The following is a 196,300-nucleotide window of genomic DNA, read 5'->3' on the forward strand; positions in this document are numbered from 1 at the left end:
AAATTGAGAATGGTGTATACCGTTAAGGTATCCTAAGTAAAAAGCGGTAAAGAAAGCACTGTCCGTTTATTGCGATAGTGCTTTCTTTATGGTCGGGCTGATGTCACCCCATCCTCATAGATACTCAATGTCCTGTTCTTTGAACTTTAAAGATCATATTTAAACCGAATCCAATTAAAACGAGACCCGTAGCTTTATCAATAACATTTTGTACTCTCGGAGACATTAACCATTTCCTTACATAACTCAACAATAATACGATTGTGGCAAACCAAACAATGGAAACTGCTGCATAAAAGGACCCCATAAGTAAAAATTGTAGACTTGGATTGTAGTCCGGCATAATAAATTGCGGTAAAAACGTTAGAAAGAATATAGCCACTTTTGGATTTAAGGTATTAGTTATAAGCCCTTGCATAAAGGGTGACTTCTTCGAGGGTACTGTCTGACCATAATTCTCTGTGGATTTACGCCGTTTGATGAAAGATAATAGACCCATATAAATCAAATAAATAGCCCCGATGTACTTAACGAATTCAAATGCAAATGCTGATTTCATTAAAAGCAAGGAAAGTCCCAATGCAGCAGCAGCCGTATGAATAAGAACACCAGTAGTTATACCTAGTGCAATTTTGATACCATCTTTTTTGCCATCGGTGAGTGTTCGCTTTGTGATTAATGCGAAATCAATCCCGGGTGACATGACTATAAAAATAAGTAATACCACAAAAGCTAGTAAGTCATTCATGAATGTGCCTCCATTAATTGAAATTTCGGATACATAATATTAACGTGTTGCTGTTCTTTTTTCAACCACCGTAGCCACCCTCTTGCGATATGTAATGAACAATTTATTATTATAATAAAAGTGAGATTTAAGTTAAGATTGAGATTATTAGTTTTAAATATAGCTACTAGATGATCCAACACTTTCACCAAGCCATATTTAAACACTAGGATTAGCAAAAAGATCACTGGTGCTTCCCATGACCAGTGATCTTTTTATTTCCACTTATGATGTTTAGCCCACTTTTTAGCAGCCTCTTGATAACTCATTTGCTTGTTCCATAAAGTATGATTGATTACCCAATCATCCATCGCTTGCTGGTACGTTTCAAGAATTTTTAAATCGCAAATATTCCAAGAACAATAAACTTTTTTGTACCAACTTCCTGATGTTGCTCCTTGGGTATATCTCCGTACTGCTTTACTTGCTTGTCGCTTTACTTAACGTGTAGCTTGATCTTTCCTAATAGGTGACTTTTTCATACTTCTACTCAAATTGCCTCTAACCTCCTTATGGGAAGCTAGGATAAACGATGTACCTCTCTAAAACAAATCCGATGAAGAAAGCAAATATAAACAACAAAAAAACCCTTGCTACGCAAGGGTTTTTGAGGAAATGGGCCCTGAGGGACTCGAACCCCCGACCAATCGGTTATGAGCCGACCGCTCTAACCAACTGAGCTAAGGGCCCTCAAAAAAACATGTATATTCACGTCACATATTCATAACAGCAACGTTAATTAATATACAACATTTTCTTGTGTTTCGTCAATAGTCTTTCGAAAATTTTCTTTTTAAAAATTACTTTCGTGGACTTACGGAATAAATCGGACACCATAACGACCTTTGCGCGAGCGGTACACCTCCACTGCGCGGGGATCATTGTAGCCATACATCCAGCCGTCGTGTTCCAACCTTTTTGCCAGACATCCTGCCTGAAATTTAGTCGTGTACAGTCTGCCATAGTAAATCCAATACATCCGAGCTCCCTCTTTTCACATGATGGTAGGAGTTAGTGTAACCGGATCGAATTCGATTTACACGGCCTGGCCATAACAATCTACAATGGTTAGCAACGAGTACGAATCGCTCTAATCATTAACCTATTGGCCCCTATAGCTCATCTTATTTGCCAAAGGAAGCGGGGTCCTGACGCCAGGAACGCAGCAGTTCCATCTCTTCTTCCTGAATGGTTCCTTCTCGCAAGGCAACATTCATCAGGGCTGTATAATTGGACAGGCTTTGCAACTCCACACCTGCTTCTTCAAAAGCTTGAGTCGCTTTGTCTAGCTGGTAGCTGAAAATAGCTAGTACCGCTAACGGCTGAGCGCCTGCTTGTGCTACGGCTTGTGCTGCTTTAATGGAGCTGCCTCCTGTAGAAATGAGATCTTCGATGACCATAACCTTTTGTCCTGCGCTGATGCGGCCTTCAATTTGGTTCTCTTTCCCATGTCCTTTGGCTTTGTCCCTTACATAGGCCATTGGCAGATTTAGCTTTTGCGCCACCCAGGCCGCATGAGGAATCCCTGCTGTAGCTGTCCCTGCAATGACTTCGGTTTCGGGATATTGCTCACGAATGAGGGCAGCAAATGAGTCTGCGATCAGCTCGCGTACCTCCGGGTAGGACATGGTCAGGCGATTGTCACAGTAGATTGGCGATTTAATGCCGGATGTCCATGTAAAAGGCTGTTGCGGGCGCAATGCCACCGCCTGAATACGTAACAGATGGGACGCGATTTGCTCGGGGATACTATTGAATGTGGTCATACTTGTATCATCTCCTCAATAATGTGTTCCGCTGCAGCGCGTGGGTCTGCTGCTGCGGTGATAGGACGTCCAACGACAATGTAGCTGCTGCCTTGGGCAATAGCTTGCCCAGGTGTAAGTACACGCGACTGATCGCCTGCAGCACTACCTGCCGGGCGTATGCCAGGAGTTATCGTCTTAAAGTTTGATCCACATACAGCACGAATGGCAGCCACTTCCAAAGGTGAAGCTACCACACCATCCAGTCCCGCCTCACGGGTCAGTTGTGCGTAACGAACCACTGCATCCTGTACCGTACCAGGAATACCTAATTCCTTATTCATGGTCGTCTGATCCGTGCTGGTCAGCTGTGTGACTGCAATAATGAGCGGCATGGAAAGCGAGCTGTCTGCGGAAATAGCTGCTTCTGCACCAGCTTTAGCGGCTGACATCATATTAACGCCCCCAGCAGCATGTACGTTAAACATATCAACACCTAAGCGGGTAATGCTCTCTGCCCCTCCCCGCACCGTGTTAGGGATATCATGCATTTTCAAATCCAGAAATACGGAGTATCCTCTGGACTTTAGCTGTTCTACAAAAGCTGGCCCTGCACTATAAAACAGTTGCATACCTACTTTTATATAACAGGGAATCCCCTCTAGCTGCCGAATTAACTGCTCAGCCTGTTGTGCATTGGGATAATCTAATGCAACCATCAGCCGTCCGGCCATCTGCTGAAATGCTCCATTCACCGTTCTACATCCCCTTTTCACGTCAATTCGGGTACATTTGCCCGTGATAAAGGACATCCGTCAGCCGAAGCTGATGAATGTCCTTCCCTGTGCTACTTATTTCCTCACATCTATTCGTAACGCATTAGTTGCTCAGGACTGGCATGGATTCGGATGTGAAATTGATCGTTTCCAGCATTCTTAGCAAAGCGCGTACTGTATCCAGTGAGGTCATGCAGACGATGCCATTCTCAACTGCTTCGCGGCGGATACGGAATCCATCACGCTCTGGCGTTTTTCCTTTAGTCAGCGTATTGAAGACAAAGTTGGCTTCACCCGTGCGGATCATATCCAGGATGTTCGGGTTACCTTCGCTCAGCTTGTTGATCGTGTTCACCGGAATATTGGCTTGCTCCATAGCAGCCGCTGTTCCACCTGTTGCAATAATTTTATAGCCCAGTCTGTAAAAGCCCTGCATCAACTCGACAGCTTCTTCTTTGTCCTTATCTGCCACTGTAATGATGATCGCTCCAGTGGATGGAATTTTCATACCAGCCCCCACAAGTCCTTTGTACAGTGCTTTGGCATACTGAATATCGCGTCCCATAACTTCACCTGTCGATTTCATTTCCGGACCCAGTGTCGGCTCTACACGGCGTAGTTTGGCAAAGGAGAATACCGGAACCTTAACCGAGACATAATTACTTTCAGGCCATAGACCCTCTGAATAACCTGCATCTTTAAGTTTACCGCCCAAAATAGCCTGTGTCGCCAGATTTGCCATCGGGATATTTGTTACTTTACTCAAGAAAGGAACCGTCCGCGAGGAGCGAGGGTTAACCTCGATCACGTACACCTCGTCTTGATGAATAACAAACTGGATATTTACCAGGCCGATCGTTTTCAATTCCTTGGCGATGCTGATTGTGATTTCCACAATTTTTTGTTTCAGCTCGGCAGACAAGTGCTGTGGTGGATACACTGCGATAGAGTCACCTGAGTGAACCCCGGCCCGTTCTACATGCTCCATAATGCCTGGTACCAATACTGTCTCGCCGTCGCAGATGGCGTCGACCTCAACTTCTTTACCCAGCATATAACGGTCGATGAGCACCGGATGCTCTGGATTGATTTTAACCGCTTCTTCCATGTACCGCAGCAATTCCGTATCTGAGTACACGATTTCCATAGCGCGCCCGCCCAAGACGTAGGATGGCCGTACCAGGACCGGATAGCCTAGCGCCTGTGCGGTTCCTACTGCTTCGTCCACCGAGGTGACCGTGTTGCCTTTAGGCTGTGCGATAGCCAGACGAGACAAAAGTTGCTCGAACTTTTTCCGGTCTTCCGCTTCATCGATACTTTCCAGACTTGTGCCCAAAATATTCACGCCTGCCGCACTCAGCGGAGCTGCGAGATTAATGGCGGTTTGACCCCCGAACTGGACGATAACTCCAATCGGTTTTTCCTGCTCGATGACATTCATTACATCTTCGAAGAAGAGCGGTTCAAAGTAGAGGCGGTCGGATGTGTTAAAGTCCGTAGATACCGTCTCCGGGTTGTTATTGATAATCACTGCTTCGTAGCCCGCTTTTTGAATAGCCCATACCGCATGTACGGTAGAGTAATCAAATTCAATCCCTTGCCCGATCCGAATCGGACCGGAGCCGAGTACGATAACTTTCTCTTTGCTAGATGGAATCACTTCGTTTTCCACCTCATAAGAGGAGTAGTAGTACGGAGTTGTGGCTTCAAACTCGGCTGCGCATGTATCTACCATTTTGTAGACCGGACGCAGGTTTTGAGCTAGACGGAATTCACGTACTTCACGCTCGGTTGTCATACTGTCATTTTGGCCCATACTGCGAATCTCGGCGATAGAGCGGTCGGTAAAACCTTTACGTTTGGCCTGATAGAGTGTTTCGTAGGTCAGCTCAGATTCTCCAGCGATGATGGCTTCGAACTTGACGATTCCCTCTACCTTGTCGAGAAACCACCAGTCAATTTTCGACAAATCTTGAATCTCCTGCTGCTGCCAGCCGCGACGGAACGCCTCGGCTACCAAGAACAACCGCTCATCATCTGCTTTAATCAGACGATCCTTGAGCACGTCATCAGATAGCTGTTCGGCTCCCTTAAGATGCAGACGGTTTACACCGATTTCCAAAGACCGTACCGCTTTATGGATGGACTCTTCGAATGTGCGTCCGATGGCCATGACTTCACCCGTTGCTTTCATTTGCGTGCCCAGCTTGCGGTTGGCAGAAATGAATTTGTCAAATGGCCAGCGTGGTATTTTGCTCACGATGTAATCCAGTGTTGGCTCAAAGCAAGCATACGTTTGTCCCGTTACCGGATTCACAATTTCATCCAACGTGTAGCCCAGTGCAATTTTGGCAGCCATTTTAGCAATCGGATATCCGGTTGCCTTGGAAGCCAGCGCCGAGGAGCGACTTACGCGCGGGTTTACTTCAATTACATAGTATTGATAGCTGTGCGGATCAAGCGCAAACTGTACATTACAGCCACCTTCGATATTGAGGGCGCGGATAATTTTCAGAGAAGCGGAGCGCAGCATCTGATATTCGCGATCTGACAGCGTCTGACTCGGAGCTACGACGATACTGTCGCCAGTATGCACGCCGACTGGATCAAAGTTCTCCATATTACAGACAACGATGCAGTTATCATTGCCATCACGCATGACCTCATACTCGACTTCCTTCATACCTGCGATACTTTTTTCCACCAAACATTGTCCGATTGGACTGTATCTCAAGCCAGAGCTGACGGTTTCACGCAGTTCTTCTTCTGTGGAGCAGATACCTCCGCCTGTTCCCCCTAGCGTATAAGCCGGGCGAACGATAATTGGATAACCGATTTCGTTAGCAAATTCTAACGATTCTTCCAAGGTTGTTACAATTACACTCTCCGGTACAGGCTGTTCCAACTCGCGCATCAAATCACGGAACAGATCACGATCTTCGGCTTTTTCTATCGAATTCAGTTGAGTTCCCAGCAGCTTGACGTTTTCACGCTCCAGCACTCCGGCGCGAGCCAGTTCCACTGCCATATTCAGACCTGTCTGTCCTCCCAGCGTAGGAAGCAGACCATCTGGACGCTCTTGACGGATAATCTGTGTTACAAAATCAAGTGTAATCGGCTCGATGTATACTTTGTCTGCCATGTTGGTGTCTGTCATGATGGTTGCCGGATTACTGTTGATCAGTACTACCTCGACGCCTTCTTCTTTGAGCGCTTGACAAGCTTGTGTACCAGCGTAATCAAATTCTGCTGCCTGACCAATGACGATAGGACCGGAACCGATCACAAGTATTTTTTTAAGTTCTGTATTTTTCGGCATATTAGCGCTCTCCTCTCACTGCGGCGGCGATAGCAGCCTGACGCGATTGCTTTGGATGATTTCTTTTGTGTTCACGGATCATGTCCAGAAAACGGTCAAACAGGTAGCCATTGTCGTAAGGTCCTGGTGCAGCCTCTGGATGATATTGAACCGAAAACGCGGGATACTTAGTATGTTTAAGACCTTCAATCGTTTTATCGTTGTTATTAATATGCGTCACTTCAAGCTCAGTTCCTTGGATCGAATCCTCATTTACCGTGTAGCCGTGATTTTGTGATGTGATAAAGCAGCGTCCGCTCTCCAGTTCTTTCACCGGATGGTTACCACCACGATGTCCGAATTTCAGCTTTTCCGTATCCGCTCCCGAAGCTAAAGCGAACAACTGGTGTCCCAAGCAAATTCCGAAAATCGGGTATTCCCCTAACAGTTCAGCTACCGTACGAACGGCATGGGGTACGTCTTTTGGATCTCCAGGGCCGTTAGACAGCTGGATACCGTCCGGGTCTAAGCGGCGAATTTCCTCAGCCGTCGTATCATGTGGAACGACAACCACATCGCAGTCCCGTTTATTCAGTTCTCGTAAAATGCCGCTTTTTGCACCATAGTCAATCAATACGATCCGTTCTCCGTTGCCAGGACTGCTGTACGGATGAGGTGTGGATGTCATAGGAACCTGATTGCGCAGTTCTTCAATGGTCAAGTCAGACATCATTTCTTTCAGTTCTTCCAGCGGCTGGGAACCAGTCGTCAAAATGCCCTTCATCGTGCCGTGATGGCGAATAATCCGGGTAAGCATGCGGGTGTCGATGTCGCTAATGCCAATGATGCCATATTCCTTCAGCAAATCGCCCACGCTGTATTGAGCACGCCAGTTACTTGGCGCCGGCTCGTAATGTCGAACAGCAAAGCCATGGACATAAGGCCGTACCGATTCAAAGTCATCCCGAGTAATTCCGTAATTACCAATCAGCGGGTAAGTCATCGTTACGATTTGTCCGCAATAAGAGGGATCAGTCAGCACCTCTTGATAGCCTGTAATCCCTGTGTTGAAAACGACCTCGCCTGTTCTTTCACCTTCCGCACCAAATGATGTGCCTGTAAACAGCGTGCCGTCCTGAAGTAACAATCTTGCCTGCATCCCGTCTCACTCCTCTATATTGTTTCCTGCTATAAGGTTCTATTTTTTAAGTGGTTTCTAATTATTTTGCTTCGTCAGCAGACCATACCAGTTTGCCGTCTACCCAAGTTTTTACAGGCCAGCCTTTGAGCTTCCAGCCTGTAAAAGGAGTGTTGCGTCCTTTGCTGGCAAACGTTTGCGGATCAACTGCCTGCTCCTGCTCCAGATCAATCATGGTCAGGTCAGCTGGAGCTCCTTCTTCCAGACGTCCCGTATCAAGGCGGAAGACACGCGCTGGATCAGCAGTCATACGACGCACCAGAAAGTCCAGCGTCCATTGTCCGGTAGCTACGAATTTCGTGTACAACAGCGGGAAGGCCGTCTCAAATCCAACGATCCCGAATGGCGCCAGCTCCATCCCTCTTGCCTTCTCTTCCTCACTGTGCGCTGCATGGTCGGTTACGACGATGTCAATCGTACCGTCTTCCAGTCCCTCGATGCATGCCTGCACATCACGTGGGGAGCGGAGCGGAGGATTCATTTTCCAGTTCGCATCCAGCCCAGGAATGTCCTCATCTGACAATACCAAGTGGTGCGGGCATACCTCAGCCGTTACCTTGATGCCAAAAGATTTCGCGTGGCGAATTAACCGCACTGACTGCTCTGTGCTGACATGGCATACATGATAGTGTGCCCCGGTTGCCTCGGATAGTAAAATGTCTCGTCCGACGTGAATGGCTTCGGATTCGTTCGGAATGCCTTTAAGTCCGTGGCGCTTGGCAAATTCGCCGTCCGTCACCGCCGCACCTTCAACAAGCGTGTTATCTTCACAGTGTGCAATAACCGGCATATCCAGTACTTTGGCCCGCGCCATGGCGTCCTTCATCATTTGCGCGCTTTGCACCCCGACACCATCGTCAGTAAAGCCGATTGCACCTGCTGCTTTGAGCGCTTCAAAATCTGTCAGCTCACGACCCAGTTCGTTTTTTGTAATGGCTGCGTAAGGAAGAACCTTGGCAAGCCCGGCTTCCTGTCCTTTTTTCAATACCAGCTGGACTGTGTCGACATTGTCCGTCACTGGACGTGTGTTTGGCATGCAGGCAATCGTCGTAAATCCGCCTTTCACCGCCGCGCGGCTGCCCGTTTCAATTGTTTCTTTATATTCAAAGCCAGGTTCTCTCAGATGCACATGCATGTCGATTAAACCGGGGATGACCAGTTTTCCCTGGGCGTCGATCTTTTCGATTTCGCGCTCCTGCCCAGATGCCCCTTCTTCCATAAGTAGGCTGACTCCAGCATCCGCACTTGCGATAGCCAAAATCTTTCCGTCGGCGATTAGGATGGATTTCAATTCAGCCTCGCCCTGCTCGTTCAATACGCTTGCATTCATAATTAATTGTTTCATCTGAAATATTCCTCCGCTCAGTTTTCTGCAACTTTTTCCTACGATCCTACTGACAGCTTCTACAGCTTCATTGCCCGTTCCATAACCGCCATGCGGATCGGAACCCCGTTTGCCATTTGCGGAAAAATTCGCGATTGTTCGCTTTCCACAACTGCACTATCAATTTCCACATTCCGATTCACTGGAGCTGGATGCATGATAATCGTTCCGGGCTTCAGGTTCGCTGCTCTTTTCTCTGTCAAACCGTACTGCTCTCGGTACTCATCCGCTGAGCGCAACATCCCTTCGGCATGCCGTTCCAGCTGTACCCGAAGCATCATGACCACGTCCGCCTGTAGTGCCTCTTGCATCGAAACATAAGGCGCGTACGCCGCAAGATCAGGTGCTTGCATATTTTCAGGAGCGCAGAAGCTAACCTTGGCTCCGAACTTTTGCAAGGCCCATAGATTCGAGCGAGCGACACGGCTGTGCAGAATGTCTCCTATAATGGATACTCTCAAGCCTTTAAGCTCACCGAAAGTTTTGCGCATGGTGTACAGGTCCAGCAGAGCCTGTGTTGGATGCTCATTGTTGCCGTCCCCTGCATTAACCAGTGGAACATTGACCTTCTCAGCGAGCTCTTGCAGCACCCCGGCTGGCTTTAACCGGATGACTCCTGCATCAATGCCCATGGATTCGAGCGTACGTACTGTATCGTAAATGGACTCCCCTTTTTCCACACTGGAAGCCGCAGCGGAAAAGTTCAAAACCTGAGCGCCCAGCCGCTTCTCTGCCATTTCAAAAGAAAAGCGGGTACGAGTGCTGTTTTCAAAAAACATGTTGGCCGCAAAGCGTGATTGCAGTACCGGAACCAGCTTTTCTGGTTGAGATTCCCAATAATGAGCGCGATCCAGAATGGACTCGATTTCATTTCGGCTAAGTTCCTTTAACCCGAGCAGGCTACGTTCTTTAAGTTGACTGGCTGTTGTGATCATAGCTGTTCCCCCCGGTTCTGAATGATTGTCACTTCGTCCTTACCGTCCGTCTCTTGAAGCGCAACTACGATTTCCTCATGTTTGGAGGTCGGGATGTTCTTGCCGATGTAATCCGGACGAATTGGAAGCTCACGGTGTCCGCGATCCGCTAGTACTGCCAGCTGAATCATTTGCGGTCGTCCGCAGTGCATCAATGCATCCATCGCCGCGCGGATGGTGCGGCCTGTGTACAGCACATCGTCAAAGAGAATGACTTTCTTATCATGAACCGATACGTCAGCAGGATTCATCAAAAGCTCTTTTCCATTTCCTTTAGCTTCGGCTACGCTGCTCCGGTCATCCCGGTAGGCTGTGACATCCAGCTCTCCCCATGGAATTGGTGCGCCTTCAATCTCAGCAATTTTTTCAGCCAGGCGCTGCGCCAGATGAACTCCGCGTGTTCGAATACCTACTAGCACACAATCGTCAATACCTTTGTTTTTCTCCAAAATTTCATGTGCAATCCGTGTCAATGCCCGACGAATCGCAATTTCATCCATCAGTACATGTGTTTCATTACTCATGCTTCCAGCCTCCTCAGGTAATGTTCCCTTCAGACCTGGTCCCGTGTTCGGATACAAAAAAGACTCCTTGCCCAAGTTTGGCAAGGAGTCTCGTGTGAACAGTCTTCCACTGTTCTCCGATCTCTCGGACACACTGAAGACATACCGCCGCAGCGGATGCACTGATCAGTGATCCATTCACGTTACCTTGCCAGCCTCACGGGACTGATTTAAAGGTGCTATTCAGGATTTCCTTTGTCCTGCTTCTCATAGTGTGAGATGGTTAGCCATCTCTTGGACAAAGTTCATCGCAACTACAGGAAGTATGACAGATTGAAAATCGTGTGTCAACACCCGTTCAACCGGAACCACCGGAAGCACTCTAATAATTATACATCTTAATTGTATAATTATCCATAGTTGTTTTTACCCATACCTTGTCCTACAATAAAAAAACCGCCATTTAGGCGGTTTTAACTTAATAATTTATTCAGGTTTGTGAATAGGAATGCAAATTATCATTGTTTTAGCGACTACGCAAGGATGCTAAAACATCCTCCATATCAGGAGGGATCGGTCTGCTAAATTCCATGTATTCTCCAGTGGATGGGTGCTTAAAGCCCAGTACCGCCGCATGCAGCGCCTGACCATCCATACGAACCCCTTTGCTGCGCCCATACATAGGGTCACCAACCAATGGGTGTCCAATAAATTTCATGTGAACACGAATTTGATGTGTGCGTCCTGTTTCCAATTGAAGTTCTAGGAGGGTATAATCCCCCAACCGTTCAATGACGAGAAAATGGGTAACTGCATGCTTACTGTTACGTTCCGTCACTGTGAACAATTTACGATCACCCGAATCGCGGCCAATCGGAGCATCTACCGTTCCCTGATCGTGGCTCAAATGACCGTGAACTAAGGCTATATATTTCCGAGTCACACTATGGTCCTTGAGCTGTGCTGCAAGTGATGCGTGAGCCTGATCATTTTTAGCCGCCATCAGCAGTCCTGATGTATCCTTATCAATACGGTGAACAATACCAGGACGTAATTCCCCGTTAATACCCGAAAGATCGTGACAGTGGTACATCAGTGCGTTAACTAATGTTCCCGAAGAGTGTCCCGGTGCAGGATGCACGACCAGACCACGTTGCTTGTTAATAACAATAACGTCCGAGTCCTCGTAAACGACATCCAACGGAATATTTTCCGGTACAATATCTACACTTTCTGGCTCCGGTACCGATAATTCAATACGATCTCCTTCAGCCAGCTTGTAGTTCGCCTTGATTGCCGTACCGTTCACCAGCACACGACCATTTCCAATCCACAGCTGTATCTGAGAACGAGATACTTCCTTCATTTCTTCGGCAATATATTTGTCTATACGCGTTTTGGCATCCCCGGAATCCGCTGTCCATTCCAGGGATTCACCCTCAAGTTCGTCCTCATAAGACAGACCTGCGGCTTCGCCGTTTTCATTCACTTCATTCATGCTATGACTTCCCTTCAATGCTATCATTGCCATTTCCTTTTTGCCGACGCGATTCCAGTAATGTATCCAAAATAATCAGTGCTACACCGATGACAATCGCCGAATCTGCCACATTAAAAATGGGGAACGTATAGCTTCCAAAATTAAATTGCGCAAAATCAACCACTTCCCCTGAAATAGCTCGATCCAAAAAGTTACCGACTGCTCCCCCCAGCACCAAACTTAGCGCAACAGGAAGTAGCTTTTGTCCAGCCTTGACTGTTTTTCGCAGGTACCAGACGATACCAATCACCACTACAATTGTAATCACGATAAAAAGCCAACGTTGACCTTCCAAAATCCCAAAAGCGGCTCCACGATTACGATGGGAGGTGATTAAAAAGAAATTGCCGATGACTGGTATTTGCTCGTACAATTCCATCCGCGTAGCCACCAAATATTTGACTCCCTGATCAATCAAAAAAATAATTAGCGCAATACCAAAATAAATCACAGTCCTTCGTCACTCCGATCCGCTTATATCCGTTGTTGAACCCATTTATTGTAGCATAAGCGTTCTCAGATCGTCCACGAAACCCGCAAGCTATCAAGCACAAACCATCCATAAAATGAACTCCTTCGCATTTGATTAGAATTTCCTATGTAAAAGAGGTCTTTCCGGTGCAAACTACATGGAGCATACTCGACACAACACATGCGCATGTAAACCTAGAACAAGGAGAGGATTCCATGTCCACATTGACGGAGCAACAATTGCAGGGCTTGCGTAACGAACTGCTGGAACGCAAAAAAGAAATTGAGCATCGTTTGCAAGACAACGGCCATTACGGACTCGGCGATTCCCAACGCGATCAAACCGGCGAGCTTTCTCCTATTGATAACCACCCAGGAGATCTGGCTACCGAAACCTACGAGCGAGCCAAGGATATTTCCTTACTGGAGCACGACGAATTCCAATTAGAACGAATCGAATCAGCTCTGATGGCCATGGAAAAGGGGACGTATGGCATTTGTGCCGCCAGCGGTAAACCCATTCCCTATGAGCGCCTACTGGCTGTTCCCTATACCATTTACTGCAAAGAATACAGCCCCGAAACAGAAGTGTCTAACCGCCGTCCAGTGGAGGAAGAATTTCTCGCTCCCTCGTTCGGCAGAACGAGTCTGGATGAACGTGATGATCAAAATGGCTTCGACGGTGAAGATGCCTGGCAGATCGTCGAAAATTGGGGTACCTCAAACACACCAGCCATGGCCGAAAGTAGAGAAATTCACAGTTATGATGATATGGAAATTGAAGCAGGCGACGACAATATGGGCTTCGTAGAACCATACGAAAGCTTTGTTGCTACTGACATTTATGGACAAAATGTATCCGTTATTCGCAGTTCCATTTATCAGCGTTATATCAAAGATGGCGAGGGCGAAGGTCTACTGGAGCCGGATACGCACGAAGACGAATCGTGAACTTTAAAGTGGAGATCGGTGCCTAATAGGTAGTAAGCTCCAATTGTCGTTGTACGATCCGTACAATATCAGCGATATAATCACCGATAATCGGCAAATTCAACGCTCCGAGCACTTGCAGCACATAAATAATGGTAGCGGCAAAAAAAGTAAAACCTAGCGCGATGCCGATTCCCCGGGAAACACCGGATATTAGATTTAGCCAGAGTAATCGCCAAGGCTTATTCAGCAGCAAAGCGTAATCAGCAATACGTGTCCGTTCCAACTGCTCTGACACAGCACGTATCAGCCTTTCAACACGACTTAATCGCTCTGACTGATTACCTGTTATGCTTTTATCTGCGGCTATGGCAGCTCCTTCTCCGTTCATCCCTCGGAGACTCCTTCCCTGTCTACGCCTTGATCGTGCCGTCATATGCACAATCCCCCTTTTCCCATGGCTGCCCTGAACGCAGCAAACGAGCCGAAGCACGTAACGGAGAAAAACCGTTTCCGATGCTTAGGCTCGTTTTTATATGCTGCCTGTTATTGTATTATGGGACAGGGGGCTTGTAATTATTCCCCAATATGAACGCTGATGGTTTTACCGTTCACTTCCACATGTTCTGCTGGTTCGGCTTGACCAAATGTCACAGTAGTAACCAATACGTTCTCACGCAATACAGAGTCGAAGCTTTCAATGGCCAGACGCAGCTCGTTATCTACATCCAACGTCAACGCCACATACTTTTCAATCGGCAGATCCAGTTTTTTACGATAATCCTGTACCGCACGAACCACTTCACGTACCCAGCCCTCTTGCTCCAGTTCCGGTGTAATGTCCGTGTTCAACGCTACCGTTAAGCCATAACCGGAAGCAGAAGCGAAGCCTTCTTTCGCTTTTTTCTCTACCAGCAATTCTTCGGCCGTAACTTGCAGTTCTTCACCTTCTGGAGAAGCGACGTTTAACACTCCTTTTTCTACAACAGAACGGGTATCCTCAGCAGACATTCCTTTGAAAAAGTTTTGTAGGAAACCGACATTTTTACCGTATTTCTTGCCTGCTACTTTCAAATTCAGTTTCAGTGTAAAATCTACAAAGCCACTATCGTCCGTCTCAACATGAATATGCTTCACGTTAATCTCATCTTTGATGATTTCCTCATAGCCACTCAGTTCAAAATCCTGATCCATGGACAGAATCAACTCGGACAACGGTTGACGCGTTTTCAAACCTGTTTCGTTGCGGACGTTACGCGCCAATTCGACGACACGACGTGCCGTTTCCATGTCTCGTTCCAGTTCCAGATCGATCAAGGACTCATTGGTAGTCGGATAATCATCCAGATGAACACTTTCCCCGTTGCTCAGGTTGAGGTAAATATCCTCTGCAAGCAGTGGTGTAAACGGCGCAAGTAGTTTGGCAGTCGTTAACAGCACTTCGGTCAGTGTACGGTATGCATCCAGCTTATCTTCTGTAAGACCATTGCCCCAGAATCGGTCGCGTGAACGACGGATATACCAGTTGCTCAGCTCATCCACAAACGACTCAATTGCTTTAGATGAGTTCAGGAAGTCATTTACAGCCAGCGCTTTGTCCACTACCAAAATGAGGCTGTTCAGACGGGACAAAATCCAGCGATCCAACTTATGGGCCGATGGTTTGAACGGATGCTGTGCCGGATCGAATCCGTCGATATCCGCATACAAGGTCAGAAAGGCGTGTGTATTTACAAGCGTATCCACCAGCTTCGATTTAGCCTCACCTACAATGCCTTTGGAAAAACGTTTGCTATTCCATGGTGCACTATCGGACAGCAATGCCCAGCGGAAAGCATCTGTACCGTACTCATCAATCACTTCCCACGGATCAATAACATTCCCCTTGGATTTAGACATTTTCTGCCCCTGTTCATCCAGTACATGGCCTGTCGCCATGACAGCTTTATAAGGAGCTTTGCCAGTCAGCATAGTCGAAACCGCAAGCAGGCTATAGAACCAGCCACGAGTCTGGTCAATCCCTTCACAGATCATATCTGCCGGAAATTGCTGTTCGAACGTTTCATTATTTTCAAAAGGATAATGATGCTGCGCAAATGGCATAGAGCCGCTATCGAACCATACGTCGATCACTTCCGGTGTACGAGTCATTTCGTATTTACCACATTGGCTACGAACCTTAATATCATCTACATATGGTTTGTGCAGTTCGATGTCCGCTGGTACGTCGCCAATCGCACGTTCCCTCAATTCAGCAATACTATGCGGAGCAAACTGTTCTCCAGTTTCCTCACAAACCCAGATGTTTAGCGGTGTACCCCAATAGCGATCGCGACTGATATTCCAATCCACCAGTTCCTCCAAAAATTTTCCGAAACGGCCTTCACGTATATGACCCGGGTACCATTCAACTTCGCTGTTGTTGGCAATCAGTTGATCCTTGATCGCAGTTGTTTTGATAAACCAGCTGTCCATAGCGTAGTACAATAATGGAGTATCGCAACGCCAGCAGAACGGATAGCTATGCTCGTATTTTTCCTTGCTGTACAGCAAACCTTTTTCGGACAGCATTTTAACAATATCTACATCACAGTCTTTCACAAAACGACCTGCAAAATCAGTAATTTCCTCTACATAGTTACCTTGGAGATCCACCACGTTGATGAATTCAACACCATTTTCACGACATACCCTGTAATCATCCTCACCATGCGCCGGAGCCATGTGAACGATACCTGTACCGCTGGAGTCTGTAACGAACTTCGCACCCAGAATCTGATTACCCTTCTCAACCTGAAAATACGTAAATGGCGGAGTATAAGTTTGGCCAACCAGTTCTGAACCGGATAGCGTACCAATCACTTCATGATCGCCTTTAATTACGTCCTCAACCAGATTTTTAGCAACGATGTATACACCATCTTCCTGCTTCACACGTGCATATTCCAGTTCAGGGTTGACGGCGAGCGCCACGTGACTCGGCAAGGTCCAAGGTGTTGTCGTCCAAGCCAGTACAAATTCACCACTGCTATGCAGCTTGAATTTGGCTGTGGCACTCAGATCCTTTACATCTTTGTAGCCCTGCGCTACTTCATGAGAACTTAGCGTCGTCTGACAATCCGGGCAATACGGACTCACACGATGACCACGATACAGCAGATCTTTTTCATGAATTGTCGCCAAAATGTTCCATACGCTCTCGATATAGTTATTATCTAAAGTAATGTAAGGGTTATCGAGGTCTGTCCAGTATCCGATCGCTTCGGTTAGATCACGCCATTGTTGCTCATACTCAAACACACTCGCCTTACATTTTTTAATAAACTTCTCAACACCGTATTCTTCAATTTCAGGTTTGTGGGAGATCCCCAATTGCTTTTGTACACCCAATTCTACAGGCAAGCCATGCGTATCCCAGCCAGCCTTACGTACGACGCGATATCCCTTCATCGTCTGATAGCGGCCGACAAAATCCTTAATTACACGGCCCAGCATGTGACCGATATGCGGTTTACCGTTAGCTGTTGGTGGGCCGTCATAAAACACAAAATTTGGCTTCCCTTCACGATTGGTGATAGATTTACGGAATGTGTCCTCCTGCTTCCATTTGCTTAGGATGCGCAGGTCACGGGACCGTGCTTTTTCTTTAACATCCACTCTGTTCATACCGTCATACTCCCTCTCTGCTCATCATTGATTTCCCTAGCATTTCCTAAAAAAAGCAACAAAAAAAGCCCCATCCCTGTAAAGGGACGAGGCTGTGCTCGCGTTACCACCCTGATTCCGTAAAAACAGACCATTAAAAATACAGTCTCATCACGGCTCTCTGAGCCCCACTCAACTACAGCAGGGCGCCATTATAACGCATGGCAAACGGTGATTGCTTACACACGCCATAATCTTAAGCGCTTCAGCTCACTTCTCCGGGAGGATCTTCGGTCATGTTCTGAACGTTGGCTTGCACCAGAAGGCCAACTCTCTGAGGGACAAATCATGACGTACTCGTTCCCATCAACGAATTAAACATGTTAAATTCATCAAATATTAAATCAGCAACATCGTTGCCTTGAATAACAACCATCAGCCGACGGACGGATAATCATTGAATTCAGTATAGTATTTACAGTTATAGCCTGTTTAAAGATAAAAGTCAACCCTAACAACGCCTAATAAAAGCTTGTCAGAAATGAAATTAGTAAATTTCTTTCATCTCACGTTCGCGCTCCAGTACTTCGCGTTCCCGGTTTTCAAGGGCTTCCCAGCCGTCTTGACTTAACAAGTCAAGCTGTGCTTCCACCAGTGTACGAAACCGTGCTCGATAAATCGATGCCTGCTTCTTCAGTTCTTCGACCTCCAACGCGATCTTGCGGGATTTGGACAATGCTTCGTTCACAATACGGTCCGCATTTTTTTCCGCTTCCTTCACGATCAGTTGGGATTCTTTCTTGGCGTTGTTACGAACTTCATCTGCGGCTTCCTGCGCTACGATAATCGTCTTACTCAGCGTATCCTCAATCGTCGCGAAATGATCGAGCTTCTCCTGTACGTTCAACAACTCGGTGCTCAGTTCTTTATTTTCACGAATAACGCCCTCGTAATCTTTGATCACCTGATCCAAAAATTCATTAACCTGATCCTCATCATAACCGCGAAGCCGGCGGGCAAATTCCTTGTTATGTATATCCAATGGCGTTAATGGCATGCCGTCCACCTCCTATAAGATTGACAAAAAATACATTTTCCGCGTCACGACGCTCACTATCATCTATCGGTCATCATACCCCGTTTTGTGAATACTGTACAGAGCAAAATCGTTCCAGTTCTTCGCTATAGCTTAATTCTTTCGACAGAAAGCTCGTGAATCCTGCCTACAGCTATACAAACTTACCAATTTTGACACGGAATCTTCCCTTTTTTGTCATCCCGTCTGTTTCAAGCACTTTGAAACGCCCAAAACCCTGCATGGAAATAACGTCCCCAGCTTTAAGTGGAGTGGATGGATTCTCCTCCACCTTCCAATTTACTCGGCACCGTCCCGCCCGAATCGGTGTTAATATTTTACTGCGGCTTAGCTTGTACACATCGCTGGTAATACCGTCCAGGCGCAAAGAAGCGACCGTCAGATCTAGCGCCTCTAATGCAACTTCCTTCGTTCGCAGACTCGCTACAGGCAACAGTTCTGTCCATACATGGACACGATGTACCTGCTGCAAATGCATCGTCATAAAATCACCGATCTCTGAAGCTACCAATACATGGCACCCATCATCCAGTACATGAATGTCCCCGATTTTCCCACGTTTGATCCCAAGTCCCAGTAGGGCACCTAGATAATCACCGTGCTCAAGGGTACCTATTTTATGATCGTCAGATGTGATGGAAAGGACCTGAATCCCCATCTCCTCACCGTCCAAATACGAATAATCGGGCGCAATCAGCGCCCGCTTTCGTTCCGAAGCCATGTATCCGCCATCTACCCTAATCGTGACCTTATCTTCCTTCGAAGCAAGTGTCTCCAATATGTACTGTTGGCGCGGGTCCAAAAAATCAGTCAGCTTCTGCTCATGATAAGCTCCCGCGTGACTGATCCATTCGGAAGCGCGATCCACATAGTCCCGTTCATCCGGGTGAAAATGCTCATAAATCTCAGTTCGCATAACTCCTCCTAGACGAAATTACCAATTAAAGAAATCAAACCGTACGACGCAAAACGCAGAGCAATCAGCGCAACGATGGGAGAAATATCAATCATCCCAAAGATTGGCGGTATAAACCTGCGAAAAGGAGACAAATACGGCTCCACAAACTTGGCAAGTAAATCACCAATCACACTCTCTCTGGCATTAGGAAGCCATGACAGCAGAACATATGCAATGATCATGTACGAATAAATCTGAAATAGCCAGTAAATTACCTCGATCAAGAAAAGTTCACCTCATTCTGTTAAGTTCTTGTTCAGTGTCAGCCAATATCTCCGTAATAGAGCCTTGAATCTCAACCGTATCTGGTGTACACAGAAAAATATTGTTCCCGACCTTGGAAATACCACCACCCAGTGCATACACAGTACCACTCAAAAAATCAATAATGCGCAGCGCCTGATCCTTGCGAATTCGTTGCAAATTAACTACGACGGTGCGATGGGAACGGATATGGTCGGCAATTTCCTGTGCTTCATCATAAGAACGCGGCTCATACAGGACAACTTTCACATTTTTCTGTGAATGGATGCTGACTACATTAGTGCCCTTCTGGTTCTTACGTTTATCAAAGCTTGGGGTTTCAATTTCTTGATCTTCCGGCGTATTCATAACCTCTCGCTCTATAACTTCCTCTTCTTCCTGAAGTCCCAGAAAGTTCATGAACTTATTCATTACGCCCAATGGAAATCCTCCTCTCGTCCGACCAGTACGGAACCAAGCCGCAGCCAGGTCGCTCCCTCTTCAACCGCCACTTCAAAATCATTGGACATCCCCATAGACAAGTGAACGATGGGTTCTCTGGTCAAGGCTTGTCCATTTAACCTATCCCGTAATTCTCGCAATCCCCGAAACACAGGCCGAGTTTTTTCCGGGTCTTCCTCATGAGGAGCCATCGTCATCAAGCCAATCACGTCCACATGTTCCAACTCACGAATTTGTTCCAAGAAGGGGACAACTGCCTCAGAGGACAAGCCATATTTGGACATTTCCCCAGAGATATTGACTTGCACAAAAGCTTTAACTCGCAGTCCCAGAGCGGCTGCCTTCTTGTCCAATTCCTGAGCGAGCGATAAGCGATCAAGCGAATGTATAAATTTAAATTTTCCAATCACATCTTTAACCTTATTCGTTTGGAGATGACCAATAAAATGCCATGTTCCCCGGTCACCCAACTTGCTCCATTTATCCGCAGCATCCTGCCAGCGATTTTCGCCCACATGCTCCAAGTTGCTATCCAATACAGATGTCATTGTCGCCGCCGAAACATATTTCGTGACAGCGATCACATTAACTTCATCACACGAACGTCCACTACGGGCACATGCCGCCTCTACACGGGCATTCACTTCTTTAATTCGTTCCTCCAAAGACACGGGAGGACTCACCTCTCTTCCAGACCAATCCAGCTCGCCATTCTTCCTGTAACGCCATCTTCCTTGCGATATGAAAAAAACAAATCGCTACGGCTACTCGTGCATAAGGTAGTACATTCGATATGGCTCGGCAATATTCCTGCTTTCATCATAATGTGTCGATTGCATTGTTTCAAGTCAAGTAGTGTTTTTCCGTCGGTTAAGGGGAAGTAAACAGATCCTTCCCATTTATCATTACCCGGGCAATCATGCTCCAAAACCCGAATTTGGCTCATCACGTGCTCATCCACCTCATAGGATTCAGAGCCAATGGAAGGACCAATAGCTGCTAGTATATCAGACGGCTGAGATCCATATTCGTTTTGCATGGTCTGTACCATTTTCAATGCGATTTCCGCAACGGTTCCCTTCCAGCCTGCATGCGCCAACCCAATTACACGGCGTACTGGATCACAAAAATATAATGGTACACAGTCTGCATAAAAAGACGTCAGCAAAATGCCAGGTACATTCGTCAATAGTCCATCTGTGTCCTGAAAAGCGGATGCACGATCCATAAAGCCCCGCCCGCGATCAGCAGCCTTGACTACAGCAACATGATGACCATGAACCTGCTCACCGCACGTCCATGCTTCAGCAGCAAAACCAAGTTGCTCAGCAATGAGTCGACGGTTGCGAATGACTTTCTCGGGGTCATCCCCTACATGAAACGCACAGTTTAGACTAGCGTAGGGAACCTCACTAACACCGCCATGACGACCTGTAAAACCCGCTGTTAATCTCTGAACCTGCCGCTCCCAAGATTGAATATATAACAACTCCGGTACGGGACGTCCGCCATCTTGCATTGGCGTAGCCCCCGTAGCCTCGGTATTCACTACAAATGGTTCCATTCATTCTCACCTCTACTGCCCAGTGTACCAAAAAGCCGCCGCCGTGTCTTCACAACGCACTAAAATACGTAGATTTGCAAGTTCAGAGGCCCCTTCGGTCACTCCGCTCCTGACGTTCGATATACAACTTTTCCTCCCCTTCACCCGGCGGCTCATGCAATCCTTCCAGCCGTACAAGCACAACATCCGAACCAATTTTCACAATGTTGCGCCATGGAATGACCAACTCGCTTCCCCCTCCAAACCAGCCCATAAAACGGCTACTGCCTGGAACCACAATGGCTTCAATTTTCCCCTGCCGCACGTCAATCTCCAAATCACTGATTTGTCCTAGACGTCGCCCATCTACAATGTTAATGACATCCTTGGTTTGAAACTCGGAAATTTTCATTGCTCTTACTGACGTTTCCGGTGCACTCACACGCATCACATCCTTTATTTCACTATATGAGCGGAAGAGCCCAAAAAATGTCCTGTAAACGCAAAAACGATCCGGGTAGGATCGTTTTTATCGCTGAAATCATTCAAGCATCCATTTCATTAGGACTTTACATGTTTTTGCATTTGTTGTATAGCCGACTTCTCTAATCTTGAAACCTGGGCTTGAGAGATACCGATTTCGTCGGCAACCTCCATTTGCGTCTTTCCTTCATAAAAACGCATAGACAATATCATCTTTTCACGCTGGCCCAGGCGATGCATCGCTTCCCGCAGAGCGATTTCCTCAATCCATGAGACGTCTTTATTTCTGTCATCACTGATCTGATCCATCACATAGATTGGGTCGCCCCCGTCGTGATATATCGGCTCGAACAGCGAAACCGGATCCTGAATCGCATCCAACGCGAACACAACGTCTTCTTTAGGCACATTCAGTGCCTCTGAAATTTCAAAAATCGTTGGTTCTCGCGAGTTCAGATTCGTCAGACTGTCCCGCACCTGAAGCGCCTTATATGCAATATCCCGTAACGAACGGGATACACGGATCGGATTGTTATCCCGCAAATAACGGCGGATCTCTCCGATAATCATCGGCACCGCATAAGTGGAGAACTTTACGTTTTGCGAAAGGTCAAAATTATCAATTGCCTTCATTAGGCCGATACATCCTACCTGAAACAAATCGTCCACAAACTCTCCCCGATTGTTAAATCGTTGAATCACACTCAGGACGAGCCGGAGATTGCCGTTAACCAATTTTTCTCTGGCTGATCGTTCATTATTTTGCTGAAGTGATGTGAACAACTCGCGCATTTCTGCATTGGTTAATACCGGCAGTTTGGCGGTATCCACACCGCAAATTTCCACTTTATTTCGGGTCATCGTGTCTTACCTCCCAAGGAGCAACATTAATGTACATTATCTCCTGAGGGCATTTTTTTATTCGCCGTTTCCATCGCTTCCGGATATACCCATGCATTATACCATTTTATTAAATTCTTTTCGTAAGCGCTTTATAATTCGCTTTTCCAGACGCGAAATATACGATTGCGAGATACCCAACAGGTCAGCAACATCCTTCTGTGTCTTCTCTTCTCCGTCTTGTAAGCCGAAGCGCAGCTCCATAATCAAACGCTCTCGATCCGTCAACTTATCCAAAGCCTTATGCAGTAATTTACGGTCCACCTGCTCCTCAATATTACGGTAAATGGTATCATTTTCCGTCCCCATCACATCGGAAAGCAACAATTCATTACCGTCCCAATCAATATTCAGAGGCTCATCAAAAGAAACTTCCGTTCTCGTTTTACTATTGCGACGTAAGTACATCAAAATCTCATTCTCAATGCATCGAGACGCATATGTGGCAAGTTTGATTTTCTTCTCTGGATCAAAAGTGTTAACCGCTTTGATTAATCCAATAGCCCCGATGGATACGAGATCTTCAATGTTGATTCCCGTATTCTCAAATTTACGGGCAATATATACGACTAACCGCAAATTTCTTTCGATTAGCATCGACCGTACTGCTGCATCTCCAGAAGAAAGTTTTCCCAGCAAATATTCTTCTTCGTCTCTCGTCAGCGGTGGGGGGAGCGCCTCGCTGCCGCCAATATAATAAATTTCTTCACTTTTCAGCCCAAATAAAAATAAAATACGATAATATTGCAATTGCAACGCTAACCTAATTTTCATCTTCAATTTCATCTGTTCCCGCATATCATTCTCCCCCTTTTGAAAATAGTGCAAATCCAGCTGTGCTCCGTCCATTTCACCATTGGATGTTTCTCGTCGCCTTCAAACATCATTTTGTGTTTATGCTCCGTCATCCTGATTCTGTAAAATGCTCACTAAAATGTGCATCTCGTTTCTGGTTGGTATCAGCACTGCCCTCTTCTTGTGCCGTCACATCCGGGTGGATGATGGCGCGATACTTACCCTCTGCCGACAATGTCCCCCCGTCCAAGCCAATCAACACTCGATGATGTACAAAATGAACCCCATTCATCACCACCTCTACCCGGTCTGGTTTAAGGGCCAGCATAAAGGAATGATTGCGGTTAATTCCACGATAGGGAACGAGACGGACACGATCCTGCCAGCTAAACGATTCATCCCCCAGTTCCATCACCAGTTGGTCAACATTACCCTCAGAACATTTTTGGAGCCACGAGGCGGGCAAATACGATTCCCACAAAGCCGCCTCCATGACCATTACCGGGGTTCGGGTCAAAGGATCATAGAGCTGGTTACCTGTATCCAACAAGCCTGTACACTCAATATGATCCTGCCCAATCCACACCTGCACTTGTCCCAGAAACCCACTCATCCTTTCTGTGCGCTGCTTTGAGGACTGCACAATACGAAAGAAAAGCATCACTCCGCCAAATGCGCATAAAATAAACCAGAATGCGATTTTTAGTTCAAAGGACATTCCTCCCGAAGCGGTGTACCAGATACCATTAAATAATTCCCCCGTATTTTGGAGAAAATAATGCATCCCCAAAATGCCACCTGCAGCTACAAAATTGATCATGTAAAAAGCACCCATTGTACGAAGATACTTTTGCATGCTGCCAAATCCAAAAGCCACCAGCAGCATTATGACCGATAATGCCAGTTTGATCAGGAACGTAAATAAAAAAGACAGTTCCGGTACAAACATCATGACCACGTACATTGCGCCGATTCCAGCTGAAGCCATCAATCTCCACCACACTGGACGGATTTTTCTCATCCAGGCGGTGACCATCAGCAGCACAGCATCAATGAACAAATTGGCCAAAAAAATCAAGTCGATATAAACAACCAAGGCTTCACCCGCCCAGCGTTTGCAGGATAGGCTTAAGTATAGTAGTCATGCTGTTCAAAGTCTGTCTAACGGTGGGGACGGTGACCGACTAATTTTGTCGGAAAGAGGAGAAGCGCCTGAACTGCAGGAGACAGAAAACAGAAAGAAGCCCGCATCTCTCAGGGAGAATGCGGGCAGTCTGAATTGAAACTAGTTATCGTTATTATTATTACGCGAACGGTTACGTAAGAATGTAGGAATGTCTAATTGGTCACTGCTTTGAGTGTTACCAAATGGACGCAAGTTAGGAGAGCCTTTTTCCGCCGATTCGGAAGTAGCCGGGTTGGCTGCCGGTTTACGTCCCGGTGTCGGTTGACTTGGCTTGCCTTCAAAGCCAGTGGCAATGACGGTAACCTTGATCTCTTCTTTCAACTCTTCGTCAATGATAGCACCGAAAATCATGTTTACTTCCGGATCGGAAGCCGATGTTACGATTTCAGCTGCCTCATTAACCTCATACAGAGACAGGTTGTTGCCGCCAGTGATGTTCATAATCACACCACGAGCACCTTCAATGGATGTCTCCAACAACGGGCTCATGATCGCCTTGCGTGCTGCTTCAGCCGCACGATTTTCACCAGTTGCTTCGCCAATCCCCATCAAAGCGGAGCCACGCTCCGTCATGATCGTCTTAACGTCAGCAAAGTCAAGGTTGATTAGACCCGGTACAGCAATCAAATCTGAGATACCTTGTACCGCCTGACGCAAAACATTGTCCGCTTCACGGAATGCTTCCAACATTGGGGTTTTCTTGTCCACAATTTCAAGCAAGCGGTCATTCGGGATTACAATCAAGGTGTCTACTTTTTCTTTTAATCCCTCAATACCAAGTTCGGCTTGATTGGAGCGCTTACGCCCTTCAAACGTGAATGGTCGGGTTACCACGCCTACAGTCAGCGCGCCACATTCCTTGGCAATTTCAGCAATGACAGGAGCCGCCCCGGTTCCAGTACCGCCACCCATTCCCGCCGTTACGAATACCATATCCGCACCTTTGAGCGTATTCATAATGAGCTCACGCGACTCTTCAGCCGCTTTCTTACCCACATCCGGGTTAGCGCCGGCACCCAGACCGCGGGTCAGCTTATCGCCAATTTGAAGCTTATGCTCAGACTTCGCTAAATGAAGTGCCTGGGCATCTGTATTGACTGTAATGAACTCCACACCCTGAACACCATTTTCGATCATTCGGTTAACCGCATTGCTGCCGCCGCCTCCGACGCCGATCACTTTAATTTGAGCCAAGCTCTCCATTTCAAAATCAAATTCCAACATACTATTCCATCTCCCCCTCAATGTGCATGGATGGCCCGTCCATGATTGGCATAATTAGCAATGAACGTTATATAAATTCACTGAACATATTTTTTAAGCGTTCAATCAACCCCTGCTTTTGCTCGCCTTCCGCAGCGGGACTACTGTTTTTGGTTCGGTTAGTCGGCTTCTTGGTACTTCCGCCACTGTTGCTAACGCTAGTCGATCTTCCGCGATAGTAACGAATAGCATTATGCAAGATTCCAACTCCGCTCGTGTAGCCCGGATCCCTTACACCGATAAAATCAGGTACGGCGATCCTTACGGAAGCGGCCAGTTCGCTTTGTGCCACCTGAAGTACACCAGGCATGGAGACGGTGCCCCCGGTAAGTATATAACCTCCCGGAAGCTCTGTGTAACCTAAGCGCTTAACTTCCGCCTGAATGAGTTGAAAAATTTCCTGCACTCTCGGCTCAATAATAGCAGCCAAATCCTGCTGGTTGAACTCCTTATCCACATTACTGCCGATACGAGTCACTTTAAAGACGACATCGGCTGCCGCATCATCATACCATGCGCAGCCGTATTTAAGCTTTACTTTTTCGGCTTGATCGGTAAGGGTTCTCAGTCCGTAGGCAATATCATTGGTTACAAATTCTCCACCAATCGGAAGTGTTGATGTGGCAACAATCGTTCCTTCCTGGAAAATGGCAACATTCGTTGAACCTGCGCCAATATCCACTAGCACCGAACCCATCACCTTTTCATCCTTCGAAAGAGACAATTGTCCGGCTCCAAGAGGCAGCAAGACCAGATCTTTAATCCTCAAGCCCGCTTTCTCAACGCAGCGCAACAGATTATGTATCGGGGTCTTGCCTCCAGTAACAATCGTAGCCTCTACTTCGAGACGAACTCCGATCATACCGCGAGGGTCCTGAATGCCTTCTAGGCCATCCACGACATACTGTTTGGCTACCACGTCAATAATTTCTCTCTCCGGTGGTACGGCAATAACTTCAGCTGCCTTCAGTACACGCTCAATGTCCTCCTCACCGATTTCACGGTCCTCGTTGGACACGGCTACTACGCCATGACTATTTTGCAGGCCAATATGATTGCCTGAAATCCCCACATACACTTCTGTTATTTGAATACCAACCATGCGTTCTGCGTGATCCACGGCGTTACGGATTGATTGCACGGTTTGATCAATGTCTACAATTGCACCTTTGCGAATCCCTTCCGAGTCGGCAGATCCAACTCCAATAATATTAAAGGTTCCATTATTCATTTCCCCAATAATAGCCCGAACTTTGGATGTACCGATGTCCAAACTAACAATGATGTCATTGTTGCTCAAGTCTGTGGCACCTCCTGACTCCAAAATGAATTTCGTTCTTTAAACACACTCTGTACATATTCAACAAACTCCATGCTTTCCCTCTTTTTTCTACAAATTTTTTAGAAGCCAATTTATGGTTGCAGTCACATAAAAATTTGAAGAAAAAAGAAGGAGGCAAGTCTATTACCCATAAAATCAATTCTAGCATTTTTTCACATCACTGAGTAGTATCTTTTTCTTGGCTCTCTTCACTCGTATCTGGTTTGAACGGAACGTAGGAATCCGCCTCCAACATTGTGATCAAACCTGGATCTTCTGTTTCTAGCACCTGATTCAAATAGCTGATTTTAGAATTCAGTAGAGAAACGGTTGTAATAACCTCAAACTGGGAACGTGTGTACATTTTGATGCGGTCCGGAAAAGAAGGAATTGGCGCAGGAATGATTTCCGAAATATCGGCAGTCCATTCCCCCGGAATGCGTGATAAAGCATCACACAGCTTCGCTTTGTACGGATCATCAGATTTCCATTTGGTCAAAATAGGCTTCTCAACGGCTATTCCGCTACTCCCCACGCCCACGCTTGTCCCATTCGCTAGAATAGCACGAAGGCTCCCGTCACTCTGCAACTCGTAAGCGACCGTAGCAAACTCTTTAATGTGAATAGCAATAATACCCGGAAACTGCTTGTCCACTGTGACTTGCTGTATCGATTGAATTTCCCGCAGTTTCTCAGAAATGTCGGATGAACTGACTCCGAAATACTGATCTCCAACAGCCAGACCGCTTCGATTAAGAAGCTGATCTCGGGTCGAAAATACATTACCATCAAAACGAATTTCAGAAACCCGACTCAACGAAGAACGGAAAAAGAGAACAGCGAGCAGTACGATAAACAACAAAATGAGAAGAATGGCAATCTTCCGGCTTGTTCTTTTTTTCGTTCTGTTCTTTTTAAGAACAGGTATTTGAGCATTTGGCATAGCTTCTCTCCACAAAAGCCTTTTGTCCCCCCGTTAACGGAGGGACATTACAGGCATTAATTTACGAAATCCAGTTGCTCCGGCACCGGAGACTGACGGCTCATTCGGGCACCCAGTCCCTGGAAAAGACGTTCGATCCGGTCATACCCTCTGTCAATATGATGAACCTGCTCGACAATGGTACGTCCTTGAGCCGCTAGACCCGCTATGACCAGCGCAGCCCCTGCCCGCAGATCGGTAGCCTCTACCGTAGCCCCGTACAGACGAGAAACTCCTCTTATAAAAGCAGCATTTGCATCAACCGTAATATCAGCACCCATTACATTTAGTTCATCCACATGTTTGAATCGGCTCTCGAAGACGGTCTCTTTCATGACACTGAATCCGTCCGCCAAAGATAGCAGAACCATGACCTGAGATTGCAAATCCGTCGGAAAAGACGGGTAAGGTGAGGTAACGATCCTCTCCACTGCTTTGGGCCGACTCATACAACTTACGGTCATTATATCATTCAAGATGCCGATTTGAACACCAGCCCGCCTGAGGACGTGAATCAGAGCAGACAAGTGGGATGGATTGCAGTGGGTCAGCGACACACTTCCTCGCGTTGCTGCAGCTGCGATCATAACCGTTCCAGCTACTATGCGGTCAGGAATGACCTCATACGTACACGGATTTAGACGACTAACGCCCGTGATTGTAATCGTGTCAGTTCCAGCACCGATAATGCGGGCTCCCATGGCATTCAAGAAGTTTTGTAGATCCTGAATCTCCGGTTCCCTCGCTGCATTGGTGATCGTTGTTCGTCCTTCAGCCAACGCAGCGGCCATCATAATATTTTCCGTTGCACCTACACTCGGGAAATCCATGTGGATGTCCGAGCCGATTAGCTTTTGGGCTCGAAACGTAATTTGCTCGTCTTTTTCCTCTATCTCTGCGCCAAGAGCTTTTAAGCCCTCTAGGTGAAGATCAATTTTGCGCTCGCCTATGGCGCAGCCTCCGGGCTGGTAAATGGAAACTTCTCCATATCTGGCGAGCAGCGGTCCCATCAGAAAGATAGATGAGCGCATTTGCTTCATCAAATCTTCCGGAATTTGGAACGTTCGGACGGACGACGTATCCACGTATACCGTTTCCTCTTCATGTCGGCATGTACAGCCGAGTCTTTCAAGGATGTGCAGCATGACCTTAATGTCTAAAAGATGGGGCACATTCCGAATTTCTACCTTACCTTGTGCTAGTAAGCTCGCTGCAAGAATAGGTAGTGCCGCATTTTTTGCCCCATGGATACGTATGGTGCCTGACAGGGGACGGCCTCCCTCAATCACCAATTTGTCCAATGTATCACCTCCGAGTTTACCGCTCACCCACTACGAAAACCTCCGGAACTAGCTTGATGCCGGTTTGAGATGATATTGTACTTTGAATATGCTTCATTAGGGTAAGCACGTCCTCTGCTGTCGCTTGACCGGTATTTACAATGAAATTGGCATGCTGTACAGATACCTCTGCGCCTCCCGCCTTCAAGCCCTTGAGACCTGCGCTTTCAATAAGACGAGCAGCATAGTCTCCTGGAGGATTACGGAACACGCTTCCTGCACAAGCTAACTGTAGCGGCTGGGTCAGCCGGCGACGGTCTTTAAAAGCCGCAAGTGCTGCTGAAATCTCTTCGCGGTCGCCCCGCTTCATCCGAAACACTGCCTCTGTCACCATTCCACGTTGCTCATGCAACACGGAGTGACGATAGCTGAAATGCATATTCTCGGCATCGTACACAGCCAATTCCCCTGTATCCAGCACAATCTCAGCGGACTGGAATATTTGTGACACATCAGACCCATGGGCACCGGCGTTCATGTAGACAGCCCCACCGACCGATCCTGGGATACCACCAGCAAATTCAAGGCCGGACAGGCCCTGCTTGCTGGCCATAACGCACAGTTTGACCAGTGAAACGCCTCCTCCAGCAACGATCTGTTCATCTTCAAAATGAACATAATCAAATCCTGGCCCCAGCTTGATCACAAGTCCCCGTATCCCTTTGTCAGAGACGAGCATGTTGGAGCCCCGCCCCAACTGCATCCAGGGAATTCCGTGCTCGCTAGCCAGCTTCAAAACTCTTGCCAGCTGCTCTTTGGTATCCGGGATGACAAGTGCATCCGCAGGGCCTCCAATCTTCCATGTCGTATATTTGGACAGCGGCTCATGCTCCAGCACTTTTCCGATATCATGCTCCGCTAATAATGGCATCCATTGCTGCATTGTACTGAAACCTCCTTGTTGCTTGCCCCGCATGGTTGTAAGGCTCTCACCTGACAACCGGCAGCCTGAGTGATGGTCACAATCTATAGGGTATCCTATGTAAATACCATCCGGTGTGTGACAACCGCCCAATTCTGCGCTGCAGACTACCTTTTATGGGCAAGACGTTCCATTTCTTTTACTAAAATATCCGCTGAATCAGGCTTGCCAAGCGCAGACGCCGACTCCGCCATGCGACTCCGCCATGCCTTATCCTTCATAATTCCTGCTATGGATTGAAACAGGACCGGGCCACTCAGTTCCTTTTCTACAATCATGACGGATGCTCCTGCCTTTTCAAGCGTACGAGCATTAGCCTCCTGATGGTTATTCGTCACATTAGGTGATGGGATCAGAATGGACGGAATGCCGAGCGATGTGATCTCTGCCAAGAAGGACGCACCTGCGCGATTAACAATTAAAGAAGTACAGGCCAGCACCTCTGGCATATTGTGAATATAGGGAAGCACATGTAGATGATTGGGCAATGAGCCGATCTGATTCCGTATGCTATCCAGCGTTTGCTCATAATAAGATTCACCGGTTACATATACAAAATGGACGTCTTTCAGTTGCGAAAGTTGCGGAGCCATTGCAATCATGGCGTCATTAATAGCCTTCGCTCCCCTGCTGCCACCGACCACAAGGACGACCGAGCTGTTCATCGGAACCCCAATAGTAGCAAATCCCCGATCCCGGTTAGCCAAACGAACTGTTGTAGCACGCGGGTTCCCGGTGTACAGTACATTTTTAGCTTTGGGGAAAGCTCCTTCTGAGCCTTCAAAGCTAACAGCTACTGTATCCACATAGCGACTCAGAAATGTATTAGTCAACCCTGGAATTGCATTTTGCTCATGAATAATGCTGGGAATTCCCAACTTGGAAGCTGCATAAACGACGGGGCCGCATACATATCCCCCAGTGCCAATAACGACATCTGGCTTAAATTTTTTTAATAATGCTTTGGATCTGCGAACCCCTTTGAGGAAGCGCATGATCGTTTTTATATTTTCCACAGACAAGCTGCGGCGAAATCCTGTGATATCAATAGCCTCAAATGGAATTTTTTCCTGAGGAACCAACTTACTTTCGAGCCCTCTTTGACCGCCAATATATAAAAATTCAGCGTCCGGATCAATCTCTTCGCACTGTCTGGCTACGGCCAGCGCCGGATAAATATGTCCTCCGGTGCCGCCGCCGCTCAACACGACGCGCATAAACGTTCACCTCGCATAACGTGATAAATTTAGTAAAATGCCCAGAGCCGTTAGCATTAAGGTCAGAGAAGAACCTCCATAGCTGATTAAGGGCAGTGTTATTCCTGTCACCGGCATTAAACCGATAACGACACCAATATTAATGACGACCTGTACGGCGACCATTGCGACAATACCCACCGCAAGCAAACTACCATAGGTATCCGGAATGGTTATAGCGACACGCATTCCTCTCCACACGAGAACCAAAAAGAGCCCCAGCACCGTCATTCCACCGATAAAGCCAAGCTCCTCCGCCAAAATGGAAAAAATAAAATCAGTCTGCGGCTCAGGAACGTAGCTATATTTTTGTCGACTCATGCCGAGTCCCAAGCCCGCCAGCCCACCAGGACCAATCGCATACAGCGATTGAATAATTTGATAACCTGCGCCAAGCGGATCGGACCAAGGGTCCAGAAAAGCGGTGATGCGCTGGAGTCGATAAGGCGCAGCTGCAATCAGTGCAGCAAACCCTGCTGCTCCCGACAAAGCCAACAGACCAAGATGCTTCATACGCGCGCCTGCCGTAAATACGATGAGCATGGACGCTCCCATCATTACCGTGCCTGTGCCCAAATCGGGCTGGAGCATAATAAGCCCAAAAGCCAGTCCCATGAGTCCAAGCGGCGGCAACAGGCCGCGCGTAAAAGAGCTAATATCATAATCAGGACGACTGAGCCAACGAGCGAGAAAAAGAATCATACCCAGCTTCATAAACTCGGAAGGCTGAATGCCGAAAGAGCTAATACCGAGCCAGCTTCGTGCCCCGCCTCTTACTACACCAATGCCGGGAATTAATACGGCAACCAGCAGCGCTAGACAGATCAACAACACGACCTTGGCATATTTCTGCCAGATCCGATAGTCCGTTCTGGCAGTAAAGTACATCGCTACAAGGCCGAGCCCTGCAAACAGCAATTGCCGCTTTACAAAATAGTAGGAGTCCCCGTACTCGTGAAAAGCGAGGACGGCGCCCGCACTGTATACCATAACCATGCCGATGGCTAATAAGCTTACAATACAGACGAAAAGCCATAGATCCGGCGCTGGACGAGATTGCTTCATCAGGAGGCCACCCCTTGCATAAAAGTAGGGGCTTATCCAACCCCCCTACTTACAATTTATGCGCCGCCTCTTTAAAAATACGTCCACGCTCTTCATAGGATCGGAACATATCCCAGCTTGCACAGGCGGGTGAGAGTAATACCACATCTCCCGACTCAGCAAATTCAGCAGCCTTGTTCACAGCCTCCACGAGCGTAGCGGCGGCATCCTCCCCATTATCGACGACCTTGACATGCTCTATTCCGGCCTGCTGGGCCCGAGTAGCCAGCTTATGCCGTGTCTCACCCAAGAGCACAACGGCTTTCACACCTTCCTGCAAGGAAGGTACGAGCTCTGTATAATCAGAGCCGCGATCCAATCCTCCGGCAATGAGTACAATAGGCTGCTTAAAGGAGGATAAGGCCATCATTGTTGCTTTCGAATTGGTTGCTTTGGAATTATTGTAATAAGCTACACCAGCGTGTTCTAAAACATATTCAAGCCGATGTTCTACGCCGCGAAAAGTACTTAATGGTTCCGCCAAATTTGCTGGTTCTGCGCCTGCAGCAATGGCGATTGAGCAAGCAGCAAGAGCATTTTCTACGTTAAAACGACCCGGAAGTCCAATCTCAGCTACGCCTATAATGGGATGCAGCACACCATTTCCATCGCGGTATACGATGCTACGTTCAATATCGTCCGTCACATCCGGTATGTATGGCGGGTCAGCGAACAACCCTTCCTGCAAACGTTCTGTCATAGAGAACGGAAGCAGCTTCGCTTTTATATAGGGTACGAGCTCCCGGCAGACGGGGTCATCCCAGTTCACCACCGCAGTGTCCGCCGCCGTTTGATTGGCAAATAGACGCGCCTTGGATGCAACGTAGTCCTCCATGCCTCCGTGGTAGTCCAAATGGGTCTCAGCTACATTGAGCAGACAGGCCACAGCGGGCTTGAAATCCTTTGTTCCTTTTAACTGAAAGCTGCTCAGCTCCACAACCATCCACTCGTCCGACTTGGCGTCCACAGCCGCCTCACATAAGGGCGTACCGATATTACCAGCCACGATTGGATTCATGCCGGATGCCTCCAACAGCTTGCCTACCCAAGTGGTCGTGGTCGTCTTTCCGTTGGAGCCAGTAATTCCGATAATCGGAGCTTTACATAGATGGTAGGCGACCTCAACCTCGGTCACGACCTCAATGCCGAGCTCGACAGCTTTCTGTACGGGAGGTGCCGTATAAGGAATCCCTGGATTTTTGACAACCAGCTTTACTCCAGGATGAATTAGCCCCTCAGGGTGACCCCCGCATAAAACGGAAATTCCCAAAGCCTCTAATTCAGAAGCTTCGGGACATTGTTCCCTATCTTTTTTATCATTGACTGTCAGCTTGGCTCCGGCCTGGTGCAGCACCTTGGCAACTTGCACGCCGCTTTTGGCCAGACCGATAATGACGACTTCCTGATCTCTGTATGCGTCTGGATGGTTCATTTGTCTACAACCCCTTGTTGAGATAAAGTCCGAGTCCTGCCAACAGCAGTCCCACAGCCCAGAATGTAATAACTACGCGCCATTCGGACCAGCCGGACAGCTCGAAATGATGATGAATCGGGCTCATTTTGAAAATACGCTTGCCACGTGTTTTAAAGGAAGCTACTTGCAAGACCACGGACAGCATTTCAATTACGAATACACCACCGATAATGAGGAACAAAATTTCACTTTTCGTAACGATGGCAATGGCACCTATGGCGCCGCCGATTCCCAGCGAGCCTGTGTCACCCATAAACACCTTGGCAGGATGAGCATTATATACGAGAAATCCGAGTACAGCGCCAATCATAGCCGCTGAGCATACTGCAGCCGGAAGCGAGGTTGCCTGAATCGCGACAATGGCATAAGCAGCAAAGGCAATGGCACTTGTACCAGACAGTAGCCCGTCCAGCCCATCCGTGAAATTGACAGCATTGCTAATCGCCAGCATCATGATAATGATGAACGGATAATAAAACCAGCCGCCCCAATCAAATGACCATGACGTTCCAGGGATGCCGATCGCAGTACTATGATCATTGCTAAACAAAAGCCAGCACATAATCGCGCCAAACAATAACTGCCCAAACAGCTTTTGACGCGCTGTCAGACCTAACGAGCGTTTGAATACAATTTTGATATAGTCGTCCAAAAAGCCGATCAGCCCAAAACCGAGCGTAGCAACCAGCAGAACGTAAAAGTCCGTATTTTTGATAGCTGAAAACTTAAGAAAGGTCAGCGTAAAAGCCACCAGAATCACGATACCGCCCATTGTAGGCGTACCTATCTTTTTAAGATGGCTTTGTGGCCCGTCATCCCGGACCTGCTGGCCGAATTTCATTCGCCGCAGCAGCGGAATGAGCAGTGGAGCGGCAATGACCGCCAGTATAAACGATACGACGATCGTCAGCAGTAATAATTGAATATCCATGGGAGTCTCCCTCTCGTCAACATCAGTTCTGTAGCGGACCGTTTTTCAGCGCATCCACAATTTCTTCTAGTCGCATCCCTCTGGATGCCTTAACCAGCACAATATCATTGGGGTGGAGATGAACCTGCAAATGCTGGATCAGCTCTTGCTTATCTGTATAAGCGTGCACGTTAGCAGTTGGCATCAACCCTTGCGCACCCTGCGCAATCGAAGTGCCTAACGCACCGTAGGTAAACAGTACCTCTACGTCGTGCTTTGCCGCGAAAATTCCAATTTCCTCATGGAATTGCTTTTCCTCAGGTCCCAGCTCCAGCATGTCACCAAGCACGGCGACTTTACGTCCGTCCGTTTTATACGCAGACAACGTCTGAATTGCAGCCTTCATTGAAGCCGGGCTGGCATTATAAGCGTCGTTTAGCACGGTAAGTCCATTAGGACAGCTCACGACCTCAATGCGCATGCCCGTCAGTTTTAAAGACGACAACCCTTTACGTATTTGGTCTGCATCGACATTGAAATGACGCGCTACCGCCAGTGCTGCCAAACCATTTACAACATTGTGCTGTCCAAGCAAGGGAAGCCGGAAAGCCTCTTTGCCAGATTGGGCTGTTATGAATAAGCTGCCTTCTCCATCCGAAGTGATTTCAGTTGGATAGTCATCGTTGCCTGTAGCTAGCCCGAACGTAAACAATTTTAAACCTTCAGGCTTGATCGTTTCAGACTCCGCCAACACTTGTGAAAGCAGTGGTTCATCCCCGTTGTAGATCAGCAAACCACCCGGCTTAAGGCCACTTGTGATTTCCAACTTTGCACGAGCGATTTCCGCACGAGAACCAAGCTGCAGTAAGTGCGATTCGCCTATGTTCGTTATGATAGCTACATCTGGTTGGGCAATATTAGCCAGCAGGCGAATCTCTCCACGTCCACTCATGCCCATCTCCAGAATGAGAATATCTGTATCCTGCGGCATGGACAGTACCGTTAAAGGCAAACCGATATGATTGTTATAATTCCCTTCGGTTTTGTGTACTTTAAAAGTCGTGCCCAGCAAAGCGTTTACGATGTCTTTCGTCGTTGTCTTGCCGTTGCTTCCCGTGATCCCAACGACAGAAACGCCGGTTTCGCGTAAATATGCAGCTGCTAGATGCTGAAGGGCTTCTAACGTATCCTCTACCTCAATAGCGTTCTCAGCCGGAGGTGCTCCATGATCCTTTTGCCATAAAAATGCAGCTGCACCTGCCTCGCTTACGATCTGCTGCACATAATTATGCCCATCAAACCGTTCGCCCACGAGTGGAACAAACAACCCTTGGCTCTGCGACCTGCGAGAATCTGTAAAAACGCCTTCGACCATCTGTTCGGCGTCCGCTTCTCCGTGAAGTCTTCCTCCACACATAGATGCAATCTGACCGATTGTTCTTTTCATCACTTGGATAAACCCCTTATCGCTTCTTTGGCTACGATGCGGTCATCGAATTCATGCACCGTTTTTCCGATCAACTGGTAAGTCTCATGACCTTTTCCCGCAATCAATACTACATCGTCAGGGCTTGCCATTTCAACAGCTTTATGAATTGCAGTTCTGCGATCCACGACCAATTCGTATCGTTCTGCGGGTACACCTTCGTCAATCAGCCCTTGTTCGATGTCTTTCAAAATCACTTTCGGGTCCTCTGTTCGCGGATTGTCGGAAGTAATAAACGAATGATCGCTGTAACGCGCAGCAATTTTCCCCATCAACGGACGTTTCGTACGATCCCGGTCACCGCCGCATCCAAATACACACCATACTTTACCGACCGCAAATTCCTTTACGGTGCGAAGGACATTTTCCAATCCATCTGGTGTATGGGCATAATCTACAATAACAGCAAAGGGCTGACCCGCATCTACAGGCTCTACCCGCCCATCTACACCTGCGATAGACTCTAGACTCTGCTTGATATCCGCCAGCGAGATTCCTTCCAGCAAAGCAGCTGTAATGGCCGCCAGTGCGTTGTACACATTGAACTTGCCCACCATTCGAAGCTCAATATCGGTATCTCCTTTAAAAGTAGACACATGGAAGGAGGTTCCCTTGGAACCTATAGTGATACGAGATGCCTGCACATCAGACTCCTTTTCCACGCCGTATGTAATCACTTGGGCCGCAGTTTGAGCCTGCAAATAGGAAGAAGCCGGATCGTCTGCATTCAGAACAGCATATTTGCTATCTGATGCATCCCGCGTAAAAGCATTTCCCAATCTAGAGAACAAAAGTCCTTTTGCAGCACGGTACTCCTCCATTGTGTTGTGGTAGTCCAGGTGGTCCTGCGTCAGGTTTGTAAATATAGCGGTGCGAAAATCAGTTCCTTTGACGCGGCCCTGCTCCAACGCATGTGAAGATACTTCCATGACACAGCATTGAACCCCCTGCTCTGCCATATTTCCGAGATAACGTTGCAGTTCCACCGCTTCAGGCGTAGTGCCAGACATTGGGTAAGACTGACCTCCGTAACGCATTTGAATCGTACCAATCAGTCCGGTGTTCACCCCGGCATCCTTCATGATCTTTTCAATCAGATAAGTTATCGTTGTTTTACCGTTGGTTCCGGTTATGCCGATCATGCGCATGCGTCGGCTCGGTGAATCAAACATATAATCCGCCAAAACCGCCATGGCATGTCGTGCATCCTTAACTACAAGCTGCGGAACAGGTACATCCAGTTCCCGTTCAACGACCAAAGCTGCCGCCCCGGACGCAATTGCCTGCTCAGCATAGTCATGTCCGTCCACTGTAAAACCTGGCAAACACAGAAATAAATCTCCCTGTTGCACTCGACGTGAATCCGCCCCGATTCCTCGGCAATCCACTGTACCGTCACCCACCACACGGGAGACGGCCAGCAGTGAAGCCAATTGTTGAAGCTGCATCTTTCATTCCTCCATTGCTCTCTCGTTATTCATAGTATGGTATAAAATGAACCTATCAATCCCCCATGTAAATACGGATCGTTGATCCCCGCTCCAATCTGGAGCCCGGCTTCGGCGCCTGACTCACGACCGTCTTGCCTGACCCGGATTTTACGAGCATAAAGTTCATATTCATATCTTCGTACAAATCAGCTACAGTAGCACCTACCAGATCAGGTACCGTTTCGATTGGATTTTCTCCATACTTGTACTCTTTGGCAATTTGATTGGTGCGAGGTGGTATTTTCAAGGCAATCAGCGCGTCTTTTAAAATATTTTGCACGATTGGCGCAGCAACCACCCCGCCGAATTGAATGCCCTTCGGGTTATCGACAGCGGTATAGACGACGATTTGCGGATCATCCGCCGGTGCAAAACCAATAAAGGATACAATATGCTCCGAGGAAGAATAACGCCCGTTAATCACCTTTTGTGCTGTCCCCGTTTTACCACCCACCCGGTAGCCTTCAATGAAAGCAGGACGACCTGTACCTTTAGCAACGACGCTTTCCAGCGCTTCCCTTACCTGTCGGGAGGTTTCCTCTGAAATAACCCTACGTACCAGTTCTGGTTCTACTTTTTCCAGCACTTTTCCGGTTCCCGGCTGAACCCAACCTTTTGTAATGTGAGGCTTATAAAGATTACCGCCATTGATTGCCGCTGATACAGCCGTAACCTGCTGGATCGGAGTGACAGACACCCCTTGACCAAAAGCGGTTGTCGCCAGCTCTACAGGACCGACCTGAGGAAGCTTGAACAAAATGCCGTTGCCCTCACCAATCATGTCAATCCCCGTTTTGCTGCCGAAGCCAAAATTGCGAATGTATTTGAACAGTGTTTCTTTACCTAATCGCTGCCCTAATGTTACAAAACCGGGGTTGCAAGAATTCTCCACCACTTGAAGGAACGTTTGGCTTCCATGTCCGCCTTTCTTCCAGCAACGCAGGCGTGCTCCACCGACTTCAATATATCCCGGATCAAAAAAACGGTCATTTTTGAGATTGACCTTCTTTTCTTCCAAGGCAGCCGCCAGTGTAATAATTTTGAAGGTAGACCCAGGTTCATATGTCATCCAGATAGGCAGATTTCGATTGTAGATTTCAGGCGCATATTGCTTGTATAGCGCTGGCTCATAGCTTGGTCGTCCAGCCATGCCTAATATTTCACCCGTCTTAGGGTTCATAGCTATAGACAACGCGGACTTCGCCTGAAATTTGACCATGGCTTGGTCAAGCTCCCGTTCCATAATGGACTGTACAGACTTATCAATGGTTAATTGTAAATTCAGTCCATCCTTCGGTTCAATGTATTTTTCAGAAGAACCAGGCATCAGACGACCACCTGCATCCGATAAATACGCAATGCTTCCGTCGATTCCCCGAAGCTTACTGTTTTGCTGCTTCTCTACGCCTGTCAGCCCTTGATTATCAATTCCAGTAAACCCAAGAATATGAGCCGCTAGATCACCATAAGGATAATAACGTTTGTTGTCTTCAGCAACAACGATACCCGGCAGCTTCAAATCACGAATTTGCTGCGCTTTCTCCATCGTAATTTTTCGTCCGCCGGGCTGAAGTTTTTGGCTTGCTGTTCGTTTGGTAATCAGCTTGAGCACTTTATCCTCACTCATATCCAGCAAGGGCGCCAGCCTGCGTGCCGTTTCTTCCGGCTTCTTAATTTGTACTGGTATCGCCATGACTGTCGGCGAACTGACATTGTAGGTCAGCGCCGTACCCTGACGATCCAAAATTTCGCCACGCTTGGCGGCAAATGGAATATTGCGGCGCCACGAATCCTCAGCCTTGGCCGAGAGCTCGCCTCCTTTACCCAATTGAACATAGGCGAGCCGGATCGACAAGGCCGCAAACAGTACAAATAATCCCATTAGCCCCCATACCAGCCTCCGCCGCATGGTCACGTTAGATTTTTTCAAACGCGCTCCCTCCGTTCCTCAAATACTCATGACATGTCTTACCTCATGAATATTCAAAAGAACGGACATTAGAACAAGCTATCAGTTATCCTCGCCTTTAATCGCAGCAGCACTTTTCTCATCTGCAACAGCCGATATTCCTCTCTTAGGAGTTCCCACGGCTGTTCCAGCCTCGGCAGTAGTACCAGATTCGGTTTTAGTATCGGCCTCCGTTTTTGTTGCGCTGCCAGTCTGGTTAGCTGCAACTCCATTGGTCGAGTCCTGTGTTTCCTCCGGTTTCACTCCGGTCACCGTTTCTTTGGCCGGCTGAAGCGTCACACTGACAATCCGCTTTCCATTTACCATTTGCGCCTTTTGAGAGACAACATAACCTTCGCCGCTTACCTGCACACCAACCTTCATAAGCGTCAGAACTTGAAGTGTGTCACGCAACGAAACACCTGTAAAATCAGGAATAGTCATGTTGGCACTATCCTCAGTCAGCAAGTAAATGCGTTGTCCGGGTTTCATTTTGACGCCTGCTTCAGGATACTGGCGAACAATTTTGGAGCCTTTGCCTACCGTTTCATAGGCAATCCCCTGTTTGAGCAATGCGTTTTGCGCATCCTTCTTCACCTGACCAGTTAATTGTGGTACCGTTGGCAAATTCACCGTTTTTACAACAGCGCCACCTGACTTATTCGTTTTAGTTCCCGTTTTTGGAACACCCATATATTGCAACGATTGGGATACGATTTTTTTAAATACAGGTGCTGCTGCTGTACCGCCGCCTACCGATTTGTTAGGTTCGTCCATAACAACCAAAACAGCTATTTTCGGATCATTTACCGGTGCAAAACCTATAAAGGACACGACATCCTTCGAATGGTCATATACTTTTCCGACGACCTTTGTCGCTGTACCTGTTTTACCAGCTACACGATATCCGTCAATATAAGCAAGGCGTCCCGTACCAATTTCTTGGTCAGATACGACCTGCTCCAGATAGCTGCTTGTCTGGACTGCCGATTCCCGAGTAATCACTTGGCGAACTTCCTTCGGTTGAATCGTCTGAACTTCGCCTGTATCTGGGTTCATGATTTCCTTCACCAGATGAGGCTGCATCAGCTTCCCCCCGTTAGCAATTGCCGAGATGGCCGCTACCTGCTGGATTGGCGTCACCTGAACACGTCCGTGTCCATATGAAGCCGTTGCGACCTCGGATTTGTACTGGGTATGGAATGTAATAGCTCCGGTAGACTCACTCGGAAGATCAATGCCCGTTTTCACGCCGAATCCAAAATTATTAATATATTTTTTCAGTCTCTCGCCACCCAACTTATCCAGTCCCAGATGGACGAAACCGACGTTACTTGAGCGCTTGACTCCCTGAAGATAGGTTAACGTTCCCCAGTTGCGGCTTACATCACGAATATCCCAGCCTCCGACCCGAATCATACCAGATTGGTAAGATTCATTTGGATTGAACACCTTTTCTTGAACCGCAGCTGCCAAGGTGACAATCTTAAACGTGGAGCCAGGCTCGTAGATAGATTGAGTAGCATTATTACGGAAATATTCCAAGGGTGTACTCCCATATGTATTGGGATTAAAATTCGGATAAGTTGCCATACCAAGAACATCCATCGTCTGGGGATCAGCAGCTACTACAGTCATCGTTTTCGGGTTGTATTTTGCAATAGCTTCCTGCATGGCGTCCTCTATATAATACTGAATCGTATCGTCAATCGTCAGCTTTAAATTTTTACCATTTTGTGCCGGCTCATAGACACTTTCCGATCCTTGCAGAGGAACTCCCTTCCGATCCCGCTGATACAGCAGCTTTCCAGCCGTGCCCGAGAGCTCTTTATCATAATAAGCTTCCAACCCCATACCTGCTGTGCCATCTTTTCTTTGATAGCCAAGAACATGGGAAGCCAACTTATTTTCCGGATAATAGCGTTTGGATTCTTGAACAGTGTCCACAGCTCCAATTACTTCATACTTATCCTTTAAATACTCTTTAAACGTATCCACTTGTGCCTTGATCTCAGGATCTACCTTCCAGCCCCCATTACGAATCTCGCGATTTTTTAAGTAGTTCCCCTTTTTATCCTTTGCAGAAAGATGTCCTCTCAGCTCATCTTCAGGCGTTTTGAGTAACTGGTGCAGCTTGGCTACAACTTCATTTTCCAGATCATACTCCTGAATGATACTAGGATTGACAACTACCGTATAAGCCGGTGCATCCGTAGCCAATACGTTCCCTTTACGGTCCGTAATGGTTCCACGCTTGGGCTGAATCACCTGATCTCTTTCTACTTGAGTAACTACCTGGTTATGCCAGTACTCCCCGCTCACAACTTGAATCCAAAATACCTTAAGTAGCAGAACAAGAAAAAAGAGGGTAATACATCCCCCTATCAGCAGTGTGCGAAGCTTTATTCTTTTGACCATAGCTCAAACCTCTCTGCAAAAAAAATGTACGTCAGAGCATAGCTTGATGCTATGCCCTTAACTATTTGGCAGCCTGCTTTTCCACACGAATGGGCTCTCTTGTTGGTTCGATATATCCCTGTTCCTTTGCAGTCGGCACGATCTGATTTTCCAGACGCTCCTTTTGAATCTTCAGTTGGGCGATATTGGTCTGTAATTTGGAAATGTCCTTGCTTGCCGTATTAATCGAATAATTGATTTGATAAATGTGAGCGTATCTGCCAATCAACATACCAGCAATGACAATGCACGCTACAAGTGTCAATAGATACAGCAGCTTTTCTCGAATCGGCAGCTCTCTGCGGCGTGTAACGACTTTGGTGGTCTCACGATACCGTTGTTGCTGAACCTGTTCCTGACGGGCTCTTTCTTTTACAGCCAAATTACCGCGTGTATAAGCCATGTCGCCTCTCCTTCTCCATTAAATTTACAATTTTTCGGCAACTCTCAGCTTCGCTGACCGGGACCGTGGATTAAGCTCCAATTCCTGCTCTGACGCCACAATCGGCTTACGGTTCACCAGCTTCAGATCGCCTATTATTTTGTCCTCCAAAATAGGCAAATCAGATGGATAGATGCTTTTCGCCAAATACTCCTTGAAAATATGCTTGCATATCCGATCCTCCAGAGAATGGAATGTAATGACCGAAATTCTGCCTCCTGGAGCCAGACATCTTATTGCCTGATGCAAAGTATCTTCCAGTGCACCCAGCTCATCATTCACAGCAATCCGCAAAGCCTGGAAACTGCGTTTAGCCGGATGTCCCCCGGTTCTGCGTGCCGCAGCCGGAATTCCTTCTTTGATAATATCGACAAGTTCCCCTGTTGTGTGAATAGGCTTGTTCAATCGACGTTCAATCATGATCTTCGCGATCCGTCGTGAAAACTTCTCTTCTCCGTAATGAAACAAAATACGCGCAATCTCTGCTTCCGACCATTCATTGACAATTTCGTAAGCCGTAAGCGAGCTACTCTGATCCATCCGCATATCAAGCGGCGCATCATGATTGTAGCTAAATCCCCGTTCCCCCTCATCGAACTGGGGCGAGGATACACCCAGATCGAACAAAATACCCTGGACCTGCGGGACGCCGTCTTTTTCGGGCAATCCCAGTTCGGCCAGCTTGTCCTGCAAGTGGCGGAAGTTGGATTTCACTAATGAAATCTTTCCTTCATAGGCTGACAGCTTCTCTCGCGCATTGTTCAATGCCCAGTCGTCCTGATCAAAGGCAATGAGCCTTCCCTCAGGGCCAAGCTGTGATGCAATGACGGAACTGTGTCCTGCCCCTCCCAACGTGCAGTCCACATAAATCCCGTCCTGCCTGATGTTTAGTGCCTGTGTTGCTTCTTCTTTGAGTACGGTAATGTGGTGAAACAAACGGCTGACCTCCTAAATTACAATTCAAAGTTGAAATCAACCAATTTCTCAGCAATGTCGTTAAATGCTTCTTCTGATTGGTTGAAATATTGCTCCCAAGTATGCTTGCTCCAAATCTCTACACGGGTGGACACTCCCAATACGACGCACTCTTTAGTAAGCTTGGCGTATTCGCACAAATTCCCCGGTAAATTTACCCTGCCCTGTTTGTCCAATTCGCATTCAGTCGCCCCCGAGAAAAAAAAACGGGTAAACGCCCGCGCATCGGCCTTCATCAGAGGCAGTGCTTTAAGTTTTTTCTCCATGACAGCCCACTCATCCATGGGATACACGAAGAGGCATTGGTCCAGCCCGCGGGTAATCACGAACGAGGCACCGAGAAGTTCACGAAACTTGGCCGGTACAGTAAGCCGACCCTTCTCATCAATGCTATGTTGGAACTCCCCCATAAACATTGGTTTCGTCACCCCTTACCCCATTCTCCCACTTTGGCCCACTTTCCACCACCTAAGCATAATAGATTCGCTTTAAAAAATCAAAGACCTCTTTTTCATTACCAAAAAGTGATAGAAGCCCGATCCATACCATTATGTCTGTTATTGTAGCCCTACGTCACAAGATGCAAAAAAGCCCCTTATCCTATGAAGCCGGCCCCCGACAATATGCATCAGGTTTCGAAACAACACGGAATAAAGGGCTTACTCTCTGTCCATTATGTCAACCTAAACAAACACTTGCAATAAAAACGCAACACTTTTGCAGCAGACATCGTGACGAAAAAATCCGATTACGCGTTCCAGCTGTCCAAATAGACCTTTTGGTCTTCAGTTAACGTGTCAATTTGGATTCCCAGACTATCAAGCTTGAATCGAGCTACCTGCTCATCAATTTCATAAGGTACATTAATAACGGCTTTGCCAAGCTCATTATAACGATCATTCACATATTTCAAGCCAAGCGCCTGAAGCGCAAATGTCGTATCCATAATTTCCGCAGGATGACCATCGGCAGCGGCTAGATTCACCAGGCGTCCTTCTGCCAGCAAATACATTTTGCGTCCATCTTTAAAGCGATATTCCTCGATATTGCGACGCACTGTACGAATGGATTCAGAACGTTTAGCAAGCTCAGGCTTACTAACCTCCACATCAAAATGCCCTGCGTTACACAGCACAGCTCCATCCTTCATCACATCAAAGTGTTCTCCTGTAATTACAGCCTTGTTTCCAGTTACTGTAATAAAGAAATCACCCAGTTTGGCAGCCTCTACCATCGGCAACACATGGAAACCATCCATATGGGCTTCTACTGCCTTGATTGGATCAACTTCTGTTACAACAACGTTGGCTCCCAACCCTTTCGCACGCATTGCAACCCCTTTGCCACACCAGCCATAACCTACCACAACCACTGTACTTCCTGCCACAACCAGATTAGTCGTACGAATAATGCCGTCGAAAGCTGACTGTCCTGTACCATAGCGGTTGTCAAACAAATATTTGCAATAAGCATCATTAACAGCCACCATTGGAAAGTGGAGTTGCCCTTCTTTTTCCAATGCCTTCAAACGAATAATACCAGTAGTTGTCTCCTCTGCTCCCCCACGGATCGTAGAAATCAGATCAGGCCGTTCGGATTGCAACAGAGTAACCAAGTCACCACCATCATCTATAATGAGGTCCGGCTTTGTTTCCAGTGCCTTGATTTGCAAATTCTTGAATTCTTCTGGGTCTGGATTGTATTTAGCTAATACTGTAACGCCATCTTCAACTAATGCGGCGCAAACATCATCTTGTGTGGACAATGGATTACTCCCCGTAATAGTTACCTGCGCTCCACCTGCTTGTACCACTTTAGCCAGGTAAGCCGTTTTGGCCTCCAGATGTAGACAGATGGTTACCTTCAGACCAGCAAAAGGCTGCTCTTGCTCAAATTGTTGACGTATACGGTTCAATACCGGCATATGGGCTTCTACCCAATCAATTTTCAAATGACCTTCAGGGGCCAATTTAAGATCGTGAACTATGCTATTTTGCAGAGAATGGGAAGTCATACTTTGTTTCCTCCTTCATATTGGTTAAATTTGCACCATGATAAATCCTATATAAAATAATAAATCACACATAAATAACACGATGCGTACCCGTCAGATCCAATGGTACATTCATAATCATATCAATCAGGCTGAGACCATGACGGTTCAGAAAATGATAGATCGTATACGCCCGCTCCTGCGGCTGTCCAAACGGAAAAATCGACCATTCAATACGGTCCCACTGGCGAAGTGCTGTTTCATTTTGCCGAAGCAACGCTTCCTGAACTTTTGCCTCCAGATAGGCGATCTGTGCCAGAATCTTATCGCGGTTGGTTTGTCCGAGCCGTAGCAAACCTTTTTCAATCAAACCTGTCTGCTGCAGAAGCGGTTCGTACATGCGGACAAAAGCTTCCTTAGCCCCGGAAAACTGATCCTGCATTCCAAGCTGATCTAGAGTGGCGATCCATTGCTTTTTCCGTTCCTCAAGTCCGTCTCTAACTTGACCAAAACTCAATTCATACTTAAGCATATGCTTCTCCACACCTGGCTCTACCAACGTAAAAGACATTCGTGGCAGCAGTATCGGCATCTGCATCTCCAACACCCCGAAAGCATCCCGTGTAATCGCCCAGTAAGCAATCTCTCCTAGACCCAGCACAGATGCCAGCACCGGAAACAGTGAATCCTGCATTATAGGACGAGTTAGCACATTGTTACTAAAACGTTCGGGATGTCTATCTATCTCTTCAAGCAGTTCATCCACAGTAAACGCCACCAGACCGTGCCGATCCGTGAATAGCCCAGCTTTTTTGAAAAGCAGCAAGCGTTCATCTTCATAGATATAAAAGAGATTCGCGCCACCTTCATGCACATCGGCTTGTAAATGATATCCATAATCTACGATCCGAGCAGCAGTCGTCCGGTAAGCCTGCTCCAACTCATCATTGTGCTGAACCAGTTGCTTAAAAACGGATGCTTCCAGCTTGCGTAGCGAAGGATCTGCAGAATCCAAGAGTACTAATCCATAGGTGCCGAACAAAAGGCCCAGCAACTTGGCAAAGGCTTCACTCAGTCCATATGAATCCGTTAGCCCGTTCTCAATCATGCACATTATATCAGCCTTATGTTCTGAATCTGGTAAGCTTTGCTCTATATCCGCTATCGCTTGCTTCCACTCAACAGTGTCAACTTTAATGGCACTAACCGAAGAACGGCGTTCAGGTTGCTTATTCAGCTTGATTTTGACGGCTTGTGGGTCATTTGCCATTACGTATGTATGATTGACCTCGTCCCAGTCATGATCTTCGCCAGCAATCCAGAAGACGGGAATAACCGGACGTCCAAGCCGTTCCTCAGCTTCTCTCGCCGCCTTAATTAGGGTAGCAGCTTTGTAAATGACCAGCATCGGACCTGTGAACAATCCGCTTTGCTGCCCGCCAGCTACTACTAAGGCATCTGGACTTTCCAGACGGTCCAATGAAGCACGAACCGCCTCATACGAATTGTACTTCTCATTGTATATACGAAGACATGCTACGACATCCTTACGGCTTAATCGCAGATGCCCCGTCTTATCCAGCCACTTCGCCCGTTGGGCATAAGCATCGGCGTGCAGCACATTATATTCATACAAGTCGCTTGCGCGTCCTGTACCCTGTATATAATCTTCTGCCAAAGCCGACCCTTCGCGAAGCATTTCCGGAATTATTTTCATGGGTCTGCCTCCTGTCTCCACCAAAACCTTACTGCTTGATTGTACCGAAAGCCCATGTCCACGTCAAAGCTTCCTACAAAAAAAACCGCCGAATAACTCGGCGGTTGGTGCATAAAACAAGATCAGGCGTAAGGCTCAGCTACAAAATGTCCTTTAGACACTTCGATGAGCGTGGCATTTTCCAGGTTATAAGCCCCTGTCTTATTGCCAGATGCATCATGAATCGGGCCTGCTTGGTCGCCTGGCATAATAATCCGTTTTTTGTTGGCTTCTACTTCTGGATCAGGAAGTGGGATCGCCGACAAAAGCATTTTCGTATAAGGATGGATCGGATTTGCATACAACTCAGCGCTTTCTGCAAGCTCAACCATTCTACCCATATACATTACAGCTACCCGATCACTGATGTGCTTGACCATCGACAGATCATGCGCTATAAACAGGTATGTCAGACCCAAACGCTCTTGAAGCTCTTTTAGCAGGTTGACAACCTGAGCCTGGATAGATACGTCAAGAGCTGAAATCGGCTCATCACAAATGATGAATTTAGGATTAACCGCTAGTGCGCGTGCAATACCGATCCGTTGACGTTGACCACCAGAAAACTCATGCGGATAGCGTGTTGCATGGTCAGGGTTCAAGCCAACCAGATCAAGTAACTCTTCAATCCGTTTCTTACGTTCTGCACGGCTACCCGCCATATTGTGAATATCCAGTGCCTCACCAATAATATCGGAAACGGTAAAACGCGGGTTCAATGATGCATACGGATCTTGAAAGATCATCTGCATATCACGGCGCATTGCTTTCATTTTACCCGGTGATAATTTGTAAATATCCGTACCGTTAAAACGTACGCTACCTGCTGTAGGTTCATACAAGCGCAAAATCGTACGACCCGCTGTAGATTTACCACAGCCGGATTCGCCCACCATACCGAGCGTTTCACCCTCGCGAATATAGAAATTCAGGTTGTCCACCGCTTTGAGCACACGGTTTTTGCCAACATTAAAATACTTTTTAAGACCTTCAACCTCAATTAAATTGTTGCTACTCACCATGATCTCACCTCCTATTTCTTCAACTTCGGATCAAGCGCATCACGCAAGCCGTCGCCAAAAAGGTTGAACGCAAGCATAATCAAACTGATCAAACCTGCCGGGAAAAGCATCCGCCACGGGTAATACATCCACCCGGTCAGAGCTGATTCAATCATTGAACCCAGCGACGCCTGAGGAGCCTGTACCCCTAATCCAAGGAAGCTCAGGAATGCCTCAGAGAAAATAGCACTCGGAACTGTCAGAGTCAAAGTGACAATGATCGGTCCTACCGCATTAGGCAACAAGTGACGGAACAGCAAACGACCTGCACCTGCACCCATTGAACGGGAAGCGAGTACGAATTCTCGGTTTTTAAGTTGTAACATCTCACCACGTACAATCCACGACATATTAATCCACCCCGTTACACAGAGCGCAATAATAATTGTAGTGATACTTGGCTCCAGTACAACCAGCAACAGGATCGTAACAAGCAGGTAAGGAATGGAGTACAAGATTTCAGAAAATTTATTCATGATTTCATCAACGCGGCCACCAAAGTAACCCATAATACCACCATAAATTACACCAATCATCAAGTCAATCATTGCAGCAGCCAAACCAATAATCAAGGAAATCCGAGCGCCCATCCAAGTACGTACAAACATATCACGTCCCAGATCATCTGTTCCGAACCAATGTTCCGCCGAAGGAGGAAGATTGGTGCTCAACAAATCATTGGTGCGGTCATCGTATGGGGACAGCATCGGCCCAACAATTGAAGCAAGCACAATGAGAACCAAAACACTCAAGCTCGTCATTGCCAGTTTATTTTTACGAAGTCGCTCCCAAGCATCTCGCCAAGCGGACAAGCTTTCGCGCTGAATAACTTCAGACTGCTTTTCATCCGCCCCGACCTTCTGGAAATCTTCCGGTTTCACCTGAAGCTTATCCAAGTTCACAGCATTATCTTTAACAGACATAAAGTTATCCCTCCTTCCCGCCAGTAAGCTTAATCCGCGGATCAATAAATCCATATGCAATATCTGTAATAAAACGCGCCACCATCAGCAATATACCGTAAAAAATAGTAACTCCCATAATCATGGTATAATCGCGGGTTGTAATACTATCTACGAATACCTTACCAATACCACCAATCCCGAAGATACGTTCAATAACAACTGAACCCGTAATAATATTGGCCGTCATGGGTCCCACATAGGTAACAACCGGCAGAATAGCATTACGTACAACGTGTTTGAACATAATCGTAATGGATTTCAAGCCTTTAGCCTTGGCAGTCTTAATGTAATCCGCATGAAGCACTTCCAGCATGCTGGAACGCGTTAGTCGAGCGATAAACGCAATCGGGGAAGCAGATAGAGCTGCAACAGGCAGAACGTAATCCATCGGACCGTCAAAGCCCATAACATTAAACCAACCTAACTGTTGAGCGAAGAAAAATTGAATCAACGATGCTAGAACGAAGCTGGGAACCGCAATTCCCATGATAGCTAACACCATTGCAACGTTATCTATTAGCCTACGATGATACAAAGCTGCCAGCATACCTAGCAAGAGACCGACAATTATCGACACGATTATGGCAACAAAACCTAGTTTGAGGGAAACCGTAAAAGTTTGTCCGATAATGTCAGTTACACTTTGATTCAGCTTTTTCATAGAAATACCAAAATCACCTGAAGCAATATCACCTAAGTATTTAAAATATTGGACATATACAGGCTTATCCAGCCCATATTGCTCCATTAACCGGGCTTGAATCTCAGGAGAAGTCGCTTTTTCACTCATGAAGGGGTTACCCGGAATTGCTTTCATGAGAAAAAACGTCGCAGAGATCAGAATGAACAAAGATAGCAGCATATAGAAAAATTTACTGATCAAATAACGCGTCATTGCCCGTTTACACCCCCCATAAATTTTTTTCGACACCATTCGATTTTATCGAAATAGAATTGGACTGTCCAATCTACTTATTTGCATGGTTACATGATGATGGAAAAGACCATGACACACAAAAAAAACGGGATATATATGGTTCTATCCACATATATATCCCGAAGTAACTATCAAACTTCAGAATCGAGCTTTAGTTACTGTGTAATATACGCTCTTGTGAAATCAACTGCTCCACTAAAGTCAAGCCCAATGTCTTTTACATTCGGTTTCGTTAAAGAAACATTTGAGTAGTAGTAGATTGGAAGCATTACCATATCGTCTTGAACCAGAATTTTCTCCGCTTTCGCAAAATCTTCCATGCGTTTTGCTGGATCAGTTTCTGTCTTAGCTGCTTGAATCAAAGCATCATATGCTGGGTTAGCATAACCTGCATTGTTGTTGCCGTTGCCTGTTGTCCACATATCCAGGAATGTCATTGGATCATTATAGTCAGCAGACCATCCACCACGAGCGATTTGGAAATTCAGCTTGTTACGTGTTTGGATAAATACGCCCCACTCTTGGTTTTGGGTTTTGATGTCCACACCAAGGTTTTTCTTCCACATATCAGCAACTGCCAAAGCAATCTTTTGGTGACTCTCACTGGAGTTATACAGCAATGTTACCGGAGGAAGTGTAGTTACGCCTTCTTCCTTCATACCTTCTTGAAGCAATTTTTTCGCTTCTGTGAAGTCTTCTTTGAAGTAATCATCTTTGTGCTCAGTACGGAATTCTTGTGATACTCCTTTAATACCTGGAGGTACAAAGCCGTATGCAGGAATTTGACCGCCCAATGTTACTCTTTCAACGATTGGTTGGCGTTCAATAGCCATCGCAAACGCTTTACGGACTTTAACATTATTAAATGGTTTTTCAGTTACATTAAACAGATAGTAGTACGTACTTGCGATCCCTTTTGCCTTAAATTCGTTAGGCAGTTCTTTTTTCACAGCCGGAATTTGGTCGGTAGGAATTTCACCGTTTGGCATACCGGCGTAATCAAGTTGTCCACTTCTGTAAGAAGCCAGCTCTGTTGCACCGCTGTTTACAAGGGACATCGTAATTTTGTTCAGTTTGATTTCATCTTTACCCCAATAGTTTTCACTTTTGGTTACTTCGATCTTTTGACCACTGTCCCAAGTCGTTAATGTGTAAGGTCCGTTAGTAATCATGCTATCTTTCTTAACAGCCCACTTGTCATTACCTTTAACAGAAGGATTTACAGGATAGAAAGTGTAGAAAGAAGTCAATCCCAAGAAGTAAGGAGTTGGGTGCTCCAGCTCTACTTGCAATGTATGATCGTCAACCGCTTTAACACCTACATCTTTAAAGTCTGTAACTTTAGTGCCTTTAAAAGATTTCGAAGTGCTCAGGTTGTAACCCTCAGCATTTTTGATATAGTACAATTGGTAAGCATATGGAGGTGCAGGAGCCGTGGAAGGATCCAATACCCGTTGCCAAGCAAAAACGAAGTCGCTTGCTTTGACTGGGTCGCCATTACTCCATTTTGCAGTATCACGAAGCTTGAACGTATAGGTTTTGCCGTCATCGGAAATTTTCCAAGATTCAGCTACGCCAGGGATTTCTTTGCCGTCAGGACCCATGCGTACGAGACCTTCATACAAAGTTTTCAGAACCGTGTTAGTTTGACTATCCTGAGCTTGTGCCGGATCGAACGTTGGCGGCTCGGATGCAAGGTTAATGCGCAAAATTTGCTTGTCGGCCGCAGCCGGCGTAGTCGAGGTGTTTTCTTGTGCGCCCTTACCATTGGTATCGTTCTTGCCGCCGCAACCTGCGAGCAGTGCGCCAACTGCAAGAATGAGTGTCAAAAGGACTAAAAAGCTTTTCCTTTTCATCTAGCGTTTTCCCCCTAGTTCTAAAGTGGTATATGTTTATAGATTATACAACCAGCGGTCAAAAAAATCTACATTACATTTCTTCAAATTGAGCTTTTTTTTCAAAAAAACATGATTAATTCATATTTTTTCACCTTTTGATGTCACCTTATATCACATGGCGTTGAATATATTCTTAAATATACCAACAACAGTCAACAAAATATACGCCAATGTCATCGCTATAAAGGTTAATCTCCAGACCGCTCTACATAATCTTTTACCATCAACCTTCCCTTTTATTCGATTTTGAGCTCCTCCAATTAAACCCAATGCCAGTAATAGGAGCAGTAGAATCAAATAAAAACCGAATCGAGATGTAAAAATGACGTTAAAGAGTGCTGCGACGGAAAATATCAGAAATAACGTGGTAATATCCATAGAAGTAAGTAACGATTTCTTTTTTTCCATTTTGAGAATGTAGCGACAAACCGCAAACACGATCAAAAACGGAAAAAAGGGAAGAATACTGAAAGTGATAATAGTACCTTGTATAAGACTCAACTGATCACCCCTCTTTTAGCCGCATGCCTTCAATTAATTGCCACAATACCTCATGAGTTGGTGCAGTAACTCCAGCCAGATCTGCCATCTGCACCAGTTGTCCGTTAATGGAAGCAACCTCTGTCATGGACTGTGCAAGGACATCAGCTAGCATGGACGAGTGATTTTCTGCCGTCGCCCGGCATACATTCATAATTTGCTCCCACCATGCGTTTTCCCAGTGGATACCATGAGCCTCATATACTTGAATGCCTTCATCGTACAGCCTGCGCATCATATGTATTCGAATAGGGTCCGAAAGCAGCTCGCCATTACGAACTCGCCATACCGCTGTCAGCGGATTGATCACAGCATTGATCAACAACTTGCGATACATACCGTTCTCGATTTCTTTCGACAAGCAAACGTCAAATCCTGCTGCAAGCAGCCGATTTAGCACACATTGATTAAAATTATTGTTCTTCGACTCCTCCTCTTCCTCCGAACATCCTATTTCAGTAACACCCGATCCTGCATGTACAATAGATGCTACCCCCTGCCTCTTGGCTCCTTCAGTCGTCACAGCAGGGTATATCACCGCTTTAGGCCAAGCCTTTCTAATGCGTTCTATATGGCCGATTCCATTCTGTAAGCAAACAATTCCTGTATCTCTATCCATTTGAGCTGCAGGCTGGATCTGTTCTAATACTTCCTCAATCGCCCCCTGTTTGGTCATAAGCATTATCCATCGTGCCGGAGCCTGTGAATTTAACCGTTGCCAATCTGCCAATGGCGCTACCTTCAATTTATCCCCAGACACATGTACTGCCGCCTGTCCCTCCTTATCAAACACAGTAATCCCTTCACGAACAATGACGCGCGCCTGTTCAAATGTACGCGTCCACAGCCTTACTTTTGTACCCGAGGCAGACAACCTCCCGGCAAACAACAATCCCAGCGAACCCGCTCCAATAATATCAATCACTTTTGTATCGTCTCGCTTCCATCTTTTTTTCTACTATATCATACGCACTCTAAAGAAATACAAAAAACGCCAACTACAGCAAAGCGCTAGTTGACGTTTTATTTCAGAATTGCAGATGTAATCTTGTTACTCAATGCGCTCCAGATTCCCATTGGCGTCCATTTTGAATCTGGATTTAAGCTCTTCCTCATCTTCAGTGATTAGAGCCAAGCGCCGAGCCCGGTCCATAATCTGAATCAGAGCTTTATAATCATCATTCACAACACGATAGTCGGTTTGCACATCATTTACTTCTTTGGACAACCGGTCATTAATGGAGCGAAGCTGATTCAATTCTTCTTCCTTTTCCCGTAAATCTTTCTCCAGCATCTTAATCTGCCGATTCGTTTCCTGGACGGATCCCTTCCATTGGCGCAAGAAGCGAATTACTGCATCAATAGATAACGTATCCTCACTCGCACCATCCGTTCTGTAGCCACCTTCGACTGTATCAAGCGAGGCAAAAGCCGCAACCTGTGATACACCCACCGGGTTCTGTTTGCGGATATAACTGCGCTTCTGGCGCTGTGCTTTGGCAATGCCAATCGCTTCATCGTAACGTTTGCGTACGCAACTGTTCCAACGAAAGCCGCATGCTGCAGAGGTTCTTCCTATTTTTTGTCCAACCTCCTCAAACGCAGCGAGCTGCGTTCCACCTTCACGGATATGCCGCAATGTCACCTCCGCTAATATCAAGTCATCTTCCACACTCCATGCATCTTGTCTTATTGCAGTCATGCCTCTAGCCCTCCTAACAACATCCTGAAATAACCGTCTTCATGAACCGATCCTGCCGGTATTTGAATAGGGTATAAAAGCTGTTTATTCATTCCTATGCCTCTCGTAGAGTTCATAGAATCTATTTGATACTAAATTGTATTTCCATTTCTGCAAGAACTCATACGTGAACGTAAACAGTTTCGGGTTTCAAGCATGCTCAGACTGCTGTACAATAAAATGAATGGTTAAAGAAACAGAAAGGATCATATACATTACCATTAGTTTTTTTCGGGAATACATAAAAGGGGAAACCAAATGAACAAACGAATAAAAATCACAATCAGCACCCTGCTGACCACCATTATGTTGCTAACTTTCATATATGTACGTCCTACTCTAGCCGCTCCCTCCCATGAGGAAAGTCAGATTTTACAAGATAGCCTGTCGATTGTAGAGATAGACCATGAAATTGAGCGAATCAGTCAGGAGCAGCAGACCCTCTTGCAGCGTCAGCAGGAACTGCGAAGTAATCTCACCGTTCAGCAAGAGCAAATGACCATACAACGGAAGCGTGCAGGCTCTGTGTTGCGATCTTATTATATGGGGGAAAGGGACAAGCTGTTGAGTGTGGTGCTAGGGGCGAAAAGTATAAGGCAACTTCTCTCTCTGTACGATTACTACTTGTTATTGATTAGTCACGATCAGGATGTACTTCAAGAATACGAATCTAATTATCAATCTATGCGAAAAACTGAACAACAAGTGACCCAAGCCTCAATGGAATTGGAGACAGTCAAAACAAACTTACTGGCACAACGTAAGCGCATTGTCCTGCTTCAGTCGCGTGTAAATGACGGCGTTAACGCCAGTAATAACCCGGATACCCTACGCAAGCTAATTGGTGAAATGACAGCTTATTGGGAGAATGTAGGTGTCTACGAGGTAAATAAACACTTTAAAGCATTAGCTCAAGCTATGCAGGATTTACCGCAATTCATTCAACAACAACAAGGTGCCATGGTTACAAATGGAAAAGTGATTACGATAAGTATTCGTGAAGAGGATTTTAACCGTTTTTTAAAGTCAGAAAATGAATTGTTTAATCACTTCAACTTTACATTTGCGCAGGATCAAATTGTAGTAGAAGGTCAGCAGGGAACGATGAAATTAAGAGTAGAAGGTCACTACACGGTAGAGAATGAACCGAAAAATGCAATTTTATTTCATGTAGATCGATTGGTATTTAATGGTCTGGAACTGCCTGATACGACCCGCAACAAGCTGGAAAAGGATTTTGATCTGGGCTTCTACCCACAGCAGCTTATTTCCTATGTCAAAGCCACAGAAGTACGCACTTTAGCAGGAATGCTTGAAGTTAAGCTCGAATTAAACTTTAAGTAAGCTTTTGCTCACTTTCATTTTTACGTGTATAAAACAAGAGACCTCGGGATATTCCCGAGGTCTTATTATTTGTAATAATGATAAGGACTTTATAGCAGATCGGCTGCCAACTGTGCGAGCTTGGAGCGTTCTCCTTTTTCCAACATAATATGCCCGCTAATCCCTTCTTGCTTAAACCGCTCCACCACATAGGTTAGACCGTTACTGGCTGCATCCAGATAAGGGTGATCAATCTGCTCCGGATCTCCCATCAAAATGATCTTGCTTCCCTCACCCACGCGGGACACAATTGTTTTAATCTCATGTCGGGATAAATTTTGCGCCTCATCGACTATAATAAATTGCCCAGGTATCGAACGTCCTCGAATATAAGTAAGTGCCTCCACCTGAATACTGCCCAAGCCCATCAAAATTTTGTCGATATCACCTGATTTTTTGGCATCAAACAGATACTCTAGATTGTCGTAGATTGGTTGCATCCACGGACGGAGTTTTTCTTCCTTTTCTCCTGGTAAATAACCAATATCCTTGCCCATAGGAACAACAGGCCGAGCAATCAGCAGTTTCTTGAAGCGATGTTCATCCTCTACCTTAAGCAAACCTGCCGCCAGCGCCAGCAACGTTTTGCCCGTACCCGCTTTTCCTGTAATGGTCACAAGGGGGATATCGTCATTAAGCAAAAGCTCCAATGCCATCCGCTGTTGAGCATTACGCGCGCTGATTCCCCACACCGATTCGTTACTTAAGTACAGCGGCTCTAATCGCTCTGCCTCCTGATTTACTTTCAGCAAAGCTGATTTTCCAGTTCCCATTTCATCTTTCAGAATGACAAATTCATGTGGATACAGCGTATAAGGTAGTTCCAGTGGCTTGATTGGTAAAAAACGGTTAGAGTAAAATTCATCTATGATGGACGGGTGCACCTGTATTGCCGAGTATCCGGGATATAGCTCACTTAGATCGCCTGTTCTATCGGATAGGTAGTCTTCGGTCAGCAGCCCCAATACATCTGCCTTGATCCTGACCAGCACGTCTTTACTGACCAAAACGACCGAACGCGGTTCAGGCTGCTCCTGCTCTTCCAGATGATAATTCAAGGCGACCGCCAAAATCCGGTTATCGTTCGAAACCTCCCCGAACATCTCCTGAACTTTCAAAAAGCTTCGGTGGTTTAACTCAACCTTAAGCCTTCCACCTTGGGGAAGTGGAACGCCACTATGCAGATGACCCACTTCTCTTAACCCGTCCAACAATCGCGATACATTGCGGGCATTCCGTCCAATCTCATCCGCGTTGCGTTTTTTGGAGTCGATTTCTTCCAGAACTACAGCTGGAATGACAACTTCATGTTCTTTGAAGGTAAAAATGGCTTTCGGATCATGCAGCAGCACATTCGTATCCAGCACAAAAATTTTCTTCATTAAATCCCCTCCAAAGCGGCGTGGACAATCTCGTGTTTCATACCTATACCTATTCACCGGGTACCTAATACTTGCTGATTCCCTGAAAAAAGAAACCCAAAGCAGCATAAAACAACGAAAAGTTGTAAGTGAAGATAGCCTCTGAGCCTGTCCATTTTTAGAATTAGACACAAAAGGCCCAGTGATTGCTCACTGGACCTAGACTTGGTTCACTATAACTTTAGACATATCTCAACCCCCTTATGTTATATAAGAGCTTTACTCGCTGCGAGTATAACATAAGCGGGAAGAAAGATACATACCTCAGGAATTGGAAGAAGCTGCGGTATTGTCACTTGCTTTTTTAGCTAATTCCTCTTGTAGCGCTTGTTTGGCCAAATCGAGTTGTTGCTCATCAATGTACACATACGGGCTACGCCACGTTCCCGCTACCGGATTGTATTTCACATTTTGCTTGGAAATATTCCAATAGGTTTGTACGATATTTTTCATTTGCTGTGACTCGATATCTGTCATCATATTCTTATCAACCGATTTAATAATTGCACTAAACTTGGTCAAAGCGTTAAAGGATTGCATTTGGTCAATTAGAGAATGAAGTACCTGATTTTGTCGACGATTGCGATCAAAATCGTCAGATTCAGCTGTTCTCGGACGACAATTCGATTTGCGGTAGCGAACAAAATCAAGAGCCTGATCACCGTTCAAATGCTTGGCTCCAGCTGTCAGATTAATATCGGTACCATCTGCACGGTCACGATAACACATGTTTTTATCAACCGTCACATCTACGCCACCCAAATTATCTACTACATCTCTAAAGCCCTGGAAGTTAATAACCGTCACATAATCGATATCAATGTTTAAATATTTGCCGATCATCTTCTTCATTTGTTCTTCAGCAACTTCGCCAGATTCTTTCTCTCTAGCCTTAAACACCGGATAATACTCATTTAACTTGCGTGGTTTATATCCATCCATTTCTAGACGCGTATCGCGCGGTAAGGACACGATGGTAGACGATTTGGTATTAGGGTTCAATGTAGCTACCATAATAACGTCTGACAAATAAGTCGGATGATCAGGGCGGTAATCGGTTCCCAGCAATAAGATAGTCAAAGGCTTAGCCTCTGCCAATTGTGTTTTGGGTACTTCTTTGTTGATCCCCGTATCCAAAACTTCCTCTACCTGATTGTAGAGATAATAGGTATAACCACCTGCTGCCAGAATACCTATAATGAGCAGAAACAAGACAAACTTCATAAACGATCTGAAAAAGCTTTTTTTCTTTTTCGTTTTTTTCGGTTTGGCGGATTTTTTCCCGCTTTGTGTCCGGGGAGGCAATCCGTTCGAAAGATTACTCATGCTTCAACACCTTTTCCTGCGTTTTGAGAAATATCGCTTTCTCCAAGTTTACAATCCTAAAACACACACAGCGGCGCATCCCGTTCCCGGGCGTCGCCGCTGTGGCCAAAGACCAAATCCAATCAATTACATATTTGCTTGTGCTGTTTTACGTTGTTTCTCCGCACGCTCGCGTTCACCTTTGTTCAAGATCTTTTTACGCAAACGGATGGCATTAGGTGTAATTTCGCAATACTCATCATCATTCAGGTATTCGAGCGCCTGCTCCAAAGAGAAGATAACAGGTGTTTTCAGTTTAACTGTATCGTCTTTTGTTGCTGAACGAACGTTTGTCAGTTGTTTTTCTTTACAAATGTTAACGACGATGTCGTTATCACGTGTGTGCTCTCCAACGATCATGCCTTCATAGATTTCAGTACCTGGCTCCAAGAACAAAATACCGCGATCTTCTACGCCCAGCATACCATAAAATGTAGAGCTGCCGTTTTCTGTTGACACGAGTACACCCTGATGACGTCCACCTACTTGACCGCCAACAAATGGTCCATAGCTGTCAAACGCATGGTTCATTACGCCATAACCACGAGTCAAAGTCAGGAAGTTTGTAGTGTAACCGATCAGACCACGTGCAGGGATCAGGAATTCCAAGCGAACCTGTCCGGTGCCGTTATTAATCATGTTAACCATTTCGGCTTTACGGGAGCCCAAACTTTCCATAACCGCGCCCATGCTTTCTTCCGGAATATCAATGAGGAGACGTTCGATTGGCTCCATTTTCTTACCGTCAATTTCCTTGACGATAACTTCCGGTTTGGACACTTGCAGTTCGTAACCTTCACGACGCATGTTTTCAATCAGGATACCCAGATGTAGCTCACCACGTCCGGATACAATAAAGGCGTCCGGGCTATCTGTTTCATCAACACGTAAGCTGACATCAGTTTCGAGTTCTTTCAGAAGACGCTCACGCAATTTACGGGATGTTACCCACTTACCATCGCGACCTGCGAATGGGCTGTTGTTAACCAGGAAGGTCATTTGCAGCGTTGGCTCATCAATCTTCAGTACAGGCAATGCTTCAGGATGATTTGGATCGGCAATGGTTTCACCGATGTTGATATCTTTAATTCCCGCAATCGCCACAATGTCACCAGCGCCCGCTTGGTCAGTTTCAATACGTTTCAGACCTTGGAAGCCGAACAGCTTCTCAATACGCGCTGATTTACTGCTACCATCACGCTGCATAACTGTGACTGCTTGCCCCTGCTTGATGATACCGCGGTTTACACGACCTACTGCAATTCGGCCAAGGTATTCGTTATAGTCCATCAGTGTTACGAGGAATTGAAGAGGCTCATCTACTTTCTCAGTCGGAGCAGGAATGTGCTCTACAACTGTTTCGTACAATGCTTGCATGTTGTCATCTTGCTTTTCAGCATCCATACTAGACGTTCCGTTCAGCGCCGAAGCGTACACAACAGGGAATTCCAATTGCTCATCATTCGCACCCAGCTCGATGAACAGATCCAATACTTCGTCAATGACTTCTGCCGGACGAGCTGCCGGACGGTCAATTTTGTTCACTACAACGATAGGCGTCAGATTTTGTTCCAGCGCTTTACGCAGTACGAATTTCGTTTGCGGCATGCAACCTTCGTAAGCATCAACGACGAGCAAAACACCGTCAACCATTTTCATAATCCGTTCCACTTCGCCACCAAAGTCGGCGTGTCCCGGTGTATCTACAATGTTAATCAGGTAATCTTTGTAAGTGATTGCTGTATTTTTAGCCAAAATCGTAATACCGCGTTCACGCTCCAGATCGTTGGAGTCCATGGCGCGCTCCTGAACAGCCTCGTGTTCTCTAAATGTTCCAGACTGTTGAAGCAGCTTGTCGACAAGCGTCGTTTTTCCGTGGTCGACGTGGGCAATAATCGCAATATTGCGAATGTTTTCTCTTGCATGCATGGTTTGTATCCATATCCTTTCCGTATATCAAAATAGTGTCTCTATCCTGAAGCAGTGCTGATTCAAGGCTAACAATCGTTCTTTAGGCCCACTCCCTGCCAGCCTTCTATATGTTTCAGGCTTTGTACAGACAGCTTCTCTCTCCGATTCGCGTGAAAACCTTAAAATAAGCGTCAGAAATCATTCCGACGCTCTTATCATATCCATTATATTATAGTTGAAATATGTCATAAAGCAAGACATTATTGCCTGTTCCGTAATTTACCGCCATAAAATCTCACCGCTTGTCGTTTTACCTTTTGCGTTTGCTACGGTTGTTTAGGACCAACCAGATTCCAGCTCCGATCAGTAAAACTGCAATAACATATATGATGCCCGTTCTTAGCAGGGTAATGACCAATAAAAACACGGATATCAAGCCCAATATCACGCCCCCTGTATAAACATTACGAGAAAGCGAAATATCATTAACGGCGTACTCCCATAATCCGATCGCCACACCTAGAAGTAACAAAGGCCATAAATAGGCCATTAAATGCCAGCCCCAAATATTGCAGAGCAAAAATAAGAAGCCATAAACCGACAAAATCCCTGCCGGCAGCAACATAAAGGGTGATAGTTTACGCTTCATGTACATTGCATGCAGTACGATTCCAGGTATTAAAATCAGCAAGGGCCAAAAGTTTCGTCCCAAAAAGGAGAACGCCCCCAGTTTCCCCAACAAAATAATCAGTCCTACGGCAACAATGCCCACTCCGATCATACGCTCTTTTCCGGAATTCATCGTGGTCTCCTTTGTTTGCTGAATTTGTTTTTAGGTCTCTTAATGTGATTGTTTTTAAGTACATTTTTGTGAATATAGAGCCTTTACAAAAACCGAGTAAACTCCCCGACATTCGCAAAAACCCTATGTCTATTTTAGCCGATGTTTTCCAAAAAAACTACGTTCAAATATGGTGAGCTCGTAACTGACGATATATTCCTGCAATGACAACTGCTGCGGCCAAGAGTCCCGGTAACCATGCATGTATAAGCTCTCCCGTACTTGCTAACCATACACCCAATCGGGGATCACGCAGTAGCATTTCTCCTGCCGTGAAAGCCAGGATTGCAGATCCGAGCAAAACAAGTACAGGGAACCGGTGAAGCCAGATCGCAATCACGTTGCTGCCCCAGACGACAATCGGAATGCTAATCGCAATACCAATGACAATAATGGCGATATCCCCATCTGCTAGGGCTGCAATAGCTAATACGTTATCTAGACTCATCACAAAGTCCGCTACCAGAATCACCTGTATAGCCTTCCATATGGTTGTTTCTGCTCTTACTCCCACATGATCCTCATTCTCATAAAGCAGCTTAAACGCAATCCATAACAGAAGTAGGCCGCCTGCCGCCTGAATAAAGGGTATGCCCAGCAAAATGACAGCTACAAAAGTCAAAACACAGCGCAGGAGGACTGCACCGACTGCCCCCCACCATATAGCTTGACTCCGCTGCCTTGCAGGCAAGTTTTTGCTCGCCATGGCTATAACAACCGCATTATCACCGCTTAACACCAAATTGATCATTAATATTTTCAACAGCAAAATGATATGCTCCATGTGTACAAACACCCCCATCCTACTTGTATGCGAAATAGGACGAGGCTATGCTTATAAGCCTTGTCAAATAAGTCATCATTTATTAAAAATTGATGCCAAATTTGTTGAGTAAAGACCTTGAAATCAATAACGAACAGCAATATAATGAATCGTATTTCCGAAAAACGGGTATTAAAATAAACAGCATACAATGATTTTAGGATGTTTAATCAGGGAGATGAGAACGATTGATATGTCCGGACTTCAGTTTTTTTGGCTACTGCTTAATGTGATATTTATTGATCTTCTGCTCGCAGGGGATAATGCGATTGTAATTGGACTTGCCGCCAGAAAGCTGCCTCCTGCAACGCAAAAAAAAGCGATACTGTACGGTACCGGTGGCGCCCTGCTCATACGCATAGCAGCCACCATTGTGGTACTCTGGCTGCTTCAAGTACCGTGGTTGTTACTCATCGGGGGTGTCATGTTAGTCTGGATCGCGTATAAGTTGCTCGTAGATCAGGAAGACCATACCGAAGTCAAAGCGGGAACAACGTTATGGGGTGCTATCCGCACGATTATTGTTGCCGATGCGGCTATGGGTTTGGACAATGTGATTGCTGTTGCTGGCGCGGCCCAGCAGCATTTGCTACTTGTAGTGCTCGGCCTGTTAATCAGCGTACCGATCGTTGTATGGGGTAGCACTCTTTTTATCAAGTTAATCAATAAATTCCCCTGGATTATCTATTTGGGATCGGCTGTGCTTGGTTATACGGCCTCTAATATGATTACCGAAGAACGCAAGCTGGAACCTTATTTTACTGAGCACCCTGCGCTGCGTATCTTGTTTATTGTCACAGTTATGGCTGGTATTTTGCTTACAGGATATCTTCAAAATCGCAGAGCTGTATCCAGTCGAGAAAAAGCCGTTTAAAATGATTCAAAAACTGTTATAACTAAAATCAAAAAAGGCAGACCCCATAATACCAGTGGGTCTGCCTTTTTGTTTAAAACCAATCTTCCTGTATAACTTCCTCTTTACGCCCCTCTATAGCTCCGCCTGCCTCCAGAACAAGCGTCTCCGTTGTAGCCACAGCCTGTTCAATCAAGACATTTAAATCCCGAATAGAGGCTTCAATCTTTTGAACAACCCACAAATTCGGATTGGTCGTTGGGGATTTGGGAACAAACAATGTACAGCAATCCTCATAAGGAAGTATGGATAGATCGTAGGTGCCAATTTGCTTAGCGATTTCTGTGATCTCCTGCTTATCCATCATTACGAGAGGTCGCAGTAGTGGTAATTCCGTCGAACGGCCAATCACATTCATGCTAGATAACGTTTGACTAGCGACTTGACCCAGACTATCGCCCGTTACGAGTGCCAGTGCTCCTTCACGCTCAGCCAGCATCGTTGCAATTCGCAGCATAGACCGTCTCATTAGCGTAATAATCAGATTGTCCTGTCCAGTGCGCGTAAAAGCTGTCTGCACCTCTGTAAACGGTACAAGGTGAATTTTAATCCGCCCCGCATAGCCCGCTAATACCCTTGCCAATTCAATGACCTTTTCTTTCGCACGCTCACTTGTAAACGGATAGCTATAAAAATGTACACATTCAATTTCCAATCCTCTACGCATGGAAGACCAACCTGCTACCGGGCTGTCGATTCCACCAGACAGCAGCAGCATAGCTTTACCGTTCGTTCCTAACGGAAAGCCCCCTACAGCCATAATAACATCGCTGAATATATAGGCCGCCTGCTCTCTAACCTCCACACGTAACTCAATATCTGGTTGATGCACATCGACCCTCAACGCTTGAAACTCTCGCAAAATAGGAGAACCAATTAAATGGTTCATCTCTTGTGAGGAATGAGCAAACTCCTTCCACACTCTGCGGGCATTTACCTTGAAAGTCGTTCCCTCGGCCACATTCAGCTCACGAATCAAAGCTACAGCAGCCTCAATTATAGCACCAAGCTCAACAGGAGCCATTTTGACAGGACTTATTGTCGTGATGCCAAACACTTTTTGTAACACTTGAATGATCTGTTCATAAGGCTCTCCTCCGAGAACCACATAAATCCGTCCAAATTCCTTCCGCAATGAAGCACCAGGAAACGGTTTGAGTAGCAGCTTCACGTGATTCAGTACTGCCTTTTCAAAACGAGTCCTATTTTTCCCTTTTAATGTAAATTCGCCGAAGCGAAGTAACAGCATATCATAATGCATTTTAACGTTTCCACCTTTCAAGGGATTCCAGCTTGGCTACAGCCTGTCGCAGTGCAAGTATAAGCTCGTCGATATCCTGTTCCGTATGTTCATCACCGAAGCTGATACGAATGCCGCCAGACGCTTCCGCCTCATTGCGGCCCATCGCCAGCAGCACTCGGCTGGGTTCAGCCAATTTCGAAGAGCAAGCCGATTTGGTGGATACTACCACACCCAATTGCTCCAGCGTATGCAGCATTACCTCTGCTTTCATGCCCGGATACGAAAAGTGGACAATATGCGGCGCTTCTTCCCCGCTGTTCAGCCGCAGTTGACGGATTGTCTTCACTTCTGAGACCACCCGTTCTCTCCACTCGGTCATACGGCGTGCTGTCTCTACTTGCCGTTCGCCCGCCAACCGTACCGCCTTAGACATACCGACTAGCAGCGGTACATTTTCCGTACCTGCACGAAAACCCTGCTCCTGAGAGCCGCCACTATGCAGTGGGAAAAGCTCTACACCTTCCCGAACGAATAGTAGTCCAGCACCTTTAGGTCCACGTAGTTTATGCGCAGAGAGGCTGTACAGATCAGCCTGCCAGCCCTGGATATCAACCGGCAGCTTTCCAAACCCCTGTACACCGTCAATATGAAATAGAACACGGGGGAACTGTCTCTTCAGCGCGGCTCCGATATCATGCAACGGTTGCACTCTCCCCGTCTCATTATTGACATGCATAATACTGACTAAAATCGTATCTTTACGGACAGCGGCACAAACCTGTTCGGCGCTCACATGCCCTGCCGCATCGACAGGTAAAAATGTAACCTCAAAGCCCAGATTTGTCAGTTGTCTGCAAGCTTCGTACACAGACGGGTGCTCTGTCGATACAGTAACAATATGCTTACCTCTGGTCTGATACTGCAAAGCTGCTCCCTTAATAGCAAGATTGTTGCTTTCCGTTGCCCCAGATGTGAAGACAATCTCTGATGGATACACTCCCAAAGCCGCAGCACATACTTCACGCGAACGCTTAAGCAACTTATCCGCGTCCTCTCCATACCGATGCATCGAAGATGGATTCCCATAGTGGCGTTTCATGACCTCGGCAACTGTTGTAATCACCTCTTCAAAAGGCGGAGTTGTCGCGGCATAATCAAAATATTTCATTGCACTCCCCTTTTCCGCCCTATAACTACTGCAACAAAAAAAGACCAAAACAGGGAAAGGCCGCTACTACATTGAGCGACACCCTTTCCCCATATTGATCCTGTCTGCGGACCTAATCTAATTGAAATTATGCACTTTTTTCGTTGTAAGCTATAGGGCTTAGATCGTATATTTTTCACGTGCATTTTGAATTTTGGTAATATATCTTTGTGTTTCCAGCGGAAGCTTGTCCAGTACAGCCATTAACTGTTCATCACTACTTACACCAAGCCGCTGCACCCGTCCAGGACCTGCATTATATGCAGCCAGCGCCATATTTTCTTGTCCGTTAAACCGTTTAATCTGGTAGGACAAATAACGAACACCGGCATCAATATTTTGAACAGGATCATATGGGTCGCTGACTCCCAGGCCTTGAGCCGTAGCATCCATAAGCTGCATAAGCCCTTTGGCTCCGGCCGAAGAAGTGACCGACGGATTAAACGAAGATTCCGTATCAATAACCGCTTTAATCAACGCTACTGGAACGCCGTATTTCTGGCTAGCCTCGTTAATTAAATCATCATATGCTGTAGGTGTTGTGGGTCCGTCTGTTGCTGTGCTGGAAGGGGCTGGGTACAATGACGAAGCCGTCCCCCTCGAAGGTCCCAATTGAAGCCATAGCAAACCGTTTTCGTCTCTGGTAACATCACTTGAATTTTCTCGTGTCACAGCACCATCTGTTTCCAACTGACCTACTTGTTCCAGTAATCCGGAAAAAGCGTCCGTTGTACCCGTCTGGGTTGTAGCACTCATATTATTTAACAGCTGCATGTCTAACATGGACTTGGACACGCGCGGATCAATTTGCATGTGGTGTTCCCAACTTTCTATAGTTGTTATATCCCAAATAGCTTGTCATTACTGCTATGATACAACTTTTTACTATGTACTTCCATACCTTTTAATGAAAAAAAGCTCCGTTTCTGTCGAAAAGACAGCGGAGCTTTATAGATCAGCTTTAATGTAATTATATCACTAAGATGAATTTTCTCGGATATACAAAAGAAAACTGAGCTTGTTCCTCCAGTAGGGTCAACGAACGAACGGGATAAAAGCAAAATAACTCAATGTCGCCAGCGCCCCAAGACCAATCGACCAAATGCCGGTCGTTTTGCTGCCATTCACATAAGCAAAAAAACCTAAAACTGCAGCAATAGGTCCCAGTACAATGGACCACATAAACAATGAGGCAATTCCCGCAGCCAGACCAATATAGCCAGAAATACGACCACTATTGTTTATAACCTGCTCTTCACCCTTGACCTCATGTCGAGTCACAGCTGAGCCGGGAGCAACCTCTGCTGCATATTCTTCACGATCATTACGGCGCTTGGCAGATCGTTCATGAATGTGACGGGGGTAATCTACACGTTCGCGGTTAACATGCTCTTTATTCTGATGCTTGTCATTTTCATGATCTTCCATAATAAACTGCACCTCCAAATGCGAAATGAATCGCGAAATAAAATTTACACGGACTTCGGCTTAAAAGTGTGGCAACAGGTTGCGGCTGACGTGGCAGCCTTATCACGTTCTTCTGAACTGAAGCTTTCTCCCGCATATTCTTCTTTAAATTTCTTACCGGCATGACCATCAACTTCAATCATGATCAAATCTGCCTTGCACAAGTTGTTTTCTCCCCAATAATGGCAATTGGCTACGCTACACTTAACGATTGGCTTGGCCTCTTGGCTCATGATCATCACCTCGGATTCATTGTCCCCCCGCTACCCTGCACCTATGCGTTCATGCTATATGGCAGTTGGTGACATACGAAAAAAGCCGCTTCTTTCACCTCCTCCAAAATGGCAGGAAGCAAGTAGAAAACGGCTTGCTTGTCTTGTTTTAGTTTTTGATTAGAAATGATCTTCCCCGTTGAATGCTTTAGGCATGAGTACGTCGAGTCTGCATCCTGCGCTGAGTCAAATAGTCACTTTCATAATAAGTCAGATCATCACGCAATTCTTCAAAATTTTTCGTAATGTCCATGATCACTTCGCGAGCGGCTGGCACTGGCGTTTTACGGAAGCGGATAGCATCTTGTCCCGTATACGCATAGCGTCCATCCTCTGCGTAAGATTCATTTTTGGGATAAAAAAAGCTGTTCACGCAGTCATGGTAAACGTTATACAATGCCTTTTCCGCAAAATCGACGTCAAAATTGGCACGGCGTAAAGCCACACCCAGCTTTTCATAAGATACTTCGGAAAAAACAAGGACATGACGGAGATCCGACAAAAAGCCTTTGTAAAAAAGTACGGACTCCTCATTTCCATCTGCAGCCAGTTGCGGCAGAGCATGCTCATTGAGGAATGTTTCCACCCGTTTCACGGCAGTTTTCAGTCTCTCCTGCGCCGACTCACATAATTTTTGTACGTTGACTGCTGACATCAAGGCAGCTCCCCCTTATTTGTTGCTTGTTCATTAATTTGGTTACCCGAAAATAGTCCCTTCTAACCGAAAGAGCTGTAATTTTCAGTATTTATCCTACCACAAATAAGCATTGAAAGGTATAAAAACATGCCAACCTCCTCACGCTAAACCATAAATTTATGAATACTCAAGGAGGACGGTCCCATGTCTCGGCGAAAATGGTTAAAACCCCTGCTAGGAGCAGCTGCCGGGGTGCTTCTCATCACACTGATGCTGCCTTCCCGTGATCACCGCCATACACCGCAGCCCGAATATACGGCCAAGATGGTGCCACAGCAAGAGAAGCAGCTCAAAAAAGGAATGTTGGCTTTGGACCTGTCCGCTACGGATACCCTCACACGCATGGATGCAAGGCAGGATATTCAATACGTCATGCGGGAACTTGATGGTAAAACTGCTGATCAGAAAAGGCAATTTACCCGCACGCTACAGCAATCGCACAGTCATCTTCATACGTTACAGTGGATTCACACAAGCGACGGGAATACGAACACCTATACGGGGAGCAAAGCACAAACTCGTCTGCTCAGTCATCCTCAAATTAAAAGCAGCTTGGCTGCGGCTCGCCGTTCCGTAATGCAAAATAAATCCTACGAATCTGCTGCATTTCAGGCTGAAGGCGGTAAATATTTTGTCATGGCAGAACCATCGGCTGACGGAACATGCGGCGTTGCTGCTCTGGTCAGTCAGCAAGTATTGCGTGACGTGGAGAAGCATCAGCGGAAAAATTTGCGTTTGATTCCCTATCCAAAAGAAGGCAGCTACAAAATCGAATCCGTACATCCCGACACATTGCACGATATTACTGTCAAGACGGGCCACGACAACGAAAATGCAAGCCATTATTTTGAAAACGAAATTGTCGTTCGCTTCCGTCATAATCCTGATTCACGACAACTGCAGGAAATTGCAGCAGATTTACACTGTGCGCCAGGCCGCAAGCTTGGTTATACCTATGTATTTCATTCGGATAAGATGAACTTCAAGGAGCTAAAGCAATATTTTTCAAGAAAGTGGAACCCGCTTTATACTGAACCTCACTATATGTATCTAACCAATGAGAAAACACCTATCCAAGCGGACAGCTCTATCCCCAATGATTTGCTCTTTTCCCGCTATCAATGGAACCTGCCGGCAACTGAAACCAACCGGGGTTGGAAATTAAGCAAAGGTAGCAAGGACGTAATTGTCGCTGTCGTAGATACGGGAGTAGATTTGGATCACCCCGACCTAAAAGGTCAAATCCTTTCAGGTCATAACGTGGTAAACCCGTCTGAAAAGCCTTATGATGACGTCGGTCACGGAACGCACGTTGCCGGCATCATTTCTGCCCTCGTGAATAATGGTGAGGGGGTCGCTGGCATGACATGGTACAACAAAGTCATGCCGATCAAGGTACTTGACCAATCCGGCTCCGGTACGACTTACTCGGTTGCAGAAGGTATTATCTGGGCAGCTGATCACGGTGCCAAGGTCATCAATTTGAGCCTGGGCAATTACGCACAAGCTGAATTTTTGCATGATGCGATCAAATATGCTTATGATAAAGATGTCGTATTAATTGCAGCCACAGGCAATGACAATACGGAACGACCTGGCTATCCAGCAGCGTATCCGGAAGTGTTTGCCGTTTCCGCTACAGATTCTTCTATGCACCGTGCATCCTTTTCTAACTATGGAGATTATGTAGACGTCATGGCTCCAGGTGCAAGTATTGCCAGTACGTACCCAGGGAATCAATATGCTGCACTGTCGGGCACTTCAATGGCCAGTCCCCATGTATCAGCACTTGCTGCCCTGATTCGATCCGTTAACCCCGATCTGACCAACAAAGAGGTTATGGATTTAATGAGAAGCAGCGTAATTGACTTGGGCACACCAGGGCATGACAAATATTTCGGGTATGGTCAAATTGATGTGTATAAAGCGTTGAAAGCAGCACAACGTCCATATGTTCCTTTGCAATTCTATCCACAGCATTTAAGTGACAAGTTAAAATCTATATTAAAAAAACTGGAAATATAAGATTCCTTATTGAAAAAAGCAGCCCTGTTGCTCCATGGCTGCTTTTTTGGGCTTTATTAACGCTTGGAACTGCTACGAACAGGACGCTTGCCATGGCTGCGAGTATGACAGCAAGGTTCTCCAGGGTCCTTTATACTCACCGGAAATACGTGATGAGGTACAGGTACAATGTGCGTCTGATTAACAATTTCAATCGGATGAACCACAGGCACGACTTGTGGGAAAAATTGATGATTTACAAATTGGATCGGCGGGCACACGATCGGGTCGTAAGGGCAATGACTCATAATGTGCAACTCCTTTCGGTGAATTAGTACAGCATATTAAGAAGGCGTGTGCTGTGCTTGGATGTTTACCCCCTAATACAAATATCCCTTATAAAATAGGCTTCCGTTCAACAATGATCGAATGATCAAGCAGTTCGCCCAACAAACGGCACAGTTTGTGTAGACCTGTTTTAAGTGTTTCCTTGTCCGCATACGAAAAAGAAATACGGATATGATTACTGTCCATACCACCTGCATAGCACACCGCACCAGGTAAAAAGGAAACGCCTTCTCGGTCAGCCAGCCGCTCCAATTCTGGAATATCAACATTAGGTGGAAGCTTAATCCACACATTTAAGCCGCCTTCGGGAGCATACCAGCTGACCTCTGGCGGAGCATAGCGCTGGAGCGTATGCAATGCGACTGTCAACCGATCCCGCATTTGTTCCCGCAACCAAACAAGATGCTGATCAAGTCGATTCCTGATAAAGGGCAGTAGCGCTTTTTGCGTTAATAGAGGGCTCCCCAAATCCGTAGTAGACTTGGCAGCCACCAAACGATCCATTACACTGCCAGTGGCCGCTACACAAGCTATACGGCAGCCGGGAGCAACGGTTTTGCTAAAGCTTTTGATATATATCACATGTCCGGATTGATCATGCGCCTTAATAGAGAGTGGTGGCTTTGTTTTATAATACAGGTCGGAAAATGGATCATCCTCAACAATGAGGCAATGATAACTTTGAGCTAGATCAAGTAATTGTGTGCGTCTGGCCATCGTTAAAGTTACTCCGGTAGGATTATGAAAGGTGGGTATCGTGTAGATCAGTTTTGGGGGATGAGTGTCACAGAGACGCGTGAGGATATCGATCCGCATGCCCTGCTCATCCATCGGAATCATAATTACTTTGGCACCACGACTGGTAAACACATCAATGGCCCCCGTATATGTAGGAGCCTCCATGTAGACAACATCACCAGAACCAACAAAGGTACGAGCCACCAAGTCAATGCCCTGTTGGGCACCACTGGTCACGAGCAGCTGTTCTGCCACTGTGTATATACCGCGTTCGTTCAGGTGATCTGCAAACACTTCCCTCAGCGCTAAATCACCTTCAAAAGTCCCGTATGCTGCCATTGCATCGGGATTACCTGAGGATAGACGTTGAGTATCAGCGATGATTTCGCGTGTAGGAAGAAGCTCCGGTTGAATTGCTGCTATATGAAAAGAATAAGGAAACTGTCTGCTATGGTTAAAGTTTCTCCATAACTGTGCGCGCGGCAAATAATCGATCAGCGACATTTGCCATGACAAATCCTGCGCTCCCTCACGTTGAACAGCTACCGAAGGCTCTGCTACATAGCAACCTTTTCCCTGTGTACAGGTAACCAGATTAATAGACTCCAGCTCAGCATACGCCTTGCTTACAGTTACGGGACTTACCGCAAGCAAACTGGACAAATGACGGACAGAGGGAAGCTTTGTGCCCTGAGGCAACAGTCCAGACTGGATGCGATCTGCTAATGTTTTGGCAATCTGTAAATATAATTTGACACTGCTATTGCGGCTGAGATCAATATGCATCGGAACCGTCCCCTCCAAAAATCAACTGTTACATTTAGACGTTTACTGTTATACTTCATTATCGATATAATACAACAAATTTCATAGTACAGTATAGAACACAGGAGATGATTGGATTGGAACACAAATTTTCGGGTATGGCTCGTACTCAGGGCTCGTCCATGGTAAGGGACATTTTAAAGCTGACACAGGGAACAGATGTGTTATCTCTGGCAGGCGGCCTTCCGGCTGATGCCTTTTTCCCCATCGAAGCTGTTGCTAAAGCCTATGAGCAGGTATTTCGCCTCGGCGGTACTACCGCTCTTCAATACGGCCTAACCGAGGGCTACATTCCTCTACGGGAGCGTCTTGCAGCAATCATGTCATCCCAAGGCATCTCCGTCACCAGAGATAATATCATCATGACGACAGGCTCACAGCAGACCATTGATCTGGTTTCGCGTGTGTTGCTCGATCCGCAGGATACTGTATTGGTGGAGTCCCCTACTTATTTGGCAGCTCTTCAGGTATTTAATTCCTATGGTGCCAACATTGTAAGTGTAGATACAGACTCTAACGGTATGCAATTAGAAGATCTTGAAGCCAAGATCAAAAAACATCAGCCTAAATTCGTGTATGTCATCCCCACCTTCTCCAACCCAGCAGGAAGTGTTTGGAGTATGGAACGCAGAACAGGCGTCGTTGAACTATGCCGTAAATACGGCACTTTGATTTTTGAAGATGATCCTTACGGACGTCTTAAATTTGACGAAAACCTTAACTTTCCATCCCTTTTCTCAATTGATCAACAGCTAGGTGGAGACGGTCATGTGATGTACACCTCTACATTCTCTAAAACCGTTGCTCCTGGTGTTCGCTCTGGTTGGCTGGTAGCTAATCAAGCGATTGTCGTTAAAGTCGCCAATGCCAAACAATCTGCCGATCTGCACTCCAGCAGTATTGACCAACGTGCTTTGAATGAGTTATTGGACTTTTTTGACTTGGACGGACATATTCGTACCGTGTCCGCTGAGTACCATACTCGTATGCTACGTCTCACGTCGCTGATGAAAGAACGCCAATGGGAAGGAATCACCTGGAATGATGCACTTGGCGGTATGTTTATGTGGGTTACCCTACCCGAGGGCTTCCGTTCTGATCGGTTGCTGCAACTCGCAATTCAGGAAGGAGTCGCATTTGTCCCCGGACAAGTCTTCTACGCTGACCTAAGTGGCAGCAACCACATGCGGATTAACTTCACGCATACGGATCCTTCCCTGCTTCCTAAAGCGGTTGACCGATTGGACAGGGCATTGAAGATGTACACAGAGGAAAGTGTGGTAAAAAGCGTGCGATGATGGAGTTGGCAGGGCGGGTAAGTGAGGCCGCTTCGCAAATCATTTGATCTTACGATCGCTGTTGCCCCGGATTCCTAATTAAATAAGTTCCGACAAAGATCGGAATCCGGGGGAAGGCGAGCGCTTCGCTTCTCCAGATTCAAATGCTCCGCTACGCTGATACGTGCCTCATCCCCGCTCTTACGGTAGAGGGAATGAATAGATGGAAAAACAGAATGAAGCCCTCAATATCATGTTGGGGGCTTTATTCTGCTTCGAAAAGATCTAACAAATTAAATAGACCTATAAATACACGTACGCTGCGTAAATACGGCATAGAAAAAAAGGGTCAAGCCTGATTCCCACAGGAATATGGCTTACCCTTTTTATTCATTCATTAAATACATTTGGATTAAAAGTTTTTCATGCAAACAGGTCATTTACAAAAGTTAAATTCATACATTTTAAGGTGTTGCAGTGGGGAAAGTTTTCCGTAAGCCGGGTTCTGTGCTATTCGTGGTACAGACGGGAACTACCCTCCCACTACAAGCGACAATCATCTATCTAGGCCGAACATTGCTATCCAGCTCCAGCGACCAACCTAGACACGCCTCGGGCTAAGGCTGCTTCGCGAAGAAGCTGTGTCCCATTAGGTCTTGCTCCAGATGGGGTTTACCAGGAACGAAGTCACCAGCGTTCCTCGGGGTCTCTTACACCTCGGTTCCATCCTTGCCTGTGCCGCAAGCGGCCATCGGCGGTCCATTTCTGTGGCACTATCCTTCAACTCGCGCTGACTGGACGTTATCCAGCATCCTGCCCTATGGAGCCCGGACTTTCCTCTCGCGGCTTACGCCGCCAGCGATTGTCTGTCAAACTTTCCGAACAACATTACATAGTATACAGGGAACGCGCGCATGATACAACCCTGAAAATATTGTAAAACGTAGAGTTCCCTGTTTACTTGCTCAAATAAAACGGATGTACCTTTCTCTGCAATGAATCATCCGCCACATAATAAGCAGACCTTCCCACGTATAGCGGGATAGAAAGCTTACTAAAATCAGGAACGTCCTCCTCTAGGAACAGTTCATCATCTCGGTAGGTCTGCTGTATTTCACCGACGATCCAATCATGATCTCCATAGGTATGAATATCCACGACTTTACACTCATAAGCAAGATAAGCCTCTAGCAATATAGGCACATTGACTGAAATTCCATCCTCATATGCAATGCCAAACTGCTGAAACTTATCTACATCTTTACCACTAAAGGTACCTACAGCCTGAATCCATTCCGATCTGTGCGCAGGCAGAAACTGAATACCAAAGCCTCCGCTTTTCTCGATCAGTCCGTGAGAATAGAAATGCCATACATGCCCGGTGATGATCCGATATAGGTATGCCAGCCTGAGGCCATTACATTATTTTCCCCCTCATAGCGGGAAGTAACAACAGCGACCATGCCTGGATAGGCATGAATTGCAGAATCAGCTATCAGCGTCCGCATAGAACCTCTCCCTACGAAAAAAATAACAGAGCATCTTCATTTTCTCATAGATGTTGAGATTTTACAAAAATTGAAAAGGCTCAGTTTCCACCTGAGATACATGTACTTCCGTTGAGTATCGACCTTCTGCCAAGCGTTTACGCATCCACTCTGCAGTTTTAGGCTTCATAATCTTTTCAGCGTTATGTCCAGAGTCAATAATAGCAATCCCCGCCATAAGGGCATCCTGAGCCGTGTGATAGTCAATATCCCCCGTGACTAATACGTCAGCTCCCTTAAAAAGCGACTTGTTCACATAACGGCTGCCAGAGCCCCCAAGCACGGCTGCCTTTTTGATCGTACGATCTAAGTCGCCCACCACACGTACATGCTCGACGTTGAGACCGTTTTTCACAACATCGACAAACTCCCGTAACGTGCGGGCATCCTTGAGCTTACCTACCCGCCCCAAACCAAAGCTACGGCCTTGCAAATCCATATGGTACAGGTCATAAGCCACCTCTTCATAAGGATGAGCCTTCAACATCGCTTGAACAACTTTATTACGTACACCCTGCGGTACAATGGTCTCAATACGAACCTCTTCACTACGTTCCATTTTACCCGGCTCACCCAAAAACGGCTGTGTGCCTTCACCCGGCACAAAAGTTCCGTAGCCGTCAATGTTAAAGCTGCAATGGCTGTAGTTGCCGATATGTCCAGCTCTCGCCCCTAATACGGCATCAAGTACCCGTTGATGATGTGTTTTGGGTACGAAAACAACAAGCTTGAATAATTGCTCGGTGTGAACATCCTCCAGCGTACCTTCACTTTGAATCCCCAGTGCTTCCGCCATCCAGTCATTCATGCCGTCCTCAGCTGTATCCAGATTCGTATGACTGATGTAGACAGCAATATCATTCTTGATTAGCTTTTCATACAATCTGCCCGCTGGCTGATCCGTGTTTAGAGCTTTAAGCGGGCGGAATATAATCGCATGATGCGCAATAATGAGGTCAGCTTTTATGCGGATTGCCTCTTCGACAACCTCATCATTAACATCCAGAGCTACTAATATATTTTTGATTTCCTTTTGCAGACTACCCAGCTGAAGCCCGATTCTATCGTCCGGAACTGCCAAGTATTTCGGAGCCAGCTGCTCCATGTAGCTAATTACTGTCTGTCCTTTGGCAAACATGCAAGTACCTCCTCTAGCTGTTCAATTTGCTTGCGCAATTGCTCCCGCTTATGCTGTGCGGATTCCTGATCTGATCGTGCCACTTGTGCCAGCACATCCTCGAGCTTGCGAATCTCCAATTTCCATTTATAAAAAAAGATTTCATTCGGTGCTTTAACCAATAGTGGTCCGAGTTGCATTAACAAATCCTGTGTCAGCACCAGTGAACTATCGGGAAGTTCCCATGATTGATACAGCTCATCCTGTTTCAGTGGGCTTTCCGATTCAGGTACAGCCATCAGAATTTCATATATTTTCCCGTCTTCTTCCATAATATGTTCACTTGTTAGTACCCATTGATGTTCGAGGAGCCAACGACGTAAAATATCCTCACCTACGTTAGGCTGTAGAACAAGCTGTTTCACTGAAACAAGCTTGTCTTTCCCTTGCTCTAAAATGGAAGCGATCAAGGCACCACCCATGCCGGCTATCGTAATAACATCAACCTCATTGGCCTTAATTACAGCCAAGCCATCTCCCTTTCTAACCGCAATGCGGTCAGTAAGACCTGCTTCGGCCACCTGCTTTTGAGCCGCACGCAGCGGCCCATCATTAACCTCACCCGCCACAGCTTGCGGTACTCTGCCACTACGCACTGCAGCCACAGGGAGTAGTCCATGATCGGAGCCAATATCTGCAAGTCTGCTCCCAGCAGGAATTTGTTCCATAATATATTGTAATCGTTGAGAAAGTTTCATGACGTCACCCACGTAATCCATTTTTTTCGAGTCCAAAATAAAATCCCTACAACAAATGCCAACTTCAGTATGCTGTAAAACACCACATCTCCTGCAACTTGATGGCGCAGGATTATTGTGTCTGCTTCAGCCATGAATGCTAGTGTTATGCCTATAGCGAAATAAACCAAAGCGAGACGCGGAAAGCGGCGATGTACCCACCAGCTTAACCAGATCAACAGTACTGCATGCAAAATCCAAAATGCCTCAAGCATCACTAAAGTTGCTGTAGGCCAGTAGCGGCCTATAAGGACCGCGTACACCAAAAGCAGCCCAGCAAGACCACAGTAATGAAGTAAGCTGATCCGCAAAGTTAATCCCACAAGACACCATACCACACCGCATAGGCCTACGAGCAAAAGAAACCAAACCTTAGCTTCACCTTGATGGAGCTGAATGATCCACACACCCGAACCCAGCATAATCGCACTGCCTAAAGTGCTCAACATCGCACTCATACTCTTTTCGGAGGACCGCCAAAATGCGGCCACTCCATAGCAAATCGTAGTAACTGCACTTGCCGAGAATATTTGCATTGCCAACGGAAAAGCGGTAAAATAAAAACCGATCAAACAAATGCAGGAAATAATGACAAAACCAAGAAGCCAAGCGATCCCATGCCCGTGTCTAAGATATGTAAGCAGCCCGGTGTTGTTACGGTTCTGGCTCTGCGACGGATCTTCGTCCTCCCGATACAGGTTAGACAAAAAATCGCAATATTGCTCAGGGAGCAGCCGACTTCGCCGCCAATGCTCAATTTCTTGTAACAGTATTGCCCGTTTTTTCTCCTGGTCCAAGCTTCTTCCCCTCCACCAAGGCTGCCATGAGATAAAAAAAGACCCCCTGCGCGCTTCAAGCCGCAGAAGGTCCGCAATGTTACGCTTCTATTCGAGGAAATCCTTCAGTCGCTTACTGCGGCTTGGATGGCGCAACTTACGCAGCGCTTTGGCCTCAATCTGACGAATACGTTCACGTGTAACACCGAACACTTTACCCACTTCTTCAAGGGTTCTGGTTCTTCCGTCGTCCAAACCAAAGCGGAGACGCAAAACATTCTCTTCCCGTTCGGTTAACGTATCCAGTACATCCTCGAGCTGTTCCTTCAGAAGTTCATAGGCAGCCGCATCTGCAGGCGCCAATGCTTCTTGATCCTCAATGAAATCCCCCAGATGTGAGTCATCCTCTTCACCAATTGGTGTTTCCAATGAAACCGGTTCTTGGGCAATTTTCATAATTTCCCGTACTTTTTCCACGCTTAGCTCCATCTCGGCAGCCACTTCCTCCGGCGTAGGTTCGCGCCCCAGCTCTTGCAACAGTTGACGCGACACGCGAATCAACTTATTGATCGTTTCCACCATATGCACCGGAATACGGATCGTTCTCGCCTGATCGGCTATTGCGCGCGTAATGGCCTGACGAATCCACCAGGTTGCATACGTACTGAATTTAAAGCCTTTTTCGTAATCAAATTTTTCTACTGCCTTAATCAAACCCATATTACCTTCCTGAATCAGATCCAGGAAAAGCATTCCACGACCAACATAACGTTTGGCAATACTTACAACCAGACGTAGGTTCGCTTCTGCCAACCGCCGCTTAGCTTCTTCATCGCCGTTATTGATCCGTTTAGCAAGCTCCACCTCATCATCAGCAGAAAGCAACGGTACACGACCGATTTCCTTCAAGTACATCCGGACCGGGTCATTAATTTTAATACCGGGAGGCAGGCTCAGATCGTCATCGAAATTAAAATCATCCCCATCATTGTTTTCCGGATCGTCATTTTGACGCAATCTGGTAACTTCTTCGTCGTTGTCATTCACAACCTCAATCCCCAAGTCACCCAGCTGCTCATAAAACTCATCCATTTGCTCGGGGTCCTGATCAAACGGCGATAGTTTTTCCATGATATCTTTGTAGTTCAGAGAAGAACTTTTTTTACCCAACTCAATCAGTTGATCTTTAACCTGATCCAGTGTTAGTTCCGTCTCCAGTTCAGTATGCTGATCATTCGCCATCTTTCGACTCCCTCCTCCCTAGAAACATCCGACCTCTGTGTGTTCATTGTCTCTCTAGGGCTATAATCTCACTTGCAATTTGTGCTGCGCGCAAAAAGTCACCTAAGCGCTCAGCGGCTCTCATTTCTTCCCTCTTCAAATCCAGTTGCTCCTGCAATGGAAATTTTCGCACTTGATGAATATAATCATCCAAAATGTGCGGTGCCCATACGCCTGGAGCATCCATCATCATGATCGAACTTACGTTCTTCTCCAGTCGGTCGTCTTGCAAAGATGAAATAAAACGGCTTGTATCCGGTAACTTCCCTTGCGCGTAATAGGCATATAGATAAGCAGCAATTGCTGCATGATCCTCAATATTAAAGGCGTCGCCCAGATGCTTTTCTACATACTCTGCAGCTTCTAAATCCTGCATCATCCAGTGAAGCAGCCTGCGTTCAGCCACATGGTAAGCCGGCAACAGATTAGGTGTGGAGACCTGCCCTTTTTTATGCCTACCATTATTCCACCCATTTTCGTTATTATCCCCAAAGTTCTGTTTTTTTTGCAGGGATTGACGGAGTAAATTGCATTCTTGCTTCAAGGTTTCAAAATCCACCTTGACTTCGGCTGATACTTCGCGTAGATACACTTCCCGCTCGGTCGGGGATGACAGAGGTGCAATGACATTTAATGCTTCGCGGGAATACGCGATTCTTCCTTCTTCCTCTTGCAGTATATGGTTTTTTTTCAGATATATAAGCTTAAATTTCACCGTTGAAACAGCACTTTCGATAATTTGACGCTGGAATCGTTCGCCGCCGTATTGCCGGATAAAATCATCCGGGTCCATACCGTCACTGACCAGCGCTACTTTCACGTGAAGTCCCGCATTTTCCAACAGCGGAAAATTTTTAAGCGCAGCAGCTTGTCCTGCCCGGTCACCATCATAACAAATAATGACCTCGTCGCACAGTCCTTTTAACATCGTAGCATGGTGCTCCGTTAGAGCAGTGCCCATGGCGGCCACCCCATTTTGTACGCCAGCTTCCCATGCCGAGATGACATCACCGTAGCCTTCAAAAAGAACACTTTGGCGAAGCTTGCGAATTGAGGTTTTAGCATGATGGAGATTGTACAGCGTTCGGCTCTTGTTGAATAGCTTGGTCTCCGGTGAATTCAAATACTTCGGCTGCCCCTCACCAAGTATACGGCCTGCAAAGGCAATAACTTTTCCGTTGCGATTCCAAATGGGAAACATGATACGATCTCTGAATCGATCCACATATCCATCACCCTCATGCCGGGGAGAAATGAGCCCTCCCTTTTCCATCTCCACAGGATCAAAAGAACGCTTCTCCAGAAACTGAACGATCGTATCCCATCGGTTGGGTGCATAGCCAATTTGAAATTGATCAATGATCTTGTCACTGAATCCTCTTGAGCGCAAGTATTCCATAGCTGGTTTGCCGTGCTCCGTATTTTTAAGCAAAAAATGGTACATCTTAGAAGTTAACTCATACGCTTGCAACAACCTGTCCAACTCAGGATGCTGATGCGATGAATCACGTCCCTGCCATTCGCCGAGCGGGATATGACTTTCTTCTGCCATTGTCCTGACAGCTTCGGGAAAGGATAGTCCTTCGATTTCCATCATAAACTTGATGGCATTGCCTCCCGCGCCGCAGCCGTAGCAGTAAAAAATCTGACGATCCGGTGTCACGGTGAATGAAGGGGTTTTTTCGGAATGAAAAGGACAGAGGCCTTTCATATATTTCCCCTGCTTGGTCAAATGCACGTACTTGCTTACCGTATCTACAATATCATGATGTTGTAAAACTGACTCAATGATATCGTCCGGTATGTTACCTTGTCCGGCACTCATATTAACCACCTTCATCTCTTTAGCACGTAAATATAATTCGATACCGTTACTCATTCTCCTGCAAGCGAAGTAAAAGTTTTGTCAGTTTATGTTGAAAAACTTCACGATCCTCTAATGTAAACGGTTTAGGACCTTTTCCATAACGTCCTTTTTTCCGTTCTTTGGCAGAAGTATGACGTCGATCAAGCATGAAATCTATCGAATCGTTTCGATACATAGCTCCGCGAAAAGACATCACTTCACAACCTTTTGCCAAGGCAAGTGCAGCAAGACCATAATCATTGGTGGTTACAATATCTCCGCGGCGGATATGATTGGCAATATAGAGATCGGCACTTTGGTCGCTTCGGTCTACTTTAACGACGCTTACACCTTTGCTGCCCTGAATGAGATGATCATATGAAGATACCATAATAACCTCAATATGAAAACGGGAAGCTATCTCCGCAATTTCACTTTTAACAGGACAAGCGTCCCCGTCAACAACGATCCTCACATCCAGTAAAGTTACGGTTCCCCCCATGAGCATCCCCCATCTCCATCCGCATTCGCGTAAAATACGGAACGACTGCAAGATTACTCTTACACCGTTCCGTATATTTATACCCATTTTTTCAAGTTGTTCATACTACCACAACCGACGTTTAAACTACAAGCTTGGAAAAATCGGCAAAACGCTTCAGTTCTGAGTCAATAACGGCCAGCAATGCCAAACGATTATTACGAACAGCATCATCCTCAGCCATAACCATAACGGAATCAAAGAACGCCGTCACCGCAGGGGTAATGGATGAAGCAAGCGCTAACGCCCGTGTCGCATCACCTTCCTGTAAAGCTACGCTATAAGATTCATAAGCGCTACACCATGCTTCGTAAAGCGTTTTTTCGCCTTGTTCCGTAAACTCACCCGTATTAACTGACTTATGAACTGCTTTAGCCGCCAGATTACCTACACGATTAAAGGATTCAACTGTTGCTTTGAATACCTCACCTGTTTGTACGGCAGTCATTAACGCAGCTCCGCGGTTAACAACGGAAGCAACATCGTCATATCCGGCTGCAAGTACAGCATCTACAACGTCATATCGAAGGGTCTCAGACAATAGTTTCTTCACTCGTAATCCGAAAAACTCATGTAATTCTTTACGTATTTCATCCGCGGAACGTTTCATATTTCCAAGGTTGCCGTGCACATCGAGCGCGATATTGAACACATCAGACAACGTAGCCGAAAGCTTACGATCCAACAAGATCTGCACAATACCTGCTGCCTGGCGACGAAGCGCGTAAGGGTCCTGTGAACCTGTTGGAATAATACCGATGGAAAAGCAGCCTGTAATGGTATCTATCTTGTCTGCGATACTTACAATCGCTCCAGCATTCGTGGAAGGGACCGTTTCTCCTGCAAAACGCGGCTGGTAATGTTCAAACACCGCTCTTGCCACTTCTTCCTTCTCTCCAGCCTTACGAGCATAATCCTCACCCATTACACCTTGCAGTTCTGGGAACTCATATACCATTTGTGTTACCAGGTCAAATTTACAAATATCCGCTGCTCGACTAACCGATTCCTGTGTATCTGGGGAAACGCGAAGCTTCTCTGCCAGAGCATCAGCAATACGGCGAATCCGGCGTACTTTGTCTCCAACCGTTCCCAGCTCTTCGTGGAAAACGATACTTTCCAGTTTGGAGAGTGCATCCTTAATTTCCAGCTTCTGATCTTCTTCATAAAAGAATTTGGCATCAGACAGCCGCGCACGCAATACTTTTTCATTCCCTTTAGCAATGACTTCCAACGATTGACTTCCTCCGTTACGTACCGTAACAAAGTATGGCAGTAGCTCTCCTGTGCGATCCAGCACTGGGAAATAGCGTTGATGCTCACGCATGGAAGTAATGAGTACATCCTTCGGAATGTTCAGGAACGCAGGATCAAAACCTCCAAACAGTACTGTTGGAGTTTCCACCAAATACAGCACTTCTTCCAGCAAATCATCCTTGACCGCAATCGTCCAATCTTTTTCAGAAGCCAGCGCTTCAATCTGCTTCACAATAAGCGATTGACGTTCCTCAATGTCCACAATGACATGCTGCTTGCGAAGCACTTCTACATAGTCAGCTGGACTTTCTACTACGGCATCCTGTCCCAGGAAACGATGCCCTCTTGTCACATTTCCTGACTGCACGCCGGCAATCTCCAAATTAACAATATCGTTACCAAACAAGGCGATCAACCAGCGGATCGGACGAACAAATTTAAAGTCATAACTCGCCCAGCGCATAAATTTAGGAAATGTCATGGCATGTAAAATGTGCAATAAACCTTCGGACAGTACATCCGCCGTTGGTACACCTATGCTGCTCTTAGTGGCATAAATATATTCCACGCCTCCAAGCTCCTTGAACGTGAACTGTTCAGGATCAACACCTTGGCTGCGAGCAAAGCCCAGTGCAGCCTTGCTCCAGTTACCAGCTTCGTCGAGTGCAATTTTGCGGGAAGGACCTTTAACTTCTTCGTTAATATCTTCTTGCTTCTCCGCTACTTCCTTTACAAGTACTGCCAAACGGCGAGGTGTAGCATAAGCCTCTACAGCACCATAAGCAATACGAGAGCTGTCCAGCCATGCCGTCATACGCTGCTTCAACTGCTGAATCGCATTCGGGATAAAACGTGCAGGGACTTCTTCCAACCCGATCTCAAACAATAAATCCTTAGACATTTGCCGCACCTCCTTTCTTCAACAGCGGGAAGCCCAGCTTCTCGCGCTCCTCCAGATAGGTCGCAGCCACCTGACGCGCCAAATTACGCACTCGTATAATAAACCCAGTCCGTTCCGTCACACTGATCGCTCCGCGAGCGTCCAGCAAGTTGAACGCATGAGAACATTTCAGCACATAATCATAGGCTGGAAATACAAGATGCTGCGCCATCGCTTTATTTGCTTCTTCTTCGTACATATTAAAAAGAGTAAAGAGCATTTTGACGTCAGATACTTCGAACGTATACTTAGAATGCTCAAATTCAGGCTGGTGGAAGACATCACCGTACGTGATTCCATTGACCCACTCCAAATCGAACACATTCTCCTTGTCCTGGATGTAGGAAGCAAGACGCTCCATACCGTACGTGATTTCTACGGCAACCGGACTGGCATCAATACCGCCCACTTGCTGAAAATAGGTAAATTGGGTAATTTCCATACCGTCCAGCCATACTTCCCAACCTAAACCCCACGCTCCCAGCGTTGGTGCTTCCCAGTTGTCTTCAACGAAACGAATATCATGCTCCAGAGGGTTAATGCCCAAACGGCTCAAACTCTCCAAATACAATTCCTGAATGTTATCCGGTGAAGGCTTCAAAACTACTTGAAACTGATGATGCTGATACAGACGATTGGGGTTCTCACCATAACGTCCGTCTGACGGACGACGAGAAGGTTCAACATAAGCTACATTCCACGGCTCAGGTCCGATCGAACGTAAATACGTCATCGGGTTCATCGTGCCTGCCCCTTTTTCCGTGTCATACGGCTGTACGATAATACAGTTGTGTTCAGCCCAAAATTGTTGCAGCGTTAAAATCATCTGCTGAAAATTCATTGGTACACGCTCCCTTTCCAATTCCCTCAAATGTTGGTGATTTCTTCTCATTTAAGCTCGTATGTACAGGGCAATTTTATCCCAAAAGCCTTGCTAGAGACAGCAAAAAGCCCCCGCCTCTACGCCTGTACAGACGTAGGGACGAGAGCTGACTCCCGCGGTTCCACCCTACTTGATTGCGATCCTACATCACCAATCAGACCGTAATCCTCTTTTCCGTGTCCATTCAGACGCTCCCGAGTGCCTGTTCACGAAGAATTCCCGCTGGGCTTACACCGTCCCCAACTCGCTAATTACAGAGAATACATCCCGCTACTTTCTCGTTCAATGCATCTGCTCCCTAAGGAGATATATAGTAGGATTTTACACGTTTTCTGCAATACAGTCAAGAGAATAGGGCGTTTCACATATCGTACTTGTCGAGCTGATCCAAGAAATTGCGGGATTTCAGCTTGACCTCTAACTGCATATCCATGAACTGACGCATCACGTGTTTGATCTCCAGCTTAGTGGCGTCCTTCACGTCAATGTTGCCGAGCCGATTCAAATCCATTCTGGCGAACAAGCGCAGCAACTTCAGTGTACGTGGAGTCACACTCAATGCAGCTGGATCAAAATGCTTGTAGCTCCGACACAAAACCCCACCCAGCCTCGGACTGACAAACATATCCTCATCAGCACATTGTTGACCACTTGAAATACATGCATCAAGCTGAGGAGCATATCCGGCCGCCTGCAATATTTTAAATTCATAAATACTCATGACGATCAGCGGATCTTTGCCACTCTCCAGCGCCTCCAAACATGCCTTAAGCTGCTTAAACCAGAACGCGCCTGTTTCCTCATCCTGTAACACCCGATCGAGTAATTCACAAGCATAAGAAGCATAAGCAGCCTTAGTAATATCCTCTCGTAATGTATGGTGGGATTGGATGATTTCACCGGCATTCAACGTACCTAAGCCTGTGTTTCGAAAAAAAACGAATTCACCGTACGTAAACGGCTGCGTTAAAGCAGCGTGACGGCTTTTGGACTTTTTTGCACCTCTGACCAGCACGCCTGCTTTGCCTCCGCTTTCGGTGCAAAGCGTAATAATTTTGTTCCCCTCACCGTAATCCATGCTGCGGATGACGATTCCTTCCACCCTGTAAAGCATGCCTCTTCCCCCAAACATTCGCGAAGAAGCCAGTGGTTTGTACTATTCACGGGCTTCTTCATGCTCGTCCGACTCTCCTTCATCCGTATCTTGCTCCCTTGTCATGGCGCTCTCCCGGTATAACAGATACGCACCGACATCTCCAGTCATCGCAAAATACTTCCACGAAAAATCTCGCAATCGTATTCATCCTTTCTTCGGAAATGACGTTTGCATCTCAAAAATAGGATGATGCGAAGAGGGAAGAAGTATGCGATGAAATAAATGGATTGCGGTTGAAAAAGGGTACTGTATGCGGGCTGGACACCGCTTCGCGAATGATTTGATCTTACAATCGCTGTTACCCCCGAATTTATTTAAATGTACAAACATACAAAGGGTTAAATTCGGGGGTAAAGGCGAACGCTATCGCTTCTTCAGATTCAAATCCTTCGCTCCGCTGCAACGTGCATACAGATAACCTTTTTTTTAACGCTCATTATTTCATCGCTGGAAGAAAGGGGTAAAAAGGGCAAGAAGTTAAGCGCCACATATGCGCGGCGCTTGGAATGACCACAAGACATCATTATACTTTAAGTCTTGTGTTTGAGGTCGGTACGGCTTTTTAATGGTGCTTAAAAGACTGTACATATATGGTTCTAACTAATGTTAGCCTCAATAAATCCTTGAACTAAAGAGACGTAGAATCGAGTTATGTTTTTAAGCGTCGCGATGGAAGCCAAGGTCACGGAGGACACGTTCCTGGTTGCGCCAGTCTTTTTTGACCTTAACCCACAGTTCCAAGAAAATTTTGGAGCCTAGCAGGTTTTGGATATCCTGGCGGGCCTGTTTGCCCACTTCTTTGAGCATGGCTCCCTGTTTGCCGATAATAATCCCCTTCTGGGAGTCACGCTCTACAAAAATAACAGCCATAATATGCACTACACCGTTATCCTGCACTTTCATGTCTTCAATCATAACCGCAATAGAATGGGGTACTTCCTCACGTGTCATATGCAGAATTTTTTCCCGCACCAGCTCGGCAATGACAAACTGTTCTGGATGATCTGTAATTTGATCATCAGGATAATATTGCGGACCCTCTGGCAAGTATTTTTGCACCTGCTCCAGCAGGGTGTTTACATTGTTGCCCATTTTGGCCGAGATCGGTACGATTTCAGCAAAGTCGTACAACTTGCGATACTGCTCAATCAAGGGCAACAACGCTTCCGGCTCAATGCGATCAATTTTATTTAGCACCAAGATAACTGGCGTTTTTACTTGTTTAAGCTGTTCGGCGATAAAACGGTCGCCACCGCCTAGACCTTCAGCAGCGTCAATAAGAAAAAGTACCGCTTCTACTTCACCCAACGTATTAAAAGCGGTCTGATTCATGTAATCGCCTAATTTTGACTGGCGCTTATGAATCCCCGGTGTATCCAAAAATACAATTTGTGTGTCCTCTGTAGTAAATACGCCGTGAATTTTGTTGCGTGTAGTTTGTGGCTTGTCTGACATAATGGCGATCTTCTGTCCAATGACGTGGTTCATCAGTGTTGATTTTCCGACATTGGGTCTGCCAACAATTGCAACAAAACCTGATTTAAAGTGTTTCTTAGCCATTTCATTTCCTCCAGCGCGATTAAGCGCCTATTTTATTTTTGGTTTTTCCATTAAAACAGCGAACTAATTAACATCAACATAGGCCTATAAAACACAAATATACCAATAATTACAGCAAAAACCGCTGCCAGGAGCACGGCTCCGGCGGCGGTGTCTTTAGCCGCTTTGGCCAGCGGATGAATATCAGGTGAGATGAGATCCACCGCTGCTTCAACAGCGGTGTTGAACAGTTCGGCTACAATGACTATAGCGATAGCCACGCAGACGAATAACCAGTCGAGCCGGGAGATGTGCAGAGTTAAGCCTGCTACAATGACAAGGAGCGCCACGACCACATGTATCCGCATATTTACTTGCGTACGCAGAGCGTACATCACGCCTTCTGCCGCATAGCGAAAGGTCATCCTCCAAGGCTGACGTCTCATTACCTTGTCAACCCCGCTTGAGCCAGCACAGCTTCCTGTTTGCCCATCATTTCAGCTTCACTCACATCATCCTGATGATCATAGCCTAACAGATGCAGAAAGCCGTGAACAAATAAAAAACCGATTTCACGTTCAATCGAATGTCCGTATTCTTCGCTTTGAGCTTGCGCTGTCTGTACGGAAATTATAATATCCCCCAGAACATCCGGTACATCATTCAATGGATTTTCTTCAGTCGGTTCGTAAATAATTTCAAGCTCTTCATCCAGTGTTTCCTTCATAGCAAAAGACAACACATCGGTGGGACGATCAATTCCCCGATAGTCCCTGTTCAGCTCATGAATTTGCTCATCATTAACGAAGGTAAGGGCTACCTCACCGTCTGTGACTCCTTCCACTTTGCCTGCCTCCTCTAATAAGGTGTTCAGCAGCGTAATCAAGGATTCGTTAATTACCATATCGTTTTGTTCATTATTCCAAGCTAATTGAAGGCCCATGCCAACCGCTCCTTTTATTCTAGTGCTCTAACCGTGCTTCATGCACAAGTTATATTAAGCTTTACCGTTTTCAGACTTGGGCCTTTCCTCCGGATACTCAATACGGGAATGAAAAATCCCCATTACGGTTTCCTTGAGGGTTTGAGCCACGATATCAAGCTCCCGCATGGTCAGCTCACAGTCGTTAAACTGGTGATCATCAAGACGACTCTTAATAATTTTCTCAATCATGGATTCTACCTGTTCCACCGTCGGCTTCCGTAAGGAACGAACTGCTGCCTCCACGCTATCAGCAATTCCCACCACAGCAGACTCTTTAGACTGAGCCTTCGGTCCCGGATAACGGAAATCATCCTCTGTGAAGTCAGGTTCTACCCCCCGCTCTTCAGCTTCGCGCAACGCCTTGTGATAAAAATAGTGTAAGAATGTCGTTCCGTGGTGCTGCTCGGCAATATCGCGAATGGGCTTGGGTAGCTTGTAATCCAATTGCATTTCCACGCCGTCACGAGCATGGGCGATAATGATGGATTTGCTCAGCTTGGGCTCTATTGAATCATGTGGATTTTCCAACCCATTTTGATTTTCAATGAAGTACGAAGGCCTCTTGGTTTTACCAATATCATGATAATACGAACCAACCCGGCACAACAAGCCGTTTGCTCCTATAGCCTCCGCTGCGGCCTCTGACAGATTACCTACCATTACACTATGATGATACGTTCCCGGTGTCTCCGTAAGCAGCTTGCGGAGCAATGGATGGTTGGGATTCGACAACTCAACAAGCTTCAATGCCGACAAGATACCAAAAGTAGACTCAAAAAATGGCATTAGCCCAATAACAAGTATTGCTGTTATCAGACCGCCTGCAAAAGCAAAAGCTACCCCATAGAGCGTCGTCGTTTGAGTCCAATTCCCTTGGTCAATCAGTGCCAGCGAAAAAACAGACAGGGCACCGAACAGGCATACCATAATCGCCCCTTTGAACAGTGTTGAACGCTGGCTGGCTCGATGGGTAGAGAAAATCGCTGCCAGACAGACCACAATAGCAAAAAATCCAAAATTAAAGTCAAAAATTTGTCCCTGACGGACATTCAAAATAACACTTGCCAATATACTGAATATAACGGCACATACAAAAGCCAACGACATATCAAGCAACAGCGTTACGAGCATAGCTCCAAGCGCGATAGGCGCCAGATAGCCAAGATAGGAACGTTCACTGTTCTGCAGTATGGAGATTAACATCATTGCTCCTACTGTAATCACAAAGATTAATACTAGCATGAGCAACTGCGCATTATTGTACTTGAAGTTTCGTGTTCGTGATTGAAATTGACGAATATACATAAACAGGCCCAATGCCAGCATCATAGACAACATCAGCAGACCAAATTGTGGCCAATAATTGATTTTATCCTTGAGCAATTCATTTTCATCAAGCAGTGTATAGATTTCCTGGGTAATAATCTCACCCTTCTTGACGAGCACTTCACCCTGTTTAATGTAAACTGTCGGTGTATCTTCACGAGCCTGTACCTTGGCGTCCTTCGTAGCTGTATCATCATAAAACTTGTTGGCGGTAATCACAAGCCTTGCAAGTTCCTGAACAACCTCCCGTGAAGTACGCTTGGTAAGCGAGCTTGTACTAACCCGCTCAGCTACCTTCGCTCGGGCTGTCTGGGCATCCGTAATTTGATCATTCATCAATCCTGTCACAATCTCACGGGCAACAGGCCGCATTTCGGCAATATCCTCAGATGTAAGGCGCGGAATTTTAATGAATGTCTCCTCTGGAATTCGGTACGTTTGCTCTTTCGTTTTTTCCAGCACTTCATCCAGCAACTTATCTGGGTAGGCATCCGCATTACGGCTGTTATTCACAAAATTTTGCACAAATTCCCGTGCACGCTGCGGAATCTCATCCTTATAAATCGAAATTTTATCTGCTCTGGAGACCTGATCATCCTGATTGAGCCGTTCAATTCGATCCAAAATACCAGTAATCAGGTTATCGTTGCGAACTGGCACAATGGTATACATAGGCTGTACACGTTCAGCTGATTCCTCTTGAGCCTTCAAAGTCGCCTTACTGTTAGGAAGCTGCATCGGGGCGACAATTTCCTTTTCACTCGGTTGATTTACCCGAATGTCATAACGCTCGGGAAGTAGCTTGGAAGCAAAGGCTACATAAAAAAGAACCACCAAAAATAAAAACAGAAGATAGCGTGTCGCCACGCTATACTTCCATCCATTCATTCTATGCTGGAACGTTTTCCCTTTAGATAATTCCTTCGAGGTCATCTAAAACAATCCCTCTCCATCATCTTTTTCAAGGCAGCTACACTGCTTATTTTATTACTTTTTCTGATCGTACACACCATACTCGTACTTGAATGGCTATCCTTGATTCTCGGCAACACGGTCATAAGCAACAATGATTTTTTGAACCAGGGAATGACGGACAACATCCTCTTCTGCAAACTGGACAAAGCCTATTTCCTCAATCCCTTGTAAAATCGCATTCGCTTCAATCAGACCGGATTTTTTGCCACGAGGCAAATCAATTTGCGTGACATCGCCGGTAATAACCATTTTGGAGCCGAAGCCAAGTCGAGTCAAAAACATTTTCATTTGCTCGGGTGTGGTGTTTTGCGCTTCGTCCAAAATAATAAATGAATCATCCAGCGTACGTCCCCGCATATAAGCCAAAGGTGCAATTTCTATTAACCCACGCTCCAGTGCCTTTGCAGTCTGCTCTGGGCCCATCACATCGTATAGGGCATCATACAATGGGCGTAAATACGGGTCAACCTTTTCCTGTAAATCCCCTGGTAAAAATCCTAAATTTTCACCTGCTTCCACCGCAGGACGAGTCAGTACAATGCGCTTGACTGAACCTTCCTTCAGGGCAGCTACGGCCAGTACTACAGCCAGATAGGTTTTACCAGTACCCGCCGGGCCAATTCCAAATACAATATCGCGTTTCTTGATCGTAGTTACATAGTGCTTTTGTCCAATCGTTTTGACGCGTATCGGTTTACCCCGGAACGTCGTCGTAATCTCACCCTTGAACAAATCGAGCAGCTGATCAGCGCGCAAATCTTTTGCCAATTCAATCGCATAATGGACGTCCCTTTCGGTCAGTATATACCCATTGCGAATTAACTGGAGTAATACGTCGAACAATTGTTCGAGCACTTCCACCTCGTGAGCATTACCAAAAACATTAACTTCTGCCTCACGAGATGCTATTTTTGCTGGAATAGCCGCTTCGATTAATTTTAAAAAGGAATCCTGCGGGCCAAATAATGCCTGTCCTTCTCCCGCATTGTTCAATGCAATTTGTATGCTGCGTTGTTGTTCTGCCAAATAGCCTCATTCTCCTTGGTTATGAACTAACGGAAGTTCTTCCGCAATATCCTGCTCCACTTCAAAAAGCACTTTCATATAAACTTTACCATTCTCTCTCTTCTCATGCAAAATTTTTTGGCTCATTATTTTCGTTCCTTTGCCGTATTTAGCTAAAATATCCGCTCGCGCGCCTTCTATTCCTGACATTTTCGCTTCTGATTCCGTAAGCTTCTGCTCTTGTATCTTTGTCTCCCTCACACTTTCGGTCATCCAACCCATCGGAAGTTTGTAGGAACGCCATGTTAGCGGATCATGTTCAACTGTTGTTTTGTGAGTAGAATAAGGTATTTTCCCATATCCCCACAATTGTATCGCACGGTTGCCTAATACCAGATACAAGCGGTCGTGACTGGTACCTGTATACGTGCTGCTGCGTTGCACCGTGGGACTGCTAATTTCGTATTCATGCCATACAAGACCCTTAACCTCTCCTTTGGCTACGACCTGCTGCTGATTCTCCTCATCACCAAGCGTTCCCGAGATGAGGATGGCTCCTTTTTTGACACGTGTATTTTTATGCACGACAGGACGACCCTGCTCGGCAAAAATTTCAGTGACTACCGCATCTGCCTTACTAATGATATGACGAGGGCTGTAGAGAGGCGCAGGGGTAGGCTGTGAAGCTTCAACAACCTGAATCGTCACCAAAGTACCCTGCTTTTCCACACCGATCCAGGATGCTTCTGGAAGCTTCTGCATGAGCGCACGTGAAAGCTTGTCTTGACTGGATAGACGAAAGCTCCATTGAAATGGATACAGGCCCTCCTGTCGGGCGGCTTTGAGAACGGATTCCGTCGATAGTTTATCATTCCCCTTTACTTCAATGTCCCAGATAAGCGAAGACATCAGCAGGAGACCTATCCAGAACAAAGCCAATCCAGCCAGAAAAAATTTACGTTTGGCAAGTCGTGCAGCAGTAAAGGGAAGCCCTCGCCGCTTCAGAACATGCATTCTACAGCCTGTCCTTCTCAAAAGCGGACGTAGCAGGAAGACGTGCGGCAGCAGAAGGTTCATTTCTGCATGTCTAGTACCCATCGGCCGCACGTTCCAAACAGGTATATGGTGATCAGTGAGTAAATTAATGAAAGCTTCCACACTTTCGCCCTTGACAGCAAGGGTAACCGTGCCACGCAGCTTTGCTAAAGCAGGATGTTTCACGAGCCTTCCTCCGTTCCTTCCATTTGGATATCCGTTATATGTCCCTCCACACTTACCTGCTCCGGCAGAATAGACGTAATGACTAAATCATGGCCGGACACCCTCAGCCTGCCTTGCGCAAGTGCAAGCACTAGCCGATCCGGCGTGAAATCCACCACACCCCGGTGATTCTCCACATAAAGCTGGCGGCTGCCGATGAGGGTTAACCGCGGCAGGTCAAATAGAATGTCCTGCGGAAGCTCCAGCGTCTCGCTGGCCCACTTTCGCAGTTTGCGGCTCATCCGGCTCATACGGCGAAATCTCCTTTCCTGTCATCAAGACATCTGTTATCCAACGGCTAATCGTTGTTTTGATGACAGCACGCTGCTATTTTTTCATCTTCTGTTATTGCCATTCGGTACCCATAGATGTTTCATGGCAGCTACGCTGCTGGCTTTTCATCTTATATTCTTATTATCAGTCAACGCCATTACACCAGCGCTACAGATATCTGTACTGTACATTTTATGATCCAGTCACCGCATTTATGAGGCTAAACTTACAATTCGTAGCAGCTACTATATTGCAGAGGAAAAAGACGCATCCTTTCAAAATTCACATCAAAAAAAGACAACCTCGTTTTCATATCGAAAACAAGGTTGTCTTTTTTTGATTTTTATCTTATGACACGACGGTTATTTTTCAGTATCTTGATTCAAAAGAGAGTTTTTTCTAGAGTATAAGAAGTAAACAGCCATACCAATGACAAGCCAAATAATAAAGCGAATAAATGTCTGACCATTCAGATTAAGAATGAGCACCCCGCATGAAACGATAGCCAGGATCGGAATATATGGGACCCCAGGACACCGGAAGGCCCTTGGCAAATCAGGTTGTGTTTTTCTCATAACGATGACGGCGATCGAAATCAGAATAAATGCTGACAAGGTTCCAATGTTTACCAAACTTGCTAACTCATCCAGTGGGATTAGCCCACCCATTAATGCAGATAAAGTACCAAAAAACAACGTGTTAATGTAGGGCGTTTTATATTTGGAATGAACTTTGGATAATACTTTGGGGACTAAACCGTCACGTGACATAGCAAACATAATTCGAGTTTGACCATAGAGCATTACCAGCATGACCGTTGTCATTCCTAAGATGGCTCCTATATCTACAATACCTGCAACCCAGTTCTGGCCAGCAATCTGCAATACCAATGACACGGGGTGAGAGATACCTTCAAATTGCATAAACGGCACTATACCAGTCATAATCGCGCTAACAATGACATACAAAAACGTACAAATAACGAGTGAGAAAATAATGCCTCGCGGTAAATCACGAGCAGGATTTTTGGTTTCTTCAGCCGCTGATGAAACAGCATCAAAACCAATAAAAGCAAAAAACACAAGAGCTGCGGCTCCAAACACCCCACTGAACCCAAACGGCATAAATGGCGTCCAATTATCTGGCTTCACATATTTAAAAGCAACGATGATAAATAATAAAATAACAATAATCTTTACAATTACCATGATGTTGTTTATCCGTTTTGATTCTTTTATCCCAAAATAAAGCAAGAACGTGATACCCATCAAAATTAAAAAAGCTGGCAGATTAAAATAAGTAGTTTGGTCTTTCAAAGCCCCCGGTGCGGCAGTGAATTCAAGCGGAATGTGAAGGCCAATTCCATTCAAAAATGATACAAAGTAACCCGACCAACCTGCGGAAACGGCGCTGGCTGCCAGCATGTATTCCAAAATTAAATCCCATCCAATAATAAAGGCCAATAGCTCCCCCATCGTAGCATATGTAAAAGTGTAAACAGAACCGGATACTGGAACGGTGGATGCAAACTCCGCATAAGCCAATGCTGCGAATAAACAGGCGAGTCCTGCAATCACAAAAGAAAGAACCAAGCCTGGACCAGCCGTAACTGCTCCCGTACCTGTCAACACAAAAATCCCCGTTCCGATAATGGCTCCAATTCCAAGCATCGTTAAATCAAACGCACCCAGTTCCCTTTTCAGTGCTTTTTCCCCTCGCGTAGCGGCAATCAACTGATCAATGCTCTTCTTTCTAAACAAGCTATTCCCCATCGATCCCATCCTCCTAAAGATTAATTTGCCATTTTTATAACCTTGTTTTATCACCTCGATATAAATAAAATTTTAGGTAAATTTGGAGTAAATTTCATAAGTATCTATCATTGAGAACATTATATATAAAAAAGAAAAAATGAAAACTGCTTTTAGAAAGCTCCATTCATATTGTTACATTTGATCATTTTTCACGAAAATATTTTCATAAATGAGACCCTAAATTAGACAAAATGCCACCATTTTAAATGACAGCAAATGTGAGAAACCTAGGGCACACAAGAGATTATCACATTCGTTGTCAGGTAATTAGAGCATTTGTCGTTAATTCACTTTTTATTCTGAGCATGCCTATGTATCCCTAAAGCATCACAAAAAAAGATCCGCCACAGCCAAAGCCGTGACGGATTCACTATCATTTTATGGTCTTCTTCCACCCATGTAGCGCTTGGAACGCGGAGGACCTAATATTTCCGCCCAAACCACACCTCTGCGCAGATCAGCCGTATCCACCGTATTACGGTCTTGCGAAGCTATCTCTGGCGCATCTGTAATTTCCCCTGACTCCCTCGCGTTGGATATACGATCGAGACGGGCTAAAACCAATCTGCGTTCTTCTTCCATAGCACGGATCCGATCCTCTAGAGTCGAACCGTTATCTAATGAATCCCGGTCCATCCGTTCTTCCGTTTCTGACCGATCGCCCACTTCTTCTATCCGACGAGCTTCCATAACCGCCCGTCGTTCATTAGGAAATTGACGTTGCAACTCACCAGCAACCTCCTGCTGACGCTGCTCTTGCCCATGTTCCGTTGTGAAGGGTCTGGATGACGTCGAGGGCCCGCGAGTACCATGATCACCCCCAAAGGTAGGCATACCTTTTCGCGGCGGTGATTTCCGCCCTGTACCTTGGATGCTTTTCCCCAAGAAGGACACCAAAGCAAAGCCAATCACGATCAGGATATACAAATGTTCAAAGATCCAGCTGATAAAGTTCATTACTCACCACCTAGCTGCCGTCATTCATCGGCTATGTCCCGTTATTAATCCCGGTTCTTGTTGTCATTCCCCGAGTTCTCATTCGGTTTGCCTAAGGAGCTACGCATTTGCGTATCTGCCTCAATATTTTTCAAATTCATATAGTCCATGACGCCAAGCTTCCCGCCACGCAGCGCTTCAGCCATTGCCAGCGGCACTTCGGACTCGGATTCCACCACGCGTGCTCTCATTTCTACAACACGTGCCTTCATTTCCTGCTCCTGCGCTACAGCCATCGCACGCCGCTCTTCCGCTTTTGCCTGCGCAATACGTTTGTCCGCTTCCGCCTGTTCTGTTTGTAGAAAAGCACCGATATTTTTACCTACATCAACGTCCGCAATATCAATGGACAAGATTTCAAATGCTGTCCCAGCATCCAAACCTTTGGACAATACAGTTCTTGAAATTGAATCTGGGTTCTCCAATACGTCCTTGTGCGAGTTACTGGAACCTACGGTTGTAACAATACCTTCACCGACCCGTGCAATAATCGTTTCTTCTCCGGCACCCCCAACAAGTCGATCAATGTTGGCACGCACCGTAACACGAGCTTTAACCTTTACTTCGATACCATCCTTGGCGACCGCAGCCACAATAGGTGTCTCAATAACACGCGGATTGACGCTCATTTGGACCGCTTGCAGAACATCCCGACCCGCAAGGTCAATTGCTGCCGCACGTTCAAACTCAAGCGGAATGTTAGCTCGCTGCGCAGCAATCAACGCATTGATCACTCGGTCTACATTCCCTCCTGCGAGAAAATGGCTTTCCAGCTGGTTGATGTTCAAGCCCAGACCCGCCTTGGTTGCCTTAATCAGCGGATTAACAATTCGGCTTGGCGTGACGCGCCGTAAACGCATAGCTACCAGCGTAATGATGCCAATGCGCACACCCGAAGCCAATGCTGAAATCCACAGCATCACCGGGAAGAAACTGAAAAATACGCTCAATACAATAATCACTACAACGGCAATCAGCAAAACGCTGACTATACCCGATTCGAACACTCGCATCATCCTCCATTAATCTAATTCTTTGTTGTTTGCTTGTTTAGACGCTAGTGTCTGCCTTGACCACAATTCGCCCACCTTCTACTTTGGATACTATAATCGGCATATCTGCAGCAATAAACTCGCCGTTCGTTACAACATCGACTCGCTCATCAGCGATCAGCACCGTTCCGGCTGGACGAAGTGGTGTCAGACTGACACCCTTTTGACCTAATAGCATTTCCCGGTTCACAACTGAAGAAAAACCTTGTTCAGCCGTTAAACTTTCTTTAAGTATAAAACGGTTCCATATCCCTCGGTCCTTGAATACAACTGCGATGATCGCCACCACGGCAACCGCAGCTGCAAAGGCAATACCCAAAGATATAAACGCATGCTGCATGTTGTATGCTGCCCGAACAACTCCGGCGACAAGGCTGACGGAACCCAAAATGCCCAAAATACCAAAGCTTGGGATGAACATTTCAAGTATAAGCAGAGCCAGACCAATGATAAACAACAACCACGTCTCCGAACCTGCAAAACCAGCGATATAATTGCCGAAAAAATACAAACCAAATCCGAGTATACCCAAAATTCCCGGTACACCAAAACCGGGTACGAGCAGCTCGATAACGACACCTGCGATACCGATAAATAAAAGCAACGTCTGCACAATGGGGTTGGTCAATATCTCGGCTGCTTTTTCAGCCCATGTTTGCTCCACATGAATGACATCATCCGTGCTGTAACCCATCCACTGGATAACTTCTTGTTCTGAAGACGCGATGTGATCCGCATAACCCAACTTCAGCGCTTCCTCACTGGTTAAAGAAATGATCTGACCATTTTCCTTATTAAAGTTCATCTCTGGAATAGATATGGTCGTCTTGGAGTCAACCATACCTCTGGCAATATCCGGATTACGTCCACCAGCTTCTGCGGCAGATGCCATGCTGCTCTTCCACCAAGCTACCGTTTTTGGATCTGTAATAGCCTGCCCCCTGCCGTCTACTAACGCTGCTGCTCCGATAATACTGCCTGGTTTCATAACAATCTTGTTTGCGCTCAACGCAATATAGCTACCCGCTGAGGCCGCTTCGCCCCTTATATAGGCTACGGTCGGAATTGGACTGTCTTTAATCAGTTTGCCCAGCTTCTCCGCTGTATCTACCCGTCCACCGGGAGTGTTAATATCCAGTAAAATCAGACCTGCTTTGGAATCTGCTGCTTCTGCAAATCCACGTTCCATAAATTTGCCCAGACCTTGCTCAATTTCCTGATCAACTGGTATAACAAACACAGCTCCACCTTTAGTTTGGGCCGCCGCTGATTCGGAATGAACTAAAGGTAACAGTAAAACGGATACCATAATCCACAACGTTAAAAAGATCAATTTGCGACTGGAGTGGTGATGTTCTCTATGCATTTCTCTCCCCCCTTTCGATCTTTCTATGTTACAGCATACCAAACTTTGTTAGACAAACTATACAGTTTTCAGGATTTAATGTGAAATTATTGGGTATATTGCTAATCCTGACGGCTGTCAGATACTTTACGCACCCAACGGACATCACGTTTCACACAATTAACTATAGCGCTTACATCAAAGCACTTCTCATCATTACATCCTATGGTAGGCATCGCATATATAGAAATAACACCCTCTGTAAACAGAGGGTGTTGTGTTTTCCTGTTTGTCGCAGGTTTATTGCAGAAATTGCTGAACCGCTTGGTTCACGAGCTTACCGTCAGCGCGGCCTTTTACCTTAGGCATCAAGGCCGTCATTACTTTCCCCATCTCGGCTTTCGAAGAAGCACCGGTTTCCTGGATGGTCTGCTGTACAATAACTTTAATTTCTTCCTCAGAAAGTTGTTCGGGAAGGTACTGAGCGATGATCTCTATTTCTGCTTTAGTGCTTGTCGCAAGTTCATCACGACCGGCTTTTTCAAATTCATGGAGGGCATCTTTTCGCTGTTTGATCTCACGACTCAGAATATCAAGCACTTCGTTGTCGTCCAAATCCCGTTTCAAATCTATTTCAAGATTTTTAATCGTAGAACGAACCATTCGAATGGTGGAGAGTTTGAACTTGTCCTTACTCTTCATTGCTTGCTTCATATCTTCGTTCAATCGTTCGCTCAAATTCATGATTGCTTAGATCCTCCTAGAACTTTCTCTTACGAGCAGCCTCGGACTTTTTCTTGCGCTTTACGCTTGGCTTTTCATAATGCTTGCGTTTCTTCACCTCAGCCAATACGCCATCCTTAGCAATGGAACGTTTAAAGCGACGAAGTGCAGCATCAATTGTCTCGTTTTTGCGAACTTTAGTTTCAGACACCAGTTTTCCCTCCCTCCGACCAGACCGTCCAAGAGCAATAACACGGTTCATCAAATTTTATTATAGGTGAAACGGAAACCAGGTGTCAACCTATAAGAAAAAATGAATACATAAAGGGCCATTTTTCTCCATTCACTTCCGTATTACTGAAAAGACAAGCTCTGTCATTTTTTAAGAATGTGAGTCCGAAATACCTGTCAAAGCACCCAATTTGGCGCCGCCCAGTAAGTGATAATGCAGATGCCCCACCGCTTGTCCACTATCCGGGCCACAGTTGTTAATCAACCGATAACCAGACTCGGCGATTCCTAACTTTTTCGCAACCTCAACCGCAACACGATGAATCTCCGCGATAAGAGGAAGATCCTCCTCTGTCACAGCGTTCATTGAAGGAATGTATTTTTTTGGAATAATGAGCACGTGTACTGGCGCCGCAGGCTGGATGTCATGAAATGCGAGCACATTGTCGGTTTCCAACACCTTCTTGCTGGGGATGGTTCCATCCACAATTTTCAAAAACAGATCGTCCATTCAAAACCCTCCTTTGGCAGTGAGCCGATCCTAAGCAAATAGACACAAACACCCCTTGCTCTCGGCATTCAAAGTTATGTACTTCCCACACTGAATAGAAACATATACATCCATGTTTGGTTATACTTATGTTTCTATATGTATCATAACGGAAAAAGGGTCTTAATACCAGTTTCCCTTACTAACTTCCTCTATAATGGCTTTCACCCCTCCATCAATTTGATCCAGCTGCGCGCGCGAAATACTTATGCGCAAAAACTTCTCTTGTTCCCTATAGCCTGATAAATAAAAGCCTTTGCCAGCTACAACCTGGATGTTCCTCGCAGTAAGACACTGTACCAAGCGTTCCAAATTCACCGTCCGAGGCAGTTTAAACTGCATGTAAACTCCTGAGGTTACAGTTGAAGTTTGAACGTATCCGGCCTGATTGTATCGTTCCACGGCCTTGTTAAGAGTACGAACGCGATCCGAATACAGTTTACATATCGTGTGCTTGTGGCGTTCATACATTCCATTTTTAATATAAATATCAAGCGCCGCCTGAGACAAAATAGATGTGTCTACATATCTTTTATAAGTGTTAAACGTCTTCAATAGGACTTCTGGCAATACCGCAACTCCTAATCGCAAGCCGGGGAAAATGATTTTCGAGAAGCTTTTCAAATAAATAACATGATCCGTCTGGTCATATGCATAAATGGGATCAAAAAGATGATCGGCCCCCAAATCTGCCATATAGTCATCTTCTACGATGTACACATCATATTTGGCGGCTAAGGCAGCTATCGCTTTTCGCTCCTCCGTGTTATATGAGATTCCTAATGGATTATGGTATCTTGACATGGTATAAAAAAACTTGATGCTCTCGTTCTTAAATTGATTCTCCAATTCGTGAAAATCCATACCTTCCGCTGTCCGCACGATGGTACTGACGGGTATGTTCTCTTCCTCTAGAAAACGCAAATATATATCATAACTTGGCTGCTCGACCAAAACCTTTTCTTTGCCATTGGGAAACGGCATTTTAGCGAGTATCTCCAATGCCTGCTGAATACCCGAAGTAACGATAATCCGATCCATTTTTGCAAACACCTGAGTATCAGCCAAATGGGAAACCAACGTATGACGCAATGTTTCTAGTCCTTGCGAATCGCCATAAGTGAATAGATGATATTTGTAGGTGTCAATAGCCTGATTTAAACAATGTTGGAAATCCAGATACGGGAATACATTTAAATCCGGGGAGGCCGAAGCAAAATCAATGGAGTCTTGAATATGGCTATGGTGCAAATCGCCTGAATTTTCCACTACATAGTATCCACTTTGCGGTATGGAATAGATGGCGTGTTTCTTTTCAAGTTCAGCATATGCCCGCAGAATCGTGCTTTTGCTGCATCTATATAATTCTGAAGCCTCACGTACCGACGGCAGCTTATAACCTGATTTATATTGTCCCTCGCGAATTTTAAGTTCTATATCCAATAAAATGGAAACGTATTTTTTCACAATATCCTCCCACCTGCTCTTTACATACTCATTACATGCTCATTTCATTACATGCTTATTCCGTCTTATGTTTCTTTACACGCTAGATGTTACCATGGTTTATGGATAAAAAGGATACCTCATTTCATTAAACTGTACTGATACAGTTTCAATTACTGGGTCATATTGGAGATGGTATATGTGAAAAAGAGGCTGCTTCTTCACGATGGAAGAAACAGCCTTGCATGGTAATGATGTATGGATGCGCCTATAAAGCCACTTGTACTGTACAAAAGCTGTAGGCGGGAGAGAGCAGAGGATTCACTATATTCTGGCGACTAAGGAAATCGGATTAGTAATAAGGCAGTAAGCTAATCGCTGTCAACGCTGCAAGTGGCAGAATCAAACGATTAAAGCGACGGCGTCCGTATGGGAACCCATATGCATAAGCGGGTACTGGATACGGGTACGGATACGGAGGATAAGACGCATAGCCACCATAAGCACGGGAGCCGCAACCACAATTATTAGGCGGATATGGGAGATTAACATTGACATTCTCCATCTCGTCTCCCCCCATAGGAACGGCTAAGTATATCTTTTCATCATCCACATGCTCTACAATGCCGTCATACATTGTCCCGTCCTTCACCCATACGCATACATAACGATGCATATGCTTTTGACATAGTGTTTTAGCATCCGTCTGTTCCGGTGCTGTAACTTTTTCGGTTGTCATGCTTTTTTCCATGGTTGTTTCCTCCTAGGCTCTTGCATGTATACCGTATGTTATTCAAAAACGGGCTATTTGCTACATCAAATTGGGCGAATTCCGGCTTGCAAAAAAAGAAGCACCCCGGGAGCTCTTGGCAGAGCCCCTCTGAACGGACGTATGACGGGAAGATTTCTTCCGCAGCATACGTCCGCCGGGGTGCTGTATGATTAACTTGTCGGCTTGGCTGTATTATAACAATAGTTTGAAACTGTATCTGTGACCTGTATCACATTACTTCAAAAAGTTTCCATAACCACACGTGAGCCGCCTCCAGCCTGCTCTGCTGGAAGAACAACCAACTTGCGCGGAAGACGGGCCCGTAGTTCAGGCACATGACTAATCACACCAACAGACAATTGATCGTGGTGCAGCTTTTCCAGTGAGGTGATCACTGTGTCAAGCAGCTCAGGGTCCAACGTTCCAAAGCCTTCATCCAGAAAGAAAAATTGCAGAGGGTATTGGCCCCGCAATTGAATTTGAGCCGACAGCGCAAGCGCAAGCGACAAGGAGGTCAGAAACGTTTCGCCACCAGACAAGGTCGATACCGGACGTTTGACCCCACCGTTGGCATCGTCACTAATGACAAAACCACCGCTGGAATCTACCTCTAGCGCGTAACGCTGCTTGGTCAGAAAACGTAGGCGGCGTGAAGCCGATTGACTAACCTGCATGAGTTGCTCCTCGGCAATATATTCCACAAAGGCATTGCCACGAAAAACAGACTGGAGCTTGGACATTTTTTCCGCTTCGCTACGCAAATGTATACGATTGGACTCCAGTTCCATCCAGCGGACGTGCCGATGCTGCAAGTCCTCTAAATCACGCTCAGCCTTGGCGCGATTCTGAAGCGCCTCTTCGTCGCGTGCGCGGCAATCACGTAGCTGTGCAGTGGCCGTTTCCCACTGTTCCTCTGTTACCGTTGCTCCATTCAGCTGCTCTTCGACATGTTTTAAGCGGGAAGACAGCTCTTTTTCCCGTTCTCGATGGAAACTCACTTCACGCTCATAGCGTGCGGCTTCTTCCTGTCCCAGGCAGCATTCCATGACCTCTGCTTCCGTAGCGAAGGAGGAGGCTTCCAGACGGCTGCCCCAACGGGACTCTGCCATCTGACGTCTTTCTTCTGCCGAGTCGGAGGCCTGCCGGGCAATCAGTGAAGCATGAACGGCTTGCTGCTTGCGTTCTTCCGCTTCGGTACGGCGGCGTGCCGCGGCTTCCGCTCCGTTTTTCAGTCCCAACAGTCGCGAGGTCGCTTCTTCCAGCAATGAAGCCGCTTGGCCATCTCCAACCCACTTTCGGAGCTGTACTAGCTTTTCACGAAGCGAATCATCTTTGCTTTGAAGCCCTGTACGGCGGGCAATAATGATTTTGTCCTCCTCGATGATACTCTGCTGTATCTGCTGAACACGCTCCGCCTTTCCTTCGAGGAAGGTCACACTCGTCTCCAACCGGGACCGCAGCTCTTCCGCACGCCCGTCGCGCTCCTGCATGGCACGGTAACGCTCCGCAGCTTCGTCCGGAGCGACATCTGGCAGCTGCGCGACCCATTCGGCGCGCAGCCCCTCGCTGCGCATGGTGCATGCTATGTGCTTGCTGCGTGCCTGCGTCAACGCTACAGCTGCTGCCTCCTGCTCGGCGGCAGCACGGATACGCCGCTGCTGTCCGGCGGCGTCTGCCTCGCGCAGCGCCTGTGCCTCGGCAGGCAGCGCATGCGCACGTGCGGCTAGCTCTGCCGCAGCACGCTCCAGCGCGGTGCAGCGCTCCGCCCAAGCTGTGGCACCGCGCGGCTCTGCTGGCGCTGCCGCAGGCGTAAAAGGCTCGCCCGTGGCGGCAGCGCCGCTGTCTGCGGTGGCGGGCTGCGCCAGCAAGCTGCGCTGCTCGTGCAACTGCTGGCGCAGTGTGAGGCGCAGCTCCTGCAAACCGAGCCGCAGGCGGTGCAGCTCATCTGGCGCAGCGGCATCCGCGCTATGCGCCGCGACGATGGCAGGCGCGGGATGATGCAGCGAGCCGCACACTGCGCACGGCTCGCCTTCGCGCAACTCGGTAGCGAGATGCTGAGCGAGACGCCCCAGCTCCTCGGCACGGAGCTCGTGACGCAGCTGTTCTTCCTCGGCAGCCAGTGACGACATATCGGCGGTGATTTCTGCCTCCAGCGTAAGCAATGCCTCAATGCCATCAGCTGCCTGTGCAGCAAGGGCAGAACGCCGTGCCTCCGTCTCCTGTGTCTCCTGGTCCGTCAGCTTTAGACGTTCGTCTGCTTGCGCAAGCCGTTTCTCCTGAGTCACGTACTCCAGTTCAGCTTCACGCAATTGCTCATTCGCGATTTCCAGCTGTTGCAACCGTTGCACAGCCTCTTGCAGCATACGCCGCTCATCTGCTCGCACTTCATTTTGCTTTAGCTCTTGTTGAAGCTCTTGCTGTCGCTTCAAGCCTCGCGTCTGTAGCTCTTGTTCCTTTGCGAGTCCTTCTGCATGTTCAGCAAGGATTTGCTCGCTATGCACAAGCTCGGCCGCCAGACGGTCCCGTTCGGTCCGCAACGCTTCCGTATCACGCTCCAGTTGAAGCGCCTGCTCTAGTTGGTCGATCCGAAGCAATAGTTTCGGTTCTTCGGCACTGAGTGCTTGCCGGGCCTGCTCATCTGCTTGCGCAGACAAAAGCGCAGCCTCCTGCGCGGTAGCGGCCAGGACTGCCACTTCTTCGGCAGTCTTATGCCGTTTTTCCGCTTCAGCAATGGCTTCCTTCCAATCCGTCAGTGCAGGCAGCAATGCCTCGGCTGCAGTTGCTTGTCGAAGCTTACGCTCCAGTAAAGCAATGCCCGGCTCCTGTGCTGCCAACTGCTCCAGCTCGTTCAATCTTTGGCTGAGCTCGATGACCAGCTCACGGGTTTTGTTTAGCGCCTCCGATTCACGCGAGACACGCTCTAGCTCGCGACGCGAAGCTTCTGCATTGGCAATCGCCTCTTTGAGACGCAACTCTACATGTTCAAGCGCTTCAGCACTCGCATCCCCCAGCCCTTGCTGCTCCGCCTCTAATGCTTTCAGTGCGATATCGTTATCTTTCACACGACGGCTTAGCTTCTGTGCAAGTTGATCTCCGTACTTCTCCAGATGGAACAAACGCTGTAGCATCTGTCTGCGTTCACTGCCCTTTAAGGACAAGAATTCCGCAAACTTTCCCTGCGGCAATACGACAGCTCGTGTAAAATCGTCCATTTTCAGGCCGATATACTCCTCCACACAGCGCGTCACATCCTGCACCTTATCGGCAAGCACTTCCTCGCCATCCTCTGTTAACGCAATAAAACGGCTAAGCGTATTATTAACCGATACGCCTCCAGCACGTTTGAAACGTCGTTCTACACGGTAACGACGAGGCCCTTGAGCTGACATTAATTCAAACGTAAATGCAACAGACAATGTATCCTCAGCATGATTCATAATGCCTTGTGTACCATTCACTGCCCGCTCCACTTTACCGTACATAGCCAACGTAATGGCATCCAGCAGCGTTGATTTTCCACTACCCGTTGGGCCAAAAATTCCAAACAGTCCAGTTTCGGTCAAATCGTCAAAGCGAATTTCCTGCGACTCCCGGTAGCTTTGCAACCCCGACAGTTTTAGAAGGATTGGTTTCATGCGTCATCCTCCTCAGCGTGGTCTCTTGCATCATCCTGTTCCACCAGTTCCAGAAACAACTGCACTAATCCGTCATCCGGCTGTGCTCCACCTGTCTGCCGCTGATAGAATGCCCGGAACAACTCATGCACTGGCAGTTCTGATCGTTGGTGCTCCAGCTGTGCGGCAGCCATTTCTGGATACATGGGGCGAATATGAATGATACCTTCACGGCTTTTGCGCAGGCGCTGGATATCTCCCATCGACATCGCTTCATCCAGCGTAATTTCCAGATCAATAAAGGCATCGGCATCCAGTCCTTCGTCCAGCCAGCGATATACTTCCTCCAGACCTCCCCGTGCGCGCCATCTCACTAATGGGCGTCCACTGGTAATATACAGTTCCTCAACCTGAGCAGGCTTGCCAGCAACCACGTCAATTAACGTAACCGACTTGGCTTGTCCGGCTTCGGAAAAGCTATAAGCCAGCGGAGAGCCACTGTAACGCATCAGCCCGTCCCCCTTCACATATTGGGGACGATGCAAATGTCCTAGAGCCGTATACTGTGCCCCAATGCTCAAAGCAGACGGATCTACGGTATACGCCCCCCCGACCTGAATCGGGCGTTCCGAGTCCGACTCCAGCCCGCCGAGCACATAAATATGGCTCATCGACAAATTAACGGTGTCAGGCCGAAATGCTGTACCCAGCTGTGACATCAGCAAGCCCACACGGCGGCTGTATGCCTCGCGCAATACTGTTTCATCTCCGTCTTCAGACAATAGCTCGTTTAGACGAGACTCGGAGGGATATGGCAAGGCTGCAATGCATGCCATTTCACCCGTTCGCGGTGTACGAACGCGTACCGCTTCCCCATGGGGCAGTCCCAGCAATGTAATTCCGCGTCCGCTCACCAGCGGTGTGACCGAAGATACCCTTTCCGGCTGATCATGATTGCCCGCAATGACGACTAGTGGTCTTCCTCCAGCCGTAAGACGGGCAGACGTTTCATAAAACAATTGCTCTGCTGCGGCCGAAGGATTGACTGAGTCGTATACATCTCCAGCCATCATAATCAAATCGGCCTGCTGATCGTCAGCCATTTTCGCCAATTCTTCCAAAAACGCCTCCTGCTCCTTCAAACGACTGCGTCCTTCCAACGTGCGGCCCAAATGCCAATCACCTGTATGCAAAATCCGCATGCTATTCCTCCTCTCCCTATCTATATAACTACAGCTGTACACTCTCTCCAGCTTCTAAAAAATACAGCCACTTCTCAGCAACCTTTTTGCCTGTAATCTCTTCGATCACACGGGCATACAGCTCCAATTGAAATCGATATTGGTTTGTTAAGTGGGACAGCGTACGATATTCAGATATCCGATCTGTTTTATAATCCACCAGCACGAGTCCTTCGGGAGTTTCAAATAGACAGTCAATAATGCCGTTCATCAGCACTTTATCTCCGTCCTGTCCGCCTTCCGAATCTGTTTCTTGTCCTGGTGACATCGATGGTAAGCTGTGGTTCCAGTAATCGGTTGCCCGCATGGTATAAGTAAACGGAAGCTCTCTTTGAACATGGGATGCCCTCAGCATTCTGCTACCCAGCTCACTAGTGAAAAAGCGTAATATTTTATCCGTATCTAGCGCCTTTGCATGAACATCCAGTAACATACGCTGATTGAGCAAACGAGCCTTGGTTTCCTCAATAACTTTGGCGCTCATTCCCCCATCTAGTGGCAAATGCAGCATCAACGTATGATAGACCGTTCCTCGTTCCGTTGGAGTCAGTCGCTGATTCCCCATAAACTTAGGTCTGCGCAAGTGTAATTGACTGCCCCCAGTGTGAGAATCCTCCCGATCCTCCGGTAACTCTGCTAGTACGGAGGTAGGTAGATTCAACCAATCGTCCGATCCCATCTCCTGCATTTCCAGCCATCTTTTCATCTCAGTAACCGATGTATTGGCTGCCGTCTTGCCGGCCCGTTCATACGGATAGGTCCAGGAAAGAGCAGCTTCAATATCCGTTTCACTCTCTCCGTTCAAGTCGATTAGCTCCGCATTTCTCAGTGCTTCTGTCTTCTTTTGGCGCTCTTCGCCCGACACCTCTTCCTCATGATCTGAGTTCACACGAGAGCCGGAAAGTGTTTCCGAAGCCACGATTTTAAATAACCAGTCTGTTCCTGGCATATGTTCCAACTTGTGATAGTACCCATCTTGATCACCTGCTGCTTGCCTCAACAAAGTAGCAGAAGGATGCCGAATCAAAGCGGGACCTACCCAGTCCAGATAGCTGCGGCCTGCCGCCAGCATATAGTCTGGTAAGACCGTTTCCGTATGCTCTTTGGCACGTGCCCAACCCGCTGCGCGCGAAGCGAGATCCTTCACGGTTCCGGTCATAATCAGCTTTTCACGCGGACGTGTAAGCGCCACGTATAACACCCGCATTTCCTCAGCCAATAGCTCCAGCTGTGAGCGTCGGCGGATCGCTAAATTGGGCAGCGTAGGGTAGCTGACACGATTTTGTTCCTCCACATATTTAGGACCAAACCCCAACTCCTTGTGCATAAGAAACGGTGCATTGAGATCCTGTTGATTGAACATTTTTGCCGTCCCGGCAACAAACACGATAGGGAATTCAAGTCCTTTACTTTTATGAATAGTCATAATGCGGACAGCCTGATCAGGTTCAGTCCCCCCGCTAATTGATCCTAAATCACCGCCTCGCTCCCGTAGACGGGAAATGAAGGTCAGAAATCGGAACAATCCTCGGTTAGACGTAGAAGTCTCATACTGTCTCGCTCGGTCATATAGCGCCCGCAAATTGCTTTGACGCTGTGAGCCACCAGGCAGTCCACCGACCCAATCCAGATATCCTGTTTCCTCCAGCACATTCCAAATCAATGCACTTAAGCTGCCTTGTCGGGCTTCCTGCCGCCAGGATTCCAAATTACGCAAAAATGAACGTAGTCGGGCAGACAACGTATTCCCGTCATTTCTATTACCAAAGTCAGATGAAGATAATGAATCCTCAGTGAAAAGATCCAGCTCCATGATGTCAGCAGAGGTCCCTTTTACGCTCTCTTCCAGTGGGTCAGCCTCAGCCGCCGCCAGCAATGCGCCATAAAACAATCCATCCGGTTTTTCCAACCGAATTTGTGCCAGTTCATCTTCGGTCAAGCCGACAATCGGCGAACGAAGCACGGATGCAAGCGGGATGTCCTGCTGCGGATTATCAATAATGTGCAGCAGAGACAACATCACCTCAACTTCCGTTGCTTTAAAAAAGCCTGTCGTCTGCTCCCCAGATGCCGGAATGCCCTCAAGCCGCAGTTCCTCCACAATCAGGGGGGCCCACACGCTTGCGGAACGAAGCAAAATGACGATATCGCCGTAGACTGCCGGACGTATCGCTTTTAATCCTCTGTCGTAAATCAACAGTGGTTGTCCAGTATCTCCGGTCAGTTCTTTAATCCGTTGCGCAATCGCACGAGCCTCTAACTGTGCCGTTTCCAGCTCCACAAGCTCAGCCAGCTCACTTTCCTGAAAAGCAGATTCGTCCCCCGTTTCGGACAGCTCCGAAGCCTCGGAAAGACCATGTCCACCTTTATCAACTAACAGCAGCTCAGGTGCGTATACAGATGTCACGTCTTGATCCGACTGGTCGGGATAGGATGCGCCGTGTACCAACCACGCTCGTTCATCGTACTCAATTTCCGCCACATCCACACTCATAATCTGGCGGAACACCAAATTGACCGCATCGACAACTTCCGCCCGACTGCGGAAATTACGCGCCAGATCAATTAAAAAGCCATCTTCCTGCTCCTGCATGCCGTACCGTTGATACTTATTCAAAAACAGACCCGGCTCCGCCAGCCGAAACCGATAAATACTCTGTTTCACGTCGCCCACCATAAAACGGTTACCCGGTTCCTCCCGTGATACCAGCCTAACGATATCTTCCTGTACGGTATTCGTATCCTGATACTCATCCAACAGCACCTCGTCGAATTGCGCCTTGTATTCGAGCGCAGCGTCGGAAGGTAGTAGCTTGTACGGAGTAGAATCGGGATGTCGTAATATTTTCAGACAATAATGTTCCAAATCCCCGAAATCCACCAACCCTTTTGACTGCTTGTGCTGTTGAAATCGTTCCCCGAATACAATCACGGTTTCTACCAATTCGTCCATCAGCGGAGCCGCGGCGTGCAGCTCCTCCCAATAGGCTTCTGCTCTCCTGCCAAACAGGGAAGCCTTCATATCTGTAATCATTTTTTTGGCTGCTTCGCGCAGCGTTTTAACCCGTTCCTGCAATGCAGGCTCGGTCTGATCTTTTTTGACGGGCTTGAGCTTACCGAAGGAAGCTGTCTGAAAATAATCATATAGAGATGCCCACGGCTGTGTCTCCAGCTCCTGTAGCAATCCCTTCACCATCGCCGCATCCTCTTGCAGCGTCACAGCATAAGGTGCAGGACCGCCGGGCTGCATAGCTGTTTCATGCGCCTGTTCCAGCAAGCTCGCTGCTCCGCGCAATGAAAGTGCAGCATCCGCCAAAATGCTGCGAACCCAGGGCGTCTCTCCCAAAGCGGCTACATCCTGTACACGAAATGCTGCCGCTGTCTCCCGCAGCCAATGTTCTGGCCAAGGATGACTTTGAGAAAAATCATACAGCCGCTGAACAAGCACATACATGGCATCATCGGTACGTTCTCCACTAAACCAGTCGACCAGTCTGCGGAATGTACTGCCTTCATCATGAGCCTCATATTTCTCCTCAAACAGTTCTTCCAGGAGCTCCTGGCGCAGCAATTCTGTCTCATGCTCATTCATAATCCGAAAACCAGGATCAAGGGGAATGGCCTGATAATGCCTGCGGATGACCTCCATACAAAAAGAATGAAGCGTCGTAATCGAGGCCCGATTCAGCAACGATAGCTGACGGCGTACATGTTCACTTTCCGGTTCCTGCTCCAGCACACGTTCCAATGCTTCACGTATCCGTTGACGCATTTCAGCGGCTGCAGCCTTTGTAAAGGTTGCAACCAGCAACCGATCCACGCTGAAGCCAAGCTGAGGATCGACAATTTTACGAATAATACGCTCTACGAGCACCGCAGTTTTACCAGACCCTGCCGCTGCCGCGACCAGCATGTTGTTACCAGATTCCGAAATGGCACGCCACTGGTCATCGCTCCACATACTGCCTTCCGGCTTCGGCATGCCTTTAGTGTTTGACGTGCCTATCATTGGTCCATTCCTCCTTTCCCTTCCTGTGTATGACCCAGCAGATTCCAGATTTGATCCTTACCGGGTTTACCCCATTGATTGTAGCTACTGCCCTCCAGACTGTCGTCAAATTGACAAACCGGCTTAAAAGAACAGAAGGTACATGCCGTCTCTTGCTGGATACGATAAGGTTCAATGGCCACATCACCCTCTGTCATCCGTGTACCAATCGTCCGAATATTATGACGCACCGAAGCTAGCAGGCTGTCCCACTGTTCCGGCGAAGCAACCGAAGCACTGCTATAAAAACTGCCATCTGCTTTCACCGCAACGGGTAAAATAGAGGAATATCCCTTGTCCAATGCTGTATCCATTTGCCCAACTACATCCCGATCCGCGACCAATAATCCCTTCATCTTAAAACGTTTCAAAATCTCCTGACGGGCCTGTTCTGCACTAAGACCGTTAGGCGACTGCAACATCGGATTGTGGACGTGAAAATACAGTGTACCCGCTGGATAAGCTGTCTCGCCCAACCATTCTTCCGCCGCATTCAGCAGCACATCCAGATAGGTGAGCATTTGCAAGGACAGGCCATAGTACACTTCATGCAGCTTGAGATCCTTTTGGCTGGATTTGTAATCGATGACACGCAAAAGTAACCCCTTTTCTCCCTCTGCCACATCTACACGGTCAATCCGTCCGACAATTTCCATCACAACGCCGTTATCTAACCGGAAGCTTAACGGAGGAAGCTGCTGACCCGGCCCAAAGTCCAACTCCAGCCCAATCGGCTCAAAACTACCTCTTCGCGCATGTTCACCTAAAATCAACGAAGCACGGCTCACGATGTCTTTCAATTTGCGCAAAATATAGCCATACCGCTTGGAGCTCATTAAAATCTCGCCTTGCAGACGAGGAGCCAAACGCTCCACTGTACTTTCCGCCTCTTGGCGGCATTCCTCCGTGCTGAGACTACCCCAGCTAACATTGCGTTTACGCAAATTGATCGCCATCTCTCCAAGCGCTGCATGGAATAATTGTCCGATATCCGGGGCCTTCAGGCGATACATTTGACGTTCCTTCAAACGAAGACCGTGAGAGGCAAAGTGCGAAAATGGACATGCCACAAAACCTTCCATACGAGATACGCTGGTACGCAGCTTGCTACCGTACAGACGGCGGCTCGTTTCCTTCTGCATTTCGGCATGGTTCTCATAAAAAAGTGAGGTCAACAGCTGACGCAGCTTGTCCTTCTCACGCCCTTGCTGGCTTGCATACCAGTTATATACCTCCCACCAAGGAGATAAAATGTCACCGCCACGTCGCCAATGCCGTAATTGCGCAATGAGCTGTGGCAAAGCCTCGGACGGATGAGAAGCATACTCCCATTGCGTCGTCCAAGCATCCCCAGGCAAAGGGTATCCAGCCAACGGACGTTCGTCCAGACTAGGAAACAGTTGCCGCACATGTCGTACTAACTCTGACGGCAGCAACGACTTCCCTTCTTCATCGGTCACTGCATAGCTCATCCACAGGCTTTTGCCTGCTGAGGTAAGGGCCGTATATGCGAGAAAACGTTCGTCCAACAGACGTCTTGTCATATCCGGCGCCAGCTCTACGCCTCGTTCGTTTAATGCCGTACGCTCCTGCTCATTCAGCACACCGTCCTCATGGAACACAGCCGGCATCACACCTTCGTTCATACCTAGCACAAAGGCATGTTGAATACCAGACACACGTGTACGGTCCGTGTTTCCGACTAGAACCTGATCCAGAGCTGGCGGAACAAGTCCCATACGGAACTCAGCCAATCCCGTTTCCAGCACACCCGCAAACAAAGAGGTATCCAGCCTCTCGTCACCCATCATTTCGACAATTTGATCCAGTAATTCAAGCACTGCATCCCATACCTGACGATGCTCTTTCGCCTGCTCAGGATTTCCTGCTTCCTCTGCCTGATGAATGAAGGCGTCCAGCTTGTGGCCGATTTCTGCATCCTCCAGTAACAGATATACCGCTTCACACTTCTCAAGTGCAGTTCGTGCCTTGCCCACACGTTTCTCAAACGCACGTAAAGGCGTCACGATCACATCCCGGCACAGCTCCATCAAATCCAACGTTTCATCCCGCCTACGGTTCCGTTCCTGCTCCTCCAGCTCCAGTGACAAGCTGGGCACAGCCTGCCACGGCCGACCGTCTGTCCAACGGCTGCCTTGTATTCCGCAGGCCAGAACATAGTTTTCCAAACGGTCCATTTCCTCGCGGCTCACCCGACCATCCAGCGGCAAGAGAAGGTCTGTTTTGACCGCACGGAATACATCCTCATATCGCCAACGCCGCTGCACGATATCTAGCGAAGCCCGAATCAATTCTACCAAAGGATGATGCAAAACACTTCTCCGCTGATCCAAAAATACTGGAACCTCATATTGTTTGAATATCGGTTCCACCCATGGCTCATAATCTTCAATATGACGTACAAACAGAGCCATCTCCCGGTAACGCGCGCCTTCATCTCGGGCCAGACGGCGCATTTCGCGTACAGCCCCTTCCAGCTCTGCACGGCGATTAGCCGCAGTGTACAGTTTTATGCCCTCCGGCTGTTCTTCTGTCCACTGCCCTCGTAGCTGCTGCAGCCGCATCCGTTGTTCCTGATTCCGTAGCCCTGTACGATGTTCAAAGTTAGCCTCCAAATACGCCAACGCTGGACGCTCCTTAAATCTCGGCAGCGGATCAGGGCGCAGTAATTGTGTCTGCGTCTCTATCATCAGCTCGTCTGCCATTCCTTTGAGCTTTACATACGTAGCCGCCGAAGGATGAAACAAATCCAGTTCATGCGGAAGCTGTCCGCTCTCGTAGCTGCGGTTGCAAGTCAGCGCCACCGTCAACGAAGAGGCATGCAGCATAAGTTGCTCCACAACCTTGTATTCATGTGGTGTAAACCTGCGGTAGCCATCCATCCAAATGTCTGCTCCACGCACAAGGGAAGACTCAGCAATCTGTTCTGCCAGCATGCGCAGTGTATCTTCACCGTCTATATATTTAAGCGTCAGCTCTCGTTCAAAATCCTCGTAGATTAGACTGATATCTTTGAGCTTGCCGCGCAAAATCGGAGTTGATTCTCCAATAGCGTTCATTCGCTCCAGTTGCTCGGGTACAGACCGAGTATCATTTCCATACTGCTTTAGCTCCGTAAACAATGTATTCAACCGATCCACAAAGCCGAGCTGGTCTCCCGAATCCTTAAACAAGCTCAGTTCATCCTTGCGACGACGAATAATTTTATATAAAAGCATCTTCTTGCCTTCTTCCGTTACAGGCACCAGTGCTGAACCCCCGGTTTCCTGCATAACTAAATAGGCAAGACGATGAAATCCCATCACTTGGGCGCGCACCGACCCCTGAATACCGTTTCCGACTTCTGTAAGTAACGCATGCTCGGAAGCAAATGACGATTGCTCCGGTACAAGTAACAGCATAGGCTTACCTAGCGGCTCCTCGCGTAACATGGACGTCATTTCATTGCGGATTAACGTACTTTTACCACTACCAGAGCGGCCAATCAACAAGCGGACCGACATGATGCGGCCTCCTTTCCAACGAACAACATTCTATTAAACAGTATAGCATATCAGGCAAGGGAGAAAAGAACGTACGTTTGCCATGTTGTAGCAATTCATCCTCCCCCTAAAAAACAAATCAGTCCCGCAGGTTGGCTTGGTGCACGCCTTCTCTACAGGACTGATTTATACCTAAAAGAGTCTATTTTACCTATTTAATCACCAAAAAGGAGATTGACTTTGACTTTGTATGAAACCTACAGCTGTATCCGGCTGCGCACCTCAAAGATGGCGAATTTCAAGTAATGGCCTTCCTCCACACCCAAAATTTGAGGATGGTCCTTACCAGCCGCTCTCCAGTCTACCAGACGAAGGATTTTACCGGCATCTGCCGCCGCTTCCTTAATGGTATCCAAAAACAACTCTGGCCGCATATGGAACGAGCAACTCGCTGTCACCAGATAGCCGCCCTCATTAACGAGCTTCATCCCGTGCAGGTTGATATCCTTATATCCACGTGTAGCCCCTTTGACAGCGTTCTTCGTTTTGGCAAAGGCTGGCGGATCAAGAATAACCACGTCAAAGGTGCGTCCGCCACCTGCTGTCAGCGGCTTGGATGTATCTCCTTTGCCCCCGGCTCGTGCATTGCGTTCCTCCACACCTTTCACCTGATTGCGCAAATATTGAAAAGCATCGTCGACGACAAACTCGACGCGTTCCTCAAAACCGTTCAGCTTGACATTATCTCGCGCACTTTCAATCGCATGCTCAGAAATATCAAGACAAGTTACTTTTTTAGCACCATGTTTACATGCATTGAGCGTAAAGCTTCCCGTGTGCGAAAAACATTCCAATACGGTTGCGCCGTCCCAGAATGGGAATTCAACAACCTTACCACTTTTATTCACTGGCTTCATGACCGTTGTGCCAGCATCCCCTGAGTCCGCAGCTACTTCTTGTAGCGTAATTCCACTACGTGCTCCCCAACCTGTCATCAACGGTGCTATGGCCGCACGATTTTCACGCTGGTCAAAGAAATAACCCGTCTTCTGACCCTCTACGATATCAACCTTGATTTGCAGGCCATTTTCCGTCACAACCACATGACGCGGGCAATCACCGTACAAAGGACCCTTCGTTTGTTCCAATCCTTCTAGCTCACGGATGGATACATCACTGCGCTCATATATACCAACAGGACCCACTACTTCAACGAGCGCATCCCTGATTTCCTCCCTGCGCCGATCCATGCCAAGCGTTAACAGCTGCACGACTAACACATCACCAAAACGGTCTACAATCAGTCCAGGCAAAAAATCAGCCTCTCCGTACACCAACCGATAAGCGTCTCCCCCGGTCACAAAACGTTCGCGATGCTCCAGACATTTGCGAAAGCGTTGGGCAAAAAAGTTTTGATCCATTACTTCCAGCGGCTCATAGGACATCACACGCACTGTAATTTGTGAAGCCGGATTATAGTAACCTGTCGCCAAATAACGCCCCTGATGGTTAACGATGCTGACCAAATCGCCCGCCTCTGGATCACCCTCAATCTTGGCTATTTCGTTTTTAAACACCCAAGGGTGTGCGTGCTCCAGCCTTTTTTTACGGCTGCGTTCTAATATTACTGAAGGCAAAATCCTTCACTCCTATTCTTAAAGTTACTCAAAGTGTTAAAACGTTTTGTTCGATAGGGGCACGGCTCGGCGATTCATTTGATCTTACGATCACTCTCGCTTCTCCAGATTCAAATGAACCGCTTCGCTACTGCCCGCCTGTATATCGACGTCACGCTTTTAAAGCTTGTGAAGATACTACAAAATTATCGTTCCGTAAAAAAGAGCTCAGCCATGCTTGTCATGGCTGTCCTCGACAGATCATAGGCTGTTACATAAGTATTTCCACCTAGAAAAGGGGGCTATGCCCGTGTTTATACATGTTATACTCCCGCTGTGCGGCGGGCTGTTTATTTTTTTGGGCGGGATGAAGCTGATGGAAGCAGCCCTCCGGCATTTGGCTGGCCCCTTCCTCACCCGCTGGCTGAACCGCGCGACAGTTTCCCCTTGGCGGGGGATGCTGTTCAGCTCAGGCATTACCGCCCTGCTGCAAAGCAGCACCGCCGTAACGGTGCTGACGATCGGACTGGTCAACGCCGGGCTGTTGACCTACGGCCGCACGCTCGGCATCATTCTCGGCACCAATATCGGTACCTGTCTCACCACCGAGCTGATGGGGCTCCAGCTTGGCAAGCTGGCTGTTCCGCTGCTCTGCGGCTCACTGCTCTGCTGGAGCGCCGCCGTACTGTGGGGAGAATCCGTCTCCGTTCGCCAGTACGCTTCTGCCGGAGTTTCACCCGGCTCCAATGGGCTTAGCCGTCCGCAGGCTGTACAATATATCAGCCTCGTCTTTGCTGGATTTTCGCTGATTCTGGCGGGTATCCGCGTAATGCAAACGGTCGGCCCCTGGATCGAGCAGGCCGGGCTATTCCGCTGGTTTCTTGATCACGCTGCGGCCAACATGTGGTGGGCCTTTGCTGCAGGTGCCTGCCTAACCGCACTGGTTCACAGTAGCGCAGCCGTCATTGGCATGGCGATCAGCCTTGCCGCTGCGGGTGCCTTGCCAGCCGATGTGGGGATCGCCATCGTCATCGGCTCTAATGTAGGCACCTGCGTAACCGCCCTGATTGCCGCTGTTGGTGGCAGCGTGTCCGGCAAATTTGTAGCCTGGTCCCATGTGCTGCTGAACGTAGGCGGAGCATTGCTCTTTATGCCGTTGATCCCTGGGCTGGAAATGGCCGCCACATGGATATCTACCGAGCCCGGAGCCAAGGTAGCCCATGCCCAAACCCTGTTTAACGTCATTAGCTCTCTGCTGGTCTTGCCTATTTGCTATCTACCTGTATGGACTCGTTTAGAGGATCGTATATCTCCCGACAGAATCAAACGTTAATTCCTAGCATGGACAGCGCCTTGATCAAAATGACATCATTATTGTCATATCCACCCTGGCGCTGAAGACGCCATGCTTCCTCAGGCGTATGCCACGCAACTCCGTTAATTTCTTCGATCTGTGCCTGTAAATCCCCATCCAGTGCTTCTACGAGATAATAGTGTACTTCTTTATCTACTTCCCCAAATTCTGGATGCTGATACGTATAAGCAATCATATCTACATGCTGGATAATCCGCCCGTTCAACCCTGTTTCCTCGCGAATTTCACGTAAAGCCGTCTGTTCGATTGTTTCTCCCAACTCCATTTTCCCTTTAGCCAAGGATACCTTCCCATATCGGTCAGTAATGAGCTGAATTTCAAGCTGCTCCCCCTGTTTGCGAAACACAACACCGCCTGCTGAAATTTCCTTTTTTGCTGCCATCCTGTAATCTCCCTTCCTTGCGCAACAAGGATTCCGTCCTCTCTGTAAGGAAAGGCGAAATCCTTGTGTGCCATCTCTATTGCCTGTTCAGGCCTTTTTTGTTCTTACAGAGCTGTTTGCAGCCCATTCTCCAGTACGCGAACCAATTGGCCTTCACTTTCATTGATGCCTGCCTTCGTCAGCTTCACACGGCATACCTTGCCAACCAGATCCTCAGTACCTTCAAACGCCAGTTGAATATAATTGTCACTATATCCATGGAGTATGCCGCTATCTTCGGTACCTTTCGGCGCAACTTCCGGAATGACCTCCAGCACCTGACCTACAAACTTCTCAGCATACGCCAGTTGCATTTGCTCTGACAGTTGTATCAGCTCATGCACTCGTGCATTTTTCACGTCTTCGTCCACCTGATCCTCCATACGCGCCGCAGGAGTTCCACTACGCTTGGAGTACGGAAACACGTGCATTTCCGAAAAACCGATTTTTTTCATCAGCTCATAGCCATTGCGGAACATTTCATCCGTCTCCCCAGGGAAGCCGACGATTACGTCTGTTGTAATCGCTACATCTGGCATTGCTTTGCGAATCATAAGCATTTTATTATAAAACTCTTCTGTCGTATACTTGCGACGCATCCGTTTCAACACAGTGTCGTCCCCCGCCTGAAGCGGTATGTGAAAATGACGAACCAGCTTGGTGGAACGGTTCAGTACATCAAGCATTTTTTCATCAATCTGGCTGGCTTCAATTGAGCTGATACGGATACGCTCCAGCCCTTCCACCTTCTCCAGATCCCACAGCAGATCAGATAGGTCATAATTATCCATGTCGTCACCATAACCGCCAGTGTGTATACCTGTCAGTACGATTTCCTTGTAGCCTGCGTGTACCAGTTGACGCGCCTGTGCAATAATACTCGCAGCGTCACGGCTACGGGAGAGCCCCCGCGACCACGGGATGATGCAGAAGGTACAGAAGTTATTGCAACCATCCTGAATTTTCAAAAAGGCCCGAGTATGATTAGCAAAATCAGGCACATCCATTTCCTCAAATACACGCGTTTTCATAATATTGCGCACAGCGTTCACCGGTTGACGCGTCTCTTGAATTTCCTGCACAAACGGAATGATTTTGTCCCGATCCTGAGTCCCTATAACGAGATCAACGCCAGGAATATCCATAATTTCGGCAGGAGAAGTTTGAGCGTAGCAGCCCGTCACCGCCACAATGGCATCTGGATTCCGTCGAATCGCGCGGCGAATGATCTGACGACTCTTTTTATCACCGGTATTCGTAACGGTACATGTATTAATAAGATAGACGTCAGCAGTCTGCTCATCAAAGTCCACCTGTTCATAACCTTCATTTTTAAACAGCTGCCAGATCGCTTCTGTATCATAAAAGTTTACCTTACAGCCCAATGTGTAAAATGCCACTGACGGCATATTAAACCCCTCCCATTTCTCCTGTCTCATATAAAATGCATGCCAATGCAGCCATTCCTGCGGTCTCCGCACGCAAAATCCGTCTTCCCAGTCCTGTAGACTGGGCTCCAGCCTGCTCGGCCTCTAGGCTTTCCGCTTCAGTAAAGCCGCCTTCCGGGCCCACCACCAGCAGAACACGCGGCATTTCTGTCGACGCCCATTGTCCTGCCAAAGGCTGGATTACATCCCGTAGTTGCTGCCCCTGCTCTTTTTCATAACAATAACATATCAAATCATACCCAGCAAAAGAAGCCAGAAGTTCTTTCCACGTCATAGGCGCGCTAATTTCTGGAATCCGGTTACGGTGGCTTTGTTCAGCCGCTTCCTTCACAATCTTGCGCCAACGCTCCAGTCGCTTGCCTTCTTTTTTGGCATCATACTGCACGACCGTACGCTCGGACAAAAACGGTACAAACCCGGTTGCTCCGATTTCTGTACATTTTTGCATCACCGTCTCCATTTTGTCTCCTTTAGGAAGACTCTGAGCGATGGTGACCTGCACATGCGGTTCAGAGGTCATCTTCAGCGGCTCAATAATCTTCGCTGTGACATGATCCTGCTCAATCGTATCCAATGCAGCCAGCGCTTCCCTAGATACCCCGTCACTAACTATAATTTTGTCACCACTACGGCCCCGCATGACTTTAGCGATGTGCCGCGCGTCCTCACCCGCAACAATCACGTGATCTTCTAGAAATTGCTCTGCCGGAATAAAATAACGCTGCATTCTCTCTCACACCTATTCCTGGATTTTGCAAAATACTCATTCTAAAAATAACTGTTATCCACTAACGTTCCGTACAAAATCCGAATAAATCACCAAGCAACATCATATCATCTTTTGCGCCTGTATGACCAGTCTGCTCCCTCTTCTGTTCAGGCTATACCTACCTATTCTCGTAAAAAAAGGAGCCCTTAGGCTCCGAATAATCCAGTGATATAAAAAGAGAACTGCAAAAACTGTATATAAATCATCTGGGCAAGCGTGTAAAGAGGTTCAATCGTTACAGCTCGAACCTGCGGAATGACCAGTATAAGCAGAAAAATAAAGATCGACCACTGTTCAAACTGCTGGAGTTTGCGGCGTACAGGAGTGGGGGCCACATCTTCCACAATCCGGTATCCATCCAGTGGAGGCAGTGGGATCAAATTAAAAATAAACAAAAACAGATTTAAATTGATCAGCGCATTGATAAACAAATAGATTGCTTGAGCCACCCGTTGGTTCTCCATCCCCGGCAATACTTGAAAATGAAGGAGTACGGCATAGATCAAAGTAGTAACAAATGCAAGCAGCAGATTGCTAAGCGGACCCGCAGCCGATACGATAATGCCCATGAGGCGCGGACGACTAAAGTTGTCACGATTAACCGGAACTGGCTTGGCCCAGCCAAAGCCTCCGATCAACAGCAGCAGCGTACCCAGCAGGTCAATATGCACTGCCGGATTTAAAGTCACGCGCCCAAGTAGCTTGGCTGTAGGGTCACCAAATTTATTGGCATAATACGCATGTGCAAACTCATGAACCGTGAACGATATGATCACAGCCAGTAAATAAAAGGGAAGAACATTTAAATTTACACGAAAAATATTTTGTAGAAAATCCATACTTACCTCTTTCTCGCCACAAACGCCAGCCAATCTTCATCCCGGCTTATTTCGGCAATCTCAAAGCCAGCTGCTTTCAAAGCAGTTTCGACAACTTCTTCTTTGTTCTTCCAAATTCCTGAAGCAATATAAATACCACCTGGTTCCAGGGCTTTATATACATCATCAATGAACAGCAAAATAATCTCTGCCAATATATTAGCTACCACCAGCTTGACCGGTAACTGGATACCCAGCGTTGGATCGCTTGCATTAAGCACAGATAGCAAATCACTTTCTTTAATGGTAATGCGTTCCTCCAGCCCGTTCAGACGCGTATTTTCCCGCGCACTGGATACTGCCACCGGGTCCAAATCCAAGGCAAGTACATGCTTCGCTCCCAGCTTTACAGCTCCAATGGCCAAAATACCGGAACCCGTGCCGACATCAATGACTTCTTCCCCGCCCTTAATCACAGACTCCAGCGTTCTCAGACAAAGGGATGTCGTAGGATGCGTTCCAGTCCCGAAGGCCATACCAGGGTCCAGCTCAATGATTTTTTCCTCTTCACTCGCAGGCTCATATTCCTCCCAAGTAGGTTTAATCGTCAGACGGTCCGACACACGCAAAGGCTTGAAATATTGCTTCCAAGCATTTGCCCAGTCATCCTCATCAACTGTTTTCAGCTCATACTGAACCTCACCAGGGTCGATATCGAAAGTTCTCAATTCTTCGACGCGCGGCTCAATTTGCGAACGAATACTATCCATGTCCACTTCTTCGGCAAAATAGCCTTTGATGATCGCTTGTCCTTCAGGTATGTCGTTCAAAGGTCGATCATACCACTGTCCATAGGACGTATCCCGCGGTTTGTTGAGCGAACCGGACTCTTCAATGGAAACCCCTCCTGCACCTGCTTCGTGCAGAAAATTCGAAATCATTTCGATGGCTTCTTCGGTTGTATGTATTGTAATTTCATTCCACAACATGGTTTTCATTTCCTCCTCATTTCACATGCATACATTACATTGTACTATATACATGCCCAGGAGTTCAAAAAAGCTAGTATTATCAGGATTCAAAATATTTTTTTAGAGCTTGTATATGTTGTCCACTCTTTTAGTCTAAGCACCCTTAGCTCTAGTACATACCATACAATATTATTCTTAATGTCGAAACGGTAGACGTTGCACCACTGGGCGTGCAAAACTACCAACTGATTATTGAAAATCAAACGCCTGCAACTACTGCTTTCGTCGTCGGTCCTCTTGTTTTTAGTGGAACAGCATACAGCGGATAATGAATAGAAAAAGGAACGAACACAAATAAGACGGGCTATCCCACAAATCATCCTATTGATGGAATAACCCGTCGTATTAAATTCTACTCATTGTCGTTTATGATACGCTGCTGACGACGGTCAGCTACTTCGCTACGCCGGATCGCTTCCAGATCCTCAGCATCTGCCTGATCTGCTGAGAACTCAACATCTTCATTTTTAGCAGATTGCATGCGTTTGATTTTCTCCGTTTTGGTCAGCACTTTATCAAACCGTTTGTTTTTGGACATCGGTCACTGCTCCTTCCAAACTTTTCACAGCATTCCACCCGCTTGTTCCACGATGGACATCGCCTGATGATGAATGGATTCATCCACCACAGCGGTCAACAAAATATCGCGGCCTGTCGGTCCACCCTGTCCTCCATCACTCATGCCACTGGCGGACGGATCAGCCGCAGCCAGTATTGCTGGAGTTGCATCTGTAAAGTCCACGCCCTGTGTCAGTGAGGACAAGCTGCTAATCTGTCCTGAAAATACAGGCAATCCGGCGTTGCCAGTAGACTGCCGCGGATACCGGCTAAATCGGTCTATTGACACATCGGCTGCCCGGAGAGCTTCCAGTTTTCTAGCGGCTCCCTGTGCTTCCTCAGGACTTTTGAAATACGCCAAAATGTTTTTTTCGCCCATCTCAAAATCTCCCTGTGTAGTATTGAGCGCAACTACTCTTCAAGAGCATAGAGCGTTACGCTTTGTTATATCCTGCTCATTGGCACGATTTTATATTCCCTACGAAGGCTAGACGGATGCAGACGATATTGAGAACAGTAGGCCAAAACAGTGAAGCATAGTTTGTGAAGAGCATAACTTTTACGGGTGTAAAATAGCTGCTGGAGCTTCACCTGACCTAGCTACTCCTGTCTCCCATGCAGCACGAATAACAGCATCCCGTACCTTTTGAACCACCTTCGGATTAAAAACATTCGGTATGATATAAGTTTCACTTAGCTCCTCAGGACAGATCGCATCAGCGATGGCAAGTCCGGCAGCTAGTTTCATTTCCTCATTAATCGTCGTAGCATGGCAATCCAGAGCACCCCGGAAAATTCCCGGGAAGCACAGCACATTGTTAATCTGATTTGGAAAATCGGAGCGGCCGGTAGCAAGCACACGTACATGAGGTGCGGCTACAGCCGGATCAATTTCCGGCTTCGGATTCGCCATGGCGAACACAATAGGATCAGTTGCCATGCTCTGTATATCCTCTACAGTCAGTATGTTCGGGCCTGACACACCGATGAATACATCAGCTCCCACAATCACCTCGGATAAGCTTCCACTTAAATTGTGCGGATTAGTCATGTTCGCATACTCTGTCCAATGCGGGTTACTGTACTCCACGTCACGGTGAATAGCTCCCTGTCGATCAACGCCAATCAGATTGCGCACACCTGCCTTAAGCAGCATACGGGAGCAGGCCATACCCGCTGCACCGATCCCTGCAAATACGACTTTGACATCCTCCATTTTTTTGCCACATACCTTTAATGCATTGACCAGACCCGCTAATACAACGACTGCCGTACCATGCTGATCATCATGAAATACTGGAATGTCTAGTTCCTGCTTCAACCGTCTTTCGATCTCGAAGCAGCGTGGGGAAGATATATCTTCTAAATTAATGCCGCCAAAGGCAGGCGCAATCATTTTGACAATTTGAACAATTTCATCAGCGTCCTTCGTGTTGAGACAGATTGGAAAGGCATCGACACCTGCAAATTGCTTGAACAACACTGCTTTACCCTCCATCACAGGCATAGCGGCCTCCGGTCCGATATCCCCTAATCCAAGTACTGCTGTTCCGTCTGATACGACTGCTACTGTATTCTTTTTGATCGTTAATTGATACGCTTTGGCTGGGTCATTGGCGATTTCCATACAAATTTCAGCTACACCCGGCGTATAAACTTTGGACAGCCCCTCCATCGTTTCAATTGGCTTCTTGGGTAAGGTCTCCATTTTGCCACCTGCGTGTAATTCTCTAATTTCATCTATTAAACTGCTCATATTTTTCTCCGTCCTTTCATGTCTCTATTTGGATATGGATCTCAGTCCTGTGTACAAAACTCATCAGCTCCATAATTGGAGTAACAAAGTTGCTAAAATGACCGTGCCTGCCCCTCCAATACGTGTTGCAATTTGTGCAAAAGGCATCAGTTCCATCCGATTGGATGCAGACAGAATGGCTACATCTCCCGTGCCCCCTAATCCACCGCGACAACTGGTCACCAAAGCAGCTTCTACGGGATACATGTGAATCCATTTTCCTGTGAAGTATCCTGTAACAATCAATGCAACTACAACAGATGCGCAGGTGACGGCATAAGGAACCGTTAAAATCCCAACCACACTATCCAAAGGTACATACAAAATACCCAATCCCACCATCAAGGGCCATGTCAGACTAGCCGTTATACATTTGTATAAGTGAAAAGCTCCCTGCTCCAATGTGTTCGGCATAATCTGAATGCACTTAATTAACGCCGCCGCCAGAATCATGAGGATCGGACCTGGAATATGGAGATACGGCTCCAGCAACTTACCCACAATAAAGAAAGTGCAAGCTAACAGCAGACCTCCTCCCATCAATGGAAAAGAAATCGATTGTTCCAGACTTGCCGGGGCTAACTTTTCTGCATCTTTCTCCAGTTTCAGTAACCTCCCGTTACCTGAAGTTTTTGGATTTTTCTCCGCTAATCTCTTCAGAATACCCGCACCTATGATTGCAACAATGTTCCCGATAATTGCAGCGGGGATAAACTGGGATACGAATACTGCGGAATCCTTGCCCAGCACTAATCCATACGAAATGGACAACGGTAAAATGCCTTCCCCAATCCCACCGGAGATAATCGGAATGATGATGAAAAAAAATGTATGATAGGCACTATAGCCAAAAGCCATACCCACCACCATACCCACGCCAACAGCTGCAATAGATCCTATAATAATGGGGGCAAAAATTTTGACAATTCCGTTCATCAGCATTTTCCGATCCATACCAAGAATACTCCCGGTTACTAGACATGCGATGTAGAAGTAAAGAAAATTCGAGGTTTTCATAAGCGTGTGTACAGCACCCATCGCAGATGGACTGAACATATTCCAAAATACCATTAACGATGGAACCATAAGAGATAAAATGGCCGGCCCACCTATATGCTTAAGCAACGGAAGTTTGGCCCCCAGATCACTGAGCAGTATACCCAAAATCATGATGACGGCGAACCCGCCCAACATATCGTTTGGAAGTCTTTCTGTAATTGCAGCTGCATAAACAATCAGCGCGATCACGGCATAGAGCGGAAGAGGAATAACTCCCACCTTTACCCTGCCCAGCATTCTGATGCCATCTACAAAATTTTTACTCCATCTCTGTCCCTTTTGAATGACAGGCTGGTTCGTAGCATTTTCCATAAATCTCCCTCCATAAAGTGAAGAATGATGATCATGTTTCTATTCTACACCTTGGAAAACGCTTTATTTGGTTTTAAAACTAATCATTCACTTTTGTAATTAAAGTAATCGGAAAGAAGATTTAAATAAAACTATTCATGATGCCTTCTGCCTGTGGCAATATTCGGTATTGGTAAACAGGGCGCCCTATAGTACCATAAATGGTTTCCATGGAAAGAGCCTCAATCTCTGTCATAAAAGCCAGGTACTTGCGCATAGACACCCTGGATATCCCTGCGCTCTCCGCAATATCCTCAGTGGAAAATAGCACCTTATTATGCCGCTGGATACAATTCCATATCATAGCCAGCGTGGATTTAGTTATGCCTTTGGGCAACCGTGCCAAGTCTTTAGTCAAGCTTTTATGATAAATCAATCGGTCCAGTTCCTCCTGAGAAAGTAGACTGCGCTCACGCACGATGCTAATGTGCTCTCGGTACCCCGTGAGGGCCTCCAAAAAACGGTTAAAGTGGAACGGCTTAATCAAGTAATCCACCGCGCCGAAGTTCATCGCTTTTTTGACACTGTTCATGTCACTTGCAGCCGAGATGACAATGACATCTATATTTACACCTGTCTCCCGTATGAATGACAGTAAATCGAGGCCATTGCTTTCCTGCATATACACATCTAGCAATATCAAATCAATGGCTTGTTCAGCTATATATTTCTTAGCCTCTTCCACAGAAGAAGCCCAACCCCCACATCGAAAACCTTCCACCTGCTCCATATATTTGCGGTTAAATTCCGCAACCATCGGATCATCTTCTACAATCAGGACATTAATCATGTTCATCATTCCCCGCTATAATGTATGGAATCGTAATCTGAAAACAGCACCCTTGCTCGGCTGGGATTAACTTTATGCTTCCCTGTAATCTTTTCACGCTTTGCGTCACCAGATAAAGACCCATCCCTCGTGACTCTCCCTTAGTCGAAAACCCTTTTTCAAATATAGCCTTCACAAGCCCTTCCGGTATACCCGGACCATTGTCGCACATGATACAGGTCAGATAGCCGTTCTTCTGGCTTTCCTCATAATAAAGTGAAAGTTTAATCCGCTTGTGCTCCAAAGATTCCATCGCCTCCACCGCATTATCAAACAGATTGCCAAGAATAGTAATCAGTTCATGCGTCGTTTGAGTTTGACTGGATTCGGGTAAGTAACTACCTGGAGTCAGTTCAAAATTTACCCCTACTTCTCTGGCCCGGCTTAATTTCCCCAACACAAACCCTGCCATAACCGGGTCCCTGATCTGCCGAGTAATAGAGCCAATTTCCACTTGATGATGCTCGACGGCATCCATAATGTAATGTTCCAGTTTATCATACATTCGCAAGTGCACCATCCCCATAATGACATGCAGCTTGTTCATAAATTCATGAGCCTGCGCACGTAGTGCTTCCGTGTACAGAGACACTCCTGTCAAACGTTCCGCCAGCTGGTTCATCTCCGTTTTATCCCGAAAGGTTACAATTGCTCCCACAATTTCCCCTTTGACCCGTATCGGAACACTGGTGGTCAGCAAAGTTATTCCACCCAGCTCCATTTCCTCATCCATCTGTGGAGTACTCGCTTCCAAGACCTCTTGCAATCGAAAAGCGGATAGATAAACGGTAATTTCCTGTCCGGAGAATGAGAAATCTTCAATCCCCGCTTGTCTAAGTAGACGAATCGCTTCTGCATTCATCAGCATGACGCGACCGAATTCATCTACCGCAATAACTCCTTCCTTGATGGATTGCAACATAGCGCTGCGTTCCTCCAGCAAGCGTGCGATTTCCGGCGGCTCCAGACCGACTAGCATATTTTTGATTTTACGAGCCAGCACAATCGCACCTCCAGTGCCGATCAACATTCCGATGCCAATGGCGATAGCAATAAGACGGTTGTTGCCTTCCTGAGCCATCTGTACATCTTGCATGGATATACCAACGACAATTGCCCCTACCTGTTTCCCCGTTGAACTGAATACGGGGGAAAAGGCTCGCATGGACAAGCCCAATGTTCCCTTCGCAACGGACACGCTCTCATGGCCATGAAGTGCAGTATACTCGTCTCCACCGACAAAGGCTTTGCCAATCATCCTAGCATCCGGGTGCGTTTTACGAATTCCCTTCATATCCATAGCCACGATGAACTGGATGTGATTTGCTGCTGAGACCTTCTTCACATACTCCTGCATGGAAAGAGACGAACCCGTCCCTTGCAATTGCTCGACAATAAGCGGCGTATGGGCGAGTGTACGCGCGATGGACATTGCCTTTTCTTCCAGCCCCTTCTCAGTTTCCTGCTCCACTCTCTCCGCAAATAACAGGGTTACAGGCAGAAGCACAAGTGCCATAACTAGACATACTAGCAGTGTAATTAGGCCTCTGAGCTTTAATAGCGGTTTACCCCGACGCAGCTTGAGCTGTACATTTCCGATGGAACTCACCCCTTTCTACTTGATATTAAGTCTCAATAGTTCAACATGCCTATACAAAAATGGTTATGTATGTGTTTACGTGAATATAAAAAAAGGAACTACCCCGCAATTGCGGAATAGTTCCCTTTGATTCATGGTTGAAGCTCCGCGATTTCTAATTGGGCTTAGTCGCCTCGGAAGGCGCGCTTCACACGGTCAAAAAAAGACTGCTCATTCTCATGTGTCTGCTCTCCGCTAAGCGAAGAGAACTGACGCAGCAAATCCTTTTGTTCCTCACTCAGCTTGCTAGGCGTCACCACAACTACCTTAATATGCTGGTCACCCTGACCTACGCCACGCAGTTTTGGCACACCTTTTCCTTTAAGACGGAAGTAAGTACCTGTTTGCGTACCTGCTGGAACTTTCAGCTTCACTTTCTCGGTCAACGTCGGGATCTCGACTTCATCTCCTAATGCTGCCTGTGAGAACGTCAGCGGAATTTCGCAGTAGATATCGTCTCCCTCACGCTCAAAGAAGTCGTGCGATTTCACACGGAACACGACGTACAAGTCACCTGCCGGTCCTCCGTTGACACCGCCTTCGCCTTCACCGTTAATACGCATTTGTGCGCCGTCATCCACACCCGCTGGAATGCGAATATGAATTTTACGTTGCTTGCGTACCCGACCGGAACCGCTACAAGTCGTACATTTTTCTTTAATGATTTTACCGGAACCGCCGCAATTGGAACAGGCACGTCGATTAACCATACGACCAAACGGTGTATTCTGCACCACTTCTTCCTGTCCGCTGCCGTGGCAGACGGAGCAGGTTTGTGGTTGAGTGCCCGCTTTGGCTCCCGTACCGTGACACGTATCACATGTCTCCGTACGTTCAATATGAATGTCGGTTTCTTTACCGAACACCGCTTCCTTGAACTCAATCGTCATCGTATATTGAAGATCGTTCCCACGCTGCGGTGCATTTGGATCACGTCGACCGTTGCCACCGCCACCAAAGAACATATCAAAAATATCGCCAAACCCGCCACCGAAGTCGGCACCACCACCAAAGCCGCCTCCCATGCCCTGGTTCGGGTCTACATGACCGTACTGGTCATATCTTGCCCGCTTCTGACCATCGCTGAGAACATCGTAAGCTTCTTTGACTTCTTTAAATTTAGTTTCCGCGTCCGCAGCCTTGTTCACGTCCGGATGATACTGACGCGCAAGCTTACGGTAAGCCTTTTTGACTTCATCATCCGAAGCGCCCTTCGCAACGCCCAGCACCTCATAATAATCACGCTTATCAGCCAATGTTCCACCCCCATGCCTACAACGTGTCTGCACTACATATAAAAGGAAAGCCAAAGGCACGGGATGACCCGGCTTTGACCTTCCCATCATTTCAAGGCAGTACAACCCGTAATATGCTTATTTATCTTGGAAATAACTGTTACCCTTCGGCTAATTGTTATTTATCAAGGCAGCTACGCTGCAATTACTATTCAGTATATCATAACGCATCGGTGTACCGTAAAGCTACCACTACCCGATCCGTAGCTTAGTCTTTCTTCTGGTCTTCGTCAACAACTTCATAGTCCGCGTCAACCACATTGTCGCGGCCTTTGCTGTCTGCTGCGCCGTCTTGGCCTTGTTGAGCCTGTGCTTCTTGAGCAGCTTGCTCATACAGCTTCACAGACAATTGCTGAACGATTTCAGTCAGTTCTTCAGTAGCTTTTTTGATATCTTCTAAGTTGTCGGTTTCCAGCGTTTTTTGCAGATTTTCTTTAGCTGCATTTGCTTTTTCGACTTCGCCTGCATCCGCTTTTTCGCCCAGATCTTTAATCGTTTTGTCTACAGAGTAGATCAATTGATCCGCAGCGTTTTTCGCTTCTACCAAATCTTTGCGTTTTTTATCTTCTTCCGCATGCAACTCGGCATCCTTCATCATACGTTCTACTTCCTCGTCGCTCAAGCCGCTGGAAGATGTGATCGTAATTTTTTGGCTTTTGCCTGTGCCTTTATCTGTAGCGGATACGTTCACGATACCGTTCGCATCCAGATCAAAGGTAACTTCGATTTGTGGTACACCACGTGGTGCTGGAGGAATATCTCCCAATTGGAAACGACCCAGTGTTTTGTTGCCTGCTGCCATTTCACGTTCACCTTGCAGCACGTGAATTTCTACGCTAGGCTGATTGTCGGCATATGTCGAGAATACCTGCGATTTGCTCGTAGGGATTGTCGTGTTACGATCAATCATTTTAGTAAATACGCCACCTGCGGTTTCAATACCGAGGGACAGTGGAGTTACGTCAAGGAGAACGACGTCTTTCACATCACCAGTCAGTACACCCGCTTGAACTGCCGCGCCCAAAGCTACCACTTCATCAGGGTTTACGCCTTTGTGAGGCTCTTTACCTGTCAGCTTTTTGATTGCTTCTTGTACAGCCGGAATACGTGTGGAACCGCCGACCAGAACGATTTTGTCGATGTCGCTAGCACTCATGCCTGCATCTTTCATCGCTTGACGAGTAGGACCCAAAGTACGTTCTACCAGACCTTCAGACAATTCTTCAAACTTCGCACGAGTCAGGTTCAACTCCAAATGCTGTGGAACGCCATCAGCTACTGTGATAAACGGCAAAGAAATCGTCGTTGTCAGTACGCCAGACAGTTCTTTTTTCGCTTTTTCCGCTGCGTCTTTCAGACGTTGTACAGCAGCTTTATCTTTGCTCAGGTCGATGCCTTGATCTTTTTTGAACTCATTTACAAGGTAATCAATAATCACTTGGTCAAAGTCATCGCCACCCAGCTTGTTATCGCCGCTTGTTGCTTTAACTTCGAAGAAACCGTCGCCCAGTTCCAGAATGGATACGTCGAATGTACCCCCACCCAGGTCATACACGAGGATCGTTTGGTCTTCGGATTTTTCCATACCGTATGCCAATGCAGCTGCTGTTGGCTCATTGACAATCCGCAGAACTTCCAGACCGGCAATTTTACCTGCATCCTTGGTTGCTTGACGTTGACCGTCATTGAAGTAAGCTGGAACAGTGATAACAGCTTGAGAAACTGTTTGTCCCAGGTAAGCTTCAGCATCGGATTTCAGTTTTTGCAAAATCATAGCGGAAATTTCCTGTGCGGAATATTCCTTGCCGTCAATGCTTTCTTTATGATTTGTACCCATGTGACGCTTGATGGACATGATTGTACGATCCGGGTTTGTAATTGCTTGGCGTTTTGCCGTTTCCCCTACAGTACGTTCCCCATCTTTTTTGAAACCAACAACGGAAGGGGTTGTGCGTGCGCCTTCTGGATTTGGAATAACGACTGCTTCGCCGCCCTCCATAACAGCCACACAAGAGTTGGTTGTACCTAAGTCAATACCGATTACTTTGCTCATCGGACAATTCCTCCTTCTGTATATACGAGGCCCGCAGGCCAGAATGGTTAAATCAAAATGATGTATTTCTAATGTCAGAATTTTGCAAAATTCGATTCCAATCGCTCCAAAGTGCAATATATAGACGAATTAGATCATTTCGATCTATATATTGTTCATTGAAAGTCGCTTATGGGATTTTTGCAAAATCCTCATGTATATTAAAAAAGCTACATGCTCACTTTTACCATCGCTGGACGAAGCACCTTGTCCTTCAGCATGTATCCTTTTTGTACCTCTTCAACGACGATGCCTTCCTCATGCTCTTCGCTCTCCACCTGCATAATAGCTTGGTGGAAGTCAGGATTAAACGGTTGTCCCACCGAATTCATGGCCGTTACTCCTTCTGCCTGAAGCACACTCTCAAACTGGCGGAAAATCATTTCCACGCCTTTGCTGAATGACTCAGACTCCGCTCCTTGCGGTGCTGTTGCCAGCGCACGCTCGAAGTTATCCAAAACAGGCACCAACTCGGTAACCAGCTTCATAGATGCATATTTGGCAAGGTCTTCTTTTTCTTTCAGCGTACGACGGCGAAAATTATCAAAATCCGCCTGAGCGCGTAAAAACCGTTGCTGATGCTCTTCCGCCTGAGCGCGAAGCTTAGTCAGCTCTGTTTCGCTTTCTTGGTCTTCCAGTGCCGCCGCTTCATTAATCGGCTCTTCCTGCTGGCTCGTTTCGGCGGCTTCCTCTGTGCTTACATTTTGTTGTTTTTCTTCTTGGAACGCTTGTTCTTCCTTCAAAATGTTTCACCTCCTTCAAGTCATAACTACCTCTACAAAAACACGCAACAATGCACCCGCGCAGGATACAAACCGTATCCCGGCGCGGAACATATAGTACCGCAACCTATGCGGTCTTGTTCTATTTAAACCGCTGCGTTAGCATTGCGGTCAAATCCTTAGACAGGATACCCAAAATATTAATAACTCTCGCATATTCCATCCGTGTCGGACCCAGTATGCCTATAGTGCCCAACGCTTCTCCGTCTACTGCATACGTAGCAGTAATCAGGCTGCAATTGGCAAACGCCTCATGATCATTTTCAGTGCCAATGCGGACTTGAATTTCAGGTGCCCCGACAACTGGTGTCATTAGTTTAAGCAGCGTTGGTGTTTCCTCCAGCAGATCGAGAATATGTTTAACCTTTTCTACATCTTTAAATTCAGGTTGATTAAGCATGTTTGTCGCACCGCTCAAATACAAGCGCTGATCCGAATCATTATCCAGTGCTTTATCCAGCACCTTCATAGCGTCCTCAAAATGAGAAACATGCTTCTCCATCTCCTGACCAAGTGCGGTGTAAAGGCGTGATTTAAGCTGATAAATCGGCACACCGACCAGCTTGCTGTTCAGTAAATTCACAACCTTCTCCATCTCGGAAATCGAAATTCCCGGTGGAATATCCACCGTTTTATTCTCCACCTGACCGGTATTGGTCACGATTATCGCCACAGCCGTCGTTTCGTTGAGCGGCAGTAGCTGAAAATGACGCAATGAAGTATGAAAAACCTCCGGCCCAAGCAGGATGGAAGTATAATTGGTCATATGGGACAAAATGCCTGACGCATGCTGGATCACTTGCTCCATTACATTCAGCTTTTCGGCATAAAAGGCTTTCAGTTCCCGCATTTCCATAGGCTTCAGTGTATTCAGTGGTACCAGATGGTCCACATAATAACGATAGCCTTTATGAGACGGGATGCGTCCCGCAGAAGTATGGGGTTGCTCCAGATAGCCCTGTTCCTCCAAATCCGACATTTCATTACGGATCGTGGCCGGGCTGAATCCGACATCCTGCCTTTTGGATATGCTGCGGGAACCCACTGGCTCAGCCGAACGAATGTAGTCATCAATAATCGCATTCAGAATGAGTCTCTGACGTTCGGTTAACAAGCGAATCCCCCCTTGTTGTTTATCCATAATAGCATGATTGTTAAATGGAATCATTAGCACTCGTTCGCGATGAGTGCTAACCGTTAATACAAAAATACCAAACCGACCTGATCATTGTCAAGTCAGATCAGTATTTTCAATAAACAAGATTTATTACAACAGTTTAGTTTACTGTAGCGAATGCAAACCGTTTACACTTTTTTACGGAAAATCTCATTATTTATCGTATTAATACCGTATCTTATGTATAGAGATTCAAAAAACAGAAAATTCGCTCGAGACTATATCTTTATAACGTTACATCTTCTTTGTCCTTGAGGAGGAATTAAATTTGAGAACTAATCGCCGCAAGTTTCTGCATGCATCGATCGCACTTTTACCTACAATTTGTATGTTTCAGATTTTAATCGAGTTGTTTCCGTATACAGGACTAGGAAGAATAGTTGCTTTGCCATTGGTTTTCATCCTGAATGCAGCCCTTATTATTTCAGTCATCCATTTAATTCGAAAATTAAGCCACCTGTGTTGTGCCTTAATCATGGTTCCTACAATACTTTTAAGCATGTGGAATACCATTTTATTTTACCCTCAAGAATTCAATCCAAGTATTCCTAAGCAAATAAAATACAGTATATCGGCCATACAACATTACGATGATTTAACACTAGCCGATTGGGAAGGATATACATATAGTCCAAGCAGAACCGGAGAGTCTGAAAGATATGTTGCCACCTTGTATAAATATAAACACCGAGTTCCATTAGACGGCACTGCATACTTTTACAATGATACTAATTATCATAAGGACCATCCAATAAGAAGCCTGAATGGAATACCCTCCGAACTAGAGCCTCATCATCAATTCATTTGGTGGCTGCTCAAAACATATGAGAAATGAACTAGGATGAAACAATGTATAGACTGTATAACGTACGCACGATTATGGCCTGATAAAAAAGAACTGACCTCATTATTGACAGGTCAGTTCAGTACTTTCAACACTGCGATTTCATCACAATTGTTTTGTTTACTACAGTGAATGCAGTCGGTCCATACCTTTTCAGGAAAAATCTCTTTGCTTACTACATCAAAACCGTTTTTTATAAAAAAGGAGACCTCGTAGGTCAATGCCATAATTTTAGGAATACGTTGCCGCCGTGCTTCTATAATAAGGCCCTCCACGAGCTTGGAGCCAATCCCCATACCTTTATGTCCCTCAGAGATGCCAAGGGAGCGAATCTCTACCAGATCAGCGCCTAATTTGCATAAAGAACCACAACCAACAACCTCGCCGTCCACCTCTGCAACAATAAACAGCTCCAGTTGGCGCGTAAGCACTTCCCTCGAACGTGGCAGCATAATCCCCCGCTCTGCATAGCCGCTAATCATTTGATATAAAGGCTCCACATCCTCAGGAACCGCACTTCTGCACAATACATCTTTACACACTGAAGCCATCTTGCTCTCCTCCTGCCGCTTGCCGCATATAATGAATAAATATACAACATAACGCATAGAATCGCAATACTCCATTTACCCTGCTATGACAGAATGGTGTTATAGAATGATTGTCCCAGCTTACGAAGTTGAAACGTGCTGTATTAAAGCCTACGACTTATGAATTTACCGTGATTGAACCGATGAACTCTGCAAATACATCATTTCCGAATAAAATGCCACGTTCACTCAAACGATAACCGTCCTCAATCGATTCGATTAATCCCGCATTGAGCATTTTTCCGAGAGGAACAGTAAACGTATCCTCCAACGCCTGACCGAATTGAGCTTTAAAGCGGGACTTGGAAACGCCCTCTAGCATTCTCAAACCGACCATAAGAAAATCCTCCATGGCTTCCGCCGCTGGCACCTCAAAGCTATCCAGACGTGGCAAACCATTACGACTAGCCTCCACATAGGGATTAATGCCCTTAATGTTCATATGACGCTCTCTGCCAACATATCCATGTGCCCCAGCGCCGAGACCGTAATAGTCCTCATTTCGCCAATAGGTCATGTTGTGCTTGCTCCCCAAGCCTGGTTTTGCAAAATTGCTAATCTCATACTGTTCATAGCCCGCTTCTTTCATACGACGCATGAGGAGTAAATACATTTCCAGTTCGTCATCCTCATGTGGAAGCGGTAGCTGATTTTTCTGGTACAGCGTATGGAAAAGTGTGTTTTCTTCAACCTTCAAGCTGTAGATAGAGTAATGAGGAAGCTCCAGCTCTAGCGCTCTACTGACGCTTTCATGCAGCATGTCCACCGTTTGGTTCGGCAAACCGAACATCAGGTCAATCGACAGGTTGTCCAAGCCGACCTTACGGGCGTTTTCCAAACTACGATATACGTCATCTGTACTGTGAATACGACCTATGCCTGTGAGTAGCTCATTCTGAAAAGCCTGTACACCAAAGCTGAGTCGATTGACGCCGCCTTCTTTCATCACAGAGAGTTTTTCAAAATCAGTGGTGCCTGGATTGGCTTCCATGGAAAACTCAATATCTTCCGCCCAATGTGGGAAGTAGGTTCGGACGCTCTTCAGGAAATATTCCATTTCTTTCGGATTTAGGGTAGTTGGTGTTCCGCCCCCGACAAAAATGGTTTTAATCTCTCCTGGCGGGTGAAGCTTGACTGTTTGTTCCATCTCCCGTTCCAGTGCATACAGATATTCCATAACAGGTTGATCCTTGAGCACATAAGAGTTGAAATCACAGTAAAAGCATTTATTCGTGCAAAAAGGTATATGCAGGTAAACCGCTTGAGGCGCGGATGAATGTTCATGTTTTTGTATGGATGCGGTCATACCGATCCTCCTTGTCAATTCAGGGAATAGTGAAAAAATGCGCCGAGGTCGAGATCAACCGCTTCGTGTTCCATTCGATCTTCTGATCGCTGTTACTCCCCAATCTTCTATTATATAAGCACTTTTACGGTTAAAATTGGGGAGTAAAGGCGAACGCTACGCTTCTCCAGATTCAAATGGACCACTCCGCTGCTGTACCAACATCGGTCATTTTTTTTGTGATGTAGGTGTTGCCGTAAGAGTAAAGCATCTTTAGAAATACGCTAAAGATACTGTTGTTATACTATTTTTGCAACCGAGATAACAAATACTCAATTTCTGGATAGCTTGCTTAAATAAATAACGTCCATTCTCCATGCACGGCAAATGCCCCATGAAAGAATGGACGAATACTTCAAGCAGCTTTACTCATCTATTTTCAGTACCGCCATAAATGCTTCCTGTGGTACTTCTACGTTACCGACCTGCTTCATACGCTTCTTGCCCTCTTTTTGCTTTTCAAGCAGCTTCCGTTTACGGGAAATATCGCCGCCGTAACATTTGGCCAAGACGTTTTTACGCATCGCCTTAACGGTTTCACGCGCCACAACCTTTGTTCCCACAGATGCCTGGATCGGCACCTCGAACATTTGACGCGGGATTAGCTCGCGAAGCTTCTCACAGATAATACGTCCGCGATGATAAGCCCGATCTCTATGCACGATGAACGACAGCGCATCGACCTGCTCGCCATTCAACAAAATATCCATTTTCACCAGGTTGGACTGGCGATAGCCTGAAATCTCATAATCAAAGGAAGCATAGCCTTTGGTACTTGATTTAAGCTGATCGAAGAAATCATATACGATTTCAGACAGCGGAATTTGATACGTAATGGTTACCCGTGTCGTATCCAGGTATTCCATATTTACGTATTCTCCACGCTTGGTTTGACAAAGCTCCATCACCGTACCTACGTAATCATTAGGGACGATAATACCTGCTTTTACATAGGGCTCTTCCACATGCTCAATCCGTCCGATTTCAGGATAATTCGATGGATTATCGATCTGGATCGTTTCCCCATTTGTCAACTTTATGCGGTAAATAACGCTTGGTGCCGTTGTGATCAGCGGAATGTTAAATTCACGTTCAATCCGTTCCTGGATAACGTCCATATGAAGCAGACCAAGGAATCCGCAACGGAAGCCAAAACCCAACGCGCTTGATGTTTCCGGCTCAAAACTAAGCGAAGCATCGTTCAGTTGTAGCTTTTCAAGCGCCTCTCGCAGATCGTTATACTCTGATGTTTCGATTGGATACAGACCGCAATATACCATCGGATTAATTTTCCGATAACCTGGCATCGGTTCTAATGTTGGATTTTTTGCATCTGTCACCGTATCCCCGACACGCGTATCACCCACATGCTTAATACCGGCAACGATAAACCCAACATCACCGATGTTCAGCTCGTCCACGATGTTCATACGTGGCATAAAGGCACCAACTTCAATAACCTCAAACGTTTTGTCAGTCGCCATCATTTTAATTTTCGAACCGGCTCGGATACTACCATCCACAACGCGAACATATACGATAACGCCTTTATAAGGATCATAGTGCGAATCGAAAATGAGTGCCTTGAGCGGATTATCCGGATTACCTTGCGGAGCAGGCACACTTCTGACCACCTGCTCCAAAATTTCCTTGATACCGATTCCAGCTTTGGCTGAGGCATGTACGGTCTCGCTCGTATCCAAGCCGATAACATCCTCGATTTCCTGTTTTACCCGCTCAGGATCAGCACTTGGCAAGTCAATCTTGTTAAGCACTGGCAAAATCTCTAGATTGTTGTCCAACGCCAAATATACGTTAGCCAACGTCTGTGCCTCGATTCCCTGCGCGGCGTCTACAACTAGTAAGGCCCCTTCACAGGCCGCCAAGCTTCGGGAAACCTCATACGTAAAATCGACGTGTCCCGGTGTATCAATCAGATTTAAAATGTACTCTTCGCCGTCATCGGCCTTATAAGTGAGTCGCACTGCCTGGAGCTTGATTGTAATCCCGCGCTCACGTTCCAGATCCATCTGATCAAGCACTTGCTCCTGCATTTCACGGGTTGTGAGTGCACCGGTATATTCTAGAATCCGGTCAGCCAGCGTGGATTTACCATGGTCTATATGTGCAATGATACTAAAGTTCCGAATTTTACGTTGTCTTGCCAAAATGTCAGTCATGCCTTACCCCCACACAATGCCTAGTGTCAATCAGCTTATTATAGCAGTTGTAAGGGGGGTCAGCAATATTTCTATTCTGTTACTCCGTCAAATACAGATACGACCCATCGAATACCCTGTCTCGACAGGTTTTGAAGCAGCCCAGCTGTTTTGTCCGCCATGGTATCCACCGAGGCTTGCTGTCCCTTGACGGCTAGCAGTTCACGCGGTGTCTCCAGGCCCTGAGTATTGACATGCTGCGCAGTCGTCGAATACCACCTGGATGCCCCAAGCTCCGTCTGTTCCTCATTTTCTTCCCTTCCACTAGCTTCATTTATACCCGCTTCCGTTTTCGGCTCAACCTTAACATCTCCACTTGTGCTATACGTACCGCTATATGCACGAGCGTTAGCTGCGGGTGTATCTTCAATAACCGTCTGTTCATATGCAATTTTCTGTTGATTTACCGATTGACTCGTATCACCGTTCCATTCCGGTCCATACACTGAACGTAGGCCAGATCCTGCCAGTTGCATACCGAGTAAAATGCCTGCCCCCATGAGTAGTACAAATCCAAGTGCTTTCTTACGAAAATGTCCAGACATTACCTTTCCCCCTTACCGCTACCTCATTTAATTGCCGCTGTTGCTCTTTTTTGTATCCGATACGTTAGTGCCCGCTTTCTGAGCTTTCTGATCTTCCCAATACACTTCACCGATCATGTCCGCCAAAACGTCCGAGGTACGTTTCAACTCCTCCTCGGTGTTGTCAATACCCCCGATTTCAATTAAAATGCTATGCGAAGACAAGCTTTGATTGTATTCACCGTTGTTGCCTTTGCCACCATCTTTCCCCCATACACCACGTGATACGCCGTGATACGATTTTTCCAGTTTTTCATGAATACGAGCAGCAAAAGCTTCATTTTCGCGCCAATTTTTGTTGTCATGTCCGATAATAAAATACACCTTGGCATAAGAGAGCCCATTAATGGTTGCTGTTGTTTTTCCGTGACGTTGTGAATCTCGATGGATATCAAGCAAATAAGTTAAACCTTTATTTCCAGCCAAAGCCTCCTTGACTGTTTCGCGTGAATATTTATAGGAATAGTTCCAATTGTAATTTTGAACTGTAGTGGCATAATCCTTGTTTACATGCAGTGTGGATATCCCTTGCTTTTCCAGCCTCTTCTTTACAAAGTCCCCTACCCTTGACACATTGGCTGATTTAGAACCTGAATTGGGATTGGAACTGGTTTTACTGAGTAGTGGGTTATATGCTTCTCTGGGGTGAGAATGGTAGATTAATATACGCTTGTCCCCTTTGGCCGCATCACCTGGATGATCCTCACGTACCGGATCTGTTTCTGGTGTTGTTGGAATATCCGGTGTAGTAGTCGGTGGATTCTCAGATGCATCTGAACCACCAGGATCATCCGTCGTTCCCTGATCGGGCTGATAATCCGTAGGACCCTCTACCTTGGTGTTCCCCGAACCCTTGCGCAGCAAGACAGGCGCTCCCGCAGACATGCCAGGAATTTCACGAGAAATGAGACTTTTGGGGTCCTGCGGATTAATACCTGTAAGCATCTGAAAAACAAAGGGCGACCATTGTTCACCCGACAACGAAGATTGCTGCTTCTTTTGTGCCAAATGAGGTACTTCCATTCCTAGCATATCCGCAAAAAAACCGCTGGACACCGAACCTGCCAATCCTTTCATGGAAGAAACAGGAGAGGTTTGTAAACGATTTTCTGCCAATCCCCCTAGCCCCAAAACGACAAATAAAAGCGCCGAGCCCATGATCAGCAGCACAAGCGTATGTCCCATCGCCAAAATTTCGATACCTTTCCTTCTCCATCTTCCGACGTTCCAGGTCTGAATTTTTTTCATGTGAGCCTTGTCCTCCTTCGTCCCGTCGAAACCCGCTTTATATTCGGAACATAGGGTTCCTATCTGCTGCGGAAATCTCTTATACTTCAACTCTATGAACGGAGAACAATTGCTAGAACACAAAAAATCTCTACCACAGGTATATCACTTCCCTTTTTGAAAGAGATTAGATTCCTGTTAAATAGAGACTCTTGTGTATTGAAATACGATTGTACCAACCCTTGATTAATGCGTATATGCGGCGACATTGCCAGGATCCACAGCTTCGTGCAAAGCAGCGTTCAATCCAGTAGCAATGATATTCGCGATATCTTCAATAAATTCATCGATCTCTTTAGGAGTCACAATCAGATCATGCCCCAGCGGTTGTAGTACCTCTCTCACCAACCCAAGTCTCTCAGGTTCTGAAATATCGTCCAACATCCCCAGGATTGCTTTTGTAGAAGCCTTTTCTTTGGTAAAATGTGTTTTCATCAGTTCAATTACATTATTGACAATGGTCGAAGCGTAGCACACCGTTGGCACGCCGATAGCGATACACGGAACACCCATAATATCCTTGGTAATACCTCGCCGCTTGTTGCCAATGCCGGAACCCGGATGTATCCCGATATCGGCCACCTGAATGGTCGTATTGACACGCTCTAGTGAACGTGACGCCAGAGCGTCAATGGCAATAATCAGTTCTGGCTTTGTGCGATCCACGATGCCTTGAACGATTTCACTGGACTCAATCCCCGTAATACCCAGGACGCCCGGCGCAATTGCGCTCACATCTCGATAACCCGGGTTGATTTGATCAGGTGTCAGTTCAAAAAATTGACGAGTTACCATCAAATTTTCAACGACAAGTGGACCCAGCGAATCGGGAGTGACGTTCCAGTTGCCCAGACCTACCACCAGTACCTTTGCCGTATTAGAGATCCCTATTTTTTGTATAAAATGCTCCATTTCTTTTGCAAATGCAATAGCTACACGTTGTTGGAGCCCCGTATCGCCTTCACGCAAGCCGGGTACTTCCAGCGTGACGTAATGCCCTTGTACCCGCCCAATACGGTTGGCTCCTTCTTCATTCAGTACATCCAGCCGTGTGATTTTGATTCCGTTATCTTCCTCCACGTTCTCACTTATGCCCGCCAGGGGTACAGGCTGATCCCGTTCGGCCAATTCTCTTGCCTCTAATGCCAAATCCGTGCGTACCGCATACTTCTGCAAATCCAGATCCATCTTTTAAGCCTCCTTGGATGCCATCTTTGACTATAGTGTGCGAGACACCCAACAGGTTTATGCACATCCATTTTCATCCTGTAATTCGCATCGCCTCAGAATGTTTTCTTATTGCAATTTGAGGTGTGGCATGCTAAAATATTTTAAGTTGTGAAACGTTTGTGTTCATAAGTAATGCCTTTACAGGAGGTGAATGTAATGCCAAACATCAAATCCGCTATCAAACGCGTTAAAACTAGCGACAAACGCCGTGCGTTGAACGCTTCCCAAAAATCCGCGCTTCGTACAGCAGTAAAAGCTGCCGATACAGCGTTGGTAGGTAACGAAGCTGAAACTGCTGCTGCTGCTTTCAAAGTAGCTTCCCAAAAGCTGGACAAGGCTGTAACTAAAGGTCTGATCCACAAAAATGCAGCTGCTCGCAAGAAATCTCGCTTGGCGAAAAAACTTAACGCTCTTACAGCTCAAGCGTAAGCAAGAGCTACTTTCATACGTTAATGAAAAAAACCTGACCAGCCTTGGCTGATCAGGTTTTTTTAGTTTATAACTTTTATTAATTTATAGAGCCAGCTTTCCACGCTACATTAGCTGACTCTATAACAGCATATGTGGAATTAGATTGAAGCCCCCGCACCCATTTTCATCAAAAATAGTTCCAGTCCCAGTACCTTGTCAACGACACCTGTTTTCATATGATAATCCAGCTCGCCCAAATCGTAGAGAAGCTGACGCAACTGCTCAGGACGGAACCTCCGCGCTTGGTCCCCTGCAACTTTCACCCCATAAGGATGCAAACTAAGCTGACTCGCAATTTGTTGCTGGGAATAGCTTTGACCTGCCAGCTCTTTGACCTGTAACATAATACGGAACTGTCGCGTGATCAAAGCGGCAATCTTAATCGGTTCCTCTTTTTGCTTAAGCAATTCATAAAAAATACTAAGCGCCTTATCCAGCCGCAAATTAGCCAGATCCTCAACCATCGCAAATACGTTTTGCTCTGTGTTACGAGGCACCAGGGATTCTATATCAGCGGATGAGATCGTTCCCTGTGCTCCTGCGTACAAGCAGAGCTTGTCTATCTCGGCAGCCAAGGATTGCAGCCCGGTACCTGTGAATTGAATGAGGCTTTCAGCAGCTCCTGCAGCCAATTGCACTTCTCTTTCTCCTGCACGCTTATGAATCCAAGCCACAAGATCATCTCCACCCATTGGAGCAAAGGCAATAACCGAAGCATCACTTTTCAGTTTTTTGACAATCTTTTTCCGTTCATCCAACTTTTCAGCCTGAACCGTAAAAACGATAACGCTATAGTCAGTCGGGTTATCCATATAAGTCAACAGAGTCTCAAGCCGGTGCTCTATCTTACCGCTATCTTTGCCTGCTGCAAATACACTGGTATCCCGTACAATAATCAGCTTCTTCGGTACCAGAAAAGGCGCTGTTTCCGCCTCCTCCACGACCACCTCAATTGGCGTTTCGGTTAAGTCATAAGGAATGATGGCGAAGTCACGATGCTCCTCTTCCACCACTTTCTCTTTAAGCATCTCAACAAACTGCTTCATTTGATATTTTTCACTGCCGTATAGCAAATACACTGACGAAATGTCGCCTTTGCGAATAGCCTTAGAGGCTGTTTTTACATCCATTTTCCGTTCCCCCCACCCACTGATCGTACCCGACATCCGACCGGAAGGCAAGTCATGATACAAACGAAGGGACCCTGCCTATAGGCAGGGTCCCTTCACCACCATCTATATCAACACGGCAGCAGAAAGCTCTAGAAACTTTCGCCGTCGGGATACGACGTCGGTTCATATAGTTTATTCTCTGTTTTTAAAAGTGTGTCAACTTACGGAAACTATTTTCCAGTGCTGCGCGGGACGGTGTACGTATATTTACTTGCTGTCCCATCCTGCTCCGTCTCATACATAAAGGTCTGGCTGTCTTCTGACCAGCTTCCCTTGACCCAGGCACCTTTTAAAGTACGGACTTCCAGTGTTGTTCGGTCTACACCGTTATCGGAAAGCTTATACACTTTCAGCTTTTTGCCCTCAATAGCCACCGCATAGCTGCCATCGGGCGAGTTAAGCTGATCTGTAGAGGCGGATTGGGCACTATAGCTGGAAGCATTATTATTGTCCGGAGAGACCAATGAATTAGATACAAAGCCTTCTTTACGAACCGGGTCTTGTGACACGGATGATTGCTGATCATTAGAAGCTGCATTGCTGCTATCCGTTCCCAAGGCATTGCCCGAATCCTTGGTGATACTTTTGGAAGTCGTTTCTTTCGACGTTTCATTTGATGCAATTCGATCCTGTACCTTCAAATCCTGACTAAGCGACGAAGAAGAATCATTCGTACTTGTGTTACCATTATTATCGTCCTGAGCGTTACCCGTACCCGCTAGGGGTGCTTTTTCCATTTTCGGTTCCAACTGTTCATCAGGAGCAATCGCGGGTTGATCAGATTTTTCCTGATATAACGGTTTGTCCTCAGATTTAGGAGCATCTTCAGCAGACGGATTTTCCTTTGTCACCTGACGATCCGTACGTAGCCGTCCCTGTCCTTCATCCTGCCGAGAAGAATGTTCAGCTGGTGCAGACTTCGTCGAATCTTCCTCCCTAGTTCGCTGATCGTCACGTTTCCCAGCATCCCGTTTGGAAGAGTTCTTTTCATCGTCTGCATTGGTTGCACCTTGTTTGCTCAGATCAGGATCTTTATCCGCAGGTGGCTGCGATGCATCTGTTCCTTGCCCCTGCTCTGGCGGCTGCTGTGTAGAATCCGAACCAATGGCTGCATCACGGCCTCCACTGCCATTGGCTGTATCTGTAATTTCCGTCTGATTCTGCGGATTCGTCACTTCGGGCGACTGGGTTGTAAGTATGCCTTCCGCATCCTGCACTGTTTTAGGCTCGAAGTTAAATACTACAATCCCCAGTACAACAGCAGCGGCAGCCACGCCCATAGCAGCACGCCCAGCCATTCTATTCCACCAAGGTGTAGGCTGGGTACGTTGTCTAGGCACTGGTCCAGGCTCTACAGCCACAGGCTGCATTTCCTGAAGCGCACTTCCCTGCTCTTCGCGTGCGCGGTCAATGGCATCAAGCTGAGGCATGATGGAATCCACCAGGCTGAACGCCGGGGAAACCGCAGGCAATTCCTCCAGCTCGCGAGAGAGTGTCTGAAGAATAAGAAATTTTTCCGCACAGTCCGGGCAAGTCGCAATATGGTTCATTAATTGGGACGTCTCTTCTTCGCCCAGCTCATGATCCACATAACGCTGCATCCAATCCATCACCTCTTCCCCACACTTCATCCTGATACACCACCTTTCTGATATTCCTGAAGTAGCCCTTGCAATTGCTGTCTTGCACGATATAAGTATGACTTGACCGTATTTAGCGGCAAATCCAGAGAATCTGCAATCTCGTTATAGGAGAAATCCTGCAAATATCTTAAGACAATTACCGTCCGGTGGTGCTCCGGAAGCTGTTGTATAGCCTCACGAACATCCTGTGCCATGTAAGAGGTCAACACCTCGACCTCCACATTTTGGGGATCGTTGAATATCATGTCGTGCTCGTCAATGGAAACCGAGGGTTTCGTTCTTCTGAATTTGTCGATGCATATATTCGTTACAATGCGTTGGACCCAGGTTTTAAACTGCGCTTTTTCCTCATAAGAGTTAATTTTGGAATAGATCCGTATGAGGGCTTCTTGTGAAGCATCCATGGCGTCCTGCTCATTGTTTAGAATGTAATATGCCGTACGGTACACATGCTGTTCTATCTCTCTTAATAGGGTAATGAGAGCGTCGCGATCGCCCGATTGAGCGGCTCGAATGAGTCCCTGCTCTACCACAAAGGATCCCCCTCTCCCTGCAATATTACAGACGTATCCATTTTGCAAATTGTTGCAGATAGACGTCTGACACTAATTTTATTTTTTTAACAAAAAAAATTATACCAAAAAGCCCAGAATCCCCAGCGTATCCTCCCTAAGAATAACAGAAAAAGGGAAGGTAGTCACCTTCCCCTAGCTCCTACATACATCTAAATGCTAGCCTATCGAGCTGCAAGATCATATTGTTACTTCTTGGAAACCAAAAAATCCGATATGAGTTCCAATTGATAAGTCAGAGCAATCGGATCTTGAAAATAAAAATCGTCGATTGAGTATTGATATACTCTACCTGATTTAACGGCAGAAAGGTTCTTCCACACACTTTTAGATAAAATATCTTTTCCTTGGTCTGTTCCGTCGCCTCTAATACCCAACATTAAATAAGAAGAGTAATTGTACCTTTATCACTTTCATATGTACGTGTAGCAGCTTCATCTCCAGCTGATGTTGTCTTAGGAGCAGTCGTTTGACCGCTTTCAGTTACAGTCCCACCCCCACTTGTAGCGCATGCGCTCAATACCAGCATTAACGAAATGATGAACAAACAAGCTGATACTCTAAATTTAAAATAACTCACAATATTCCTCCCGTTAATAATGATTCTCATTTTCATTACTTATATGATTCTATCAAAGCTTACAGCTACTGTCCATGCAGATTGGATTCAATGCAAACAGCCCACTCCTGAGAGTGAGCACCCGTTTTAGTGTGTTGTTGTATTAGTATCTGTTTTGTACTGTTTGCGTTGGTACCGCACACTCAGTTTTCCTTGCTGCGCTCGAATCTGTATCTCTCCCATCGTATCTGTTCGATATATAGCAGAATCAACTGCCGATAAACGTTCCAATACCGCTTCATTCGGATGTCCGTAAGTATTGGTCGCACCGACCGATATAACGGATACTTTCGGTCGCCAGTAGGATAACCACTCTTCCGAGGTGGAGTACTTGCTGCCGTGATGTGCTATTTTTATGACGTCTATAGCTTTCCTTACAGCCCCCGTTGCTCCCTCATCTTTCACACTTGATGAAAAACGAGTTAATTCAGAGAGCAACGACGACTCTGCTGCATCATCCATATCTCCTGTGAACAAAAAAGAGGCTCCCTCCATCTCCAATATCATGGCAACGGAATAATGATTCTGTTCCTTCATAACAGGCAACTGCTCAGGTTCGTTCTCCGGTAGCGTAAACGGATAGAGAAAGCGGATTTTCGTAGCCTGGTCTGGTTCCCATTCCATACTATGATATGCGCCATACAGCTTTATCTGCTTGTCTAAAGCCGTGTTCAACAGCTTACGGAATGGGGCCTTATCTGTCAGGGTACCATTAAAAAACAAGGTAGATACGGGAATCTGGTCAAGCACAGCCTGTAGTCCTCCTGCATGATCATGATCTCCATGCGTTAAAATGACAGCGTCGAGGCGATGCACACCTCGTTGCTTTAGCAAGGGTACAATCGTATCTTCACCTACCTCGTAGGGATCTGCACGCTTGCGCCAAGCATTTTTCCCTGTCGCAAAATCCATTGTACCCCCGCCATCAACCAAGATATGTTTCCCGCCCGGCGTTGTAATTAAAATACTGTCACCTTGGCCCACGTCCAGATATTGGACAATTCCTGTATTTCCCCCACCAGGAGATTGATAACCTGTATACAATATTCCAAGCCAAGCAATAACACTTAGGGCCAGTGCCAGATGACGATAGCCATTCCACTGTCGACGAGCAAATTTCCCTGCTCCCTCAGGTTCAGGAGCCGTATGCAATATAGCCGCCCATTCTGGAGAAGCTGCTAATCCTGTATAGATAGGTGATGAAATGGGAGTAGAATTCAAGACGGTAATGTAGTTCGTTTGCCTGCGGGATGTCAGCCACGTTGTGAGCCAGTACAAAACACTGTACAGAGCTGCGTAATACGCCATGACCCACAGGATGGAGGAAGACGGCCAAATACTCACATAAGCATCATCCACATTCAGCCATTTTACTAGTAAAAAGGTCAAATCGTTCAATTGCTCTGCCGGCCACGCAAGAATACGAGCCCCATCCTCCCACAAAAAGGAAATCCCCATCGCCACCGTACCTAATGGAAGCACGATATATGTAATAAGGGGTACAAGCACAAAATTAGCCGCAAATGATAACAACGAAAATTGATTAAAGTAGAATACCGTCATTGGAAACGAAACAAGTTGTGCCGTAATTGTAATGGCAACTTCACCGCCGATTAAGAAAGGCCATTTGGCGAAAAACGACTTCATAAGCGGCATATAAATGAGCAACCCACCTGTCACCAAAAAGGAAAGCTGAAAGCTGACGCTAAGTAGATAATACGGATTCCAAATCAGCATGAACAACGCAGATATACTTAGAATATTAAGTCCGTCTTTGAGCAACCCTCGTCGGGCTGCAAACAAGCCGATCATCGCCATAATTCCCGCCCTCACAACAGAGGGAGAAGCACCTGTCAGCAGGACATATGCCGGAATGAGTATCATCACGATCGTAAGAGATGTCTCACGGCTAACTCTTAGTAGCTTGAGTAAATATAATAGTGTAGCTGCATATACCGCCACATGCATGCCCGATATTGCTAAAATATGCGTTAAACCAAGCTGCGTAAACTCGTTATAGGTTGCTGGGTCCAACTCATCTGTTACCCCAAGTACCAGTCCTTTCATATATCCTGCGTGATGAAGTGATGTAAATGCCGATTCCATTCTCTGCCCTAGCTGCTCCCTAAGCTGATCATTCCATCTGAACAAAGTGTAGCGGTTCCACAGTGATGCCTCCTGCTTCTGTAACGAGGCTACCCCATCGCCTTTGAAAAGCCAGTGAATTTCCTGTGTGTGCAGGTATTCACTGTAATCAAAGCCACCAAAGTTCCCCGCTTTTGCAGGAGCCTTTAAGGTGCCACGCAGTAGGACAGCATCTCCACGCTGCCATGCTGCCGCAAGTTGCTGTTCCTGCTTGGCAGCTAACTTGATATGAACAATGACCTGTTCAGAAATTGGTGTACGATTCTCGCCCTTTTTCGAATGACTTCCGTAGTGATTGATTGAGGTGACTCTCATCTCAAACTGTGTTCGATCACCATCTACCTGTACTTCAGAAGCGATAAGCCCTGCAACTTCAACAGGCATATCTTCCACCTTAGAAGACGATACATGAAGAGCATCGGGAATACTGCTAACATTATGCGTATCATGCCAAAACCAATGAAATCCACCACCGCTGAATGCAAGCCAAAGTAATACCATATGGCGGATGGGGATTTTCATCAATAAAGCTATAAGCGGAAAGATCAGGGTAACCCCCGCCCAGAGCAACAAAAGCAGCCGTCCAGAATAGAGACATGCTCCCGCACTTCCTGTAATCCAACAAACAGTAAGGATCAATATAGGCCTAGTTAACACAAATTTAGCTTGAATACAATCACCTTCCGGTAGCAAACATTGCTTTCTGTCCAAAAAACACAAAACAAAAAGAACCTCTGACAAAATAGCATTCGTCAGAGGTTCTTCCTCGTTACTTTTTAATTCATTACATCCATCAGCGTTTCTTTCGGTGGATAATAGGTCTTCAGCATACGAAAGGCGATTCCCTTTTCCTCCATCATAGCACGAACCTTGTCGGCATCTTTGGGATAAGGTCGGTGGTATACAATCTCCACAATACCGCTGTTCGCCAACATATTGGCACACGTCCAGCATGGCTGGTCGGTGACATATACCGAAGAGCCTTCACGATCAATTCGGTCAGTAAACAGCAGCAGGTTCTGCTCCGCATGAATAGTGCGAACACAACGCTGCTTTTTAACCATTTCCTCGCGCCCATCATGGTGAACGACCTCGTACTCCTCTGAGATCATACAGCCTGCCTCAGAACAGTCAGGCACCCCGGATGGTGCTCCATTATAGGCCGTCCCCAAGAGCTTTTTACCTTGTACAAGTACGGCTCCAACATGACGCCGCGCACAGCGCGAACGGGTGGATACCATATAAGCGATATCCATGAAATAGGTGTCCCAGTCCTTGCGTACATCTGCACTCATTTCCATCTCTCCCGTATAAACAAGTTAAAACGTAAAACATATCCGCTACCGCCGTTCTCAGGGCCTGTACATTATAATCTTATATAAGTCACAAGCTGACATACGGCTTCATTTTCGCCAACATTTTAGCTCCGATTCCCTTTACATGATCCAAATCGTTCACACGTTTGAACGCCCCGTGCTGATTACGGTAGTTCAGTATAGCCTCGGCTTTTTTAGCCCCAACCCCTGGCAGCTCCATTAACTCGGCAGCAGTCGCCGTGTTGATGTTTACCTTTTTTTCGCCGGAAACGGGTGCAGTAACCGAATCACTTACCGTATTGGTTCTACTTGTCGTTGCACCACTCGAACTGACGGTACCTGTGTCTGAGCTCGGATCCGCAACACCTGACTGCTTTACGGTACTTGAATTTCCCGCAATAGAGTTTTCGCTCACAGCAGCAGATACACCAGTAGAAATCTGCACAGTATCACGTTTCACATTATCAGCGGCTTCGGCATTCCTACTGCGTTCAGCTTTGTCTGAAGGTTCTTTTACAGCAGGCTTTTCATGAGCATAGTCACTACTGCGCTGCGACTCATTTGGCTCTGAATCCATTGCTATAGCCTGCTCCACCTTATGGTTAAGTAAAGTCCACTCTTCTTGCGGCTCAGTGCGCTGTCCTCCGGCAAATAAAATAAGTCCACTCCCGATTACAGCAAGCGTTATCGCTGTTCCTGTCCATACGCGTTTCATTTCCATATCGTCCCCTACTCCACATGGATTTCGGGAAATTGTGAGCCGACTGAAAACACCGTCTCAATCAAACAGAGCAAGTCTGTCCAATTCCCGTTAAACCGGAGGGTGCAAACAACCTCCATACGGTCTCGCTGTGAGCATTTTTTTAAAAAAGTGGTACGACCCCGGGCACGATCTAACATGCTCAGACATAAAATTCGTCATGTCGGCCAAGACCAGGTGCATACACTAAGAAGAATGACAGCACAGCGTCTATACCGCAAAGTATGAAAGGAGGACGTTGAACAATGAAAGTTGGATTTATCGGGACTGGCAGCATGGGAAGTCTGCTAATTGAGTCTTTTATTAATTCTAACGCACTCAAGCCGCAGCAAATATCAGCAAGCAATCGAACATATTCCAAGGTAACCGAGCTAGCCCGTCGTTATCCAGGTTTGCATGCAGCCCAAAGCAACCGTGAAACGGCAGCGGAAAGCGATGTTCTGTTTATCTGTGTGAAGCCGCTGGAATCAAAAGCCGTAACGGATGAAATACGCAACGTTATTACAGAAGAGCAAATCGTCGTATCTATCACAAGCCCGGTGCAGATTCGTATTTTGGAGCATGCACTGAAAGCCAAAGTGTCCAAAATTATCCCCAGTATCACCCACCAAGTGGGCAGCGGAGCCTCACTATGCATCCATGGAAGCCGGATTACAGAGGAGGACCGCACCCTTCTGGAAGAGCTTATGTCCCACATCAGCAGGCCAATTCGGGTTAAAGAATCTCATACTCGGATCACATCGGATTTTTCGAGTTGCGGTCCTGCTTTCTTGGCCTTTTTTATGGACCAGTGGATTCAAGCAGCAGTTCAAGCTACAGGTATAGACCGTACGGAGCTATGTGCCCTGGCCGGTGAAATGATCATCGGCACTGGAAAGCTGCTCACGGAAGGCGGGATGACACCAGCCGAGTTACAGGCCAGAGTAGCGGTTCCCGGAGGTATTACCGCCGAAGCTCTCGCACTGTTGGACATCAGCCTGCATAGTGTCTTTCCCGAGCTGATACAGGCCACGCACAACAAGTATGAAGAGGACACGCAAAAGGTAGATGTCTCCTTCGGCTTAAAGCCAATTAACCGGCAACAATATTAACCAGCTTACCTGGAACAGCAATTACCTTGCGGATCGTTTTGCCGGCCAGTGCCTGCTGAACATTGTCCAACGACACAGCGAATGCCTCCATCGCTTTAGCATCAAGGTCCTTGGCAATCGTTGCACGCTGCACGATTTTACCATTCACTTGCACAACAATTTCCACTTCGGCGTCCACCGTCCATGCTTCATCATAAGCAGGCCAAGCCGCGTAGGTAATGCTATCATTGTGCCCCAGCAGTTGCCACAATTCCTCGGCCAAATGGGGTGCAAGCGGCGACAGCATTTGCACGAAGTTTTCCATTGCTGCACGCGGCAGAAGGTCTGCTTTGTATGCATCGTTGGTGAAGATCATCAGCTGGCTGATCGCTGTATTGAAGCGCAGCGCATCCAGATCTTCAGTTACTTTTTTCAGCGTTTTATGCCAAGTACGATTGAACTCATCGCTACCGCCGTCATTTGTAATTTTATCGTTCAGGCTACCATCCTCGGAAACAAACAGGCGCCATACGCGGGACAGAAAACGATGTGCTCCCTCTACCCCATTCTCATTCCATGGCTTGGTCGCTTCCAGCGGCCCCATAAACATCTCATAAATACGCAGCGTATCGGCGCCAAACGTATTGACAATATCGTCAGGATTAATAACATTACCGCGTGATTTACTCATTTTTTCATTGTTGTTGCCCAAAATCATGCCCTGGTTGACCAGCTTATAAAAAGGCTCTTTCGTTTCCACTACACCGATATCATACAGTACCTTATGCCAAAAACGGGCATACAGCAAGTGAAGAACCGCATGTTCCGCTCCGCCAATATACAAGTCAACAGGCATCCATTCACGCTGTTTCTCTTTGGATACAAGCTCTTTGTCATTTTTCGGATCAATAAAGCGCAGGTAATACCAGCAACTTCCTGCCCATTGCGGCATTGTATTCGTCTCGCGGCGTGCTTTCATACCTGTCTCAGGATCAATGGTTTCCACCCAATCTGTTGCGTTCGCCAGCGGGGATTCACCTGTACCTGAAGGCTTGATATTGTCCATCTCCGGCAGCACGAGCGGCAGTTGGTCCTCAGGAACCGTTTTGATTGTTCCATCCTCCAGATGAATTACCGGAATTGGCTCGCCCCAATAGCGTTGACGGCTGAACAGCCAGTCACGCAGACGATAGGTGACTTTGCCGTGTCCTTTGCCCTCGGCTTCCAGCCATTCAATCATCTTCGGAATCGCTTCCTCGTTGGTAAGTCCATTCAGTGGGCCTGAATTGACGTGCGGTCCATCCTCAGTATATGGCTCGTTAGCCACATCTCCACCTTGGACAACCTCAATGATATTCAATCCGAATTGCTTGGCAAATTCCCAGTCACGCGTATCGTGAGCAGGTACAGCCATAATTGCTCCAGTTCCGTAGCCTGCCAGTACATAGTCAGCAATCCAGATCGGCAGCTTTTCGCCGTTCACCGGGTTCACTGCATAAGCTCCTGTGAATACGCCTGTTTTATCCTTGGCTAGATCCGTACGCTCCAGATCGCTTTTACGAGCAGCTTGTTCACGGTACTGTTGTACAGCATCCTTTTGCTCAGGCGTAGTGATAATATCCACCAATTCCTGCTCTGGTGCCAGCACACAGTAGCTTGCGCCGAACAGTGTATCTGGGCGAGTTGTAAATACTGTGAGTTGCTCGTCATAGCCTTCAATTGGAAAACGAACCTCTGCCCCGGTAGACTTACCGATCCAGTTCCGCTGCATATCCTTAATACTCTCAGACCAATCCAGTTCCTCCAGATCATCCAGCAGACGATCCGCGTATTCCGTAATTTTCAGCATCCATTGACGCATTGGTTTACGGACGACCGGATGACCGCCACGCTCACTCTTACCGTCAATAACTTCTTCATTCGCCAGCACCGTTCCCAGCGCTGGGCACCAGTTCACAGGTACTTCAGCTACATATGCAAGGCCGCGCTTGTACAGCTGGATGAAGATCCACTGTGTCCATTTGTAATAATCAGGATCCGTCGTGCTGATTTCACGATCCCAGTCGTAGGAGAAGCCGAGCGATTTGATTTGACGGCGGAAGTTATTTACGTTTTTCACCGTAATTTCGCGTGGGTGCTCCCCTGTATCCAGCGCATGCTGCTCCGCAGGCAGACCGAAGGCGTCCCAACCCATCGGATGCAGTACGTTGTAGCCGCGCATTCTTTTATAACGTGAAACAATATCCGTAGCTGTGTAGCCCTCCGGGTGGCCTACATGCAGGCCGGCTCCAGATGGGTACGGAAACATATCCAAAGCATAAAACTTCGGTTTGTCCGGCTCTTCCCCGGTGCGGAACGTCTTGTTCTCATCCCAATATTTCTGCCATTTTGGTTCAATACTTTGCGGTTGATAGCCGTGCTTCGGCTGTGTGTCTGTCATTGTCTTTTCCTCCTCAAACGGTATGCAACAAAAAAACCTCTGCATCCCGTAGCGTGTCAGCGCTAGGGACGAGAGGTTATATTCCCGTGGTACCACCCTAGTTAGCAGAAAGCGTTCTTCGCGTTCTACTCCCTTTGCACCTGATAACGGAGGTGATCCGATGCGGGTTAATAACAGGATACAAGCACCAGTATAGGGCGTTCCTGCGTTGGACGCATATCTCCGAGGCGAGTTCGCTTTGCGCTGTCAACCGGCTTGCACCACCCGCCGGCTCTCTACATGTCCAGACAAAGCTACTATTCCTCATCAGCGATTGTTTAACCGTTAATAATGGCACTATTATATTGAAAACCGCGAAAAAAGTCAAATAAGGACTACCTTTGGTGTTAAGAACCCTCTCCATACTAATTGTTCATGACACATGCATACGAATGTTTTATAATAATTCCGAGTTAAATCGCTTCAAGTTGAGATGAGTTGAGATAAGAAAGGTGAGCTGAGAAATGGCACAGATTAAAATTTACGGAATAAAAGAGACTCTAAATCCAATCAAAAAGCAACTTTCAGAGGTGATTCATTCTGCTGTGGTGGATGCGTTCAAATATCCTCCTGACAAGAGGTTTCATCGTTTTTTTCCTATGGATCAGGAAGATTTTATATATGCCGATGGTCGCTCTGAGGCGTACACCATTATTGAAATCAGTATCTTTGAAGGCAGAACGACAGAAGCTAAGAAGCAACTCATTAGCCTGTTATTCCAAAGAATTAACGATCTTTTGGGTATTTCTCCACAGGATCTTGAGATTACTATATTTGAAACACCCAAACAGAACTGGGGCATTCGGGGTGTACCGGGTGATGAGCTTCAGTTGAACTATAAAGTGAATATATAAGTGCAAAAAGACGCCCTTCATGTCATCATGAAAAGCGTCTTTTTTTCCCATATTCGTTCAATGAATCTTTGCTATTTTACAGCAACATAAAACAGTCTCGCCGCGTCATCTTCTGCTTCTACCCATTCAAAATCCGCATATACCTTCACATCGCGAAAACCCGCTTTGGACAATTCTGCCTTCATCCAGTCTGGGTCATAGGCACGTTGTACATGTATTTCCTCGAAACGCTGGTATAGATCGCGTCCTTCATGTTCTGCTTTCGCAAAGATACTAAGATGATGCTCAATTTCACAACGGGGAGTGTCTAACGCACATGTCCAGATATACGAGATAGAGCGTTCGTCCAGTACGAAAGGCTGCTCTTCATCATAACGTAAAAACGTCTGCGGATGATGTACATCGAACAAGAAGGTTCCACCAGGCTTCAGACCAGCATGCGTTCTACGAAAAGTAGAAATGATATCTTCTTCCTCCAACAAGTAATTCAGACAATCGCAAAAAGAAATCACAGAATCTACAGGTTCAGGTAAAATCCATTCTCTCATATCCTGCTGTATCCAGCGAACGCTTCCCTCACGAAACAATCGCTGTCCCTGTGGAGTGGTCTCCATTTTGCGACGGGCTACTGCCAGCATGTCAGAGGATAAGTCGATTCCAGCCACCTCAAAGCCCGAGTTAACTAGGGGAATCGTAATCGAACCCGTTCCGCAGCCCAGCTCGGCCACCGTATGCGGCATACCGTACTGATCCCAAGCCTGCCGTGCAAAGCGCAACCAGTCCGGGTACGGCATGTCCTGCATCAGCTCATCATACACATAGGCAAACTTCCGGTAAGAAGCCATTTTTTATTCCCCATTCCCGTCCTTCGGTTTCGGCATTTTCTCCACCAGGTAGGTCCAGTTTTCCTTTTGTGTAACCATTCCTTCCTTCATCAGCTTGCCCATCGCACGCTTGAAGGCGGATTTACTAATACCAAACCGTTGCTTGATAATATCCGGCGGCGTTGCGTCGGAGTATGGCATTCCGCCACCCGGACGCTCCTTCAGAAAAGCAATCAACCGATCCGCATCCTCATCACGGCCTACTTCCTTGCGTGGCGACATTGCCAGATTGACCCGACCGTCTTCGCGAACAAGTGTGACCCGTACCTTAACCTCTTCGCCCAAGCGAAGCATCCGGTTGCGTTCCGAGGAGTGAATCATCCCAATCGCGCCAAAACCAAGCACACCTCCGTCCACCAGAACGAATGTGCCCATTTGAAGCGGCTTGTACACAGTCGCCTGCACCCACGTATTCAGCCATGAATCAGGGGCGTGGAAGCACAACGGAGCCAGCTCCTGTTCTCCTGCCAGCTTAGCCCGCAGTCTGCCTTGCTTGTCATGCTCCATAATGGCATACACGTAGTCGCCCACCCGAGGATGCAAATCCCGATTTTCTGGCAACTCACGAATCGGCAGCAAAAGCTGACGACCCAATCCCATCTCCAGGAAACAACCCAAACGCGGATGCACATCGGCCACCTCAAGCTTTGCCATTTCGCCCAACGACAAGAACGGCTTTTTCATGGTTGCGGCCAAGCGGTCCTCTGTATCGTGAAAAATAAATACCTCCAACCGTTCACCAACTTCAATTTCACGTGTCAGCTCCGTATAATGCAGCAGCACATCCTGCTCCCCAACAGTGAGAAAATAGCCGAAAGGAGATACCTCACGATCCACCATAATGGTGACATAAGTACCGGCGATCAAACTCATACCTTTTCCACAACCTTAGCATCCGACCAGAGTCGTTCAATGTTATAATATTCGCGCTCGTCGCGATGGAAGACATGCACTACGACATCCCCCAAATCCATTAGAACCCAACGGGCAGAATCCATTCCTTCGATTCCTTTGATGGTTACACCTTCATCATGAGCGCGTTTGCGAATTTCTGTTGCAATCGCCTGTACCTGTGTATCCGAATTACCGTGGCAGATTACAAAATAATCCGCTACTAGTGATATTCCCCGCAAATCCAGTGCGACAATATTCATTGCCTTTTTATCATTTGCAGCATCAACCGCTGTTTGCATTAATTGCTCATTAGTTAGGGTCATTCATAAACCTCCGTTTTTCTCTGTTTTAGTTGTTGAATCAAGTCATTGCGCGACAAGACCGTCAGTGGAAAAATAACCTTTTTCTTCTCCAGCAACAATGAAATCGTGGAGTCAAATCCAGCAATAAGGCCCTGCTCCAAGCTTTTCTTTGCCTGTTTACGGATATGCTCAACCCCCGGAAAATCCCGTCCCGGTTCGATGTAATCAGCGAGACACACGACTTTGTCCAGCAAGCTCATACCTACGCGCCCTGACGTATGCCAGCGGATCGCATTCCTTATTTCCGGATCATCCACTCCGTAATCTCTTGCTGCAACGCAGTATCCTACCTCTGAATGCCAGAGCTGCTTGTCATGTTCCAAAAGCTCCTGATCACATTCGGGATGACTGCGAATCACCTCTTCCATCTGCTGGACAGGCCAATATTTCGCTACATCATGCAAAATAGCCGCCAGTTCTGCCTTATCCGAATCTGCTCCATAGCGCTTCGCAAGCTCGACTGAGGTATGCATAACACCTAGTGTGTGCTTCCAGCGCTTTTCAGGCATTTGAACAGATACGGCTTCCATTAATTGCTCACGGCTGTACTTCATACAAACCGCCCCTTGTAATATAGTCATGCACACGATCAGGCACAAGATAGCGGATAGTGCGCCCTTCCGCTGCACGCTCTCGAATATCCGTCGACGAAATGTCCACCACTGGCATATCCGCCAGCAGTACCTTGTCCTGCAAATAATGCGGCAACTCATCCAACGCAAGCTGGAACCCTGGACGCCGAACACCAATAAAACAAATTCGCTGCGCCAGTTCCTCAATTCCCTGCCAATGAGGCAAGTAGTTCACCATATCCGCACCAATAATAAAATAAAAATCCACAGCAGAATGCAACTCCTGAAGCTCCTTGATCGTGTCAATGGTATAGGATACTCCCCCGCGAAGCACTTCAATATCCAGCACTTCAAAAGCAGGATGACCCGCCACCGCTTCACTCGTCATCTCCAGACGTTCTTTACCGCTCGCCCCCGCCTGATGCTTGTGCGGAGGAATATGAGAAGGCATAAACCATACTTGATCCAGCCCATAGGCATCTCTTGCCGCTTCTCCAGCCAGCAGATGTCCAATATGAATCGGGTCAAATGTACCACCCATAATACCGATTTTCATAATTTTCTCCCCGCGTGTTATCCTCTAGGCAACTCGATTTCCTTATGATCACGGGATTCTTTGTACAAAATAATAGTGCTCCCAATGATCTGAACAAGCTCAGAACCTGTCTCCGCGGCCAGTTCTTCCGCAATTTCATGCTTGTCGTCCAAACAGTTGTTCAAAATTTGCACTTTCATCAGCTCACGCTTTTCAATCGCATCGTTGATGTGACGCATAAGATGCTCATTCGTACCGTTTTTACCTACTTGAAAAACCGGGTCCAAATGATGCGCCATTGAACGCAAATATCTTTTTTGTTTACCTGTTAGCATGTATATTTAACCCCTTCGTCGCTACATATGCAATGCAGCATTTCCATAATTTTAATGTTCAATCTTATTCACGACAGGCTACTCAGCACAGCCGCTCTCATTTGCTCTACAGCAGGGACAACCCCTGTAAAATACTCAAAAGCCACAGCCCCTTGGTACACGAACATGCCCAAGCCCCCATGTACAGTGCAGCCGCGCTGTTCACGGCTTTCCTGTAAAAGTCTCGTTTCCAGCGGGTTGTAGATCAAATCACTCACTATGATTCCCTCTGGAATCAAGCTCGTTTCCAGTGGAAGTTCATCCGATAAAGGAGACATTCCCACTGAGGTTGTGTTAATCAACACATTCACTGTGGCGAGCACGCTCTTGGCATCCTCGTTGGAATAACCCCTCACTGGGATCGCTTCCGTCGTCCACTCTAATGCCAGTTGCTCAGCTTTGCCACGTGTTCGGTTCAAAATAATGACCGAATCGGGTTGCTCTTCCAATAAAGCATGAATCACACCACGAGCAGCCCCACCGGCTCCAAGAACAGCAATTCTTGCGCCCTTCAAATCGACAGAAGTCTCTTCTTTGAGGGAACGAACGTAGCCAATTCCGTCCGTGTTATAGCCCTTAAGCCGTCCATTGTCATTCACTATCGTATTGACAGCGCCAATGAGTCTGGCCCCTTCATCAATCTCATCCAGATATTTCATAACCTTGACTTTATGGGGAATCGTCACATTGACTCCGCGGAAATGCAAAGCGCGAATCCCCTTCATGGCATCTTCCAATTGATCCGGTTTGACATGAAGAGGTACAAAATCTCCTTCAATCCCCGCTGCCTGTAAAGCTATTTTATGCATAAGAGGCGATTTGGAGTGCTTGATCGGATCACCCAATACACCCAATAGTACAGGACCTTGTTCGGTCGCTTCAGACTCCCCGCTGTTCATCGTTGCTCTCCCCCATATTGCAAAATATTAGGCCGCACAAATACATGAATGGCGGCAGGAACCAGTACCTGTTCCTTGCCGCCCTATAACATGGTTACAGCAACGTTATATTAACGCAGGCCGCAAAAGCACACGGACTCCCCGAGGAGCATGAACCGCAACCAGAGCTCCGTTCTCGCTATTTACCCTAATCCATCCCAAACCGGAAATGTAGATGTCCGATGGAGATTTGCGTGGAACGCGGAACTCATGTCTTGTCCATTCCGGCATCTCTGCCAATTGATCGCGTGTTGGCGGAGATAACAATTCCCCGGCATGATCAGCGAACAACTGATCAGCCCGCTCCAGCTTCGTGCGATGTATCTTAAGACCACCGTTAATGTAGCAGGTAAATGATTGATGCTGACCCTCCACAAAATCAAATCGGGCCATACCGCCGAAAAACAATGTTTGTCCAGCATCAAGCTGATATGCAGCAGGCTTCAGCGGCTTGTCCGGCATAATAGCGCTCAAGTCCTGACGGGAGACGATTTCACTGAATCGCCAAGGGTATACAATCCCCGGAGTATCAATAATATGCTTGCCGTCGTCGAGCGGAATATTCACCATATCGAGTGTAGTTCCCGGGTAACGGGACGTTGTGAGTTCCTGCTCCATATCGCTATAATCACGAATCAAACGGTTAATGAGCGTGGATTTACCCACATTTGTCGCTCCAACCACATATACATCGCGGTTACCACGGAGCTCAGATACCACATCCAAAAGACGGTCAAAGCCCTGATTTTTTTTAGCTGAGCACAGTACGATTTCTTCCGTGCGTAGTCCTTGCTCCTTCGCTTGCTTTTGTACCCAGTTACGTACCTTGTTCCAATTCGTTACCTTAGGCAGCAAATCGGTCTTGTTTACAGCCAGTATAACCGGATTAGAGCCTACAAAGCGTTGCAGACCGGAAATCAAGCTACCTTCAAAATCAAAAATATCTACAATGTGGATAACGAGTGCATCCTTGTCGCCAATCTGGCTGAGCAGCTTCAAGAACTCATCTTGATCCACTGTCACTGAAGACGTCTCATTATAGTTTTTGATCCGGAAGCAACGCTGACAGATGACAGGTTCGCGAGTAAGCAATTTTTCAGGAATATATCCCGGAAGCTCCGGGCTAGTGGTCTGCACGGTGATACCGCAACCACTACATTTGACGGCAGTGCCGCCGTCAGGTCTTTCAGTCATTCTTCTTTTCCTCCTCAAGCCATAAGCCTTTCTTACGTAACCTTGTGAGCGCGATTCGCTCCAGCCGCCGATTAAAGCGGGTCATGACTCCTTCATCATGAATGGATATCGGTAGCACCAACACCGTATGCAATCCCAGTCGGTTACCTCCCAATACGTCCGTCAACATTTGGTCTCCGACCATAATAGTCTCTTCCGGAGTCAGCCCCATCATACGGATGGCTCTACGAAAAGACGAGTTGGAGGGCTTCCGTGCGGCATGTATAAATTCAATGTCCAAAGGCGTAGCAAACACGGATACACGGTCCATATTGTTGTTAGACACGATGACAAGCTTAAAACCCGCCTGTTTGACCTTCTCAAACCAGGCCACCAGCTCGGGAGTTGCATTCGGCGCTTTTGCGCCGACCAGCGTGTTATCCAGATCCGTAATAATGCCGCGATATCCTTGAGCATACAAACCTTCAAGATCAATATCAAAGACGGTATTCACCCGTAATTTGGGCATCAGCATTTCAAACAACGTCGGTCACCTCAGTTTCATACGACAAACTATACCATATTACTATGGCTTAGTAAAAAGCTATCCGCAACAAACGGACAGCTTTTTCACTAATATATAGCTAAAGATTAAAATAGACGGCATTTGAACCTAATCAAAATTAGACTAGTCTTGATCCTTCTGATCCAACGCAGCTTTTCGTCCCGCCCATCGTTTTATCCATCCTTCTTTGTGTAACAGAGAGGCTTGCTGGCGAACCATATGCCAATCTTCTGCGGTTACGGAGGAGGGACTATAACGCGCTTGTTCAAATCGTCCAAGCAGCTGATGTAAAATTGAAGCGTGTTCCGGTACTTCTAGCGACCATCTATCAACTGATTCCCTCAGCGTCTCGTGACTGGCGCGGACAAATCCCTTTCTTCGCATGTACCTTAACCAGTGTTCAGTTTCGACGACCACCTTTTCATCCGGGGTCAGCGGCTTCCCTCTGCGTAAACGCAGCAGCAAAAAGTGAATGTCTGCCCGATTACGCCAGACGATATAAGCAGCCCACAGCAGCAGAATTACAGCAGCAGAAACTATAATTACAGGATGAATCTTTGAACCTTCCTCCGGATTAATCTGTGGGGTCTGCTCAGGCTGTTCCGGTTCAGACGGATCTTTAACCTCTGGGGCTTCTGGAGTCTTTGAATCCTCCTGTTCCGTAAGCAGCGGCATATCAAAGCCAGGCGTAGCTTCTACAGGAACCCAACCATATTCACCTAAATATACTTCCGCCCAGGAATGAGCATCCGCATTTGTCACGGAGTAAGAGGACATATTTTCGTCACCTTCACGCGTTGTTGCATCATCTGAAAACGTCTGCTGACCAGGTGCATACCCTTTGACCCAACGGGCTGGAACCCCAACGGAGCGAGCCATCATAACTAATGAGGTGGAATAATAATCGCAATAGCCCTCCCGAATCTCAAACAGAAAGGCATCCACAAAATCTCTGCTTCTTTTCCGTGAGAGGTCCGGATTGTTCGTATATGCATAATTTTGCTGCAAATACTGCTGTAGTAATCCGACTTTTTCATATGGCGTTTTCGCCGTTGACGTTACGTTCTGAGCCAAATCACGAACCCGCTGTGGCAACTCATCTGGAATTTGTAGATAGGCTTCCTGTTTGTTTTTTCCGTACAACTCATTAAAAGTTTTTGTGCGTAGCTCTTTCTCAGGGATCACAGGGACATGCGATACCAGAGTATACGTTTTAGGATAAGCAGTTCTTCGGGAGGATGGATTCCAAAGCAGTTCCGCCTGTTCCGGGTTCCAACGTAACCCGTCTGCCCGTGAATCTCTGTCCACCGATTGAACACGCTGCACCGAATAAGCGCCAAACAGAACAGGATAGCTCTGGTCGTTTTGCATCGTAATGGTCTGAACGACCTGCTCAGTCGAATGCCGTGTTTCTTGTGTGTTTTCAAGCTCTGCGGTCATTGACACATCATTTAGCGTTTGATCATCGTTGCCCCCGTCACTCCAGCCTGTACCGGAATACGTTCGTTTTGTTTCCCCCCGCCAATAGCTTCGCTGAGTGGTCGTGATGGTCATGACAGGAGAATAATCGAAATTAAAACCTCCACCCAACCGATTATCCTGGCGACTATAACCCGATGCGGTGTTCATCCGCTGATTCAGTGCCCCAGACCCATTGCTGATCCCGGTGGTGGTTGGGCTATTTCTATGGGTCCACGCTGTATAGGGATCCGTCAAAGCTGGCTGTACCTCGGGCATATTGACACCAGCCATAATAATGAGCGCAAAAATGACCGCAATATTGGCTGCTATTTTATATGGATAGCGTCGAATATGCTTCCATCCTTGAGGATAATGCTGCCGAAAATACTGCAGATGTTGTGTCACCAGCCAACCCATACCAGCAAAGACGATCCAAGCAACCTCCTCCCACAGTACAGTTGGCGTGAAGGAATCAAGCACTGCCAGCGCGGCAATATTAATACCCACAAAAACAAGAATCCGCTGCTTCGTTGTAACGATGAGCGGCACCATTTCAATAACTAGCCAAGCGATGAGGGAAAACCAAATATAAGGAGACATATTGGAAATAAATTGGTCCAGGCGATTGGCTACCCCTCCGAAGGGAAAAATAATGGAGTAAGACACCAATGTCCGATACAAAATAAAAAACAGTGCCGCCGCCTTAACAATAAATTCAATCCAAGGACGAAATGGTAGTACAATCTTCACCAGAGCCAGCATTGTAATGGTCATCAATACAAGTGCTCTTGTCTCTTCCAGCCATAATTCGGAGGCAAAAGAAACCCATTGCATGGCAATAATAATAATCCATAAAAATGTAAAAGCGGGGGCCCATGAACCCTTTAACGATTGTAACCAGCTCTTCATAGCGTCCCTCCCCCCATTACAGCCGGGAGCTCTTCAAGGCTCTCAACATCGTAGCCCTTGATTCCCCGTGCACGAAGCATGCTCATCCATTCTTCAGCTTTTCCCTCAGCAGAACCTTCTCCGATATAGACGTGGCACGGAGTCATCCCCCGGGTATCGGCCCAGCGAAGAAGCTCCATCGCCTGATAATCCTTCAGCGGACTAATCAGTATAAAATAACAGCCTTGCGGAAACTGGCGCACACTGCTTTCTACAGCGGCATTCAAGCTACCTTGTGAAGTGGTGTGTATGTCTACCAAGTGATGCATCATTCGTTGTCGTTCCATTGTCTGCTCACTTGGCTGAAAGACGGTACCTTTCTCTCCAGCTGTGCACAATCCAACCCCCATTCGCTCCCGTCCACCATATTCCAGCAATGAAGCAGTAGAGGATACAGCTAGCTCAAACTGTTCGGCGTTCAGATAATGCTTCATGTGTACGTCCAGTACAAGCATCGTTTTAGGAACTGTCTCATGCTCAAATTCCTTAGATTTCCAGCTACCTGTACGAGCCGTCGCATTCCAGTGGATGCGCGAAAACCGATCCCCATATACATAGTCCCGTACACCGTTAATTTGTGTCGTTTCACGCCGCGTTCGAGTTTGAACGGTCTGCGGTCCAGACATCCTTGAGCGACGGTCATTCATCTGCCAATACGGAATGAATACCGTTCGGGGCAGCACCCGAAATTCACCGCGTGCGTTCAATCTGCCTTTGTGCTCCAACAGACCGAAGATGTCCTCACTCACACATTCAGTTTCCTCAAAGTGGTAGCTCCCTCGCTCTAAAGCGGGAGTCTGAAATGTAAGCTGACCGCCCCCTTTTAGACTGGGAATGACACTGTCCTCAAATGACCAGGATTCACCTGTATGTCGCTTGAGGACCTCACGGACAATGACATAGGGTAACGGAAGAAAACCAGGAATGCTGAGGCTCAGCTTTACATGCACCTGATCTCCCGCATGCAGCAGTTCTCCAAACTCCGAGCCTTGCGAAAGCTGCCGGGAGCCTTGCACACGGCGAACTCCGTTCAGGCCAACGATCCATAAATAAACGATTAACAGCGAAACCATAGACAACAGCATGACCGACGTCTTGCCGCCCTGAAACAACAAATATAGCAGGCACACCACCCATATGACCATCAGAAGCCAGATGCGGCCTGACAGCCGGGGAAGCCTGCGCTTCCTTTTGACCATATTCATTCCCTAAGGACGCTCCATTCGTACGGGTACATGTACCTGCCGAAGGACAGCCTGCAGCACGGACTGGGCATTGGAACTATCCAGACGCGCCTCGGGACGCAGCAACAAACGATGCGTTAGCACATAAGGTGCCAGCGCCTTCACATCATCAGGCAGCACATAGTCACGGTTGTCCAGAAAAGCGTATGCCTTCGCAGCCATTACAAAAGCAAGCGCAGCCCGAGGGCTAGCTCCCAACAGCACAGATGGATGTTCTCTTGTCGCACGAACGATATCAAGTAAATAGGACGTCACTGCTTCGTCCATATAAATTCCTCTAATTTCCTGCTGAATGTCAGCAATCTGCTCCATATGAGCTACAGCCTCCAGACGGTCTGCTGGCTGGCCTGCCTGATGATGAAGCAGCATGTTTCGCTCCGTCTCTATGTCAGGATAACCCAAGCTGATTTTGAGCATAAAACGATCTAGCTGTGCTTCCGGCAGCATATAAGTGCCTTCAAAATCAATTGGATTTTGGGTCGCACACAGCATAAAAGGATGAGGTAACATATGCGTGTCCCCATCCACCGTCACACTGCGTTCCTCCATAACCTCCAGCAGAGCCGACTGGGTTTTCGTCGTCGCTCGGTTAATTTCGTCCGCCAGCAAAATATTAGTCATCACAGGACCCGGACGGAAATAAAAACGCTCGTCCCGTGGATGAAATATGGATACCCCTGTAATATCACTCGGGAGAATATCAGGATTACATTGAACACGGCGGTAATCACCGCGCATGGATTTGGCAAGAGCCTTGATCATTTGCGTTTTTCCCGTACCCGGAACGTCCTCGATCAGAATGTGTCCACCCGCCAGCATAGCCGTAAGCAGTAATTTTATTTCAAAGGATTTACCTAATATACATGATTCCAGATTAGAACGGATTGCAGATACAATCTGCACAGATTCTTGACGTACGGGCATAGCTCTGTAAACCTCCTAGATAGCAACATGTTTCCTATTATTGTACATGAAGGTGGGCACAGAGTACACTTAACCCCCTGCCCATATTATTCAAGCTCCATCCTTCTTTCGATCTTTCATGTGCAGAACAATTAAAAACCCTTCGGTCATTAGATCCGAAGGGTACATGTATACAGTTATTTATTCTACTATGTCAAATCTAAAGTACGCTGTTTTTATATGCTTCCTTTTGGACGTACAAACAAGCATGCCAGAAAAGAGAAAATAATCGCAGAGGAAATTCCTGCACTTGTCAGACTAAAAATCCCTGTAATGACACCCAGCCATCCGTCCTTCTCCAATTCGGTTAATGCGCCGTGTACAAGTGAGTTACCAAAACTGGTAATTGGAATGGTCGCACCCGCCCCTGCAAATTTAATAAGCGGATCGTATATCCCAACAGCATCAGCAATTGCACCTGCAACCACCAACGTACTCATCGTATGTGCCGGCGTCATTTTGAACACATCCATCATCAACTGGCCCACGACACAAATGGCACCACCCACTAAAAAAGCCCATAGAAATATCATACTGTTCCTCCCGCTTCAAAAGCTACAGCATGTGCAACACAAGGAATGCTTTCACCCTGCTGTGTAGTCAAAGGAGATAATAACGCTCCGGTCGCCACGACCAGTACCTTTTGCAGCTCTCCTTTTTCGATTCGCTTCAACAAATGCCCGTAGGTTACAACAGCCGAGCAGCCACAACCACTGCCTCCTGCAATGACTTTCTTTTGCTTATTAATATCGTAAATCAGTAAACCGCAATCATTAAATTCCGTCTGATTCATATCGAACCCATCTTTTTTGAGCAGTTCCTTGGCAATAGGTAGCCCCACTGAAGCTAAATCGCCCGTTACAATGAGATCATAGTAACCAGGATCACGACCAGTATCTCGAAAATGAGACAACAGCGTATCCGCAGCCGCGGGAGCCATGGCTCCACCCATATTAAAAGGATCTTTAATGCCCATGTCCATTACACGTCCAATGGTAGCACAATCCACCACCGTCCCTGACTTAGCATGTCCTACAATTGCGGCGCCGGAACCGGTAACAGTATACTGAGCCGTAGGGGGCTTCTGTGATCCGTATTCATTAGGATAGCGGAATTGTTTTTCCACAGTACAGTTATGGCTAGTCGTACCCGCCATCACGTAGTCACCGGCCTCTGAGTCCACAATAAGTGCGGCTAAGGCTAAGCTTTCCATTGATGTTGAGCAGGCTCCAAAAACACCCAAATAGGGAATGGCAAGCTTGCTAGCCGAGAAGGAGCTACTGATAATCTGATTCATCAGATCACCACTAATAAAAAACTGCACTTCTTCTTTGTTCAAATTGGCATTAATTAGCGCCAGCTCTGTAGAATGCTCAATCAATCTACGTTCCGCTTTTTCCCACGTTTTCTCGTTGATTTCTATATTGTCATAAATATAATCAAAATCTGTGGACAACGGCCCCTCTCCTTCATCCGGGCCCACAACGGTGGCACTTCCAATGATGCGCGGTCTTGATTCAAACTTCCAGGTTTGTCCTCCCTGTCTTCTCATAAGTGATTGCCTCCCACACCAAGGATGGCATATATAACGCCTACGATAAATGCGGCCACCACCCCGAATACGATAACCGAGCCTGCCAGCTTGAACATATTCGCGCCCACCCCGAGCACCAGTCCCTCAGAACGATATTCCAATGCAGCCGAACACATCGAGTTAGCAAAGCCTGTAATGGGCACTGCGGTTCCGGCTCCCGCCCATTGGGCAACCTTATCGTAAACCCCAATACAGGTTAATATGACCGCCAGCAAGATCATCATGGATGAGGTCGGCGGGGCGGCCTCCTTGGCTGATATGTGCATTCCTGCCATAAAAGCCTCCTGAATCGCCTGTCCAATCACACAGATCCCGCCTCCAACCAGAAAAGCGCGTACACAATTGGCAAATACTTTTCTCGTGGGCTCATGCTTTTGTGAAATATTCTGATAGTCCTTCTCATTTATGGACAGCGGCGACGTATTGGTACGAAAACCGCGCTGCCCGGATTTAGCTGGCATCATTCACCACCCCTTATCTGTAAGTTTTCGCGCTTGGCGGTTCGAATTGCTTGGGTCTTTTTCATTATGAGCTTTTTGGAGAAATGTTATGTCAGGAAAATGATATCGTGGACATTCCGTACAAATCCATTCATACTAAATACATGACGACCACTGGTTAATTAATAAGGAGTGAGGTATACATCATGGAATCAAAAACATTGGAATTGTTTAAAACCTTAACGGAGTTTCCTTCCATTCCTGGGCATGAACGAGAGTTGCGGGCATGGGTTAAAGAACGGATATCCGGCTATACCGATGAAATCGTGCAAGATCGATTGGGCAGTCTTTTTGGGGTGCTACGCGGTCAAGAGAATGGGCCACGTGTAATGGTGGCAGGCCATCTGGATGAAGTCGGTTTTATCGTGAATGGTATTACAGAAAATGGAATGATTCGTTTTCAGCCGGTTGGAGGCTGGTGGAGCCAAGCCATTATGTCACAACGTCTTCAAGTATTGTCTCCAAAGGGACCAGTTATCGGTGTAGTTGGCTCTGTCTCGCCTCATTTGCTGGATGAATCGCAACGCAGCAAACCTATGGACATCAAGCATATGTATCTGGATATCGGCGTAGACAGCAGACAAGAAGCGCAAGATCTGGGGATCGTACCAGGAACAGCCATTGCGCCGATTTGTGATTTCACTCCACTGGCAAATCCTAAAAAAATCATGGCTAAAGCGTGGGATAACCGCTACGGTGTAGGCTTGGCTATTGAACTACTTGAAGCGTTACATAAAGAAAAAGACAAGCTTCCCAATACATTATATGCGGGGGCAACTGTTCAAGAAGAAGTGGGACTGCGTGGTGCACGCACAGCGGCCAATCTGATTCAGCCGGATATATTCTTTGCACTGGATTGCAGTGCAGCCAACGATATGGGCGGCGACCCGAATGCTTACGGGCACCTCGGTAAAGGGGCACTGCTGCGGGTATTTGATCCGGGTATGATCACACATCGCGGGATTGTGGAATACGTGCAAGACATGGCGGAAACTCACAAAATCAAGTATCAATATTTCATCTCCACAGGGGGAACCGATGCAGGTCAAGTGCACTTGAGCGGAATTGGCGTGCCATCCACTGTCATAGGCATCTGTGGACGATACATCCATACTTCCTCATCCATTATTCACACTGATGATTATGATGCAGCCAAAGAGCTGATCATCAAGCTGGTTCAAAACCTGGATCGTACAACGCTGAATACCATTCTAGAACGAGTTTAAGGTGTAATAGAGAATCGCAATCTATAAAAAACAGTCAAGACACGTACAACGTGCATTGACTGTTTTTTTAATTTAATAGAAACAAAAGATAGAACATTTCAAATCAAATGCTTATAACGAAGCAAAGCAATCACTACAAGTACAGTAGTTAGAGCAATGCAGACGTTTTCTACCTTCGCTCCCTTCCGGGTTCCGGTACTCATCAATTTAAATCGCAGCTTCCATTTGAACGGTGGCAAAGGTTTAATTCCATTATTCGTCAAGGAATCTGCCAGTAAATGCAGCAAGTACGCCATACCTCCAGCCAGCCATATGCTGTCACCGTGCAAACGTGTCGTACCATAAAGCAGCGCGGTCCATGTGACTGTCCCGTATACCGTATGAGTTAACCCCCGGTGTGGGACTAGCGTACAAATGATCAGCAGACACCCGGCGATATAATTCCACGGTGCATATGATTCTCCATACCAGGCCAGGCCGATACCAATTAGAAAGATAATAACCTTGCGCATGGATCGTGAAGGCATAAAAGAAGCACTGATCATCAGCAAAGCCAACACAAGATTCCATGGCGGCGGAGCCAAACGGGTGAAAAATACCCAACCAGCAGCCCCAATCATTAGAAGCTGTACAAGCCTAAGCATTTTGGTTGGCAGCGCACGGCTCACGAGCATGGAGTTAGGCTCGTCAATATCCGGCAACAGTGAGCCGACCACAGCAGCTGCCACGGCAGCCGGGGTCACTTCGTATCCACTTAAAGCTAACACCGACAAGGAGACCCCGGTTCCAATAATCAAATGGGCTCTTCCCATCATGGTGCAAAACATCCTTTCGTTGCAGCATACAACAGAGTTCAACATCACTCCATTTGAATCAGCATGATTCGATTGTATACGACAAACAAAAGGAGAACAATAGTTCGCTTATTCTATTTAAAAGACTTCATTCAAAAGTCCTAGTTTAATCGCTCTAAATTTCATGGCATTGTCTGCTAACAGGCATCCGCTTCCCATCAAATTTACTGGCGGTACATAAAAGACATTCATCCCTCACTATTATCCCCCTCCTATTGTGCTTACTCTCTAGTCAGCCCTACCCTCAACCATTTCCCAAAAAACAAGACATATGGCCTATGAGTAAGTTGACAAACATCTTCAATATTTTCTTTTTGCCTCAAAGTCCTATTGTACAATTTGAAATATTAGGTAATATAGTGTTTATATTTACTATATGAATCTATTAAATGAATAAGGAGGAAATGATTATGCAAAAAAAATCGGCGTTCCGAAAGTTCAAAACTATCGGTCTGACATCGTTGCTAAGTCTTGTATTATTCGCCCTTCCCGCTTCTGCTGCTTGGAATGATACATACACAGGGTACGCCACATATACAGGATCAGGTTACTCTGGAGGGGCATTATTGCTTGATCCCATCCCTTCGGATGCCAAAATTACAGCGCTTAACCGCACACAACTGAATTATAACGGAATCAAAGCTGCATTAGCTGGAGCCTATTTGGAAGTTCAAGGTCCAAAAGGGAAAACAACCGTGTATGTAACTGATCTTTACCCTGAAGGTCCAAGTGGTGCGCTCGATCTTTCCCCAAACGCGTTCAACCTGATTGGCAATCAAATTGATGGAAAAATCAATATTTCATGGAAAGTTGTCAAAGCTCCGGTTAACGGTAATGTCTCCTACCGTATTAAAGAAGGCAGCAGCCAATGGTGGGCAGCCATTCAAGTACGCAATCATAAATATCCGGTCTTGAAAATGGAAGTTCAACAAAACGGACAATGGCTCAATCTCGAAAAACAGGATTACAACCACTTTCTAGGTACTAACTTAGGAAAACAACCCCTGAAAATACGGATTACGGACATTCGTGGTGTCGTGCTGAACGATACCATCCCAGCTCTAGCGGAAAATGGTATAGGCGGAGCCTATATCGTTAAAGGTAACGTTCAATTTCCTGACTAATTGTAGTACCGTCTTCTTTTCTTCTTTTATTTAAATAGACAAACCCGGCCGGGAACCGACGCAATCCAATGCGTATAAGTGTTCTTGGCCTTTTTACGAAATAATCATTATTTTTCACAAAGAATCGGTTTGTTCACTGTCCTGTTCACAAGATCACACGTATAATGAATACATAAATAGGGTGTACTTTATAGCTACGTGCACACAGACAGGAGGCCTGTTCATATGAGCAATTTCAAAAAGCATCACAAGCTTCACAGCAAATTGCTGGTCAGCATTACGTTATGTATTACGCTAACGTTGCTGGTATCCACCACTGTGTATTATTTTTACTATATTCGCGTGGAAAAGGAGCAGGCATTCGAGGCCAATCACAACAGCTTGACGTTAAGAAGTAAAGAAGTGATTAACATGACATCTATTGCTCAATCTTTGGCATTCCAAATGTATCGCAGCAGTACCCTATCCAAGTTGTTGTATTATCCCAAACCTAATGTATATGATGTAACCGCTGCCATGACTGAATTGAACAATTATCTTAACTCCATGCCGTATATCGAATCCATCTACGTGTTTAATCCTAAAAGCGGCACCTTCTACATTGCGTCCTCACAAGGTCAAAACGGGTTATTCAGCAAACATGAACTGGCTGATACAGATATCATTCGCGTGCTGGATCATTATCAGGACTATAAACCCTTTACGCCTATTCCACGCACGTATCCGCTGCTGACTGCCTCAGACTCCGGAGCTGGAGTAGAGCAATCAAGCCCAGATATCGCAGCCTATACGTATTTATGTTATGACGCAATTAACTCGAACGAAGCGATAAATTCGGCTGTGATTGTGAATGTGTCGGCGGCCTGGATGAACAAGGAAATGGCTTCGAATCCAATCTCAGGCGGGACCGCTTATATTTTAGACGATCAGGGCAGACTGTTGTCTGGTACAACATTGACAAACGAAACTTTGAACGAAAAAGAACAACTATGGTTGCACACGAGAGTCAAAAAACAAGAAACAGGCTATTTTGTAGAGGACTTTCATGGTAAAAGATCACTCATTTCCTACACCTCCCCGGATGGACTAGGTTGGCAGTATATTAGTGTCACACCGTATGAAAGCGTTATCAAAATGGCAAGTGTTATTCGTAATGCGATGTTACTGATAGCCGCTATCATTGCATTGGCAGGATTCGTGGCTTCGTGGCTGCTGTCCAAAATGTTGTATACGCCTATTGGCCAAATTGTTGTGCATATGAATTCACTGGAATCGGAGAAACGAAACAGCATGTACACGATCCGGCAAAACATTTTACGGAATGTGATCCGAGGAATCCGAAATCTTCCTGCCGGAGAAGAACCAGAACGATTACGCGAGCTTGAGATTACGTTCCAGTTCGACAAAGACTACCGCCTAGTGCTGCTGCGTATAGATGAATATGCCCGATGGCAAAGCGAACGTGGACCTGACCTGCTACCCTATAAGTTTGCAATTATGAACATTGCTTCTGAAATATGCGGACAGGCGTACCGGGTCGAGACCGTTGATATGGATGAGGATAGCGTACTGCTGATGCTTAACATTCTCGATCCCGCAGAGCATACAGACACTGTACTGTTAGAAACCTTATTACGCCAAATACGTGAAGCTTGCTTTGAATATTTGAAGCTGAGCGTTTCACTGACTTACAGTGCCATCACGAGTCAACCAGAAAAGCTGCATCTGCTGTACCGCCAGGTACAAGACGCATCTATGCACCGATTTTTTCAGGGGCATGGTTGCATTATTAATGCGCAAAACACTACAGACGAAGATATCCAAAATACTTACGTATATCCAGCCGATAAAGAGAAAAAAATGCTGGATACGCTACTGTCTGGTCATACGGAGGATGCACACAGTATGTTCAAAGAATTATTGATGCATATGGAAAAATATCCGTTTCCCTCTGTTCAAGTGGCAATATCCCGGCTCATCATGAGTGTGAATAATGCTGTTCGGCATATCAGTGAGCTCAATGGATTTGCTGTAGAATCTAAACCTGAATTACCATCCGCAGATCAGTTAGAGACTGCTAAGAATCTTATTGATCATTATCAATTGGTCTTTGATCATATTCGCTCCAGTCTATCGGAAAAACGAAACACGAAACAGGAACGATTAGTGCGGCAAATTAATGAACGAATGGAGCAAGCCTATACAGATTCCAATTTTTGTCTCAATCAGATTGCGGAAGAGCTGGATATGTCGCCGATCTATGTCAGCAGGCTATATAAGCAACAGACTATGTCCACCATCGTGGACGTCATCCAACAACTCCGTATTCGCAAGGCCTGTGAGCTGCTGGAACAGACCGACTGGTCCGTGGCTGATGTAGCAGAACAAACCGGATTTGCGAGCAGCTCTTATTTCCATCGTATGTTCAAGCGTAGCTTGGGCGTAACACCGACAGATTTTCGCCGTTCTAAAGCGAATGCGCAATAAGTAAACTGACATTAAAAAGGCAAGCCTCCAACTTTCTGGAGACTTGCTTTTTTCTTTATCACAATTCTTTATGTTTTATTTAATACCCTTCTCCTTTACATAGGCTTCCCATTGTTTTGTATATTCGGTTTGAATTTTTTCCAGACCAGCTTGGTTTGCCTTTTGCAAGAAGGTCTGTAAGCCTTGATCTACATTGTCGATCAGTCCAGCTTGGAGCGGATACAGATATTGCTTCTCAACCTGTTCTAGAGCTGCTTTTTCTGCTTGGTAGGTCGTGTAGTCCTCTGCAAAGCCGGTAAACAGGTCAGGCTTCTGAATTTTATCCAGCTCGGCAAAAATTTTCTTCACACGGTCAAAGCCAGAATCAAACAGCATGTATTCTGGATTACGCCAAGCCCAGCTGTTCATACCTTCGCGTGAAAATCCATTCGTACTGCCACTACCTATCATTTGGTAGTAACCATCTTTGACTTCGTAGTTTTTGCCCTCAATACCATATTGCGTGAGCAAGTTATAGCGTTTGTCCGTCACAAGCTTTTCATAAAAAGCTAATGCACGCGCCGGATTGGGGCTGCTTTTTGGAATCGCAAAGCCGTTATGAATCGGATGCACTGGAGTTGCATAACCTGTCGTCAAAGGGAATGGGTAATACTCAAGCTTCCAGTCCGGGTGAGATGCTTTGAGCTTAATGACCATATCATTAAACCGGGTTGGATTGTCACCGAAAATACTCGCTGCTTTACCAGAAGTCACTTGATCCTGAAGCGTATCTTTTACGTTTAATACGTTTTTGGGAATGAATCCTTTATCGGCCCAGCGTTTGTAAGTGTTCAGCTCTTCCTTTTGTTCATCCGAGCCCCAAAATTTATATACCTCTGTTGGTTTTTCGTATTTAATACCGATACCGTAAGGCAGTGTGCCCACGCTCTTCGTTACTAACTCAGTATATCGGTCATGCAGATTTCCCTTGATATCGCTGTTCAGCGATACGGTTTTCATATTTGGCTCATGCTGACGTATCCCATCCATATAAGCCTCATAACTTTTCATATCTGTCGGTTTAGGCAAATTGTACTTCTCACGTAAATCCTCACGCCATACAAAACCGTTTGTGACATATTCTTTATATGTGCCAGGCACGGTATAAATTTTGCCTCCGATTTTAACTCCATCCCACATGTCCTGAGGCACAAATTTTTGCAAGGCAGGTGCAGCCTTAGGCAGCAGATCGTCTAGCGGCAGGAATGCACCCTTCTTGGCATAGGCCTGATACTGCGTCCAATCTGCAGTGAATATCAGGTCAATAGGCTGACCAGAAGACAACAACAGCTTATATTTCTGATCCCAGTCTGTCCACGTCGTATAGTTAAATTTGACGGTGGCATTCAGATCTTTTTCAGCTAACTTATTAATCTCTGCCTCAATGGTAGGCAGGTCCTTAGGAGCATCCCCCAGCATATAGAATTGCAGCTGCACTTTCTGGGATTTATCATCGTCTCCATTTGCTTTTTGTGCGCTGTTTCCGCTACCGCCCCCACATCCGGCTAATAGCGCCATGATGACCATTACTGCAACTAGGATGGACATGCGTTGTTTTCTTTTCTTTGTGAATGTCATGTGAATCCTCCCTTTGAAATGGTAGTCTGTTTAAATAAAACGCTTACAAAAAGTGTTGCTGAGATGGCATACCGTCAGCACGTTATGCCATCTCATCCTTTTACCGCGCCAATGGTCAGCCCCTTGACAAAGTAACGCTGAATGAACGGGTAGAGCAGCAAAATGGGTCCAGTAACCACGATCGCCATTGCCATTTTGGTCGATTCTGTCGGCATATCATTGGAAAGGGACACACCAGTACCTGCACCCATTTGAGCGATAAATTGCATGGAGTTAATTACATTATACAGATAATATTGCAACTGGTATTTATGTGGATCGTTAATAAAGAGTGAGGAGGAGAACCAGTCATTCCAGTAAGCCAAGGCCAGAAACAGCCCTACAGTGGCAATACCCGGTGTAGATAAAGGCAGTACAATTCGATAGTAAATTTTAAAATCACCCGCACCATCTATTTTAGCGGACTCGAACAGTTCTTCCGGCATGGAGGAACGAATGAAGTTTTTCATCAAAATGATCAGAAACGGAGTCATCAATCCCGGAAAAATAAGCACTGTATACGTATCGAGCAAACCTAAATACTTCGTCAGCATAATGTACCAAGGTACCAACCCGCCTCCGAACAGCGTCGTAAAGTAAATATAAAATGAAAACGCATTACGGTATTTAAAATCTTTGCGTGCCAGCACATATCCTGCCATTGTCATCAGGAACAGGCCCAACGTCGTACCTACAACCGTAGTAAAAATCGTCACCCCGTACGCCCTTAACACCTCTTCAGGAAAGGTGAACACCGTCCGGTAACCTTCCAGTGAGAATTGCTGTGGTATAAAGTGATATCCATCCCTGATAATCGATTCATTACTGGTTAGTGAAGCCGAAATAATAAGTAGGAACGGGAGTAAACAAGCAATGGAAGCAATAATGATAATCACATAAGAGATAATTTTAAAAATTCGAGTGTATACATCTTCTTTGATCGCCATCCGTTTGGGTCCTCCTTTCTAGAATAAGGCATACTCGTCGTTCAACTTGCGGATGATATAGTTCACAGTCATGATCAGTACAAAGCCGAATAATGATTGGTATACACCTGCCGCCGAAGCCATACCCACATCAAAAGTCACTTTCAGCGAACGGTACACATAAGTGTCCAAAATATCCGTCGTATTGTACAGCACCCCATTGTTGCCGATTAACTGATAGAAAAGATCAAATTGTCCTTTCATAATACTGCCAAGCGCAAACAACAGCAGCACAACGAAGGTCGATTTAAGCATAGGAACGGTAATGTACCAGATTCGTTGAAAAATGTTGGCCCCATCCATTTTAGCTGCCTCATAATATTCGTCACTGATACCTGTAATCGCTGCCAGATAGATCACCATACTGTAGCCAAGATTTTTCCATAAATAGAACAGGATAATCAGGAAAATCCATACCCATGGTTTGTTGTATACATCCACGCGTTCACCACCAAATTGCAGCAGCAGCGTATTCAGGAAACCATTATCATAATTAAATATGTTATACACGATGACACTTAGAATAACGAAAGAAACAAAATAAGGCAGGAACATCACGGATTGAGCAATCTTTTTAAAATAGCGTCCTCGCAGCTCATTCAGCAAAATAGCGAGAACAATCGCTAGCACGTTACCGAGTAAAATAAACGCTGCGTTGTATCCGACCGTATTCAATGTCAGTTTTGTCAGCGTGCCGGATTGCCATAGAAAGCGAAAATTTTGGAGTCCGACGAACTTGGCATCAAACAGGCTGGTATTAAAGTCGAACTGGGTAAATGCATAATAAATACCTACCATAGGAATGTAGGAATTAATGAAGAAAAAAATTAAAGTGGGCAACAACATCAGAAATAATACCCGATTGCGGAACAGCTCATAGAAAAAACCGTGTTTCCTACCCGTTCCCAGCCTCTTACCGTTCAGGCGGGAATCCGTTGTAAGCATTGCAGAATTTTTGGGCATAGGCTGATTCAATGTGAGTCACTCCCCCTCTGTATACGTTGCCGACAGCAAGGTTTGTAGCACCGCCGCCGTATAACTATATTTTATGTAAGCGCATTCAAAATGAAAAGTGAAGCCTCTTATGCTTCATGAACAAAGGAGTGTCCTGAGGAGTGAACAATTCGGATATTTGTGAAGTTTTATATAATATGAGGCGCCTGATCGACGCCTTGAGCCCATTCACAAAGCATATTTGAACGATCTACTCTATTCCTTTTGTCCACCCTGAAAAGTGGTTTCATCCTGTTTCACCCGAAATCCGATTTTCTTGGCCTGCTCCAGCAGCTCAGCGGCATTATCCTGCGGCTTATATCCGATTTGTTCTTCCAAGTAGCCAATGTCATAATAATTATCCGTATTGGCCGACGTACCGTATAAATTAAGATAGCTTATCTCTGGACGAGCTTCGATACAGCAGACGGTCAGACGGATCATATCGCGCTCGGAGATCCAAATATGAGCGGCGCGCTCCGAATGAGGCCGATCATCCCCAGGAAAATTTCCGATACGGATATTAATGGAAGATATTTTGCCCTGATCGGCATACATCCGTCCCAATAGTTCAATGTAGCACTTACTCAATCCATAAAAACTGTCTGGTCGGTAGGGATCTTCTACATCTATGTTTTCGCCTACTTTATAAAACCCTGTGGCATGATTGGAACTGGCAAAAACAATGCGCTTTACCCCATTTTTGACCGCAGCTTCATACAGCTTGTAGGCTCCGCTAACATTGCCAGACAGCACTTTGCCGAGAAAATCCCCTTCATCCTTAATCCATGCAAAATGCAGTACCGTATCCACTCCACGCGTGAGCTCATCCAGTCGTGCAGCATCATGTATATCCATTTCCACAATCCCTGCCTCTTCATCGCTCTTCACATCAGCAGCGGTTATTTCATATTTACCTTCCGCTTGTAGCCCTTCATACAATACTTTCCCAATTGTACCTGCCGCACCTGTAATCAATAATTTTCGTACCATCGTCCGCATCTCCCTTCTTAGCTTGGTTGTATGCTGTCATCCATATCATAATTTTAACCAACTCCCCAGGGAGGAAACCCCTTAAACTCTCGAATTCGGTAGGTCATAACCCACTTAACTGTATCACCTGTCGGCATAGAAAAAGGGACCCTGCTATTGTGCAAGAGTCCCTTGTTGTTACTTTGTTTCAAATTCTATGTTTCAAGTTCTATCTTTCAATCTCTTGGTTTCAACTACTACGCTCAAGCTTGTCGTACTACTCTCGCTCTGCGATTAACCAAATAAATGCTAAGCCCGATTAAGATCAACCCGATAAGCAGGAAAGCCGTAATCGCTTCGCCCAGCACCAACGAGCTGACAAACACCGAGATCACAGGCACCAAAAACGTATAAGACGCAACCTTACTCGCATCCCCTGAATTAACAAGTGTGAAATACAGCAACCAGGAGAGTGAAATTCCCAGCACCGTGCCGAATATCAGCCCTGACACATACGGGACATTCCATACGATATCTGACCAGCTTTCCGTAACCGTTCCAGCCCCCGTCAGCACAATGCCTCCCAGTGTACATTGAAATGCAACCAGCCACAGCGAATCCACACGCTGGTTTACCTTTTTCACATATACCGTTCCCAATGCCCAGCTCACGGCTGTAATAATGGCGATGATTACACCTGCCACAGCCACATGTCCTGAAAAGCCGCCGACACTGACAGCTGCAACGCCCAAAAATCCGATGATCAATCCAACCACCTTGAGTCTGGACATCGCTTCTCCCAGCCACAACCATGCAAAAATACCGACCAGTACAGGCTGGAGATAAACCAGCACAGAAAACAAGCCAGAGGGGACGTACATCAGTCCCACCGTTTGCAGACCATAAAACAGTACGACGTTAAAAATACCTGAAATAGCATACACCCGCCAATTTTCTTTCCAACGAATGCGATTCCATCTCGGTACTAAAATCGCTCCCAATAGTAGACCGCCCAGCAGTGTACGTAGTCCTGCAAACAACAGTGGAGGTGTGAATTCCAATGCGACTTTATAAATGGGCCAAGAAATGCCCCATAATACAACCAGTAGCGCGATCATCATCATCCGCTTGGCTGTCGTTAACTCTCCCATGACGCTCTCGCTCCTCTATGAAAAAAATCACTAGACTTTATATACTACGCCTACAGAACAACTTTATCAACAGAGGAATTCAGTCATTTGCCTATGTTACAATATACCAAAAAGACAGATAAAGCTTATAAGGATAGGAGGTTGTCTGCACTTGATTTATATCATCAAATTTTTGTACAGCTTTGTGCTCCCTCCCGGTTTGTTCATCCTCGTGATGGCAGGGCTCGTGATTTGGCTATGGAAAAGGGCACGTATACCTGCGGTCGTACTGCTTCTTGTCACATTACTGCTGTATGTTTCCTCGACCAATTTGGCTGGAGATTTGTTAATCAGTAGCCTGGAAAAACAGTACCCACAGCCCCGTACCATTCAAGGTGATGTCATTGTCGTACTTGGGGGCGGAGCCACAGAAGGAACCCCTGACATCAATGGACAAGGCAATCTGCTAGGATCTGCGGCCAATCGACTGCTCACTGCGGCCAGATTGCATGAAGCAACAGGCTTACCCATTCTTTTCTCCGGCGGGCAAGTGTTTGGAGACAGTGGTAATGAGGCGAATATTGCACAAAGGCAGTTGCTGGGACTCGGTATTCCGGCAAAGGACATTCTGATCGAAAACCGTTCTTTGAACACACAGCAAAATGCCGTATATACATCGCAAATTTTAAAAAAACATCAACTCAATAGACCTGTTCTGGTGACCTCCGCTTTCCATATGCCACGTGCTGCACTGGAATTTCAGCGTGCAGGCATGCAGGTCATAGCTTATCCTACCGACTATCTGGCAAGTGAAAAGCTGTCACTGTATGCTGGCAAGCTCTCGCCGTCTGCTGGGGCCATGTCTACAACCGGAACAGCCCTCAAGGAACACCTAGGAATTCTTGCATTAAAGCTTAAATAATGTAATATCTATATCGTATAACGGCACGCAACACAAACAAGCGTCTTGCGCTCGCAGGTATAAGCCTGTAAGCTAGCAAGGCGCTTGATCTACCCTTACATATTCTAATCCAAGAAAATATCCGAAATTTGTTCTTCCGATATGACCTTAAATCCTTCCTTTTTTAACAAAGCCGAGGTTACCCCGTTACCAGCTATTTTACGATTTTCGAATGACCCATTATATATTGCTGTTGATCCGCAGGACGGGCTGTTTTCTTTTAAAACAACAAGTGTTGCGTTAACCTCTCTGGCAAGATTCAAGGCTTCATACGCACCCCTAATGTACATATCGCTGACATCGTTGCCTGAGAACTCGACCACCTTGGCTGTGCCGTTCAGCACATCCTCGCCTGTCCCTCCAACAATCTCAGCAGGCTCTCTCGGAGTCACAAAGCCCCCCAAAAGCTCAGGACAGATCGTCACAGCTTTCTTTTCCTCTACCAACTTCTGAATATGTACATCCAGGCTATCCGTCCCGTTATATCGTACCTTCATGCCCGCCAAACACGAACTTACCAGAATCATTAGTTCCACCTCATATCCATTGCATTCCTATTAAGTAGTTAAAGTATAAACAAATTTTCTCGTAGAGTCATTGTACGAAAATTTTAACTCGCTTCTACGTCCGCGTTCCGTAAGAGTGATACGTCTTTGCGTGTTTTTTCAGGGATCGCAAATGCATCAGGATTTCATTTTCTATACAACAGGCTGCAAATGTTGCTAGCTTGGTGCCTTTCCCGGTCTGAAAGCTTTCAATGGCCTTCATCAGGCTGATGGTACCGAAGGATATGAGATCCTCCAAATATTCATTGTTTTATCAATTTAAGAAAGGCGGAACGTGTACTCATCCAAAATAACTTGATAAAAACAAGCCTGAGGCGCACGTTGAGTAGCCTCCGGCTTATTTTATATATTGAGGTTCATCCTGCTCGTAAGTAAGAGAAGTTACTCTTGCTATATGTCATAATTTAAGATATATTATTAATTAAATAATCAATCATTTAATTAATAAAAGTTAAGTTTAAAGAGAGGGGAATACATTTGGCAAGACCCATCAATGAAGAAAAAAGACTGGAGCGGCGTAAACGTATCCTAGAAGAAGCTGTTGTCCTGTTCGCAGAAAGTGGATATTCTAACACCACAACGGCGATCATAGCGCAGAGTGTGGGAGTGACTCCTGGAACCATTTTTCAATATTTCCCCAGCAAAGAAGCTTTATACTACGCCGCTGTCCTTGAGCCGCTTGCTGATATTCAGGAGAAATCGCTTGCTTGTCTACAACAAGAGGGGACGCCGGGCGTATTGATTAAGAGCATGGTGGCAGAACAATTCAACCATATCTACTCCTATATAAATGAATTGCGGCTTGTTCAATCTGTCTTAGGACAACGAGTAAGATTCCCCGAACTTACACAGAAGGTCCTTGAAAGTATAAAGGTGATGACAGATGCGATCGAATGCGTCTATGCCAAGGGACAATTAATGGGAGAATTCAACAAAAGCTTTTCTCCAGCAATGATCTCTCGTGCCTATATCTCTTTCTTAAATGGAGTGGGGTTAACTCTTGGAGAAAGTATTATTCATCATCCCGAGTGGGAAAATCTGAAGGGGCATGCCTTTTATTTGTTCGCACCCATACAACCTAAAGAAAAACTGGAGGAGTCTGAATGAGTCAAGCATCATTACAACCCGATCTGACATTTAAAGTTCGCGTGAAAAAACGAAAGAAAATTTTATGGAGTCTGGGGATCGTGCTTTTGCTTGTGACGGCTCTTGTATTTTTTATATCTTATAAAGTAGTAGACACCTTGTTGCACCATCCTAGAGACACTAATGTCAGCTACGGATTGAATATCGATAAAACTCCCTACGAAGAGGTCGAGTTCAAGAGTTTGAAAAATGATAATACGATTAGAGGTTCCTTCTTTCCTGCAAGTGGTCTTTCTGGTAAAGCAAGTAATAAGACGATTATTGTCGTCCATGGATATACGAGCAATCGTTTAGTCAAAGGGCGGACCCAAAAGTTAGTAGAGCATTTCGTTCCGAAAGGCTACAATGTCTTGGCATTTGACCTCAGTTCACAAGGTAAATCCGATGGTGATTTGATTACACTGGGCCTCAATGAAAAATACGATTTGCTAGGAGCTGTAAGCTATTTAAAATCGAGAGACCATACGGGTGATAACATTGGAGTTATCGGCTTTTCAATGGGTGCTGCTACTTCTTTGCTAGCCGCAAGTGAAAGTGATGACATCAAAGCCGTAATTGCGGATAGTCCTTTTCGTAATGCTGGTCTATTTCTGAAAGAGGGTTTGCCCTTCTTTTCAGGTTTACCTGCGTTTCCATTCAGTTATACATCGACATGGATGGCAAATTGGGTCTTTAAGGTTGATCTTGATTCCATATCTCCTATGGATGCGGTAAAAAAGATGCAAGACAAGCCAGTTATGCTCATTCATGGTACTGGAGATCAGCAAATTAGTTATAAAAATACAGAAATTATTTACGAGTCCTTAAAAGATAACCCAAAAGCAGAAGTATGGTATCCACAAAATACGGAGCACATCGATGCCATCAACCATTACCCCACTGAGTATTTCAAAAGAGTAGATCGCTTTTTGGATGAGTATGTAGGAAAATAAATTCAATCCAAAAGAGCCAACTAGTGAAGGAGCTTGTCCTGACCAAGTAAAAATACCCAATAATATCAAGCATTTTTAGCCTGTAGTGTAGAAAATCACTACAGGCTTTTATTGGCGTTTTAAATGAAAATACATAGCAAAATAGTTATTATTTAAGCGAAAAAAAAACGGTGTACGAGTACAGAGCATGTTGATAAAGACAAAAAGACAAGCGCATGCTGTTCACTGGTTAGGAGAAGATCCTTTTTGGAGATTATTTGAACAAAGACCTGGAATCGAATTAATGAACTAGAAAACAACACGTTCTCTACAAGAGCAACAAAGAATAGTTCAGCCCTGTTAAGGGTCTCAAGCGGCTTCATATATCTCCTTATCCATTACCCCTTCTGCTTGTAAAATTCATGGTACAGCTTCATTAATGCACGCTTTTCAATGCGGGACACATACGATCGCGAAATTCCCAGTTCTCGTGCAATTTCCCGCTGTGTTCGTTCTTCTCCTCCGGCTTCCAGGCCGAAACGGCCAATCACCACTTCTTTTTCACGCTCATCTAAAATATCCAGATTGCGATAGATTTTACTCTTCTCGATTTTGAGCTGTACTTTATCTACAATATCGTCCGCCTCGGTGCCGAGGATATCAATCAAAGTAATCTCGTTGCCTTCCTTATCAGTCCCAATAGGATCGTGGAGTGATACGTCTTTGCGTGTTTTTTTCAGGGATCGTAAATGCATCAGAATTTCATTTTCTATACAACGGGCTGCAAATGTTGCCAGCTTGGTGCCTTTCCCGGTCTGAAAGCTTTCGATAGCCTTGATCAGTCCGATGGTACCGATGGATATAAGGTCCTCCAAATCTTCGCCGGTGTTATCGAATTTTTTCACAATATGGGCCACCAGCCGTAGGTTATGTTCAATGAGTGTATTACGGGAGTGTGCATTGCCTTCGGCAAACAGCTTTAGGTGTCGAGCTTCCTCTTTCTCAGTCAATGGCTGCGGAAAGGCGTTGTTTTTCACGTAGGAAACGAGTAGCGTCAATTCCTTGATGAACAGAGCTATAGCGCTAAATAGTCCGGGCACGGATGACACCTCCTGAGGTAGTTGCGAACTTACCGGCCTTTGTTACTTACCGGGCTTGCGGTCTGTTTATTGTATGTAGGCAGGTGCCTATCCGTGCCTGTACTCCGAAAACTGCTCCGTTACAATTTGCCAGATATCTTTCTGGAGCAACCTCCAATACTTAATTCGAAGCGTAGAGATCTCTTCGACACAAATCAACGCCTCCATATAGCCAGAGGGAAACCCGGGATAGCTTTACATTATTCACCACTTGGTTTCCCCATTTTCTTTCAACAGAGTATTAACTTCTTTCTAAATATGACAATGGGAGTGGGGAATAGTGTATAACTAGTATGCATTCCATCATCAAGGAATATATTCATAGATAGTTTCATATAAATGATATACACAACCTTTTCAACACATTCAAAAATTAAACTTAAGGAGGAACTTCAACATGGCAAAATTCAGTCAAAATCCAGACAACTATACTTTTTCCGTGGATCCTGTTGTTATAGCGGAGGAAAATGTTTCAACCAACGGGGATTCCAAAAATACTTTTCCGAAAAATGTTTTAATCGATAATAATCTCTATTGGGAAAGCAGCTTAAGCGGTAAAGGTGGAGAAATCATCTTCAAATTAGATACAGGTAAGACGATCAATGATATTCTTTTAGCTCAGCCATCTTCTCGAGCTTTTATACTTTCATTTTCTTTTCAGGGCTCTAATGACGGAGAAAATTGGTTTAGGTTAGGTGAAGTCGAAACTTTGCCAACCATTGCAAAAACAACCTATCAATTTAGTAATGAGATTCCTTTTTCATATTATAAAATAATTGTACTTTCATCCGGGATGAGTAGTACAACCTCCTATTATGGTATACGATATATTCAGCTAAGAACCGCACTCATTAATGGCGTTCCTGCCTACAGAGCATCCAATCTAAACCCCGCTATTGCGGAATAAGTTAAGTTAGTACACAAAAAAAAGGGGGCTGGCCAACGCCGCCCCTTGATTCATTCTATTTCATTTGAAGCATGTTATAAATCATCTCAGCCGCTTCCGCACGTGTGACCTCCTGTTTGGCACGAAAGCTACCATCTGGATATCCTTGTACTAAATTAATCTCGGTTAGACCAAGTACATCCTTTCTGGCCCACTCTACAATTTGAGAGGAATCTGAGTATGCACTGCTTTCTTGCTGTGGCGTAGCCTTAATAATGTTATTCACCATTTTAGCCGCCTGCTCACGGTTAATGACCCGATCTGGGCCAAATTCTCTATTACTAAACCCGCGAGCGACCTGATCTTTAATCGCCGTTTTGAGCAGATCAACGTACCACGCCGATGGATTGATATCCTCGAAGCCTAAATTCACATCCGTTTCGAGCGGTAATTTCAAGGAACGGACCAGCATAGAAGTGAACTCCATACGTGTTACAGGTCTGTTCGGCTCAAATAGCGTGTGGGTTGTTCCCTTTACTACACCCAAATCGGCAAGCATATTTATTTTTTCTTTATTAAATATCCGATCAATGTCCCTAAAACGATTTGGCTTCTTCTCAACGATTGAATCTTGAATGTGCTCTGTTTCTATCGGTTCCTTTATAACAGGCTGAATCGGTTTTACACTCTCCACCCCTCCTGCTCCGCCACCTACGTCCACAGTATTACCCGTTGTTTTTCCATTCGCTTGTTTTGCTTCTGTGCGTTTCCTTGACTATTTTCTGCCCAAAGTTGAACGGCATACAACTGCTTCTCTTTAAGTTGTCTCCAGATATAGCTTCGATCCTTACCACGATATAGCTCTGTTCCTCCTTCCCTAGCGAGAACGAAAATATCATTTCTATGTTCTGACTCCCAATGGATGATAAACTCACTATTCGTTGTTTCTGTCTTTGAAAACGCAAACGCTGGAGACGGCAGCGTCTCGACCTGACCTTCTGTCTGCTTACCTTCACCACTTGTGTTCAATGGCTTGACGGTAATACGATACAATGTAGAACTATCCAATTCATCTACTTTAAATTCATGGGAGGTCGTATGACCGATAAGCACCCCGTTTTGGTAGACATTGTAAGCATCTGCACCCGGAGCTTCTTTCCACGTAACAACCAAATCGGTATCTGTTACTTCTTTCACAGTCAATCCATTGTCCGGTATTTGACTTGGCAAAGCGCGATGCGTAAAGGGAGCTATATTACCTACCCCCGTTGTATTCACGGCCTGTATACCAAACGAGTAAATCATACCAGGCTGGATATCTGAAAGCTTAATATGAGCATCTCTGGTGTTAAAAACTTCCCCCGTATCTTTACGGGTTACAGTGTATTGATAAGCGCTCTTGATTTCTTCCCAGCTCAGTGAAATCTGGCCATCCTCAAGTTCTGTAACATTAACATTTTGTACTTCAGGAGGAAGTGTCAGCAGTTCACCCAACGCTGGCTGGCTGAAACCACTACTGTTCCCACTGCTCACTTGAAAGTCATAGTTTCTCCCACCTGTTAAACCAGATACAACCACACGTGATTCCGTACTATAAAAATTTTGACCGTTGATCGTTACCTTATATTGAGTTGCCCCATCAACCGGGGCCCATATCAACGTGGCATCGTGCTCGCGAACATCTTCAGTTGCCAGTTGCACAGCCGAATCAGGTAGTGTTAATTCGTTGATAGATGTATCTCTACCCGTGCCACTTCGATTGTAAGCTCGTATTTTAATATTGGCAGACCTACCCGCTGGCAAGCCCTCAAAAGTATAAGAGTGGATACCACGCGCAACCCGCACCTTCGGTTCATCGTTAACATTCAAGATGTATCCTTCAGCCCCCTGCACATCCTGCCACGCAACACCGATAGCATACACATCCTTCGTTACACTGGATAATGTAGTTACTCGATCAGGTAAAGTGATGACTCCCAGATGAGCATAGTCTCCGAATCCTGTTGCATTTTCAGCGGAAACGTTATAACCATACTCTGTTCCCGCCTGAAGATCAGTATCGGTGAATTCTGTATACACATCGTTATAAACCGATACTTCGTCACGTTCTAGGGCGTAGTAGGTGGCAGTGATTACAGAATTCCACTTCAAGTCGATTCCATCTTCTCTTACAGTTACATTCCGGAATCCGTTCGGGCTGTCTGGTAGACTTAGAAAAGATACATGCTTTGCTGCACCCTCTCCAGTGTCATTAATAGCTGATACAGAAACATCGTAATATTGACCAGGCTTCATTCCCGTAATTGGATTATACACATCCTGTGTAACCGTATCCTTAAATATGATTTCTCCCGTACTTACGTCTGCTGCTGTAATATTATATTTGTTAGCTGATGAAACTGGCGTAAAGTCAGCCAAGATTTCTGCAGAATGACGAGAGACAGGTCGTAACTGGATATGATCAGGAGCATCAGGTAACGTTAATACATGGACTCGATTGGAATACGCATTGCCTCCTACATGATTACTAGAACGGACTTCATATTCGTATTGCCGTCCTCCTTGTAGCCCTCTATCTGTAAAAGAATTTGCCGGATGCGTAACATCCCAAACCTCATTAGTTGTTAGATTTCGGACTGTATAAACGTAACCATCATCAAGGCCCGACGGGAGAGTCCACTGCAAATCAGCTTCCGTATTTCGTACGGATGTCGCAAAGAGCACAACCGACTGGGGCTGCTTTTGAATGCGAAGTGCACTGCTGGCCGTTTCATAAATATTACCCACCTTGTCTTTGACCTTGGCATGAACATACCATTCACCTTCATTTGAAAGATCCATCTGGATTGTTGTATCGGCTGCAGTATCCCAGTTTTCAGGTGAATCAGGGCTGTTCGTGATTTTATACTGCATTGTCGACGAGTCAATCCCCGAATGCTGATCGGCATATCGTATCCTCACATGAATAGGGGTATCTTTCCATTCACGCGAATCCGGCGTTAGTCGGATCGTTGGTGGTTCCAAATCAATATAAGACATTACGGATACTGGATCACTTCGATTCCCAGCTGCATCTACAGCTTGGGCAGTCACTTTTATGATACCCGAATCCTTTAATATTCCCAACGAACCAGGCACATAGGCGCCAGAACCCAATTGATATTCAAAATGTACTGCTGTAGTATCCGTCGCACCCGATAGAGCAAACTGCACTGGCTTATTGGTATATCGGGTAGGTGTCGTTACCTCGGAAAACGTAATTTTTGGAGGCGTTGGCTGGGTTCGATCAATCATAACCGATTGAGTCACGATTGGACTAGACACGTCGAGATTATTGATCGTCCGTGCTGCTAATTCGTAAGTCCCTTCTGCGTTTAATGTAAAAGTGCCATTGTATGTCTGCCACTTCTCTAATGGACCCAAGCGATACTGTGTCATCTTAATTCCATTTGTAGAGTCACTTCCTGAATCAATGGTAACATTCACATCACGGTTCGTTGGACCTGTTTCACTAGCCCGGATGACAGGAGCAGTCGGTCCCTTTTTATCAATCGTGATTTCTTTGCTTACTTCTTGGCTCAGATTACCCACGCTGTCAATGGAGCGTGCATAAACCGTGCTTTTGCCATCTTTATTCACATGAAACACTCCAACATAGTCCTGCCAATCTTGATTCACAACGCCTGTCAAACGAAATTGAGTATGGGCTAGTCCAGAATAATCGTCTGTTCCCGGCTGTAATGAAATGGTGTAGTCATTACTATTTCCCGTTGCGCTTAGGGTGGGTGGAGTTGGAGGCATCTTGTCTATTCGGACATTCCCGGAAGAAAGACCACTATACTGATTATTTACGTCCACTGTCCGGGCATAAATTGTATTTACACCATGGTCATAGACAGTGAAAGGCCCGGTGTATTGCTGAAACGCTCCTCCATTTAGGCTATATTCATAGTATTTTAGTCCTTCAGGAGCCACGTCCCCATTTATCCACACGGTTACAGGTTCTTTGGTCCATCCTGTGATCGCTTGTCCCTCTGTACCTGCATGGATCTGAGGTGGTTTAGGCATTAGGTCCGATTTGGGAATAACCCGGATTCCAAACTTGGATATTTCAGCACTTGTCTGTTGGCTATCTCCCACCGCTCTAAAATATCGAACATCTCTTAATGTAATGGAGTCGGTGATATCTAACCATTTTCCCTGATAATATCTATCCGCATAGAATTTCGTTACATTAGTCCATGTATATAAATTCGTCCCATTAGGCCTCCAACTGTCGCCTGCTGCGTTATTAGATGCATATATATCAGTATGATAAGACCCTTCAATGTAAACAAAAATCCTGTAATCCGAAGTCTTAATGGATCTTCCAATATCAATAAAACGATTTGTCGGCTGCGTAGTACCATCACATTTATACCTGGCCGAACCCATGCCAGTATATACTTCCGTTGCTCCTATCCCATTTCCTGACCAAGAACCCCAACTATCACCTCCACCCGGCAAATTGTTTTGGCAAAAAGGGCCCCCAATGATCTCCTGAGCAGCAGCTGATACCCTTTCCGGAAATATGGGAATCATCGTTAATAGTAGGACTACAGCCAAAAATCCATACACCCACTTCCTATACTTCCTTACCCTTCGTTTATTTTTTCGATACATACACTTCTCCTTACTTTATTTTATTTTCAAAGAGTTTTACAAACTCGCTTCGGGTAAAATAGAAAAAGCACCTCAAACGAAGGCGTTAATGCCTAGGTTTGAGGTGCTTCCTCTATATCACGAGTATGTTTTGAAGCTATTATACTTCGTTCCAAGCAGGATGTAAACAGAACTGACAAATTATTTTGAGGATATTAATGAATCTGAACGCCCAAGTTCCGAAAAAATCCTCGCATATTCTGCATGTAAGAATCCTGAGTAGCGGAAGATTCCTTAAGAAGATTTTGCATACTGTTCATAAAAGCAGAAGCAGATGTCGTATCCGCTTTGTCAAACCGATTGTTTAACGGTGTGTTATTTAGCAACTCTGCGTTCTGTCCCGTGCGCTCCTTGTATTTCTCAATCCAATCGGGATGTTGAGGAACCTTTTGCGCAAAATTTAACAGTTGGCTCAGCCCATTTCCTCCACCTTTAATATCATTCATGTACGCTGTATATTTTTGAGGATCGACCTGCTTCATCACTTCCGACAGCTTGACATAATCCTCAGGAGCACCTGACGGACGATCTATTGGAGTCGTGTAGCTAATATCTCCGGTCTTTGGATCAGTGGATCGTGTTAAAGCAATACCAGCGATCTGGTTCATGGTTTCCAGAAATTCTTTGGCCTTGTCGCCTTCCATGTAATGATCAGCAATATACTTGGATTGAGTAACTCCCATCTCCAGCAGCACAGCTCGCTGACTCTCATCCGTTACTGTTCCGTCGACGATAAAATTAGATTGAATCATACTGTACACTGCATTAGACACTTCTTCTGGCTGACCTTCCAGAACCCGGTTTAATGAATCATTGATCTGTGTTGTACCGAAATACGTGGCAGCCTGTGATACAATAGCCCCTTCGGCCAACTGTCTACCAGCTTCACTGATCTCCACGGAGTCTTGAACTACAAATCCGGAGACCTTTTCTTCATGAAACTGGGATGATGGAACTTGCTTGCTTGTCGGATTGATCCGTAAGCTACTCGCATTAAGAATCGCTTGCTGTGCTCTAAGAGGCCCAAAATTCATCCTATTTCCTCCTGTCATGTTTGTAACAGGCAATCTAAGGCGTATGTATAGTGTAATGTGACCCTGTTTCTATATATATCGGACAAAGCATATATGGAATGAATATATGCTTTGTCCCAAAAATGAACAAATATTGAAACGAACTACTTTTGTTTCAAATATAAAATATTCAAGCAACAAGTTACCTAAAGTTTTAGTTTAATACCCCGTCCATCAACCACCATAAATACTATAGGCAAAGTGATATACAATATCCGTGTCTATAATCGAAGTACCTGACACCTGAGCCGCTACCCCTGATAGATCATAGTAGTGTGTAAAACTGATGGCTCCAGACAGGTATTCCGCTATACTTCCAGTGGAAGATGGCAGGGAAAGAGTCACACTAAAGGCTCCATTCTGGTCCGTATAAGCTGTGCCTGTACGAGTACGATTCCCGCTGCCTTCAGTCCAGTTCTGATTCAACCATGTCACATCAACAGGTGCATTTGCCACTGGATAACCATCAGTTGTCTTAACTACACCCTTCACGGTAAGGTTACTGCGTTGATTAACCCGATAATGACGACCATATGAGTAGTTCGGATAATCATTAGGGCCATTAGCAGAATCATAGCCGGTAATTTCAATTTTGCCAGCCCGAAGCACCGGCTTCAGTGTAAGTGTGTACAAATGATTGGGTGAATACTGATTGGTTGTGTACACTCGCACATAGTACGTTCCTGTATTTAAGGTAACATTATGATTCGTTTGTGGTAAAAGCACCATTTGGTTTCCGGTAAGAGCTCCGTAGACTTCCGCTTTGTAGCCATAGCCGTCCGAAACATTGTCAAGCTTTACGTTCAAAGCGTCATAATTGCGGCTGGCAGGGATCGTAACTTGGTACCAGTCGTTATCAATGCCTGAATGAATGGAGCGTGAATTAAGCGATGATCCGCCCGTACTAAAGGTGAAGTTATAGGCATGGAAAGCACTCTCATCTGGTTCATATGCATCGTAGCTGGAACTTGTATCGACCGTTAGATAGAAAGGATCATTGATGCTGGAACCCTTTTTGGCATGGACAGCAATCGCATATGCCTTTTCATATCCGGCAGCGTTGCGGGTTCCTACGTTTTCAGGAAGTGAAGCAGCTCCCTGTTCATAATTGTTAAAATAAGTACCATAGGTGGATGCGTCAATGGCATTAGGATTAATGTCACCTGTCGTCATATCAAACTCATATAAGTATAAGTCATAGTCAAGCTGGGCTGAAAATGGACCATCCAACTGGGACTGCAACAATTCACCTGGCTGCAAATAGATCGGATATAAAAATTGTGTGCCTCCCTCTTGCGTAATCGTACCGGAATACGTAGCAGAGGAAGCTGTGGCTGAAGCAGCCATTGGGCTTTCTTTCAGCGAAGAAATGGATTCCCTTTTCAATGAGGTTGTCTCTGGTGTCTTGAAGTTGAGATTTTCTTGCGTGACATAAACCGAAGACGTAACGCTGTCTGGCTTGTCTGCCCGTGTTAAACGCTTAATTACGTCTTCATTTTCAGTTGTTAGCTGAATCTTGGATTCTACCTTAATTGCTTGATCCGATGCAGCCTCCTTACTTTCACTCGCGTTCGCAGTCACTCCGAAAGCAAACAGAAGCATCATGCTTAACATCACTGCAATAGCCTTTTTGAACCTCTTCATACTGAAATCCCCTCTCAAATAGTTTAAGGAATTCCCGCTATCCCCGGATAAACCAGGGTGATTTCTAGGCTGTATGGCTCTATCATAAATCATCTTTGGTTCTATTGGAATATATTATGCAAAACATTTTCTATTTGTAATCTATGAAAACAAGACCATTTTCTTATTCTTGGTGAATAAACATGAAAAGTCGCTCTTTCAGAAATGGAAAGCCTCAGCTAACCATTCAAAAAAAGCGACTCTCTCATGATCAAAATGACATTAAAGCATTTCTTAGTTTCTCAAGCTGTAAGCAAATAGATAAATAATGTCCGTCGCACTAATCGAAGTTCCATCGACCTGAGCCGCTACTCCTGTAAGATCATAATAGTGTGTGGAACCAATTTCACTTATATAATCTACATTTTTTCCTGTCGATTGCGGAAGAGAAAGGGTCACATTGAATTTACCGCTATCATCGGTATACGTAGAAGCCGTTCTCGTACGGTTACCACTGCCTTCGCTCCAGTTCTTATCCAGCCAAACGACCGTGACAGGCGCATTGGGAACCAGTTGACCATCTGTTGTTTTCACAACACCGTTCACGATCAGACTGCTGCCTCCGTTAATACGATAATGACGCCCGTAAGAATACGTTGGATAATCATAATAGCCATTGGAGTTATAGCCGGTAATTTCAATTTTGCCAGCCCGAAGCACCGGTTTAATCGATAGTGTATACAAATGGTCGGCTGAATACTGACTTGTGCTGTACACTCGTACATAGTAAGTCCCTGTGTTTAGGGTAACATTATGATTGATTTGTGGTAGAAGCACCATTTGGTTGCCCGTAAGAGCTGCATAGACTTCCGCTTTGTACCCATAGCTTTCCGAAGTGCTGTCCAGCTTCACATTTAATGCATCATAATTACGGCTGGCTGGTACTGTAACTTGATACCAATCGTTGTCTATAGCGGAATGGATGGTACGGAAGTTAATCGAGGAGCCTTTGTCGTTAACAGTAAAATTATAAGCATGGAAGGCACTATCATCCGGCTCATAGGCATCATAGTTGGAGCTTACTGCTACAGTTAAATAGAAAAGATCATTAATACTAGACCCCTTCTTGGCATGAACTGCAAGCGCATAAGCCTTCTCGGCTCCGATTGAGTTGCGAGCTCCTACGTTTTCAGGAAGAGAAGCAGCTCCTTGCTCATAATTGTTAACATAAGTCCCGTAGTTGGAAACGTCTATTGGATTGGAATTAATATCGCCTGTCGCCATATCAAACTCATACAGGTATAAGTCATAGTCAAGCTGGGCTGAAAATGGACCTTCCAACTGAGCCTGTAACAATTCACCTGGCTGTAAATAGATCGGATATAAAAACTGTGTGCCTCCTTCTTCTGTAATCGTACCGGAATATGTAGCAGTGGACGCCGACGCTACGGTCGCTGCGGCTTTAGCTGATACTGATTTTGTGCTGGCTTTGAGCGAAGGGGTCACTCTCTTTTTCAATACAGATTTCTGTGGTGTCGCCAAGTTAATATTTTCTGTAATGGTGTACACCGAATCTGCGGTACTGGCAGGCTTGTCCGCGCGTGTTAATTGTTCAATAACACTTTCCTTATCAGTTGTTAGCTGCACATTAGAAACTTCCTGAATCGCTTGATCCGTCCTCTCCCCTGTACTTGCGCTTGCGCTCGCGTTCGCCGTCATGCCGAAAGAAAGCAGAAGCATCGAGCTTAGTGTAACTGAAACCACCTTTTTAAACCTTTTCATACTGAAATCTCCTCTCAAATGTATTAAAGATATTCAGCTATTCCCCAAATATATACAGGAAAAATCTAGGATGTCTATCTTTATCATAAAGTAATTCTGGTTTCAATGGAAGATATTTCTTTAAAGTTTTTCAATTGGAATCCCTTGTATCCAGTCGGTGCTTTGACCTGCGGGTTCCCTCAAACAATCATGGACATAGGCAGCGTGTCGACCGCTTGTAAGTATATTCAAATAATCTCCTGCCCGTAAAAGCATCTGTCCATCAGGGATTTTTTCATCCGACCCGCGCTTGACAGAAACAATGAGACAGTGAGCAGGCCACTGAAAATCCTTGATTTGTGTACCGTCCAAACGCGATCCCTGAAGAATAGATACTTCAAGTATAACTTTGCTTGATAATTGCTCCGTTTCACCACTTGCCTTTCTTTGATGCAAAAAGCGCTCCAGCAGAACTTCATACACGGGATGAGAGCGAAACAGCTCGGCCGTCATGTAGGCAACGAGGCAGACAACACCTGTAGATTGCAGATTAGTGAAATTCCCTGTCATTTCAGTAATCAATATGATTCCAGTAATAGGGGCCTTCAAGCTCGCTGTAAGATAGCCTGCCATTGCCAAAATCAAGAAACTACTTTCGCTAAGCACAGGCATCCCCCATAATCCATTTATGAACTTGCTATACATCACACCAATTAAGGCCCCGATCACGAGCATAGGTAAAAATATTCCACCAGGAGCAGCAGAACCGTAACTGAACATCGTGAATAAAAACTTAAGTATTAAAATAACAAGAAGAAATTTCAACGAAAAACAATCTGTTATCAAATCGTTCACCAGGCCATTTCCGCCCCCAAGCAGTAATGGCATGCTTAGTCCAAGCACTCCAGACATTACAAAAGGAGAATGGGTCTATATGGAGCAGGCCCCACATTCATAAACTGAAAAACGGAACTCATTCCAAAAAACTCTTTGGATACAAAATCAGCTACCAGTGATGAAGCGAGTGACGCAATCAGGATAAGAGGCGAGAAATTAGCTTCTCTTTTTCATTTCACGCAATTCCAATCGTACATCACCCCTATGCTTTGTTCCCCACATCTATATTTCTATCTTTACATGACAAAGAAGAAGCCTTACTACATAAGACTTCTCACCGCATAAAGTGCGAATCTCATTTTTTAACTCAAAAAACGGAAGCAAATAGGCGTGAATTTCTAAAATCCCGCGCCCTACTTAAGGTGCGAATGATCCGGGGTTTTTATGTGCGCTTGGGGTTCGCACCAGATTAACTTTCCTGTTGTACTTATGTTAAAGAGCAGATCAATCAACTTAATTTCGACACTATTTTACCACAAAATTCCTACCATTCTCTTATTTATACGATATAATTAAACAATATGGATAGTTCTTTCTGACTATTATATGAATCGGATTACCCATAAAATACATAAAAAAGGGGAATACAGATGAAAAAACTTAGCGTGTTTATGTTAGTATTATGTTGCTTCTCCATTTTGGCCGCCTGCTCTACAGATCCGGTTAAAAAAGATTTAATTACTTATATCAATGATGGAATGCTTCCCTTGGGACAGGATGAAAAAGCAGTAACTGAAAAGTATGAAGCCGCGACCGGAGATAATTACACAGATGATCTAACACTATATAATACTTTAAATGATGAAATCATCCCGGAATACACTAAATTTGTCGATAAAGTAGAAGCTGTAAAGACGGAAACGCCTGAGGTAAGAGCTGTTCACGAAATCTATATCAAGGCCGTTAATACCCAAAATGAAGCCTTCATTAAGTTGGTAGATGCGCTGGATAAACAGGATCTGAACTTAGTCAATGAAAGTAACGCCAAGCTTAGCGAGGGTAGAAAACTATTCAGAGATTTTGAAGAACAAGTCAAAACACTTGCCAAAGAGCATGATGTGGAAATGAATAAGAAATAAATAAAAAACTCCCATTATGGGAGTTTCAGATTGTCGAGAAACCCCGTCTTTTTGAGACGTGGGTTTCTTTTTCCTTGCACCATAATGGTCTGGTATCTGGAAAAACGGGGTGTTA

General features: G+C 46.3%; 170 protein-coding genes, 1 tRNA gene, 1 other RNA gene, 2 pseudogenes and 2 other annotated features (1 of these 176 running past the window's edge). Of the genes and pseudogenes, 19 read left to right on the top strand and 155 right to left on the bottom strand.

Annotation, left to right across the window (positions count from 1 at the left end):
• On the top strand, window positions 1–36 hold the final stretch of the coding sequence (locus AC5ELV_RS07815; RefSeq protein WP_493429758.1) for a hypothetical protein. Its footprint begins 297 nt before the window's first position; only the last 36 of its 333 coding nucleotides appear in the window; the start codon falls outside the window, past its left edge; the stop codon is at window positions 34–36.
• An 88-nt stretch (window positions 37–124) separates the two neighbouring features.
• On the opposite strand, the gene AC5ELV_RS07820 is transcribed toward AC5ELV_RS07815, so the two are convergent.
• The 12 genes from AC5ELV_RS07820 to lspA all read right to left on the bottom strand — a co-directional run bounded on the left by AC5ELV_RS07820 (window position 125) and on the right by lspA (window position 12,656).
• Entirely contained in the window at window positions 125–748 is a 624-nt protein-coding gene (locus AC5ELV_RS07820) for a LysE family translocator (RefSeq protein ID WP_493429759.1), read from the bottom strand.
• A 655-nt stretch (window positions 749–1,403) separates the two neighbouring features.
• Window positions 1,404–1,477 (bottom strand) — tRNA-Ile (locus tag AC5ELV_RS07825).
• Between the two features lie 124 nt (window positions 1,478–1,601).
• Window positions 1,602–1,766: a hypothetical protein gene (locus tag AC5ELV_RS07830; RefSeq protein WP_014282411.1), complete on the bottom strand. Its 165-nt coding sequence runs from the start codon at window positions 1,764–1,766 to the stop codon at window positions 1,602–1,604.
• Window positions 1,767–1,911: 145 nt separating this feature from the next.
• On the bottom strand, window positions 1,912–2,553 hold the full coding sequence (pyrE, locus tag AC5ELV_RS07835) for an orotate phosphoribosyltransferase (RefSeq protein WP_013311063.1): 642 nt from the start codon (window positions 2,551–2,553) through the stop codon (window positions 1,912–1,914).
• Complete coding sequence (gene pyrF / locus AC5ELV_RS07840) at window positions 2,550–3,344, bottom strand: orotidine-5'-phosphate decarboxylase (RefSeq protein WP_493429760.1); 795 nt, start codon at window positions 3,342–3,344, stop codon at window positions 2,550–2,552. Before pyrF ends, pyrE begins: the two co-directional genes overlap by 4 nt.
• Before the next feature lie 67 nt (window positions 3,345–3,411).
• Window positions 3,412–6,627, bottom strand: coding sequence for a carbamoyl-phosphate synthase large subunit (carB, locus tag AC5ELV_RS07845; protein WP_493429761.1), 3,216 nt, complete (start codon window positions 6,625–6,627; stop codon window positions 3,412–3,414).
• A gap of 1 nt (window position 6,628) precedes the next feature.
• Window positions 6,629–7,765, bottom strand: a complete 1,137-nt coding sequence (carA, locus tag AC5ELV_RS07850; RefSeq protein ID WP_493429762.1) for a glutamine-hydrolyzing carbamoyl-phosphate synthase small subunit — start codon at window positions 7,763–7,765, stop codon at window positions 6,629–6,631.
• Window positions 7,766–7,826: 61 nt separating this feature from the next.
• Window positions 7,827–9,149: a dihydroorotase gene (gene pyrC, locus AC5ELV_RS07855; protein ID WP_493429763.1), complete on the bottom strand. Its 1,323-nt coding sequence runs from the start codon at window positions 9,147–9,149 to the stop codon at window positions 7,827–7,829.
• A 59-nt stretch (window positions 9,150–9,208) separates the two neighbouring features.
• Window positions 9,209–10,123, bottom strand: coding sequence for an aspartate carbamoyltransferase catalytic subunit (locus AC5ELV_RS07860; protein ID WP_493429764.1), 915 nt, complete (start codon window positions 10,121–10,123; stop codon window positions 9,209–9,211).
• The gene (gene pyrR, locus AC5ELV_RS07865) at window positions 10,120–10,686 is read right to left on the bottom strand and encodes a bifunctional pyr operon transcriptional regulator/uracil phosphoribosyltransferase PyrR (protein ID WP_322153732.1); all 567 of its coding nucleotides are present in this window, start codon (window positions 10,684–10,686) and stop codon (window positions 10,120–10,122) included. The genes AC5ELV_RS07860 and pyrR overlap by 4 nt, the downstream gene beginning before the upstream one ends.
• A 505-nt stretch (window positions 10,687–11,191) precedes the next feature.
• Complete coding sequence (locus AC5ELV_RS07870; RefSeq protein ID WP_493429765.1) at window positions 11,192–12,163, bottom strand: RluA family pseudouridine synthase; 972 nt, start codon at window positions 12,161–12,163, stop codon at window positions 11,192–11,194.
• A gap of 1 nt (window position 12,164) precedes the next feature.
• The gene (gene lspA / locus AC5ELV_RS07875) at window positions 12,165–12,656 is read right to left on the bottom strand and encodes a signal peptidase II (RefSeq protein WP_493429766.1); all 492 of its coding nucleotides are present in this window, start codon (window positions 12,654–12,656) and stop codon (window positions 12,165–12,167) included.
• Between the two features lie 236 nt (window positions 12,657–12,892).
• Between lspA and AC5ELV_RS07880 the strand changes: the two genes are divergently transcribed.
• Window positions 12,893–13,627, top strand: a complete 735-nt coding sequence (locus tag AC5ELV_RS07880) for a TraR/DksA C4-type zinc finger protein (protein ID WP_493429767.1) — start codon at window positions 12,893–12,895, stop codon at window positions 13,625–13,627.
• A gap of 22 nt (window positions 13,628–13,649) precedes the next feature.
• On the opposite strand, the gene AC5ELV_RS07885 is transcribed toward AC5ELV_RS07880, so the two are convergent.
• The 37 genes from AC5ELV_RS07885 to AC5ELV_RS08065 form a co-directional block, all read right to left on the bottom strand.
• The gene (locus AC5ELV_RS07885; RefSeq protein WP_493429768.1) at window positions 13,650–13,997 is read right to left on the bottom strand and encodes a DUF5665 domain-containing protein; all 348 of its coding nucleotides are present in this window, start codon (window positions 13,995–13,997) and stop codon (window positions 13,650–13,652) included.
• A 185-nt stretch (window positions 13,998–14,182) separates the two neighbouring features.
• Window positions 14,183–17,272: an isoleucine--tRNA ligase gene (ileS, locus tag AC5ELV_RS07890; protein WP_493429769.1), complete on the bottom strand. Its 3,090-nt coding sequence runs from the start codon at window positions 17,270–17,272 to the stop codon at window positions 14,183–14,185.
• A 79-nt stretch (window positions 17,273–17,351) separates the two neighbouring features.
• Window positions 17,352–17,630, bottom strand: a binding site (T-box leader).
• Window positions 17,631–17,798: 168 nt separating this feature from the next.
• Entirely contained in the window at window positions 17,799–18,308 is a 510-nt protein-coding gene (locus AC5ELV_RS07895; RefSeq protein WP_023989434.1) for a DivIVA domain-containing protein, read from the bottom strand.
• Window positions 18,309–18,480: 172 nt separating this feature from the next.
• Window positions 18,481–19,263: a YlmH family RNA-binding protein gene (locus AC5ELV_RS07900; RefSeq protein ID WP_493429770.1), complete on the bottom strand. Its 783-nt coding sequence runs from the start codon at window positions 19,261–19,263 to the stop codon at window positions 18,481–18,483.
• 8 nt (window positions 19,264–19,271) lie between these two features.
• Window positions 19,272–19,529 (bottom strand): YggT family protein, encoded by a 258-nt coding sequence (locus AC5ELV_RS07905; protein ID WP_023989436.1) that lies wholly within the window; start codon window positions 19,527–19,529, stop codon window positions 19,272–19,274.
• A gap of 7 nt (window positions 19,530–19,536) precedes the next feature.
• Window positions 19,537–19,989 carry a cell division protein SepF gene (locus AC5ELV_RS07910; protein ID WP_013311078.1) on the bottom strand — a complete coding sequence of 151 codons (453 nt, stop codon included), beginning with the start codon at window positions 19,987–19,989 and terminating at the stop codon, window positions 19,537–19,539.
• Entirely contained in the window at window positions 19,980–20,681 is a 702-nt protein-coding gene (locus tag AC5ELV_RS07915; protein WP_493429771.1) for a YggS family pyridoxal phosphate-dependent enzyme, read from the bottom strand. Before AC5ELV_RS07915 ends, AC5ELV_RS07910 begins: the two co-directional genes overlap by 10 nt.
• A gap of 8 nt (window positions 20,682–20,689) precedes the next feature.
• On the bottom strand, window positions 20,690–21,574 hold the full coding sequence (gene pgeF, locus AC5ELV_RS07920; protein WP_493429772.1) for a peptidoglycan editing factor PgeF: 885 nt from the start codon (window positions 21,572–21,574) through the stop codon (window positions 20,690–20,692).
• 82 nt (window positions 21,575–21,656) lie between these two features.
• Window positions 21,657–21,995, bottom strand: coding sequence for a YlmC/YmxH family sporulation protein (locus tag AC5ELV_RS07925; RefSeq protein WP_025718640.1), 339 nt, complete (start codon window positions 21,993–21,995; stop codon window positions 21,657–21,659).
• A 119-nt stretch (window positions 21,996–22,114) separates the two neighbouring features.
• Window positions 22,115–22,897, bottom strand: coding sequence for an RNA polymerase sporulation sigma factor SigG (gene sigG, locus AC5ELV_RS07930; RefSeq protein WP_007431182.1), 783 nt, complete (start codon window positions 22,895–22,897; stop codon window positions 22,115–22,117).
• Between the two features lie 96 nt (window positions 22,898–22,993).
• Entirely contained in the window at window positions 22,994–23,734 is a 741-nt protein-coding gene (sigE, locus tag AC5ELV_RS07935) for an RNA polymerase sporulation sigma factor SigE (RefSeq protein ID WP_013311082.1), read from the bottom strand.
• Window positions 23,735–23,840: 106 nt separating this feature from the next.
• Window positions 23,841–24,827 (bottom strand): sigma-E processing peptidase SpoIIGA, encoded by a 987-nt coding sequence (spoIIGA, locus tag AC5ELV_RS07940; protein ID WP_493429773.1) that lies wholly within the window; start codon window positions 24,825–24,827, stop codon window positions 23,841–23,843.
• A gap of 189 nt (window positions 24,828–25,016) precedes the next feature.
• Window positions 25,017–26,141 carry a cell division protein FtsZ gene (ftsZ, locus tag AC5ELV_RS07945; RefSeq protein ID WP_484668753.1) on the bottom strand — a complete coding sequence of 375 codons (1,125 nt, stop codon included), beginning with the start codon at window positions 26,139–26,141 and terminating at the stop codon, window positions 25,017–25,019.
• 67 nt (window positions 26,142–26,208) lie between these two features.
• Window positions 26,209–27,480 carry a cell division protein FtsA gene (ftsA, locus tag AC5ELV_RS07950; RefSeq protein ID WP_493429774.1) on the bottom strand — a complete coding sequence of 424 codons (1,272 nt, stop codon included), beginning with the start codon at window positions 27,478–27,480 and terminating at the stop codon, window positions 26,209–26,211.
• A gap of 199 nt (window positions 27,481–27,679) precedes the next feature.
• Window positions 27,680–28,444: a cell division protein FtsQ/DivIB gene (locus AC5ELV_RS07955; protein WP_069010282.1), complete on the bottom strand. Its 765-nt coding sequence runs from the start codon at window positions 28,442–28,444 to the stop codon at window positions 27,680–27,682.
• Between the two features lie 56 nt (window positions 28,445–28,500).
• Complete coding sequence (gene murA, locus AC5ELV_RS07960) at window positions 28,501–29,784, bottom strand: UDP-N-acetylglucosamine 1-carboxyvinyltransferase (protein ID WP_493429775.1); 1,284 nt, start codon at window positions 29,782–29,784, stop codon at window positions 28,501–28,503.
• 16 nt (window positions 29,785–29,800) lie between these two features.
• Window positions 29,801–30,706: a UDP-N-acetylmuramate dehydrogenase gene (gene murB, locus AC5ELV_RS07965; RefSeq protein ID WP_029517752.1), complete on the bottom strand. Its 906-nt coding sequence runs from the start codon at window positions 30,704–30,706 to the stop codon at window positions 29,801–29,803.
• 146 nt (window positions 30,707–30,852) lie between these two features.
• On the bottom strand, window positions 30,853–31,962 hold the full coding sequence (gene murG / locus AC5ELV_RS07970; RefSeq protein WP_493429776.1) for an undecaprenyldiphospho-muramoylpentapeptide beta-N-acetylglucosaminyltransferase: 1,110 nt from the start codon (window positions 31,960–31,962) through the stop codon (window positions 30,853–30,855).
• Between the two features lie 6 nt (window positions 31,963–31,968).
• Window positions 31,969–33,066, bottom strand: a complete 1,098-nt coding sequence (gene spoVE, locus AC5ELV_RS07975; RefSeq protein ID WP_061828513.1) for a stage V sporulation protein E — start codon at window positions 33,064–33,066, stop codon at window positions 31,969–31,971.
• A 49-nt stretch (window positions 33,067–33,115) separates the two neighbouring features.
• Entirely contained in the window at window positions 33,116–34,537 is a 1,422-nt protein-coding gene (gene murD, locus AC5ELV_RS07980; protein ID WP_493429777.1) for a UDP-N-acetylmuramoyl-L-alanine--D-glutamate ligase, read from the bottom strand.
• Window positions 34,538–34,541: 4 nt separating this feature from the next.
• Complete coding sequence (gene mraY / locus AC5ELV_RS07985) at window positions 34,542–35,510, bottom strand: phospho-N-acetylmuramoyl-pentapeptide-transferase (protein ID WP_493429778.1); 969 nt, start codon at window positions 35,508–35,510, stop codon at window positions 34,542–34,544.
• 22 nt (window positions 35,511–35,532) lie between these two features.
• Window positions 35,533–36,936, bottom strand: coding sequence for a UDP-N-acetylmuramoyl-tripeptide--D-alanyl-D-alanine ligase (locus AC5ELV_RS07990; RefSeq protein ID WP_493429870.1), 1,404 nt, complete (start codon window positions 36,934–36,936; stop codon window positions 35,533–35,535).
• Window positions 36,936–38,423 carry a UDP-N-acetylmuramoyl-L-alanyl-D-glutamate--2,6-diaminopimelate ligase gene (locus AC5ELV_RS07995; protein ID WP_493429779.1) on the bottom strand — a complete coding sequence of 496 codons (1,488 nt, stop codon included), beginning with the start codon at window positions 38,421–38,423 and terminating at the stop codon, window positions 36,936–36,938. Before AC5ELV_RS07995 ends, AC5ELV_RS07990 begins: the two co-directional genes overlap by 1 nt.
• A 55-nt stretch (window positions 38,424–38,478) precedes the next feature.
• Window positions 38,479–40,395 carry a stage V sporulation protein D gene (locus AC5ELV_RS08000; RefSeq protein ID WP_250239533.1) on the bottom strand — a complete coding sequence of 639 codons (1,917 nt, stop codon included), beginning with the start codon at window positions 40,393–40,395 and terminating at the stop codon, window positions 38,479–38,481.
• An 81-nt stretch (window positions 40,396–40,476) separates the two neighbouring features.
• Entirely contained in the window at window positions 40,477–42,831 is a 2,355-nt protein-coding gene (locus AC5ELV_RS08005) for a penicillin-binding transpeptidase domain-containing protein (RefSeq protein ID WP_493429780.1), read from the bottom strand.
• A gap of 61 nt (window positions 42,832–42,892) precedes the next feature.
• Window positions 42,893–43,273, bottom strand: coding sequence for a type VI secretion system membrane subunit TssM (locus AC5ELV_RS08010; RefSeq protein ID WP_029517759.1), 381 nt, complete (start codon window positions 43,271–43,273; stop codon window positions 42,893–42,895).
• Window positions 43,274–43,297: 24 nt separating this feature from the next.
• Complete coding sequence (gene rsmH / locus AC5ELV_RS08015; RefSeq protein WP_493429781.1) at window positions 43,298–44,248, bottom strand: 16S rRNA (cytosine(1402)-N(4))-methyltransferase RsmH; 951 nt, start codon at window positions 44,246–44,248, stop codon at window positions 43,298–43,300.
• A 17-nt stretch (window positions 44,249–44,265) separates the two neighbouring features.
• The gene (gene mraZ / locus AC5ELV_RS08020) at window positions 44,266–44,703 is read right to left on the bottom strand and encodes a division/cell wall cluster transcriptional repressor MraZ (protein WP_493429871.1); all 438 of its coding nucleotides are present in this window, start codon (window positions 44,701–44,703) and stop codon (window positions 44,266–44,268) included.
• A 332-nt stretch (window positions 44,704–45,035) separates the two neighbouring features.
• The gene (locus tag AC5ELV_RS08025; protein WP_318627862.1) at window positions 45,036–46,301 is read right to left on the bottom strand and encodes an adenosylhomocysteinase; all 1,266 of its coding nucleotides are present in this window, start codon (window positions 46,299–46,301) and stop codon (window positions 45,036–45,038) included.
• Between the two features lie 64 nt (window positions 46,302–46,365).
• Window positions 46,366–47,997, bottom strand: coding sequence for a bacillithiol biosynthesis cysteine-adding enzyme BshC (gene bshC / locus AC5ELV_RS08030; protein WP_493429782.1), 1,632 nt, complete (start codon window positions 47,995–47,997; stop codon window positions 46,366–46,368).
• A gap of 122 nt (window positions 47,998–48,119) precedes the next feature.
• A complete protein-coding gene (locus AC5ELV_RS08035) occupies window positions 48,120–49,058 on the bottom strand; it encodes an ABC transporter ATP-binding protein (protein ID WP_444952858.1) in 939 nt (312 codons plus the stop codon).
• An 11-nt stretch (window positions 49,059–49,069) separates the two neighbouring features.
• Complete coding sequence (locus tag AC5ELV_RS08040) at window positions 49,070–50,020, bottom strand: ABC transporter permease (protein WP_013311103.1); 951 nt, start codon at window positions 50,018–50,020, stop codon at window positions 49,070–49,072.
• Window positions 50,021–50,024: 4 nt separating this feature from the next.
• Window positions 50,025–50,957, bottom strand: coding sequence for an ABC transporter permease (locus AC5ELV_RS08045; RefSeq protein ID WP_023989458.1), 933 nt, complete (start codon window positions 50,955–50,957; stop codon window positions 50,025–50,027).
• Between the two features lie 197 nt (window positions 50,958–51,154).
• Window positions 51,155–52,855: a peptide ABC transporter substrate-binding protein gene (locus tag AC5ELV_RS08050; protein WP_493429783.1), complete on the bottom strand. Its 1,701-nt coding sequence runs from the start codon at window positions 52,853–52,855 to the stop codon at window positions 51,155–51,157.
• A 153-nt stretch (window positions 52,856–53,008) separates the two neighbouring features.
• A complete protein-coding gene (locus tag AC5ELV_RS08055; RefSeq protein ID WP_493429784.1) occupies window positions 53,009–53,398 on the bottom strand; it encodes a DUF3397 domain-containing protein in 390 nt (129 codons plus the stop codon).
• 4 nt (window positions 53,399–53,402) lie between these two features.
• Window positions 53,403–54,362, bottom strand: a complete 960-nt coding sequence (locus AC5ELV_RS08060) for a ketopantoate reductase family protein (protein WP_493429785.1) — start codon at window positions 54,360–54,362, stop codon at window positions 53,403–53,405.
• A gap of 126 nt (window positions 54,363–54,488) precedes the next feature.
• A complete protein-coding gene (locus tag AC5ELV_RS08065; protein ID WP_493429786.1) occupies window positions 54,489–55,139 on the bottom strand; it encodes an RsfA family transcriptional regulator in 651 nt (216 codons plus the stop codon).
• A gap of 297 nt (window positions 55,140–55,436) precedes the next feature.
• Between AC5ELV_RS08065 and AC5ELV_RS08070 the strand changes: the two genes are divergently transcribed.
• Window positions 55,437–56,522: a hypothetical protein gene (locus AC5ELV_RS08070; RefSeq protein ID WP_493429787.1), complete on the top strand. Its 1,086-nt coding sequence runs from the start codon at window positions 55,437–55,439 to the stop codon at window positions 56,520–56,522.
• Between the two features lie 89 nt (window positions 56,523–56,611).
• Here the strand turns inward: AC5ELV_RS08070 and AC5ELV_RS08075 are convergent, their stop codons facing one another.
• The 5 genes from AC5ELV_RS08075 to AC5ELV_RS08095 all read right to left on the bottom strand — a co-directional run bounded on the left by AC5ELV_RS08075 (window position 56,612) and on the right by AC5ELV_RS08095 (window position 62,883).
• Entirely contained in the window at window positions 56,612–57,943 is a 1,332-nt protein-coding gene (locus AC5ELV_RS08075) for a PhoH family protein (protein ID WP_322153759.1), read from the bottom strand.
• Between the two features lie 303 nt (window positions 57,944–58,246).
• Window positions 58,247–59,308 carry an LCP family protein gene (locus AC5ELV_RS08080; RefSeq protein WP_220025595.1) on the bottom strand — a complete coding sequence of 354 codons (1,062 nt, stop codon included), beginning with the start codon at window positions 59,306–59,308 and terminating at the stop codon, window positions 58,247–58,249.
• A 126-nt stretch (window positions 59,309–59,434) separates the two neighbouring features.
• Window positions 59,435–61,276, bottom strand: a complete 1,842-nt coding sequence (gene typA, locus AC5ELV_RS08085; protein WP_061828529.1) for a translational GTPase TypA — start codon at window positions 61,274–61,276, stop codon at window positions 59,435–59,437.
• Window positions 61,277–61,568: 292 nt separating this feature from the next.
• The gene (locus tag AC5ELV_RS08090) at window positions 61,569–62,060 is read right to left on the bottom strand and encodes a hypothetical protein (RefSeq protein ID WP_493429788.1); all 492 of its coding nucleotides are present in this window, start codon (window positions 62,058–62,060) and stop codon (window positions 61,569–61,571) included.
• 163 nt (window positions 62,061–62,223) lie between these two features.
• Window positions 62,224–62,883: a TerC family protein gene (locus tag AC5ELV_RS08095; RefSeq protein WP_493429789.1), complete on the bottom strand. Its 660-nt coding sequence runs from the start codon at window positions 62,881–62,883 to the stop codon at window positions 62,224–62,226.
• Window positions 62,884–63,100: 217 nt separating this feature from the next.
• Here AC5ELV_RS08095 and AC5ELV_RS08100 point away from each other — a divergent pair, with 217 nt between their 5' ends.
• Window positions 63,101–63,796 (top strand): TerC family protein, encoded by a 696-nt coding sequence (locus AC5ELV_RS08100; protein WP_493429790.1) that lies wholly within the window; start codon window positions 63,101–63,103, stop codon window positions 63,794–63,796.
• A gap of 73 nt (window positions 63,797–63,869) precedes the next feature.
• On the opposite strand, the gene thiI is transcribed toward AC5ELV_RS08100, so the two are convergent.
• The 6 genes from thiI to AC5ELV_RS08130 all read right to left on the bottom strand — a co-directional run bounded on the left by thiI (window position 63,870) and on the right by AC5ELV_RS08130 (window position 68,679).
• Window positions 63,870–65,096, bottom strand: coding sequence for a tRNA uracil 4-sulfurtransferase ThiI (gene thiI, locus AC5ELV_RS08105; protein ID WP_493429791.1), 1,227 nt, complete (start codon window positions 65,094–65,096; stop codon window positions 63,870–63,872).
• A 1-nt stretch (window position 65,097) separates the two neighbouring features.
• A complete protein-coding gene (locus tag AC5ELV_RS08110) occupies window positions 65,098–66,246 on the bottom strand; it encodes a cysteine desulfurase family protein (RefSeq protein ID WP_493429792.1) in 1,149 nt (382 codons plus the stop codon).
• Between the two features lie 159 nt (window positions 66,247–66,405).
• Window positions 66,406–67,098: a lytic transglycosylase domain-containing protein gene (locus AC5ELV_RS08115; RefSeq protein ID WP_493429793.1), complete on the bottom strand. Its 693-nt coding sequence runs from the start codon at window positions 67,096–67,098 to the stop codon at window positions 66,406–66,408.
• 222 nt (window positions 67,099–67,320) lie between these two features.
• The gene (locus tag AC5ELV_RS08120) at window positions 67,321–67,713 is read right to left on the bottom strand and encodes a hypothetical protein (RefSeq protein ID WP_493429794.1); all 393 of its coding nucleotides are present in this window, start codon (window positions 67,711–67,713) and stop codon (window positions 67,321–67,323) included.
• A 44-nt stretch (window positions 67,714–67,757) separates the two neighbouring features.
• Window positions 67,758–67,985, bottom strand: a complete 228-nt coding sequence (locus AC5ELV_RS08125; RefSeq protein WP_013311120.1) for a DUF1540 domain-containing protein — start codon at window positions 67,983–67,985, stop codon at window positions 67,758–67,760.
• A 187-nt stretch (window positions 67,986–68,172) separates the two neighbouring features.
• Complete coding sequence (locus AC5ELV_RS08130) at window positions 68,173–68,679, bottom strand: YpuI family protein (RefSeq protein WP_029517778.1); 507 nt, start codon at window positions 68,677–68,679, stop codon at window positions 68,173–68,175.
• Between the two features lie 186 nt (window positions 68,680–68,865).
• Between AC5ELV_RS08130 and AC5ELV_RS08135 the strand changes: the two genes are divergently transcribed.
• The gene (locus tag AC5ELV_RS08135) at window positions 68,866–70,746 is read left to right on the top strand and encodes a S8 family peptidase (protein WP_493429795.1); all 1,881 of its coding nucleotides are present in this window, start codon (window positions 68,866–68,868) and stop codon (window positions 70,744–70,746) included.
• A 56-nt stretch (window positions 70,747–70,802) separates the two neighbouring features.
• Here AC5ELV_RS08135 and AC5ELV_RS08140 read toward each other — a convergent pair whose 3' ends face one another.
• Window positions 70,803–71,033 carry a hypothetical protein gene (locus tag AC5ELV_RS08140; RefSeq protein ID WP_071558470.1) on the bottom strand — a complete coding sequence of 77 codons (231 nt, stop codon included), beginning with the start codon at window positions 71,031–71,033 and terminating at the stop codon, window positions 70,803–70,805.
• An 88-nt stretch (window positions 71,034–71,121) separates the two neighbouring features.
• Window positions 71,122–72,597 (bottom strand): MocR-like pyridoxine biosynthesis transcription factor PdxR, encoded by a 1,476-nt coding sequence (pdxR, locus tag AC5ELV_RS08145; RefSeq protein WP_493429796.1) that lies wholly within the window; start codon window positions 72,595–72,597, stop codon window positions 71,122–71,124.
• A 116-nt stretch (window positions 72,598–72,713) separates the two neighbouring features.
• Between pdxR and AC5ELV_RS08150 the strand changes: the two genes are divergently transcribed.
• Window positions 72,714–73,934, top strand: coding sequence for an aminotransferase-like domain-containing protein (locus AC5ELV_RS08150; protein ID WP_493429797.1), 1,221 nt, complete (start codon window positions 72,714–72,716; stop codon window positions 73,932–73,934).
• Between the two features lie 458 nt (window positions 73,935–74,392).
• Here AC5ELV_RS08150 and rnpB read toward each other — a convergent pair.
• From rnpB to AC5ELV_RS08315, 33 genes and pseudogenes are all read right to left on the bottom strand, one after another.
• An RNA gene (gene rnpB / locus AC5ELV_RS08155) (RNase P RNA component class A) lies at window positions 74,393–74,791 on the bottom strand.
• 79 nt (window positions 74,792–74,870) lie between these two features.
• Window positions 74,871–75,421, bottom strand: a pseudogene (locus tag AC5ELV_RS08160) (flavin reductase family protein).
• A 61-nt stretch (window positions 75,422–75,482) separates the two neighbouring features.
• The gene (locus AC5ELV_RS08165) at window positions 75,483–76,598 is read right to left on the bottom strand and encodes a Nif3-like dinuclear metal center hexameric protein (protein ID WP_493429798.1); all 1,116 of its coding nucleotides are present in this window, start codon (window positions 76,596–76,598) and stop codon (window positions 75,483–75,485) included.
• Window positions 76,574–77,335, bottom strand: coding sequence for a tRNA (adenine(22)-N(1))-methyltransferase (locus tag AC5ELV_RS08170; RefSeq protein WP_493429799.1), 762 nt, complete (start codon window positions 77,333–77,335; stop codon window positions 76,574–76,576). Before AC5ELV_RS08170 ends, AC5ELV_RS08165 begins: the two co-directional genes overlap by 25 nt.
• Window positions 77,332–78,171, bottom strand: a complete 840-nt coding sequence (locus AC5ELV_RS08175) for a hypothetical protein (RefSeq protein WP_493429800.1) — start codon at window positions 78,169–78,171, stop codon at window positions 77,332–77,334. The genes AC5ELV_RS08170 and AC5ELV_RS08175 overlap by 4 nt, the downstream gene beginning before the upstream one ends.
• 87 nt (window positions 78,172–78,258) lie before the next feature.
• On the bottom strand, window positions 78,259–79,392 hold the full coding sequence (rpoD, locus tag AC5ELV_RS08180) for an RNA polymerase sigma factor RpoD (protein WP_007431230.1): 1,134 nt from the start codon (window positions 79,390–79,392) through the stop codon (window positions 78,259–78,261).
• A gap of 43 nt (window positions 79,393–79,435) precedes the next feature.
• The gene (dnaG, locus tag AC5ELV_RS08185) at window positions 79,436–81,310 is read right to left on the bottom strand and encodes a DNA primase (RefSeq protein WP_025722118.1); all 1,875 of its coding nucleotides are present in this window, start codon (window positions 81,308–81,310) and stop codon (window positions 79,436–79,438) included.
• Window positions 81,303–81,779: a YaiI/YqxD family protein gene (locus tag AC5ELV_RS08190; protein WP_493429801.1), complete on the bottom strand. Its 477-nt coding sequence runs from the start codon at window positions 81,777–81,779 to the stop codon at window positions 81,303–81,305. The genes dnaG and AC5ELV_RS08190 overlap by 8 nt, the downstream gene beginning before the upstream one ends.
• 121 nt (window positions 81,780–81,900) lie before the next feature.
• Complete coding sequence (gene glyS / locus AC5ELV_RS08195) at window positions 81,901–83,976, bottom strand: glycine--tRNA ligase subunit beta (protein ID WP_493429802.1); 2,076 nt, start codon at window positions 83,974–83,976, stop codon at window positions 81,901–81,903.
• The gene (glyQ, locus tag AC5ELV_RS08200) at window positions 83,969–84,856 is read right to left on the bottom strand and encodes a glycine--tRNA ligase subunit alpha (protein WP_023989480.1); all 888 of its coding nucleotides are present in this window, start codon (window positions 84,854–84,856) and stop codon (window positions 83,969–83,971) included. Before glyQ ends, glyS begins: the two co-directional genes overlap by 8 nt.
• 403 nt (window positions 84,857–85,259) lie before the next feature.
• Window positions 85,260–86,012 carry a DNA repair protein RecO gene (gene recO, locus AC5ELV_RS08205; RefSeq protein WP_493429803.1) on the bottom strand — a complete coding sequence of 251 codons (753 nt, stop codon included), beginning with the start codon at window positions 86,010–86,012 and terminating at the stop codon, window positions 85,260–85,262.
• Between the two features lie 42 nt (window positions 86,013–86,054).
• Window positions 86,055–86,192, bottom strand: coding sequence for a YqzL family protein (locus AC5ELV_RS08210; protein ID WP_080658633.1), 138 nt, complete (start codon window positions 86,190–86,192; stop codon window positions 86,055–86,057).
• Window positions 86,193–86,711: 519 nt separating this feature from the next.
• Entirely contained in the window at window positions 86,712–87,614 is a 903-nt protein-coding gene (gene era / locus AC5ELV_RS08215; protein WP_029517791.1) for a GTPase Era, read from the bottom strand.
• Between the two features lie 50 nt (window positions 87,615–87,664).
• A complete protein-coding gene (locus AC5ELV_RS08220; protein WP_493429804.1) occupies window positions 87,665–88,039 on the bottom strand; it encodes a diacylglycerol kinase family protein in 375 nt (124 codons plus the stop codon).
• Window positions 88,039–88,536 carry an rRNA maturation RNase YbeY gene (gene ybeY / locus AC5ELV_RS08225; protein ID WP_322153779.1) on the bottom strand — a complete coding sequence of 166 codons (498 nt, stop codon included), beginning with the start codon at window positions 88,534–88,536 and terminating at the stop codon, window positions 88,039–88,041. Before ybeY ends, AC5ELV_RS08220 begins: the two co-directional genes overlap by 1 nt.
• Window positions 88,537–88,590: 54 nt before the next feature.
• Window positions 88,591–90,837, bottom strand: a complete 2,247-nt coding sequence (locus AC5ELV_RS08230; protein WP_493429805.1) for an HD family phosphohydrolase — start codon at window positions 90,835–90,837, stop codon at window positions 88,591–88,593.
• A gap of 96 nt (window positions 90,838–90,933) precedes the next feature.
• Window positions 90,934–91,905, bottom strand: a complete 972-nt coding sequence (locus AC5ELV_RS08235) for a PhoH family protein (RefSeq protein WP_029517794.1) — start codon at window positions 91,903–91,905, stop codon at window positions 90,934–90,936.
• Between the two features lie 6 nt (window positions 91,906–91,911).
• Window positions 91,912–93,105 (bottom strand): sporulation protein YqfD, encoded by a 1,194-nt coding sequence (yqfD, locus tag AC5ELV_RS08240; protein WP_493429806.1) that lies wholly within the window; start codon window positions 93,103–93,105, stop codon window positions 91,912–91,914.
• Window positions 93,102–93,395 (bottom strand): sporulation protein YqfC, encoded by a 294-nt coding sequence (yqfC, locus tag AC5ELV_RS08245; protein ID WP_322153782.1) that lies wholly within the window; start codon window positions 93,393–93,395, stop codon window positions 93,102–93,104. The genes yqfD and yqfC overlap by 4 nt, the downstream gene beginning before the upstream one ends.
• Before the next feature lie 384 nt (window positions 93,396–93,779).
• Window positions 93,780–95,189, bottom strand: coding sequence for a branched-chain amino acid transporter BcaP (bcaP, locus tag AC5ELV_RS08250; RefSeq protein ID WP_493429807.1), 1,410 nt, complete (start codon window positions 95,187–95,189; stop codon window positions 93,780–93,782).
• Between the two features lie 420 nt (window positions 95,190–95,609).
• Window positions 95,610–96,188 carry a YqfB family membrane protein gene (locus AC5ELV_RS08255; RefSeq protein WP_493429808.1) on the bottom strand — a complete coding sequence of 193 codons (579 nt, stop codon included), beginning with the start codon at window positions 96,186–96,188 and terminating at the stop codon, window positions 95,610–95,612.
• 44 nt (window positions 96,189–96,232) lie between these two features.
• Window positions 96,233–97,234, bottom strand: a complete 1,002-nt coding sequence (floA, locus tag AC5ELV_RS08260) for a flotillin-like protein FloA (RefSeq protein ID WP_039272282.1) — start codon at window positions 97,232–97,234, stop codon at window positions 96,233–96,235.
• 43 nt (window positions 97,235–97,277) lie between these two features.
• On the bottom strand, window positions 97,278–98,645 hold the full coding sequence (locus AC5ELV_RS08265; RefSeq protein ID WP_493429809.1) for an NfeD family protein: 1,368 nt from the start codon (window positions 98,643–98,645) through the stop codon (window positions 97,278–97,280).
• A 279-nt stretch (window positions 98,646–98,924) separates the two neighbouring features.
• Window positions 98,925–99,368: a GatB/YqeY domain-containing protein gene (locus tag AC5ELV_RS08270; RefSeq protein ID WP_013311146.1), complete on the bottom strand. Its 444-nt coding sequence runs from the start codon at window positions 99,366–99,368 to the stop codon at window positions 98,925–98,927.
• A 16-nt stretch (window positions 99,369–99,384) separates the two neighbouring features.
• On the bottom strand, window positions 99,385–99,558 hold the full coding sequence (gene rpsU / locus AC5ELV_RS08275) for a 30S ribosomal protein S21 (protein ID WP_005547957.1): 174 nt from the start codon (window positions 99,556–99,558) through the stop codon (window positions 99,385–99,387).
• Between the two features lie 171 nt (window positions 99,559–99,729).
• Window positions 99,730–100,089, bottom strand: coding sequence for a histidine triad nucleotide-binding protein (locus AC5ELV_RS08280; protein ID WP_025722131.1), 360 nt, complete (start codon window positions 100,087–100,089; stop codon window positions 99,730–99,732).
• A gap of 162 nt (window positions 100,090–100,251) precedes the next feature.
• Window positions 100,252–101,595, bottom strand: a complete 1,344-nt coding sequence (locus AC5ELV_RS08285; RefSeq protein ID WP_493429810.1) for an aminotransferase-like domain-containing protein — start codon at window positions 101,593–101,595, stop codon at window positions 100,252–100,254.
• 331 nt (window positions 101,596–101,926) lie between these two features.
• On the bottom strand, window positions 101,927–102,325 hold the full coding sequence (locus AC5ELV_RS08290; protein ID WP_013311149.1) for a hypothetical protein: 399 nt from the start codon (window positions 102,323–102,325) through the stop codon (window positions 101,927–101,929).
• Window positions 102,326–102,585: 260 nt separating this feature from the next.
• The gene (locus tag AC5ELV_RS08295; RefSeq protein ID WP_493429811.1) at window positions 102,586–105,981 is read right to left on the bottom strand and encodes an AAA family ATPase; all 3,396 of its coding nucleotides are present in this window, start codon (window positions 105,979–105,981) and stop codon (window positions 102,586–102,588) included.
• Complete coding sequence (locus tag AC5ELV_RS08300; RefSeq protein WP_165178415.1) at window positions 105,978–107,162, bottom strand: exonuclease SbcCD subunit D; 1,185 nt, start codon at window positions 107,160–107,162, stop codon at window positions 105,978–105,980. Before AC5ELV_RS08300 ends, AC5ELV_RS08295 begins: the two co-directional genes overlap by 4 nt.
• A 28-nt stretch (window positions 107,163–107,190) precedes the next feature.
• Window positions 107,191–111,210 (bottom strand): helicase-exonuclease AddAB subunit AddA, encoded by a 4,020-nt coding sequence (gene addA, locus AC5ELV_RS08305; protein WP_493429812.1) that lies wholly within the window; start codon window positions 111,208–111,210, stop codon window positions 107,191–107,193.
• Complete coding sequence (gene addB, locus AC5ELV_RS08310; RefSeq protein WP_493429813.1) at window positions 111,207–114,773, bottom strand: helicase-exonuclease AddAB subunit AddB; 3,567 nt, start codon at window positions 114,771–114,773, stop codon at window positions 111,207–111,209. Before addB ends, addA begins: the two co-directional genes overlap by 4 nt.
• Window positions 114,774–115,009: 236 nt before the next feature.
• Complete coding sequence (locus tag AC5ELV_RS08315) at window positions 115,010–116,389, bottom strand: class I SAM-dependent rRNA methyltransferase (protein WP_493429814.1); 1,380 nt, start codon at window positions 116,387–116,389, stop codon at window positions 115,010–115,012.
• Window positions 116,390–116,678: 289 nt separating this feature from the next.
• Between AC5ELV_RS08315 and AC5ELV_RS08320 the strand changes: the two genes are divergently transcribed.
• The gene (locus tag AC5ELV_RS08320) at window positions 116,679–117,701 is read left to right on the top strand and encodes a Na/Pi cotransporter family protein (RefSeq protein WP_493429815.1); all 1,023 of its coding nucleotides are present in this window, start codon (window positions 116,679–116,681) and stop codon (window positions 117,699–117,701) included.
• On the opposite strand, the gene AC5ELV_RS08325 is transcribed toward AC5ELV_RS08320, so the two are convergent.
• From AC5ELV_RS08325 to hrcA, 15 genes are all read right to left on the bottom strand, one after another.
• On the bottom strand, window positions 117,691–118,125 hold the full coding sequence (locus tag AC5ELV_RS08325; protein ID WP_493429816.1) for an NUDIX hydrolase: 435 nt from the start codon (window positions 118,123–118,125) through the stop codon (window positions 117,691–117,693). The genes AC5ELV_RS08320 and AC5ELV_RS08325 overlap by 11 nt on opposite strands.
• A 104-nt stretch (window positions 118,126–118,229) precedes the next feature.
• Entirely contained in the window at window positions 118,230–119,573 is a 1,344-nt protein-coding gene (gene mtaB, locus AC5ELV_RS08330; RefSeq protein WP_053325795.1) for a tRNA (N(6)-L-threonylcarbamoyladenosine(37)-C(2))-methylthiotransferase MtaB, read from the bottom strand.
• A gap of 1 nt (window position 119,574) precedes the next feature.
• Window positions 119,575–120,339: a 16S rRNA (uracil(1498)-N(3))-methyltransferase gene (locus tag AC5ELV_RS08335; RefSeq protein ID WP_493429817.1), complete on the bottom strand. Its 765-nt coding sequence runs from the start codon at window positions 120,337–120,339 to the stop codon at window positions 119,575–119,577.
• Window positions 120,340–120,527: 188 nt separating this feature from the next.
• Window positions 120,528–121,220: a site-2 protease family protein gene (locus AC5ELV_RS08340; protein WP_023989504.1), complete on the bottom strand. Its 693-nt coding sequence runs from the start codon at window positions 121,218–121,220 to the stop codon at window positions 120,528–120,530.
• 2 nt (window positions 121,221–121,222) lie between these two features.
• Window positions 121,223–122,188 (bottom strand): 50S ribosomal protein L11 methyltransferase, encoded by a 966-nt coding sequence (prmA, locus tag AC5ELV_RS08345; protein ID WP_069290019.1) that lies wholly within the window; start codon window positions 122,186–122,188, stop codon window positions 121,223–121,225.
• A 394-nt stretch (window positions 122,189–122,582) separates the two neighbouring features.
• Window positions 122,583–122,768: a YfhD family protein gene (locus AC5ELV_RS08350; RefSeq protein WP_069290020.1), complete on the bottom strand. Its 186-nt coding sequence runs from the start codon at window positions 122,766–122,768 to the stop codon at window positions 122,583–122,585.
• Window positions 122,769–122,792: 24 nt separating this feature from the next.
• Complete coding sequence (locus AC5ELV_RS08355) at window positions 122,793–123,167, bottom strand: hypothetical protein (protein ID WP_069012560.1); 375 nt, start codon at window positions 123,165–123,167, stop codon at window positions 122,793–122,795.
• Between the two features lie 180 nt (window positions 123,168–123,347).
• Complete coding sequence (locus AC5ELV_RS08360; protein ID WP_493429818.1) at window positions 123,348–124,544, bottom strand: NAD(P)-dependent malic enzyme; 1,197 nt, start codon at window positions 124,542–124,544, stop codon at window positions 123,348–123,350.
• Between the two features lie 63 nt (window positions 124,545–124,607).
• On the bottom strand, window positions 124,608–125,954 hold the full coding sequence (locus AC5ELV_RS08365) for a 2-hydroxycarboxylate transporter family protein (RefSeq protein WP_493429819.1): 1,347 nt from the start codon (window positions 125,952–125,954) through the stop codon (window positions 124,608–124,610).
• A gap of 121 nt (window positions 125,955–126,075) precedes the next feature.
• Window positions 126,076–126,783, bottom strand: coding sequence for a two-component system response regulator DcuR (gene dcuR / locus AC5ELV_RS08370; RefSeq protein ID WP_043882272.1), 708 nt, complete (start codon window positions 126,781–126,783; stop codon window positions 126,076–126,078).
• Window positions 126,776–128,431, bottom strand: a complete 1,656-nt coding sequence (gene dcuS / locus AC5ELV_RS08375) for a DcuS/MalK family sensor histidine kinase (protein ID WP_493429820.1) — start codon at window positions 128,429–128,431, stop codon at window positions 126,776–126,778. The genes dcuR and dcuS overlap by 8 nt, the downstream gene beginning before the upstream one ends.
• Window positions 128,432–128,586: 155 nt before the next feature.
• Complete coding sequence (dnaJ, locus tag AC5ELV_RS08380) at window positions 128,587–129,717, bottom strand: molecular chaperone DnaJ (RefSeq protein WP_307347068.1); 1,131 nt, start codon at window positions 129,715–129,717, stop codon at window positions 128,587–128,589.
• Between the two features lie 247 nt (window positions 129,718–129,964).
• A complete protein-coding gene (gene dnaK / locus AC5ELV_RS08385; RefSeq protein WP_029515356.1) occupies window positions 129,965–131,809 on the bottom strand; it encodes a molecular chaperone DnaK in 1,845 nt (614 codons plus the stop codon).
• Window positions 131,810–132,018: 209 nt separating this feature from the next.
• Window positions 132,019–132,591 (bottom strand): nucleotide exchange factor GrpE, encoded by a 573-nt coding sequence (gene grpE / locus AC5ELV_RS08390; RefSeq protein ID WP_220029899.1) that lies wholly within the window; start codon window positions 132,589–132,591, stop codon window positions 132,019–132,021.
• Window positions 132,592–132,712: 121 nt separating this feature from the next.
• A complete protein-coding gene (gene hrcA / locus AC5ELV_RS08395) occupies window positions 132,713–133,744 on the bottom strand; it encodes a heat-inducible transcriptional repressor HrcA (RefSeq protein ID WP_493429821.1) in 1,032 nt (343 codons plus the stop codon).
• A 331-nt stretch (window positions 133,745–134,075) separates the two neighbouring features.
• Here hrcA and AC5ELV_RS08400 point away from each other — a divergent pair, with 331 nt between their 5' ends.
• A complete protein-coding gene (locus AC5ELV_RS08400; protein WP_493429822.1) occupies window positions 134,076–134,642 on the top strand; it encodes a hypothetical protein in 567 nt (188 codons plus the stop codon).
• A gap of 83 nt (window positions 134,643–134,725) precedes the next feature.
• On the opposite strand, the gene AC5ELV_RS08405 is transcribed toward AC5ELV_RS08400, so the two are convergent.
• From AC5ELV_RS08405 to gpr, 6 genes are all read right to left on the bottom strand, one after another.
• Window positions 134,726–135,202 carry an N-acetyltransferase gene (locus AC5ELV_RS08405; protein WP_013311174.1) on the bottom strand — a complete coding sequence of 159 codons (477 nt, stop codon included), beginning with the start codon at window positions 135,200–135,202 and terminating at the stop codon, window positions 134,726–134,728.
• Window positions 135,203–135,359: 157 nt separating this feature from the next.
• Window positions 135,360–136,547, bottom strand: coding sequence for a radical SAM family heme chaperone HemW (gene hemW, locus AC5ELV_RS08410; RefSeq protein ID WP_493429823.1), 1,188 nt, complete (start codon window positions 136,545–136,547; stop codon window positions 135,360–135,362).
• 404 nt (window positions 136,548–136,951) lie between these two features.
• Window positions 136,952–138,766, bottom strand: coding sequence for a translation elongation factor 4 (gene lepA / locus AC5ELV_RS08415; protein ID WP_493429824.1), 1,815 nt, complete (start codon window positions 138,764–138,766; stop codon window positions 136,952–136,954).
• Window positions 138,767–138,837: 71 nt separating this feature from the next.
• Window positions 138,838–139,350 (bottom strand): hypothetical protein, encoded by a 513-nt coding sequence (locus tag AC5ELV_RS08420; protein ID WP_493429825.1) that lies wholly within the window; start codon window positions 139,348–139,350, stop codon window positions 138,838–138,840.
• Between the two features lie 27 nt (window positions 139,351–139,377).
• Window positions 139,378–140,637, bottom strand: a complete 1,260-nt coding sequence (locus tag AC5ELV_RS08425) for a stage II sporulation protein P (protein WP_493429826.1) — start codon at window positions 140,635–140,637, stop codon at window positions 139,378–139,380.
• A 225-nt stretch (window positions 140,638–140,862) separates the two neighbouring features.
• The gene (gene gpr / locus AC5ELV_RS08430; RefSeq protein WP_039272306.1) at window positions 140,863–141,864 is read right to left on the bottom strand and encodes a GPR endopeptidase; all 1,002 of its coding nucleotides are present in this window, start codon (window positions 141,862–141,864) and stop codon (window positions 140,863–140,865) included.
• A 198-nt stretch (window positions 141,865–142,062) separates the two neighbouring features.
• Here gpr and rpsT point away from each other — a divergent pair, with 198 nt between their 5' ends.
• Window positions 142,063–142,335, top strand: a complete 273-nt coding sequence (rpsT, locus tag AC5ELV_RS08435) for a 30S ribosomal protein S20 (RefSeq protein ID WP_013311181.1) — start codon at window positions 142,063–142,065, stop codon at window positions 142,333–142,335.
• A gap of 140 nt (window positions 142,336–142,475) precedes the next feature.
• Here rpsT and holA read toward each other — a convergent pair whose 3' ends face one another.
• The 8 genes from holA to AC5ELV_RS08475 all read right to left on the bottom strand — a co-directional run bounded on the left by holA (window position 142,476) and on the right by AC5ELV_RS08475 (window position 150,559).
• On the bottom strand, window positions 142,476–143,507 hold the full coding sequence (gene holA / locus AC5ELV_RS08440) for a DNA polymerase III subunit delta (RefSeq protein WP_493429827.1): 1,032 nt from the start codon (window positions 143,505–143,507) through the stop codon (window positions 142,476–142,478).
• A gap of 212 nt (window positions 143,508–143,719) precedes the next feature.
• Complete coding sequence (locus tag AC5ELV_RS08445; RefSeq protein ID WP_493429828.1) at window positions 143,720–145,180, bottom strand: anti-sigma factor family protein; 1,461 nt, start codon at window positions 145,178–145,180, stop codon at window positions 143,720–143,722.
• Window positions 145,177–145,725, bottom strand: coding sequence for an RNA polymerase sigma factor (locus AC5ELV_RS08450; RefSeq protein ID WP_013311184.1), 549 nt, complete (start codon window positions 145,723–145,725; stop codon window positions 145,177–145,179). Before AC5ELV_RS08450 ends, AC5ELV_RS08445 begins: the two co-directional genes overlap by 4 nt.
• Before the next feature lie 418 nt (window positions 145,726–146,143).
• Window positions 146,144–146,344: a hypothetical protein gene (locus tag AC5ELV_RS08455; protein WP_493429829.1), complete on the bottom strand. Its 201-nt coding sequence runs from the start codon at window positions 146,342–146,344 to the stop codon at window positions 146,144–146,146.
• A gap of 126 nt (window positions 146,345–146,470) precedes the next feature.
• Entirely contained in the window at window positions 146,471–149,044 is a 2,574-nt protein-coding gene (locus tag AC5ELV_RS08460) for a DNA internalization-related competence protein ComEC/Rec2 (protein ID WP_493429872.1), read from the bottom strand.
• Window positions 148,974–149,126 (bottom strand): hypothetical protein, encoded by a 153-nt coding sequence (locus tag AC5ELV_RS08465; RefSeq protein WP_493429874.1) that lies wholly within the window; start codon window positions 149,124–149,126, stop codon window positions 148,974–148,976. The genes AC5ELV_RS08460 and AC5ELV_RS08465 overlap by 71 nt, the downstream gene beginning before the upstream one ends.
• Window positions 149,127–149,304: 178 nt before the next feature.
• The gene (locus tag AC5ELV_RS08470) at window positions 149,305–149,823 is read right to left on the bottom strand and encodes a deoxycytidylate deaminase (protein ID WP_493429830.1); all 519 of its coding nucleotides are present in this window, start codon (window positions 149,821–149,823) and stop codon (window positions 149,305–149,307) included.
• A gap of 88 nt (window positions 149,824–149,911) precedes the next feature.
• On the bottom strand, window positions 149,912–150,559 hold the full coding sequence (locus tag AC5ELV_RS08475; protein WP_493429831.1) for a ComEA family DNA-binding protein: 648 nt from the start codon (window positions 150,557–150,559) through the stop codon (window positions 149,912–149,914).
• A gap of 290 nt (window positions 150,560–150,849) precedes the next feature.
• Here AC5ELV_RS08475 and comER point away from each other — a divergent pair, with 290 nt between their 5' ends.
• On the top strand, window positions 150,850–151,695 hold the full coding sequence (gene comER, locus AC5ELV_RS08480; RefSeq protein ID WP_493429832.1) for a late competence protein ComER: 846 nt from the start codon (window positions 150,850–150,852) through the stop codon (window positions 151,693–151,695).
• Here the strand turns inward: comER and leuS are convergent.
• Complete coding sequence (gene leuS / locus AC5ELV_RS08485) at window positions 151,676–154,114, bottom strand: leucine--tRNA ligase (protein ID WP_493429833.1); 2,439 nt, start codon at window positions 154,112–154,114, stop codon at window positions 151,676–151,678. The genes comER and leuS overlap by 20 nt on opposite strands.
• A 61-nt stretch (window positions 154,115–154,175) precedes the next feature.
• Window positions 154,176–154,433: a binding site (T-box leader), on the bottom strand.
• Window positions 154,434–154,617: 184 nt separating this feature from the next.
• Here leuS and AC5ELV_RS08490 point away from each other — a divergent pair.
• On the top strand, window positions 154,618–155,007 hold the full coding sequence (locus AC5ELV_RS08490; protein WP_493429834.1) for a tautomerase family protein: 390 nt from the start codon (window positions 154,618–154,620) through the stop codon (window positions 155,005–155,007).
• Between the two features lie 71 nt (window positions 155,008–155,078).
• On the opposite strand, the gene AC5ELV_RS08495 is transcribed toward AC5ELV_RS08490, so the two are convergent.
• The 15 genes from AC5ELV_RS08495 to spoVAC all read right to left on the bottom strand — a co-directional run bounded on the left by AC5ELV_RS08495 (window position 155,079) and on the right by spoVAC (window position 167,975).
• A complete protein-coding gene (locus AC5ELV_RS08495) occupies window positions 155,079–155,852 on the bottom strand; it encodes a class I SAM-dependent DNA methyltransferase (protein WP_307347115.1) in 774 nt (257 codons plus the stop codon).
• Window positions 155,853–155,855: 3 nt separating this feature from the next.
• Window positions 155,856–156,764: a CvfB family protein gene (locus AC5ELV_RS08500; protein WP_029515375.1), complete on the bottom strand. Its 909-nt coding sequence runs from the start codon at window positions 156,762–156,764 to the stop codon at window positions 155,856–155,858.
• Window positions 156,761–157,108: a ribosome silencing factor gene (rsfS, locus tag AC5ELV_RS08505; RefSeq protein WP_013311194.1), complete on the bottom strand. Its 348-nt coding sequence runs from the start codon at window positions 157,106–157,108 to the stop codon at window positions 156,761–156,763. The genes AC5ELV_RS08500 and rsfS overlap by 4 nt, the downstream gene beginning before the upstream one ends.
• Window positions 157,105–157,701 carry a bis(5'-nucleosyl)-tetraphosphatase (symmetrical) YqeK gene (yqeK, locus tag AC5ELV_RS08510; protein ID WP_493429835.1) on the bottom strand — a complete coding sequence of 199 codons (597 nt, stop codon included), beginning with the start codon at window positions 157,699–157,701 and terminating at the stop codon, window positions 157,105–157,107. The genes rsfS and yqeK overlap by 4 nt, the downstream gene beginning before the upstream one ends.
• Window positions 157,685–158,275, bottom strand: coding sequence for a nicotinate-nucleotide adenylyltransferase (gene nadD, locus AC5ELV_RS08515; protein WP_071641885.1), 591 nt, complete (start codon window positions 158,273–158,275; stop codon window positions 157,685–157,687). The genes yqeK and nadD overlap by 17 nt, the downstream gene beginning before the upstream one ends.
• Before the next feature lie 17 nt (window positions 158,276–158,292).
• Entirely contained in the window at window positions 158,293–158,589 is a 297-nt protein-coding gene (gene yhbY, locus AC5ELV_RS08520) for a ribosome assembly RNA-binding protein YhbY (protein WP_013311197.1), read from the bottom strand.
• Between the two features lie 68 nt (window positions 158,590–158,657).
• Entirely contained in the window at window positions 158,658–159,527 is an 870-nt protein-coding gene (aroE, locus tag AC5ELV_RS08525; RefSeq protein WP_493429836.1) for a shikimate dehydrogenase, read from the bottom strand.
• A 105-nt stretch (window positions 159,528–159,632) separates the two neighbouring features.
• Window positions 159,633–160,760 (bottom strand): ribosome biogenesis GTPase YqeH, encoded by a 1,128-nt coding sequence (gene yqeH, locus AC5ELV_RS08530; RefSeq protein WP_025723401.1) that lies wholly within the window; start codon window positions 160,758–160,760, stop codon window positions 159,633–159,635.
• A complete protein-coding gene (locus tag AC5ELV_RS08535) occupies window positions 160,753–161,283 on the bottom strand; it encodes a YqeG family HAD IIIA-type phosphatase (RefSeq protein WP_013311200.1) in 531 nt (176 codons plus the stop codon). The genes yqeH and AC5ELV_RS08535 overlap by 8 nt, the downstream gene beginning before the upstream one ends.
• A 144-nt stretch (window positions 161,284–161,427) precedes the next feature.
• A complete protein-coding gene (locus AC5ELV_RS08540; RefSeq protein WP_493429837.1) occupies window positions 161,428–163,674 on the bottom strand; it encodes a transglutaminase TgpA family protein in 2,247 nt (748 codons plus the stop codon).
• Complete coding sequence (locus tag AC5ELV_RS08545) at window positions 163,671–164,918, bottom strand: DUF58 domain-containing protein (RefSeq protein ID WP_493429838.1); 1,248 nt, start codon at window positions 164,916–164,918, stop codon at window positions 163,671–163,673. Before AC5ELV_RS08545 ends, AC5ELV_RS08540 begins: the two co-directional genes overlap by 4 nt.
• Window positions 164,919–164,921: 3 nt before the next feature.
• Window positions 164,922–165,881, bottom strand: a complete 960-nt coding sequence (locus AC5ELV_RS08550; protein ID WP_493429839.1) for an AAA family ATPase — start codon at window positions 165,879–165,881, stop codon at window positions 164,922–164,924.
• A gap of 215 nt (window positions 165,882–166,096) precedes the next feature.
• Window positions 166,097–166,453, bottom strand: a complete 357-nt coding sequence (gene spoVAE / locus AC5ELV_RS08555) for a stage V sporulation protein AE (protein ID WP_013311204.1) — start codon at window positions 166,451–166,453, stop codon at window positions 166,097–166,099.
• Entirely contained in the window at window positions 166,450–167,472 is a 1,023-nt protein-coding gene (gene spoVAD / locus AC5ELV_RS08560; RefSeq protein ID WP_023989537.1) for a stage V sporulation protein AD, read from the bottom strand. Before spoVAD ends, spoVAE begins: the two co-directional genes overlap by 4 nt.
• Entirely contained in the window at window positions 167,469–167,975 is a 507-nt protein-coding gene (gene spoVAC, locus AC5ELV_RS08565) for a stage V sporulation protein AC (RefSeq protein WP_493429873.1), read from the bottom strand. The genes spoVAD and spoVAC overlap by 4 nt, the downstream gene beginning before the upstream one ends.
• A gap of 185 nt (window positions 167,976–168,160) precedes the next feature.
• On the opposite strand from spoVAC, the gene AC5ELV_RS08570 reads away from it, so the two are divergent.
• Window positions 168,161–169,240 (top strand): M42 family metallopeptidase, encoded by a 1,080-nt coding sequence (locus tag AC5ELV_RS08570; RefSeq protein ID WP_493429840.1) that lies wholly within the window; start codon window positions 168,161–168,163, stop codon window positions 169,238–169,240.
• A gap of 98 nt (window positions 169,241–169,338) precedes the next feature.
• Here the strand turns inward: AC5ELV_RS08570 and AC5ELV_RS08575 are convergent, their stop codons facing one another.
• Window positions 169,339–170,055 carry a metal-dependent hydrolase gene (locus AC5ELV_RS08575; protein ID WP_493429841.1) on the bottom strand — a complete coding sequence of 239 codons (717 nt, stop codon included), beginning with the start codon at window positions 170,053–170,055 and terminating at the stop codon, window positions 169,339–169,341.
• 449 nt (window positions 170,056–170,504) lie between these two features.
• Between AC5ELV_RS08575 and exlX the strand changes: the two genes are divergently transcribed.
• Together exlX and AC5ELV_RS08585 are read left to right on the top strand one after the other, a co-directional pair.
• Window positions 170,505–171,218, top strand: a complete 714-nt coding sequence (gene exlX, locus AC5ELV_RS08580) for an expansin ExlX (protein WP_493429842.1) — start codon at window positions 170,505–170,507, stop codon at window positions 171,216–171,218.
• A 225-nt stretch (window positions 171,219–171,443) separates the two neighbouring features.
• Window positions 171,444–173,705 (top strand): AraC family transcriptional regulator, encoded by a 2,262-nt coding sequence (locus AC5ELV_RS08585; RefSeq protein ID WP_493429843.1) that lies wholly within the window; start codon window positions 171,444–171,446, stop codon window positions 173,703–173,705.
• A 75-nt stretch (window positions 173,706–173,780) separates the two neighbouring features.
• Here the strand turns inward: AC5ELV_RS08585 and AC5ELV_RS08590 are convergent, their stop codons facing one another.
• From AC5ELV_RS08590 to AC5ELV_RS08610, 5 genes are all read right to left on the bottom strand, one after another.
• Window positions 173,781–175,322 carry an extracellular solute-binding protein gene (locus AC5ELV_RS08590; RefSeq protein WP_493429844.1) on the bottom strand — a complete coding sequence of 514 codons (1,542 nt, stop codon included), beginning with the start codon at window positions 175,320–175,322 and terminating at the stop codon, window positions 173,781–173,783.
• Between the two features lie 92 nt (window positions 175,323–175,414).
• Window positions 175,415–176,308 (bottom strand): carbohydrate ABC transporter permease, encoded by an 894-nt coding sequence (locus AC5ELV_RS08595; protein ID WP_061830389.1) that lies wholly within the window; start codon window positions 176,306–176,308, stop codon window positions 175,415–175,417.
• A gap of 18 nt (window positions 176,309–176,326) precedes the next feature.
• A complete protein-coding gene (locus AC5ELV_RS08600; protein ID WP_023989544.1) occupies window positions 176,327–177,322 on the bottom strand; it encodes an ABC transporter permease in 996 nt (331 codons plus the stop codon).
• Between the two features lie 234 nt (window positions 177,323–177,556).
• On the bottom strand, window positions 177,557–178,333 hold the full coding sequence (locus AC5ELV_RS08605) for an NAD-dependent epimerase/dehydratase family protein (protein WP_493429845.1): 777 nt from the start codon (window positions 178,331–178,333) through the stop codon (window positions 177,557–177,559).
• 242 nt (window positions 178,334–178,575) lie between these two features.
• Window positions 178,576–179,463: a DMT family transporter gene (locus AC5ELV_RS08610; protein WP_493429846.1), complete on the bottom strand. Its 888-nt coding sequence runs from the start codon at window positions 179,461–179,463 to the stop codon at window positions 178,576–178,578.
• Window positions 179,464–179,614: 151 nt separating this feature from the next.
• Between AC5ELV_RS08610 and AC5ELV_RS08615 the strand changes: the two genes are divergently transcribed.
• Window positions 179,615–180,364, top strand: coding sequence for a YdcF family protein (locus tag AC5ELV_RS08615; protein ID WP_493429847.1), 750 nt, complete (start codon window positions 179,615–179,617; stop codon window positions 180,362–180,364).
• A gap of 104 nt (window positions 180,365–180,468) precedes the next feature.
• On the opposite strand, the gene AC5ELV_RS08620 is transcribed toward AC5ELV_RS08615, so the two are convergent.
• Together AC5ELV_RS08620 and AC5ELV_RS08625 are read right to left on the bottom strand one after the other, a co-directional pair.
• Window positions 180,469–180,930: a 2-thiouracil desulfurase family protein gene (locus AC5ELV_RS08620; protein WP_493429848.1), complete on the bottom strand. Its 462-nt coding sequence runs from the start codon at window positions 180,928–180,930 to the stop codon at window positions 180,469–180,471.
• Window positions 180,931–181,043: 113 nt separating this feature from the next.
• A pseudogene (locus AC5ELV_RS08625) lies at window positions 181,044–181,213 on the bottom strand (sigma factor); the annotation flags it as partial.
• Window positions 181,214–181,446: 233 nt separating this feature from the next.
• On the opposite strand from AC5ELV_RS08625, the gene AC5ELV_RS08630 reads away from it, so the two are divergent.
• Together AC5ELV_RS08630 and AC5ELV_RS08635 are read left to right on the top strand one after the other, a co-directional pair.
• Window positions 181,447–182,076 carry a TetR/AcrR family transcriptional regulator gene (locus AC5ELV_RS08630; RefSeq protein WP_493429849.1) on the top strand — a complete coding sequence of 210 codons (630 nt, stop codon included), beginning with the start codon at window positions 181,447–181,449 and terminating at the stop codon, window positions 182,074–182,076.
• Window positions 182,073–183,047, top strand: coding sequence for an alpha/beta hydrolase (locus AC5ELV_RS08635; protein WP_493429850.1), 975 nt, complete (start codon window positions 182,073–182,075; stop codon window positions 183,045–183,047). Before AC5ELV_RS08630 ends, AC5ELV_RS08635 begins: the two co-directional genes overlap by 4 nt.
• Window positions 183,048–183,424: 377 nt before the next feature.
• Here AC5ELV_RS08635 and sigK read toward each other — a convergent pair whose 3' ends face one another.
• Entirely contained in the window at window positions 183,425–184,126 is a 702-nt protein-coding gene (gene sigK / locus AC5ELV_RS08640; RefSeq protein ID WP_013311218.1) for an RNA polymerase sporulation sigma factor SigK, read from the bottom strand.
• A 436-nt stretch (window positions 184,127–184,562) separates the two neighbouring features.
• Here sigK and AC5ELV_RS08645 point away from each other — a divergent pair, with 436 nt between their 5' ends.
• Window positions 184,563–185,072, top strand: coding sequence for a discoidin domain-containing protein (locus AC5ELV_RS08645; RefSeq protein ID WP_493429851.1), 510 nt, complete (start codon window positions 184,563–184,565; stop codon window positions 185,070–185,072).
• A gap of 55 nt (window positions 185,073–185,127) precedes the next feature.
• Here AC5ELV_RS08645 and AC5ELV_RS08650 read toward each other — a convergent pair whose 3' ends face one another.
• The 6 genes from AC5ELV_RS08650 to AC5ELV_RS08675 all read right to left on the bottom strand — a co-directional run bounded on the left by AC5ELV_RS08650 (window position 185,128) and on the right by AC5ELV_RS08675 (window position 195,097).
• A complete protein-coding gene (locus AC5ELV_RS08650) occupies window positions 185,128–185,745 on the bottom strand; it encodes an S-layer homology domain-containing protein (protein ID WP_493429852.1) in 618 nt (205 codons plus the stop codon).
• A gap of 17 nt (window positions 185,746–185,762) precedes the next feature.
• The gene (locus AC5ELV_RS08655; protein WP_493429853.1) at window positions 185,763–189,656 is read right to left on the bottom strand and encodes a fibronectin type III domain-containing protein; all 3,894 of its coding nucleotides are present in this window, start codon (window positions 189,654–189,656) and stop codon (window positions 185,763–185,765) included.
• Window positions 189,657–189,907: 251 nt separating this feature from the next.
• A complete protein-coding gene (locus AC5ELV_RS08660) occupies window positions 189,908–190,786 on the bottom strand; it encodes a hypothetical protein (RefSeq protein ID WP_493429854.1) in 879 nt (292 codons plus the stop codon).
• A 213-nt stretch (window positions 190,787–190,999) separates the two neighbouring features.
• A complete protein-coding gene (locus AC5ELV_RS08665) occupies window positions 191,000–192,469 on the bottom strand; it encodes a transthyretin-like family protein (RefSeq protein ID WP_493429855.1) in 1,470 nt (489 codons plus the stop codon).
• A gap of 273 nt (window positions 192,470–192,742) precedes the next feature.
• On the bottom strand, window positions 192,743–194,230 hold the full coding sequence (locus AC5ELV_RS08670) for a hypothetical protein (RefSeq protein WP_493429856.1): 1,488 nt from the start codon (window positions 194,228–194,230) through the stop codon (window positions 192,743–192,745).
• Window positions 194,231–194,350: 120 nt separating this feature from the next.
• The gene (locus AC5ELV_RS08675) at window positions 194,351–195,097 is read right to left on the bottom strand and encodes a chloride channel protein (protein ID WP_493429857.1); all 747 of its coding nucleotides are present in this window, start codon (window positions 195,095–195,097) and stop codon (window positions 194,351–194,353) included.
• A gap of 599 nt (window positions 195,098–195,696) precedes the next feature.
• Between AC5ELV_RS08675 and AC5ELV_RS08680 the strand changes: the two genes are divergently transcribed.
• On the top strand, window positions 195,697–196,185 hold the full coding sequence (locus tag AC5ELV_RS08680) for a hypothetical protein (protein ID WP_493429858.1): 489 nt from the start codon (window positions 195,697–195,699) through the stop codon (window positions 196,183–196,185).
• The last annotated feature ends 115 nt before the right edge of the window (window positions 196,186–196,300 follow it).

The sequence above is a fragment of the Paenibacillus sp. NMA1017 genome, from assembly GCF_058895805.1.

Coding starts and splice junctions, on each gene's coding strand:
- lepA (WP_493429824.1), bottom strand. CDS start 138,766: ATGACTGACATTTTGGCAAGACAACGTAAAATTCGGAACTTTAGTATC.
- AC5ELV_RS08025 (WP_318627862.1), bottom strand. CDS start 46,301: ATGACTTCCCATTCTCTGCAAAATAGCATAGTTCACGATCTTAAATTG.
- AC5ELV_RS08500 (WP_029515375.1), bottom strand. CDS start 156,764: ATGAGTTTGATCGCCGGTACTTATGTCACCATTATGGTGGATCGTGAG.
- ybeY (WP_322153779.1), bottom strand. CDS start 88,536: ATGGGCCTTCAATTAGCTTGGAATAATGAACAAAACGATATGGTAATT.
- AC5ELV_RS08495 (WP_307347115.1), bottom strand. CDS start 155,852: ATGGCTTCTTACCGGAAGTTTGCCTATGTGTATGATGAGCTGATGCAG.
- AC5ELV_RS08165 (WP_493429798.1), bottom strand. CDS start 76,598: ATGTTTGCCAAAGGACAGACAGTAATTAGCTACATGGAGCAGCTGGCT.
- mraY (WP_493429778.1), bottom strand. CDS start 35,510: ATGGATATTCAATTATTACTGCTGACGATCGTCGTATCGTTTATACTG.
- murG (WP_493429776.1), bottom strand. CDS start 31,962: ATGCGCGTCGTGTTGAGCGGCGGCGGCACCGGAGGACATATTTATCCG.
- AC5ELV_RS08140 (WP_071558470.1), bottom strand. CDS start 71,033: ATGAGTCATTGCCCTTACGACCCGATCGTGTGCCCGCCGATCCAATTT.
- holA (WP_493429827.1), bottom strand. CDS start 143,507: ATGGATGTAAAAACAGCCTCTAAGGCTATTCGCAAAGGCGACATTTCG.
- AC5ELV_RS08110 (WP_493429792.1), bottom strand. CDS start 66,246: ATGAAATATTTTGATTATGCCGCGACAACTCCGCCTTTTGAAGAGGTG.
- AC5ELV_RS07860 (WP_493429764.1), bottom strand. CDS start 10,123: ATGATCACAACAGCCAGTCAACTTAAAGAACGTAGCCTGCTCGGGTTA.
- AC5ELV_RS08420 (WP_493429825.1), bottom strand. CDS start 139,350: ATGTCTGGACATTTTCGTAAGAAAGCACTTGGATTTGTACTACTCATG.
- pyrE (WP_013311063.1), bottom strand. CDS start 2,553: ATGACCACATTCAATAGTATCCCCGAGCAAATCGCGTCCCATCTGTTA.
- AC5ELV_RS07955 (WP_069010282.1), bottom strand. CDS start 28,444: ATGCCAAATGCTCAAATACCTGTTCTTAAAAAGAACAGAACGAAAAAA.
- recO (WP_493429803.1), bottom strand. CDS start 86,012: ATGCTTTACAGGGTGGAAGGAATCGTCATCCGCAGCATGGATTACGGT.
- mraZ (WP_493429871.1), bottom strand. CDS start 44,703: ATGTTTATGGGGGAGTTCCAACATAGCATTGATGAGAAGGGTCGGCTT.
- yqeH (WP_025723401.1), bottom strand. CDS start 160,760: ATGACTGAAAGACCTGACGGCGGCACTGCCGTCAAATGTAGTGGTTGC.
- AC5ELV_RS08540 (WP_493429837.1), bottom strand. CDS start 163,674: ATGAAGAGCTGGTTACAATCGTTAAAGGGTTCATGGGCCCCCGCTTTT.
- carA (WP_493429762.1), bottom strand. CDS start 7,765: ATGCAGGCAAGATTGTTACTTCAGGACGGCACGCTGTTTACAGGCACA.
- spoVE (WP_061828513.1), bottom strand. CDS start 33,066: ATGAAGCAATCTCGTCCAGCGCCGGATCTATGGCTTTTCGTCTGTATT.
- AC5ELV_RS08490 (WP_493429834.1), top strand. CDS start 154,618: ATGGCACAGATTAAAATTTACGGAATAAAAGAGACTCTAAATCCAATC.
- nadD (WP_071641885.1), bottom strand. CDS start 158,275: ATGAAAATCGGTATTATGGGTGGTACATTTGACCCGATTCATATTGGA.
- exlX (WP_493429842.1), top strand. CDS start 170,505: ATGCAAAAAAAATCGGCGTTCCGAAAGTTCAAAACTATCGGTCTGACA.
- AC5ELV_RS08220 (WP_493429804.1), bottom strand. CDS start 88,039: ATGAGACGTCAGCCTTGGAGGATGACCTTTCGCTATGCGGCAGAAGGC.
- pyrR (WP_322153732.1), bottom strand. CDS start 10,686: ATGAGTAATGAAACACATGTACTGATGGATGAAATTGCGATTCGTCGG.
- AC5ELV_RS08230 (WP_493429805.1), bottom strand. CDS start 90,837: ATGACCTCGAAGGAATTATCTAAAGGGAAAACGTTCCAGCATAGAATG.
- AC5ELV_RS08040 (WP_013311103.1), bottom strand. CDS start 50,020: ATGTCTGTTAAAGATAATGCTGTGAACTTGGATAAGCTTCAGGTGAAA.
- carB (WP_493429761.1), bottom strand. CDS start 6,627: ATGCCGAAAAATACAGAACTTAAAAAAATACTTGTGATCGGTTCCGGT.
- AC5ELV_RS07830 (WP_014282411.1), bottom strand. CDS start 1,766: ATGTATTGGATTTACTATGGCAGACTGTACACGACTAAATTTCAGGCA.
- murB (WP_029517752.1), bottom strand. CDS start 30,706: ATGCAGCAATGGATGCCATTATTAGCGGAGCATGATATCGGAAAAGTG.
- murD (WP_493429777.1), bottom strand. CDS start 34,537: ATGAACCATCCAGACGCATACAGAGATCAGGAAGTCGTCATTATCGGT.
- AC5ELV_RS07990 (WP_493429870.1), bottom strand. CDS start 36,936: ATGAAAAGAACAATCGGTCAGATTGCATCTATGTGTGGAGGAAGACTT.
- AC5ELV_RS08360 (WP_493429818.1), bottom strand. CDS start 124,544: ATGAGCAGTTTAATAGATGAAATTAGAGAATTACACGCAGGTGGCAAA.
- AC5ELV_RS07820 (WP_493429759.1), bottom strand. CDS start 748: ATGAATGACTTACTAGCTTTTGTGGTATTACTTATTTTTATAGTCATG.
- AC5ELV_RS08265 (WP_493429809.1), bottom strand. CDS start 98,645: ATGCATAGAGAACATCACCACTCCAGTCGCAAATTGATCTTTTTAACG.
- AC5ELV_RS08610 (WP_493429846.1), bottom strand. CDS start 179,463: ATGGGAGAGTTAACGACAGCCAAGCGGATGATGATGATCGCGCTACTG.
- dnaK (WP_029515356.1), bottom strand. CDS start 131,809: ATGAGCAAAGTAATCGGTATTGACTTAGGTACAACCAACTCTTGTGTG.
- AC5ELV_RS08575 (WP_493429841.1), bottom strand. CDS start 170,055: ATGATGGGAAGAGCCCATTTGATTATTGGAACCGGGGTCTCCTTGTCG.
- gpr (WP_039272306.1), bottom strand. CDS start 141,864: ATGGATCTGGATTTGCAGAAGTATGCGGTACGCACGGATTTGGCATTA.
- AC5ELV_RS08335 (WP_493429817.1), bottom strand. CDS start 120,339: ATGCAGCGTTATTTTATTCCGGCAGAGCAATTTCTAGAAGATCACGTG.
- rpsT (WP_013311181.1), top strand. CDS start 142,063: ATGCCAAACATCAAATCCGCTATCAAACGCGTTAAAACTAGCGACAAA.
- AC5ELV_RS08405 (WP_013311174.1), bottom strand. CDS start 135,202: ATGGCTTCAGTGTGTAAAGATGTATTGTGCAGAAGTGCGGTTCCTGAG.
- leuS (WP_493429833.1), bottom strand. CDS start 154,114: ATGACAGACACACAGCCGAAGCACGGCTATCAACCGCAAAGTATTGAA.
- AC5ELV_RS08550 (WP_493429839.1), bottom strand. CDS start 165,881: ATGCCCGTACGTCAAGAATCTGTGCAGATTGTATCTGCAATCCGTTCT.
- AC5ELV_RS08190 (WP_493429801.1), bottom strand. CDS start 81,779: ATGGGGGGAACCGTAACTTTACTGGATGTGAGGATCGTTGTTGACGGG.
- AC5ELV_RS08280 (WP_025722131.1), bottom strand. CDS start 100,089: ATGGACGATCTGTTTTTGAAAATTGTGGATGGAACCATCCCCAGCAAG.
- AC5ELV_RS08045 (WP_023989458.1), bottom strand. CDS start 50,957: ATGACGCGTTATTTGATCAGTAAATTTTTCTATATGCTGCTATCTTTG.
- AC5ELV_RS08365 (WP_493429819.1), bottom strand. CDS start 125,954: ATGGAAAATGCTACGAACCAGCCTGTCATTCAAAAGGGACAGAGATGG.
- pyrC (WP_493429763.1), bottom strand. CDS start 9,149: ATGAAACAATTAATTATGAATGCAAGCGTATTGAACGAGCAGGGCGAG.
- pyrF (WP_493429760.1), bottom strand. CDS start 3,344: ATGTCCTTTATCACGGGCAAATGTACCCGAATTGACGTGAAAAGGGGA.
- AC5ELV_RS08590 (WP_493429844.1), bottom strand. CDS start 175,322: ATGACATTCACAAAGAAAAGAAAACAACGCATGTCCATCCTAGTTGCA.
- comER (WP_493429832.1), top strand. CDS start 150,850: ATGAAAGTTGGATTTATCGGGACTGGCAGCATGGGAAGTCTGCTAATT.
- AC5ELV_RS08035 (WP_444952858.1), bottom strand. CDS start 49,058: ATGGTGAGTAGCAACAATTTAATTGAGGTTGAAGGTCTTAAAAAGTAT.
- AC5ELV_RS08570 (WP_493429840.1), top strand. CDS start 168,161: ATGGAATCAAAAACATTGGAATTGTTTAAAACCTTAACGGAGTTTCCT.
- ftsZ (WP_484668753.1), bottom strand. CDS start 26,141: ATGTTGGAATTTGATTTTGAAATGGAGAGCTTGGCTCAAATTAAAGTG.
- AC5ELV_RS08465 (WP_493429874.1), bottom strand. CDS start 149,126: ATGTCTCTATTCTGGACGGCTGCTTTTGTTGCTCTGGGCGGGGGTTAC.
- spoVAE (WP_013311204.1), bottom strand. CDS start 166,453: ATGATATTTCTATGGGCTTTTTTAGTGGGTGGTGCCATTTGTGTCGTG.
- AC5ELV_RS07995 (WP_493429779.1), bottom strand. CDS start 38,423: ATGCAGCTTCAACAATTGGCTTCACTGCTGGCCGTCTCCCGTGTGGTG.
- addA (WP_493429812.1), bottom strand. CDS start 111,210: ATGATAGGCACGTCAAACACTAAAGGCATGCCGAAGCCGGAAGGCAGT.
- AC5ELV_RS08475 (WP_493429831.1), bottom strand. CDS start 150,559: ATGAAACGCGTATGGACAGGAACAGCGATAACGCTTGCTGTAATCGGG.
- AC5ELV_RS08660 (WP_493429854.1), bottom strand. CDS start 190,786: ATGAATTTTGGGCCTCTTAGAGCACAGCAAGCGATTCTTAATGCGAGT.
- rpoD (WP_007431230.1), bottom strand. CDS start 79,392: ATGGCGAATGATCAGCATACTGAACTGGAGACGGAACTAACACTGGAT.
- typA (WP_061828529.1), bottom strand. CDS start 61,276: ATGCATGCAAGAGAAAACATTCGCAATATTGCGATTATTGCCCACGTC.
- AC5ELV_RS08050 (WP_493429783.1), bottom strand. CDS start 52,855: ATGAAAAGGAAAAGCTTTTTAGTCCTTTTGACACTCATTCTTGCAGTT.
- AC5ELV_RS08065 (WP_493429786.1), bottom strand. CDS start 55,139: ATGACTGCAATAAGACAAGATGCATGGAGTGTGGAAGATGACTTGATA.
- sigG (WP_007431182.1), bottom strand. CDS start 22,897: ATGACCCGAAATAAAGTGGAAATTTGCGGTGTGGATACCGCCAAACTG.
- AC5ELV_RS07900 (WP_493429770.1), bottom strand. CDS start 19,263: ATGCGAACTGAGATTTATGAGCATTTTCACCCGGATGAACGGGACTAT.
- prmA (WP_069290019.1), bottom strand. CDS start 122,188: ATGTTGTGGAATGAAATTACAATACATACAACCGAAGAAGCCATCGAA.
- pgeF (WP_493429772.1), bottom strand. CDS start 21,574: ATGGAACCATTTGTAGTGAATACCGAGGCTACGGGGGCTACGCCAATG.
- AC5ELV_RS08090 (WP_493429788.1), bottom strand. CDS start 62,060: ATGAATTCCGGAAAAGAGCGTATGATCGGAGTGGGCATTGTTGCCGTA.
- AC5ELV_RS08350 (WP_069290020.1), bottom strand. CDS start 122,768: ATGTCCAAAAACAAACGGTTTGATAAAGTGCTGACCAAAACGGAGAAA.
- AC5ELV_RS08095 (WP_493429789.1), bottom strand. CDS start 62,883: ATGGAGCATATCATTTTGCTGTTGAAAATATTAATGATCAATTTGGTG.
- pdxR (WP_493429796.1), bottom strand. CDS start 72,597: ATGCATATTGATCTCAGCCGCAATAGCAGTGTCAAATTATATTTACAG.
- yqeK (WP_493429835.1), bottom strand. CDS start 157,701: ATGAAGTACAGCCGTGAGCAATTAATGGAAGCCGTATCTGTTCAAATG.
- AC5ELV_RS08470 (WP_493429830.1), bottom strand. CDS start 149,823: ATGAGTGCAGATGTACGCAAGGACTGGGACACCTATTTCATGGATATC.
- AC5ELV_RS08005 (WP_493429780.1), bottom strand. CDS start 42,831: ATGGTCAAAAGAATAAAGCTTCGCACACTGCTGATAGGGGGATGTATT.
- AC5ELV_RS08130 (WP_029517778.1), bottom strand. CDS start 68,679: ATGTCAGCAGTCAACGTACAAAAATTATGTGAGTCGGCGCAGGAGAGA.
- yqfC (WP_322153782.1), bottom strand. CDS start 93,395: ATGAGCCGGATGAGCCGCAAACTGCGAAAGTGGGCCAGCGAGACGCTG.
- AC5ELV_RS08290 (WP_013311149.1), bottom strand. CDS start 102,325: ATGGAAAAAAGCATGACAACCGAAAAAGTTACAGCACCGGAACAGACG.
- bshC (WP_493429782.1), bottom strand. CDS start 47,997: ATGAAAATAATTCCGGAAATGCTTCGCGAAGGGTCGGCTTTGGCAGAA.
- rsfS (WP_013311194.1), bottom strand. CDS start 157,108: ATGACCCTAACTAATGAGCAATTAATGCAAACAGCGGTTGATGCTGCA.
- AC5ELV_RS08325 (WP_493429816.1), bottom strand. CDS start 118,125: ATGGCAGCAAAAAAGGAAATTTCAGCAGGCGGTGTTGTGTTTCGCAAA.
- ileS (WP_493429769.1), bottom strand. CDS start 17,272: ATGAACAGAGTGGATGTTAAAGAAAAAGCACGGTCCCGTGACCTGCGC.
- AC5ELV_RS08620 (WP_493429848.1), bottom strand. CDS start 180,930: ATGATTCTGGTAAGTTCGTGTTTGGCGGGCATGAAGGTACGATATAAC.
- AC5ELV_RS08170 (WP_493429799.1), bottom strand. CDS start 77,335: ATGAAACTTTCTCAACGATTACAATATATTATGGAACAAATTCCTGCT.
- dcuR (WP_043882272.1), bottom strand. CDS start 126,783: ATGATTAATGTCCTGATTGTAGAAGATGATCCGATGGTTGCGGAATTT.
- spoVAC (WP_493429873.1), bottom strand. CDS start 167,975: ATGCCAGCTAAATCCGGGCAGCGCGGTTTTCGTACCAATACGTCGCCG.
- hemW (WP_493429823.1), bottom strand. CDS start 136,547: ATGACCGCATCCATACAAAAACATGAACATTCATCCGCGCCTCAAGCG.
- AC5ELV_RS08595 (WP_061830389.1), bottom strand. CDS start 176,308: ATGGCGATCAAAGAAGATGTATACACTCGAATTTTTAAAATTATCTCT.
- AC5ELV_RS08605 (WP_493429845.1), bottom strand. CDS start 178,333: ATGGTACGAAAATTATTGATTACAGGTGCGGCAGGTACAATTGGGAAA.
- AC5ELV_RS08670 (WP_493429856.1), bottom strand. CDS start 194,230: ATGAAAAGGTTTAAAAAGGTGGTTTCAGTTACACTAAGCTCGATGCTT.
- AC5ELV_RS07885 (WP_493429768.1), bottom strand. CDS start 13,997: ATGAACGGAGAAGGAGCTGCCATAGCCGCAGATAAAAGCATAACAGGT.
- AC5ELV_RS08585 (WP_493429843.1), top strand. CDS start 171,444: ATGAGCAATTTCAAAAAGCATCACAAGCTTCACAGCAAATTGCTGGTC.
- dnaG (WP_025722118.1), bottom strand. CDS start 81,310: ATGAGTAACGGTATCGAATTATATTTACGTGCTAAAGAGATGAAGGTG.
- AC5ELV_RS08010 (WP_029517759.1), bottom strand. CDS start 43,273: ATGGCTTATACACGCGGTAATTTGGCTGTAAAAGAAAGAGCCCGTCAG.
- AC5ELV_RS07895 (WP_023989434.1), bottom strand. CDS start 18,308: ATGCCATTAACGCCATTGGATATACATAACAAGGAATTTGCCCGCCGG.
- AC5ELV_RS08300 (WP_165178415.1), bottom strand. CDS start 107,162: ATGCGGATTTTGCATACAGGTGATTGGCATTTGGGCCGCACGTTGGAA.
- AC5ELV_RS08120 (WP_493429794.1), bottom strand. CDS start 67,713: ATGGAAGATCATGAAAATGACAAGCATCAGAATAAAGAGCATGTTAAC.
- AC5ELV_RS08075 (WP_322153759.1), bottom strand. CDS start 57,943: ATGAAGAAAATTTTTGTGCTGGATACGAATGTGCTGCTGCATGATCCG.
- AC5ELV_RS08340 (WP_023989504.1), bottom strand. CDS start 121,220: ATGGATTTTCTACAAAATATTTTTCGTGTAAATTTAAATGTTCTTCCC.
- mtaB (WP_053325795.1), bottom strand. CDS start 119,573: ATGCCGTCAGTGGCATTTTACACATTGGGCTGTAAGGTAAACTTTTAT.
- AC5ELV_RS08425 (WP_493429826.1), bottom strand. CDS start 140,637: ATGAAAAAAATTCAGACCTGGAACGTCGGAAGATGGAGAAGGAAAGGT.
- AC5ELV_RS08645 (WP_493429851.1), top strand. CDS start 184,563: ATGGCAAAATTCAGTCAAAATCCAGACAACTATACTTTTTCCGTGGAT.
- sigE (WP_013311082.1), bottom strand. CDS start 23,734: ATGCGGGAACAGATGAAATTGAAGATGAAAATTAGGTTAGCGTTGCAA.
- AC5ELV_RS08355 (WP_069012560.1), bottom strand. CDS start 123,167: ATGGGCGAAAAAAACATTTTGGCGTATTTCAAAAGTCCTGAGGAAGCA.
- AC5ELV_RS08680 (WP_493429858.1), top strand. CDS start 195,697: ATGAAAAAACTTAGCGTGTTTATGTTAGTATTATGTTGCTTCTCCATT.
- glyS (WP_493429802.1), bottom strand. CDS start 83,976: ATGTCTAAGGATTTATTGTTTGAGATCGGGTTGGAAGAAGTCCCTGCA.
- AC5ELV_RS08255 (WP_493429808.1), bottom strand. CDS start 96,188: ATGAACTTTATCAGCTGGATCTTTGAACATTTGTATATCCTGATCGTG.
- AC5ELV_RS08635 (WP_493429850.1), top strand. CDS start 182,073: ATGAGTCAAGCATCATTACAACCCGATCTGACATTTAAAGTTCGCGTG.
- AC5ELV_RS08270 (WP_013311146.1), bottom strand. CDS start 99,368: ATGAATTTGAGCGAACGATTGAACGAAGATATGAAGCAAGCAATGAAG.
- bcaP (WP_493429807.1), bottom strand. CDS start 95,189: ATGGGGAATAGCTTGTTTAGAAAGAAGAGCATTGATCAGTTGATTGCC.
- AC5ELV_RS08295 (WP_493429811.1), bottom strand. CDS start 105,981: ATGAAACCAATCCTTCTAAAACTGTCGGGGTTGCAAAGCTACCGGGAG.
- addB (WP_493429813.1), bottom strand. CDS start 114,773: ATGTCGGTCCGCTTGTTGATTGGCCGCTCTGGTAGTGGTAAAAGTACG.
- yhbY (WP_013311197.1), bottom strand. CDS start 158,589: ATGCTAACAGGTAAACAAAAAAGATATTTGCGTTCAATGGCGCATCAT.
- thiI (WP_493429791.1), bottom strand. CDS start 65,096: ATGCATTATGATATGCTGTTACTTCGCTTCGGCGAATTTACATTAAAA.
- spoVAD (WP_023989537.1), bottom strand. CDS start 167,472: ATGAGAAGACAGGGAGGACAAACCTGGAAGTTTGAATCAAGACCGCGC.
- AC5ELV_RS08545 (WP_493429838.1), bottom strand. CDS start 164,918: ATGAATATGGTCAAAAGGAAGCGCAGGCTTCCCCGGCTGTCAGGCCGC.
- era (WP_029517791.1), bottom strand. CDS start 87,614: ATGGCTAAGAAACACTTTAAATCAGGTTTTGTTGCAATTGTTGGCAGA.
- AC5ELV_RS08445 (WP_493429828.1), bottom strand. CDS start 145,180: ATGAAGTGTGGGGAAGAGGTGATGGATTGGATGCAGCGTTATGTGGAT.
- AC5ELV_RS08115 (WP_493429793.1), bottom strand. CDS start 67,098: ATGCAAATTGATCCGCGCGTGTCCAAGTCCATGTTAGACATGCAGCTG.
- AC5ELV_RS07880 (WP_493429767.1), top strand. CDS start 12,893: ATGTCCACATTGACGGAGCAACAATTGCAGGGCTTGCGTAACGAACTG.
- AC5ELV_RS08665 (WP_493429855.1), bottom strand. CDS start 192,469: ATGAAGAGGTTCAAAAAGGCTATTGCAGTGATGTTAAGCATGATGCTT.
- AC5ELV_RS08125 (WP_013311120.1), bottom strand. CDS start 67,985: ATGAGCCAAGAGGCCAAGCCAATCGTTAAGTGTAGCGTAGCCAATTGC.
- glyQ (WP_023989480.1), bottom strand. CDS start 84,856: ATGAATTTTCAGCAGATGATTTTAACGCTGCAACAATTTTGGGCTGAA.
- AC5ELV_RS08080 (WP_220025595.1), bottom strand. CDS start 59,308: ATGAGTAATCTTTCGAACGGATTGCCTCCCCGGACACAAAGCGGGAAA.
- AC5ELV_RS08070 (WP_493429787.1), top strand. CDS start 55,437: ATGAACAAACGAATAAAAATCACAATCAGCACCCTGCTGACCACCATT.
- aroE (WP_493429836.1), bottom strand. CDS start 159,527: ATGAACAGCGGGGAGTCTGAAGCGACCGAACAAGGTCCTGTACTATTG.
- AC5ELV_RS08135 (WP_493429795.1), top strand. CDS start 68,866: ATGTCTCGGCGAAAATGGTTAAAACCCCTGCTAGGAGCAGCTGCCGGG.
- AC5ELV_RS08675 (WP_493429857.1), bottom strand. CDS start 195,097: ATGCCATTACTGCTTGGGGGCGGAAATGGCCTGGTGAACGATTTGATA.
- AC5ELV_RS08100 (WP_493429790.1), top strand. CDS start 63,101: ATGAGAACGATTGATATGTCCGGACTTCAGTTTTTTTGGCTACTGCTT.
- AC5ELV_RS07870 (WP_493429765.1), bottom strand. CDS start 12,163: ATGAATGAAGTGAATGAAAACGGCGAAGCCGCAGGTCTGTCTTATGAG.